Origin of the sequence: Pseudoruegeria sp. HB172150 (genome assembly GCF_013184805.1) — a bacterium.
In the GTDB taxonomy this organism is placed as follows: domain Bacteria; phylum Pseudomonadota; class Alphaproteobacteria; order Rhodobacterales; family Rhodobacteraceae; genus Psychromarinibacter.
This window is the reverse complement of record NZ_JAATNG010000001.1, coordinates 1,352,762-1,583,447: the sequence shown is the minus strand read 5'-3', so window position 1 is coordinate 1,583,447 and position 230,686 is coordinate 1,352,762. Positions and strand designations below refer to the sequence as shown.

207 protein-coding genes, 3 tRNA genes, 1 other RNA gene and 2 pseudogenes (2 of these 213 cut by a window edge) are annotated in these 230,686 nt (G+C 62.8%); 73 read left to right on the top strand and 140 right to left on the bottom strand.

The features are described from left to right. The 3 genes from HCO70_RS07650 to HCO70_RS07640 form a co-directional block, all read left to right on the top strand. Positions 1–908 carry the 3' portion of a phosphatidylglycerol lysyltransferase domain-containing protein gene (locus tag HCO70_RS07650; protein ID WP_172294612.1) on the top strand. It extends 64 nt beyond the left edge of the window, so 908 of the gene's 972 nt are visible here — the last part of the coding sequence; the start codon falls outside the window, past its left edge; the stop codon is at positions 906–908. Positions 909–1,101: 193 nt separating this feature from the next. After that, positions 1,102–1,704: a hypothetical protein gene (locus HCO70_RS07645; RefSeq protein ID WP_172294610.1), complete on the top strand. Its 603-nt coding sequence runs from the start codon at positions 1,102–1,104 to the stop codon at positions 1,702–1,704. Positions 1,705–1,919: 215 nt separating this feature from the next. After that, complete coding sequence (locus HCO70_RS07640; RefSeq protein WP_172294608.1) at positions 1,920–2,828, top strand: MBL fold metallo-hydrolase; 909 nt, start codon at positions 1,920–1,922, stop codon at positions 2,826–2,828. A 31-nt stretch (positions 2,829–2,859) separates the two neighbouring features. Here the strand turns inward: HCO70_RS07640 and HCO70_RS07635 are convergent, their stop codons facing one another. The 11 genes from HCO70_RS07635 to HCO70_RS07585 all read right to left on the bottom strand — a co-directional run bounded on the left by HCO70_RS07635 (position 2,860) and on the right by HCO70_RS07585 (position 12,472). Beyond that, on the bottom strand, positions 2,860–3,927 hold the full coding sequence (locus HCO70_RS07635; protein ID WP_172294606.1) for a YeeE/YedE family protein: 1,068 nt from the start codon (positions 3,925–3,927) through the stop codon (positions 2,860–2,862). 88 nt (positions 3,928–4,015) lie between these two features. Beyond that, positions 4,016–4,447, bottom strand: coding sequence for a DUF302 domain-containing protein (locus HCO70_RS07630; protein ID WP_172294604.1), 432 nt, complete (start codon positions 4,445–4,447; stop codon positions 4,016–4,018). Between the two features lie 56 nt (positions 4,448–4,503). Then, positions 4,504–5,799, bottom strand: a complete 1,296-nt coding sequence (locus HCO70_RS07625; RefSeq protein ID WP_172294602.1) for a c-type cytochrome — start codon at positions 5,797–5,799, stop codon at positions 4,504–4,506. Next, positions 5,783–7,054, bottom strand: a complete 1,272-nt coding sequence (soxC, locus tag HCO70_RS07620; RefSeq protein WP_172294600.1) for a sulfite dehydrogenase — start codon at positions 7,052–7,054, stop codon at positions 5,783–5,785. The genes HCO70_RS07625 and soxC overlap by 17 nt, the downstream gene beginning before the upstream one ends. A gap of 17 nt (positions 7,055–7,071) precedes the next feature. Next, the gene (soxB, locus tag HCO70_RS07615) at positions 7,072–8,769 is read right to left on the bottom strand and encodes a thiosulfohydrolase SoxB (protein ID WP_172294598.1); all 1,698 of its coding nucleotides are present in this window, start codon (positions 8,767–8,769) and stop codon (positions 7,072–7,074) included. A gap of 87 nt (positions 8,770–8,856) precedes the next feature. Beyond that, on the bottom strand, positions 8,857–9,717 hold the full coding sequence (gene soxA / locus HCO70_RS07610; protein WP_216665294.1) for a sulfur oxidation c-type cytochrome SoxA: 861 nt from the start codon (positions 9,715–9,717) through the stop codon (positions 8,857–8,859). A gap of 57 nt (positions 9,718–9,774) precedes the next feature. Beyond that, the gene (gene soxZ / locus HCO70_RS07605; RefSeq protein WP_172294596.1) at positions 9,775–10,104 is read right to left on the bottom strand and encodes a thiosulfate oxidation carrier complex protein SoxZ; all 330 of its coding nucleotides are present in this window, start codon (positions 10,102–10,104) and stop codon (positions 9,775–9,777) included. Positions 10,105–10,126: 22 nt separating this feature from the next. Further along, the gene (soxY, locus tag HCO70_RS07600; RefSeq protein ID WP_172294594.1) at positions 10,127–10,546 is read right to left on the bottom strand and encodes a thiosulfate oxidation carrier protein SoxY; all 420 of its coding nucleotides are present in this window, start codon (positions 10,544–10,546) and stop codon (positions 10,127–10,129) included. Between the two features lie 26 nt (positions 10,547–10,572). Then, positions 10,573–11,046 carry a sulfur oxidation c-type cytochrome SoxX gene (gene soxX, locus HCO70_RS07595; protein ID WP_172294592.1) on the bottom strand — a complete coding sequence of 158 codons (474 nt, stop codon included), beginning with the start codon at positions 11,044–11,046 and terminating at the stop codon, positions 10,573–10,575. 100 nt (positions 11,047–11,146) lie between these two features. Then, positions 11,147–11,725, bottom strand: coding sequence for a thioredoxin family protein (locus HCO70_RS07590; RefSeq protein WP_172294590.1), 579 nt, complete (start codon positions 11,723–11,725; stop codon positions 11,147–11,149). A gap of 15 nt (positions 11,726–11,740) precedes the next feature. Then, on the bottom strand, positions 11,741–12,472 hold the full coding sequence (locus HCO70_RS07585; RefSeq protein ID WP_172294588.1) for a cytochrome c biogenesis CcdA family protein: 732 nt from the start codon (positions 12,470–12,472) through the stop codon (positions 11,741–11,743). Between the two features lie 52 nt (positions 12,473–12,524). Here HCO70_RS07585 and HCO70_RS07580 point away from each other — a divergent pair, with 52 nt between their 5' ends. From HCO70_RS07580 to HCO70_RS07570, 3 genes are all read left to right on the top strand, one after another. Further along, on the top strand, positions 12,525–12,911 hold the full coding sequence (locus tag HCO70_RS07580) for a hypothetical protein (protein ID WP_253913135.1): 387 nt from the start codon (positions 12,525–12,527) through the stop codon (positions 12,909–12,911). A 118-nt stretch (positions 12,912–13,029) separates the two neighbouring features. Beyond that, positions 13,030–13,335, top strand: coding sequence for a helix-turn-helix transcriptional regulator (locus tag HCO70_RS07575; RefSeq protein ID WP_253913222.1), 306 nt, complete (start codon positions 13,030–13,032; stop codon positions 13,333–13,335). A 22-nt stretch (positions 13,336–13,357) separates the two neighbouring features. Beyond that, on the top strand, positions 13,358–14,413 hold the full coding sequence (locus HCO70_RS07570) for a YeeE/YedE family protein (protein ID WP_172294584.1): 1,056 nt from the start codon (positions 13,358–13,360) through the stop codon (positions 14,411–14,413). Positions 14,414–14,420: 7 nt separating this feature from the next. Here HCO70_RS07570 and HCO70_RS07565 read toward each other — a convergent pair whose 3' ends face one another. The 5 genes from HCO70_RS07565 to HCO70_RS07545 are packed head-to-tail and all read right to left on the bottom strand — an operon-like array spanning position 14,421 to position 19,981. Continuing rightward, positions 14,421–15,344, bottom strand: a complete 924-nt coding sequence (locus HCO70_RS07565) for an ABC transporter permease (RefSeq protein WP_172294582.1) — start codon at positions 15,342–15,344, stop codon at positions 14,421–14,423. Beyond that, on the bottom strand, positions 15,341–16,297 hold the full coding sequence (locus HCO70_RS07560) for an ABC transporter permease (protein WP_216665293.1): 957 nt from the start codon (positions 16,295–16,297) through the stop codon (positions 15,341–15,343). The genes HCO70_RS07565 and HCO70_RS07560 overlap by 4 nt, the downstream gene beginning before the upstream one ends. A 30-nt stretch (positions 16,298–16,327) precedes the next feature. Beyond that, positions 16,328–17,884, bottom strand: coding sequence for an ABC transporter substrate-binding protein (locus tag HCO70_RS07555; RefSeq protein ID WP_172294578.1), 1,557 nt, complete (start codon positions 17,882–17,884; stop codon positions 16,328–16,330). Between the two features lie 31 nt (positions 17,885–17,915). Then, the gene (locus tag HCO70_RS07550; RefSeq protein WP_172294576.1) at positions 17,916–18,965 is read right to left on the bottom strand and encodes an ABC transporter ATP-binding protein; all 1,050 of its coding nucleotides are present in this window, start codon (positions 18,963–18,965) and stop codon (positions 17,916–17,918) included. Further along, a complete protein-coding gene (locus HCO70_RS07545; protein ID WP_216665292.1) occupies positions 18,962–19,981 on the bottom strand; it encodes an ABC transporter ATP-binding protein in 1,020 nt (339 codons plus the stop codon). Before HCO70_RS07545 ends, HCO70_RS07550 begins: the two co-directional genes overlap by 4 nt. Positions 19,982–20,470: 489 nt before the next feature. Between HCO70_RS07545 and HCO70_RS07540 the strand changes: the two genes are divergently transcribed. From HCO70_RS07540 to HCO70_RS07530, 3 genes are all read left to right on the top strand, one after another. Continuing rightward, complete coding sequence (locus tag HCO70_RS07540; protein ID WP_253913134.1) at positions 20,471–21,448, top strand: aldo/keto reductase; 978 nt, start codon at positions 20,471–20,473, stop codon at positions 21,446–21,448. A 72-nt stretch (positions 21,449–21,520) separates the two neighbouring features. Beyond that, positions 21,521–22,606: an amidohydrolase family protein gene (locus HCO70_RS07535; protein ID WP_172294566.1), complete on the top strand. Its 1,086-nt coding sequence runs from the start codon at positions 21,521–21,523 to the stop codon at positions 22,604–22,606. Positions 22,607–22,608: 2 nt separating this feature from the next. Further along, positions 22,609–23,709, top strand: a complete 1,101-nt coding sequence (locus HCO70_RS07530) for an amidohydrolase family protein (protein WP_172294564.1) — start codon at positions 22,609–22,611, stop codon at positions 23,707–23,709. Between the two features lie 31 nt (positions 23,710–23,740). Here the strand turns inward: HCO70_RS07530 and HCO70_RS07525 are convergent, their stop codons facing one another. Then, a complete protein-coding gene (locus tag HCO70_RS07525; protein ID WP_172294562.1) occupies positions 23,741–23,962 on the bottom strand; it encodes a hypothetical protein in 222 nt (73 codons plus the stop codon). A 1,114-nt stretch (positions 23,963–25,076) separates the two neighbouring features. Then, the gene (locus tag HCO70_RS07520; RefSeq protein ID WP_172294560.1) at positions 25,077–25,781 is read right to left on the bottom strand and encodes a TetR/AcrR family transcriptional regulator; all 705 of its coding nucleotides are present in this window, start codon (positions 25,779–25,781) and stop codon (positions 25,077–25,079) included. A gap of 222 nt (positions 25,782–26,003) precedes the next feature. Between HCO70_RS07520 and HCO70_RS07515 the strand changes: the two genes are divergently transcribed. From HCO70_RS07515 to HCO70_RS07505, 3 genes are all read left to right on the top strand, one after another. Continuing rightward, entirely contained in the window at positions 26,004–27,071 is a 1,068-nt protein-coding gene (locus HCO70_RS07515; protein ID WP_253913220.1) for an efflux RND transporter periplasmic adaptor subunit, read from the top strand. 21 nt (positions 27,072–27,092) lie between these two features. Beyond that, positions 27,093–30,224 carry an efflux RND transporter permease subunit gene (locus HCO70_RS07510; protein ID WP_172294558.1) on the top strand — a complete coding sequence of 1,044 codons (3,132 nt, stop codon included), beginning with the start codon at positions 27,093–27,095 and terminating at the stop codon, positions 30,222–30,224. A 599-nt stretch (positions 30,225–30,823) separates the two neighbouring features. Continuing rightward, positions 30,824–31,753, top strand: a complete 930-nt coding sequence (locus tag HCO70_RS07505; RefSeq protein WP_172294556.1) for a LysR family transcriptional regulator — start codon at positions 30,824–30,826, stop codon at positions 31,751–31,753. Here the strand turns inward: HCO70_RS07505 and HCO70_RS07500 are convergent. The 7 genes from HCO70_RS07500 to HCO70_RS07470 form a co-directional block, all read right to left on the bottom strand. Then, on the bottom strand, positions 31,741–33,087 hold the full coding sequence (locus tag HCO70_RS07500) for a lyase family protein (RefSeq protein ID WP_172294554.1): 1,347 nt from the start codon (positions 33,085–33,087) through the stop codon (positions 31,741–31,743). The genes HCO70_RS07505 and HCO70_RS07500 overlap by 13 nt on opposite strands. Next, a complete protein-coding gene (locus HCO70_RS07495; RefSeq protein WP_172294552.1) occupies positions 33,084–34,715 on the bottom strand; it encodes an ABC transporter ATP-binding protein in 1,632 nt (543 codons plus the stop codon). The genes HCO70_RS07500 and HCO70_RS07495 overlap by 4 nt, the downstream gene beginning before the upstream one ends. Continuing rightward, positions 34,712–35,629: an ABC transporter permease gene (locus HCO70_RS07490; protein ID WP_172294550.1), complete on the bottom strand. Its 918-nt coding sequence runs from the start codon at positions 35,627–35,629 to the stop codon at positions 34,712–34,714. The genes HCO70_RS07495 and HCO70_RS07490 overlap by 4 nt, the downstream gene beginning before the upstream one ends. Next, positions 35,626–36,543, bottom strand: a complete 918-nt coding sequence (locus HCO70_RS07485; RefSeq protein WP_172294548.1) for an ABC transporter permease — start codon at positions 36,541–36,543, stop codon at positions 35,626–35,628. The genes HCO70_RS07490 and HCO70_RS07485 overlap by 4 nt, the downstream gene beginning before the upstream one ends. Positions 36,544–36,597: 54 nt before the next feature. Next, on the bottom strand, positions 36,598–38,127 hold the full coding sequence (locus HCO70_RS07480; RefSeq protein WP_172294546.1) for an ABC transporter substrate-binding protein: 1,530 nt from the start codon (positions 38,125–38,127) through the stop codon (positions 36,598–36,600). A 243-nt stretch (positions 38,128–38,370) separates the two neighbouring features. Continuing rightward, positions 38,371–38,445, bottom strand: a tRNA-Gly gene (locus tag HCO70_RS07475). A gap of 281 nt (positions 38,446–38,726) precedes the next feature. Then, on the bottom strand, positions 38,727–39,731 hold the full coding sequence (locus HCO70_RS07470; protein ID WP_172294544.1) for a LacI family DNA-binding transcriptional regulator: 1,005 nt from the start codon (positions 39,729–39,731) through the stop codon (positions 38,727–38,729). Positions 39,732–40,014: 283 nt separating this feature from the next. Here HCO70_RS07470 and HCO70_RS07465 point away from each other — a divergent pair, with 283 nt between their 5' ends. The 5 genes from HCO70_RS07465 (at position 40,015) to HCO70_RS07445 (ending at position 47,650) form a co-directional block, all read left to right on the top strand. Then, positions 40,015–40,953, top strand: a complete 939-nt coding sequence (locus HCO70_RS07465) for a carbohydrate ABC transporter permease (RefSeq protein WP_172294542.1) — start codon at positions 40,015–40,017, stop codon at positions 40,951–40,953. After that, entirely contained in the window at positions 40,946–41,773 is an 828-nt protein-coding gene (locus tag HCO70_RS07460) for a carbohydrate ABC transporter permease (RefSeq protein WP_172294531.1), read from the top strand. The genes HCO70_RS07465 and HCO70_RS07460 overlap by 8 nt, the downstream gene beginning before the upstream one ends. A 74-nt stretch (positions 41,774–41,847) precedes the next feature. Further along, positions 41,848–43,122: an ABC transporter substrate-binding protein gene (locus HCO70_RS07455; protein ID WP_172294529.1), complete on the top strand. Its 1,275-nt coding sequence runs from the start codon at positions 41,848–41,850 to the stop codon at positions 43,120–43,122. A 39-nt stretch (positions 43,123–43,161) separates the two neighbouring features. After that, complete coding sequence (locus HCO70_RS07450; protein ID WP_371742170.1) at positions 43,162–46,590, top strand: glycosyl hydrolase; 3,429 nt, start codon at positions 43,162–43,164, stop codon at positions 46,588–46,590. Next, complete coding sequence (locus HCO70_RS07445) at positions 46,577–47,650, top strand: ABC transporter ATP-binding protein (RefSeq protein WP_172294525.1); 1,074 nt, start codon at positions 46,577–46,579, stop codon at positions 47,648–47,650. Before HCO70_RS07450 ends, HCO70_RS07445 begins: the two co-directional genes overlap by 14 nt. A gap of 723 nt (positions 47,651–48,373) precedes the next feature. Here HCO70_RS07445 and HCO70_RS07440 read toward each other — a convergent pair. From HCO70_RS07440 to HCO70_RS07415, 6 genes and pseudogenes are all read right to left on the bottom strand, one after another. Continuing rightward, a pseudogene (locus tag HCO70_RS07440) lies at positions 48,374–49,439 on the bottom strand (IS3 family transposase); the annotation flags it as partial. 196 nt (positions 49,440–49,635) lie between these two features. After that, positions 49,636–50,709, bottom strand: a complete 1,074-nt coding sequence (locus tag HCO70_RS07435; RefSeq protein WP_172294523.1) for an AI-2E family transporter — start codon at positions 50,707–50,709, stop codon at positions 49,636–49,638. Between the two features lie 118 nt (positions 50,710–50,827). Next, positions 50,828–51,325 carry a hypothetical protein gene (locus HCO70_RS07430; RefSeq protein WP_172294521.1) on the bottom strand — a complete coding sequence of 166 codons (498 nt, stop codon included), beginning with the start codon at positions 51,323–51,325 and terminating at the stop codon, positions 50,828–50,830. A 43-nt stretch (positions 51,326–51,368) separates the two neighbouring features. After that, positions 51,369–51,947, bottom strand: coding sequence for a phage holin family protein (locus tag HCO70_RS07425; protein WP_172294519.1), 579 nt, complete (start codon positions 51,945–51,947; stop codon positions 51,369–51,371). 180 nt (positions 51,948–52,127) lie between these two features. Next, positions 52,128–53,615, bottom strand: a complete 1,488-nt coding sequence (locus tag HCO70_RS07420; RefSeq protein ID WP_253913133.1) for a phospholipase D family protein — start codon at positions 53,613–53,615, stop codon at positions 52,128–52,130. A gap of 335 nt (positions 53,616–53,950) precedes the next feature. After that, complete coding sequence (locus HCO70_RS07415) at positions 53,951–54,532, bottom strand: TetR/AcrR family transcriptional regulator (protein ID WP_172294515.1); 582 nt, start codon at positions 54,530–54,532, stop codon at positions 53,951–53,953. 114 nt (positions 54,533–54,646) lie between these two features. Here HCO70_RS07415 and HCO70_RS07410 point away from each other — a divergent pair, with 114 nt between their 5' ends. Beyond that, positions 54,647–55,417, top strand: a complete 771-nt coding sequence (locus HCO70_RS07410) for a CPBP family intramembrane glutamic endopeptidase (RefSeq protein WP_172294513.1) — start codon at positions 54,647–54,649, stop codon at positions 55,415–55,417. 348 nt (positions 55,418–55,765) lie between these two features. Here HCO70_RS07410 and HCO70_RS07405 read toward each other — a convergent pair whose 3' ends face one another. The 14 genes from HCO70_RS07405 to HCO70_RS07340 all read right to left on the bottom strand — a co-directional run bounded on the left by HCO70_RS07405 (position 55,766) and on the right by HCO70_RS07340 (position 69,628). Then, on the bottom strand, positions 55,766–57,262 hold the full coding sequence (locus HCO70_RS07405; RefSeq protein ID WP_172294511.1) for a tripartite tricarboxylate transporter permease: 1,497 nt from the start codon (positions 57,260–57,262) through the stop codon (positions 55,766–55,768). Between the two features lie 40 nt (positions 57,263–57,302). Further along, positions 57,303–57,860 (bottom strand): tripartite tricarboxylate transporter TctB family protein, encoded by a 558-nt coding sequence (locus tag HCO70_RS07400; RefSeq protein WP_172294509.1) that lies wholly within the window; start codon positions 57,858–57,860, stop codon positions 57,303–57,305. After that, positions 57,861–58,859: a tripartite tricarboxylate transporter substrate binding protein gene (locus HCO70_RS07395; protein ID WP_172294507.1), complete on the bottom strand. Its 999-nt coding sequence runs from the start codon at positions 58,857–58,859 to the stop codon at positions 57,861–57,863. Between the two features lie 80 nt (positions 58,860–58,939). Further along, positions 58,940–59,746 (bottom strand): RraA family protein, encoded by an 807-nt coding sequence (locus HCO70_RS07390; RefSeq protein ID WP_172294505.1) that lies wholly within the window; start codon positions 59,744–59,746, stop codon positions 58,940–58,942. A gap of 30 nt (positions 59,747–59,776) precedes the next feature. Next, complete coding sequence (locus HCO70_RS07385; RefSeq protein ID WP_172294503.1) at positions 59,777–60,499, bottom strand: IclR family transcriptional regulator; 723 nt, start codon at positions 60,497–60,499, stop codon at positions 59,777–59,779. A 408-nt stretch (positions 60,500–60,907) separates the two neighbouring features. Continuing rightward, positions 60,908–61,816, bottom strand: coding sequence for a DMT family transporter (locus tag HCO70_RS07380; protein ID WP_253913131.1), 909 nt, complete (start codon positions 61,814–61,816; stop codon positions 60,908–60,910). Further along, positions 61,813–62,616, bottom strand: a complete 804-nt coding sequence (locus tag HCO70_RS07375) for an ABC transporter permease (RefSeq protein WP_172294501.1) — start codon at positions 62,614–62,616, stop codon at positions 61,813–61,815. The genes HCO70_RS07380 and HCO70_RS07375 overlap by 4 nt, the downstream gene beginning before the upstream one ends. Continuing rightward, on the bottom strand, positions 62,609–63,544 hold the full coding sequence (locus HCO70_RS07370; RefSeq protein WP_172294499.1) for an ABC transporter permease: 936 nt from the start codon (positions 63,542–63,544) through the stop codon (positions 62,609–62,611). Before HCO70_RS07370 ends, HCO70_RS07375 begins: the two co-directional genes overlap by 8 nt. Continuing rightward, positions 63,541–64,269 carry an ABC transporter ATP-binding protein gene (locus tag HCO70_RS07365; protein WP_172294497.1) on the bottom strand — a complete coding sequence of 243 codons (729 nt, stop codon included), beginning with the start codon at positions 64,267–64,269 and terminating at the stop codon, positions 63,541–63,543. The genes HCO70_RS07370 and HCO70_RS07365 overlap by 4 nt, the downstream gene beginning before the upstream one ends. Then, positions 64,263–64,946, bottom strand: coding sequence for an ATP-binding cassette domain-containing protein (locus HCO70_RS07360; RefSeq protein WP_172294495.1), 684 nt, complete (start codon positions 64,944–64,946; stop codon positions 64,263–64,265). Before HCO70_RS07360 ends, HCO70_RS07365 begins: the two co-directional genes overlap by 7 nt. Before the next feature lies 1 nt (position 64,947). Then, complete coding sequence (locus tag HCO70_RS07355) at positions 64,948–66,471, bottom strand: ABC transporter substrate-binding protein (RefSeq protein WP_172294493.1); 1,524 nt, start codon at positions 66,469–66,471, stop codon at positions 64,948–64,950. Positions 66,472–66,709: 238 nt separating this feature from the next. Beyond that, positions 66,710–67,633 (bottom strand): nickel/cobalt transporter, encoded by a 924-nt coding sequence (locus HCO70_RS07350; RefSeq protein WP_172294491.1) that lies wholly within the window; start codon positions 67,631–67,633, stop codon positions 66,710–66,712. Next, positions 67,615–68,289: a DUF1007 family protein gene (locus HCO70_RS07345; RefSeq protein ID WP_172294489.1), complete on the bottom strand. Its 675-nt coding sequence runs from the start codon at positions 68,287–68,289 to the stop codon at positions 67,615–67,617. Before HCO70_RS07345 ends, HCO70_RS07350 begins: the two co-directional genes overlap by 19 nt. 271 nt (positions 68,290–68,560) lie before the next feature. Continuing rightward, positions 68,561–69,628, bottom strand: a complete 1,068-nt coding sequence (locus HCO70_RS07340) for a zinc ABC transporter substrate-binding protein (RefSeq protein WP_172294487.1) — start codon at positions 69,626–69,628, stop codon at positions 68,561–68,563. Between the two features lie 47 nt (positions 69,629–69,675). On the opposite strand from HCO70_RS07340, the gene HCO70_RS07335 reads away from it, so the two are divergent. Beyond that, entirely contained in the window at positions 69,676–70,191 is a 516-nt protein-coding gene (locus HCO70_RS07335) for a Fur family transcriptional regulator (RefSeq protein ID WP_253913130.1), read from the top strand. A gap of 118 nt (positions 70,192–70,309) precedes the next feature. Here the strand turns inward: HCO70_RS07335 and HCO70_RS07330 are convergent, their stop codons facing one another. The 3 genes from HCO70_RS07330 to zigA all read right to left on the bottom strand — a co-directional run bounded on the left by HCO70_RS07330 (position 70,310) and on the right by zigA (position 72,449). After that, positions 70,310–70,537 (bottom strand): DUF6525 family protein, encoded by a 228-nt coding sequence (locus HCO70_RS07330; protein WP_253913129.1) that lies wholly within the window; start codon positions 70,535–70,537, stop codon positions 70,310–70,312. 68 nt (positions 70,538–70,605) lie between these two features. After that, positions 70,606–71,229, bottom strand: coding sequence for a DUF1826 domain-containing protein (locus HCO70_RS07325; protein WP_172294481.1), 624 nt, complete (start codon positions 71,227–71,229; stop codon positions 70,606–70,608). Continuing rightward, positions 71,229–72,449, bottom strand: a complete 1,221-nt coding sequence (gene zigA / locus HCO70_RS07320; protein WP_172294479.1) for a zinc metallochaperone GTPase ZigA — start codon at positions 72,447–72,449, stop codon at positions 71,229–71,231. The genes HCO70_RS07325 and zigA overlap by 1 nt, the downstream gene beginning before the upstream one ends. Positions 72,450–72,739: 290 nt before the next feature. Between zigA and HCO70_RS07315 the strand changes: the two genes are divergently transcribed. Both HCO70_RS07315 and HCO70_RS07310 read left to right on the top strand, forming a co-directional pair. Then, the gene (locus HCO70_RS07315) at positions 72,740–73,126 is read left to right on the top strand and encodes a hypothetical protein (protein ID WP_172294477.1); all 387 of its coding nucleotides are present in this window, start codon (positions 72,740–72,742) and stop codon (positions 73,124–73,126) included. A 40-nt stretch (positions 73,127–73,166) separates the two neighbouring features. Further along, the gene (locus HCO70_RS07310; protein WP_172294475.1) at positions 73,167–74,567 is read left to right on the top strand and encodes a PepSY domain-containing protein; all 1,401 of its coding nucleotides are present in this window, start codon (positions 73,167–73,169) and stop codon (positions 74,565–74,567) included. A gap of 57 nt (positions 74,568–74,624) precedes the next feature. Here the strand turns inward: HCO70_RS07310 and HCO70_RS07305 are convergent, their stop codons facing one another. Further along, positions 74,625–75,572, bottom strand: coding sequence for a LysR family transcriptional regulator (locus tag HCO70_RS07305; RefSeq protein ID WP_172294473.1), 948 nt, complete (start codon positions 75,570–75,572; stop codon positions 74,625–74,627). 83 nt (positions 75,573–75,655) lie between these two features. Here HCO70_RS07305 and HCO70_RS07300 point away from each other — a divergent pair, with 83 nt between their 5' ends. Beyond that, positions 75,656–76,459, top strand: a complete 804-nt coding sequence (locus HCO70_RS07300; RefSeq protein ID WP_172294471.1) for a phytanoyl-CoA dioxygenase family protein — start codon at positions 75,656–75,658, stop codon at positions 76,457–76,459. Between the two features lie 9 nt (positions 76,460–76,468). Here the strand turns inward: HCO70_RS07300 and HCO70_RS07295 are convergent, their stop codons facing one another. Both HCO70_RS07295 and HCO70_RS07290 read right to left on the bottom strand, forming a co-directional pair. Next, a complete protein-coding gene (locus HCO70_RS07295; protein WP_172294469.1) occupies positions 76,469–77,809 on the bottom strand; it encodes an amidase in 1,341 nt (446 codons plus the stop codon). Then, positions 77,806–78,993, bottom strand: coding sequence for a PLP-dependent aspartate aminotransferase family protein (locus HCO70_RS07290; RefSeq protein WP_172294467.1), 1,188 nt, complete (start codon positions 78,991–78,993; stop codon positions 77,806–77,808). Before HCO70_RS07290 ends, HCO70_RS07295 begins: the two co-directional genes overlap by 4 nt. A 59-nt stretch (positions 78,994–79,052) precedes the next feature. On the opposite strand from HCO70_RS07290, the gene HCO70_RS07285 reads away from it, so the two are divergent. Continuing rightward, positions 79,053–79,928, top strand: coding sequence for a LysR substrate-binding domain-containing protein (locus HCO70_RS07285; protein ID WP_172294465.1), 876 nt, complete (start codon positions 79,053–79,055; stop codon positions 79,926–79,928). A 6-nt stretch (positions 79,929–79,934) separates the two neighbouring features. Here HCO70_RS07285 and HCO70_RS07280 read toward each other — a convergent pair whose 3' ends face one another. From HCO70_RS07280 to HCO70_RS07240, 9 genes are all read right to left on the bottom strand, one after another. Continuing rightward, on the bottom strand, positions 79,935–81,083 hold the full coding sequence (locus HCO70_RS07280; RefSeq protein ID WP_172294463.1) for an amidohydrolase: 1,149 nt from the start codon (positions 81,081–81,083) through the stop codon (positions 79,935–79,937). Further along, positions 81,084–81,848: an amino acid ABC transporter ATP-binding protein gene (locus HCO70_RS07275; RefSeq protein WP_172294461.1), complete on the bottom strand. Its 765-nt coding sequence runs from the start codon at positions 81,846–81,848 to the stop codon at positions 81,084–81,086. A 1-nt stretch (position 81,849) separates the two neighbouring features. Continuing rightward, entirely contained in the window at positions 81,850–82,743 is an 894-nt protein-coding gene (locus HCO70_RS07270) for an amino acid ABC transporter permease (RefSeq protein ID WP_216665291.1), read from the bottom strand. Beyond that, positions 82,740–83,624 (bottom strand): ABC transporter substrate-binding protein, encoded by an 885-nt coding sequence (locus HCO70_RS07265; protein ID WP_172294459.1) that lies wholly within the window; start codon positions 83,622–83,624, stop codon positions 82,740–82,742. The genes HCO70_RS07270 and HCO70_RS07265 overlap by 4 nt, the downstream gene beginning before the upstream one ends. 515 nt (positions 83,625–84,139) lie before the next feature. After that, complete coding sequence (locus HCO70_RS07260) at positions 84,140–87,190, bottom strand: efflux RND transporter permease subunit (protein WP_172294457.1); 3,051 nt, start codon at positions 87,188–87,190, stop codon at positions 84,140–84,142. Beyond that, the gene (locus tag HCO70_RS07255; protein ID WP_216665290.1) at positions 87,187–88,227 is read right to left on the bottom strand and encodes an efflux RND transporter periplasmic adaptor subunit; all 1,041 of its coding nucleotides are present in this window, start codon (positions 88,225–88,227) and stop codon (positions 87,187–87,189) included. Before HCO70_RS07255 ends, HCO70_RS07260 begins: the two co-directional genes overlap by 4 nt. 109 nt (positions 88,228–88,336) lie before the next feature. Beyond that, entirely contained in the window at positions 88,337–89,551 is a 1,215-nt protein-coding gene (locus HCO70_RS07250; RefSeq protein WP_172294453.1) for a cytochrome P450, read from the bottom strand. Between the two features lie 224 nt (positions 89,552–89,775). Next, positions 89,776–90,042, bottom strand: coding sequence for a hypothetical protein (locus HCO70_RS07245; protein ID WP_172294451.1), 267 nt, complete (start codon positions 90,040–90,042; stop codon positions 89,776–89,778). A 163-nt stretch (positions 90,043–90,205) separates the two neighbouring features. After that, positions 90,206–90,949 carry a MipA/OmpV family protein gene (locus HCO70_RS07240; RefSeq protein ID WP_172294449.1) on the bottom strand — a complete coding sequence of 248 codons (744 nt, stop codon included), beginning with the start codon at positions 90,947–90,949 and terminating at the stop codon, positions 90,206–90,208. A 319-nt stretch (positions 90,950–91,268) separates the two neighbouring features. On the opposite strand from HCO70_RS07240, the gene HCO70_RS07235 reads away from it, so the two are divergent. Further along, the gene (locus HCO70_RS07235) at positions 91,269–91,994 is read left to right on the top strand and encodes a response regulator (RefSeq protein WP_172294447.1); all 726 of its coding nucleotides are present in this window, start codon (positions 91,269–91,271) and stop codon (positions 91,992–91,994) included. Beyond that, complete coding sequence (locus tag HCO70_RS07230; protein ID WP_172294446.1) at positions 91,991–93,319, top strand: ATP-binding protein; 1,329 nt, start codon at positions 91,991–91,993, stop codon at positions 93,317–93,319. Before HCO70_RS07235 ends, HCO70_RS07230 begins: the two co-directional genes overlap by 4 nt. Positions 93,320–93,705: 386 nt before the next feature. On the opposite strand, the gene HCO70_RS07225 is transcribed toward HCO70_RS07230, so the two are convergent. From HCO70_RS07225 to HCO70_RS07165, 13 genes are all read right to left on the bottom strand, one after another. After that, positions 93,706–93,795 (bottom strand) — tRNA-Ser (locus HCO70_RS07225). A 52-nt stretch (positions 93,796–93,847) separates the two neighbouring features. Then, positions 93,848–94,690, bottom strand: coding sequence for a bifunctional 2-polyprenyl-6-hydroxyphenol methylase/3-demethylubiquinol 3-O-methyltransferase UbiG (locus HCO70_RS07220; RefSeq protein ID WP_216665289.1), 843 nt, complete (start codon positions 94,688–94,690; stop codon positions 93,848–93,850). A gap of 42 nt (positions 94,691–94,732) precedes the next feature. Further along, a complete protein-coding gene (locus tag HCO70_RS07215; RefSeq protein WP_172294442.1) occupies positions 94,733–95,452 on the bottom strand; it encodes an alanyl-tRNA editing protein in 720 nt (239 codons plus the stop codon). After that, positions 95,449–97,926: a DUF3772 domain-containing protein gene (locus HCO70_RS07210; RefSeq protein WP_172294440.1), complete on the bottom strand. Its 2,478-nt coding sequence runs from the start codon at positions 97,924–97,926 to the stop codon at positions 95,449–95,451. The genes HCO70_RS07215 and HCO70_RS07210 overlap by 4 nt, the downstream gene beginning before the upstream one ends. After that, entirely contained in the window at positions 97,923–98,957 is a 1,035-nt protein-coding gene (locus HCO70_RS07205) for a cysteine synthase A (protein ID WP_172294438.1), read from the bottom strand. Before HCO70_RS07205 ends, HCO70_RS07210 begins: the two co-directional genes overlap by 4 nt. A gap of 61 nt (positions 98,958–99,018) precedes the next feature. Then, positions 99,019–100,143 (bottom strand): gamma-glutamylcyclotransferase, encoded by a 1,125-nt coding sequence (locus HCO70_RS25040; protein ID WP_172294436.1) that lies wholly within the window; start codon positions 100,141–100,143, stop codon positions 99,019–99,021. A gap of 3 nt (positions 100,144–100,146) precedes the next feature. Further along, the gene (locus HCO70_RS07195) at positions 100,147–100,587 is read right to left on the bottom strand and encodes a TrgA family protein (protein ID WP_172294434.1); all 441 of its coding nucleotides are present in this window, start codon (positions 100,585–100,587) and stop codon (positions 100,147–100,149) included. A gap of 117 nt (positions 100,588–100,704) precedes the next feature. Next, entirely contained in the window at positions 100,705–102,129 is a 1,425-nt protein-coding gene (locus HCO70_RS07190; protein WP_172294433.1) for a deoxyribodipyrimidine photo-lyase, read from the bottom strand. Positions 102,130–102,149: 20 nt separating this feature from the next. Continuing rightward, the gene (locus tag HCO70_RS07185) at positions 102,150–103,373 is read right to left on the bottom strand and encodes an aminotransferase class V-fold PLP-dependent enzyme (RefSeq protein ID WP_172294431.1); all 1,224 of its coding nucleotides are present in this window, start codon (positions 103,371–103,373) and stop codon (positions 102,150–102,152) included. Between the two features lie 133 nt (positions 103,374–103,506). Further along, entirely contained in the window at positions 103,507–105,153 is a 1,647-nt protein-coding gene (locus HCO70_RS07180) for a BCCT family transporter (protein ID WP_172294429.1), read from the bottom strand. Positions 105,154–105,208: 55 nt separating this feature from the next. Then, positions 105,209–105,628, bottom strand: a complete 420-nt coding sequence (locus HCO70_RS07175) for a universal stress protein (RefSeq protein ID WP_172294427.1) — start codon at positions 105,626–105,628, stop codon at positions 105,209–105,211. A 237-nt stretch (positions 105,629–105,865) separates the two neighbouring features. After that, a complete protein-coding gene (locus HCO70_RS07170) occupies positions 105,866–106,858 on the bottom strand; it encodes an MDR family oxidoreductase (RefSeq protein ID WP_172294425.1) in 993 nt (330 codons plus the stop codon). Between the two features lie 22 nt (positions 106,859–106,880). After that, positions 106,881–107,387 carry a DinB family protein gene (locus HCO70_RS07165; RefSeq protein WP_172294424.1) on the bottom strand — a complete coding sequence of 169 codons (507 nt, stop codon included), beginning with the start codon at positions 107,385–107,387 and terminating at the stop codon, positions 106,881–106,883. A gap of 351 nt (positions 107,388–107,738) precedes the next feature. On the opposite strand from HCO70_RS07165, the gene ssrA reads away from it, so the two are divergent. The 7 genes from ssrA to HCO70_RS07130 all read left to right on the top strand — a co-directional run bounded on the left by ssrA (position 107,739) and on the right by HCO70_RS07130 (position 112,263). Next, positions 107,739–108,088, top strand: a transfer-messenger RNA (tmRNA) gene (ssrA, locus tag HCO70_RS07160). Positions 108,089–108,191: 103 nt separating this feature from the next. After that, positions 108,192–109,448 carry a chromate efflux transporter gene (gene chrA / locus HCO70_RS07155; RefSeq protein ID WP_172294422.1) on the top strand — a complete coding sequence of 419 codons (1,257 nt, stop codon included), beginning with the start codon at positions 108,192–108,194 and terminating at the stop codon, positions 109,446–109,448. Positions 109,449–109,523: 75 nt separating this feature from the next. Next, positions 109,524–109,982 carry an SspB family protein gene (locus tag HCO70_RS07150; protein ID WP_172294420.1) on the top strand — a complete coding sequence of 153 codons (459 nt, stop codon included), beginning with the start codon at positions 109,524–109,526 and terminating at the stop codon, positions 109,980–109,982. A gap of 87 nt (positions 109,983–110,069) precedes the next feature. Then, positions 110,070–111,467 (top strand): class II fumarate hydratase, encoded by a 1,398-nt coding sequence (gene fumC / locus HCO70_RS07145; RefSeq protein WP_172294418.1) that lies wholly within the window; start codon positions 110,070–110,072, stop codon positions 111,465–111,467. Next, complete coding sequence (locus HCO70_RS07140; protein WP_216665288.1) at positions 111,464–111,853, top strand: hypothetical protein; 390 nt, start codon at positions 111,464–111,466, stop codon at positions 111,851–111,853. Before fumC ends, HCO70_RS07140 begins: the two co-directional genes overlap by 4 nt. A 3-nt stretch (positions 111,854–111,856) precedes the next feature. Further along, entirely contained in the window at positions 111,857–112,039 is a 183-nt protein-coding gene (locus tag HCO70_RS07135; RefSeq protein WP_172294416.1) for a DUF4169 family protein, read from the top strand. After that, a complete protein-coding gene (locus HCO70_RS07130; protein WP_172294414.1) occupies positions 112,036–112,263 on the top strand; it encodes a ribbon-helix-helix domain-containing protein in 228 nt (75 codons plus the stop codon). The genes HCO70_RS07135 and HCO70_RS07130 overlap by 4 nt, the downstream gene beginning before the upstream one ends. On the opposite strand, the gene HCO70_RS07125 is transcribed toward HCO70_RS07130, so the two are convergent. Both HCO70_RS07125 and HCO70_RS07120 read right to left on the bottom strand, forming a co-directional pair. Then, a complete protein-coding gene (locus HCO70_RS07125; protein WP_172294412.1) occupies positions 112,260–112,697 on the bottom strand; it encodes a DUF6314 family protein in 438 nt (145 codons plus the stop codon). The genes HCO70_RS07130 and HCO70_RS07125 overlap by 4 nt on opposite strands. 252 nt (positions 112,698–112,949) lie before the next feature. Then, positions 112,950–113,978, bottom strand: a complete 1,029-nt coding sequence (locus tag HCO70_RS07120; protein WP_172294410.1) for a sodium:calcium antiporter — start codon at positions 113,976–113,978, stop codon at positions 112,950–112,952. A 78-nt stretch (positions 113,979–114,056) separates the two neighbouring features. On the opposite strand from HCO70_RS07120, the gene purB reads away from it, so the two are divergent. The 10 genes from purB to HCO70_RS07070 all read left to right on the top strand — a co-directional run bounded on the left by purB (position 114,057) and on the right by HCO70_RS07070 (position 120,701). Continuing rightward, positions 114,057–115,364, top strand: a complete 1,308-nt coding sequence (purB, locus tag HCO70_RS07115; protein WP_172294408.1) for an adenylosuccinate lyase — start codon at positions 114,057–114,059, stop codon at positions 115,362–115,364. A gap of 82 nt (positions 115,365–115,446) precedes the next feature. Further along, positions 115,447–115,602, top strand: a complete 156-nt coding sequence (locus tag HCO70_RS07110) for an adenylosuccinate lyase (RefSeq protein WP_172294406.1) — start codon at positions 115,447–115,449, stop codon at positions 115,600–115,602. Positions 115,603–115,673: 71 nt separating this feature from the next. Further along, a complete protein-coding gene (locus HCO70_RS07105) occupies positions 115,674–115,826 on the top strand; it encodes a hypothetical protein (protein WP_172294404.1) in 153 nt (50 codons plus the stop codon). 134 nt (positions 115,827–115,960) lie between these two features. Beyond that, positions 115,961–116,494 (top strand): hypothetical protein, encoded by a 534-nt coding sequence (locus HCO70_RS07100; protein WP_172294402.1) that lies wholly within the window; start codon positions 115,961–115,963, stop codon positions 116,492–116,494. Positions 116,495–116,569: 75 nt separating this feature from the next. Further along, the gene (locus tag HCO70_RS07095) at positions 116,570–117,613 is read left to right on the top strand and encodes a flagellar motor switch protein FliG (RefSeq protein ID WP_253913218.1); all 1,044 of its coding nucleotides are present in this window, start codon (positions 116,570–116,572) and stop codon (positions 117,611–117,613) included. Positions 117,614–117,674: 61 nt separating this feature from the next. Beyond that, positions 117,675–118,025, top strand: coding sequence for an SH3-like domain-containing protein (locus HCO70_RS07090; protein WP_253913127.1), 351 nt, complete (start codon positions 117,675–117,677; stop codon positions 118,023–118,025). Continuing rightward, positions 118,018–118,281, top strand: a complete 264-nt coding sequence (locus HCO70_RS07085) for an SH3-like domain-containing protein (protein ID WP_172294400.1) — start codon at positions 118,018–118,020, stop codon at positions 118,279–118,281. Before HCO70_RS07090 ends, HCO70_RS07085 begins: the two co-directional genes overlap by 8 nt. Position 118,282: 1 nt before the next feature. Continuing rightward, entirely contained in the window at positions 118,283–118,945 is a 663-nt protein-coding gene (nthA, locus tag HCO70_RS07080) for a nitrile hydratase subunit alpha (protein ID WP_172296197.1), read from the top strand. Further along, a complete protein-coding gene (locus HCO70_RS07075; protein ID WP_172294398.1) occupies positions 118,942–119,820 on the top strand; it encodes a DMT family transporter in 879 nt (292 codons plus the stop codon). Before nthA ends, HCO70_RS07075 begins: the two co-directional genes overlap by 4 nt. Next, on the top strand, positions 119,817–120,701 hold the full coding sequence (locus tag HCO70_RS07070) for a lysophospholipid acyltransferase family protein (RefSeq protein ID WP_172294396.1): 885 nt from the start codon (positions 119,817–119,819) through the stop codon (positions 120,699–120,701). Before HCO70_RS07075 ends, HCO70_RS07070 begins: the two co-directional genes overlap by 4 nt. Before the next feature lie 87 nt (positions 120,702–120,788). Here the strand turns inward: HCO70_RS07070 and HCO70_RS07065 are convergent, their stop codons facing one another. Then, positions 120,789–121,487 carry a thioredoxin family protein gene (locus tag HCO70_RS07065; RefSeq protein ID WP_172294394.1) on the bottom strand — a complete coding sequence of 233 codons (699 nt, stop codon included), beginning with the start codon at positions 121,485–121,487 and terminating at the stop codon, positions 120,789–120,791. Between the two features lie 221 nt (positions 121,488–121,708). Between HCO70_RS07065 and acnA the strand changes: the two genes are divergently transcribed. Beyond that, positions 121,709–124,489, top strand: coding sequence for an aconitate hydratase AcnA (gene acnA, locus HCO70_RS07060; protein WP_172294392.1), 2,781 nt, complete (start codon positions 121,709–121,711; stop codon positions 124,487–124,489). A gap of 840 nt (positions 124,490–125,329) precedes the next feature. On the opposite strand, the gene HCO70_RS07055 is transcribed toward acnA, so the two are convergent. From HCO70_RS07055 to HCO70_RS07025, 7 genes are all read right to left on the bottom strand, one after another. Further along, a complete protein-coding gene (locus tag HCO70_RS07055) occupies positions 125,330–125,860 on the bottom strand; it encodes a DsbE family thiol:disulfide interchange protein (protein ID WP_172294390.1) in 531 nt (176 codons plus the stop codon). Next, positions 125,853–126,008, bottom strand: coding sequence for a heme exporter protein CcmD (ccmD, locus tag HCO70_RS07050; protein WP_172294388.1), 156 nt, complete (start codon positions 126,006–126,008; stop codon positions 125,853–125,855). The genes HCO70_RS07055 and ccmD overlap by 8 nt, the downstream gene beginning before the upstream one ends. Beyond that, the gene (locus HCO70_RS07045) at positions 126,005–126,736 is read right to left on the bottom strand and encodes a heme ABC transporter permease (protein WP_172296195.1); all 732 of its coding nucleotides are present in this window, start codon (positions 126,734–126,736) and stop codon (positions 126,005–126,007) included. Before HCO70_RS07045 ends, ccmD begins: the two co-directional genes overlap by 4 nt. Positions 126,737–126,822: 86 nt before the next feature. Beyond that, complete coding sequence (locus HCO70_RS07040; RefSeq protein WP_172294386.1) at positions 126,823–128,007, bottom strand: multidrug effflux MFS transporter; 1,185 nt, start codon at positions 128,005–128,007, stop codon at positions 126,823–126,825. 130 nt (positions 128,008–128,137) lie between these two features. After that, a complete protein-coding gene (locus tag HCO70_RS07035) occupies positions 128,138–130,018 on the bottom strand; it encodes an ABC transporter ATP-binding protein/permease (RefSeq protein ID WP_305849439.1) in 1,881 nt (626 codons plus the stop codon). A 129-nt stretch (positions 130,019–130,147) separates the two neighbouring features. Further along, positions 130,148–131,956, bottom strand: a complete 1,809-nt coding sequence (locus HCO70_RS07030) for a hypothetical protein (protein WP_216665287.1) — start codon at positions 131,954–131,956, stop codon at positions 130,148–130,150. A gap of 441 nt (positions 131,957–132,397) precedes the next feature. Beyond that, complete coding sequence (locus tag HCO70_RS07025) at positions 132,398–134,302, bottom strand: LysM peptidoglycan-binding domain-containing protein (RefSeq protein WP_172294380.1); 1,905 nt, start codon at positions 134,300–134,302, stop codon at positions 132,398–132,400. A gap of 96 nt (positions 134,303–134,398) precedes the next feature. Between HCO70_RS07025 and HCO70_RS07020 the strand changes: the two genes are divergently transcribed. Beyond that, entirely contained in the window at positions 134,399–134,956 is a 558-nt protein-coding gene (locus HCO70_RS07020; RefSeq protein WP_172294378.1) for a TIGR00730 family Rossman fold protein, read from the top strand. Positions 134,957–135,022: 66 nt separating this feature from the next. Here HCO70_RS07020 and HCO70_RS07015 read toward each other — a convergent pair whose 3' ends face one another. From HCO70_RS07015 to HCO70_RS06990, 6 genes are all read right to left on the bottom strand, one after another. Continuing rightward, the gene (locus tag HCO70_RS07015; RefSeq protein ID WP_172294376.1) at positions 135,023–135,481 is read right to left on the bottom strand and encodes a host attachment family protein; all 459 of its coding nucleotides are present in this window, start codon (positions 135,479–135,481) and stop codon (positions 135,023–135,025) included. A gap of 3 nt (positions 135,482–135,484) precedes the next feature. Beyond that, positions 135,485–135,682, bottom strand: coding sequence for a hypothetical protein (locus HCO70_RS07010; RefSeq protein ID WP_172294374.1), 198 nt, complete (start codon positions 135,680–135,682; stop codon positions 135,485–135,487). A 185-nt stretch (positions 135,683–135,867) separates the two neighbouring features. After that, a complete protein-coding gene (locus HCO70_RS07005; RefSeq protein WP_172294372.1) occupies positions 135,868–136,104 on the bottom strand; it encodes an acyl carrier protein in 237 nt (78 codons plus the stop codon). Between the two features lie 185 nt (positions 136,105–136,289). Beyond that, on the bottom strand, positions 136,290–137,027 hold the full coding sequence (gene fabG, locus HCO70_RS07000) for a 3-oxoacyl-[acyl-carrier-protein] reductase (protein WP_172294370.1): 738 nt from the start codon (positions 137,025–137,027) through the stop codon (positions 136,290–136,292). 33 nt (positions 137,028–137,060) lie between these two features. After that, the gene (gene fabD / locus HCO70_RS06995; RefSeq protein WP_172294368.1) at positions 137,061–138,011 is read right to left on the bottom strand and encodes an ACP S-malonyltransferase; all 951 of its coding nucleotides are present in this window, start codon (positions 138,009–138,011) and stop codon (positions 137,061–137,063) included. 81 nt (positions 138,012–138,092) lie between these two features. After that, positions 138,093–138,710, bottom strand: a complete 618-nt coding sequence (locus HCO70_RS06990; RefSeq protein WP_172294366.1) for a hypothetical protein — start codon at positions 138,708–138,710, stop codon at positions 138,093–138,095. A 248-nt stretch (positions 138,711–138,958) separates the two neighbouring features. Here HCO70_RS06990 and rpsF point away from each other — a divergent pair, with 248 nt between their 5' ends. Genes rpsF through rplI form a run of 3 tightly spaced genes read left to right on the top strand, consistent with a single transcriptional unit; the run spans position 138,959 to position 140,223 of the window. Next, positions 138,959–139,330 (top strand): 30S ribosomal protein S6, encoded by a 372-nt coding sequence (gene rpsF / locus HCO70_RS06985; RefSeq protein ID WP_172294364.1) that lies wholly within the window; start codon positions 138,959–138,961, stop codon positions 139,328–139,330. A 12-nt stretch (positions 139,331–139,342) separates the two neighbouring features. After that, a complete protein-coding gene (gene rpsR, locus HCO70_RS06980) occupies positions 139,343–139,570 on the top strand; it encodes a 30S ribosomal protein S18 (protein ID WP_005982441.1) in 228 nt (75 codons plus the stop codon). Positions 139,571–139,581: 11 nt separating this feature from the next. Further along, complete coding sequence (rplI, locus tag HCO70_RS06975; RefSeq protein ID WP_172294362.1) at positions 139,582–140,223, top strand: 50S ribosomal protein L9; 642 nt, start codon at positions 139,582–139,584, stop codon at positions 140,221–140,223. A 274-nt stretch (positions 140,224–140,497) separates the two neighbouring features. On the opposite strand, the gene HCO70_RS06970 is transcribed toward rplI, so the two are convergent. Next, entirely contained in the window at positions 140,498–140,998 is a 501-nt protein-coding gene (locus tag HCO70_RS06970; RefSeq protein ID WP_172294360.1) for a GNAT family N-acetyltransferase, read from the bottom strand. Between the two features lie 201 nt (positions 140,999–141,199). Beyond that, complete coding sequence (locus HCO70_RS06965; protein WP_172294358.1) at positions 141,200–141,607, bottom strand: hypothetical protein; 408 nt, start codon at positions 141,605–141,607, stop codon at positions 141,200–141,202. A 141-nt stretch (positions 141,608–141,748) separates the two neighbouring features. Here HCO70_RS06965 and HCO70_RS06960 point away from each other — a divergent pair, with 141 nt between their 5' ends. After that, the gene (locus HCO70_RS06960) at positions 141,749–142,930 is read left to right on the top strand and encodes a PQQ-dependent sugar dehydrogenase (RefSeq protein WP_172294356.1); all 1,182 of its coding nucleotides are present in this window, start codon (positions 141,749–141,751) and stop codon (positions 142,928–142,930) included. Here HCO70_RS06960 and HCO70_RS06955 read toward each other — a convergent pair. Continuing rightward, the gene (locus HCO70_RS06955) at positions 142,927–143,346 is read right to left on the bottom strand and encodes a globin domain-containing protein (RefSeq protein WP_172294354.1); all 420 of its coding nucleotides are present in this window, start codon (positions 143,344–143,346) and stop codon (positions 142,927–142,929) included. The genes HCO70_RS06960 and HCO70_RS06955 overlap by 4 nt on opposite strands. A gap of 128 nt (positions 143,347–143,474) precedes the next feature. Beyond that, positions 143,475–144,809, bottom strand: a complete 1,335-nt coding sequence (gene tig, locus HCO70_RS06950; RefSeq protein ID WP_172296193.1) for a trigger factor — start codon at positions 144,807–144,809, stop codon at positions 143,475–143,477. A 276-nt stretch (positions 144,810–145,085) separates the two neighbouring features. Here tig and HCO70_RS06945 point away from each other — a divergent pair, with 276 nt between their 5' ends. Further along, positions 145,086–145,853, top strand: a complete 768-nt coding sequence (locus tag HCO70_RS06945; RefSeq protein ID WP_172294352.1) for a hypothetical protein — start codon at positions 145,086–145,088, stop codon at positions 145,851–145,853. 194 nt (positions 145,854–146,047) lie between these two features. Further along, complete coding sequence (locus HCO70_RS06940) at positions 146,048–146,878, top strand: hypothetical protein (RefSeq protein ID WP_172294350.1); 831 nt, start codon at positions 146,048–146,050, stop codon at positions 146,876–146,878. A gap of 74 nt (positions 146,879–146,952) precedes the next feature. On the opposite strand, the gene HCO70_RS06935 is transcribed toward HCO70_RS06940, so the two are convergent. The 8 genes from HCO70_RS06935 to HCO70_RS06900 form a co-directional block, all read right to left on the bottom strand. Beyond that, positions 146,953–147,933 (bottom strand): sialic acid TRAP transporter substrate-binding protein SiaP, encoded by a 981-nt coding sequence (locus tag HCO70_RS06935; RefSeq protein ID WP_172294349.1) that lies wholly within the window; start codon positions 147,931–147,933, stop codon positions 146,953–146,955. Between the two features lie 21 nt (positions 147,934–147,954). Beyond that, positions 147,955–148,839: an SMP-30/gluconolactonase/LRE family protein gene (locus HCO70_RS06930; protein WP_172294347.1), complete on the bottom strand. Its 885-nt coding sequence runs from the start codon at positions 148,837–148,839 to the stop codon at positions 147,955–147,957. Positions 148,840–148,847: 8 nt separating this feature from the next. Further along, positions 148,848–150,737 carry a bifunctional sugar phosphate isomerase/epimerase/4-hydroxyphenylpyruvate dioxygenase family protein gene (locus tag HCO70_RS06925; protein ID WP_172294345.1) on the bottom strand — a complete coding sequence of 630 codons (1,890 nt, stop codon included), beginning with the start codon at positions 150,735–150,737 and terminating at the stop codon, positions 148,848–148,850. Between the two features lie 4 nt (positions 150,738–150,741). Then, positions 150,742–152,037, bottom strand: a complete 1,296-nt coding sequence (locus HCO70_RS06920) for a TRAP transporter large permease (RefSeq protein WP_172294344.1) — start codon at positions 152,035–152,037, stop codon at positions 150,742–150,744. Further along, the gene (locus HCO70_RS06915; RefSeq protein WP_172294342.1) at positions 152,030–152,551 is read right to left on the bottom strand and encodes a TRAP transporter small permease; all 522 of its coding nucleotides are present in this window, start codon (positions 152,549–152,551) and stop codon (positions 152,030–152,032) included. Before HCO70_RS06915 ends, HCO70_RS06920 begins: the two co-directional genes overlap by 8 nt. Before the next feature lie 61 nt (positions 152,552–152,612). After that, a complete protein-coding gene (gene dctP, locus HCO70_RS06910) occupies positions 152,613–153,593 on the bottom strand; it encodes a TRAP transporter substrate-binding protein DctP (RefSeq protein ID WP_172294340.1) in 981 nt (326 codons plus the stop codon). Positions 153,594–153,657: 64 nt separating this feature from the next. Next, a complete protein-coding gene (gene dctP, locus HCO70_RS06905) occupies positions 153,658–154,647 on the bottom strand; it encodes a TRAP transporter substrate-binding protein DctP (protein ID WP_172294338.1) in 990 nt (329 codons plus the stop codon). Between the two features lie 39 nt (positions 154,648–154,686). Further along, the gene (locus HCO70_RS06900) at positions 154,687–155,535 is read right to left on the bottom strand and encodes a shikimate dehydrogenase (protein ID WP_172294336.1); all 849 of its coding nucleotides are present in this window, start codon (positions 155,533–155,535) and stop codon (positions 154,687–154,689) included. Between the two features lie 218 nt (positions 155,536–155,753). On the opposite strand from HCO70_RS06900, the gene HCO70_RS06895 reads away from it, so the two are divergent. Further along, the gene (locus HCO70_RS06895; RefSeq protein ID WP_172294334.1) at positions 155,754–157,406 is read left to right on the top strand and encodes an alpha/beta hydrolase fold domain-containing protein; all 1,653 of its coding nucleotides are present in this window, start codon (positions 155,754–155,756) and stop codon (positions 157,404–157,406) included. A gap of 140 nt (positions 157,407–157,546) precedes the next feature. Here the strand turns inward: HCO70_RS06895 and HCO70_RS06890 are convergent. From HCO70_RS06890 to HCO70_RS06865, 6 genes are all read right to left on the bottom strand, one after another. Further along, a tRNA-Leu gene (locus tag HCO70_RS06890) sits at positions 157,547–157,630 on the bottom strand. A gap of 53 nt (positions 157,631–157,683) precedes the next feature. Continuing rightward, on the bottom strand, positions 157,684–158,268 hold the full coding sequence (locus HCO70_RS06885) for an HNH endonuclease (RefSeq protein ID WP_172294332.1): 585 nt from the start codon (positions 158,266–158,268) through the stop codon (positions 157,684–157,686). A 246-nt stretch (positions 158,269–158,514) separates the two neighbouring features. Next, positions 158,515–160,158, bottom strand: a complete 1,644-nt coding sequence (locus HCO70_RS06880; protein ID WP_172294331.1) for a hypothetical protein — start codon at positions 160,156–160,158, stop codon at positions 158,515–158,517. A 181-nt stretch (positions 160,159–160,339) separates the two neighbouring features. After that, positions 160,340–161,005 (bottom strand): alpha/beta hydrolase, encoded by a 666-nt coding sequence (locus HCO70_RS06875; protein WP_172294329.1) that lies wholly within the window; start codon positions 161,003–161,005, stop codon positions 160,340–160,342. Further along, positions 161,002–161,631, bottom strand: a complete 630-nt coding sequence (locus tag HCO70_RS06870; RefSeq protein ID WP_172294327.1) for a DNA-3-methyladenine glycosylase 2 family protein — start codon at positions 161,629–161,631, stop codon at positions 161,002–161,004. The genes HCO70_RS06875 and HCO70_RS06870 overlap by 4 nt, the downstream gene beginning before the upstream one ends. Beyond that, positions 161,613–162,359, bottom strand: a complete 747-nt coding sequence (locus tag HCO70_RS06865) for a cobalt-precorrin-6A reductase (protein ID WP_172294325.1) — start codon at positions 162,357–162,359, stop codon at positions 161,613–161,615. The genes HCO70_RS06870 and HCO70_RS06865 overlap by 19 nt, the downstream gene beginning before the upstream one ends. A 196-nt stretch (positions 162,360–162,555) precedes the next feature. Between HCO70_RS06865 and cobA the strand changes: the two genes are divergently transcribed. The 3 genes from cobA to HCO70_RS06850 all read left to right on the top strand — a co-directional run bounded on the left by cobA (position 162,556) and on the right by HCO70_RS06850 (position 166,012). Next, positions 162,556–163,407: a uroporphyrinogen-III C-methyltransferase gene (gene cobA, locus HCO70_RS06860; RefSeq protein WP_172294324.1), complete on the top strand. Its 852-nt coding sequence runs from the start codon at positions 162,556–162,558 to the stop codon at positions 163,405–163,407. A 73-nt stretch (positions 163,408–163,480) separates the two neighbouring features. After that, positions 163,481–164,746 carry a cobyrinate a,c-diamide synthase gene (locus HCO70_RS06855; RefSeq protein ID WP_172294322.1) on the top strand — a complete coding sequence of 422 codons (1,266 nt, stop codon included), beginning with the start codon at positions 163,481–163,483 and terminating at the stop codon, positions 164,744–164,746. Positions 164,747–164,785: 39 nt separating this feature from the next. Beyond that, complete coding sequence (locus tag HCO70_RS06850; protein ID WP_172294320.1) at positions 164,786–166,012, top strand: MFS transporter; 1,227 nt, start codon at positions 164,786–164,788, stop codon at positions 166,010–166,012. 60 nt (positions 166,013–166,072) lie between these two features. Here HCO70_RS06850 and HCO70_RS06845 read toward each other — a convergent pair whose 3' ends face one another. From HCO70_RS06845 to HCO70_RS06815, 7 genes are all read right to left on the bottom strand, one after another. After that, positions 166,073–166,672 carry a superoxide dismutase gene (locus HCO70_RS06845; RefSeq protein ID WP_172294318.1) on the bottom strand — a complete coding sequence of 200 codons (600 nt, stop codon included), beginning with the start codon at positions 166,670–166,672 and terminating at the stop codon, positions 166,073–166,075. A 130-nt stretch (positions 166,673–166,802) separates the two neighbouring features. Beyond that, positions 166,803–167,369, bottom strand: a complete 567-nt coding sequence (locus HCO70_RS06840) for a sarcosine oxidase subunit gamma (RefSeq protein WP_172294316.1) — start codon at positions 167,367–167,369, stop codon at positions 166,803–166,805. Further along, positions 167,362–170,343 (bottom strand): sarcosine oxidase subunit alpha family protein, encoded by a 2,982-nt coding sequence (locus tag HCO70_RS06835; RefSeq protein ID WP_172294315.1) that lies wholly within the window; start codon positions 170,341–170,343, stop codon positions 167,362–167,364. Before HCO70_RS06835 ends, HCO70_RS06840 begins: the two co-directional genes overlap by 8 nt. Next, positions 170,340–170,669, bottom strand: coding sequence for a sarcosine oxidase subunit delta (locus HCO70_RS06830; RefSeq protein WP_172294313.1), 330 nt, complete (start codon positions 170,667–170,669; stop codon positions 170,340–170,342). The genes HCO70_RS06835 and HCO70_RS06830 overlap by 4 nt, the downstream gene beginning before the upstream one ends. Before the next feature lie 69 nt (positions 170,670–170,738). Beyond that, positions 170,739–171,026, bottom strand: coding sequence for a hypothetical protein (locus tag HCO70_RS06825; protein WP_172294311.1), 288 nt, complete (start codon positions 171,024–171,026; stop codon positions 170,739–170,741). Positions 171,027–171,341: 315 nt separating this feature from the next. After that, positions 171,342–171,656, bottom strand: a complete 315-nt coding sequence (locus HCO70_RS06820; RefSeq protein ID WP_172294309.1) for a hypothetical protein — start codon at positions 171,654–171,656, stop codon at positions 171,342–171,344. 124 nt (positions 171,657–171,780) lie between these two features. Beyond that, positions 171,781–173,025 (bottom strand): sarcosine oxidase subunit beta family protein, encoded by a 1,245-nt coding sequence (locus HCO70_RS06815; RefSeq protein WP_172294307.1) that lies wholly within the window; start codon positions 173,023–173,025, stop codon positions 171,781–171,783. A 186-nt stretch (positions 173,026–173,211) separates the two neighbouring features. Between HCO70_RS06815 and ccmI the strand changes: the two genes are divergently transcribed. From ccmI to HCO70_RS06800, 3 genes are read left to right on the top strand one after another with little or no spacing between them, the layout of a single operon-like run. Then, positions 173,212–174,432, top strand: coding sequence for a c-type cytochrome biogenesis protein CcmI (gene ccmI / locus HCO70_RS06810; protein ID WP_172294305.1), 1,221 nt, complete (start codon positions 173,212–173,214; stop codon positions 174,430–174,432). A gap of 11 nt (positions 174,433–174,443) precedes the next feature. Continuing rightward, positions 174,444–174,905: a Holliday junction resolvase RuvX gene (gene ruvX / locus HCO70_RS06805; protein ID WP_216665286.1), complete on the top strand. Its 462-nt coding sequence runs from the start codon at positions 174,444–174,446 to the stop codon at positions 174,903–174,905. Further along, positions 174,905–175,141: a DUF1289 domain-containing protein gene (locus HCO70_RS06800; RefSeq protein ID WP_172294301.1), complete on the top strand. Its 237-nt coding sequence runs from the start codon at positions 174,905–174,907 to the stop codon at positions 175,139–175,141. Before ruvX ends, HCO70_RS06800 begins: the two co-directional genes overlap by 1 nt. Before the next feature lie 52 nt (positions 175,142–175,193). On the opposite strand, the gene HCO70_RS06795 is transcribed toward HCO70_RS06800, so the two are convergent. Continuing rightward, positions 175,194–176,624: an FAD-binding oxidoreductase gene (locus tag HCO70_RS06795; RefSeq protein ID WP_172294299.1), complete on the bottom strand. Its 1,431-nt coding sequence runs from the start codon at positions 176,622–176,624 to the stop codon at positions 175,194–175,196. A gap of 87 nt (positions 176,625–176,711) precedes the next feature. Here HCO70_RS06795 and HCO70_RS06790 point away from each other — a divergent pair, with 87 nt between their 5' ends. Further along, the gene (locus tag HCO70_RS06790) at positions 176,712–177,770 is read left to right on the top strand and encodes a GlxA family transcriptional regulator (protein WP_172294297.1); all 1,059 of its coding nucleotides are present in this window, start codon (positions 176,712–176,714) and stop codon (positions 177,768–177,770) included. 122 nt (positions 177,771–177,892) lie between these two features. On the opposite strand, the gene HCO70_RS06785 is transcribed toward HCO70_RS06790, so the two are convergent. From HCO70_RS06785 to dusA, 3 genes are all read right to left on the bottom strand, one after another. Continuing rightward, positions 177,893–178,717: a sulfite exporter TauE/SafE family protein gene (locus HCO70_RS06785; RefSeq protein ID WP_172294295.1), complete on the bottom strand. Its 825-nt coding sequence runs from the start codon at positions 178,715–178,717 to the stop codon at positions 177,893–177,895. Between the two features lie 119 nt (positions 178,718–178,836). After that, complete coding sequence (locus tag HCO70_RS06780) at positions 178,837–180,087, bottom strand: VPLPA-CTERM sorting domain-containing protein (protein ID WP_172294293.1); 1,251 nt, start codon at positions 180,085–180,087, stop codon at positions 178,837–178,839. A 147-nt stretch (positions 180,088–180,234) separates the two neighbouring features. After that, a complete protein-coding gene (dusA, locus tag HCO70_RS06775) occupies positions 180,235–181,251 on the bottom strand; it encodes a tRNA dihydrouridine(20/20a) synthase DusA (RefSeq protein ID WP_256372954.1) in 1,017 nt (338 codons plus the stop codon). Between the two features lie 56 nt (positions 181,252–181,307). Here dusA and HCO70_RS06770 point away from each other — a divergent pair, with 56 nt between their 5' ends. The 9 genes and pseudogenes from HCO70_RS06770 to HCO70_RS24775 all read left to right on the top strand — a co-directional run. Continuing rightward, positions 181,308–182,498, top strand: coding sequence for a LacI family DNA-binding transcriptional regulator (locus HCO70_RS06770; RefSeq protein ID WP_216665285.1), 1,191 nt, complete (start codon positions 181,308–181,310; stop codon positions 182,496–182,498). Positions 182,499–182,609: 111 nt separating this feature from the next. Continuing rightward, positions 182,610–183,617 carry a hydroxyacid dehydrogenase gene (locus tag HCO70_RS06765; RefSeq protein WP_172294287.1) on the top strand — a complete coding sequence of 336 codons (1,008 nt, stop codon included), beginning with the start codon at positions 182,610–182,612 and terminating at the stop codon, positions 183,615–183,617. Beyond that, on the top strand, positions 183,614–184,417 hold the full coding sequence (locus HCO70_RS06760) for a sugar phosphate isomerase/epimerase (RefSeq protein ID WP_172294285.1): 804 nt from the start codon (positions 183,614–183,616) through the stop codon (positions 184,415–184,417). Before HCO70_RS06765 ends, HCO70_RS06760 begins: the two co-directional genes overlap by 4 nt. A 71-nt stretch (positions 184,418–184,488) precedes the next feature. Further along, positions 184,489–186,384, top strand: coding sequence for an ABC transporter substrate-binding protein (locus HCO70_RS06755; RefSeq protein ID WP_172294283.1), 1,896 nt, complete (start codon positions 184,489–184,491; stop codon positions 186,382–186,384). A 57-nt stretch (positions 186,385–186,441) separates the two neighbouring features. After that, the gene (locus HCO70_RS06750; protein ID WP_172294281.1) at positions 186,442–187,440 is read left to right on the top strand and encodes an ABC transporter permease; all 999 of its coding nucleotides are present in this window, start codon (positions 186,442–186,444) and stop codon (positions 187,438–187,440) included. Positions 187,441–187,449: 9 nt separating this feature from the next. Further along, positions 187,450–188,610, top strand: a complete 1,161-nt coding sequence (locus tag HCO70_RS06745; RefSeq protein WP_253913126.1) for an ABC transporter permease — start codon at positions 187,450–187,452, stop codon at positions 188,608–188,610. Between the two features lie 10 nt (positions 188,611–188,620). Then, positions 188,621–190,318 (top strand): ABC transporter ATP-binding protein, encoded by a 1,698-nt coding sequence (locus HCO70_RS06740; protein WP_172294279.1) that lies wholly within the window; start codon positions 188,621–188,623, stop codon positions 190,316–190,318. 4 nt (positions 190,319–190,322) lie between these two features. Then, positions 190,323–192,242, top strand: coding sequence for a DUF2264 domain-containing protein (locus HCO70_RS06735; protein WP_172294277.1), 1,920 nt, complete (start codon positions 190,323–190,325; stop codon positions 192,240–192,242). A 392-nt stretch (positions 192,243–192,634) separates the two neighbouring features. Further along, a pseudogene (locus tag HCO70_RS24775) lies at positions 192,635–192,796 on the top strand (DapH/DapD/GlmU-related protein); the annotation flags it as partial. Positions 192,797–193,934: 1,138 nt separating this feature from the next. Here HCO70_RS24775 and HCO70_RS06725 read toward each other — a convergent pair. The 10 genes from HCO70_RS06725 to HCO70_RS06680 form a co-directional block, all read right to left on the bottom strand. Continuing rightward, positions 193,935–194,912 carry a hydroxyacid dehydrogenase gene (locus HCO70_RS06725; RefSeq protein WP_172294273.1) on the bottom strand — a complete coding sequence of 326 codons (978 nt, stop codon included), beginning with the start codon at positions 194,910–194,912 and terminating at the stop codon, positions 193,935–193,937. 44 nt (positions 194,913–194,956) lie between these two features. Then, complete coding sequence (locus HCO70_RS06720; protein ID WP_172294271.1) at positions 194,957–196,933, bottom strand: hypothetical protein; 1,977 nt, start codon at positions 196,931–196,933, stop codon at positions 194,957–194,959. Next, on the bottom strand, positions 196,930–198,975 hold the full coding sequence (locus HCO70_RS06715; protein ID WP_172294269.1) for an alginate lyase family protein: 2,046 nt from the start codon (positions 198,973–198,975) through the stop codon (positions 196,930–196,932). Before HCO70_RS06715 ends, HCO70_RS06720 begins: the two co-directional genes overlap by 4 nt. Next, complete coding sequence (locus HCO70_RS06710; RefSeq protein ID WP_172294267.1) at positions 198,972–200,819, bottom strand: hypothetical protein; 1,848 nt, start codon at positions 200,817–200,819, stop codon at positions 198,972–198,974. The genes HCO70_RS06715 and HCO70_RS06710 overlap by 4 nt, the downstream gene beginning before the upstream one ends. Continuing rightward, complete coding sequence (locus tag HCO70_RS06705; RefSeq protein WP_172294265.1) at positions 200,816–202,120, bottom strand: NAD(P)H-dependent oxidoreductase; 1,305 nt, start codon at positions 202,118–202,120, stop codon at positions 200,816–200,818. The genes HCO70_RS06710 and HCO70_RS06705 overlap by 4 nt, the downstream gene beginning before the upstream one ends. A gap of 1 nt (position 202,121) precedes the next feature. Then, positions 202,122–204,260 carry an ABC transporter ATP-binding protein gene (locus tag HCO70_RS25035; protein ID WP_172294263.1) on the bottom strand — a complete coding sequence of 713 codons (2,139 nt, stop codon included), beginning with the start codon at positions 204,258–204,260 and terminating at the stop codon, positions 202,122–202,124. Positions 204,261–204,273: 13 nt separating this feature from the next. Further along, a complete protein-coding gene (locus HCO70_RS06695; protein WP_253913125.1) occupies positions 204,274–205,437 on the bottom strand; it encodes an ABC transporter permease in 1,164 nt (387 codons plus the stop codon). Next, on the bottom strand, positions 205,437–206,420 hold the full coding sequence (locus HCO70_RS06690) for an ABC transporter permease (protein WP_172294261.1): 984 nt from the start codon (positions 206,418–206,420) through the stop codon (positions 205,437–205,439). The genes HCO70_RS06695 and HCO70_RS06690 overlap by 1 nt, the downstream gene beginning before the upstream one ends. Positions 206,421–206,435: 15 nt before the next feature. Beyond that, the gene (locus HCO70_RS06685; RefSeq protein ID WP_216665284.1) at positions 206,436–208,340 is read right to left on the bottom strand and encodes an ABC transporter substrate-binding protein; all 1,905 of its coding nucleotides are present in this window, start codon (positions 208,338–208,340) and stop codon (positions 206,436–206,438) included. A gap of 392 nt (positions 208,341–208,732) precedes the next feature. Beyond that, positions 208,733–209,743, bottom strand: coding sequence for a LacI family DNA-binding transcriptional regulator (locus HCO70_RS06680; protein WP_172294257.1), 1,011 nt, complete (start codon positions 209,741–209,743; stop codon positions 208,733–208,735). Between the two features lie 532 nt (positions 209,744–210,275). Between HCO70_RS06680 and HCO70_RS06675 the strand changes: the two genes are divergently transcribed. Both HCO70_RS06675 and HCO70_RS06670 read left to right on the top strand, forming a co-directional pair. After that, positions 210,276–211,442: a hypothetical protein gene (locus tag HCO70_RS06675; RefSeq protein ID WP_172294255.1), complete on the top strand. Its 1,167-nt coding sequence runs from the start codon at positions 210,276–210,278 to the stop codon at positions 211,440–211,442. Between the two features lie 38 nt (positions 211,443–211,480). Next, the gene (locus HCO70_RS06670; RefSeq protein WP_371742169.1) at positions 211,481–212,527 is read left to right on the top strand and encodes an AbrB family transcriptional regulator; all 1,047 of its coding nucleotides are present in this window, start codon (positions 211,481–211,483) and stop codon (positions 212,525–212,527) included. 72 nt (positions 212,528–212,599) lie between these two features. Here the strand turns inward: HCO70_RS06670 and HCO70_RS06665 are convergent, their stop codons facing one another. The 7 genes from HCO70_RS06665 to HCO70_RS06635 form a co-directional block, all read right to left on the bottom strand. Further along, positions 212,600–213,424: a sugar phosphate isomerase/epimerase gene (locus HCO70_RS06665; RefSeq protein ID WP_172294253.1), complete on the bottom strand. Its 825-nt coding sequence runs from the start codon at positions 213,422–213,424 to the stop codon at positions 212,600–212,602. A 1-nt stretch (position 213,425) separates the two neighbouring features. Further along, positions 213,426–214,568 (bottom strand): dihydrodipicolinate synthase family protein, encoded by a 1,143-nt coding sequence (locus HCO70_RS06660; protein WP_172294251.1) that lies wholly within the window; start codon positions 214,566–214,568, stop codon positions 213,426–213,428. Then, positions 214,565–215,716, bottom strand: coding sequence for a Gfo/Idh/MocA family protein (locus tag HCO70_RS06655; protein WP_172294249.1), 1,152 nt, complete (start codon positions 215,714–215,716; stop codon positions 214,565–214,567). Before HCO70_RS06655 ends, HCO70_RS06660 begins: the two co-directional genes overlap by 4 nt. Before the next feature lie 66 nt (positions 215,717–215,782). Continuing rightward, entirely contained in the window at positions 215,783–216,436 is a 654-nt protein-coding gene (locus HCO70_RS06650; RefSeq protein ID WP_172294247.1) for a TetR family transcriptional regulator, read from the bottom strand. Further along, complete coding sequence (locus tag HCO70_RS06645) at positions 216,433–217,971, bottom strand: tripartite tricarboxylate transporter permease (RefSeq protein ID WP_172294245.1); 1,539 nt, start codon at positions 217,969–217,971, stop codon at positions 216,433–216,435. Before HCO70_RS06645 ends, HCO70_RS06650 begins: the two co-directional genes overlap by 4 nt. Beyond that, positions 217,971–218,453: a tripartite tricarboxylate transporter TctB family protein gene (locus HCO70_RS06640; protein WP_172294243.1), complete on the bottom strand. Its 483-nt coding sequence runs from the start codon at positions 218,451–218,453 to the stop codon at positions 217,971–217,973. The genes HCO70_RS06645 and HCO70_RS06640 overlap by 1 nt, the downstream gene beginning before the upstream one ends. Before the next feature lie 74 nt (positions 218,454–218,527). Continuing rightward, positions 218,528–219,553 (bottom strand): tripartite tricarboxylate transporter substrate binding protein, encoded by a 1,026-nt coding sequence (locus tag HCO70_RS06635; protein WP_172294241.1) that lies wholly within the window; start codon positions 219,551–219,553, stop codon positions 218,528–218,530. 284 nt (positions 219,554–219,837) lie between these two features. Here HCO70_RS06635 and HCO70_RS06630 point away from each other — a divergent pair, with 284 nt between their 5' ends. After that, on the top strand, positions 219,838–220,866 hold the full coding sequence (locus HCO70_RS06630; protein ID WP_172294239.1) for an amidohydrolase family protein: 1,029 nt from the start codon (positions 219,838–219,840) through the stop codon (positions 220,864–220,866). A 6-nt stretch (positions 220,867–220,872) separates the two neighbouring features. Here HCO70_RS06630 and HCO70_RS06625 read toward each other — a convergent pair whose 3' ends face one another. Beyond that, complete coding sequence (locus HCO70_RS06625; RefSeq protein WP_172294237.1) at positions 220,873–221,310, bottom strand: VOC family protein; 438 nt, start codon at positions 221,308–221,310, stop codon at positions 220,873–220,875. A gap of 50 nt (positions 221,311–221,360) precedes the next feature. Here HCO70_RS06625 and HCO70_RS06620 point away from each other — a divergent pair, with 50 nt between their 5' ends. Continuing rightward, a complete protein-coding gene (locus tag HCO70_RS06620; RefSeq protein ID WP_172294235.1) occupies positions 221,361–221,960 on the top strand; it encodes a TetR/AcrR family transcriptional regulator in 600 nt (199 codons plus the stop codon). Positions 221,961–222,055: 95 nt separating this feature from the next. After that, the gene (locus HCO70_RS06615; RefSeq protein ID WP_172294233.1) at positions 222,056–223,894 is read left to right on the top strand and encodes an extracellular solute-binding protein; all 1,839 of its coding nucleotides are present in this window, start codon (positions 222,056–222,058) and stop codon (positions 223,892–223,894) included. 91 nt (positions 223,895–223,985) lie between these two features. On the opposite strand, the gene gltS is transcribed toward HCO70_RS06615, so the two are convergent. Then, complete coding sequence (gltS, locus tag HCO70_RS06610; protein WP_172294231.1) at positions 223,986–225,185, bottom strand: sodium/glutamate symporter; 1,200 nt, start codon at positions 225,183–225,185, stop codon at positions 223,986–223,988. A gap of 193 nt (positions 225,186–225,378) precedes the next feature. Between gltS and HCO70_RS06605 the strand changes: the two genes are divergently transcribed. Then, positions 225,379–228,108, top strand: a complete 2,730-nt coding sequence (locus HCO70_RS06605) for a VWA domain-containing protein (protein WP_172294229.1) — start codon at positions 225,379–225,381, stop codon at positions 228,106–228,108. A gap of 3 nt (positions 228,109–228,111) precedes the next feature. Here HCO70_RS06605 and urtE read toward each other — a convergent pair whose 3' ends face one another. The 3 genes in view from urtE to urtC are tightly spaced (at most 3 nt apart) and all read right to left on the bottom strand, a layout consistent with a single transcriptional unit that may run on beyond the window. Beyond that, complete coding sequence (gene urtE, locus HCO70_RS06600) at positions 228,112–228,807, bottom strand: urea ABC transporter ATP-binding subunit UrtE (RefSeq protein ID WP_172294227.1); 696 nt, start codon at positions 228,805–228,807, stop codon at positions 228,112–228,114. A gap of 3 nt (positions 228,808–228,810) precedes the next feature. Next, complete coding sequence (gene urtD, locus HCO70_RS06595; RefSeq protein ID WP_172294225.1) at positions 228,811–229,551, bottom strand: urea ABC transporter ATP-binding protein UrtD; 741 nt, start codon at positions 229,549–229,551, stop codon at positions 228,811–228,813. After that, positions 229,548–230,686: the 3' portion of an urea ABC transporter permease subunit UrtC gene (gene urtC, locus HCO70_RS06590; protein ID WP_253913213.1), read on the bottom strand. The gene runs 73 nt beyond the window's last position; 1,139 of the gene's 1,212 nt are visible here — the last part of the coding sequence; the start codon falls outside the window, past its right edge; its stop codon occupies positions 229,548–229,550. The genes urtD and urtC overlap by 4 nt, the downstream gene beginning before the upstream one ends.

Here is a 230,686-nt window from a genome sequence, read left to right as displayed (position 1 = left end):
CCGAGAGCTATCTGAACACATTCGGCGACAGACGTGGAATGATCACCTACGCTCAAAAGATGGGCCACACGTTTGTGCTCGGCGATCCCGTAGCCGCGCCTGAAGACGCGCCGGCCCTCATTTCGGAATTCATCGAAGCCTTCGGCACCCCTGTATTTGTAGCTTGCCGACAACACACTGCTCTGACGCTTTCACGGTTTGGATATCGCATCAATCAGGTCGGCCATGACGCCGTTATCGATCTTGCGACACACAGCTTTGCCGGAGGAACGTACAAACGAGTGCGCTACTCCACGAACTGGTTGAACGGCAAAGGCATGACCGTTACCGAACAGCCGGACCGCGCGGTCTCAGCCCGCCGCCTAAGAAAACTGTCACGACAGTGGCAGCAGACCAAGATCACGACGCGTGAGATCCGCTTTCTAAATCGCGAATTCACGGTTGATCCGGAGCCGGAGGTCCGCAGGTTCTTTGCCCTTTCCGAAGATGGGATGCCAATCGGTATCATCAATTTCGACCCTGTCTACTCCGGTGGAAAGACCATCGGGTACCTGGCCTCGCAAAAGCGGCGCCAGCCAGAAAACTCCGCCTATCTTGACTTGGCCATCATGCGCGCTGCAATCGACGCCTTTCAGGCAGAAGGCATTGAATTCGTCTATATGGGCATCGCACCCATTGCCGCCATTGAACCGTCCGGCTTTGACCACGAACTGAAATGGCTGAGGAAATCATTGGAAAAAGCGCATGAATCCGACTGGGTAAACAACAGAGTTTTTAGTACCAAGGGGCTAGCCGAGTATAAGAACCGGTTTCGCGGCACACCCATCCCGCTTTACCTCGGGCTGCCGCGCCAGGGCGCAAATGCTCTACGGCTGCTTGCCCTTCTTCGCCTGATACGGATTTTCTAGCCTATTTTGGAGCTCGGCGTCCGCTTCCACTAACAGTCAATACGTTGCGGCGTTTGCTCGTGTGAAGCGCCAAACTGGTTTGCCGCGCTTGAAGCAACCGAATATGGTCTTGCCGTTCACACGGCTGCCGGCTGAATCAAGGTTCGGTTACCGAGACCTGTGAAACCAAAACTGAGGTAGGAGCACGATCAAAGTGGTACCGGTCAAGAAACTGCTAATTGCCTTCGCTGCCTTGCTGGCGCTGTCCGCCTGTGCCGAGAATCCACAAGGCGTCCCATATGGCACTCCGCCGCCCGGAAGCGAAGAGGACATTCAGAAACTGGAGGACGCAATCCTGTCACTCGGGCCAGGCATCAACCCGGTAGAAGCGGCGCGCGCGGCGCGCGTTTCCTACGTCGCAACGCATGAACTGGCACTGGATTACGAAATCACAGATTCCGCGCTCATCCACAACATCAAGGTCAACAACGGAACAAAGCCGCGCGGGCTTTGCAAGCATTGGGCCGAGGATATGGAAAAGCGTCTGGTGGCGGAAGATTTCGAGACCCTGACCATCCATCGCGCGATCGGGCGCAGGGTGCTAGACCATTCCACGGCGATCATCTCGCGCCGCGGCGACAGCATGTATGACGGTATTGTCATAGACCCTTGGCGTCTGGGCGGAGAACTGACCTGGATACCGACGAGACAAGACACCGAATGGGGGTGGCAACCTAGAAAGGTGGTTCTGGACCGCCGGGCGGCAATCCTTGCCAGCGAAATGGGACTTGAGCGGATTGACTACCGCGTCGAGTGAACTTGGACAGACTTTAATATTGCGCTGCGGCCGGGCTCTAATAAGTCCGGCCGCGCCGATTCAAGCGGCCGGGTTGATTTGGCTTTCGAGCGATCCGGCAAGGGTGCGACTGACCGCCATAGCGTATTGTACGAACAGAATGATTGGCGGACCAGGACGTTGCGGTGTATTATTCATGATTGCGAATATTATGCGCATTTGGAGGAGAGTGCGGAATGGACAGACGCGGGTTTCTGACATCGCTCATGGCCGGACCGGCCGCTCTATCTGCTTTATCCCGGAAAGTCGTGGCCCAGGTGCAATCCGGTTCCGGCACGCTGACAACGGTCAGTGACGGTCACCTTGTGCTTCCGGTTTCATTCGTCCTGGCTCCGCTGTCCGATTCCGAACGGGCTGCCGTCCTGTCCCGCTACCGTCTAAACGAAGTCCAGTTGGAATCGCCCTGCAATCTGACGCTCTTTCGGGACGGCGAGCGAACCGTACTGTTCGACGCCGGAGCCGGGTCGGATTTCATGACAACAGCCGGGGCGCTCCTAGAAGATCTGGATGCGGCAGGTGTAGCGCCGGAGGACATAACGCACATCATCTTCACCCACGCGCATCCCGACCACCTGTGGGGAGTCATCGACGAATTCGAGGATTTCACATTTCCCAATGCCGAGTATCGGATCGGCCGGGTTGAATGGGATTACTGGATGCGGGAGGAAACCGTGGACGAGATCAGCACGGACCGACAGGCCTTTGCCGTTGGGGCGAGGCGGCGGCTGGAGATGCTGGAGGATAACATTGAATTCTTCGACGACGGCGCAGAGGTTCTGCCAGGCATTTCGGCGGTGGCGACCTATGGGCACACCCCCGGACACATGTCATTCGAGGTCGGCGGTAGCGATAGCGTTTTTGTCATTGGCGACGCTATTGCCAATCCGCATGTTTCGTTTGGTTGGCCCAGCTGGCGAATCGGCAGTGATCAGGACTCGGATATGGGCGCCGCAACGCGGATGGCGCTAATCAAACGGCTGACCGCGGAAAAGGCGAAGGTCGTGGGGTTCCATCTACCCGGTGGCGGGATCGGCCAGATCGTTGCGGATGGGGTCGGGTATCGGTTCGTTACAGCCGAGCAGTAGGCTGTGCAAGCCAGCCGAGTTTTGAACATGTTCAGGCAGAGGGAACTGGACGTGACCTGCGCCGGTCCGTGAGTGCGATGGTCAGGATGGCACCCGCCCACATCGAAGCCACCGCAATCCAGGCGGTCAACGCAAGGATGGCACCGCCCGAGACCCCTGCCCCGACCGCGCAGCCGCCGGCGAGCATTGCGCCGAAACCCATCAGCACGGCGCCAGCCAGATGCCGTTCCATCGGCGTGTCCCGACCGAACCGCTGAAGCCGCCACTCCCCGGTCAAAAGCGCGGCCACGGCCGACCCGACGAAGACTCCCGGCACCAAGCCAATACCGAATGACAAAGGAAGGCTCCTCTCCGTGACCAGCGCCATTAGCGTGTCGGTCGACGGTCCGGTGAATGTCACCGAGGCGATTGGAATCACTTCGAACGAAACCGAGGCAATGGCGTAGGTCGCAATCCAGCCGAGTGCCACGGAAACGCCGACCAATGCGGCGGCAATCAGGCGGGTTGCGGTCAGCCCAATTCGACGAGCGAACTCAAGACCGAAAACCAGCCCCGCCGTCCCAAACGCCACCGCAGCCCAATTGCCGACGCCCAGCATTGCGGCCAAATTACGGGTGTCGCCGCCGGGCACGACCCAAAGCGTAGAAATCGCTTCCCGAGCCGGGGCAAGGACACCACGGTAGGAGGCCTGAGCCACCAGCGTCACCACAAGACCGGTCACCAGTGCCCGTAGGTTGCCCGTACCCGACAGGACCAACAGCCGGCTGGCACATCCACGTGCAAGGATCATCCCCGCGCCGAACATCAACCCGCCGATGACCGCGCCGCTGAGGCTGCCGGTTGCGGCAAGCTGACGCGCACCCGAGACGTCGAGTTTACCAGAAACGATGGCCAATTGCGTCGCCAGCAGTGCCGTAAAGAAAGCCAAAAGCCAAACCGCCATGCGTTGGCCCAGGCGGCGTTCAGACACCTCAATGGTCGCGGCCCGCAGGCAGAACCGGGAATGTTGCGCGGCAGCGCCAAAAAGAAGCCCAACGGCCAGCCCCGAAACGCCAAGGAGCCTTGCCTCGCCGTAGCCGTCGATCAGTTGTTCCAGCATCGGATGCCTCCGTCGGTCCCTTTAGTAGCGAAGCGACTCATTGGGCATGATGTGGGTCAAGATATGCGAATGTTTGCGTGTGCGAGCCTTAATCGGCGATTGCGTCTTGGATGATGTCGTCGAGCAGTGTCTCCACCTTGTCCATCGGCCCGTCCGGATAGTCGCGATGACCAATGACCACCTTTCCGTCCATTGAGGCGACGAAAATCCCGTAGGGACAATGGACGACGTTCATTGGATCCGCTTCCATCACCTCGCGCGAGACGACGGCAGAGCAGAATAGGAAGACATCCGCCGCGTCGAAGAGGCTAACGTCGCTGCCTACATCCTCGCCGGTGCGGTTCAGCATCTCGCCCACATGGCTGACGTAATCGATGACAAGTCCCTGGTCGACGATGGCCGATTCAACGGCAAAGGTCGCATCCTCGAAGCTGCCGCCAAAGTCGTAGGTTACAGCTTCCTCGGCAAGTGCAGCCTGCGCGAAGGCAACGCCAGCAATGAGCGCAGCGATGATTCTCATGGCTCGATCCTTTCGGGTCTTCAGTTCGGTTTCAGGTGTCGTCCGATTAAGTCGCGTCATTCATCAAACGCTTTCAGGTAGGCGACGACAGCCTCGATGTCGCCCTCATCGTCAAATCCGGCGAAAGACATCTTCGTTCCTTTAATATAGCTCTTCGGTTGGGCCAGGAACTCCGCGACCCTTTCTTCCGTCCAGGTGAAGCCTTCGTCATGAAGGACCTTGAATGGGTTCGAGTATCGGAAGCCGTCGACGCTGCCCGCGACACGGCCGAAAATGCCATTCAGGACCGGACCTGTGCGGTTCTTGGCGCCTTCGCCGACCTGATGGCAAGTTTTGCATTTCTTGAATGCCGTTTCACCTGCAGCGACAAGTGCGACATCGTCGGCTTCTTCGATTGCCGCAGCTGTCTCCTCCCTGGCGGGCGTTTCGGCGCTGGCTTCCACGACGACGGTGTCACCACTGTCGGTCGCCGCTGCCTCTCGCCGCGCGCGGGCGGCCGTGTCGTCGGGCGTCACGTCGATCACAGCGGCACGGGCGGTGATTTCCACGGTGTCCTTGCAATTCTCCATACAGGCATCTGCAGAGAAACTAGCAAGCTCGCCTTCCGTGCGGTCGTCGAGGAAGAAGTTGTCTTCGTTGGGAAGCTGGATTCCCGTGAAATTCTCGTTCGATAGTTCGAAATCTTCATCCACGAGATCGTTCAGGTATAGCAGGTAGGCGACGATGGAATAGACGTCGTCGCCGCTGAGAGACTGCGCGTTGCCGAAGGGCATGGCGCGGTGGACGTAGTCGTAGACCGTTGAGAGATAGGGCCAGTAGGACCCGATGGTCTTGACCGGATTCTCACTTGCCAGCGTTCCGTTGCCACCGGCAAGGACCGGCCAGCGGTCGATCGCTTCGCCGAAATCGCCGTGACACATGGCACAATTGTCGGTGTAAAGTTCCTCGCCGGTCATCACGTCGCCGGAGCCTAGTGGCAAGCCCTGCCCGTCCGGGCGAACGTCGATGTTCCAAGCGGCGACCTCGTCAATCGTGGCGGTACGGCCGAGGTCGAAGGTCTCGTCTTCGGGCAGCGGATCGCCGAGACGCGCCGGTGCGGAGGCTGTTTTCAGGCCTTCGATCTGCAAGGTCAGTTCGGTTTCGGCGGCGGTCAGTTTATCGACCTCGATTGTCAGTGCCGCGACCTTATCGGCTTCAGCCGAGGCGCGTTCCTCTGCGGCGCTGGCCTGCGCCAGGGCAACCTCGGCTTCGCTAGCACGATAGGAGCGGGTCGCCAAACCGTAACCGACGCCAAGAACCAGCGCGGCGCCGCCGACTGCAGGAATAAGGAATGCGCTAAGAGATTTCGACATTTTCCGCGATTCCCTGCTCGTTGACGTACCAGGTCTGGATACCGTTGTTGTGATAAATCGAGTTCAGCCCGCGCCAATCTCGCAGCTGGTTTTTCGTGGGCTGCACATAGCCGGTAGAGTCATGCGCGCGAGACTGCAGCAGAAGCGGTGTGCCGTCCCAGTCAAACTCGTAGTAGAAACGGTGCATTGACTTGTCGAAGCTCGGCCCGGACATCCGGGCTTTACGCCAATTCTTGCCACCGTCGATAGTCACGTCCACCTGTGGGATCGAACCGCGGCCCGACCAAGCGACGCCTGTAATCGTGGTCCGGCCCGGGCCATGCAGGATCGGCGCTTGCGGTGAAGGGTTGGTGATGACCGACTTCGCGTCCATCTCCCAAGTGAAGCGGCGCGCGTTACCGTTTTCCAGAAGGTCGGTGTATTTCGACGTTTCTTCACGGTGATGCCAAGGCTCATCACCGACTTCGATTCGGCGGAGCCACTTTACCCACATGTTGCCTTCCCAGCCGGGGACGACCAGCCGCAGCGGGTAGCCCTGTTCCGGGCGCAATGCCTCGCCGTTCATCTTGAAGGCGACCATGCAGTCATCCAGCGCCTTCTCGATTGGGATCGAACGGGTCATGCCCGAGGCGTCCGCGCCTTCAGGCAAGATCCACTTGGCGTTAGGTTTCAGCCCGGCGGTCTCCAGGATGTAGCGCAGCGGAATACCGGTATACATCACGTTGTGGATCATGCCGTGGGTGAACTGACAGCCATTCAGTTGCGCACCGCGCCACTCCATGCCCGAGTTCGCTGCGCATTCGAGGAAGTAGACCCGGTTATCACGCGGAAAGCGCGCGAGATCCTGCATGGTGAAGACAAGTTCTTTCTCGACCAGGCCGTTGATCATCAGGCGGTGAACGGCTGGATCGATCTCGGCGATGCCACCGTGATGCCGTTCGAAGCAGAGTCCGTTTGGCGTGATGATACCATCCAGCTCGTGCAGCGGCGTGAAGTTGACCGACGAAATCGGGTCGGCGGTCAGCCATTCGACATTCCGCCGCTTCACATGCGCCTCGAACTGGCTGGGGGTACCATAGGGCCGCGCGTCGACACCATCGCCCAGAATCTGGTTCCACTCCTGCAGTTCCAGGATCGCCGGGTCGCCGTCTGCCGCACGCGCCGTGCTGGCCGTAGCGACCGTCGCACCACCCGCCGCGATTGCGGTCTTCAGGAAACCGCGGCGCGATGTCGTGCCCTTCGGGACCTTGCTCATACCTTCTTCTCCGTAGTTCAACCGGTGACAACCTGGACGCTGTTATTGGGATCGAGAGTGACGGTGCCCATCCGCCGGATGTGGCTTTCTACCACGTCCCAGATCTGCGGCCCCTCGGTGCCTTCGTTGACGCTGGCCCAGCCCGCGACGACATAGCTGTGTGCCGGGTCGATCGCCTCGCCGGTCTTCAGTAGTGTCATGTCGCTGATGCGTTCGCCCTGCGGCTTGGTGATGTCGATGCGATAGCCAAGACCGCCCGTGCGCACCATGTCACCGCCCTGCTGGTAGTACGGATCGGGGTTGAAAAGGTTATCGCCCACATCTTCCAGTACGATCTTCAGGAACTCGCCGGTCATCTCGGTGCGATAGGCCTCGCCATAGGTCATCGAAGTGACGTTCCAGATATCCTCGCGCTTGATCGGGTCGCCGGGCATCAGGCTCGGCCCCCAGCGGACACCTGGCGATAGAGCGATTTCCGCCTCTCTCTCTTCCAGCAGCGCCTGGCAGATCAGGTCGTCCCATGAACCGTTGAAGTTGCCACGCCGGTACAGCAGAGAGTCGGTCGTGCCGACGACCTCTTCCAGATCTGCGAGGTACGGCGCGCGGATCTCGTCGATGACTGTGGTCATGGCCGGATCGGGCGCGATCACGTCCGAGAAGACCGGGATCAGCTTGTGTCGGAAGCCCAACATCTGCCCGTCGCGAACGTCGAGATCGACGCGGCTGACAAACTTGCCGTTGGATCCGGAGGCGATGATGATCGTCTCGCCCACAACCACCGGCTCCGGCAGCGCATCGTGGGTGTGGCCCGAAAGGATCACGTCGATGCCCGAGACGATGCCCGCCATCTTGCGATCGACGTCGAACCCGTTGTGTGACAGCACAACTACCAGTTCGGCGCCCTGCCCCCTGACTTCGTCGACCATCTCCTGCATATGTTCGTCGCGGACACCGAAAGAGTATTCCGGGAACATCCATCCGGGGTTGGCGATCGGCATGTAGGGGAAAGCCTGACCGATGACGGCGATCTTCACACCGCCGCGCTCGAACATCTCGTAGGGTTTGAAATACTCGGCGGGCTCGTCCCATTCGGCGTCGAAAATGTTTTGGCCTAGCGCCGCGAAGGGCAGGCTCTGGACATGCTCCAGCACCCGCTGGGTGCCCAGCGTGAATTCCCAGTGAAAGGTCATCGCGTCGGGCTTCAGCGCGTTCATCGCGGTGACCATGTCCTGCCCTTCGGTCTGGTAGCAGGTGTAGGAACCGTGCCAGGTATCACCGCCATCCAGTAACAGCGCGTCCGGCCGGTCGGCACGTATCGCGTTCACGACGGTCGACACGCGGTCCAGCCCGCCCATACGGCCATAGCCCTGACCGAGAGCCACGAAGTCATCGTAGCTCAGGGCATAATGCGACGGACTGCCATCTTCGATGCCGTAGAACCTACGGAACTCGGCTCCGGTGATATGCGGCACCCGTCCCTTGTTCTTGCCCACGCCGAGGTTGATTTCGGGCTCGCGGAACCAGATCGGTTTCAGCTGTGCGTGAATGTCGGTGACGTGGACCAGTGTCACGTTGCCGAATTTTTCGAAGGACAGAAGGTCGTCCTGCGTCAGTGCCTGCTGCGCCGCCAGGCGCGACCAGTTGCCGAACCCCGAGCCACCATAAAGTGCCGCAGACGCCATGGCCGCCTGCAGAAAATCGCGACGAGAAATCATGCAGTGGCCCTCATTTAATTAACATTCGCATAAGTGCATTTCTTCAGGACGAAAAACCCGTGTCCGCAGACCGGACACGGGCGTTGACTACTGACGGACCGCCGGGGTTTCGACCGACAGGCCGTTGCCCCGCGAGGCCACGTAAAGTTCCAACGCGCGGAACTCGTCGGAGCCTTCGGCGAAAGTCTCGGCGCGCGTGTCGCGGATGCATCCCCGGAAACGATTGTGCTTCGATATCAACTTGGCCTGCTTCAGACGATATGTCGGGAAGCCGTTGATTTGCCCCTGGCTCAGGTGATCTGCGCGGATCATGTTGCCCCAGTTGTCCTCATGGCAATTGGCGCAGGACAGTTCAAGCTGGCCATAGCGGGTATAGTACATATCCTTCCCCTGCTGCCAGAAGGGGGCTGCGGGCCCGTCGATGGCCACATCCATGGTCATGCCGCGCGACTGCAATCCGATCAGCGCGACCATCGACTGCATGTCGTCACCGGACCACTTCCAAGCCTCGGTCTGCATCCGGTCTGTGCGGCACTCGTTGATGAGGTCCTCCATCACCACCAAGTTGCCGTCCTCGCCAACCTTCGGCATGTGCGCGGTGAGCCCGGCAAAACTTTCCACGTCACCGTGGCACGAGGCGCAGCTTTCGCCGGCATCTCCCTCGACCGTGTCAAAGGCTTCCAGTGCCGCATCGACAGCCAGCATCGCTGGATTGTCGAAGTCATCCTCCTCCAGCGCCTGTGTTTCGTCGGTGCGGAACCGCCAGCCGGAATAGATCGTGCTGATGTACTCCATATGATCGGGCGCCGGAGCTTCGGTGATGATGGTGGTGTCACCGTTGATGATCAGTTCGTCGTCGTCCGGACCACCGAAGGCGGGTGCGGCCAGCCCAGTGACCACCGCAATGGCGGTCGCGGCACTTAGGCCGGGAGCGCTCATTCTATTCATATTGTTTCCTCCCCTGAGTTGCTTCGACAGTTGCCCGCCGAAGCTGCCGTTGGTGGGTCAGCCGACCGTGATCGGCTCCGTGGTTTCGTAAACCGAGCCGTCGTCGTCATACCAGGTGAAGTGGAATTCACCCGATTCCGGAACTGTCGCTTCGAATTCGAAGTAGGGATTGGTCGAAATCGCGGGTTCGAGCGTCACGTCTAGGACGTTCTCACCGTTGAAGTCCACTACGAAGCGATTGATAATCGAGCGCGGTATTGCGTTGCCGTCGCTGTCCTTACGCTGGCCCGATTCCATCTGATGGCTGATCAACGTTTTTATAGTGATCGCTTCGCCGGCCGTTGCCGTTTTCGGAACCTTGACGCGCGGTTTCACGCCTTCTGCCATTTTATTATTCCTTTTCCTGAACTTAGCCGCCGCAGCCGCCGATGGTAACCTTCACTTCCTTTCGGTCGCTGGCGAAGCTCCCGTCGGCCATTTTGGCAATGGCGACAACGTCCTGAGTGCCGGCTAAGCGGATACGAGTCGATGCCGTCTGCGAGGCTGCCAGCGGGCCGAAATTGAAGGTGGCAACGCCAGGGTTAGGGTTGCCAGCAGCCAACACAAGGATCGACGCCGCGCCGGGTGCCGATACTTCGATCGGGACAGTGTTGCCATTCTCGGCGATTTCCGGCGCGGTCAGAGTTACACCACCGCTGCCAACCTCGGCTCCGCCGGTGAATGCGGCAATGTCATCTTCGACTGCAGCTAGCGCGGGACGGAACGGCAGCGCAACGGCAGCCGCTGTGCCCAGCCCCAGAGCCAGCGATTGGCGTCGTGTGAAACTCATCGATATTCCTCCAATTCCTGCCTTTTTCACTCTTCCTTCAGGGTCATCAGAAAGGCGACCACGTCTTCGATTTCCTGCGCCGTCAACAGCGGGCCGAGCAGCCCGTCCGGCGCCTTGCCGGAATAGGCATCGCCGGGGCGGATATAGCCATCGTTCTTGTAGAATGACGGCATCATGGATTCGGGAAACATGATCTTCGCATTGGCCACGATCCCGCGCAATTCGGCCTCGGTCCATCGATCCGCTGCGCCGTCGAGCATCGGCCCAATCTCGCCGTGGAACGGCAGATCGGACAGCGCTGTTACTTCGTGGCAGGCGATGCAGTTGCCCGCACCCTTATTCATGATCTGCCGGCCGTTTTCCGGATCGCCAGGAACCCCGCTTAGCGAATTCGAAACCGCTCCATCTTCGAAGACCACTTCCGAAGGCTCCGGTGGTCCGGCAAACGCAGAACCAGCGACTACCACGCCCGCCGCGGCGAGCATCCAAGTTCGTTTCATGTCTCCTCCCGAGTATTTTGACACGTAGCTTAGACCGGCCCGAGCCGTAGACGCAACAATAAATTCATAAGAGTGAATAATACATCGCGTTCCCGGCACATCAGTCGGCGCTGCCATTGTCGCGTTCCTGGATTCGGCGGGCATGATACCGCTGAAAGTCCTCTTCTTGCTGATTTAGGTAGCCCTCTTCTACTACCCAAGTCAGCATATCCAAGGTTGTGCCGGGACCAAATGCGCCGGGCATTACTGCAACAGCAGCCTGCGGCGCGGCTTGACCCTCGCTTACCTCTTCCGGAAAGAACATGATTGTAGGCGTAAACAAAAGCCCCCATTTCCGGGCCATGTCACGCTCTTCGAGAGTTTCGCCATCGAAATCGGTCACTTCAGTGGATCCATGCAGGTTCATCTGGACCACGAAGTAGTGCTCGCTGATGAAACCGGCGATCTCGGGGCGCGGAAACACGTCTTCATGCATCTTGGTACAGTAGATACAGCCGCGCTGCTCAACCATCAGCATCAGGCGCTTGCCTTCCGCATTGGCTTCGGCGAGGTCCTCTGCAAGGTCTTTGAAGGTGTCGCGCATCCAGTCGGTCTTATGCAGACCGTCGTCGCCCATCTCCACTGCACCAGCCGTGCCGGCACAGGCCAGCACCAAAATTGCAATCAGATAACCTTTCATGTCGTCCTCCCTTGGTTAACCAATGCCCGGCCAGAAGCCGACCATCCAGTTGGCAATCCAGTTGACTGTCTCTGTTGCGATCAGCAGACCGAAGACGATCAGCAGGACGCCCATGGCCTTTTCTATCTTTCCCAGGTGCCGACGGAAGCCTCGCATCCAGTCGAGGAAAGGTCGGATGAAAAACGCGGCAATGACAAACGGCGCCGTCATTCCGATGGCATATGCCAGAAGTAGCCCCATCCCCTCGCCTACCGTCTCCTGCCCACCGGCCATGAATAGGATCGCCGCCAGAACCGGGCCGACGCAGGGCGTCCACCCGAAAGCAAAGGCCAGACCAATCACATAGGCACTCAGAACGCTCGTGTTGGAGGTGTCGCCGGCGCCAGTGTTGAACTGCCGATACAGGAGCCCGATTCTGATCACCCCTAGGAAATGCAGCCCCATCGAGATGATCAACGCGGACGCCATCCAGCGCAGCACATCGAACCATTCCCTGACTAGCTGGCCGAAAACTGTTGCTGCGGCACCGAGCGCGACGAAAATCGTGGCGACACCCATAGCGAACATGATCGACGCCAGCACCGCGCGCTTCCTGACGCCGGGCGGCAATTCCTCATCTGATTGCAGCGCGTTGAGCCCGGCTCCAGCCAGATAGGACAGATAAAATGGCACGATCGGCAGGACGCATGGCGACAGAAATGAGAGCAAACCGGCAAAGAGAGCGCCCGCAAGTGTGATGTCGAACATTCTACCCCCGGTCGCTTGTCGAGTTCGCATAATCATATTAAATTAGTTAAATATGATTGGTCAATTCATCATACGCATCCTGATCGCTGCGGCCGTGTTTAGTACCGTAATGCTTCGGCCCGCGCAGACGGAAACGTTGCTGATTATGGGCGAACAGCGCGGATGCATATACTGTGCCCGCTGGAATACCGAGGTAGGGCCGGAATATGACAAAACCGCCGAAGGCAAGGCGGCGCCCTTGGTGCGCATCGACATACATAAGCCCATGCCCGACGGAATGAATTTTGTTTCGCCGCTGCGAATTTCACCGACCTTCGTACTCTTACAGGATGGTGTAGAGGTGAGTCGGTTGGAAGGTTATCCCGGAGAAGATTTTTTCTGGGGACTGTTGCAGCGCATGTTGAAGGATGCGGGGATTGACTACGATGTCGCAGGATAGTGTGCTACCCAACATGGCAGCAACCGACATATTCGGATCCGGCAGCGGGCCCCTTCCCGAAAAGGATGGCGCCGCGCGCCGACTTCCAGTCATTTCGAAATCGACGACAACGGAAGAGATGGACCGCATTGCAAGCAATGCGGAACGAGCGTCCAACTTTCTGAAGGCGATCAGCCATGAAGGAAGGCTAATGATCCTGTGCCATCTGGCTACCGGAGAGAAATCTGTCACGGAACTGGAGGAGTTGCTGTCGGCCCGCCAGGCGGCAGTCTCGCAACAGCTAACACGCCTGCGGCTGGAAGGGCTTGTGCGCCCTCGTCGCGATGGCAAGGCAATCTACTATAGCTTGACCGACGATCGCTCGACTCAAATAATTAGCGTCGTCTACGACCTCTTCTGTCGGGACAGCGCGCCGGATACCTGACCGGCGCATGGGAGGAAATCAGATGCTTGACGTGCTCGGTGAACCGCTCGCCGCGGCGATTGTCGGGTTGTTCGGCGGCATACTATTAGGACTCGCCGCACGACTTGGGCGTTTCTGCTCTTTGGGCGCAATTGAGGACGCACTCTATGGCGGCAGCTTTGGGCGGCTGCGCATGTGGGGCATTGCAATCGGCACAGCTGTCGCCGGAACCTTTTCTACCTATGCGCTTGGCTGGACTGCTCTGGAAGACACCATTTATCTGAGTTTCAACTGGAACCCACTGGCCAGCGTATTCGGCGGGCTGGTGTTCGGCTACGGCATGGCGATGGCGGGAACCTGCGGGTTCGGTGCGTTGGCTCGATTGGGTGGCGGCGACATAAGGTCCTTTATGATCGTGCTGGTCATGGGCTTAGCCGCCTACATTACCATCTCCGGGCCGCTAGCGGGGATGCGGGTGTGGGTATTTCCGCAGGAACCGGTCATCGACCGCGTGCCAGGAATAGCACATTTCCTCGCCTCAGCCGCTGGGCTAGACGTGGCGGCAACCGGAATTGCCATCGGCCTCGTTTTGCTGGCGATATCCGTATGGGACGCTGACATCCTCGCCAAACCCGCAGTAATCGGCTGGTCGATTGTCGTCGGTCTCGCCGTGGTCAGCGCTTGGATCGGCACAAGCTGGATCGCAGCCAACGGCTTCGACGCCCCGGAGGTCGTATCGCACACCTATGCTGCTCCGCTGGGCGAGACACTGCTGTTCCTGATGATATCCTCGGGGCGCTCGATCAGCTTCGGCGTTGGTTCGGTGGCGGGCGTATTGGCGGGTGCGTGTCTTGGCAGCCTGATCAAAGGCAGCTTTCGCTGGGAGGCCTGCGAGGATCCGAGGGAGTTGCGGCGCCAGATTCTCGGCGCGGCGCTGATGGGTATCGGGGCGGCCATAGCGATGGGCTGCACCGTCGGTCAGGGACTGTCAGGCTTCTCCGTCCTCGCCGTCAGCGCTCCGGTCACGATTGCGGCCATCACTGCGGGAGCGGCTGTTGGACTCTGGCAGTTGATCGGAGGCTTTGCCGCCTCCGAATGAGCGCGCGTTACCGTTTTTTCTTGATCGTCGGGTCGAGCAGGACGCGGATCGACTCCCCAAGCGTGTTGAACGCGAGCGCCGTCAGCAGGATCGCAAAACCTGGTGCCAGCATCTGTGCGGGCGCCACCTCGACATAATGATAGGCGCGCGCCAGCATGCCGCCCCAGCTCGATTCCGGCGGCTGAACACCGAGCGAGAGGAAGCTAAGACCAGCTTCGGCCAGCAGCGCCACAGCCAGCATCAACGTGATTTCGACGATCACCGGCTGAATCGCGTTCGGAACGATGTGCCTGACTATCAGATGCGCGCGTGACGCTCCGAAGCCGGTCGCCGCCTCCACGTAAACTGCGTTCTTCACCACCAGTGTTTGAGCGCGCATGGTCCGCGCGATTACCGGCGCAAAGGAAAAGCCAACCGCGATCATTGCGTTTGTCAAGCCGATGCCCAAGGCGCCGGTAACGGCAACGGCCAGAACCAGTGGTGGAAACGCGAGGATGGCGTCGATTACGCGGCTGACCGCCTCATCAATCCAGCCGCCAACGAACCCGATGACGACCCCGACCGGAACGCCGATGGCTACCGCGATCCCGACGGCGAGCCCCGCCGCGTAGAGCGCGTTGTAAGAACCATAGAGCAACCGGCTGAAGGTGTCGCGGCCAAGGTCGTCCGTTCCCAGCCAATGCGCCGAGCTTGGCGGCATCAACAAGTCCATCAGGTTCTGTTCGTTCGGGTCGTAAGGGGCGAATAACGGCGCAAGGATCGCTGCAATCACGAGAATCGCCAGATAGGTGATGCTGATCGCCGCTCGCTTATCGTGCTTCAGCCAGTTCCAAAGCCACGTCGCAACGCTTTCCTGCCGTGGCAGTGCAGCCACCGCCGCGCGTTCTGCAGAGGCCCTGACGGCAGCGTTGTTGTTCGTAGCGTCTGTCATGTCGAGGCTGCCACACGCGGATCGAGGAGCGCGTTCAGCACGTCAACGATCAGGTTGATAAGAATGACGTAGATCACCAGCACCAGTGCGATGCCCTGCACTACGGGAATGTCTTTGTTCAAGGCAGAATAGCTGATCAGGGCGCCAACGCCGGGAATGGCAAAGACCGCCTCGAGGATCACCGCGCTTGAGAACAGGCGATTCACCTGCAGGCCGGTAATCGTCAGCATCGTTGCGGCGACATTGCGGAGCCCATGTTTCCAGAGGATCGACGACGATCCGAGTCCCTTGGCACGAAGTGTGCGGAAGTGCTGCGAGGTCAGGACCTCAAGCAGTGCGCTGCGAACCTGCCGGGCGAGGACCGCAACCACGTTGGTCGACAGCGCCAGCGCGGGCAGCGTCGCATGACGCAACGCTTCGACTGGATCGTCCCAGAAACTGACGGCACCGGTCGCCGGGAACAGGTGCCAAGTCAATGAGAAATAGGTGACCAGGATGATCCCCAGCCAAAAGTTGGGTATGGCGACGCCGAGCGAGGCGAAGGACGTGATCAGCTTGTCGATGGTCGAGCCCTGCTGAGTCGCAGCGTAGATACCCATCGGAATTCCGATCACCGCGCCCAGCATCAATGCGTAAGCGACCAGAAGGATCGTGTGCGGCAGGCGGTCCGAGATCAGCTTCGCCACATCCTCGTTCGAATAGAGTGACTGGCCAAGGTCGAAATGCAGCACGTTCCACAGCCAATTCAGATATTGAACCAGCATCGGCTGGTCGAAGCCGTGGATGCGTCGAATTTCGTCGATCCGCTCCTGGGTGGCGTAGTCGCCGGCCAAGACGATTGCAGGATCGCCGGGCATAATGAAGACGAGCGAAAACACGACAAATGTCGCGACGAGCACGACAGGAACTAATTGTCCCAGCCGCCGCAGGATCATTCGTCCGATAGCGTACATCATTGATCTCCCGGCGATCCGTTGTTTCAGTTAGGCCGCAATCCACACTTTGTGGAATCGCGGTCGCTGCGGAAGGCCGAATTCGAACCCATTCACTTCAGGTCTGCGGACGATCATACCTGCCGAAAGGTATTGCGGCAGGTGCAGCGCATTCTCGAGGACGAAACGCTGCATGTCGTACATGACCTTCTGGCGTGCATCCTGATCGAACGTCGAAAGTGACGCGTCCATGAGCGGACGATAGCCGTCGAGTTCGATCTCGCCGGCGTTCCGGTAGGCGGACGCCGAGAACACTCGATCATAGGCGAGGCTCGGGTCGGGCAGGCCGCCGGTCGGAGACAGCAATTGGTCGCCCTGCTTGTCTCCAAGGAAGTTCTGCATTGCCTGGGGTGGTGTTGCGGGCGTCACCTTTAGCCGGATACCGGCCTCAGCCAGTTGCGCGCTGACGACCTCCTGCCGCTGCTGCGCGGCCTGATCAGGCCAGGCCCAGGTTTCGATCTCGATACCGTTGGAGTGCCCCGCTTCGGCGAGCAGCGCCTTCGCGCGGTCGATGTCATGGGTATAATAGTTCTCGGTCTCTGGATCGTTAGCCCAGAAGCCGGATGGGAACATGCTGCAGTGCCCCTGCCCGAGTTCCAGCATGATCACACGGTTGATATCCTCACGGTTGAGCGCCCAGTTCATCGCTTGGCGCACCTTTACGTCGGCCAGCGGGCCGCGTGCGTAGTTCAGGAAGGACGTATAGTAGATCAGCGAGGGCGTCGCTTCTGCCTCCAGGTCGCCGGAACGACGGGCAACGGCGATCTGCTGTGCGCCGAGGTTCAGCGCGATATCGGCTTCGCCCGCGGTGACGGTCCGGGCCGCGGTGTTCAGCTCGTTGATGATGCGCAGATCGATGGCGTCGAGGTAGGGCGCGTCAGCCCAGTAGTTCGTGTTGCGCTCGACCTTGATCAGGTCGTTGTCGCGCCATTCGACGAACTTGAACGGCCCTGTGCCTACGGGCGCTCTGTCGACATTGCCGTCCGCCGCTTCCTTGACGGACTTCGGCGACACGATCAGGCCGGGCCGGTCGGTCAGCACCGCGGGCAGCGAGGCGTCGGGACGGGTCAGCTTGATCGAGACCTGCATCGGCCCGGTCGCTTCGACAGTGTCGATGGAGGCCACGTCGGATTTGACGTTCGATCGCGGATCGTCCTTACAGCGCGTCAAGTGGAACACCACCGCGTCGGCGTTGAACGGCTCGCCGTCATGGAATTCGACGCCCTCCTGGAGTTCAAGTACCAGCGTCGTCGGGTCGGTGAACTCCCACGACTTCGCCAGCATCGGCTTCAGTTCAAGCGTCGAGGGTTCGAACCCGATCAGCGCGTCGAAGATCGTGTAGAGCGTGTTGAAATCCGGGTTGTTGCGGCCCGTCAGCGGGTCGAGCGCCGCCGGGTTGTAGGGCATCGCGACCCGCAGTGTGCCGCCGCTGACAGGCTGTGCCTGCGCGCGCACCGTCGCCGGCACCAGAAGCGATCCGCCGACCGCCGCCGCGCCCTGCAGAATCGTGCGGCGGCTCACGCCGGACAAGTGGGTTCCGTTCTTCATGTCTTAGGTTCCTCCTCTTTGTGGGCAGGCATCAGGCCCGGCCGTCGTGTCGAAGTTCGACAGGTTGCGCCGTGGCGGCGCGGGCACCGTTGTCACCGGGCCTTATGGTTGTTGTGTCTGAATGGCGTGCCAGCATCTCTTCGGCGAAGTGGCAGGCGACATAGCGGCCCGGCATCAGTTCGCGGGTCGCGGGCACCTCGCCCGAACAGCGTGCCTCGGCTCGCGGGCAGCGGGTGTGGAACCGGCAGCCGGTGGGCGGTTTCGCCGAGTTCGGGATTTCGCCCTGCAGGATGATCCGGCCCCGGCGCTCTGCGGCATCCGCGGCAAGCTTCGGCTCTGCCGAGCCCAAGGCTTCGGTATAGGGGTGCAGCGGACGGTCCATCACTTCGCGCGCCGGGCCGAGTTCCACGATGGTCCCGAAATACATCACCGCCACGCGGTCGGAGATGTGGCTGACCACGCGTAGGTCGTGGCTGATGAAGACATAGGTTAGCTTCAGCTCGTCCTTAAGCCGCGAAAACAGGTTCAGCATGTCGGCCTGGATCGACACGTCGAGCGCCGCGACCACCTCGTCGCAGACGATCAGTTCCGGGTCGAGCATCAAGGCGCGGGCTATGTTGACCCGCTGCTTCTGGCCGCCGGACAACTCGTGCGGATAGCGGTTCGCGAACTCCGCGGCGAGCGACACTCGGTCGAGCATCTCGTATGCCTTCTCGCGCCGTTTTTCGCGGCTGCCGATGCCCGCGATGTTCAGCGGTTCGCAAAGGCTTTGCAGGATCGTCATCCGGGGATCGAGCGCTGCGTTCGGGTCCTGGCTGACCATCTGGCACCGCCTGCGGTGCCGGTTCAGCTGGCGCCGGCTCAGCGCGAAGGGATCGACGTCCCGGTGCCTGACTTCGCCGTCCGAGGGGTTGATCAGGCAGACAAGGCAACGCCCCAGCGTCGACTTGCCGGAACCGGATTCACCTATAACCCCGAAAATCTCTCCATCCTCGACGGTGAAGGTCACACCGTCCACCGCGCGCACCGTTCCACCGAAGGTAACGTGCAGATCTTTGACCGTGGCCGCTGGCAACTTCATGCCGGCGCTCCTTCCAACGACAGTTGCCTTGCGCGATGGCACCGCACCAGGTGACCGCCGGTTTCAGTGAGCCGCTGCGTCTGGGAACAGGCGGCCTCGACGAACTCGCAGCGCGGGCGGAACCGGCAGCCCTCGGGCATATTGCGGAAGGAAGGCACTCGGCCCGCGATCGAGGACAACCCGCCGCGCGGCCTGTGCGCGTCGGGGATCGAGCGCATCAGCCCCGCCGTATACGGATGCTGCGGGTTCGAGATCACGTCGCGCACTCGCCCTTCCTCGACAATCTGGCCGGCATACATCGTTATGACCCGGTCGCAGGTCTCTGCCACCAGCCCCAGATCGTGGGTGATCAGCAGAACTGAGGTTCCGGTCTTCTGCGCCAGCTCCAGTAGCAAATCCATGATCTGGGCCTGGATCGTCACGTCCAGCGCCGTCGTGGGCTCGTCCGCCAGCAACAGTTTCGGCTCGCAGACCAGTGCCATCGCGATCATCACCCGTTGTCGCATGCCGCCCGACAGGGCCATAGGGTAAAGCCCGGCGCAGGTGCGCGGCGAGGCGATACCCACGCTATCGAGCGCCGCAACCGCGCGTTCGAAGGCTTCCTTGCGGCTGACCCCGAAATGCCGGCGCACAGTCTCGGCGATCTGTTCGCCGACCGTGAATACCGGGTCCAGCGCACTCATCGGTTCCTGGAAGATCATGCTGACGTGCCGGCCGCGGATGCGCCGCATGCGTCCTTCGGAAGCCGTTGCGAGGTTATGGCCGTCGAACTGGATCTGCCCCGAAAGCTGTGCGTCGCGCTTTGCGTGCAGACGCAGGATCGACAGGGCTGTCATCGACTTGCCGCTGCCCGACTCGCCGACCATGCCGAGGATCTCGTTTGGCCGAACCGAGAAGCTCACGTCATTCAGGACCTGCACCCAGCCGTGATCGTCCCTGAGCGACAGGTTCAGGTCGCGGATTTCGAGTATCCGGTTGCTTGCGGCGGCCTCGGCCGGCGCTGCCATCGCTGACATTCTGCTCCTCCCTGTCGTGCAGCTTGACGCCGCAACTGGCTTCCGTGCCGCGGCGCACCGCGAAATCTGCGTATCCATCCGGGACATTGGTTCGACGGCGACCCTGTACGCCATCCGAACTGGACGTGTCCCTCCCACACGTCCGTTCCTCCCATGATTCGCCGGCGCAACGACCGACATGTAGACATTCTTGCTCCAAAAACGGGATATGATCAATGAATTCGGTCACGATCACGCAAATCTGTATACATTTCCGGATCTGGCGGCTAGGAAGCAAAAGGGCTGGCCGGCCATGAATTCTCGACGTCGCCCAGGAATCATGAGCGTCTGCCGCACCTTTTTCCGTGTGGCCCGCACCGGTCGGGGAGGAGTGACCGTGCATTCGATCGCAATCGGGGTTTCGTGCCTCGGCAGTATCATTCGGCCACACCGGCCGGCAGGCCATCGGCAGGGATGGTTTTCGCCGTTCCCTCATCCGGGAAAGGCCGCATGATGGACTACGTCCGATTCGGATCGACGGGGATGCAGGTTAGTCGGCTGTGCTTTGGCTCGATGTCCTTCGGCAAGCCGACTGAGCTTCGACCCTGGACACTGGGCCTCGACGATGCCCGCACGATGTTTCGCGCGGCATGGGACGGTGGGATCAATTTCTTCGACACCGCCAACGTCTATTCGGAAGGAACGTCGGAAGAGATCACCGGCCAAGTCCTGTGGGATATCGCCCCGCGGGACGAGATCGTGCTAGCCACCAAGGTCTGTTCGCCGATGAAGCCGGGCCCTAACGGCCGCGGACTGTCGCGCAAAGCGATCCTGCACGAGATCGACCAGAGCCTGAAGCGGCTGGGCACCGACTATGTCGACCTCTACCAGATCCATCGCGCCGACCCGCTGACGCCGTTCGAGGAGACGATGGACGCGCTGAACGAAGTCGTGCGCGCGGGGAAGGCCCGCTATATCGGCGCATCGTCGATGTATGCCTGGCAGTTTCTGAAGTATCAGCAGGCGGCCGAGCGGATCGGCGGCGCGAAATTCGTGTCGATGCAGGATCAGGTGAATCTGATCTACCGCGAGGAAGAGCGTGAGATGCTGCCGCTTTGCCGTCACGACGGCATCGCGGTCATGCCATGGTCGCCGCTGGCCTCGGGCCGTCTGGCGCGGCCCTGGGGCGAAGAGACAGAGCGGACGCGGACCGACAAACGCATGGTCGGCACCTATGGCGACAGCCGCACTGTTGACCGCACCGTGGTCGAGGTGGTGCAGACCGTGGCCGAAGCGCGCGGCGTGCCGATGGCACAGGTCGCGATGGCCTGGGTTCTGCAGGTGCCTGGCGTGACCGCGCCGATCATCGGCGTATCGCGGCCGGGGCATGTGACCGACGCACGTGCGTCGCTGGATCTCACGCTGACGCCCGAGGAAATCGCGTTGCTGGAGGCGCCATACCGGCCCCGGCCCGTCAGCGGGTTCTGAGCGCGGCGGATCGGCGCAGCACTGGACGACGGCGCATCGCAGCGCCATTTGATGAAGACGAGGAGGAACGAAATGAACACGTTGGCTGAAGATCGCCCCGCAGCGGGCCTGTCCGTCGCCGGCTTGAACGCCATCGACTGCGACGTACACCCGCGCAGCCCCGGGCAGGCAGACCTGATGCCGTTCCTCGATGCCTACTGGCAGGACATGTTCCCTTACCGTGGCATCGACCGGCTGGAACTGGTCGGTTATCCCTCCAGCGCCCGGCCGTTCAATCCGCCCGGCGCGGCGGATGCCATCGCCTCTGCCGAGGCGCTGGGAAAGGCGCTGCTCGATCCGCTGGACCTGTCGGCGGCGATCCTGAACCTCGTGAACGGGGTGCAGGGGCTCTACGATCCCTACATGCAGGCCGCGACCTGCGGCGCAATGAATCGTTGGCTGGCCTCTGAATGGCTTGACCGCGATCCGCGACTGCGCGCCTCGCTGCTGGTGCCGTTCCGCAATCCCGAAGCCGCGGCCGAGGAGATCCGCCGGTATCGCGATGACAAACGGTTCGTGCAGATCCTCGCGCTCAGCATGGGCGAGGAACCGCTGGGCCGCCGCACCTTCTGGCCGATCTACGACGCCGCCGCGGAATGCGGTTTCGCACTGTGTGTCCATTCCGGCAGCGCCTTCCGCCACGCGCCGACACAATCGGGCTTCCCCTCCTACCTGGTCGAAGACATCATTCACTACTCGCAGGCCGCCGCGAACAGCGTGGCGAGCCTTCTGGCCGAGGGCGTGCTGGACCGCCACCCGGAGATGACGGTCGTGATGGCCGAAAGTGGCGCGTCGTGGCTATTCGCCACGATCTGGCGCCTGGCGAAAGAATGGCGCGGCATCCGGACAGAGGTGCCGTGGATCAAGAGCAGCCCCGAGGTGGTGATCGAGCGGCAGGTCAGGACGACCATCGCCCCCTTCGATGCGCCGCCGGGTTTTGACGAGATGCCGGAGCTGATGGGCTGCATGGGCGGCCCGGATCAGCTTTTGTTCGCGACCGACTTCCCGCACGACTACCAACGCGACGTCGCGCTCTGGCCCGCCGAGATCCCGGCGGACTGGGCGCAGGCCGTCGCTCGCGATAATGTCCTGAAAACCTATCCCCGGCTGGAGGTGTGATCATGGCCGATACTGTCCTTGAACGTCAGCCCGAAACCGAAAGCGAAGCCGCGCTGACCGTTGTCGACTGCGACATCCATCCCGGCTTTACCACGAAGGACGAGATCCTCGGCTATCTGCCGCAGAAGTACCGCGACTATGCCCGCGACTTCGGCGTTCGCCCGCCAAACTCGATCACCGGCGCCCTGGCCTATCCGCGCATGGGCCTTGGCATGCGGCAGGACGCTTTTCCGCCGGGTGGTGGCGCCGCGGCGTCCGATCTCGACTTCATGCGCGAACAGCATCTCGACCCGCTCAACATCGAGATCGGCATCCTGCAGTCGCTGAGCGCCGGGCCCTCGCTGATGGATCTCGATTTCAGTGCCGCCTATTGCGCGGCGATGAACGACTGGCAGATCGACAAGTGGTGCTCGAAAGAGGACCGCCTGCGCGGCACCATGGTCCTCCCGCAGGAAGATACGCCCGCCGCAGTCCGCGAACTGGAAGAACGGGCAGGTGACAAGCGGTTCTGCCAGGTCGGTTTCGTGCCGCGCGGGATGGAGCCATCGGGCCGCCGCCGCTACTGGCCAATCTTCGAGGCGGCAGAGGCGCACGGAATGCCCGTCGCGATGCACACCGCGCCCTTCGGCTGGCGCGAGAATACCGGCGGCGGCAATGCGTCGTTCTACATCGAGGAACATTACGCGGTGTCGAACGCCATCCAGTCCTCGCTGATCTCCCTGATCTTCGAAGGTGTCTTCGAACGCTTCCCGAACCTGAAACTGGTGCTGGTCGAGGGTGGCTTTGCCTGGCTGGTGCCGCTGATGTGGCGGATGGACCGCGAATGGGAACGGATGCGCGATGAAGTTCCGCATGTAAAGCAGAAGCCGTCGGAATACGTTCGTCGTCAGGTCTGGTTGACCACTCAGCCGGTCGAGGAGCCGCCGCGCGTCGCCGACATGAAGCATCTGATCCGCTGGCTGGGCGCCGACAAGCTGATGTTCTCGTCGGACTATCCGCACTGGGATTTCGACGATCCCACCCGCGCCTTCAAGATCGGCCTGAAGCCAGAGGAAAAGCAGGCGATCCTGCGCGACAACGCTCGGGCGGTCTATGGATTCTGATACTCTCCTCGGGCCTGCGCGTTAGCTGAGTTCACGCGCCGGGATGTTCGTCCCGGCGCGCTTTTGCATTGAGCACCGACTTCTCGCTGACCGTGTCGCTCGCTCGTTTCAGCGCCGCGAAGAGATTTGCGCCCGATACAATTCCGCCGCGTATCCCCTCCTTGTGTGCTACGGGACACGCGGTCTCCAACGCCTCCTCGTTGTTCACTGCGATCGCAACATTCATCAGGTCGCGGCGGAATGCACCGGGCACGAAGGGCAGGCCGATGCTTTCAAGGACATGCCTGCCGCAGGTGTCTTAGCCGGAGATAGCGCGAACGTAGCGAGGTTTGACACCGACGATCTATGTGCCTGCTTCTCGCTCCTTAAGCACCTTCGCATCACCCGAAATGCAGCCACTACCGACGACAACGCAGACGAATTGGTCGTCCCTTCCGCCTATCAGCTTGAGGATCTCACCAGCCATATCGAGATAGCCGCGCCAGTTGTCCGCGTCACTTTATCCGGCCAGAAGGTGCCTGGGTCGCAAACGAGGTCCTTCGTACGGGCAATCATCCGGTTGATAGCATTTCCTGTCAGCATGCCGCCAGCTGCAGGTACAATCTCCACCTCTGCTCCGAAAGCGCGCATGGTCACGAGTTTATCTTCAGAAAATCTTCCCGACGAAACGATGCAGGCGCGATATCCCCATGCGGTCCTTCATATTGCCGGTCACAATTGCGCCTTCCCACTCCAAATAGACACCGGCGCACTTTCGTCCGTGAGTTGCAGGATCATGATCAGCGGCATGTTTCCGATGTCGTCCATTGGCCCGACTCGGAAGCTTTCAAAGCGCAACTTACGGCTCTCGAATTGACTATATTCTTGCAAGTTAACAGGGGACCAAGGCAGATCGGGCGGTCTAATGAAAAATTTCACGGAAATTGCAATTAATCGTCGGTACAAATCTAGCTTCTCCATCACGCGGACGCTGGATCTCTTCACTGACAAATGGACGCTGCTAATCGTTCGATATCTATCTGGTATGCAAAAGACACGCTCGGCGCGCTGCGGGACAGTGAGGAACGTGTTCTGACAAACATTCTCGCAGACAGGCGGAAAAAGCGCGAGCAAGACCGGCATGTGCGGCGCGAGCCATACCATTAGCGACCGGTCCGCTATCGCTACTAGTTGGCCGAATTCGGCCGAGCGCTGGAGCCGGCCTAGCTTCGGATAATGCAGTGAGAGCATGGAGCTTTAGATGGCGGAGTGTTCGAGCTTGAGCCTGGTGCCAGCCTTACGGCGAGCAGCAACTGCATCGGACCGAACGCCTAGATTGTTGGATGCTGCGTCTATTGCGGCGGAATTGAATTAATGGCGTAATGGGATCATCTGGATGCCTTCGGAATTTTACCGCGAGCCGAAGCACCAGATACCATTTCGCTTCCGATCCCGGCGAGGAAGATGTCAAGTGCTAGTTCCGTGCGCGCACGCCTATCTTTGGCGTCCGGTCGGAACGTGTTGTCCAATAGAGCGTCGACCACCGGGACCTGTATCATATCGCGCAGGATCGCCGCAGCAATTGCAGTGTCCAGTTTACCGACCTCACCCCTGGCGACGGCTCGTTCCAGTTCTTCCCGGATCATCGCTTCCACACGTCGGCCACCGATTTCAAGGCAGCGCTGGCCGATACTGGGCGCTTCCGCCGAACTGTCGATGGCCAGTCGAAGGATCGCCAGTGGCAAATCCCAGGAGCCCCACTCCGTTCGCGCCTGAAACAGCAGGCGCAAACGGTCGTTTAGCGGCAATTCCTGCTCGTCCGAGCTCAGCGGCTGAAGGCAGCGGGAAACAAGATCGTCGAGATAGGCTAGCAGCAATGTCTCTCGATCACCGAAGATTTCGTAGAGCGTGCGCCGTGACATACCGGCACGCTTCGCAATCGCCGAAATCGTCAGGCCGTCGATGCCGCCTTCGGTGAACAAATCGTTTACGGCCACGAGGACGAGTTTCTTGCGTTCGCAGATGGACAAAACCTTGGGTCGGCCGGCGCGCGCCCGGCCGTGTTTATCATCCAGATTGTCAGCAGACGTCACCCGCGACGCTCCTTTCCTTACGCTGCAACGCAGAGAATGCTTGCATTTCCTCTCGTCAAAGAAATAAGAGACCCTAGAGTTTTATATTTTCTTGCCCGGCCCAAGGGCAAGGAGATTCGCCAATCCCCCGTTCTGGAGCCGCAAATGATCCGACTCTTGTACCACTTCTGCGGCCTACTTGTTCTTGCGGGCTCGACAGCTTCTGTGCACGCGCAGCAGGGAATGCCTCCGACTGCGGTCACCGTGGTGACCGTCCAACCGGAAACCGTGACCCTGGCGACCACGCTTCCCGGCCGGGTCCGCGCATCAGCGCAGGCGGAGGTTCGACCACAGGTCAACGGTATCATCACCGAACGTCTGTTCGAGGAAGGCACTCATGTCGAGGCCGGCGATACGCTTTATCGGATCGACCCGACGACCTACGAAGCGGCGGTGCTGCAGGCGCGGGCCCTTCTACGGCAGGCCGAAGCGCAGCTTTCCGCGGCCGAGCGTGAATTCGAACGGATTTCGGCCTTGAGCGACCGTGGTGTTTCCAGCCAGCAGGCGCTCGATGATGCGCTTTCCGGACGCGACTCGGCGCAGGCCGCGGTAGAGGTCGCAAAGGCGCAGTTGCAGTCGGCCGAGATTGAACTGAACCGCACCGAGATCCGCGCACGCCTGACCGGTCGCATCGGCCTGTCCGAGGCCAGCCCCGGCGCACTGGTGACCGCTAGCCAGGCCACCGCACTGACGACGATCCGCAACCTGGATCCGGTCTATGTCGATGTCACCCAGTCAGCGGCGGAACTGCTTGCCTGGCGCCGTGGCGAGACCGCGCGCGACCTAAAAGATGCCAATTTAGAAGTATCGTTGACACTCGCCGACGGCAGCGCATTCGGCCACAAGGGCCTGCTGACCGCAGCAGAACCGCATGTCGATGAGCAGACGGGCGTTGTAGTTTTACGGATGGAATTCGACAACCCTAACCAGTTACTGCTACCCGGTATGTACGTGCAGGTCGAAATGCCAACCACCACGATGGAGAATGTCTTCCTCGTGCCGCAGGAAGGTGTGACCCGCGACCGCCGGGGCAACGCGGTCGCCATGCTCGTCAATGCCGATAACACCGTAGAGGAGCGTACACTTTCCGTGGTTACAGACCAGGGTGCGACCTGGGTGGTTAGCGAGGGACTGAACCCAGGCGATCGTATTATTGTCGAAGGCCTGCAAAAGGTGCGGCCTGGCGCCACCGTTGCGCCCGAAGAACGTGTCGCAAGTCTCGAACCGGCCGACGCGCCGCAAGCAAACTGATCTTAGGGTCCGACCAACACCATGGCTCGTTTCTTCATTGACCGGCCCATCTTCGCATGGGTGATATCGATCCTCATCATGGGGGTCGGATTGTTGTCGATCTTTACCTTGCCGGTGGCCCAGTATCCGCAGATCGCTCCGCCGACAATCTCGATCCGCGCGGCCTACCCAGGCGCCTCGGCCGAGACAGTGGCCAACACGGTTACTCAGATAATCGAACAGCAGATGACTGGACTCGACGGGCTACGTTACATTTCGTCGAATTCATCCTCGGCCGGTACGGCCTCGATCACTCTGACCTTCGAGACCGGAACAGACCCTGATATTGCGCAGGTGCAGGTGCAAAACAAGCTGAGCCAGGCAATGCCGCTACTGCCCGAAAGCGTTCAACGGCAAGGTGTGCAGGTACAAAAATCCTCAGCCGGATTCCTGATGGTCATCGCGCTGATCTCGGACAATGGAAATTACGATGCCACTGACCTCAGCGACTACCTGCAAACCAATATCGTCGATGAAATGAGTCGGGTAGAAGGTGTCGGGTCAGTTCAGGTCTTCGGCGCACAATATGCAATGCGGATCTGGCTGGATCCCGCGAAGCTCGCTTCTTACGAAATGACGCCATCCGATGTCGTGAGCGCCGTCAGCCAGGAGAACTCCCAGATTTCCGCCGGTGCTTTCGGCAGCCGCCCGACTGAAGAAGGGCAAATGCTAAACGCGACGATCACCGCGCAGTCCCTGCTACAGACGCCCGAGGACTTTCGCCAGATCGTCCTGCGCGCCGACACAAACGGTGGCCTCGTTCTGCTGGGCGACGTTGCCGAGGTCGAGATCGGGGCGGAGAGCTATGAGTTCGTGTCGCGGTTTGACGGCCAGCCCTCTACCGGGATGGCGATCAGCCTCGCGCCAGGTGCAAATGCACTGGACACGTCCGAGGCTGTGCGTCACCGGATGGAAGAGTTCGCACAGTTCTTCCCCGAAGGGGTCCGGTATGTCGTTCCCTACGACACAACACCCTTCGTCGAGATCTCCATCGAATCCGTTATGCATACCTTGTTCGAGGCGATCGGGCTTGTGTTCCTGGTGATGTTGCTTTTCCTGCAGAATTTCCGCGCCACGATCATTCCGACACTGGCAGTTCCCGTCGTTTTGTTGGGGACGTTCGGCATCATGGCGGCACTCGGCTTCACAATTAACACGCTGACCATGTTGGCCATGGTGCTCGCAATTGGCCTGCTTGTTGACGACGCTATCGTGGTGGTTGAGAACGTCGAGCGGATCATGGAGGAGGAAGGACTTTCCCCCTACGAGGCCACCCGCAAATCCATGGGGCAGATCACCGGCGCCCTTGTTGGCATCGCAATGGTCCTTTCGGCGGTGTTTGTACCCATGGCGTTCTTTCCCGGCTCGACCGGAGTGATCTACCAGCAGTTCTCCGTCACCATTGTTTCGGCCATGATCCTGTCGGTCGTGGTCGCTTTGACACTGACGCCTGCGCTCTGCGCGACCCTACTAAAGAATACAGGACATGCGACCCGGCGCGGGCTCTATGGCATATTTAACCGGGCCTTCGACGGTATCACCCGCGGCTACGGCAGCACCGTCGGCTATATACTCCGTCGCCCAGTGCGTATCGGCCTGATCTACCTAATTCTGGTAGCGTCAATGGTGTCGCTCTTCATGCGGACGCCAACCGGTTTCCTTCCGGACGAGGACCAAGGAATCATGCTGGTCATCATCCAGGCACCTTCCGGCGCCACAATCGAACGCACCGAGCGGGTTTTGACGACAGTGGAGGAATACTTCCTCAACAACGAATCCGACGATGTCGAGTCTGTATTCGGCGTGGTCGGCTTCAGCTTCGCAGGACAAGGGCAGAACATGGCTTTGGCCTTCGTGCGACTAAAAGACTGGGAGGAACGAACTGATCCCTCCCAAAGTGTACAGTCCATCGCAGGTCGTGCATTCGGCGCCATGTCACAGATCCGGGATGCCTTTGTTTTCCCGATCGTCCCGCCCGCGGTACCGGAATTGGGTAACGTCGCAGGTTTCGATAGCTACCTCCAGGCGCGCGGCGGTCAAACTCACGAAGAACTGCTACAGGCGCGGAATATGCTGCTCGGCATGGCGGCGCAAAGCCCCCTGATTGCCTCCGCCCGCCCGAACGGCCTGGAAGATGCCTCACAGTTCAAGCTCGACATCGACTGGCGCAAAGCCGGTGCAATGGGTGTAAGCGCCTCAGACGTTTCGGGCCTGCTGTCGACGGCTTGGGCCGGCTCCTACGTGAACGACTTCGTCGACGAGGGGCGAATCAAGCGCGTCTATATACAGGGGCAGTACGATTCCCGCTCGACGCCCTCGGACATAGAAAAATGGAGGGTGCGGAACACCTCCGGCGGGCTGGTTCCCCTATCTAACTTCGCCACGGGTTCGTGGGTTCAGGGGCCGCAGGGTGTCTATCGTTACAACGGCGTACCTGCGATGCAGATCCAAGGCTCGCCCGCACCCGGCGTAACATCAGGCGAGGCGATGGCGGAGATGGAACGGCTAGCGGCGCTGCTCCCACCAGGATTCGCACTGGAATGGACTGGTCTGTCACTGGAAGAACAGCAGTCAGGCAATCAGGCGCCGCTGCTCTACGCGCTGTCATTGGCGGCCGTGTTCCTGTCGCTCGCCGCGCTCTACGAAAGCTGGACGATCCCCTTTGCGGTCATGCTGGCTATGCCGATCGGCGTGCTCGGTGCTCTGATTGGCGCGTGGCTTGGCGGCTACGAGAATGGTGTGTTCTTCCAGGTTGGTCTACTGACTGTCATCGGCCTTACCGGCAAGAACGCAATCCTCATCGTGGAATTTGCCCGGGATCTCCTTGAATCCGGCGAGTCTCTTTTTGAGGCCACGGTCAAGGCGGCGCGGCTGCGTTTTCGTCCGATCATCATGACCTCGATGGCCTTTTCGCTTGGTGTTCTGCCACTTATTCTGTCGACCGGCGCCGGCGCCGGGGGGCGCAATGCGATAGGTGCAGGAGTTCTGGGCGGCACGATATCGGCAACCGTTCTGGGCGTTCTGTTTGTCCCGCTGTTCTTCGTGATCGTGATCCGGCTATTCCGCCGCCGGCAGGCAACGGACGCGAACGATACAGCGCCGCAAGAACTCTGAGAGCTTTCTCGACCATTTGCGAGTTTAGGGAACATCGGCGTGCCGCTTACTTCGATAGCCTGGAGATCTTTGCATTGACCGTATCGCGTACGAATGCTTCGGCGGAGCTTTCGCACCAATAGCGTGGTCCGTATCGGTGGAATGCCCCCAATGGGTGCCCCGGGTAGATTGTCAATGCATGACGTGCGGGACCTCACCCTGTTTCTGGTCCGGGCGTCATGCGACCTTTCGGGTTGGTTGAAGTAAGGCCACAAAGGCGCTTGGCTTCAAGTTTCGGTCGCGGCGACTGGAAGCCCGAGCTCAATGCGCGGGTTCGCTTCGCTGCGCTGCGCGAGTTCTGGCGCCTTAACGCCACTTTAACCGCATGGGATGCCGATGACACAGATGACACACTGGTGGACCGCGAGTGGGAAGAAGTCATTCCCCGAGATCTAGCCTGAACCGCTACCGGAGGCGCTTCAATAGCAAATCCAAGCACATGAGAACTGGGGCGGCGCCAACTGTCGCAAACAAACAAATCGGAACAAAACCGCACCAAACCTTGCAAAAAATGTAATCGGTACCGTATTAATTGCAAAAATCGAAGCCAACAGCGATGCATGAACATCAAGGGCCTACACCTATTCCGCCAGGTCGTCGCGACCGGGTCGCTATCGGAGGCCGCGGATCGGTTGAACCTGTCTCCGTCCGCGGCAAGCCGGCTGCTTTCTCAGCTCGAAAACGAACTGGCGCTGCCGCTCTTTTCCCGGGCCCGGCGTACACTTTCGCTGACCGAAGCCGGCACCAGTTTCTACCAGCAGATCTCTAATACACTGGACGGGATCGATGAGATCCCGTTGATCGCCCGGGACCTGCGCAACCGTACCCGTAACTGGTTGTCGGTCGTTACCGCGGCGCCGCTGGCAAACGGTCTCGTAGTACCGACAATTGCCCGGATCAGGCGGCAAAATGCAGATGTTCAATGCACGGTGCATATCGAGAGCCGGTTCGAGATTGAGAGCAAGGTAGCGGCGCGCGGCTACAACATCGGCCTGATCTCGCTGCCCGTGGAAAATGAGATCATCCCGGTCGATATCATGCCCGTACTCCGCAGCCGGCTTTCAGTGCTGATGCCCGACACGCATCCGTTTGCTCGTAGTGAGGAAATCAGCCCGCAGCAGCTTGCGGAGACACCATTGGTCACGCTGGCAGCGGGTCAGCGATGGCGCAACCGATTAGAAGAGGCAATGGGCGAAGCAGGACTGCGGCCGCAGGTCTCATTCGAAACCGGTTCCACACTGGTGACCGTCGAGATGGTGCGCAACGGGCTTGGCCTGACGCTGATCGACGCGGTGACGCTGCCCGCCTCGGCACAGACTGGGCTGGTGATGCGACCTCTGGAGGGCGATCACTGGATCACCTATGCCAGCCTTCACGCCAAGGGGCCGCGCGCCGACCTGTGTGAGGTGTTCCTAGATGCGCTGTCGGCGCATGTCGAGGAACGGCGCGCCGCCGAACCGCAGACGGCGGAACTCGTCTACCTGATCTGATCCTTCAGCCTGCGTGACAGATCCCGCGCCAACACCGCCGCGTCACCCGCGATACGCACGCTGTCGCCGCAATAGCCGGCGGGGTCGAGCGCGTCGGCGATCTCCTCCGCAGTGAAATGCGCGCGCAGGGCCGGGTTGGCGAGCAGCGCCTCGGTGGGCGTCGCCGCACCCTCGGGCCGGTGATCCAGCGCGTGATGGATCAGGTCATGCGCCTCGGCCCGGCCGGACTTTGGCGCCAGCAGCATCATCAGCCGCTCGGTCGCAATTGCGCCACCGGTCAGGCCAGAATTCCGTTCCATGCGCGCGGTGTCCACGGCGATGCGTCTCAGCAGACCCTCGAACCTCACCGCCATGTCCCACGCCAGCGGGATCGAGCGGTCGGTCACCGAGCCAAGAAGCTGGTTGGTCGCGGAATCTCCTTCGTGGCTCGACCGCCCGGTCTCCATCGCCGGGGCCGCGAGGCAGCGCAATTCGGCGGCATCGGCCAGAACGCGGACCACGTATTTCGGGTTCACCTTGTGCGGCATGGTCGAAGACCCGACGGTGCCGGCGTCCAGCGTCTCGGATATCTCGCCGATCTCCTCGGTCATCAGTAGGTAGAGTTCGGCGGCAATGCGCTCGATGCTCATCGCCAGCAGCGAAAGCTGGACGATGTAATCGGCAAAAAGGTCGTTGATCGCGCGACCCGGAACCAGCAATACTTCCAGTCCGAAGCGCGCGGCAAGCAGCCGATTCAGCTCCTGCCCCTGCGGGCCGAAGGCATGCATAGCGCCCACCGCACCGCCGAAGGGTAACACGAACAGCCGCCGTCCACCGCAGTCGAGGCGGTCTACAGCGCGGGACAGTTCCTCGATCCAGCCAGCAACCTTGAAGCCGAAGGTGATCGGCAGCGCATGCTGCCGATTGGTGCGCCCGGCCATGATCGTTTCGGCATGGGTCTCGGCCAGATCGGCGAGCCGTGCCAGCGCCCCAGACAACGTCCGCCGGATCGCGGCATCCGCCTCTCGGATCAGCAGGATGCGTCCAGTCTGCATAACGTTCTGTGTCGTGGCGCCCCAATGCACCCAGGCCCCTGCCTCGCCCGCAGCCCGGCCCAGCAGGCGCGTCAGCGACAGGATCGGCGCATGGGTGAGCCGGATATCGGCCTCCAGCGCCTCGATCCCGATACGGTCAAGCCGCGCAGCGTCGCGGATGCCCGCCGCGGCGCTTTCGGGGATCATGCCCATCTCTGCCTGCACTTCGGCAAGTGCCGCCTCAACATCCAGCCACGACTGCCAGAGTGTCTCGCGCGCGAAAAGGGTCGCGGGCGTCAGGCCCGGGGTGCTGAGTTTCATTGGGCCACCTTCAGGTCTTCGGCGGTCTCTCCGAACCGCGGTGCCGCCGCCAGCAGGCGCGCGGTATAGTCATTGTCGGGATGTGCCAGCACCGTCTGCGCCGATCCTTCCTCGACGATCCGGCCCTGATACATCACGGCCACGCGGTCGGCGACTTCGTGCACCACCGCCATGTCATGGGTGATCAGCAGGCAGGTCAGCCCCATCTCGGCGCGCAGCTCGTCCAGCAGCTTCAGGATCTGCGCCTGCACAGAAACGTCCAGCGCCGAAGTCGGCTCGTCACAGATCAGCGCCTCGGGCCGCGTTACCAGCGCCCGGGCGATGGCGACACGCTGACGCTGGCCGCCCGACAGCTGCGACGGATAAGCGTGCAGCAGCCGGGGCGGCAGGCGCACATGCTCCATCGCGTCGCGCACTGCCGCCAGTCTCGACGCCTTGTCGCCTTCGCCCCGCAGGACCAGCGGTCGGGCAATGATCTCTGCCAGCCGGCGGCGCGGGTTCAGCGAGGTATAGGGGTCCTGGAACACAGGCTGCACGAATCGCGCGCGCTCGGTCGCCGGGATCTCGGCGAGTGACCGGCCCAGCATCGTGACGTCGCCGGAACTGGCCTCGTCCAGCCCCAGCAGAATGCGTGCCAGCGTCGACTTGCCCGACCCACTTTCGCCGATCAGGGCCAGTGTCTCGCCGCGTTTCAACGCCATGCTAACACCGTCGAGCGCACGGACCTCGCGGCGCGGGCCGAACAGGCCCTTGCGCGAGCTGAAAAGGCGGGTGACGTCGCGCGCCGCGATCACCTCTTCTTCCTTCGGTGCGGCAGCGACAACGCGGCCCGGTGGCCCGTCCAGCCGCGGGATCGCCGCCAGCAGTTTCTTGGTGTAGTCGTGCCGCGGGGCGAACAGCACCTGATTGGCGGCGCCCTGCTCTACCAACTCCCCGGAGTACATTACCGCCACCTTGTCGGTGCGCTGCGCCACCACGGCCAGATCGTGAGAGATCAGGATCAGCCCCATTTGCCGCTCACGCCGCAGCCCGTCCAGCAGGTCGAGGATCTGCGCCTGCACCGTCACGTCCAGCGCCGTCGTCGGCTCGTCCGCGATCAACAGGTCCGGGTCCAGCATCAGCGTCATCGCGATCATCACGCGCTGCCGCTGGCCGCCCGACATCTGGTGCGGGAACTGCGACATCCGGTTTTCCGGATCGGAGATGCCGACGCGTTCGAGCAGGTCGATTGCCTTGCGTCGCGCCTCCCGTGCGGACAGCAGGCCGCGCGCCACCGCCGCCTCGGTCATCTGCCGCCCGATGGTGTAGACCGGGTTCAGCGAGGTCATCGGTTCCTGAAAGATCATACCGATGCGCGGGCCGGCGATGGTTTCGGCAAAAGTCCGGTCGTCCAGCGCGGGCAGGTCCTGTCCGTCGAAGGATAGCCGCGCCGCCTTGCATCTAGCGCTGCGCGGCAGCAGCCGCATCAGCGTCAGCGCGGTCATCGATTTGCCCGAACCGCTTTCACCGACGATCCCCAGCGACTCGCCCTTTTCCAGCGAAAGGGTCACGTCCTTCACCGCGTGCAGGCTGCCGCCGGGCAGCGCCAGCGAGATGTCGAGGTTGCGAATATCCAGAAGCCCGGTCATTCGTTGCGGCCCTCCGGCGAGGTAATGTCGCGCAGGCCGTCGCCCATCAGGTTGGCGCCGATCACCAGCAAGAACAGGCAGATGCCCGGCAGGATCACCAGCCACGGCCGGTAGAACATGGCCTGCTTGCCCTCGGCGATCATCAGGCCCCAGGACGGGGTTGGCGGCTGGATCCCGACGCCGAGGAAGCTCAGCGAGCTTTCGGCGAGGATCGCGATGCCCAGCTCGAACGTGAAGATCACAATGATCGCGCTCAGCAGGTTCGGCAGGATCTCGTGCCAGATGATCTGGCGCGAACTCGCGCCCGACGCCGCCGCGGCGGCAACAAAGTCGAGCGAGCGGATGCGCTGCGTCGCGGCCCGTGTCACCACGAGATAGTAAGTCCAGTGCAGCACGCCGACGATGCCGATCACCACCCAGATCGACGGCCCAATGATAAAGACAAGCGCCATCGCCAGCAGCAGCCCGGGCAGCGCCAGCTGTGCCGTCAGCAGAAAGCTGATGCCATGGTCGATCCAGCCGCCGAAATATCCGGCGATCACGCCCAGCGTAACGCCGATCAACAGCCCCACCGTGGCCGCGCCGAGTCCGATGGTGATCGACACGCGTGTGCCATAGATCAGCCGGCTCAGGTAATCCCGGCCATTCTGGTCGGTCCCCAGGATGTGATCCCAAGTGCCGCCCTCGATCCAGACCGGCGGCAGCATCCGCGACGACAGCGACTGCGCGAAGGGGTCATGCGGGGCAAGTACCGGGGCAAAGATCGCCACCAGCGCGATCAGCAGGATCAGGCCGGCACCGATCAGGAAGCCGGTATGCCCGAACATTCGCTGGCGAAAGATTTGGCCCGGCGTCAGCGCACCGATCTCGCCGTTACCCTCGATGGCAGAAAGGGTGAAGTCAGTGGTGGTCATCCGATCCGGATCCTCGGGTCCAGCGCCGCGTTCAGGATGTCAGCAAGCAGGTTCATGGCCACGAAGACGATGGCGAAGACGAAGATCAGCATCTGCACTGTCGGAATGTCCGCGCCGAGGATCGATTCAAGTGCCAGCCGTCCAAGTCCGTTGATGGCGAAGATGGACTCGGTGATGACTGAGCCGCCGAATTTCTGGCCAAGCTGCACGGCAAGCACGGAAATCACCGGCAGGATCGCGTTACGTAGCGCATGGCGTCGCAAAAGCTGCCAGCCGCGAAAGCCCTTGGACCGAGCGGTGCGGATGTAATCCGCTCCCATCACCTCGATCAGGCCGGTGCGGGTCAGGCGCATCACGGCGGGAACCGAAGACGCGCCAAGCACGAAGGCGGGCAGCACGAAATGCTTCCACGTGTCGTCGCCGGAAACGGGGAAAATCGGGATCATCACCGCGAACAGAATGATCATGATCAGGCCCAGCCAGAAGTTCGGCACCGCCTGAGCGGAAACAGCGACGCCCAGGGCAAAACGGTCGATCCAGCTGTTCGGGTTCAGAGCCGCCAGCGCGCCCAGCGGAATGGCGATCACGATGGTGACGGCCAGCGCCGAGAAGGCCAGCGTGATCGTCTCGTCCGCCCGGTCGGCGACCAGCGCCGCCACCGGCTTGTGCCAGTAATAGCTTTCGCCGAAATCGCCCTGCAGCACCCCGCCGAGCCAGTCGAAGTAGCGGACGCTCAGCGGCCGGTCTAGCCCGTAGCGGGCGCGGATCGCCTCGACCACGTCCGGCGTCGCATCTTCACCGGCGATGGCCTGGGCCGGGTCCGCGGCCACGTTCAGCAGAAGGAACGCGGCCAGCGAAACGGTGAAGGCGACAAGCAGGGCAAGCAGCCCGCGCAGTGCGATGTATCGCAACATGTATTGGGGTCCTCCGGGTCGCGGGGGCCGGTTGCGGCCCCCGCGATTAAGGTGTCACTTCCAGCTGGAATTCTGAAGCCGCGGCAGACCGTCGGGGTCCAGCGGGAAATCCAGTTGGGGCGAGACCAGGTAGTTCGCCGAGTAGGAGAAGAGCGGCGCCCAGTAAGCGTCCTCGGCGATCTTGCCGATGGCTTCGGAATAGATCTCCTTGCGCTTCTCCTGATCCGCCGTCTGTTCGGCAGACAGGACCAGATCGGCCAGCGCCGTGTCGCCCGACATGTTGCGGTCGGATTCCTCGTCGAAGTGGATCCGCGCGATGGCCGCGGTGTCGGCGGTGCCGCCCGAGCCCCAGGTGCCGAAGTAGGCGGGGATCTCACGCGCGGCGCGGGCCTGGTTCAGGCTTTCCAGCTTGACATAGCGCAGGTCTACCTCGATCCCGATGGCGGTCAGATCCGACGCGATGGCTTCAGAGGCCGCCTTGTCGCGATAGGCCCACAGCTCCAGCGGGAAGCCTTCGGGATAGCCGGCCTCGGCTAACAGTTCCTTCGCCTTCTCGGGGTCATAGGGGTATTCAACGACGCTCTGGTCGCAGCCGAACTGTGCCGGGTGACAGGCAGTGTGAATCGCCTCTGCCGACCCGCCGATCAGGTACTCGGCCATTTCCTTGGTGTTGAGCGCGTGATTGATCGCGCGGCGCACCAGCACGTTGGTCAGGGGACCCTCGGGATCAGTGTAGCCGCCCGCGTCCAGCACCAGAAAGCCCACCCGCAGGTCCGGTCCGCTCAGATGTTCGGCCATCGGAGTGGCGCCCAGGCTTTCGGCCAAGTCCAGCGGAACCTTGAACATCCAGTCGATGCCGCCCGACATTAGTTCAGCCTGCTGGGTGCCGACATCCGGGATGTTGCGCACCACGATCTTTTGGATCGCGGGAGCTTCACCGAAGAACTCGTCAAACCGCTCCAGCACCAGTTCGGTGCCCGGCTCGAAGCTGACCACCTTGTAGGGGCCGGTCGCGATCAGGTCGCTGGCCATCGCGTCGCGGTCAATGTCCGCGCCTTCGCCATAGGTGCCGTCCTTGCGGATCATGATCCGGTTGGCCATGTCACGCAGAACCAGTGGATAAACCGATTTCAGGTGGAATCGTACCGATGTCGGGCTAGTAACTTCGGCATTGTCCAGCCAGCGCTCGACCACGCCCGAGGCGTTCGATTCACTGTCGGGATTGTTGATCCAGTTGTAGGAATAGGCCACGTCCTCGGCCGTCAGCGGAGAGCCGTCGTGGAACGCCACGTCGTCGCGCAGCGTGATGTCCAGCGTCATGTCGTCGACCCATTCATACCCGGTCGCGATAGACGGGTTGAACTCCTGCGTCTCGGGGTCGAGGTCGAACAGCGTCGCGTCGGTCAACTGCGCCAGAATGATGTATTCGCGCTTGGTGGTGTAGTTGTAGTCGAGGTTCAGGATTTCCTCGGCCATGGCGATACGGAGTGTATCGTCGTCCGGCCCGGCCGCGGCAGACCCGGTCACGGATGCGAGCGCAACAGCACCCGCGGCGCAAAAAGTGCGCCAGCGTATCATCTGCATGATGATCCTCCCTTTGATCGCCACAAGCCTAGCAATGCGACGATTGTGAAAAAATTGCAAATGTCCGCATGACATATGCAAATTCCGCAACGGAAATACAAATGCCGGTCAACCGTTAAGGGTACTTGTTTGGCGGTGAAGGAACCGGTCGGTGGTTGGGTCGACTGGCGATTTGCACTTGAACTCGCCCCCGTGCCAAACGAAGTGCAACAACTTTGCAGGTGATTGTCGGAAAGGGATTTCTGGAGCGGGCGGCGGGAATCGAACCCGCTTCATCAGCTTGGAAGGCTGAGGTAATAGCCAGTATACGACGCCCGCTCAGCAGTTCGGCTGTCTAATTCATGCTTTCTACAACGTCAAGCCGGCGACGGGCGGCCTTCGGAACGCGCGGAAGCTCTCGCCTGCACTCGCGAGTTCCGGTCTTCTAAAGAGGCCACATTGAAAGTCGACGAGGCATTTTGCTAGAGTCGTCTAAGGCGAAGGGCGGCCTTACGCCGGGCCTCGTACAAGCGACCGTTGATCGACTTTCAATACATCGCAACTCACGAGGCGTCGCAAACCCGGTTCTGAAGCAAGGTAAAAGGTGTATTTACCTCCGGTCAGGCAGTACGCCGTCCAACGAGGGCCACATCCAGCAATCTATGTTCGGCCTCTGCTCGACCGGCTATCCGGTCCAGCATGAGTTCAATCGCCGCTTTGCCCAACCCGATACCGGACTGGTCGACACTGGTAAGGCTGATCTGTGGTAGGGCGGCAGTTGACGAGTTGTCGAAGCCGACTACCGATATATCAGTTGGTACACGAAGTTTCCTTTCTTCCAACGCGGCCAGGAGCCGGATTGCAAGCTGGTCGCTCCAGCAAAAGACTGCCTCTGTAAGCGGCTCCTTTAGCAGCAGGTCGAGTTGTTCACCGTGCAGCGCACCACCCAATTCGGCCGCGCGGACGATCCTGACCTTGTCGGTCAGCCCATGTGTCTCCATCGCGTCACGGTATCCGGTCTCCCGTTGCGTGATGACGCTCGTTTCCTGATTCGGGGTTTTGCCGCTGAACATCACGATGTCGCGCAGACCGCGCGACACACAATGCTCTACCACGAGTTTCGCGCCAGACTCATCATCAGCGTTGACCGTGTCATAGCTGGCTTGCTGGCGGGTATGGTGGCCTATCACCACGGTCGGAATAATGTTGGCAAAACGTTCGATCGTGGATGCAGGCATCTGTGGCGCGACAAGGATGACACCATCCATGTTGTGGTCGATCATCGATTCAAGAACCTGCGTTTCGGTATCGGTCGAGCGGTTGCTGACGCCTATCAGGTTCCGGTACGGCGTGTTGGCAAGGCCGGCCCGCATTCCTTCCATGATGTCCGGAAGGAAAGTGTTTCGCATGTCACTGATGACGGTGCCGAGAGCATAAGTCCTTCCCCGCAATCCCCGTGCCGAGGTGCGTGGGCGGTAGCCTAGTTTATCAATTGAGGCCTGAACGCGTTCGCGCAGAACATCGCTTACACCATACGCATCGCGCAATACTTTCGAAACGGCAGCAATCGACACGCCTGCGTCTTCAGCAACCGTGTAAATCGTAGGTTTCGCTTTCTTTACCATCTTTCTTCGACCGTCCCCTTTGCCCTGCGGCGTGCGCCGCGAAGCGGCCTTTCAGGCGTACACAATTGCCCGAGGTGGTTGCAAGGAATCTTTGTAAAGCGCTTTACGAATCGTCTTGATGTAAAGCGCTTTACACTATACCGTTCCCTGAAAATGAGGTGCGAGTCAGCACCCGCGGATCGAAACGTCGCTAAGGAGGAGGACGACGTGAGGAGGAATTTCATATTCTGTTTCAAAGAGATGCCCCGCAGATTGCATTGCCCTTTGGCCGGGTCCGCCAGACATGTCCTCTGACAGCGCCGCACATGTCGAGGTCACATTCGCCAAACTCGGCAGCAACTCAAAACGGTTGCTAAGCGCCGGCGTGAGCTGGGGATTCGTGCTTCCCGCGATCGCCGTCTATGGCTTCGTCATTGTCTATCCAATGATTGCCGGCACTGGTTTCGCCTTCACAGACTGGGATGGCCTGTCCAACGATCGCAGCTTCGTCGGCCTAGAAAATTTCCGCCGGCTCGCCTCAGATCCACAGGCACGTGCGTCTATATCCACGACACTGGTCATGGCGGGGTCCCTCCTGGTGGCGAAGATTGTCATCGGACTCTTGCTGGCGCTTGCCCTCAATACTCAGATCAGAACCCGGAATTTTCTGCGCATGATCTTCTTCATGCCGGTCGTCCTGACACCGGTAATCATGTCTTTCGTCTGGCGTTACATCTTTTCCAGTAATGGCGCGCTGAACCAACTCCTGGAAGCGGCGGGTCTCGGCAACTGGGAGCAGCAATGGTTGGGCGATCCTGGCTGGGCGCTGTTCTGCGTCATCTTCGTTACGAGTTGGAGTCAGGTCGGCCTCGCCATGGTCATCTTTCTCGCAGGTCTGCAGAAGGTGCCGGAAGAACTGATCGAAGCCGCTAAGATCGACGGGGCCGGTCCGGTCCGCCGCCTTTGGTCCGTAATCCTTCCCATGCTCGCACCAGCCATGACGGTGAACGTGGTGATCGCTTTGATCACCGGCCTTAAGTTCTTTGATCAGATCTACGTGCTGACCGCAGGTGGCCCAGGGTACGCCACCGAAACCATGTCGACCATCATTTACAAGACGAGCTTTCAGTTCGGGGAGTTTGGATACGGCTCCTCCATCGCGCTCGTCTTCGCGATCATCGTCGCCACCATCGTCTATTCCGCCACGTACCTTCTGAAAAAGCGGGAGATCGAGCATGTCTAAGCGCTACACCATCGGCAGCTTTCTCCTGGAAATCGTGATGATTGCTGTCGCTGCGGTTTTTGCCTTCCCGATCTACATTCTGATCGTCCTGGCCTTTAAGTCCGAGGAGAACTGGCGCGAAGCACCGCTCAGTGTTCCGCTCGATCCGTATCTCGGAAACTTCTCGGCCGGTTGGTCGCAGGCCTACCTGGGCGACGCGATCTTCTCAAGCGCGCTAGTAGTGATCTGCAGCCTGCTGGTCCTTGTTGCGATCGGAGCGCCTGCCGCCTACTTCGTGGCACGCTGTAAACCTCGGTTGGGCTACGGGCTCTATGTTTTCTTCCTCGCTGGAATGATCCTGCCGTTCCAGTTGGCACTTATCCCGCTCTATCAGACGATGCGCGACATTCAATTGCTGGGGTCGCCGGCGTCGCTGGTACTATTCTATGCCGGGCTGCAGATGCCGTTCACTATCTTCCTTTACGCGGGTTTCATCAGGACAATCCCCCGCGCCTATGAAGAGGCGGCAAAGATCGACGGGGCCGGAGAACTACTGACCTTCGTGGCGGTCGTGATGCCTTTGCTTCGTCCGATCACCGGAACGGTTTTGATCCTGAACGGCGTTTTCATCTGGAACGACTTTCTGACTCCCCTGCTGTATCTCAGCGGATCGGACTGGGCCACGGTGCCGGTCGCGATTTTCTCGTTCGTGGACCAATACGTGACCGAATGGGGAACAATTTTCGCCGCGCTCCTGATCGGTGTCCTGCCGGTCCTGGCAACCTTCCTGGTGCTTCAGCGCAGCATGATCCGCGGATTTGCAAGTGGTGTGAAGGGTTAGCGAATTCGACTGCTCCCAGGGAGGGGAGCAGGAAACAGCGCCATGCGGCGCAACCTACAAATGGGAGGTTTGACATGATCCATGAACTTAAACCGACGCTACGGCGTCGGTCCCTGCTGAAAGGGATGGGCGCCGCCGCGCTGGCGACACCCTTCACCAGTCGGCTGGCGCTCGCCGAAGACTATAATTTGCGCGGTTATGTCCAGAGCACATGGCGGCCCGCCTTTGAAGAACTGGTACCTCGCTTTCTAGAAGCTAATCCTGGCTCGCGGATGCGGCTGAACTACGCCAGCACCGACCAGCTCCACACCACGGCGCGTGTACAGCTGTCGTCAGGCACCGCGGCGGATGTCTTGTCTGTTTGGGCAGGAAGCGGCAACCCCATGGGTTGCCAGGTCCTGGCCGAGGCAGGCTATCTGGCCGATTTGTCGGGCGAGCCTTATTCGCAGAATATTCCCGACGCCTTCCGACCGGCGATGTCCTTCCAGGATAGCGTCTATTACTATGCGCCCATCGTTTCGATGATCGGTCTCTACGTGAACAATGAGGTGCGTGACGAGTTTGGGATCGAACAGCCCAAGACTTGGTCAGAGTTCATGGCCGTATGCGAGAAGGTCAAACAAGCGGGCAAGGTGCCTGTGTCGCTGGGCACAGGTACAGGATTCATCACGCAGCTCATTCCCTACGCGCTCGTTGCGACGCTGGTCTACGGCCGCGATCCTTCATTCCCGGACAAGATGCAGTCCGGTGAGGCGACATTTGCCGGCTCTGACGGCTGGGTCGAAGCGATGGAGAAATATGTTGAGATGCTTGAGAAGGGCTATTTCAACGACAACCCAAATGGGACTGCGGTCGAAGAACAGCTTCAGATGGTAGCCACCGGTGAGGCGGCCATGACCATCGTTGTTTCCAGCCAGAACGCCTCGATCTTCCGCTTCGCCGGACATCAGAACTTCACCGTCTGGCCGCTTCCTGGCAGCGATGATCCGGAAGAAACCAACATCCCGGCAAACCCCAGTGCGGGGTTCGGCGTCAACGCGAACGCCGAGGACGTGGAAGGTGCCAAAGCATTTCTGCAGTTCCTAGCTTCGCCAGAAATCGATACCGAGCTTTCGCGGATCCAGGCGCTGCCAAGCCTGAACCAGGTCAGCGCGACTGATCGTGATCCGATCTTTGCCGAGATGCTGGCGAAGATCGATGAGGGTAAGAGCGTTCCCTATATGGACACACGCTGGCCCAACGTGCGCGTGCAGCAGACTTTGTTCAGTGGCGTCCAAGAACTGCTTGGCGGGCAGGCGAGCGTCAACGACATGCTGTCCCGCATGGATGAAGCCTACCAGTCAAGCTGATCCCAAAACTTCTATTAGATCAAACATCCGCGGCCCGTCATGATGCCGGGCCGCGGACAAATTCGGCTAAGGTACATGACAGTCAAGACAGAAGCAGAGCATCCCCTACTGAAGGCTTTCCGCTGTCCTCCGGAGGACGCGAAACCGCGTGTCTGGTGGCACTGGATGAACGGGAACGTCACCAAAGAAGGTATCGCCTTGGACATCGACTGGATGGCAAAGGTGGGCGTCGCGGGGTTTCACGCCTTCGATGCGGGCCTGTATACACCGCAAGTCGTAGAAAAGCGTCTTAGTTATATGGATGACGGTTGGCGCGACGCCTTCCGATTTGCCCTGTCCGAGGCCGAGAAGCATAGCTTTGAAGTTGGCATCGCTGCGTCGCCGGGCTGGAGTGAAACCGGTGGTCCATGGGTAACGCCGGAACAGGCAATGAAAAAGCTCGTCTGGACCGAGACCGCAGTTAGCCCGGACGATGTCGGAACGGTGGTTCTGTCTCGTCCCCATGAAACCTCGGGCTCTTTCCAGAACTTCCCGAACCCAGGGCATTCCGCGTTCGGACAAACCGATCTCAGCGAGGAGGAACGCTATTACGAGGATGTCCGCGTGATCGCCTTCCCACTGCCGGATGCGGAAGCCACTTCGCTGAACGTGACTTCGGTCCACAGTAATGACGGCCCGATCGCCGCCGAGAAGCTGTGCGATAACGACTATGTCGGTGCCATTTCGATCTCTGTTCCCGAAAGTGACGAAGCATGGGTCGAATTCGACCTGGGCGAGGCACGGACAATCAGGGCGGTGTCAGTTGCGATGGCGCCGGAGAATTGGGCACGGCCAAAGGTCCGCCGTCCCGCTCCGCGCCTTGGCTGGCTGGAAGCCAGCACCGACGGCAAGGTCTACCAGGCGCTGGCCGACATACCCGGCTACGAACTCGGCCGCAGTTCCGCCCCACAACACACAGTGTCTCTGCCAACTACCACGGCCCGATATTTCAGGCTCCGCCTGGCTTCGCCGCCGCGGGATGCTGACCACAGGACCGCTCTGTTTCCCCCCGAGAAGACAAAGATCCAGCAACATATGCTGTCGCAATTTGTCCTACATCAGGGCGCAAGGTTAAACCGTTTCGAGGAAAAGGCCGGCTTCGGTACGCTCATGGATTACTATGCCGCGCCCGGTCACTGCGCGGAACCGGCAGCCACGGTGAGTGTGGATCAGGTGATTGACCTCACACACAAGATGCGGCCCGACGGTACGCTAGACTGGCGACCGGGGGCCGGCCGATGGATGGTACTGCGCATCGGCATGTCGCTTGTCGGAACCAAGAACCACCCTGCATCGCCCGAGGCCACTGGACTGGAGGTCGACAAACTCAACCGCGACCACGTGAAGACCTATCTCGACCGGTATTTCCGCCTTTACGAGAACGCCGGCGGGTTTGAGCTCGGCAAATTCGGGATAAACGCCGTCGTTACCGACAGCTGGGAAGCAGGAATCCAGAACTGGACCCGTGGCTTCGCAGAGGAGTTTCACGCCCGCAGGGGCTACGATATCCAAGGGCACCTTCCCGCACTCTTCGGCTGGATCGTCGGCAGTGACGACGCAACGGAGCGATTTTTATGGGACTTCCGCAAGACGATCGGCGAAATGGTTGTAGACAACCACTATGGCCAGATCAGGGAGAGCCTCGATGAGCGCGGCCTGATACATTACGCCGAGTCGATGGAGCGGGAACGTCCGACGCTTGGCGATGGCATGGCCTTCAAGAAACGTTCCGATGTGCCTATGGGCGCGTTCTGGACCCGGCGTGCCGAGAATGAGGACATGCCCAATTACGGTGTCGACCTGCGTGAATCCGCATCTGTCGCGAACGTCTACGGCAAGAAATTCGTCGCCGCTGAATCTCTTACAACAAATGGAACCACCAACGGCTGGAGTGACTCTCCACGCACACTTAAGCCCTTTGCCGACCGGATGCTGGAGCTTGGTGTGAACCGGTTCGTGATGCACACGTCCGTCCATCAGCCCTTGGCCGACACTCCGCCGGGATTGACGCTCGGACCGTATGGCTATTGCTTCAACCGGCACGAGACCTGGGCTCACTGCGCCAAGGCCTGGGTGGACTACATTACTCGCTGCAGCACCTTGCTGCAGTTTGGCCGGACAGTTGCCGACATCGGCTTTCTCTACGGTGAGGAAGGACCGATCACGGCAGTGTATGTCGAGGAGGATCCCCGCGAGGTTCCCGAGGGATATACCTATGACTTCATCAACAACGACGCACTCCACAGCGAGCTGAGCGTTGAGGATGGAATGATCACCGCCAGAACCGGCGCCCGTTACGCCGTTCTCTACGCGGGCGGCCAGTCCTGCCGCATGACGGTGGCTACGGTTGAAAAGCTTCGTGCCCTGGTCGAGGCGGGTGCCACCCTGATTGCCGAGCGTCCGATCGGTAGCCCCAGCCTTGCCGACAGAGATGAGGATTTCACAGCTGCCTGCGATGCGCTGTGGGGATCCGGCGGACCGTTATTGTCGCGTGGTGTCGGTCGCGGGCGAGTCTGCTCAGGGAAACCGTTGGCCAGGATACTTGATGATCTCCGGCTTGAGCGGGACTTCGATTACAGCCGTACGGACGCAGCCACGCGCCTAGCCTACTTACACCGGAGTGCCGACGGGACAGATCTCTATTTCGTTCGAAACACACAGGCACGCCGCGAAGCGACTGAACTGAGCTTCCGAGTGACAGGTCGGGAGCCAGAGGTTTGGTGCCCTGTCACCGGAAAGACCCGCACGGCCAGTTATCGGATTGGAAAAGAGCGCAGCTATGTCCAGTTGATACTTGAGCCCAACGAAACCGTCTTCGTCGTTTTCTCCCGTCCGGCCGAAAGGACCGAACACGTAATACCGCAGCCGGTCATAAACACACTGCAAGAAATACATGGCCCCTGGACGGTGCAATTCCAGAAAGGGCGTGGAGCGCCGGACAACGCCGAGTTCGATCGCCTATACTGCTGGACCGAACACGCCGATCCCGGTATCCGCCATTTCTCGGGGACGGCCACTTACCGGTCCCGGATCGACATCCCGGCAAAAAGGGACCGCGAGCGGTTGATCATCGACCTGGGAGAGGTCCGCGAAATCGCGGTCCTGCGTGTCAACGGCTTGGAAATCGCTCAGCGCTGGACCTATCCATATCGCTTTGACATTACCGACGCAGTTCGAGTGGGGGTCAACCAGCTCGAAATCGAGGTCACGAACCTCTGGCGCAACCGCCTGATCGGCGATTGCCGGAGCATCGGCAGCAAGATCACCCACACGGCCTTCCCGGTCTACACCGCCGCTTCGGAACTGATCGCTTCAGGCTTGCTCGGGCCCGCAAGGCTTCAATGTTGGTCCAAAGACGGTGGGAAAGAGGACTGCGCCGAGGCGTTGAACACAAAACAAGAAAAGGAAACCGCAAATGGCATCCGTTGAGTTCCGGAACCTGCGCAAGTCATTCGGGGCTGTCGAAGTCATCCATGGCATTGACCTGCAGATCAACGAGGGCGAGTTCCTTGCGTTGGTCGGACCTTCCGGATGCGGCAAGTCAACACTGTTGCGGATTCTCGCCGGCCTCGAGGAAGCGACGTCCGGCGACATCGTAATTGATGGCCAGGTGGTGAACACCGCCACGCCGCGTCAGCGGAACATCGCGATGGTGTTCCAGAACTATGCGCTCTACCCGCATATGACAGTGGCGCAGAACATGAGCTTCAACCTGCGTATTTCGCGGCTGTCGAAGGCAGAAATTGAAAAACGTGTCACCGACGCGGCGAAACTGCTGGAACTTGAACCCTATCTCGACCGGCGCCCGGCGCATTTGTCAGGGGGTCAGCGCCAGCGTGTCGCGATGGGCCGCGCGATCGTACGCAACCCGGCGGCCTACCTGTTCGACGAGCCGCTGTCCAACCTAGACGCCAAGCTCCGTGTCCAGATGCGGACAGAGATTAAAGCCCTGCATCAAAAAGTCGGAACGACCTCAATCTACGTCACTCACGACCAGATCGAGGCAATGACCCTCGCCGATCGGATCGCCGTCCTGAAGGACGGTCACATCGAACAGGTCGGCACACCGATTGATCTGTACCGAAATCCGGCAAACAAATTCGTTGCCGGTTTCATCGGTTCGCCGTCTATGAATTTCATCGATTGTCGTGTGCGCAGAACGACCGCCGGTCTGCAGGCAACCCTCCCCGGTGGCAATGAGATAGCGCTGCCGAATGGTCTCGACGTCCGGCAGGACAAGGAAATCACGATAGGTTTGCGTCCGGAAGACCTGCGTCCGGGAAAGGTCGGATCCCAGATCTCTGGAAAAGCACTCTTTGTTGAGCCTACCGGGGCACAGACTTTCGTCCAGTTCGAAAGTGACGGAATACAAATGATGGCCGTCATCGACGGCAGCGAAGACGTCCAAGCCGGTCAGCCGTTTTCAGTTTCGCTGGATTTTTCCCGGATTCATGTCTTCGACAAAGATACCGCGAAGCGATTGTACTGAGGAATGCGCAATGGTTACTTTGCCATAACAACCAGTCGCGCGCGGTACGATCGTGCTTCAATAGATAAATGTTCGCGTTTTTGGCCGCACCACCCAGTATCTTATGCGTCCACAGTGTCCGTAATGGGCGGAAAGCTGACCTTCTCTACACTAGCAAACGGGTCAACCAGTTTTTGCCATAGCCGCCATTCGCATCATATCCATGTTATAGTTTCACCACTGGATTTCTGAAAAAGGGGCGTAAATCGCCGATAGCCTTTTTTATTTTATGCTTTTTGGTTCTACCGCCTCAGGGTCAAGACCTGCTTCGAGCTAGTCTAAGGCAAGTCGGAGTTCAGATATTGCCGCTCGAATTTCGGTGTATGGCTCGGCTTGGCTTTTCTCATTTCCGTCTTCAAACGAAACAATCTTAAACACCGCCATGAAACGAGTTTCTGCGTCTGGGTCGGCAATGTCAGAAAGTTCAGCGAGCTTGTCCTTGTCGAGATCAAGCACTTTCACAGCAGACTTTGGCAGCATTGCTGCCAAGCATTCAGCGTTGTGCTTGAGCTGTCTGGCTAGGCTTATTTTGTCGTTGTCACAGCTTTTTGCGAGGCTCGAATGACTGACCTTCCCCCGCGACAAGGGTCGGGGTGATCCAGAATCTTCCGGTTCGGTTTGAGTGTTGAGCGACAGCGTCGAGACCGCAAGAGTCTCAAGTTTTTGCGCGGTGGTTTTCGTCAGGAACTCCGTGGGTGAGAGATATCCGAGCGCCGAATGCGGGCGCTCTATGTTGTAGTCGTGGCGCCACCGGCCGATCTCCTCGCTGGCGTGTCGTAGCGAGTGGAACCAGTGCAGATTCAGGCATTCGTCGCCGAATCTGCCGTTGAAACTCCCCACGAAGGCGTTTTGCACGGGCTTGCCGGGCTCGATGAACCGAAGGCGCACACCGCGGACCGCACGGACCAGTCGAACATGGCCTTGCTGGTGCCTCCCGGTCCGTTGTCCAGGATGATCTCCCCGGGAAGCCCTAACCGCGACGCCAAGTTGCCGAAGGCACTTGCCACCCTGGCGCCCGGGTTCGACAAGTCGACAATCTGGCTGGGGCAGAACCGGCTCTGATCATCGGCGATGTTGAGCACGCGGAAGCGCCGACAATCCGTCAGTTGGTCGCCGACGAAGTCCATTGACAATCGCTGCATAGCACTCCCAAGCACCTGAGGGGCGATACGGTCACGCCTCGGCAGCTTCCGTCGCCTCTTGGTCCGGACCTGCAGGCCCTGCTCGGTGTAGAGCCGATAGCTCCGCTTGTGGTTCACGACCAGACCTTCCCTCTGCAGCATGGCATGCAGGCGCGGCTTGCCATAGCGCCGGCTATCGGACGCCAGTTTCTTCATGCGCTTGATGGCCGCCACATCGTCCTTCGGTATGGGGCGGTATTGCTGCACCGACCGAGACAACCCAACGATTCGACAGGCCCTACGTTCGCTCAGATCCATCTCGCCAATCAGAATCCCCACAGCTTAGCGCTTGGCCATGGGTGTGACCAGTTTTTTGCAAGCAGTTCCTCCATCGACGACATGTCCAGCACCTGGTCCGCGACGATCCGCTTGAGCTTAGCGTTCTCGATCTCAAGCTCGTGCAGCCGCGTGGCTTCGGACGCATCCATGCCGCCATATTTCTTCCGCCACGTATCGAATGTCGCCGCGCTGATGCCATAACGCCGACAGATGTCGTCCGTCCCGGCACACGCCTCACTTTCCTTCAGTACGCCGATGATCTTTTCTTCCGTGAAACGCTTCCGCTTCATGGGTCTTCATCCTTCGCCTATTCAAAGGTGGAAAATTCCAGTTCGCAATGGTCCGGAAATCGGGGAGAAGGTCAAATTAAGTGGCCCCGAAATAGGGGCAATGACACAGTTTCCCCGCACCGAAGCAATGCCGTTCCAAATGAACGCAGAACCCTCGGTTGCCTTCCCACCTAGGCATTCGGCTATCCTTGAATCGTCAGTCCGAGCGCTCGGATCCGTCAAGTATACCGTCGCTGGACAAAAGGACCGCCACCCAGCGCATCGATGGCATCTCGGCGCAGATCACCATGGTCATCACTGTCAGCGGCATCGCTAGAAACGCGCCCAGTCCGCCCCACATCAGCGCCCAGAACGCCAGCGCGACCATGACCATGAAAGTGCTCATGTTCAGCGATTTGCCCTGCATCATCGGCATGATCACATTGGCGATGAACTGGTCGGACCCGCCATAGACGATGAACACGATCAGGAACGGCACGTAGCTGTCGAACTGCAAGAGCGCCACCATCGACGGCAGGAACACCCCGATAAACGCGCCGATATTCGGAATGAATCCGACGATGAACACGATCACCGCCAGAAGCTCCGCGAAATCCAGCCCGATCGAGACGAAGACCAGATAGGCGACCGCGCCGCTCATCGCGCTGGTGACGGCATTGACCCACATATACTGTTTCACGCCCGTCGAGATCCGCGAGAACAGGCGGTTCAGCTCTACCGCGCCCTGCTCGGTCGAGGACAGGCGTGGCAGCTTTCGGGTCCAGGTCGACCGTTCCGAGATCAGGAACCCAAGGTACAGTGCGATCAGTGCAATGGTCGTGACATTGCCGGATAGTTCATTCAGCAGAATTGCCAGGAAAGAACCGATATCCAGCCCCGCCACGGTCTGCCGGATCGGATCTATCGCCTCGGCTCCGAAGACCGCCTCCAGCTCCAGGGCAATGACCTGCAAACGCTCTGCGTAGCGGGGCAGCGCCTCGGCGATCTCGTCGCTGGAATTCGCGAATACGAGGCCGAAGAACCAGAGGCAGGCGATGGCGATGAGCACGGCGGCGATGCTGGCCAGCCAGACGGGCAGCGTCCTGCCGGCAATCGGCACCCGGCATAGCCTGTCCACGAACGCCATGGCAAGGATGTAGATCAGCGCCGTGATCGCCAGAGGCTTTAGAAAGCCCTGCCCGAACCAAAGCAATGCGATCAGCATCGGCAGCGCCACGATAATCTTGAACCAGTCCGGCCCGGGGACTGCGGCGGCTGCCTTCGTGTCCATCGATTTCCCTTGCCTCGCCCTGCGTGCGCCCGGCGGCGCCGGTTCCTACCGGCTGACCGGTTCAGGCCCGCGGCGCACCGCCGGACCGTTCAGACCACGCAAATGCAGGATTAGCGACTTACGGGCAATTATCGAGCACATACTCGCCATCGCGGACCGACAACATTCCGCTGCGCATCATCTGGGCCACAGCCTGTGCCGCTTTGTCCGCCAGACTTGCCCGCATCCGCTCCACGACATCGGGCGAGGCGCCGTGTTCTTCGGCCGCCTGCGCCAGCACGTCCTCCAGCCCCGCAAAGACCGAGATCTTGCAGTCCGCGCGCAACAGCGTCAGGCGCACCATTTCCCGCCAGTCCGACTCCGACAGCTTCGCCAGCAGCGCCTCGGCGTCATCGCCGGTCGCCTCGCGCAGCTGACAATCAGACAGCTCGGCGCTGGCATCGGTGGCGGTCAGCGCGCAGCCGAACGCATTCTCACCGTTGCGGACCAGGATCCGGCCGCCCTCGGTGACTGCCAGCGCCTCGATTCCGAGGCTCGGATCGAATTCCTGCGCCGTCGCGGTAAGCGCGAGACAGGCAGCCGCAAGCGCCGCCGCGCCAATTCGTTTGAAGGGCATTTTGGAACCTCCCGCTGTCAGCCATGATCCGAGCAAGCGTCGGTCACTGAGGCTTGGGTTTCTCTGCCGCGCTCGGTGTCGCAGGCGCTGGCGAGGGCTGGGCCAGCGGTGCTGCGTCCGGACCGGGTGGCGGCGGATTCGCGGCGGCGGCCGACCGGGCCGCGCTTTCCGCAGCCGCCGCGGCCTGCTCGGCCGCCGCAACCGCGCGCTGCGCATCCTGCTCAATCTCCTCCTCGCGTTCCTTCTTGTTCTCCCGAAGCTCCTTGAACACGTAGATCGGAATCAGGATCGTGGCGATGATGGCGCCCAGCCAGACCAGCAGCGTCGCCGCCAGCAGGTTGGCAATGCCGCCAATCTCCATTTTCGGCATCAGCATGTTGGTCACCAGCAGGCCAAAGAAGATGGTTACAAGGGCGATGCCCCCGACCAGTTGCGGCATCTGCTTCAGCGACAGCTTGGTAACGAGCGGCCCGGCAAAGGTCTGGAAGGCCGAGAAGATCAGGACGGCCACCACGAAGGCCAAAAAGTCGATGTGAAAGCCGGGAAGTATCAGCGTGGCGACCAGGAGACCCGCGCCATTGGCCAGCAAGTATGCCGCGGTGGAGATGAGGAACTTGATCATCGAGCGTCCTCCAGAATTGAAAAATACACACACAACCACGCGAACAGCCGCCGCAGCGAAGTCGCGAACTGTCTCAGTAAGTTAGAGCATCGTTGTAACGACCCAGCATGTCCAGAGTTGATTGGTAAGCCCGTATTTCAACTTCGGGCACCAATCCGTCCGAGCCACTCCGATTGCGCCCTATAGCATCCACTCGATGGGCAGCCAGCTCATGAACTTGACCACCCCACGCTTGAACGCAGTGGTGTTGGGCTCGTGGTCGTAGGTGGTGATCTCGCCCGACTCCTCGGTCTCGGTCCATTCCAGCGATCCGTCCCCGGTCAGCTTCACCTCGTAGAAAAGCCCGTCCCGGTGCAGCACCTCGGCCAGCCGTTGCGCCAGATCCGGGCTTTCGATCAGGAACCCCATCTCAGTGTTCAGCCGCGCGGACCGCGGATCAAAGTTGAACGAGCCGATGAAGATCCGCTGGTCGTCGATGGCGAATGTCTTGGCATGCAGGCTGGACAGCGACCCGTGCAGCATCTGAGCCAGCGAGCTATCGGGCTGCTGATCCGGGCTTGCGCGCAATTCCAGCACTTCGACCCCGTCCTCCAGAAGATCTTCGCGATAGCCCATCCACGCGCTGTGAACCGGGGAGACGTCCGTCGCATCCAGCGAGTTCGTCAGCAGCCGCACCTCGACGCCGTTCTGTGCGAATCCGCTGATCAGCTCTGTGCCCCGCTCCCCGGGAATGAGATAGGCGGAAACGAGGCTCAGCTTCGACTCCGGCGGTTCCAGATTGGAGAACAGGCGATAGATCATCAATTCCTGATCCGTCGTCTTTGCCAATCCCTTCGCTGGGTCGTCAGTGTAGAGCGTCACATCGGTCCATTCGAAATCCAGTTCGCCATTGGCAAGTTGCTGGATCGCTTGCGAATTCTTCACCGCTTCCAGGTAATCCGACCCCGTGGCGCTCGCACGTGCGACCGCGACGGCATCGGCCATTTCCTGCAGCCCACCGTCAGTTTCCGCCAGCACCAATTCGGCTGGATAGCTTGAACCGCTGGTCCAGTAATCGTCGAAATTCTCCGCGACATCCCCGGCGGCGTCGCCGATCGCGAGGGTATCGAGATCGAAATACGCGGTGCCCTCGCCATAGGAGAAATAGATATCGCCAATATTCCGGCCGCCAATGATCGTCGCAGCACCGTCCGCCGTCATCGACTTGTTATGCATCCGACGGTTCAGACGCGGGAAATCGAAGAGGTAAGAGGCAAGCTTGGGCGAGCGCAGCGTGAACGGGTTGAACAGGCGGACCTCGATGTTCTCCTCGGCATTGAGCGCGGAAAGCACGTTGTCGAGGCCCGGAACACCATTGTCGTCCAGCAGCATGCGGACGCGGACGCCCCGGTCGGCGGCCCGCTTCAGGGCATCCAGAAGCAGCCAGCTGCTCGTGTCCATCTGCCAGATGTAATACTGCACATCGATGGAGTTTTCGGCAGCATCAGCCAGCAGGATGCGCGCCGCCAGCGCATCGCGGCCGTCGAACAGCGGATAGACCCCGCTCTGATCCGGGTGCTCCGCATCCAGCGGCAGGATCGACGCGCCCAACATGGTTTCTTCGGTCGCGGGTATGGCGACGGAGGCGGTTTCCATCGGCAGTTCCGGTAGTGGAAACAATAAACGCATCAGTAAAATGCCGGTCGCCGCGAAAACGACTACAATTAAAAGAACTTTGATCGCCCGCATCTGGATCCTCTCTGTTTCCGCCGCCTTCGGTCCCTGTACACTATTTCCTTGGAACGCGGCCTAGAAAATGCGGTCGGCCTTGCTGTCGGGAATGGCACCAAGGTGTGTCAATCAGAACTGGTGCTAGATCCGAGTTTTCGGCGCGTGATCCGATCGCGAATACCGGAACAACCCGATTGAAGCATGACGGCATTCAGCAGGCTGCTGCGCTCTCTTAGGCGGATCTAATTGACATGCACAGCAAAAACAAAACCTCCGCCCATCTGACCATTGAATCAATGGGACGCATCAACTGCGGGCAAAACAACGGCAAGGAGCCGCTCTGTTAGTCCATGAGTGTTCGGTTCCCTCAAAACAAGAAGCCGCTGGAATACTGTACCGAAGATAACGTCCAACAGAAACTGCACACCGCTCTCTCCGCCGTCCGGCAGTGCCCGGCCCAGGGCCGCCGCGCCCGAGGCGCGCCAGGGGTGAACGTACCTGTCGCGGAAACTCCGCGCCATGACCGGGTCGTCTCCGCCCGTTGTTATGGCCGCGAAGATGACGATCGAGGCGAGCGGGCGTGAGAATGTATCGATTACCTGGTCGATAGTCGCTTCGACATCACTGCGGGGATCGCCCGTTTCCGGCACTGGGCCGATGGAGATCTCCGCCTCCGCCGCCTCTAACACCAGTTCGCCCTTCGTCGTCCACCAACGATAGATTGTGGCTTTGCTGACACCGGCTTCCTCTGCCACGGCCTCCATCGTCAGCCGCTGATACCCGTCCGCCAGAAGGCGTCGCCGCACGGTGCCAAGTATTGCGTCCCGCGAGGCGCGGCTCCGCGGGCGTCCGCGCTTCGGTCGTTCGTCGCTCATCCGGCTCCGCTCACAGTCCAGCCCCCGCCGCATTTCACCTGCCCGCCCTCGTCTTGACAAGAACCATTTCGAAACGCATCGTTTCTATATTACCAGCCAACTCCGGGGCCAGCCATGCAAGCCCTTCGCGTCTTCGCCGAAACCCGTCCGCTACTGTTCGTGATCCTGCTCGCAATTTTGCAGCCGGTACTCGCGGTTCCTTTCGTGGTGGCCACCAAGATACTCGGCATCGAGCTGACGCCGCTCCGCCTTATCATCCCGGCGGCGCAATCGGCCTTCATCCTGTGGTTCATCTGGGCAATGGGCTGGTGGCAGAAAGGTGGCTTCTCGGGGCCGGTGCGCAACGTCCACCTGCTGATCTACCCCGCCCTCGTGCTGTTCCTTCCCGCACTGCTCTACGGCACGGTTGATATCCCCGCAGGCTGGCAGTTCTTCTATTTCCTTGCCGTACTGGCCACCGGGATCAGCGAAGAAGGGTTCGCCCGCGGTATCGCGGTCCCGGTCCTGATGAAATACGGCAAATGGGGTGCGGTCCTGATTGCAGCCGCGATCTTCAGCGCCGGCCACCTGACCAAAGCCTTCTTCGAGTCATTCTCGATGCTGGAATGGATCGACAAGTTCGGCGCAACCTTCGGTTTCGCAGTCCTCTATGGCGCCCTCTTCCTCAGGACGGCCAGCCTGTTGCCCCTGATCTTCCTCCACACACTGGCCGACTACATCTACCTGACATCGGGCACTGCGGGCCCGTACACCGCTGAACCGTTGGGCATCGGTATCCACATGATGATCTCCGCTGCGAATATCGCAGTCGGGATCTTCCTGCTTCGCGGTGTCAGGCAGGAAAATTTGCCCATTTCGGCCAATCCAGTCCCGGCACCGCCCTGAAGCGGTCACCCTTTGGTTTCACCACATAAAACGAAGTCATGTCTCGGATGCTCACTTCGCACCAACTCGCTATCAGCGCCGGTAATCCGTTCAAACATACACTTGCGCCGAAAGAAGTAATTGGTCTTCCGCGGCACAGAACTTCGGCAGCGAATATGGCACAGGTACTGCAGGTCGCAGATTTACTACCAATACCGTCTGGCCGAGCCATCCTCCCGTCGGCCAAAGTTTCACCTGCGGCGGATTTTTCGGCAATCTCTTCCGACTATTTCCAAACCCACACGCACACCGGTTTACCGTTCGAAAGAAACTGTACTGCCAACTTGGTTCGATGAGGATTTTTCGTCCTCAGGCAGATACCTTCCACCGCTCCTTCCGCACACGAAGCAACAGGGCTGCGATCCCGAGCGCGAAGAAGAACAGCGCAATCGGGCGTTCCAGGAAGTAGAGGATACCGCTATCATCGAGAAGGAAAGTCTGCCTCAGGGCGCGTTCCAAACCTGGGCCGAGAATGAACGCGATGATGAAGGCGGGCGGACTCATCCCGATGCGCTTCATCAGGAACCCGAGCAGACCGAAGACCGTCATCAGCACCATATCGAAGATTTCCTGCTCAGTCGAATATACGGCGATGTAACAGGTCAGGAAGATGATCGGATAAACGACCTGCGCTGGGATCTTCGCGATCAGGCGGCCGAGATGGGCCGCCCCCCAGTAGCCGACCACGAAATAGGTAACGATGCACAGCAGCCCCGCCGCGAAGACGCCGTAAATCAGGTCGTGAGAGGTCTCGAAAACACGCGGTCCGATCTCGACACCGTGGATCAGCATGACGCCGGAAAGCAGCGCCGCCGCGGTGCTGCCGGGAATGCCCAAAGTCAGCAGCGGGATCAGGTTCGACCCAGAGGTCGCGTTGTTGGCCGCTTCTGCCGCAGCGATGCCCTCGATCTCGCCCTTCCCCCAGGTTTCCGGCGTCTTCGACCGGCGTTTGGCTTCGGAATAGGCCACAAAGCTTGCCACGACAGATCCCAGCCCGGGCAGGATGCCAACGCCGGATCCGATGACCTGAGACCGGCAAATCGTGGGTAAGACTCGCTTGTATTCGGCCCAGGTCAGCCGGCTGTCATCCGGGCATCGCGGCGTCCCCGCAATGGCGTCACGGGCATTTTCGACCACGGCGTTGCCGACCTTCTCGAAGACTTCCGACAAGACGAAGACGCCCAGCAGCACGGGGACAAGTCCAAACCCGTCATAAAGGTGGAACGAGCCGAAAGTGAAACGTTCGCCAGCGGTGATCGGGTCAGATCCGACCAGCGACAACAACAGGCCAAGGATCACACTCAGCAAGCCCGTCAGCACCGATTTCCCCAGCAGCCCGCCGATGATGATGAAGGCGCAGCAATAGATCGCCACGAATTCCGGCGGCCCGAGCTTGGAGGCATAGACGGCCAGAAACGCCGCCCCGAAGATCAGCAGCAGCTCCGAAAAGAAATCGCCCTGCGCCGATGCGACGACCGCCATCCGCAACGCTTTGCCCTGCCTGCCCTGCCGTGTCAGCGGATAGCCCTCGACCTGGGTGGCGGAGGCCTGCGGCGTTCCCGGCGTGTTGAACAGGATCGCGGGAATCGAGCCGCCGAAATCCGACGACTTGCCGACCGCATAGATCATCGCCAGCGCCGGCAGCGGTCCCATGTAGAAAGTCACCGGGATCAATAGAGAGATCATGGCGCCTGAGGACAGGCCTGGAATGGCTCCGCCGATCAGGCCGACAAGCGTTCCGATGATCGTGAAGGCCACGGCCTGCCAGGACGAGAAGAGAGCGACGAAGCCGTCGACGATACCCATTACCGAGATTTCCCGAATTGAGTGGAGGGCAGCGGCCCATCTATTGCAGCCCGATGGACTGCCGGATGCGGAGCGCAAGCGAGTAGGAGTCGTACTGCAGGATCTGGCCGGGCTCCTCGAACATGCCGAGCAGCACGAAGAAAACGAACCAGTAAACCGCGACCGATACGACCGGGATCACCGCCAGCCGCACCCAGCCCCGGCCACCGAACAGGTACAGCATTGCGCTCATGGCAACGGCGGTTGGAATGGCATACTGGAACAGCCGGATCGCCCAAATATAGCCGAAGGCCACGAGGGCCAGGGCAACGAGCCGAGTCAGCGGTTGCCATGCCAGTCTGGATGCCAGTTTTCGCACCATAACTATGGCGTCCGGCAGGTTCAGGACCAGCAGAATAACGGACAGCAGACCGCCGGCGATAAGCACAAAGACAGGTAATCCGCGTGCACCGATCCCCGCATCAGTGGGCTCGACATAGATCTTCCCGACCTGGGTCGCGAAGACCCCGCAGATCAGCAAAACCAGAACCGCAACCGCGCATTGGCGGATCGGATCGGGACTCTGCTCTTCGTTCTTGTCGCCGGCAATCAAATCCATTTACTCCGAAAGGTCCGCACGCACCTCGGCCACGGTTGGCGCCCAGGCATCGGCAAGCGCCTCCAGATATGCCTTCGTGTCCGCCGCATTCCGGTAGACAACAGCCTGTTGCGCCTTCTTGGTCAGCGCCGTGAACGCGTCGTGATGCGTGGCAGCCTCGACCGCCGCCGACATGCAGTCGACAAAAGCCTGATCCGCGCCGGCCGGAGCGGCCAGGATGATGGGCGACGATGTCGGAACGAAGTCCAGTCCCTGCTCCGCCAGCGTCGGAATGTCATCCACGATCGGATCACGCTCTTCCGACAGTACACCAACAGCATGCAGCTCTTCGGAAAATGCCGGAAGGGTATGCGCACCACTTGCGGAAAAGTCGACGTCTCCCGATAGAAGAGCGTTGCGGGTTCCCGCGCCGCCGTCGAACGGTACGTCCTGGCTCATGTCCAGCAGCCCGTTCTTTTCAAGGAATGCCGTGACGCCCACATGGCTGACAGATCCACGCCCGGGATGCGACCAGCGTACTTTGTCGCCGCCTTCCGCCTTCGACCTGATGAAGTCGATCAGGTCTTGCGCCGTCTCGATTCCGCTGTCCGCCCTCACCACCAGTGCCTGGTTCGTCACGCCGAACTGGGCGATAGGCGTGAAATCGTCGAACCAGGATATCCCCTGATCGCGCAGCATGGTCGCCATCAGACCGCCGCCCATGGCCACGACCTGCAACGTCGTGCCGTCGGGGCTGGCCGCCTTGACGAACTTCATCGCCGGCACCTGCGCACCACCCGGCCGGTTGATGATAACCATCGGGTTCTCATCGAGGAATTCGGGGATCGTCGAGGCAAGGATCCGCGCATAGCTGTCGGTTCCGCCGCCGGCGCCATAGCCCACGACCACCTTGATCGGCCTGTTCAGCCCGCAGCTGTCGGCAAGCGCACTTCCCGCGCCGGCGGCCGCGATTGTAGCCCCGAGCATAAGGCCAAGGGTCCTGCGAGTAAGTTTGATCATCTGGTCCTCCCATTGCTGATCATGTCTGCAAGGACCGCCGGCACGACCCTTTAAAGGGACCACCGGCGATCCTATTAGGTTCAGGTTTCGTTGTAGCGAGCGCGGAACAGTGGTTTCAGTTCGCTGAGCGGGCTCTTGTTGCGGATCATCTCGCGCGAACGCGCCTCGGAAGCCTCGGTCTTCTGGCACTCCGCCAGGATCGTCTCGACCAGTTGCGGCGGGATCGCGCAGATGCCGGAGTCGTCGGCAACGATGAAATCGCCGGGTTCGACAAGAATATCGTGGATAGTGACCGGACCGTTCACCTCGATCGCCTCCATCCGGTATTTGCCGGTTTTTGGCGTGCCGCCTCGGCACCAGATCGGGAAATCCAATTCGCGGATCGTGTTTAAGTCGCGGACCGCACCGTCCACAACTGCTCCGGAAAGCCCCTGCATCTTGGCCACCAGACAGGACTGGCCACCCATGTTCGATGCTTCCACGTTGCCGCCGAAGTCGACGCAAAGAACATCACCCGGCTCGGCGATGTAATGGCACTCGCGGCTCGACATCTTGATCGGATCCTTGTCGAGCCCGCCCTGAGTTGGGGTTTTGCGCTCCGGGACATTGCGCAGCGTTACGGCCGTGCCGGCAATGCGCTTTCCCGGAATAAGGTTCGGTAAATGCGACTGTGCGATGGCGCCACAAATGCCATGGGCGTCCAGGCTGTCGGCCACACTGGTCGTCAGATCGGTCAATTCGAGAAAGGCCCGACGGACCTCCTCGGACACCCTTGGAAAGGCGAGGGTTCGGATGCGCTCGATTGGGACTTCGCCCCATATACGGCCCTGCTTGTCGTATTGCTCGTACTCGGCGTGTACGCGGTCACGTTCCATCAACTCGGTCATGTGTCTTCCTTCGGTGTTTGAATGCATCAGTCAGCTTGCCTTTGCGCTGGCGGACGGCCGGGTGATCAGGGTCGCCTGCTGCTGCAAAAGCGCAACGTACTGTGCCTGCATCTCTTCGCTCAGGCTGCTGCTCGGGCCGGCGAGCGTGAGGGCGCCGATCAGGTCGCCTTCGGCGGTCAGCGCCGGACAAGCGACGGCAAAGGCATCTTGTGTCAATTCCGAGACGCTCACGTCGTAACCGCACGCGCGTACTTTGGTGAGCCTCGCCTCGAAATCAGGACGCTCGGACTCGTCCATTGCGGCAAGCACCTGGGCCCGCAACGCATCGCCGCCAAATGCAAGAATGACTCGCCCCGATGCACCGGACTCAATCGGGCGCGATTGCCCCTCGCTGACAGTATAACGCAGAGCCGAACTGGGCTCGCGCTTGCAAAGAACCAGTCGTGAAATGCCGTCGGTAACCGAGAACATCGCCGTCTTCCCGGTTTCGGCCACAAGAGTGCTCAGTATGGGCCGAACCGAAGACGCCAGATCGTCATATCGGGGTTTGAGAAGTTGGCCGATACGGAAAAGGCCTGGCCCGAGGAAGTACCGGCCGGTATCCGCGTCAATGTAAAGAAAACCCCGTGATGCCAGCGTTCCCGCCAGCCGCATGATCCGGCTGTACTGCAGACCCGTGCGCTCCCGAAGGTCCACCGCCCGCAGCCCCTCATCCGTCTCAAAGCACTCCAAAAGCCGGAGGGCAGCGAGCACGGACTCTACATAACGTTCTGATTCTGCTGGCATCTCTACTCAGTAGATATTACATCTATTTCTTAGATTTAGTTGACACATGCATGCAGGCAAGTCAAGGAGACCAAGGTGTCCACGTTTCGTGACTATCGGAACAGCCTCGCGGCATAGGCAAGAAGCTTGAAACTGTTGGTGAATTTCCCGCATCTTTTTCGCAGGTCAAACTGGCTTTGCCTAATGACTGCGGCAAACCAGCTCTCGGTCCAGCATGCATTTGTGCCGGGCCCATACCGAGCAAGAACAGATTTGGCGCCTGCCGTTCGGTTCGGCGGCAATCTCAACTCTGCATTCGGCGGGCCGACTTTGAAGCAGGCATAGGCAGCCATCCACGTTCGACGAGGCTGGCAGCCGACAAAGCAACAGTGATCTTCAAGCCGCCACTGCTTTCCGGCGACTGCGCTCCAGCGCGGCGAAAGCTGCACCGCCCAACACCAATGGCAAGGCAAAGAAGAAGGCCGGCGCCAGCGGCAGGCCGAAGATCAGCAGATCTGCCAACACCGCCCAGATCAGCGCGACGTATTCGAACGGCGCAAGCCGGGAGGCTTCGGCATAGCGGAAGGCCACGGTCATCGCGATATGGGCGAAGCCGCCGAAGATGCCCGCGAGCACCAGGAACCAGAAACCCTGCGCCAAGGGCATGACCCAGCCGCCTGGCAAAGTCGCAAGCCCCGCCGCTGCCGAAGCGAGCGCGAAATAGAAGGCGATGGCGCCAGGACTTTCGTTTCTCGCCAGGCTTCGCGTCATCGCCAGCGCAAGTGCGGTCAGGATCGCGGTGATCACGCCAAGCACCAATCCGGCGAGACGTCCGTCATCAGCCACACCGCCGCCAAGTTCGGGCCAGACCAGGACGGCCACTCCCGCAAGCCCCAGCACCACGCCGCCGATGCGAAAAATCGTCATCCGCTCACCCAACAGGATCACGCCCGCAATGGCGGTCAGAACCGGCGAGAGGTAGCCGATCAGCGTCGCCTCCGCCACCGGAAGCCGCGCGATCGCGGCAAAGGACGTGAACATCGCGGCTGCCCCGAAACCGGAGCGCAGGACATGCCCCCAGGGCCTTTTCGTGCGCAATCCGGACGGAAACTCACCCCTTATCCAAAGAAACGCGATCAGCGGAATCAGTGCGAATGCAGACCGGAAAAAGACGATCTCGCCCAGCGGGACTTCTTCGCTCGTCGCTTTCACCATGACGACCATCGCGGCAAACAGAAATCCGGAGAGCAACCGCAGCAGGATGCCGCGAAAGGGCCGGTCGGTATCGATCGTGACATCCGTCAAGCGGGTGCATCCCTGTCGGTGAGCGCGTCCCGCAAGACATCGCCAGTAATGTTGATGGCAAGGACGCAAAAGACAACGGCCATACCGGGCCAGATCATCTGAAGCGGAGTGGACCGTATGTGAACCCTCGCATCCAGCAGCATAGTGCCCCATTCCGGCGTGGGCGGCTGCACCCCAAATCCCAGGAAGCCGAGCGCCGAAATGCCGAGGATGGCGCGCGCCAGCATCCCGGTCCACACCACGGTGAGAGAGGGTACCAGCGCCGGAACGTAATGCCATCGCGCGATCGCCGGGCCAGACAACCCGGCCAGTTGCGCTTGCACGACATGCCCGCGCGTGGCCAGACCAAGTCCGATCCCGCGGGCGACCCTGGCGTATCGCATCCAGCCGGTAACGGTCAGCGCGAATATTAGGCTACTGGTGCCCGCACCCAGCACGCCAGCCACGACGACCGCGGCCACCAAGTCGGGGAAGGCCAGGAAGATATCGGTCACTCGCATTACAGCCCAATCGACGGTCCGGCCGCCCATCGCCGCGACAAGGCCAAGAACGCTGCCCGCGATCAGCCCGATGGTCGAGACCAGAAAAGCCAGCCCCAAAGACCAGCGCGCGCCGTGAAGCAGCCGCGACAGGATGCAACGCCCCATCGCATCCGTGCCCAACAGATACTCTCCACCCGGCGGCGCGAGGCGATTGGGTATGTCGATCGCGTTGGGCGGGTTCGGAGCAATGAATGGCCCGAATACGGCCAGCGCAGCAAGGATCCCCACCACGATCAAGACGGGCAACAACTCACGCATCACGGGTTCCGATCCTCGGATCCACGAGGCGGTAGAGCAGATCGGTCAGCAGGTTGACCGTGACGAACAGGATCGCGGTCAGCATCACCACGGCCTGAACCTTGGGAAAATCCCGCGCCTGGATCGCGTGTATCAGGAAACCGCCAAGACCCGGGCGCGCGAAGATGACCTCGACCATCACAGCGCCTTCCAGCAGGAAGGCCAGTTCCAGACCGGCGACCGTCAGAACCGGGATCGCGGCATGGGGTGCGACGTGAGAAAACGCGCGCTCGCGGGGTCCGACACCGCGGCGGGCAAGTGCAGGTAGGAACGGCGCGCCTTTGGCTTCAAGCAACGCGGACCGTAGAATGCGGGTCAGGGAAGCGGCAACGCCCAGTCCCAGCGTCAGGCCCGGCAGGACCAGATGCGCCGCGGATCCCGTTCCCATGGCGGGAAACCACAGGAGCTTGACTGCGAAGGCCAGGATCAGAAGAAGCGCAAGCCAATAGGCTGGCATGGCGGCACCTAGCGAAGCCAGAGCCACCGCGCCGCGGTCGATCCAGCCGCCCGGATGGCGTACGGCGAGGATTGCCAGCGGGATCGACAACGCAAGGCCGATGAGTAGTCCCATAAGAGCCAGCGGCAGAGTGAGCAGGATTGCCGTGCGCAACTCGGGCCAGATCGGCCGTCCGGACACCGAAGAATTGCCAAGATCTCCCGAAAGCAGGGGTGTGATCCAATGGCTGAACGCCGTCCAGAACCCGGCATCCAGGCCGGACTCAGTCCGGATTCGGTCTACCACATCAGCAGATACAACCGAATCGTAACGTGCCACCGCAATGGTCAGCGCCGGGTCGCCGGGCGCATGCCATAGCAGGATGAAGGTCAGTATCGCGGTGCCCGAAAGCACCACGACCGAGCGCAGCAGCAATTCCGCGGCGCCGTTCATGCGGCGCGGTGCTCCAAGGCACCCAGCGCGACGGCCGCATTCACCAGGCTCTGTCCATAACTGCTTTGCGGGTTGCGGAAGAAGACATCAGCGTCCGCGGCTTCCTCGATGCGACCTTCCCGCAGAACGGCGATGTTCTCGGCATGGGCGGCGGCATAACCGAGGTCATGTGTGACGATCAAAGCCGCGAACCCTTCCTCGCGCTGAATCGCGCTAATCAGCCGGGCGGTGTGTTTCTGGGTGGCGGCGTCAAGTGCAGAGAGCGGTTCGTCGAAAAGGATCAACGGCGGCGCAGCGATCAGGGCCCGAAGCACTCCGGCTCGCTGCGCTTGTCCGATGGATATCTGATTGGGCCTTCGAGCAAGGAGGTCCGGTTCGAGTTCAAGCCCCCGGCACAACCGGAAAAAGCGGTCCTGATCCTCTGGCAAACCACGGGCCCGTAGTGGTTCGCAGACGGACCGCCTTAGGGTAAGCCGGGAATTGAATGCCGCCCGCGGCTCCTGCATCACAAGAGCCACAGCGCCGCGTGCGATGGGTCGTCCATCCCAGGAAACCATGCCGTGTTCCGGATTGATGAGGCCCAGAACAGAGGCGATCAGCGTAGACTTGCCGGCACCGCTTTCCCCCAGAACTGCCAAGGTCTTGCCCGGCGCAAGCGACAGGGAAACGTCGCGCAGGACCTCACGCCCGCCGCGCCGCACCGTCAGCCGCTCGACCGTCAGCATGGCAATACCGCCCAGTTACGATGCGCGACCAGTGATTGCGCTGGCGAACTGACAGGTCGCGCAAGAAGGTCTGCTGTCGCCGCCTGCTCGACCACACGGCCCTCGTGCATAACCATCAGATGGGCCGCCCGCGCGGCGGCGAGGCCGAGGTCGTGTGTCACAATCAAAAGCGTGGTCCCGGTCTCGGCAATGTGATGCTCCACGAGGCTCAGGGTTGCGGCCGCGATCACCGGGTCGAGCGCCGATGTCGGCTCGTCGAGTATCAGAAGCGCTGGCTGCGCAAGCAAAGCAACTGCGATTACGAAACGCTGCTGCATCCCCCGGCTCCAGGCCCATGGGCGGACATTCAGGGATTGCCCCTGCAGCCGGAGCGCCCGGAACAGGTCGCCCTTCCGGGCAGGGTCGGGCGCGATGCCCAACGCGCGTTCCGCCTGCCGCCAGTGGAACGCCAAGGTGCGCAGCGGATCGAGCGCCTCATCCGGGCTTTGCGGCACATGCGCAACGGCAATGCCCTCGGCCTGAAGGCGGTCGATCAGCGCATAGCACAGCGTCGACTTGCCCGAGCCGCTTGGGCCGACGAGCCCGATACGGCTGCCTTGCGGCAGGGAAAGATTTGTCGGATGCAGAATGGTTCGGCCTGCCCGCACCGCGGACAGACCGTCGACATGAATCGTCACGTCAGTTTGCCCACCGGACCTCGGGCGTCATCCAGTAGGTGATTGCGGGGTGAACCTCGAAACCTTCCAGCCCATCCCGCGCCACGCTTACCTGAGAGGCGTGGAACACCGGGATAAGCGGCACGTCTTCTGCGATGATCGCCTGCACCTTCTCATAGATCGCCTTACGCTCGGCAGTGTCGAAGGCCTGCCGCCCCTGTGCCAGAAGCGCGTCGAGTTCGGGGTTCGAATAGCCACCGATATTGCTGTCCGCTTCGCTGTGAAGCACCGCGCCGGGGAAGTAAGCCGGATCGCCCGAAGGAGCGACGCCCCAAGCCTGCAGGTGCATGTCCGCCGCGCCCGAAGCTATGGCTTCGTTGTTCGCACCCCATTCGCCGATGGACACCCGTGATTGTATCCCGATGGCGGACAGGTAGGCTTGGATCAGTTCCGCAGTCGGTGGCAGCGCGGCACGCGAGGAATAGGTCACTATGTCGATCGCCAGCGGCTCGCCGTTGAGCATCCACTGCCCGCCGTCTTTCACCGCTCCTGCCTCGGCCAGCAGTGCTTCTGCGGCCGCGGGGTCATAAGTCGGAGCGATATCGGCCGCCCAGGGCATGAGCGAGGGATATATCGTTCCCGCCGGGACGCCGCCCACGCCGGACAGGGCCGCATCGACAATGCCTTGCCGGTCGATGGCCAGCGACACCGCCCGGCGAATGCGCGCATCCGCAAGCGGACCGTTCGTGGCGTCGATATCGAGCCAGTAAAGCTGCACCGTAGGCGCGGTCAGACCCTGTGCGCCACCCGCCGTGATCCGCTCGAAATCCGTCTCGGGATAATTGATGACCAGGTCGACGTCGCCGGCTTCGAATGCCAGCGCTGCCGCTGCCGGGTCGGTGACCGTCAGGGCCCTCACCTCGGCAATGCCCGGCGCGCCGTCGCGATAGGCCGGATTGGCCTCGACGCGGTAAAGCTGGTCGGGTACCGCCTCCTTGAAAATGAAAGGACCGGTGGCGTTGATCGGATAGGCCTCAGACGGAGCGCCCATAACAACGACGCCGGGCTCGGTCAGGATCCAGGGGAAGGCCGCGTTGGGCTCTTTCGTGATGAAGATCACGGCGCCATCCCCGTCGGCCTCCATTTCTGCGATCCCCAGCAGGCCCGCGTTGCGCGGGTTATGGAATTCGGAAGTATCGTCAAGGATTGGCGCGATGCTGTCGATAACCGCCTGGGCGGTCACGGGCGTGCCGTCGTGAAAGGTCAGACCCTCGCGCAATATGATGCGCCAAGTCGTATCGTCGACCTGCTCGATGCTCTTGGCGAGCCGCGGATAAAGATCCATCTCGACCGTCAGACCCATCAGGGTCTCGGTAACACCGGCCTGGTTCGACAGCCATCCGTTATAGCGGATGCGCGGGTCGGGGACCTCGGCCGTAGGACCGCTGAGGTAGGCGATGGTCAGACTGCCCTCTCGCGCCTCGGTCGGCTGCGCCAGGGGCAGTATAAAGGCCGTCAGAACGGCAAGTGTGATGGATCGCAGCACCGCGAATCTCCATGTTACGTTATTACATATCGGCTAGTTACCTGAGGGCCGATAGTCAACAGAAACGGGAGATCTGGTCATAGGTATCTGTGTGCCGCTTTCGGATCGGTCCCGAACAGTCCCTGCAGGCCCGCACAACAGCGGACCGTCAAACTTGGGGTGACCGAAACCAGGGGTATGTCGAATAGCATTTGGCCACCGTTCCGCGCACAGTCGGAACCGGGGAAGGGTCGCAAGGTCAGAGCATGGAAACCGACGTGATCGCAATTAACGTTCCTGCGCCGACTTCGAACCAGGGCATGAGTGCGCGAGCCCATTCGGCGTCACCAAAGGATAACAGAGTACTCTCTCGGGTCAGCGTGCTTGCCACGGCAATGCTAACAGTGACGGCCGCAGTTCCGGCGGCCATGGCAAATGCGCCGGCGACGCCGGCCAGAGGGATTCCCATATGCCAGGTCAGCAGAAGCAGAAACAGGGCCCCGGTACAGGGCCGTATGGCGATGCTGCCGATCAGCACGAGGGAGTCGCGAAGGCCGGCAGCCGACTCGACCTCGTCCAGGGTTGGGCCATGGCGATGACCGCAGGCTTGGCAGTGGCCATCGCCGGAGTCGTGATGATGGTCATTCCCGTGTCCGTGGTGATGACCGCAGTCGAGTTCGACCTGCTGACGCTTGCGCCTCAGCTTCAATGCACCGCGCCCCGCCAGCCATACGCCGACGGCACCAATGGCGACAAGGCTCGCCGGTGACAACATGTTCTCCGCGGCGTCGGTCATCTGCAATCGATCCCAGCCAAGGACCAGAAGCGCACCGTAGACCAGCACCACCGCCGTCACGGCCTGCCCCAATGATGATAGCAGCGCGATGCCCGAAAGCTTCATTACATTCACCCGCCGCCCGACGCCGTAGCCGCCGATCAGCACCTTGCCGTGGCCTGGCCCGACCGCATGCGCGAAACCGTAAGCGAAGCACAGTGCCATCATCCAGGCGAGTGCTCCGGGTTCCTTCGCCCGAAGCGACCGCAATGCGGCAGCCAGCCCGTTCTGGAAATCCCGTTGCCAGGCACTCGCCCACATGACCAGATCAGTATACAGGCCCGCATTAAGCATCCAGGCAATCAGGCCCACGGATAGAACGGGAAGGATCAGGAACCAGCGTTGCATAACAGTGTAAAAGCATCCGCGAACAGAACGCCTATGTCCGGCACCTCGACGACTTCGAATGGATCGCCGGTCACATCTATAGCGGCGAGCTGATCGCCGTATTCCTGTTGGGCTTTTGCTTTGTCAGCAGCATCGCGCACGATCCGGCAGTCGTCCCGCCCCACGATGCCGGGTTCCGTGGGAACCTCATAGGCAACGAAGTAGGTCGGATCGTAGGAACGCGCGACGACAGAATCCGCCTTTGGATCAAACGCGGGGCTCAACATTCGTGTGTGCGAAGTCGTTATGCGTCCGTTGTCGTAATGCGCTTCGTGCTCGATTGGTCCGGAAAGCGGCACCGCTTCGCCTTTCCACTCGACCGTGAAATCTCCGGGATAGCCTGCCTCCCAGTCGACGTCATGCCCGGCGAAGGCATCGAGCCGGTCCTGCTCGGGCGTACCGTCCCCGTCGCTGTCGAGTTCGTTTTCCTCGATCATCAGCAATGAATAGAAATCGTCATAAGTCCAATCGATCGCGACCGCCGTCAGCAAGCCCGCCTCGTCAAAAACGAAGCGAAATGCCGTGTCGATGAAGATATGCGGGTGGGCTGATGCGCCGAATGGCACAACCGCAGAGGCGACGGCTATCAAACAAGCTGGAAGCGCCGGGCTGGTCATACGGCAACCACTATTCCCACCACCATCGGCTCGCAATGGAACAGTCTCGGTCCGGCCATCGTCCGCGCATGTCCTGCTTTCCGTCCAATGAACGCACAAAGCCATTTCGCGTATCACGTGTAAGAGGCTCCGGACAGTTTCAAGATCAGGACCAAGGGCAGGCAATGGCCCTGATGCGACACTATTGAAAAAGGTATCCACTCTCATCGTAACAACTGTGCCAAAAGATTGGCGGTGTGCGGGGAAGAGGCCCCGCACACCGCCGATCGCATCAGGACAGGCAATCGGTCAGGCTGTCCGCAAGCTGGTCGAGCAATTGAGGATACAGATCCGGCCCGGGGGTCAGATCAGCCCCGAGAGGGTCAAGAATGCCGGTTTTTGCATCCACATCCTGAAACACAGTCTTCAACAGCCCAGGATTAAACTGCGGCTCTGCGAAGGCGCAGCTGATTTGCAGTTCGTCGACCTTATGCTGGATCTCCTCGATCCGGGCCGGGCTAGGATCAGATGCATCGCCAAGCGAAATCGCGCCCGCGGCAGGGAAATCGAACCGGTTCTCGAAATACTGATAGGCGTCGTGGAAGACCACGAAATTCGCACCGCGCACAGCCTCCAGATCCGCGCCGATCTCTTCAATGAGCTCTGAGATCTCCGCCCTGCCCGCTTCGGCATTCGCGCGGTAGGTTTCGGCGTTCTCCGGATCGAGCGTGGAGAGTTCCTCTGCGATCACGCTCAACCAGACGCGCGCGTTTTCCGGATCCAGCCAGGCATGCGGGTCGTGGCCGTGGTGATGATGTTCATGCTCGTCATGGTCATGGTCTTCTGCATGCTCCTCGCCCTCGTGCTCCTCACCGTCATGCTCGTCGTGATCCTCGCCCTCGGCCGCCTCGCCATGGTCGTGATCGTGGTCGTCACCCTCGGATTCCTCATCATGGCCATTGTGGCCATCGTGGTCGCCATGGTCGTGATCATGTGCCTCGAACGTCGCGCCCTCGCGGAATTCCAGTTCGGTCGTGCCTTCGGTTTCGAGCAACTCGACCGACTTCGCACCTGTGGCCAGCGTGGACAGCGGATCGACCAGCCAGGGCTCCAGTTCCTCACCCACCCAGAACACGGCGCCAGCCTCTTGGAGCGACTCGGCCTCCGACGGGCGCAGAGAATAGCCATGAGGTGAGGCACCGGGCTGAACGATCAAATCCGGCGTCCCCAGCCCTTCCATTACGATGGCTACAAGCGAGTGAACCGGAGGAATGTCAGCGGCAACGGAGGGAACTTCCGCACCCGCCGCCGACGCAAGCGTCACTGCGGTCATGGCCGCGGGTATCGCTATCTTATTCATCTTTACTTCCTTTTGGTTGAACGGCGTTGCGGGTCGCTATATATGTTATGTTATTACATATCAATACCACCAGCGACTGGCAAATGACAGCACGCCTCTCCAACGGAGACCAACGAAGCGAGTACGTATCCGCTGCCATTCTGGCGGCCCAAGAATACTGTCGAGACAACCGGCTTCAATTCACCGACACGCGTCGGAGAGTCCTTGAAATCCTGCTCGAAGCCGAACTGCCCTTGGGCGCATATGCGATCCTCAGCCAACTGAATGACGAAGGATTTGGATCGCAGCCGCCGGTCGCCTACCGCGCACTGGATTTCCTGGAGAGCAACGGTTTCGTACATAAGGTCGATCGGCTGGCGGCATATGTGGCCTGCGCCAATCCGCATCAGCCCCACTCCCCCTCATTCCTGATCTGCCGGAATTGTGGTTCTGTCCAGGAAGCGCGCATCACATCTCCGCACAGAGCGGTGCGGGCCGCCGCTCGCGCGGGAGGTTTTCGCATTGAAAGGGAGAGTATCGAGGCTGTCGGCATCTGCGCCAGTTGCAGTTCTTCCGGGCATTAAGCAAGCTCAGAAATTCTTCGAGAATACCATCTCCACGGAAGGCGCTGATCGACACAGATCGGGTTGTTGGCGTTGACGCGATATGCATGCAATAGCAGCACGCCTTGCTCGGATAAGCCTAGTCGGCTTCCGTAGCAGGATGGTCTCCACCCCAGATACGTATCGCATCCCGCGCAATCTGCCGACGTTCGAGACGTGACATCCTTTCCGCCGCAACATCCACGTCACCATCGCTGAGGCGGAGCGCCTTGTCCCAGAGCTGTAGGGTGGAGGCTGCCGACCAGGGAAGAATTGCGTCCGACAGCCAGCGGCGCAGGTCCATCGGCAGACGGTCATAAGCGGCCATCGGGTCAACCGACCGCTTCCGGCGCCGAAGCGTCGTCGCTGTGTTATGCGCTCTTCGCAGACACGACATCAGTTCAAAGCACCTACAGGATCAATGACCAGTAAGAGCCGTGTCTCGCCGCTGCCCTCGATCGGCGGCGACCGATGGAGCAGGCCCGGTTCGGACGATCCTGGCCACATGCGTCCGCGGACTATTGCAACGTCACCAGTCGTCATGTCGGTCAAAAGTTGCGGTTCACTCCCTATGCGCGGCGCAGCGAACTCTGTCCCCCGACCCCGGTAGGTGCAGAGCAACCGTGCAGGCACATTGTCCATATGGAACCGGCGGCATGCATTGTCCGATACGGCATTCAGCCGAAGCCGTATCGTCGGTGAGTCCATTAGCTGCGAAAAGAGCGATGCGAGCATGGTCACATCCTCTTGCAGTGCCGCCCGCTCTGCCCCCTCCGGAACTCCGAAGCTGTCGCACGCACAGTCGACGGCTTCTCCCACGCGCAATGAATCGACGGTCATACGCAGTTCCGGCAGCAGCGGCCCCGGCAATGCCTCGATCCAGGCCCGGAAACCCGGCTCCAGCTTCCTCTGCCAGATTGCCGCACCGCATCCGGTGGAATGAATGGCGTGCAACGTGTCCGGCCCTGCCCCGGTAACAATCTGCTGCGCGACCGTTTCTTCGGCAAACTGCAGCTGCATCAGGCTGCCTCCGGCGCCCGCCGCCAACCGGGGAAAGGATCTGGAAGATCGCTCCAGTCCGCCGGAGAAAATTCGGTATCAGAGCCCACAAGCGCCTCGTCCAGCGCCCGCGTGATCGCCGCCTTGTCCATGCCGGCGCCAATGAAGACCAGTTCCTGTCTCCTGTCGCCGTATGGTTCCAACCAGTGACGCTTAAGGTAGTCGATCGCCTGAGGATGGCTTGGCCAGCGTTCCGTCGGGACCGCAGCCCACCAGATCCCCATCGGCCGGATCGACCCGATCGCCCCGGCCAGGGAATATTCTGCCAGCCAGTCCGGTCGGGTCGCGATCCAGAAATGCCCTTTTGCCCGTATCACGCCAGGTAGCGGCCCATTCAGAATTTCATGCACACGCTGGGGATGGAACGGACGCTTGGCACGATAGACGAATGAGGACACACCATATTCCTCGGTCTCTGGAACGTGTTCGGCGAAACCGTAGAGTTCCTTGACCCACAATGGATGCTCGTGCGCTGTATCGAAGTCGAACAGACCGGTGTCAAAAATCCGATCCTGGGGAACGCTACCGTAGTCCGTCTCGATAATCTGCGCATCCGGATTCAGGGCGGTCACGATCTTCCGCGCTGCGTCAAGGCGCTCCGGCCCGGCATCGGTGATCTTGTTGAGGATCACCACGTCGGCGAATTCGATCTGGTCGACCAGCAGGTCCACCAATGTCCGGTCGTCGGCGTCCCCCAGGCTTTCGCCGCGATCCTTCAGGAAATCGTGGCTTCCATAATCTTTCAGGAGGTTCACGGTGTCCACGACCGTCACCATAGTGTCGAGCCGCGCAACATCGGACAGGCTTTCACCTGCCTCGTCACGGAACTCGAAGGTCGCGGCAACCGGCAGCGGTTCGGATATCCCGGTCGACTCGATCAGCAGGTAGTCGAACCGCCCCTCATCTGCCAGACGCCTTACCTCCTGAAGCAGGTCGTCCCGCAAGGTGCAGCAGATGCAGCCATTGGTCATCTCGACCAGTTTCTCTTCGGTTTGGCTCAAACCTGCACCGCCATCGCGCACGAGATCGGCATCGATATTCACTTCCGACATATCGTTCACGATGACGGCCACGCGGCGGCCCTCACGGTTGTTCAGGACGTCGTTCAGCAAGGTTGTCTTTCCCGCACCGAGAAAGCCGGACAGAACGGTTACGGGCAGGCGGTTGTCAGTAGGTAGCATAGCTCATCATATGTTATGTAATAACATCGCATTTTTAGCAGACATGAAGGCGGATGCAAATGCAATCTGACATAGAGGGTTTCGGCACCTTCCTGCCAGAGAATGTATCGCGCTGCGACCTTCCCTCGTTGCAGGCACCGAATGTCGGTTTTCCGTGGCGCGCTTGCCGGAGGAGTCATCCGATCCCCTGCGCTTGAGGTTCATGGCAAGTGCCATGCTTCGGATTTGCTGAGGGCACGTCTCACGTTGCCGTTGACCTTGGATCCGTCCTGATCTTACCAAGGTCGGCAATGGCCGATACTTGGACACAGTTTCTGCGCCGCGCGGCGCTTTGGGCGATAGTCACGCCCTTTTTCCTGCTGTCGTTCCTGCCTGGTGGGGCCATGCCTGTCCAATCGGCTGACGGCCTGCTCATGGTGATCTGTACCGGCGACGGTCCGCTGGAGATCCGTGTCGATCCGGTCACGGGCGAGCCGGTCGAAAGAGATCCCCACGACGGATCTGGTACCTGCGACTGGGCGATGGCGAAGCCTGCCGTCAGCCTGGCATCGGCTCCCGATTTTCCCGCCCCGACGGTAGTTCTGGTTCCCTCGGAACCCGAGGTTCTGCCGGTCATTCGCGCAGTCGCGCGGGCCACAGGTCTGCCGCCATCGACAGGTCCTCCATCCGCTCTCTGAACCTTCGCCTTCCGAAAATTCAGAGACACGAGAGGACATCATGTCTGATGCGACCCACGGAGCTTCGGCTCCGGCGGCGGCTCATGCCGCCAACAAGTTCTATTTCATTGCCTGGCGATGGCACTTCTATGCCGGGCTTTATGTGATCCCCTTCCTCTGCTTGCTGGCCGTTACCGGCCTGGCGATGCTGTGGATCTCCTGGGCAGCCGGGATCGGCGCCGAACGCACGGCGATCTCGCCGCAGGGTGAAACACTTGCGGTGAGTAGGCTGCAGACCGCTGCCGAGGCCGCGATGCCAGGCACCCATGCCACCCAATATGTCGAACCGCTTGCCGCGGACCGAGTCGCGGTCTTCGCCGTGGCCGACGAGGCCGGCACGACCGGAGTCGCCATCGATCCCTACACGGGCGATGTGGTAAAGACCTTTGCCTGGCGGGCGGGCTGGTACGATTTCCTGACCGACATCCACGGCACGCTCCTCCTGGGCAGCTTCGGAGACAGGCTGATCGAGATCGCGGCCAGCCTTGCGATCGTGATGGTAGCGACCGGGCTCTACCTGCACTGGCCACGAAATGGCACCGGCTGGCGCCGCACGCTTGTGCCACAGCTGTCGGCAAGGGGCCGTGCATTCTGGAAATCGATCCACGGCGTGCTCGGGCTGTGGATCTCGCTGATTCTTCTCGTCTTCCTGGTATCGGGACTCAGCTGGGCTGGGATCTGGGGTGAAAAGATGGTTCAGGCCTGGAATACTTTTCCGGCGGACAAGTGGGGCGCGCCTCTGTCCGACGCGAGCCATGCCGACATGAACCATGGCGTAGCGAAGGAAGTTCCCTGGGGCCTGGAGCAGACGCCGCTGCCGGAATCCGGATCGCTCGCGGGGGTTGGCGCGATCGACGGCGAAGTGACCATCGACAATGTCACTGCATTTGCACGCGGCATCGGCTTCAGTGGACGCTTCCAGATCAACCTTCCTGCGGACGAGACCGGAGTCTGGACCATCAGCCACGACAGCATGTCGAATGACGGTCCCAACCCGGCCGCGGACCGAACGCTGCACATCGACAGGTACAGCGGCAACGTGCTGGCGGACGTTCAGTATTCCGATTACTCGGCCTATGCCAAGGCGATGGCCTGGGGCATCGCCTTCCACGAAGGCGATATGGGGATCTGGAACCTGGTCCTGAACACCTTGTTCTGTCTGTCGGTGATCGCGGTGGCCCTCTCCGGACTGGTGATGTGGTGGAAGCGGCGGCCGAATGCCGCCGCGCGTCTCGCCGCGCCGCCGAAGCCGCAAGGACTGCCATTTTGGAAGGGGGCCGCGGTGCTGGTCGTGGCACTCAGCATCCTGTTCCCGATGGCCGGGCTCGCCATCGTGTTTGTACTCATCCTGGACGCGACGCTTTTCCGCCTCGTTCCGGGCGTTAAACGTGCCCTCTCATGATAAACTTGGAACGGCGGCTGTCTGGTCGCCGTTCCGGCGCCCGCACGACGGATGGGACTATCCTTTTCCAGCTGCGGGTCGTGACCGCGATCTGACACCCGAGTGATTGCGTTCGCCAAAGCGGGCGTATCGCACGATGGCGTCGCGAATGGCGGTCAACGGAAGCGGCTGCCGCGTCTCGTGGGCCAGAACGACCGGCTCCACGGCAAACCCGTCCGAAACCTTTGCGCGCGCGACGGGCCTGCCGTCGTCACTCACATCGCCGGCCGGGTCGGTATAGCTCAGACCCGTTCCCTCGCCGTTGGCGGCCAGGCTGATCAGCAAACCGATGGACGACGCCCGGTGCCGCACAGCGGGGTTCACGCCAATGCGGCGGAACAGGCCCAGCATGTGCTGGATCGACAGTGTCTGGTCTGACAGGATCAGCGGCCGGTCTGCGATATCGGACAGGGCCACGTCATCCCGTCCGGCGAGCGGATCGTCCGGCATGACCCAGATCCAGGGCGAAGCAGCGGCCAGTTGCACACGCTCGAAGCTCGCGTCGAGGCCTAGGTCATAGGTAAGAGCGAGGTCGATCCGGCCCGAACGCATCGCTTCGGTCAGCATTTCGAAGGATCCGGTCCGCGTACCGATATCTGTCTCTGGGCAGGTCCGGTGAAGCTCTCCCAGGATCGGCGCCAGCCAGCGCGGGGCCAATTCGTCCAGAATGCCGAGTGTCACGCGCGTCTGCCGGGCTTGGGACAGGCCGCCGGGCCGCTCAAGCAGCGCCGCGTCTACCAGCAGCGCCTCGGCTTCGGCCAGAAACAGGCGCCCAAAAGCGGTGGGCGTGACGGCAACGCCCTTGCGCCGGACGAAAATCGCTTCACCGATGCGGGACTCGACCCGCGTGATGGCCACCGAAAGCGCCGGCTGCGAGACATTCAGTTCGTCGGCGGCGGTCGACAGGCTCCCAGCGCGGCCAACGGCGACCACATATTCAAGCTGGCGCAGGGTAACATGCAGCATTTGTTTATGACCTATTAAGAAAGATATTATTGGAAACTAATTATCGGGTGCCACAGGGTGCAAGCGAAATACAGGAGACACCGATGCCGCACCCGCTTGTTACCGAGGACCAGATCAAAGCCTTCCAGAGCGAAGGCGTCGTCCTGATCCGGGGCCTGTTCAAGGACCATGTTGAGACGTTGCGCCGCGGCGTCGAGGTCAACATGACGGAGCCCGGACCCTACGCCGCAGAGAACCTCAAGGAAGGCGACGCCGGCCGCTTCTTCGACGATTATTGCAACTGGCAGCGCATCGCCGAGTTCGAGGAGGTCATCCGCAATTCGCCCGCCGCCGAGGTGGCTGCAGACCTGATGCAATCGGCCAGCGCGCAGCTCTTCCACGACCATGTGCTCGTCAAGGAACCCGGCACGTCCAAGCCGACGCCGTGGCACCAGGACGGACCGTATTACTTCGTCGAGGGCCGGCAGACCGTCAGTTTCTGGTCGCCGCTCGACCCCGTGCGTGAGGCGTCGCTGCGTTGTGTCGCCGGCTCGCATCTGTGGAAGAAAGCGGTTCTGCCGACGCGCTGGCTGTCTGAAGAAAATTTCTATGCAGACAGCGATGTCTATATGCCGGTCCCGGACCCCGACGCCGAAGGAATGCCGATCCGCGAGTGGCAGATGGAACCTGGCGATGCGGTGGCCTTCAACTACTACATCCTGCACGGCGCGCGCGGCAACGAGAGTACCGACCGCCGCCGGGCCTTCTCGCTGCGTCTGGTGGGCGACGATGCGCGCTATGTCGAGCGGCCCGGCCGCACCTCGCCGCCGTTTCCCGGCCATGGCATGACCACGGGCGATCGGCTACGGGAAGACTGGTTCCCTGTGCTCTGGACCCGCGCAGCCTGAGAACACACGTCATTCGGCGATAGGCGGCCTTCGGTTGGTAAGGCCAAGGGCTGCCTGCAGGACATGCCCCGCCCGCAGCACCAGCGCATCCTCTCCATGCCGGCCGACGAGTTGAAGCCCAATCGGCAGTCCCGAAGCCAAAAAGCCGCCGTTCAGCGACAGCGCCGGATTGCCCGTCAGGTTGAAGGGCCGGTTCAGGGAAAGGTCGGTGACGCCCGGCAAGAACTCATAGCCCCGCGGCTGGGCGGGTTTGAGCATCGTCGGAAGGATCAGCAGATCCACCTTTGCCATTCGCTCTGCAAGGTCAGCCTTCAGCACTTCGCGCCGACGCAGTGCGGCAATGTAGATATGCGCGAGCTGTTTCTTGCCATCCTCTAGCCGCGCCCGGGCGACCTTGCCGAAGCGATCCGGAAATGTGCGCAACTCCGCACCGTGCTCGGCATATTCCTCGGGCCATGTGATTGCCTTGGCCGTGTCCGAGTAGGTGGCGAAGGCGTCAAGTCGGATGGTCGACAACTGCCCACCGCGACCCTGCAGCAGCGAGATCGCGTTCTCCATCGCCGCGCCGGTCTCTGGGTCCAGGTCCGGATGCCCCTCGTAGAAGTCGCGAACGACGCCGATGCGGATCCCTCCGATGCCGCCGCCGAGGTCGATTGCCGGCAGGTCGGCCATGGCGGTCAGCATCAGCGCGCAGTCTTCCACAGTCCAGGCCAGCGGGCCAAGGCAATCCATCGTCCGCGAAAGGGGCAGCACGCCGGAGGCACTCACCAGCCCGTCAGTCGGCTTCAATCCGGCAACGCCGCACCAGGCGGCTGGGGCGCGGATTGAGCCGGCGGTCTCGGTACCGACGGACCCAGGGCAAAGCCCGGCGGCCACGGCAACGGCAGAGCCGCTGGAAGAAGAACAGGCGTCGCGGGACAGATCCCACGGATTACGAGGCGAAGGCCACGGGCCGTCCGTCCGGGTACCCCCGACGGCATATTCCGAGGTCGCTTGCTTGCCGAGGATGACCGCGCCTGCCCTGCGCAGCGCCGCAACCACGCCCGCATCCACCGTCGCGACATGATCCCGCCGATGTTCGGCCTGCGCTATTGTCGGCAGGCCGGCCACGTCGATGAGGTCCTTGATGCCGATGGGGATGCCATGCAGTGGTCCGCGTGGCCCGCCGGTGGCAATCTCTGCTTCCGCTTCCCACGCCTCGGCCAGCACTGTCTCGGGCTGTACAGTCATGAAGGCGTGCAAGCTCCCGTCGAAAGCGGCAATTCTCTCCAGACAATGCGCAGCCAGGTCAACAGGCGAAACCTCGCGCCGCGCAATCAGCCGGGACCACTCGGCAAGGCTGTGCGTCAACGCGCCGCTTCCCGTCGCGTCGCGTTCTCAAGTGCGGCAAGGAACCTCTCCACGTCGGCCCAAAGCTCGTCTTCCGCTTCAAGACCAACCGACAGGCGCAGCACTGGCTCTGCCTCTCGCCACACGGTCGCGCTACGGTAATCCGAGACCGGCATTGGCGCGACAAGACTGCGCGTGCCGCCCCAGGAAGCACCGATGGCAAACAACTCGAGCGCGTCGAGCGCGGCTGGAAGCCGCGCAGCCACATCCGGCTGGAAGACCACGCTGAAAACGCCACTCGTGCCAAGGAAATCGCGTGAGAACAGTGCATGGCCCGGATCTTCTTCCAACGCCGGATGCAGAACTCGCGCCAACTGCGGACGGCCTTGCAGCCGCCGCGCGAATTCAAGCGCAACGCGGCCCGAATGGCGCAGCCGCACACCAAGCGTCTCCGACCCGCGCAGCACCAGCGCGGCATCGTCGGACGAGACGCCAATCCCCATCCGTCCCATCAGCGCCCGTACCGCTTCGGCCGCACCCGTATCGCGCAACGAAAGCGATCCCATAAGTACGTCTGAATGGCCGGAGACATATTTTGTCAGCCCCTCGGTGACGATGTCGGCCCCAAGGGCGATCGGTTTCAAATTGAGCGGTGTCGCCCAGGTGTTGTCGACGCCAAGCAGCGCGCCGCCGGCATGTGCGATGGCGGCGGCGCGTGGCAGGTCCATCACCTCCATCGTCGTCGAGCCGGGGCTTTCGACCCAGACCACCCGGGTCTGCGGCGTCATCTTGCTCTCCAGATCCTCCAGCGACACCGGGTCGAAGAATTCGACAGCCACGCCCATTCGCAAAAGGTCACTCAGGGCCATGTCACGGACGGGCGGGTAGACCGTGTCGGCCAGCAGCAGATGATCGCCCGCCGTCAGAAAGGCGAGCAGCGCCACAGCATTGGCCGCCTGACCGGAAGGCAACAGGAAGGTTCGCGCCGCGCCCTCCAACGCCGATAGCTTGGCTTCCAATGTGCGCGTCGTCGGCGAACCGTAAAGGCCGTACGAATACCCGTCCGGACCGCGCTTGCCCCGAGCGGCGTAAGTGGCCGCATCTTCGAACACTATGGTCGACGCGCGATGAACACCGACGCCGAGCGGATCGTAACCCTCGGTCGAGACACGCGGCGTGAGAACACAGGTGGTCAGGTCGTCCATGATTATTCCATTCTCTTCAGCACTGTACCCAACTCATTCCGGAATGTTATGAGACGGATATGAACCTTCATCAGATCGAAGTCTTCAGAGCCGTCATGACCACCGGCACAACCTCGCGAGCTGCCGAGGTGCTGCATGTCTCCCAGCCTGCCGTCAGCAAGACGATCCAGCTTCTCGAACATTCGATCGGCTTTTCCCTGTTCAACCGCGTTAAGGGGCGCCTGCAGCCGACCGCGGAGGGGCAGCTCTTTTTCCGCGAGGTAGAACAGACCATCGTCGGCATCGCCCATCTGCGTGGCGCTGCCGCGCGCATCCGTGATTACGGTTCTGGCGAATTGCGCATCGCCTGCCTTTCCGCACTGTCTACCAATGTCGTGCCGCGTGCGCTGAGGGTGTTCCTTGACCGCAATCCAAAGGTTGCCATTACCTTTCAGACCCGGATGTCCTCGGTGGTCCGCGACCTGGTCGCCTCCGGCCAATTCGACCTGGGCCTCGCCGCCGACGAAATCGACAAGACCGGGCTCGACGTGCGCGAATTCGTGCGCCAGCGTGTCGTCGTCGCGCTGCCCGAGGGGCATCCCCTTGAAGCGCGCAAGGTGATCCGGCCGGGCGATCTGGCTGGCGAACCCTTCATCGCTCTCTCGCCCGAAGATACCGCCCGGCGCGAGGCAGAGCGTGCCTTCGCCGAGGCTGGTGTGACGGCCCGTACGATCCTTGAGACGCCTTACTCGACAACGATCTGCGCAATGGTTGCCGCCGGATTGGGGATCGGCCTCGTCGACCCGCTGACAGCCGAACCTTACGAAGGCCGCGGCCTCTGCCTTCGCCCGTTCGAGCCGGTCATCCACTTTCGCACATTGCTGATACTCCCGCCGAACCGGCCGGCCTCGGCGCTGGTGATGGAGTTCATCGAAGACCTGACGCACGCGCTCTGACATGGCCTAGTCCTTCAGCGCCATGCGCGCGACTGTGGTCATGAAAGAGATCGCCGGCCCTAGCACCGCGTCGTTAAAGTCATACCCCGACTCGTGGAGCTTGCCGTCCGGCCCGACCGGGCCGTTGCCAATCATGACATAGGAGCCGCCGCGGCCCTGATCGACCATGAAGGCGAAATCGTCGCCACCCATGACAGGCCGGATGTCGCGCGTCGTCTTCAGCCCTGCCGCCTCCGCCGCCTTCACCGATAGCGCCGACTCCTCCGGTGTGTCGGCCATGACCTTGCCCGCGGTCGTGATATCGTAGATCGCTTCCACCCCCATCGCCGCCGCAGTGCCCTCGATGATTGCGCTCATCCGCGCGATCACAGCCTTGCGCAGTTCGGGGTTGAAAGTGCGCAGTGTCCCCTTGATCGTCACTTCGCCGGGAATCTGGTTCGAGGCGGTGCCGCCATGGATCGTCGAGCAGGTAAGGGCCACCGTCTCCATCGGATCGACGTTGCGCGAAACCACCGAGTTCAGAGCAACGATCAGGTGCGCTGCCGCCGTGACCGGGTCGCGGGTGTCGTGCGGCATGGCCGCATGGCCGGCTTCGCCGCGCAGAACCACTGTCCATTCGCCGCCGACCGCCATCGCGGGCCGGTCGTAGACACCGATCTTGCCCAGCTCCAGCCCCGGCCAGTTGTGCCATGCGAAAACCCGCTCGCAGGGAAACCGCTCGAACAGCCTGTCCGCGATCATCGCCTTGGCGCCCTCGCCATTCTCCTCGGCGGGCTGAAAGATCAGGTGGATCGTCCCGCTCCAGTCCTCGTCCCTCGACAGCGCCTCCGCGATGCCCAGCAGCGCCGCGGTATGCCCGTCATGCCCGCAGGCATGCATCACACCGGGATTGGTGGAGGCATGGGCGAAGCTGTTGGTCTCCTGGATCGGCAGGGCGTCGATATCGGCGCGCAGCCCGACCGAACGGTTAGAGCCTGGCCGGTGCAGCCGCGCGACAACGCCATGCCCGCCGATGCCCGTCTCGTGCTCGATCCCCATCTCGGTCAGCCGGGCCGAAATGAACGCCCCGGTCTCGGCCTCGTGGCTCGACAGTTCGGGATGGGCGTGCAGGTGGTGTCGCCATTCGGTCACGCGGGTCAGAAGATCGGACGTCATCTATAGCACCTTCGACAGGAAAGCTTGGGTTCGCGGGTTCTGCGGGTTCGCCAGCACCTCGCGCGGTTTGCCCGCCTCCACGACGGCCCCCTGATCCATGAAGATCAGGTGGTCCGCCACCTCGCGGGCAAAGGCGATTTCATGGGTGACGAGCATCATCGTCATGCCAGAGGCGACGAGGTCCTTGATGACGTCCAGCACCTCTCCGACCAGCTCGGGATCGAGCGCCGAGGTCGGCTCGTCGAAGAGCATGACTTCCGGTTCCATCGCCAGCGCCCTGGCAATGGCAACACGCTGTTGCTGACCGCCCGAAAGCTGGCTTGGATAGCGCCCGCCGAGGCCGTGCAGGCCCACCCGGTCGAGCAGCGCCTGCGCCTTTGCGTTTGCCTCCATGCGGCGCAGTCCCTTCACCTGCACCGGTCCTTCCACGACGTTCTGCAGGGCCGTCATGTGCGGGAAAAGATTGAAACGCTGGAACACCATGCCCGTCCGCCGACGCTGCGCCGCGATTTTCCGAGGGTGGAGCACATGAAATCGCCCGTCGATCTCTCGGTAACCCTGCAACTCACCGCCAAGGAATACCCGGCCGGCGGAGATGGTCTCCAACTGGTTGATGCAGCGAAGGAGCGTCGATTTGCCCGAGCCGGAGGGCCCGATCGCAACGCAGACCTCGCCGCGGGTGATGGTCAGATCGACTTCGCGAAGCGCGTGGACGAACCCGAAGAACTTGTGAACCCCTTGCAGGCGGACGGCAGCGGTCTCCATCTCAGACCCCCTTGCCGAAGTGACGCTCAAGCCAGGCCTGGCCCATCATGAGGACCGAGGTTACGGCGAGGTACCACGTCGCCGCGACCATCAGCATCGGCACCGGAAGAAACAGCCGGTTGGCAATGGAGTTGGTGACGAACATCAGGTCTAGCGTAAAGGGAATGGCCAGCACCAGAGAGGTCAGCTTGAGCATGCCGATGGTCTCGTTTCCCGTGGGCGGCACGATAATCCGCATCGCTTGCGGCATCAGGATGCGCCACCAGATCTTGCCGCGGGACATGCCGATGGCTTCTGCCGCTTCTGTCTGCCCCTTGTCGATGGCGCGGAATCCGGCGCGAAAGATCTCGGCCAGGTAGGCGCTCTCGTTGAAACCAAGACCGAAGATGGCGGCGGTCAACGGGGTGACGATATACTTGGTTTCGATCGAGATGATGTCCGGTCCGAACGGATTGGAAAATGACAGCACCGGGAACAGCACAGCAAACAGGCCCCAGAACAGAAGCTGCGTGTAGGCGGGCGTGCCACGAAAAAACCAGACCCAGACCCAGGCGAGACCCTTCAAGATCGGGTTGTCGCTCTCGCGCATGATCACGAGCGCAATGGCTATGACAGCGGCCAGTAGCATTGCCACCACGGTCAGGATCAGTGTCCACATCACGCCGCGCAGGACCTGGCGGGAAAAGAGCCACTCCCAGTAGACCTCCCACCGGAAGTTTTCGTTGTGGGCCACCGCCTGGGCGGCCGAAATCGTGACCATGGCGAGGATCACCACCGCTACCCAGCGCCACGGATGTTTCCGGGGGACGACAACGTTGAGGGCAACGGAGGCGCCCTCTTCGGGGCGCCCCACTTCTGTCTGGTCGCTGGGCAAGAGATCGGTTCCGTAGGTCAATGGTCGACGTGCGGATTGATCTCTGCGGTTTCGATGGACAAGGACAAGCCCCAGGCTTCCATCAGGTCGCCGTAGGTACCTTCTTCGATCAGCTCGTTCAGCGTATCGGCGATGAGCTGGGTCAGTTCGGGATCGGACTTGGCCACGGCGATGCCGTTCAGGCCGGTCTGGCCGAAAATGCCGGCTCCCGGCAGCCCTTCGAGCATCCCGTTCGACTGTTTGATGGCGAGTGCGATTGTGCTGTCGCCGCCAACCGTCGCATCCGCGCCGCCGGCAGCCACCCGTGTCAACGCCTCGGGCTGAAGTCCGAAGGGCAGCATGGTGATTGCCTCTTCCCCGTCGGCCACGCATTGGTCGGAGATCTTGATGAGCTGGGTTTCGTCCCAGCTCCCCGTCGCCACGGCGATCAGACGGCCACAGAGATCAGCTGGGTCGAACTCCGTCGGATTGCCAGCCTTGACCGCCCAGAGGCTCGTGGATCTGAAGTAGCTGACGAAATCCACCACCTCCATCCGCTCCTGCGAGATCGAGAAGGCGTTCAGCCCAATGTCGAACTTGCTGCCGAGTGCGGGAAGAATGGCATCGAACGGCGAGGTCTGGCTTTCATAGGTCAGCCCCCACTTGGCGGTAATGGCATCGCCGATGTCGATGTCGATGCCCTCCGGCGTCTGACCGTCGGGCCCGGCCAGATACTCCCAGGGCGCATAGGCGTTGTCAGATCCGCCGACAAGCACGCCGGCTTCGCGGATACGCTCGGGCACGCGCGCGGCGAGCTCCGGGTTAACCTCTATACCCGATGTGTCGAACCCCTCGGCGAGAACCTGCCCCGAAAGCAGGATCGCGGCGGTGGCAAACAGCGTGAAACTGGCAGTGAATTTCATGGATTGTCCCCTGTTGTCAGACCGGCATTGCCTGACGTTCGCAGTGGAAAGGTGTTCTGTCCAATACGGATTTTTGCCGACTCTATTCTAAAACGGAATAGATTTTCCGGCGCACTTTTCTGCGCGTTGCCGCGGACACGGCCACTTCCGTGCCGGCGCAAAATGGCTGCGGAAAACGAAATCTCGTCATTCGCGCTTTTGAGGCAGGCTATAGACGTTGGCTTGATCGTAATCGGCGCTGGATGTGCAGCCTAAGGCAATTCAAAACAGCAGGACGCCCTCAGGAGCCTTGTCATGTTACGAGAACCGTGCCGCAGACTCTCGCATGGCCCTGCTGACGTCCCGCCACCGTCGAGCAGATGAAATTCACAACTGCCCCGCTTAAGCTCCTTCGCCTTGACACCTCCGTCTAGCGAACCCTGACCCCGGGCGAACCTGCAGATTTCCTGCGCCTGTTGCGCAGGGTAGTCGTGGTGGCGGGATAGCGATCCCTCCGCCCCTAGGCCGCGCCACACTCAGTCCGTCACGGCTGCGCGGGCGTCCTTTTCTGCCGAGCGGCGAAAGAAGATCACATAAAGCACCGGCGCGGCGATCATCGTCAGCAACGTGGCGAAGGCCAGGCCACCCATGATCGTGACCGCCATCGACTCGAAGAAGCTGTCGCCCAGAAGCGGCGCCATGCCGAGGATCGTCGTCGCCGCCGCGAGGAAGACCGGGCGAAGACGCGAGGAAGAGGCCTCGACGACCGCCCGGTCGAAAGGCACGCCTGCAGCGCGGGTCAGGTCGATTTCCTCGATCAGCACGATGCCGTTCTTGATCAGCATGCCCGACAGCGACAGAAGCCCCAGAAGCGCCGTAAAGCTGAAGGGAAGGCCAGTGCCCAGCAGCCCGATTACCGCGCCATTCACAGCCATCGGCACCAGAAGCCAGATGATCAGCGGCTGCCGCAGCGCACCGAACAGAAGGACCGAAATTAGGATCATCGCCAGGAAGGTCATCGGCAGCTTCGCTCCCAGCCCGCCGACCGCGTTGCCGCTGCTTTCGAACTCGCCGCCCCACGCCATGCTGTAGCCGGCGGGCAGGTCAAGCGCCTCGATCTCGTCCTTGATCAGCGCCAGCGCGGTGCTGGCCGTAATGTCCTGCGGGATGTCCGCCTGGATCGTCAGCGTGGGTACCCGGTTCAGCCGCTTGATCAGCGTGCTGCGGGGCTCCACCTCGATGCCGTCCAGCATCTCGGCAACCGGCACGTATTCCGATGCCAGCGAGGACCAGACGAGCGTATCCATGACCTCGGTCGGCTCTCCATCCGCGCGCGACCGCAGGACCACGGGGATAAGGCGGTCACCCTGACGGTACTGGGCGACGGTGCGGCCTGTGGTTTCCATCTGGATGGCCGTAGCCACGTCCGCGCGCGTCAGACCGGCGATCCCGGCACGGTCAGCGGCATAGTGGGGCACGTAGGTCGGCTCAAGGTCGCGCCAGTCGGTGCGGATGGTATGCAGCGCCTCCCCTGCACCGCGCAGGATCTCTTCCATCTGTTCAGCGATCCGGCGCAGCTCGACCGGGTCGCGGCCAGAGATCCGGATCTCGATCGGCGCGCCGCTGTTGCGACCGAAGGCAAGCTGCTGAGTGCGGAATTCGCCCTGCTGCAGTTCCTCGGACGCGAAAGATTCCAGGGCGCGCCGCAGGTCGGGCATGTCTTCCAGATCGGCGGCGCGGATGATCAGGTGCCCGTAGGACGCCGTCGATTCTTCCGACGAATAGGTCAGCATGAAACGGGTCGCACCGGCGCCGACGAAGGCGTCGACCGATTGCACCTCGTCGCGCGCCATCAGCCAGTCTTCCAATTGCCTCAAGTCGGCGCTGACGCTGTGGATATCGCTGCCCTGGCGCAGCTTGTAATGCGCGTAAAGCAGTGGCGTGTCCGAGACCGGAAACAGCTGGTTCTCAACCTTGGTGAAGCCCCAGAAGCAGGCCGCCGTGGTACCCACCAGCGCAACGACCACCAGCCAGCGCAGCCGGATCGCGCCCCGCAGCACCAAGGCAAAGGCCCGGAAGACGAGGCCGTCGTAGCTTTCATCGGCGCGCTGGTCCCGCTTGAAGACGTAATGCGCCAGCAACGGGGTCACGGTCAGCGCCAGAAGCCAGGACAGGGTCAGCGAGATCAGGATGACGGCGAAGAGCGAAAACATGAATTCGCCCGTACTGTCCTGCGACAAGCCTATGCCCGAGAAGGCCATGATCGCGATCACCGTCGCGCCCAGCAACGGAATCTGCACACGATTGGCGGCATCGTCGGCCGCATCGCGCGAGGACCGCCCGGCCAGCATCTTCAGCTGCATGCCCTCGGCCACGACGATGGCGTTGTCGACCAGCATCCCCATGGCGATGATCAGTGCGCCAAGGCTGATCCGTTGCATTTCGATGCCGAAGATCGCCATGAAAAAGATCGTCCCCACGACCGTCAGCAGCAGCGTAGCCCCAACCACGATGGCCGCGCGCCAGCCCATGAAAAGCCCGAGCACCGCGATCACAATGGCGACCGAGGCAGCCAGGTTCACGAGGAAGTCGGTCGAGGCCTCGTCGACGACGATGTGCTGCTGGTATATCGGGTACAGTTCGACCCCGGCGGGCAGATCGGCGCGCAGCTCTGCAAGGCGTGCGTCCACCCTGTCGCCGATATCGACGATATTCTGCGTCGCGATGCCGGCGATGCCGATGGTGAAGGCCGGGACGCCATTGTGCCGTATTAGCTGCCGCGGGACTTCGTCTCGGCTGCGGTTGACCTGCGCGATGTCGGTCAGGCGCAGGACCCGGTCGCCGACGGTGATCGTCAGCTCGGACAGCGCCTGCAGCCCATCGGTGCCCTCGGGAAAGTCGATGCCGATCCGCAGGTCGCCTTCTCTGACAGAGCCGGCCGTGGTGACGCTGGTGGCGGTTTGAAGCTGATTGATGATGGTATCCGGCGACACGCCGAGGTTGGACAGGATGCCCATATCGGGGATGACGGTGATAACCTCCTCCGGCAGGCCCGCAAGCGAGATGTCCGCGACCCCGTGGACCGCAAGCAGCTCGCGCCGCAGCCAGGTGGCGACCTCGTGGACTTCGAGGTCGGTGAAGCCCTCGGCCGTCACGGCCATGAAGATGCCGTAGACGTCACCGAAGCCGTCATCGACCCGCGGGTCGCGCACCGCGTCCGGAAGCCCCGCGGCGGCCGCCTCGACCTTGTTGCGCAATTCTTCCCAGATGGCGGGAATGTCCTTTGCCGGTACGGTCGACGCCAGCTCGACCGTAATCCGCGACACGCCCGGACGGTTCGACGAGGTGATCTTGTCCACCTCGCCCATCTGCTGGATCGCGGATTCCAGCGGTTCCGAGACCTCGCGGGCCACCTGCTCGGCCGAGGCACCGGGATAGGATGTCGTCACCACCGCCTGCTTGATGGTGAAGGCCGGGTCTTCCAGACGGCCGACCGTGGCATATCCCCAAAGGCCGCCGCCCAGAAGGCAGACGATCAGGATCCAGGTCAGGAGGGCCTTGTCGATCGAAGCGCGGGCGATCCTCATTTCCCGCCTTCCGCGTCCAGCAGACCCTCGTAGCGCCGCACGGCATCACCGTCCGACAGGCGCCAGGCGCCGGTAGCCACGATTTCGCTGCCCGGCTCGGGGCCGTCCAGCAGAACGAACTGCCCGTCCGGGCCGGGGGCGATCCGCACCGGATGCGCCGTCAGAACGTTCCCGGCTTCAAGAACAAGCACCTGCGGTGTTCCGTCGGCGGCAAAGCGGACGGCAGTCGCCGGAACCAGCGTGCGGGCATCCGCTCCCGCCCGCGCCAGCGTCAGCCTGACAGAGACAGAGGCACCGGGCAGAAGCCGTGCCGGCACCTCGCCGTCGAACGCCAGCGTCAGGCGGAAAGTCTGCCCGACCTCGGACGCCTCTGCGGTCAACTCCCGGAACACCAGCGGGACCGGATCGGCCGCGCCGCCCAACAGCGCCTCGGCCGCGACCTGCGGGTTCGCTCCGGTCTGACGCATCACCAGTTCCGGCACTTCGATGGTCACCCGAAGCTCGCTCATATCATGGATGCGCACGATGGTCTGGCCAGCCGAGACGGTCGCATAGCGCTCTGCCTCGCGATGGGCGATCAGGCTGTCGAACGGCGCGATCAGCGTTGCGTCCTCCAGCGCTGCCTCGGCGGCGGCAACGGCCACACGCGCCAGTTCGGCATCGGTGCGCGCGACGTCGATCTGCGCCTGCGGAATGATCGTGGGGCCCAGCTTCTCTTGTCGTGCAAGGTCGGAGCGGGCCAGTTCGTATTGCGCTCTGGAGCGATCGAGTTCGCGCTCGAAAGGTTCAAGGTCCAGCCGCGCCAGAACTTCGCCGGCAGGGACAAGGGTGCCCTCGGTCGCTGGCAGATCGGCAAGCAGTCCGCCGGCCTGGAAGGCTAGCTCGACCGTACTGCGCGCCGTCACCCGACCATAGAATGTCCGCACGATGGGTGTCTCCTGCGGGGCAATGGTCATAAGCTTCACGGGCGTGGCGGCGGCCTCCGCCATGATCTGGGCCGGAAGGGTCAGAAGCAGGATCAGTACGATGATACGCATCGGAAAGGCTTTCATGTCGTTCGCTTGTCCGGCGCGCCGGACGCAGGTGCGGCATCGAAAGGCGCAAACCGTCCGATGCCGCGTGGCTGTGGGTTTCAGGGAAGATTGCTTACGGAATGCGGACCATCATCGGCGTGATCTGCCGGATGCCGCCGAACCCGATCATCCGCGGGGGCGTCTGGATCTCGATACCCGGCGCGTCTTCCAGAAGGGCCTTCAGGCTTTCCTCCATCTCCAGCCGGGCCAGCATCTCGCCGATGCAGCGGTGCGGGCCGTGGCCGAAGACAAGGTGCAGGCGGGGGTGGTCGGTCCGGCGCATCAGGAACTCGTCCGGCCTGCTGTACATCTCCGGATCCCGCATCGCGGACATCGTGCTGAGCTGCAGCAGAACGCCGGCCGGCACGGTTGTCCCGCCGATCCGGATCGGCTCCAGCGTGAAGCGCGGGACATTGCTGACCGAGGGGTCGAACCGCATGCTTTCCGAGATCGCTCCGGGGACAAGGGACGGGTCAGCCTGCAGCGCGGCCCAGTCGTCCGGGCGCTGGCGCAGCAGGGCCACCGCATTGGCAAAGGCGGCGCGGGTCGTGTCGCTGCCGCCAAGCACAAAGGCCAGCACCTGATTGACGAGGCAGCTGAATTCCATGCCCCGCGTCTGCTGCCAGTCGGTGACCAGCCGGGACAGAAGATCGTCCGTGGGCGCGGCCAGCCGGGCGGTCATCTGCTCCTCGACATAGGCGAACGCCTCGCGCGCCGCGATCTCGACCCGGTCGTGTTTCTCTACCGGATAAACCGGCCCGATCGCGCCGGCCATCTCGTAGATGCGCGAGGCAAAATAGGAGGCGTCGGCAACCGGAAACCCGATGATCGCGGCGATCATCTCGGCCGGAACCCGTGCCGCCATGCGCTCGACGAAGTCGAAGCTTTCGCCGCGCGGAAGGTCGGCGACGATCTTGCGCGCGACGGCCCGGATACGGTTTTTCGACGGCAAGATGGCCTGATGCGAAAAGGCGCGGGCAAAGGGGCCGCGCTTGGTCCGGTGGTCCTTGCCATTGGCGAAGAGCAGGATGTCGTTCAGGAAACGGGCCATCGCGCCATCGGGCACATTGTGATGCGCGACGTAGTCACGGCCTTCGATCTGGACCGTCCGGTCGTCCTTCAGCAGCGGCACGACGTCAGCGGCGCGAAGAACGTAATAGCTTTGCAGGTTGATGCGGATGACCGGGTGGTCCCTGCGCAGTTCGGCGAACCGGGCATGCGGATCTTCAAGCAGCCAGTCCGGATCGATCAGGGGTGCTTCAACGGTAATCGGCGTGGTCTTATTCAATGTATTAATCCTTTGTTTTCTTTACAGGTAAAGGCGCCCAATGGGTCTTCAGGCAATTCAGATCGCGTCCGGATTCCGTGGGCCCACCTGACCGTCCGGGCCGACTGGCAAGGCGGCCCGGACGGCGATGACGGGGAATCCGGGGAGGGCGGAAAAACAAATGCCGGCGATCCGATTCTAGGCAACCAGACCGCCGGCACGCCGCGGGTTTCGAGAAGCGGACCTCAGTTCCCGAGGATGATCACCCGCTTCGGGTCGTCGTCCAGCCACAACCGGGTGCTGCACAACGTGTTTCCGTTAGGCCCTTCTTGGCAGCGGGTGCGCCGCACAACGGGGCGGTAGTCGTTCCCTACGACGACGACGCCGTGCGACGAGCCGGTGCCGTGCACCACTCCGCCGTTGGGGCCGATGATCGTGGTCCCGTCGGCCGCTGCCTGACCGGCGAGACCGAGGGCAAGTACAGTGGAGATCGCAGTGATCTTCAGGGTCATGGTTGCTTCCTTTCATTCTGTCGCAGATCGGCCAACCGGTTTGCCGGTTCACCGAAGGACGCCGCCTTGTCGCTGGCCGGCGTAAAGCGCGGATTTCCGGCGGGAAAAGTTTTGTTAAGCTTTGTAAGTGCGGCGGGCGCGATCCTGTCGCCGGGTGGAACGGTCAGAAGGCGAAACCCAGGAAGACCATGCCCGTCACGCTCAGATCCTCCTGCACGACGGGGCTGTCCCGGACTTCCGATCCAAGCTGCGCGACGGAAACCTGTCCGCCAAGACGCAGGTTCTCGGACAGCCGGTAGGTCGCCCCCAGTCCAAGCTGCGCGCGCCGAAAGCCGCCGCCGATTTCGTAGATCGGTTGATGGGCATCCATGGCGGCTTCGTTGTCCAGGCCGAAATAACCTTCCATGTACTTGTCATCCGAGAAGGTCAGCGACAGATCGGCGCTCAGGTTCAGCCGCTCGGTCACCGGAACGCGGTTCGCCAGCCCGAACGTCGCCGAGGTACCCTCGGTCCCCGCAAGGTAATGCTGCAGCGAACCATGGATCCGGCCGATCCGGGTATCGTAGCTGCCAACGAAACCGACGCGGAAGGCGTCGTCGATGTCGGCCTGCCCCGGCAGCTCCAGATCGGCCCCGTCGCGCCCGCCCCCATAGCCGATGGTCGCCGAAAGGGTCGCCCCTCCCTCACGGAAGGCGGTAATGGCCAGTCCGTCGCGACCAAGGCTTACCCGTCCGTAATCCAGGCTGACAAACGGGACCACGAGGGTTTCATAGTCCTGGCTGCCCTCGAAAACCGGCGCCGTCCGCAGCCCTAGTGCGGCCATGCCGTGCCATTCCGGGCCCGCGCCCTGTGCAGCCACCTGCCCCGCGATAACCGCCATCGCAGCCGCCCAGACGAGTTGCTTCATGTCATTCTTCCTTCGCTTCGGTTCGACTTGATCGCACGGGAAAAGTCACCCCGGGCGGAAAGACCGGGGTGACCATGGGAAAACCGGCCATTGCATCAGAGACATTGGCGGCATGCACTCTGCACCCGCCCGAATGGTGTTCCGGGTCTCTTGCGCGCAGAGGTGCTAGATTTCATTGCCGTGCCCTGATCTTGACCTTCCGGGCTCTGTGGCGCGTGCTTGTAAGCACTTCATGTGCGGCGGGAAAAGTTTTGTAACCTTTTGTTAAGCAGCCCCGCTGCGACTTCAGGTCGACTGCAGGCTGGGCTAGTGTCGCGCGATGGAAACGCCCGAGAACCGGCGCCGCATTGCTCTTGTCGAAGACGATGCCGAACTGCGCGCATTGACCGCCGCCATGCTGGAGGAGGGCGGCTTTGACGTGGCCTCCCTGGGCAGCGCGGCAGAGCTTGACGAACACCTTCTGCGCGACACGCCCGATCTGCTGCTTCTGGACGTGATGCTGCCCGGGGAAGACGGACTGTCGGTCTGCCGCAGGCTGGCGCCGCAGGGACGGTTCGGTATCCTGATGCTGACGGCGCGCGGCAGCGACATCGACCGCATCATCGGGCTGGAACTTGGTGCCGACGACTACATCGCCAAGCCGTTCAACCCGCGCGAACTGACGGCCCGGGTCCGCGCGGTGCTGCGACGGCTTCGTCCGGATGTGGCCAGTCCGCGAGACGTGGCCGACTTCCTTGGCTGGCGGATGGATTTTGCCGCCCGGAGCCTGACCGACCGCGAGACTGGAACCGATGCGCGGCTGTCCTCCGGCGAGTTCGACCTTCTCGTGCATTTCGTGATGGCGCCGGGCCGGGTTCTAAGCCGTGATCACCTGCTGGACGTGACACGCGGGCGGATGAGCGGCCCGTTCGACCGGGCGATCGACGTGCAGGTCTCCAAGCTGCGTCGCAAGATCGGCGATACGCCGGACACGCGTGAAATCATCAAGACGGTGCGCGGCGGCGGCTATCTGTTCGCGCCGCAGGTCCGGAGATCGCGGGCATGAACCGCCTCGGCCTTACCGGCCGGCTGATCCTGTTCATCGCTCTCGGCATGTTCCTGACGCAGGCGCTGGTCCTGGCCGTGTATCTGATCGACCGGCAAGACACCCTGCCGGGACGCCATATCTTTCCTGCGGCCGACCAGATGGAGGCCACCGTCAGACTGTTTGACAACGCCGGACCAGAGGAACGCGATCTGCTCGCGCGGGCCTTTTTCGGCTCCGGCCTGGTGTTGCGGCATGGCGTGGATCCCGAAGAGGAAATCAGGGGCCGCCAGATCCTGCCCAGGCTGACCGCGGGATTTTCCCAGTATTCCGATTTCATGGCCGGCCACGAAGTGCGGCTGACTGCCCCGGAAAGTACGCGTTTCGATTGGTTTCCGGGCGCGCGCGCCTGGATTTCTCCTGGCAGGCTTCAGCTGCTTGTCCAGCTTTCCGACGAAACCTGGCTCTCCGTTGGGCGCCGATTGACACCGGGGCTGTCGCTGGCCGGGCTGCCGGTCGGCATGGTCTCGGCGCTGCTTGCCACGCTGCTTGCCCTGATCGTGATGATCGTCGTCTGGCGCGAGACGCGGCCGTTGCGCCGGCTGGCTGAGGCAGCAGAGTCCTTCGGGCGCGATCTGGAACCTCGCACAATTCCGCTGCCGCGGGCACCGGATCTGCGGGCGATGGTCCTTGCCTTCGATGACATGCAGCACCGCATTGCCCGCGCCGACCGCAACCGGACGGACATGCTGATCGCCCTGTCCCACGATGTCCGCACACCGCTGGCGCGGCTTACGCTTCGTCTGCGCAAACTTGACCCCGAGTTGCAGGAGGCCGCGGGCCGGGACATCACGCAGATCGAGCGGGTTGCCGATGCCGCCTTCCAGCTTGCCCAGGCCGATGGCCCCAGCCTGGATGACAAGGTCGACCTGCGCGCGCTGCTTGCCGATTTGGCCGAAGAGGCCGGCATCCCCCTTGTCGACGGCAAGCCGGACGCCCCGGCAGAGGCGCAGGGGAACGGGCAGCTGTTGGGGCGCGCGGTGGCAAACCTGATCGACAACGCGCTGAAATACGGCGCCACCCCCCGCGTCGTCCTGGTGCCCGGGCGCCAATGGCACACAGTCGCCGTCGAGGATGACGGTCCGGGCATCCCCATGGAAGAACGCGAGCGGCTGCTGCAGCCGTTCCAGCATGGCAACATCGCCCGCGGCGGCAATGCCGACGGGGACGGTCTGGGCCTTGCGCTTACCCGCCGCATCGTCGAGCGCCACGGCGGGGCGCTGAACCTCGGCGACACACCATCCGGCGGCATGCGCGCAGCCTTTACACTGCCGGCGAACCGGTAGTCGGGGGAAAACGCGCGCGACTTCACTGTGGATGCTGGCTGACCGGCTCCTTTTGGAGGCGGCATTCTTTAATTCGCTCCGTTCAGGCTTACAGCATCACGGTAGTTTCCAACGTCCGCTCAGAGCCGAAACTTTCTGCAACTCAATTGCGAACAAAAGAAATCCGCTTAGAGATTGAACATTGGAGATTTAGGTCCGCGCATTGCTTCTGCGGGATCGACGAGTTGCTTCGTCGATGCTTGGAGCTCATGAATCAGCATACTGAGCCGGTAGATCACTGATATACTTGTCTGCATTGATAGCTCGGATTTTTTGGAGGGCTGGATGGATACAATCCAGCCCATCACAGAAACAAACGTTTAATTACGAACTGTTACGAAGTTTTGTGGCGGAGAGACAGGGATTCGAACCCTGGAGACGGTTTCCCGCCTACACGCGTTCCAGGCGTGCGCCTTCGACCACTCGGCCACCTCTCCGGTCCGGGCTATGTATCCGCCCACCTTGCCCCGTTGCAAGGGGAAATACGCCCTATTTGCTGGCCTGCAGCGAGAATGCCAGCGGCAGCCAGCGGCGATCCGGCCAGCGGTACATCGCCCCGGGCGCCGGAGCCAGGAAACTGAACATCGGCCACGGTACCTGGTCGTGCTCGTGGAACCAGTCGAGACGCAACCCCGCCGATGCGACCGCCGACAGGATCTCGCTCAACGGATGATCCCACCAGTACTCGTGGCCGGCTTCCAGATCGGGAAAATCACCGGTGTAGTCCTTTGGCGCTTCTTCTTTCTGCAGGCCGAAGTCCATGTATGGATAGCGCCAGGCCGGTTTTTCATCTGCCGCTTCACCGGCATCCGTGTCAAAGACCATCGCCGCTGGATGTCCCTCGGCCAGATAAAGCCGCCCGCCCGGCCTCAGCAGTTCCGCCACGATCCGCGCCCAGCGATCGAGATCCGGCAACCAGCCGATCGCACCCCAGGTCACGAAGACCATGTCGAACGGCCCATCCTCCGCCAGCGCCTCGGGCGCGGAATAGAGATCGGCCTCGACGAATGTGGCCCGGTCCGCCAGTCCCAACTCGCCCGCCAGTTCCCGCGCCACACGGATGGCTTCGCCAGACAGATCCAGACCGACGACGCGCGCAGCGCCCTTCTGTGCCAATGTCAGGGTATCGCGGCCGAAATGGCATTGAAGGTGCGCGATCCGCAGCCCGGCCACATCGCCGATCTCGGCCTCCTCGATCGGGTGCAGAACCGCCCTGCCCTCGCGCAGCGGTGCCAGATCGTAGGCATCGGATTTCAGGTGCAGACCGACCCGCTCGTCCCAGGTCGCGCGGTTCGCGTCCAGCCAGTCCGGCGGTGTGGTTCGGTCGGTCAATTCGCGCTCCATTGGTAGGCGGCCGACCCTATCGGCCTTGCCCTATCCGTCAAGCAGCAGGTTCACACGCCGGTTCTGCTTGCCCTTGTTCTCGATCTTGCCCAGCCGCACCGTACCGATCTCGCCGGTTCGCGCCACATGCGTGCCGCCGCAGGGCTGCAGGTCGATCTGCGTCTCCCCGGCCCCGATCCGGATCAGTCGCACGCGCCCCGCACCGCGCGGCGGCTGGACGGACATCGTCTTCACGAGCCCGGGATTGGCGTCGAGATCGTCCTCGCTGATCCAGTCCTGCGTCACCGCCAGGTCCCGCGCGATCAGTTCGTTCAGATGATCCTCCAGCCCCTGCCTGTCTTCCGGAGGCTCCGGCATCGCGAAGTCCAGCCGCCCCTTGCCGACTGCAATGGACCCGCCCGTCACCGGCAGCGGAATGACTACCGACAGCAGATGCAGCGCCGTGTGGACCCGCATATGCGAATAGCGCCGCTCCCAGTCGAGCCGCTGGTGAACCTTCTGCCCGTGCACCGGCAGAACCTCCCCGGATTCCGGGACAAGCACCACATCACCGTTTTCGCCTTTCACCGTATCGGTGATGGCGATCTCCTGATCCTCCCAACTCAACCAGCCGCTGTCGCCCGGCTGCCCGCCGCCGGTCGCATAGAAGATGGTGCTGTCGAGCACGATCCGCCCGTCCTCGGTCACGTCCTGCACCGTTGCTTCCGCCTCGCGGGCGTACGGTGTGCTCAGAAACGCCTTGTCGGTCATGTACTGTCTCCGTCCGCTTCTCCGCTGTCGGCCTCGCCCACCGGATCGCCGGGCACCATGTGGTCATCGGCCGGCGGCTCCGGCAACGGATCGGGATCCTCCGGCACAACCGCCTTGCCCGGCCGCAGAGCCTCGGCATTGCGGATCCAGATATCCTGCTGGGCAAAGGGTATCTCGATGCCTTCCTCGGCGAAACGCTCCGCTATCTGGTGCCGGATCTCGGTGCGAACCGGCAGGCCGAACGCGATATCCGGCAGCACCGCGCGGACCTGAAAATCCAGGCTCGACGCGCCGAACTCCAGAAAGTCGACCATCGGCTCCGGGTCCAGCGACACCAGCGGATGGTTCGACACGATCTCCTTCAGGATACGCTCCACCTTCCGCGTGTCCGTGCCATAGGCTACCCCGACCGTCACGATGATCCGGCCCGTCGAGTCTCCCCTCGTCCAGTTCTTCACCGCACCCGAGATGAAATCGGCATTCGGCACGATGACATCGTTGCGGTCAAAGGTCTGGATCTTGGTCGACCGGACCGAGATCGATTTCACGATCCCCATATGCCCGCCGACTTCGATCCAGTCGCCTTCTGCGACGGGCCGCTCCACCAGAAGGATAATGCCGGAAATGAAGTTCGACACGATGTTCTGCAGACCGAAGCCGATACCGACCGACAGCGCACCGAAAACGAATGCCAAAGCCGACAGGTCAATCCCGGCCGTTGTGACCGCGATCATCACGCCCAGGCCGATGCCAAGGTACCCTATCCCCGATACGATGGCGTTCTGCCCGCCCGGATCGATACTGGTCTTCGGCAGGATCGATGCCTTCAGCGCCGCCTGGAACAGCCGGGTTGCGGTGTAGAGGACGCCAAAGACGACAAGGAAGGTCAGGAAGGTCGACAGCGATATCCGCGCATCGCCAATCGTTATGCCTTCCTGGGCCTTGTTCCAGATCTCGGTGATATCGGCGACGCGCGCGCCCCACACGAGGGCGAAAAGCGGCAAAGACGCCATCGCCAGCAGAAAACTCAGCAGGCTCGGCATCAGGGCCTGTTGCGCTTCTTCATGGCTCCGCCGCGTGACGATTGCGTACAGTTCCACGACGACATCGTGCAGAATTCTCAGGAGTCCGAGCAGCGCCAGGGTGGTCGCAGTCGGCACAATCATCTGATAGGCAAGGTTACGATACCCCGCCAGCGCCACGACCGGACCGGCAATGCCCAGAATGACGACGAGCTGACCGATCAGCCTTTGACTCCGCTGCGCGAAAGAGACGTCGATATCGTCATCCTTCCGCGCTTCCTCTACGCTGGCCGACAGGATTCGCCCGATCCGGACATAGACAAGTCCGGCCACCGTAAAGAGCGGGAAAAACACGACCGCCAGGGTTTCGGGCGAGAATTCCTCGAACTCTCGCAGCCTTTCCAGAAGAGCCAGCAACCCGGTCATCAGACCGGCGAGCGTTATGTAGAACCGCATTTCACGTCCGCGGTGCGACGTACCGGGAAGCGGCTGCGGCGCATCCGGATCCAGCGGATAAAGCCGAAGGCCCAGCCAGCGGGCGCCGAACAGGAAAAGGCCGAAGAGAGGCAGGGCCACAGCCACAGCAATTCCACGCTCGCCGACCAGGCCGGTCGCCATGATCGCTGCGGCCAACAGGGCCAGGCCCAGGACCGGCAGGATTACCTGCAACAGCGACGTCATGACCGCAGCCAGTCGTCGCGCCCTGCCCTTGCTGCGGTTCAGCACGGCCTGCGTAAGCCAGACCATCGCGCTGCGCCCGCGAAGCACCAGCAAGGCAGCGACTGCAAGAAAGAACAACGTTTCCGGCAATTGCTTGCGCACTTGCTGACGCGTCTCCGGAAGCGCCCAGGCATCGCGGAACTCGGACCAGACCGCCTCGAACGCAGAGGATACCTCCGCAAGCGCCTCAGGCCAGATCGTCGGATTTGCCGGCGTCGGCCCGCGGGTCAACAATTCTCCGGTCTGGCGCTGCCGGATCAGGGTATCGATTTGACGGATGATCGCTTCGGCCCTGCGGTATGCAGCCTCGGCAGTGCGGACGGGCACCATCAGGTCGTTCAGATCGACTGTCAGCCTTTCACGCCTCTGCGTGATCTCCGTTGCTTCCGTCTCTCCGTCATCCGGCGCCGGTCCGAGCGCATCGAGCTGGTCCTGCAGAGACGAGATCTGCGCCGCGTTCGTATCCTGTGCAGCAAGGAAATACTGCCGCCACAGAACCATTTCCGCGCGCAGTTCTTCCAGTTCCTCGTTGCTCGCGGTGCCGTCGTTGAGGGTAGCCTCGGCGCGCGTCGCAACATTGTCCCAGGCGTCGTACGTGTAGTCCGGATCCCACTCGTCCGAGTCATCCGGAGGAATTTCCGTTGCCGCGTCCTGCGCCCACGCCGCAGGTGCGCCAAACCCTCCTGCCAGCAGGCAGAGCAGCAGGATCAGGATCGCGGCAAAGCGCCTCATGCGTCTTCGAACACCTCGGGCAAGATACGCGGATCTTCATCCAGCCAGTCCGGAACCGGCAAACCCTTTTCCTTCAGGAAAGTGGGGTTGAACAGCTTCGACTGATAGCGCGAGCCAAAGTCGCACAGCACGGTGACAATCGTGTGGCCCGGTCCCATGTCCTTCGCCATCCGTACGGCACCGGCCATGTTGATCGCGGTGGAACCGCCCATGCAAAGACCTTCGTTCTTCAAAAGGTCGAAGACATACGGCAGAGCCTCCTCGTCCGGGATCTGATAGGCGAAGTCCGGCGTGAACCCTTCGAGGTTCGCGGTGATCCGCCCCTGCCCGATCCCTTCCGTGATCGAGCTGCCTTCGGCCTTGAACACGCCGTCCGTGTAAAAGCTGTAAAGCGCGGCGCCCAAAGGGTCGGCCAGCGCCATCTTAACACCCTTGTGCTGCAGCGCCTCCGCGACACCCGCAAGCGTTCCGCCCGACCCGACCGCCGACACGAACCCGTCCACCTTCCCGCCGGTCTGCTCCCAGATTTCGGGGCCGGTGGTTTCCACATGCGCCTGCCGGTTCGCAACGTTGTCGAACTGCTGCGCCCAGATGGCGCCGCCCGGCTCGATCTCATTAAGTTTCTCCGCCAACCGGCCGGAATACTTCACGTAATTGTTCGGGTTCTTGTACGGAACGGCAGGCACCTGGACTAGCTCCGCACCCGCCAGCCGGATCATGTCCTTCTTTTCCTGGCTCTGCGTCTCGGGGATCACGATGACCGTCTTGTAACCCATCGCCGCGCCTACCAGCGCCAGCCCGATCCCGGTATTACCGGCCGTGCCCTCCACGATGGTTCCACCGGGTGCCAGATGGCCCTTCGCGACCGCATCCTTGATGATGTACAGCGCCGCCCGGTCCTTGACCGACTGGCCCGGATTCATGAACTCCGCCTTGCCGTAGATGTCGCAGCCGGTTGCCTCGGAAATCGCGTTCAGCCGGATTAACGGCGTGTGGCCCACGGCTTCGGGCAAATCCTTGTAAATCCGCATCTCGCGCCCCTCCGGAAATCGCCTGAACAGGGGTCTTGTGTAGGCTGCGATTCCTCGGAACTCAAGCGCCGCCCCGCAATCTGGACCGGTTGGCCGCAAGCCAGTGAAGCGTCAGGATCAGCGGTCCATTCTCGGCTTCGCCGCTGGTCAGAAATTCCATCATCTCGTCGAAATCGAGAAGAAAGCTCCGGATGTCCTCGGCTTCTTCCTCGACCCCGCCGATGCCGGTGATGTCGTCCGGCAGGTCGGCAAGCCCGACATAGGAATAAAGATACTCGGTAATCGCGCCCGGCGAGGGATAGTACCGCGCCACCTGTTCCAGCCGGTCCAGCGTCAGCCCGGCTTCCTCCTGCGTTTCGCGCATGGCGGCGGTCACCGGGTCCTCGCCGGGGTCGATCCGTCCCGCAATCGGTTCAATGCTCCAGGGGTTTAAGTCGCCACGCGCAAAAGGGCCAAACCGGAACTGTTCGATCAGCAAGACACGGTCGCGCACCGGATCGTAAGGAACCACAGTCACGGCATCGCCCATGACGAAAGCCGCGCGCGTGACCGTCTCGCTCTGCCCGCCGCCGAACTGGCGAAAACTGACGTCCTGCTCTTCGACCATGAAGAAATGCCGGTACGGCCGCCGCCGTGCGGCCGAGGCGACATCCGCCTCGGTCATGCCTGCCCGCACATGGTTCGCAGCGCTGTCACCACGCGCCCGCACCCAGGAGGCCGCCCGCATGCGCGTCTGCATGAAATTCCGGCCGACATCCTCCGGCGCATCCACCCCGAACCGACCCATAACCTCGTCGGCAGCCCTGAGCGTCAGTTTCCCCCACCGCTCGGCCCAGTCCACAAGGTCCCACAGCTTACCGACCTGCCACAGATCCTCCGGCGGCACATAGACCTCCGCATCGACAGGCGCACCGCCACATTCGACGGTCACGGTCTCCCGCACGTATCCGAATGCGGCCTCATAGTAATCCGCCCGCGCAAGCGCCTCCGGCGTAACTCCGTCCAGCAGCAGACCTTCGACCCGCTCTCCGGGCGCCTCGATCAGCAAGGGAAAGCTCTCTCCCTTCGCCCAACGGACGGCGTGACCGGCCAGCATGGCAGAACGCACGGGAAGGTCGCCATCCACACCCAGGACGAGCCTTAACAGCGGCTCATACCGCAATGTTCCATATAGAAAAACAGACATCGGTCAGGGATATCTTTTCGCCACCAGTTCGACGACGAAGCCCAGGATCATGCCGCCGATGATCAATGTTCCGGCAACTTCCAGCGGCTTCAGGAAGACCAGGTACTCGATCGCGATCTCCATCATCCCCTTCAGCCCCTCCATCGGCCCGGCATAGCTCTTCCTGAGCGAGCGAATGACCATTTCGTAACCGGCCAGAAAGAACAGCGACCAGAACACCATCAGACCGGATGCCGCCAGCCCGAGCCCGAACGAATAGGACAGCCCTCCGCCGGCACGTCGGCCGAGGAAGGTCCAGCCAACCATTACACCCATCGCTGCAACGATTTCACGAAACCGTCCAGGCTTCATCTCTTCCGGGAAGTACGGAACGATCATGTCGGCCACGAACCACCCCATCACGCCTAACAGGATGGCGGCTACAAGTTTCGCGGCTGTCGGCATTCGGGGATCTCCGAGGAACGCTTTGTTGCGCCAGTTTCCGCACTGCCCGGCCACGCCGCAAGAAGGCCGCTGGATTTTCCGCCGCGCCTGTTCCAGCGGCGACACATCGGCCGAACCTCAGAAGTCCCTGTTCTCGTAGGCGGCAAGCGCCAGTTTCCGCCCTTCATCCAATGCCACGATGGGTGCATCGGGGTAGTCCGCGTCCGGCTCCAACCCCCACGACTGAGGCACCGCATCGAAATAGGATAGCGCCGTCTTCGTCGGGTTCGCATAAGCCTCGGCGATCCAGCGGCGGCGATACACCGCATCGAGGTCGAACTTCTCCGCCTGCGTCTCCGGGTTGAAGATCCGGAAATACGGCGCCGCATCCGGCCCGGACCCGGCCGTCCACTGCCAGCCCAGCGCATTCGACGCCGGGTCCCAGTCGGTCAGGCAGTCCGCGAACCAGTCCATCCCGATCTTCCAATGCGTCAGCAGGTGCTTCGTCAGGTAACTCGCCACGATCATCCGCGCCCGGTTGTGCATCCGCCCGGTCACGTACATCTCGCGCATGGCGGCATCGACAAACGGCACACCGGTCCGCCCCTGCTTCCACGCCGTCACAGCCTCGCTGCCCGCGTCTTCCCTCCAGGGAAACCCGTCCCAGTCCTCGCGCCAGTTCCCGGTTGCCAGCCGCGGCGTATGGTGCAGCAGGTGATAAGCAAACTCACGCCATGCCAGCTCCTTCAACCATGTCTCCGCACCGCGCTTGCCGTCGTCCCGCGCCCGCATTCCCGCATGCCAGCACGTCGCCGGAGAGATCTCGCCATAGGTCAGCGGCTCCGACATGCCAGAGGTTCCGTCCTCTCCCGCCAGGTTCCGCCTGTCGCCATACTCGGCGATCCCGTGAGACATGAACGCGCCCAGCCGCCCGCGCGCGGCCTCCTCTCCTACCAGCGCATGTCCCGCGACGACCGAAGCACCCCGCCGCATCGCCGCGCCCATCTTCCAGTCGTCCAACTTGTCGCTCTCAGGCCAGGCGTCAGGCGCCTTCAACTCCGTCACCGTCGGCAGAGGTTCCGTCACAGCCCGCCCGCGCACCGCCTTCCAGAACGGCGTGAAGACCTTGTAGAACCCGCCCGCTCCCGTCTCCACCGTCCACGGCTCGAACAGCACATGCCCGGCAAAGGACCGTGCATCGACCCCATCCTCCTTCAGCGCCGCCTTGACCTCCCGGTCCCGGCCCTGCGCCTCCGGATCGTAGGCACGCTGCCACCAGACAGCGCCCGCGCCCGTCTCCTCGACCAAAGCGCGCAGCACCTCCAGCGCCTTACCGCGCCGCAGGATCAGCCGCGAACCGATCCCCTCCATCCGCTCCTGAAACGCCCCGATCCCAAGGCCGAAGCGGAACTTCGCAGCCGCCCCAGTCTTCTCAACAACTTCGTCCAGTATAAAGACCGGCACAACCGGCCGCCCCGTCCCTGCCGCTTCACTCAGAGCAGCATGGTCACTGAGCCGCAGATCGCGGCGAATCCAGACGATGATCGGAGAGTCTTCAGGCAATCGTTACCCCGGGAGCAAAATCACAGGACGTGATCTAGCGCCCGGATCAGCCGGTCAACATCCTCGGTCGAGGTGTAGTGGACGAAGCTCAGCCGCAGCACGCCTTTTTCCATATCGACACCCAGCGCTTCCAGCGGCCGCACGGCATAGAAATCCCCGCCGCCCGCCATCACCCCGTGATGCGACAGGTCAGCAGCAAGTCCTTCGCCCCGCTTGTCGCAGGCAACCGCGACCGTCGGCGCCCGCCCGGCGGCGTTGCGCGGCCCGATAAGCCGAACATCGTTCCGCCCCGCGATGTAATCCAGCAGGGGCTGCAGCAATTCTGTCTCCGCCTCGCGCTGCAGGTCATGCACGCGCGCCGCCCGCACTTTCGGATCCGTTTCGGTCTCGAAATGCCGGGCGTGCAACAGGTCGATGTAATCCGCGATCCCCGCACACCCCGCCACCTGCGCATGATCCGGCCCGGCCGGCGTGAACCGTTTGTAAAGCGTCCCGCCATTGAAGTAATGCGCCTGGTTCGGCAGCTGCTCGCCCAGCCCGCGCCGGATCACCATGATCCCCTGATGCGGGCCATAGGTCTTGTAGGCGGAGAACAGATAGATATCCGCCCCCAGCGCCCCCACATCCGGCAGCCCGTGCGGCGCATAGCTGACTCCGTCGACACAGACAAAGGCGCCCGCTCCATGAGCAACGCCAACGACCGCTGCCACGTCGTTGATCTCGCCCACGACGTTCGAACAATGCGGAAAGCAGACCAGCCGTACCTTGTCGTCCAGCAACGCCTTCAGATCCGCGACATCCAGATGCCCGGTATCCGGGTCGATTTTCCATTCCCGGATCTCGAACCCGTCCTCCGCCAGCCGCCGCCACGGCCCCGAATTCGCCTCGTGGTCCTGGTTGGTGACGACGATGGCGTCCCCCGGCTTCATCCAACGCCTGAACGCCTGCGCCAGCACATAGGTGTTCTGCGACGTCGAGGGCCCGAAAGACAGCTCGTCCGTCCCAACCCCCAGCATCGCGGCCAGCCGGCTCCGCGACTCGTCCATCTCCTCGCCGCCCAGCTCGCTCGCCTCGTAAGGTGCATAGGGCTGAACCTTTCGCTCGCGAAAGAACCGCTCCAGCCGCTCCATCACTGGCCTGCACATATAGGACCCGCCCGCATTCTCGAAGAACCCCTGATTCCCAAGATCCTCGACACCGAAGGCGGGAAACTGGGAACGGACGAAGGCGAGGTCGAGTTGCATGGGGCGGCTCCGGTCTGAATTCGCGTCCACACCATTTGCGCCCCCGTATCGCCGGATGCAACCGTGTGACCTCCGCAATGAAAAGCGCCCCCGGATTTGAACCCGGGAGCGCCAGAGCTGTCTCGCTGAAGGATCAGGCCGCCTGTCGCTCCGCCATCAGGCCCCGCCAGATCGCCCAGCACATCAGCAGCAGCACCACGGTGAACGGCAACCCGGTCGAGATGACCATCGACTGCAGAGACTGCAGCCCGCCCGCGGACAGAAGCAACACGATCGCCACGGCGCCTTCGAAGATGCACCAGAACACCCGCTGGGGCACCGGCGCGTCGACTTTGCCGCCGGCCGTGATCGTGTCGATCACCAGAGAGCCAGAGTCCGACGAGGTCACGAAGAACACGATCACCAGGATGATCCCGATCAGCGAGGTGATGCCCGCCAGCGGCAGCACATCCAGCATCTTGAACAGCTGCAGCGGCAGATCCGCGTCCTGCGCGGCGGTATATCCGTCCTGGACCACCTGCTGGATCGCGACGCCGCCGAAGACGGACATCCAGAACACGCAGACGAGGCTCGGGATCAGCAGCACGCAGACCACGAACTCGCGAACCGTGCGGCCGCGCGAGACGCGGGCGATGAACATGCCCACGAACGGCGACCAGGAAATCCACCACGCCCAGTAGAACGAGGTCCAGCCCTGCATGAAGTTGGTGTCCTCACGCCCGACCGGGTTCGACAGCGCCGGCAATTTCTGGATGTAGGCCCACAGGTAATCGACGAAGCCGGTCATGATCAGCAGCGTCGGCCCGGCAAAAAGCACAAACAGAAGCAGCGCCAGTGCCAGACCCATGTTGATTTCCGACAGCACCTTCACGCCACCGTCGAGACCACGCAGAACCGAGATCAGGGCGATCGCGGTGATACCCGAAATCAGGATCACTTCCACGGTACTGTTGATCGGGATCCCGAACAGCTCGTTCAGGCCCGCATTCGCCTGCGTCGCACCAAGGCCCAGCGAGGTTGCCAGACCGAAAAGGGTCGCGAACACCGCAAGAATATCGATGATATGGCCCCACCAGCCCCAGACACGTTCGCCCAGGATCGGGTAGAAGGCCGAGCGCACGGAAAGCGGGAGCCCCTTATTGTAGGAAAACAGCGCCAGCGCCAGAGCCACCACCGCGTAGATCGCCCAGGGGTGCAGGCCCCAGTGGAAGATCGTCGCCGCCATGCCCAGCCGGATCGCTGCCTCCTGATCGCCCTCTGCGGCGCCAAGCGGCGCCCAGTCGGTGCGTACGCCATCTTCGCCGACCACTGTCCCGCCGAGAGATGACGAGAAATGGCTCATCGGCTCCGATACGCCGTAGAACATCAGCCCGATACCCATGCCTGCCGCGAACAGCATCGCGAACCATCCGGCATAGGTGTAGTCGGGCGTCGCATCAGCCCCGCCCAGCCTGACGGACCCGACCGGCGTCACGATCAGCAACAGGCAGAAGATCACAAAGATGTTCGCGGCGCTCAGGAAGAACCAGTCGAACCCCTTGGTGACGCTGTTGAAGAGCCAGGAAAAGGCCGCACCTGCCTGCTCCGGCAGCGCCAGCGTATAGAAGACGAAGGCAATGATGGTCAGCCCGGAAACCAGGAAGACCGGATTGTGAATATCAAACCCGAAGGGGCCTACGTTCCCCTCGATGTTGTCCTGTCCGATATCGTAATCGGTTTCAATAATATCAGCAGCACCTTCCGGATCCGGAATGCCCTGATTGGCGGATTCATCGGCCATATGCGGCCTCCCCTGTCATTTCAATTGTTACGGATGTGATGCGCGACGGATCCCGTCAGCTGTCGCGCACCAGGAAAACGGACGCGGCCGAATGGGCAGCGATCTTTGCCCCATTGCCCGGCCAGATGTAATCGATGATGCCCGGTTCATGCGTACCCATCACCACGAGGTCGGCCCCCGTATCCTTCACTGCCTTCAGCAGCGCGTCATCCACGTCGACCGTGGGGTCATGGCTCGGGATCGTCAGGTGGCTCACCGTCAATCCCGATGTGTCCGAATGCTCTTCGGTGAACGCCTTCAGCTTGGCCTCGTACTCCGTCGGATTATGGCCCAGCGGCCCCGGCGTCTCGCCGGTCACACCCACATAGCAAAGCTCGGCACCGTAGTGCTTCGCCAGCTCCGCCGCACAGTCCAACGCTTTCGCGAGCTTCTGCAGATGGGCCAGATCGACGGGCACCATGATCTTTTGGAACATGTTCCCTCCTGTCCGGTTCGGACCCGCAGCTGACCCGACGCTGGACACGCTGCGGGCCGTGCAAGTCTCTGTTATCGCGATGCCAAGGCTACACCATTTGCGGCCCAACATCGAACCAAAGGTTAATGCACAAAGTTTAGGCGCAGGTCAAACAAGCGAACCAATTTCAACCGGAAACGGCATTCCCGACTGAAATTAGGTCCGATTTCCGGCGCAAGGCAACCGAGCCATCGCCTGTCAGGCATTCACGTCGACCACGACCCGGCCCTTGACCTTGCCCTCCAGGATCTCCGCGCCCAGCCGCTGCAGATCTTCCAGAGTCGCCGGCTGCACCATCGCCTCCAGCTTGTCCATCGGCAAGTCCGTCGCGACCCGTTTCCAGGCCCGAAGCCGGTTTTCGTAAGGCTGCATCACGCTGTCGATCCCCAGCAGGTTCAACGCCCGCAACAGGAACGGAACCGTGCTCGTCGGGATCTCCCGTCCACCGGCCAGCCCGACAGCCGCGACCGAGGCGCCATATTTCATCTGCCCCAGCACCCGCGCCAGCATATGCCCGCCGACGGCATCGACACAGCCCGTCCAGGTCTCGCTCTCCAGCGGCCGTTTGATGACCTCATTGATCTCCTCGCGCGGCACGATCCGCGACGCGCCCAGCCCCTTCAGGTAGCTCTCGGTCTCGGGCCGCCCCGTCACCGCCGCCACTTCGTATCCGAGGTTACCAAGGATCGCCGTCGCCACCGACCCGACACCACCGGCAGCCCCCGTCACCAGAACCTCGCCCTTCTCAGGCGTCAGCCCGTGATCCTCCAGCGCCATCACCGCCAGCATCGCGGTGAACCCGGCGGTTCCAACCGCCATCGCCGCCCGCGTCGTCAGCCCGTCCGGCAAGGGCACCAGCCAGTCCGCCTTGACCCGCGCCTTCTGCGCATAGCCACCCCAGTGGATCTCGCCCACGCGCCAGCCGGTCAGCACGACCTTGTCGCCGGGCGAATAGCGCGCGTCCTCCGACGCTTCTACGGTTCCGGCAAAGTCGATCCCCGGGACATGCGGATAGGTCTTCACCAGCCCGCCGCCCGGCCCGATGCACAGCCCGTCCTTGTAGTTCACCGTGGAATACTCCACGGCCACCGTCACACCCCCGTCCGGCAACCGCGCCTCGTCCAGCGCCTGAACCGAGGCGCTGGTCTTCCCTTCCTCGTCCTTCTCGACGAGCAATGCCCTGAATGTCATCCGGTCCTCCCTGTTTTCGTGCTCACACCGTAACGGGCATCACGAACAGATCGGTCTCACCCGGCTTCACGCCCGACGCGGTCAGCAGCGCATGAACCTGCCCCCGGTGGTGTGTCTGGTGGTTGAAGAAATGCTGCACGCAGATCCATGTGGGCCGCTCCACATCAGAGTTCAGGGCCCCCGAGAACCACGACAGGTTTCCCGTCAGCGACTTGTCCTGCAGTGCCAGCGCCCAGGCCAGGATGCGTGCATCGGCCTTCGAACGGACCTCCTTGTAGGTCTCCCAGTCCGGCATGAAGCGTGGGCTTTCGACAATTCCGACGTCCGGCTTGTCCCAGCCCGCCAGCCGCGACATCCAGATCGTGTCACCCCACAGGATGTGGTTCAGCGTACCCTGGATCGAGCCGAAGAACGCGCCGCGATCACGCACTCTCGCCATGTCATCCAGCTTGTCGGCGGCACCGATCAGGTTGGTGTTTTGCCAGTTGTTGTAACGCGCCATAGTGCGGCAGAACTCTTTGGTGATCATCTTCCAGAAACCCTCGGTTACCTCTCCCGGACCGCGCCGGCTGCGCCTGGGCGCAACCACGACTTGCCTGCCACGTACATGTCACAACTTCTACCCCGCACCGGGCCCGCGGGGCAGTCACCGGCCCAAAGAGCTTTATCGGCACGGTGCGCGAGGTCAATGCGTCTCAAGGGATAATGGCGGGCTGAGAACCGGATCGCCGCTATCTCAGACGATCACATGTCCCCTTGCGCGACCAATGCGGGCCAAAAATTTTCCAAATCAATAATTTATCTGTTAACCTTCATCCGAAATACGCTCGGCCCGCCACGGTTGAACCGTGCCGCAACTGCGACCTCTCCAACGCGCACGCCCCTTGCCGCAGCCCGGCCGGATCGCTACATGTAATCCGTCGGTTCGCCGACTATGGACATAAACGCGCTCGTAATAAGCGGATCGGACCCGGGGGCGGTACCCGGCGGCTCCACCAAATCACCCGGGTTGGCGGGTCATGGGGCCGAAACAGGATCGACGAACGTCTAAAGGGGTTTGCTTTGTCCCGGTGAGGTACCACCGTTATCGGTCCGAATTGTACAGTTGCCAACAACAACCGTGCTCCGGTCGCCGTTGCTGCTTAAGCAGTAACAAGACCGAAAATTAAGCCCTTGCGCCTAGCCGCGTAAGGCGGGGTTCGCAGGCGCCTGGCAACAGAAGCCTGCACTTACAAGGGTGTGCTTCGGCACGCCTTTTTTGTTGCATAGTCGCAAATCTGTTGCCCGGATGTGAAACCCCGGAAGTCCATATCCTGCAGCCACCGGATACCGAATGACCGAACCGCCCCCTGCGCAGGCCGCCCTCATCAAAGTCTTCGGCCGGATCGGCATCTTCAGCTTCGGCGGCCCCGCAGCTCAGATCGCGCTGATGCACCGCGAACTGGTCGAGAACCGGCCATGGCTGACCGAGAAGCAGTTCCTCAACGCGCTCAGCTTCTGCATGCTCCTACCCGGCCCCGAGGCCATGCAACTCGCCACCTATTGCGGTTGGCGCCTGCGCGGCGTGCCCGGCGGCCTGACCGCCGGCCTGCTCTTCGTGCTTCCCGGCGCACTGGTCGTGGGCCTGCTCGCAGCGCTTTACGTCTGGCTTGGCGATGTACCGCTGGTGCAATCGTTGTTCCTCGGAATCCAGGCCACGGTCGTCGTCATCGTGCTCGAAGCCTTGCTCAAGGTCTCGCGCAAGGCGCTGCAAGGTCTGGACCGCTGGATCATCGCCGCGCTGTCCTTCCTTGCCATCTACGCCTTCTCGCTTCCTTTTCCGCTGATCATTGCGGTGGCCGCTGCATACGGCGCACTCAGAGGCGCTGGCACCGCTGATCCGGCGCCTGTCGTCCAGCGGCCCCGGACGCTCCAGACCATCGCCACCTGGGCCGCGATCTGGTGGACGCCCGTCGCGCTCGCCTGGATCCTCGGCCAGACTCTGCTGGTTCAGATCGGTGTCTTCTTTTCCAAGCTCGCAGTCGTCACCTTCGGCGGCGCCTATGCCGTGCTGGCCTACATGACCCAGGAGGTCGTGCAGGAACGTGGCTGGCTTACCACCGACCAGATGATGGACGGCCTCGGCCTCGCCGAAACGACCCCCGGCCCGCTGATCCTCGTCACCGAATTCGTCGGCTTCCTGACCGGACATGCGGAAGGCAGCTACCTGCTCGCCGCCGCCGCCGCTGGGATGACCCTCTGGGTCACCTTCGCTCCCTGTTTCCTCTGGATCTTCGCCGGCGCTCCCTTCATCGACTGGATTTCCACCCGGCCCCGGCTTGCCGCCGCGCTCTCGGCCATCACGGCCGCTGTCGTCGGCGTGATCCTAAACCTGTCGGTCTGGTTCGCCACTCACGTATTCTTCGGAACCGTCCGCGAATCCTCCCTCGGTCCGGCGACGATTCCCATGCCCGATCCGGCTTCGGTTGACCTGCGCGCGGTTGCTCTTGCGACCCTTGCGGCGCTGCTCCTGTGGCTCATGAAATGGCCCTTCGCCGCGGTGCTCTTAGCCTGTGCCAGTGCTGGTGCCGCACTCACGATGTTAACCTGACCGGCGCAGGGTCTAGGCGGCCTTTTCTTCCGCACCGAATCTCGTATGGTGAGACTGTCTTTAAGAGGGACCCCAATGTCGCGCACGATTGACTACGGTAATCTGATGCACCGCGCCATGCGCGGGCTGATCCGGGACGTCCTGCTGGACGTCCAGGCACGTGGTCTTCCCGGCCAGCACCATTTCTTCATTACTTTCGATACGATGCACCCCGACGTGGAAATCGCCGACTGGCTTTCGGACCGGTACCCGGACGAAATGACCATCGTGATGCAACACTGGTACGACAACCTCGAGGTGACAGACGACGGCTTTGCCGTCACGCTGAATTTCGGCGACAACCCCGAGCCGCTCTACATCCCCTTCGACGCGATCCGCACCTTCGTCGACCCATCGGTGGAATTCGGCCTGACCTTCAAGTCGCAGGAAGACGACGACGAGGTCGAAGAGGCGCCGATGGACGAAGACGTCGAGCCCGAAGACGAGAAGCCGCACGAAGCCGACGTCGTCAGCCTGGATTCTTTCCGGAAGTAATCTCCCCGCACCCTCCGTGCCGCATTGATCCCGCCTGCGCACCCCGGTAGATCATCGGTCGACCACGGCATACCGGAGGAGCACCCGATGACCGCGACCCGCACCGAGACCGACAGCTTCGGCCCCCTAGAGGTTCCCGCCGACAAGTACTGGGGCGCTCAGACCCAGCGCTCGATCATGAACTTCCCCATCGGCTGGGAAAAACAGCCCGTCGCCATCGTCCGCGCGCTCGGCGTCATCAAGCAGGCCTGTGCCGTGGCAAACAAGGCCAATGGAAAGCTGAAACCCGAACTCGCCGACGCGATCATCCAGGCGGCGTCCGAGGTCGTGGCCGGCAAGTTCGACGACAACTTCCCGCTGGTGGTCTGGCAGACCGGTTCCGGCACCCAGTCGAACATGAACGCCAACGAGGTCATCGCCAACCGTGCGATCGAGATCCTCGGCGGCACCATCGGATCGAAGGACCCGGTCCACCCCAACGATCACTGCAACATGGGCCAGTCGTCGAACGACACCTTCCCGACGGCCATGCACATCGCCGTTGCGACCACGGCGCATGACGTCACGCTCCCCGGCCTCGCCAAGCTGCACGCCGCTCTGGAACAGAAGGTCGTGCAGTTCCGCGGCATCATCAAGATCGGCCGCACCCACACCATGGATGCAACGCCGCTGACGCTGGCGCAGGAATTCTCCGGCTACACCCACCAGGTCGCGATGGCCATCGAGCGGGTGAAGGGCGCCCTGCCCCACATCTACGAACTGGCGCAGGGCGGCACCGCCGTCGGCACCGGGCTGAACACGCCCGACGGCTGGGGCGAAACCGTCGCCGCCAACATGGCGGAGATCACCAACCTGCCCTTCGTCACCGCGCCCAACAAGTACGAGGCGCTGGCCGCCCATGACGCGCTGGTGGAAATGTCCGGCGCGCTCAAGACCGCGGCCGCCTCGCTCTTCAAGATCGCCAACGACATCCGTCTGCTCGGCTCCGGCCCCCGCTGCGGCCTCGGCGAGCTTATGCTGCCGGAGAACGAGCCCGGCTCCTCGATCATGCCCGGCAAGGTCAACCCGACCCAGTGCGAGGCGATGACTCAGGTCTGCGCCCATGTGATGGGCAACGACGCCGCCGTCGGCTTCGCGGGCAGCCAGGGCCATTTCGAGCTGAACGTCTACAAGCCGATGATGGCCTACAACGTCCTGCAGTCGATGCAGCTGATCGGAGACGCCTGCGTCGCCTTCACAGACAACTGCGTCTCGGGCATTCAGGCGAACGAGGACCGCATCGCCAAGATCATGCGCGAGTCGCTGATGCTGGTGACGGCGCTGGCCCCCGAGATCGGCTATGACAACGCCACCACCGTCGCCAAGACGGCCCACAAAAACGGCACCACCCTCAAGGAAGAGGCGATCGCCCTCGGCTTCGTCGACGAGGCGACCTTCGACCGCGTCGTCCGGCCAGAGAAGATGATCGGCCCGAAGGACGCATGACCGCCTACATCGTCAAGGCCACGCCCGTTGACGCCGGCCCCGGCGAGGTCGTGACCTTTGTCGAAAAGACCATGTACGGCGGCAAGAAGATCGCGCCCGGCGACGAGGTTTTCGTCTTCGCCTCGGATCACGAGGGCGGGCGGGGCCTGTCGTCGCGCGGCACCGTCCTGGGCGTCGCGCCTGGTCCGGGCATCCGGCTGACCATCATGGTGCGTCTGACCGCGATGGCCAAACGCCCGTTCGGCCGGGTCGAACTGAAAGACTACCGCGAACGCACCGACGCTTCGCCGGAAACCGAGATCGCCCGCCGCTTCTACCGTCAGGCGACCAACAAGATCGGCGGAATATCCGAGGCGGCCGCCGACCTGCTGAAGGACCATTTCTGAGACATGACCAAAGATGTCATCAACCTGAACCGCGCACGCAAACAGCGCGACCGCACCGCGAAACGGACGCAGGCCGACGAGAACGCGGTGAAATTCGGGCGTAGCAAGGCCCAGAAGGTCCTGGAGGCCACGCAGAACACCAAGGCCCGCACCAAGCTCGACGGTCACCAGTTCGAGTCGGAATGACCGGCCGGCCGGAAAAGCACTCGCTTTCGCTACGGGGTCACCGCACCAGCGTCTCCCTTGAAAAGGAATTCTGGGACGCGTTCCGTGCAATCGCCGCGGACCGCGGCCAGCCCCTCAACGCGCTCGCAGCCGAAATTGACGAGGCGCGCGGCCTTGAAATCGGCCTGGCCTCCGCCATTCGCGTCTTCGTTCTGGATCATTACCGCCGCAAGGCGGGCGACTAGAGCCAGCGCGACTGCCGCTCCGGCCGGTACATGCTCAGCATGCGGTAATCCTTGCGGGGCCCCGACACCTCCCAGACCGAATGCCACTGCGGCCAGCTCCGGAAATCGTAGATGACGTTGTAACGGTCCGGGACACAATCGTGGGTCGCCGTGGCATACACCCCCTTCGGGATGGTGTGGAAAAAGCGTTCATCCTCGAACCTGACCTCGATATCGTCCCCCGAGGCACGCCAAAGGTACCGCCTTTCCGCCTGCATGGCGGGCCGGCCCGGTGGTCTTAGCAGCCCTTCCTCGCGATAGGTCAGTCCGGCATCGTCCGGCTCATAGGAGACCCGGCCGGAAAAAATCAGCGCTTCCGAGGCCATTCGGTCCTCGATTTCACGCGAAATGATCCACTTCCCTATGAAATCCGCAAGCCGCGGTCCATTGAGCATCCAATTACCCCTTTGGCGCCAGGGCGCCGTTACACAGTTAACTATTTTTTCCAAGCCGAAGTTCCTCGCGCGGGCACAAAATACACGCGCCGCCGCGTCTTCCAGATAAGCCGACTCACTTAATACGGTCGGCAAAGACCTTTCCGTCGCATTCACTGGATGAATATCTGCTCAGCAATACAACCCTAAATAATCAATACTGACCAATCACGGGATTTCGCTCATCGAAATGGCGATCAATTTCCGCCGAACTCATCCACTCGCGACCTGAAGCGTTACCGCACCCGCATAAATCACCAGCAAAGCCAGGCTCTCCGTACCGATGGTCAGCGGCCCTTTCCGCTCCCGAAGGATCAGCCCGATCAGCAGAACCGCGGTCATAAGCATCCCCACGGCGAGCCAGAAATAGGATCCCGCACCGACCGCGTGGTAGAGCGAACCGTCACGATAAGCGACATCGCTGAGGCTCAGGAACAGGGTGTCGAACGTATTACCACCGATGATACCGCCCACCGCCAGCTGCATCGCACCCCGACGCACCGCAGCGATCGTCGTCACCAGTTCCGGAAGCGACGTTACCACCGCCGTCATCAGCGCCCCCACCACCGTCTGCGACAGCCCGAACCGCTCGGACAGCGCCGTGCCGGTCTCGGCGATCACCCAGCCCGCGACTCCCAGCGCCGCCACCAGAAGCGCGAACGTCCCGAACAGCACCGCCGCATCCTTCCGACTGGGCTCCTCTTCGGGTGTGTCCTTCCGCGTATCCTCGGTCTCGACCGGCACCCACATCGGCTCGTCGCGGACCCGTTTCGTCGTCACCGCCCCGACGCAGTAAAGTGCCACCAGCAGCACCGAGACCGGGTGCACCGCCCAGACCGTCACTTCGGGCGACAGCCAGGCCACCAGCGGCAAACTCAGCAGCGTCAGCAGCAACGCACCCTGGAACAGGTTCGTCGCTTCCGCCGCCGAATGCTCCAGATTGGCTTTGCGGTACATCAGATCTGCCAGCGCCAGAAACGCGGTCTGTGCCGCGATCCCGCCGATGCCGTTGGCAAAGGCCAGTTCCGGCGCGCCCTGCAGCGCCGCCGTCACCGACACCACCGTCCCCGACAGGGACGTCGCAGCGCCCAGCACAATGCCGCCAACCACGGCCTCCCCCAGGCCCGACCGATCCGCGATCCGGTCGGCCAGCCCGGTGATCCGCGTGCCCAGCACAAGGATCGCCAGCGCGGCCACCCCGAACAGACCGAACACACCCCAATCGGGCAGGCCCTGCATCATTCCGACACCCGCGCTTGCCGCCGCGCCGTGCCCGGTCTAAACCCGCGTCCGAAAGTCGTCCTTAGGCAAAGGCCCGTCATGATCCCCCGCTATTCCCGTCCCGAGATGGTATCCGTCTGGTCGCCCGAGACCAAATTTCGCATCTGGTTCGAGATAGAGGCGCATGCCTGCGATGCCATGGCTGACCTTGGGGTATTTCCCAAGGAAAATGCCCAGGCTGTCTGGAAAGCCAGGGACGTCGAATTTGACGTCGCCCGCATCGACGAGATCGAGGCCGTCACCAAGCACGACGTCATCGCCTTCCTCACCCACCTCGCCGAGATCGTGGGCAGCGACGAGGCGCGCTTCGTCCACCAGGGCATGACCTCGTCTGACGTGCTCGACACCTGCTTCAACGTCCAGCTCACCCGCGCCGCCGACATCCTTCTGGCCGATATGGACGGCCTGCTCGCCGCCCTGAAACGCCGCGCTTACGAGCATAAGGACACCATCCGCATCGGCCGCTCGCACGGCATCCATGCGGAACCCACCACCATGGGCCTCACCTTCGCCCGCTTCTATGCGGAGATGGAGCGTAACCGGAACCGCCTCGAAAAGGCCCGCTACGAAATCGCCACCGGCGCCATCTCCGGCGCGGTCGGCACCTTCGCCAATATCGACCCCGCGGTCGAGGAACATGTCTGCAAGCAGATGGGCCTCGAACCCGAACCGATCTCCACGCAGGTCATCCCGCGCGACCGCCACGCCGCCTTCTTCGCGGCTCTCGGCGTCGTCGCCTCCTCCATCGAGAACATCGCCATAGAGATCCGCCACATGCAGCGGACCGAGGTTCTGGAGGCCGAGGAATTCTTTTCCAAGGGCCAGAAGGGCTCGTCGGCCATGCCGCACAAGCGCAACCCGGTCCTGACCGAAAACCTCACCGGCCTCGCCCGCCTCGTCCGCATGGCAGTGGTCCCGGCGATGGAAAACGTGGCCCTCTGGCACGAGCGCGACATCTCCCACTCCTCCGTCGAGCGCAATATCGGCCCCGACACCACGATCACGCTCGACTTCGCCCTCGCCCGCCTGACCTCGGTCGTCGACAAGCTGGTGGTCTACCCCGACAACATGATGGCCAACCTCAACAAGTTCAAAGGTCTGGTCCACTCGCAGCGCGTGCTCCTCGCCCTGACCCAGAAAGGCGTCTCCCGCGAGGACGCCTACCGCCTCGTCCAGCGCAACGCGATGAAGGTCTGGGAACAGGGCGCCGACTTCATGACAGAGCTGAAATCCGACCCCGAAGTCACCGCCGCCCTGTCCGACGCCGAGATCGAGGAAAAATTCGACCTCGGCTACCACACCAAGAACGTCGACCGGATTTTCGAGCGGGTGTTCGGCAAGGGCTGACCCCTCACGGCGTTGTGTGAACGACGCCGTGAAATGATGCCGATTCCGTGATATGGTCCCCCTGTCCCAACAGGAGGTTCCCATGACCCGTACGCTCATCGTCGCCGCCGTTCTTGCCCTTACCCCCATGGTCGCCGCGGCCGAATGCAGCTTCCACAAGGAAGAGATCGTCATGACCTGCGTAGACGGCACGGTCTATGACGCACAGTCCAGGAGCTGTGTGAAGGTCACCGGGTAAACCCCGACCCTTCCTGAAATTTCCTCCCAGCCAGAGCCGGCGAAGTTTCCGGCCAGCCAATGGAGTCCGAGATGACCAAGCGCCTAATCCTGGCCGCTGCTCTGGCCGTGTCGCCGGCCCTCGCCCTCGCCCAGCAGGACTGCGAGTCCCAGTCGACCCCGACCTGTGCAACGGGCAAGGTATACGACGAGGAAAATAAGATCTGCGTCGAGGTCACCAGCTAGACCGGCACCGGCAATCCCCCGCCGGTCAGCCTAGGATACCCTCCCTGACGTAATCGTGATGCCCCGGCCAGCGCGCCGGGCATGGTACCATTCCACCGCAGATTGAACCGATTCCAAATGCAGGAGTTGCCCCCATGCGTTCCCTATTGATTGCCATAGCCCTTCTTCTCCCCGGAGCGGCCTTTGCCGTCGGCTCCGACGACGACAACAAGCCGACCCAGACCCAGACCACCACGACCTGCGCCGAAGGCACGGTCTGGGATGCCAACACGCAGAAATGCGTCGCCCCGCAGGAAGGCTCACTCACCGATGACGAGCTCTACAAGGCCGCCCGCGAACTGGCTTACGCTGGCCGCTTCGACGATACGCTCAAGGTCCTTGCCGCGATGTCCGATCCGCTCGACGACCGCGTCCTGACCTACAAGGGCTTCGTCCATCGCAGCCTCGGCGACCTCGCGCTCGGCGAAAGCTACTACCGTCAGGCCATCGCGCGGAATCCCGACAACCTCCTCGCCCGCTCCTACATGGGCCAGGGCTACGTCGCCGAAGGCCGTCTGCAGGAGGCCTATGCGCAGCTCGTCGAAATCCGCACGCGCGGCGGTGCCGGCGGATGGCCGGAAACCGCGCTGCGCGACGCCATCCTGACCGGCACGACGACCAGCTACTGACGTCGCCGAACTGAACCTTAACCTATTTCTGTTCATGCTCCGTCCCGCAACCAGGGACGGAGTAATGCGTTGCCGATGGAAATGGCGCTGGCCGGCATGGGTATGCCGGGCACACAGGTCGCGGACCTGAGCAAACGGCAAAAGGCCGCCATCGTCGTGCGCCTTCTGCGCAGCGAAAGCATCGACCTGTCACTGATGGACCTGCCGGAAGAAATGCAGGTCCGCCTGACGCAGGAAATCGGCCATCTTCGCCCGGTCAGCCGCGACACGCTGAAAGCGGTGGTCGAGGAATTCGTAAGCGAACTCGATTCGATCGGCCTCGCCTTCCCCGATGGCGTCGGCAAGGCGCTGGCACTGCTTGAAGGCACGATCAGCGCCAAGGCAGCCGACCGGGTGCGCAGTCAGGAAGGGCTCGGTCAGGCCACCGAACCCTGGGAACGTCTGGGAGAGCTCGACGCATCTCGCCTGCTGCCGATGATCGAGAGCGAAAGCATCGAGGTCGGCGCCGTCGCCCTGTCGAAGCTGAAGGTCTCCAAGGCGGCCGAAGTTCTCGGCCTGATGCCGGGGGTATCGGCACGCCGCCTTGCCTATGCCATGGGCCAGACATCCGAAGTGGCACCGAAAACCGTCTCCCGCATCGGCGAGGCGCTTGTCAGCCAGCTGGATGCAGAACCGCCAAGGGCATTCGATGGCGGGCCGGTCGAACGCGTCGGCGCCATCCTCAACTATTCCCCCGCCGCCACGCGCGACGAGGTACTCGAGGGTCTGGACAGCGAGGACAAGGAATTCGCCGACGAGGTGCGCAAGGCGATCTTCACCTTCGCCAACATCCCCCAGCGGATCGACCCCCGCGACGTCCCCAAGATCGTGCGCGAGGTCGACCAGGCCCAACTCACCGCCGGCCTCGCCGCCGCGATGGCGCTCGAGCGCGAAAAGGTGTCCGCCGAGTTCATCCTCGGCAACATGTCACAGCGTCTCGCCCAGCAGCTCAAGGACGAGATGGAGGCGGTCGGCACCGTCAAGCCGAAGGACGGCGAGGACGCGATGAGCGCCGTGGTCGCCGCGATCCGCGAAATGGAGGCACAGGGACAGATCATCCTCGTCGCCGGGGACGACTGACAGCCGTCGACCCTGCCCGCACCATGTGGACACGCCCCGCGGCCCGGCGTAACCTCCCGCCATGGCAGACACTCCGGGACATCGCTGGCATGACATGGGCGGGCGCGACGCCGGCCCAGTCGACCTTTCCCAGCACGACTTCGCCCTCTGGGAAAAGCGCGTCGACGCACTGATGGTCATATGCTCGTCCAAGGGTCATTTCACCGTCGACGGCCTGCGCCGCGTGCTTGAGGACATGGGCGAGGATGCCTTTGAAACAATGACCTACTACGAGCGCTGGGTCGCCTCGGTGAACCAGAATCTGCTTGAGGCCGGCGTTTATTCCATCGAGGAACTCGGCCGCCGCATGGAACAGGTCGCCCGCCGTGGCGCCACCTACGGCGAAGCAGCCGAAGGCACGGCAGATGCCTGACCGCGTCCGCGTCCGCGCCATGATGCCCCCCGGCCATCTGCGCACCCCGTCCTACCTGCGCGGCAAGACCGGCGTGATCGAACGCGAACTCGGCCCCTTTCCCAACCCGGAACAGCTCGCCTATCGGCAACCCGCCGGCAAACAGCCGCTCTACCGCGTCCGCTTCACCATGGGTGAAATCTGGGGCGATGCCGCGGAACGCCCCGAAGACACGGTAGATGCCGAAATCTACGGCCACTGGCTCGAAAGGCTCTGACATGCCGCACGATCACCACGACCACGGCACGCCGCACAGCCATGAAGGGATGAGCCCTTCCGGCCATCCCTACCGCGCCGACAACGACACAGCGCTGACCTACTGGCAGGTGATGGAAATCGCCATGCGCGAGCTGCTGATCGAAAAGGGCGTGACCACCTCCGCCGAGGTTCAGGCCCAGATCGACGTCATGGACAGCCGCAGCCCCGCCAACGGCGCCGCCGTCATCGCCCGCGCCTGGACCGATCCCGATTTCAGACAGCGCTTGCTGGAAAACGCCTCTGACGCCTCCCGAGAGATGGGCTTCGACATCGGACCGCTACAGCTTATCGCGGTCGAGAACACTGCTGACACCCACAACGTCATCGTATGCACGCTCTGCTCCTGCTACCCGCGCAACCTGCTCGGCCTGCCGCCCGACTGGTACAAATCCCGCGCCTACCGGTCCCGCCTGGTGAAGACGCCGCGCGCCGTTCTCGGCGAATTCGGCCTGAACCTTCCCGACAGCACGACGATCCGGGTCCACGATTCCACCGCCGACATGCGCTACATCGTGCTGCCGGCCCGCCCCGCCGGCACCGATGACCTGACCGAAGAACAGCTTGCCCGGCTTGTCACCCGCGACAGCATGATCGGCACCGGCCTGCCGCGAACGCCTGAATGAGGCGCATTGCCCGGCTGAGCCCCACGGCTCAGGGCATACTTTTCCTCCTGACATCGGTCCTGATCCTGTCCTTCATGGACGCGACGGCCAAGCTGATCTCGGAACGGACAAATCCCGGCATGGCGCTCTGGGCGCGCTATCTCGGCCAGACCGTCATCGTCTTCATCGTCGTCATTCCGCGCGTGCCGCGCGTGTTCAGGACCCGCTATCCCGGCATGCAGTTCCTGCGCTCGCTCTTCCTGCTCCTCGCCACCACCTGCTTCTTCTTCTCGCTCACGCTGATGCCGCTCGCCGACGCGACGGCGGTGATGAACACCAACCCGGTCCTCATCGCGCTTGGCGCCGCCCTGTTTCTCGGCGAACGCTTCGGCCCGCGCCGCGCCTTCGGCGTCGGGGCAGCCCTGATCGGGGCCCTCATCATCATCCGCCCGGGGGCGGACGTGTTTTCGCTCTCGTCCCTCCTGCCCCTCTGCGCCGCCGTCTTCGTCGCCGCCTACTCGCTCGCCACCCGCTATGTCGGTCATGGCGAGGATCCCTGGACCTCGCTGCTCTACGCCGCGATGTTCGGCGCCGTCGTCATCAGCATCCTGCTGCCCCGCTTCTGGGTCACCCCGGACACCCTGACCGCCTGCCTCATGGCCGGCCTCGGCATCCTCGCCTCCATCGGCCATTTCTTCCTGATCCGGGCCTTCGCCAGCGCCGAGGCATCGGCCATCGCGCCATTCGCCTATGCACAGCTCGTACTGTCGACGATCTGGGGCGTCGTGATCTTCGGGGAATACCCCGATCCCTGGTTCTACCTGGGTGCGCTTGTGATCGCGGGGGCCGGGCTCTATGTCTGGCACCGCGAAACCCGTGCCCGAAGCCCCGAATGAAGCGCGACACACCGACCTTCTCAGACCGTGTCTCGAACGCCGCGATCCGCGGCTTCATCGGTCTCGCGCTGCTGCTGCCCTATCGCTGGCGCGTGCCTGCGTTCGGCTGGGTCGTCTCCCGCATCGCCGCGCCCATCGCCGGCTGGGACAAGCGCGTTCGCGACAACCTCGCCCTGATCTTCCCCGACATGGATCCTGCGGAAGTCCGGCAGATGACCCGGAAAGTGCCGGACAACTTCGGCAGATCCCTGATCGAGATCTACTCCGGCGCCGCCTTCCGCGACCGCATCAAAGACATCCCCTTCACCGGCGACGGCGTCGCCGCGCTGGAAGAGGCAAAGGCAAAGAACCGCCCCGTCATCCTCATCACCGGCCATTTCGGCAATTACGACGTGCCCCGCACCGCGCTGGTGGCGCGCGGATACCCGGTCGGCGGCCTCTACAACCCGATGTCGAACCCGCTTTTCAACGCCCACTATGTCCGGGCGATGGAAACGCTGGGCGAGCCGATGTTCGAACGCTCCCGTCGCGGCCTTGCGCAGATGGTCAAGTTCCTGCGCGGCGGCGGCATGGTCGGCATGGTCGTCGACCATTACATGAAACACGGCGTCCCGCTCGAATTCCTGGGTCAGCCCGCGTGGACGGCCCTGTCCGCCGCCGAAATGGCGGTGAAATACGACGCGCTCGCGATCCCGATCTACGGCATCCGCGAACCCGACGGCCTGAACTTCCGGATCGTCGTCGAACCGCCCATCCCCCATGGCGATCCACAGACGATGACTCAGGCGATGAACGACAGCCTCGCCCGCCTGATAGAGGATCACGTGGACCAGTGGTTCTGGATCCATCGCCGCTGGAAGGAACCGCGAAATCGCGGCTGACAAAAGGCCGCCCGGCTGCGGCGCCATAGCGGCCCCGCACCGGTTCGGTCAGCCTGATGTGAGTATCGCCAAAACCGGCGTAAGGGCCTATTCGACCCGCGCCGCCGCCAGGATCCCGCCATGCCCCAGCTCCTGCAGGATCACCACTGCGGGGGCGTCGCCCTCAAGCGCGATCTCCAGTTCCAACGGCTCCGCACCGTTCCAGCCGCCGATCATGTCCCAGGATGTCACGATATTCGTGTAGGTGATCGTCCGCCCGGCATTCTCGCCCTTGCGGATCTCCACCGTGGCCTCAGGTGTATATCGCACGAGTTGCACAACGACCGGACCATTCAGATCCTGCAGCGCCTCCGCCATCACCTTTAGTCCGCCGCCCGCCTTCTCGACCGAAAGTGCGATCGGTTCCGGCAGTTCCTCATGCATGTCGATCAGCTCGGCTAGCTTCATCGGCTTGTAGCCCACGACGTGATCCAGGCCACCGACGATCATCTGCGGAGTATAGATGGTCCGGTGTCCGGCGGCCTTGGCATAACCTTTCTGACGCTTGGTGAAAGCGGGGTTTCCGTACAGATCCTTCCAGCCGATGTAGTCCCAGTAGTCCACATGCAGCGCCAGCGGAATCACGTCATCACGCGTGGCAAGCTCCGCCAGCAATTCGTCGGCCGGCGGGCAGGAAGAACAGCCCTGGCTTGTATACAATTCGACAACTACCGGGCCAGCCTGCACCGAAGCTGCGCAAAAACCCATCGACGCCGCCACCGCAATGGCTGCCAGAAAGCCGCGCATGGAATTCCCCTTCAGTCTCTCCCCGTCCTAACTAAACAAGCAGCCTCGACTTCGCTAATCAAGCATTAGCGAGCATGCCGTAACAGCTGTCACGAAACCGAGATTGCGGAACGGTGCACAATGGTATACTGAGACGCCAAACCTGAGTCCTGCCCTATATGAGGGGCAAAGCGACCGGGTCAGAGTTTTGAACCCTGCCCCAAGCCAATGGAGGGACCCCCATGCCGATCGTCGTCGGACAAGACACATCCAAGACCCGTAAAACCCTTTCTTCTGGCGGCGCATCCGTCGCCTACTACTCGATTCCCGCCGCAGAAGCCGCCGGTCTCGGCGATTTCTCGAAACTCCCCGCCTCGCTCAAGGTGGTGCTCGAAAACATGCTGCGCTTCGAGGATGGTGGCCGCACCGTCTCCGTCGACGACATCAAGGCGTTTTCGGAATGGGCCGACAAGGGCGGCCAGAACCCGCGCGAGATCGCCTATCGCCCCGCCCGTGTGCTGATGCAGGACTTCACCGGCGTCCCCGCCGTGGTTGACCTCGCCGCGATGCGCGACGGCATCAAGGCGCTTGGCGGCGACGCGCAGAAGATCAACCCGCTGAACCCGGTCGACCTCGTCATCGACCACTCGGTCATGATCGACGAATTCGGCAACCCGCGCGCCTTCCAGATGAACGTCGACCGCGAATACGAACGAAACATGGAACGCTACGAGTTCCTGAAATGGGGCCAGACAGCGTTCGAGAACTTCCGCGTCGTCCCGCCCGGCACCGGCATCTGCCACCAGGTGAACCTCGAATACCTCGCGCAGACCGTCTGGACCGACAAGGACCAGGACGGCAACGAAGTCGCCTATCCCGACACGCTCGTCGGCACCGACAGCCACACCACAATGGTCAACGGCGCCGCCGTTCTCGGCTGGGGTGTCGGCGGGATCGAGGCGGAGGCCGCGATGCTCGGCCAGCCGATCTCGATGCTGATCCCCGAGGTCGTGGGCTTCAAGCTCACCGGCGAGATGATGGAAGGCACCACCGGCACCGACCTCGTGCTGAAGGTCGTCGAAATGCTCCGCATTCACGGCGTCGTCGGCAAGTTCGTTGAATTCTACGGCGAGGGTCTCGACAATCTGCCGCTGGCGCAGCGCGCCACCATCGCCAACATGGCCCCCGAATACGGCGCCACCTGTGGTTTCTTCCCGATCGACGACGAAACGCTTCGCTACCTGCGCAACACCGGCCGCGACGAAGACCGCGTGAAGCTGGTCGAGGCTTATGCCAAGGAAAACGGCTTCTGGCGCGGTGCGGATTACGATCCGGTCTACACCTCGACCCTGCACCTCGACATGAACACCATCGTCCCCGCGATCTCCGGCCCGAAACGGCCGCAGGATTACATCGCGCTGGACAGCGCCGGAAGCGCCTTCGCCAAGTACGTCAAGGGCGTGCGCGAGGGCAAGGATGCCTCCGCCAATGCCGAGGTCCGCTGGGAAGGTGAAGGCGGTGCGCCCGAGCCCGTCGATATCCCCGGTGACGAAGGCCACCACAACAAGGGCTGGTACAAGACCGAGGATGGCGCCTACCAGCTCCACGACGGCTCAATCGTGATCGCCTCGATCACCTCCTGCACCAACACCTCGAACCCCTACGTGATGATCGGCGCCGGCCTCGTCGCGCGCAAAGCCCGCGAGCTTGGCCTGAACCGCAAGCCCTGGGTGAAAACCTCGTTGGCCCCCGGCAGCCAGGTCGTGTCGGAATACCTCGAGGCCGCCGGCCTGCAGGAAGACCTCGACGCCATCGGCTTCAACCTCGTCGGCTACGGCTGCACCACCTGCATCGGCAACTCCGGCCCGCTCGCCGCACCGATCTCCAAGGCGATCAACGACTACGACCTGATCGCCACCTCGGTGCTCTCCGGCAACCGCAACTTCGAGGGCCGGATCAGCCCCGACGTCCGCGCCAACTACCTCGCCTCGCCGCCGCTCGTAGTGGCCTACGCGCTGGTCGGTGACATGAACGTCAACATCGCCACCGATCCCATCGGCAAGGACAAGGACGGCAACGACGTCTATCTCAAGGACATCTGGCCCTCCAACGCCGAGATCGCCGAACTGGTCGACAAGACCGTCACCCGCGAAGCGTTCCTGGAAAAATACGCCGACGTCTTCAAGGGCGACGAGAAATGGCAGGCGGTGGAAGTGTCCGGCGGCGAAACCTACAACTGGCCGCCGACCTCGACCTACATCCAGAACCCGCCGTACTTCAAAGGCATGTCCAAGGAACCGGGCACCATCTCCGACCTCAAGGACGCCCGTGTTCTCGCGATCCTCGGCGACATGGTCACCACCGACCACATCTCGCCCGCCGGCTCGTTCAAGGACACGACCCCGGCCGGCAAGTATCTGGTCGAACGTCAGGTTCCCGTGCGCGAGTTCAACTCGTACGGCTCCCGCCGCGGTAACCACGAGATCATGATGCGCGGCACCTTCGCCAACATCCGCATCAAGAACGAGATGCTCGACGGCGTCGAAGGCGGCTACTCCCTCGGCCCGGACGGCAAGCAGACCTCGATCTACGACGCCGCGATGGCCTATCAGGATCAGGGCACGCCACTCGTGGTCTTCGGCGGCGAACAGTACGGCGCCGGCTCCTCCCGCGACTGGGCGGCCAAGGGCACCAACCTCCTCGGCGTCAAGGCCGTGATCGCCGAAAGCTTCGAGCGGATCCACCGCTCCAACCTCGTCGGCATGGGCGTCATCCCGTTCGAGTTCACCGGCGGCGACACCCGCAAGTCGCTGGGCCTCAAGGGGGATGAGACGATCTCGATCACCGGCCTCGAAGGCGACCTGAAACCGCAGTCCATCGTGCCCTGCACGATCACATACGGTGACGGCTCCACCAAGACCATCGACCTCAAGTGCCGGATCGATACCGGGGTGGAAAAGGAATACGTCGAACACGGCGGTGTGCTGCACTACGTGCTGAGAAATCTCGCCAAGGCGGCGTAACCGACACGTCCCCGCGCGCCCGCAACCGGGCGCGGCGACAGGCTTGCATGCGCCGGTCCTGCCTCAGGACCGGCGCATCTCTTTTCCGGCGGCCCCACCTGCCGGCAGTCGCGGCTCCACCGCTCGAATCGAAACCGACACCGCCGAAGCGACCGGGCCGACTCCATCAGAACCCGAAGCCTGTCCGACGATAAATCCCGGCCCGCGGAGGGATTTCTCTGAAAAAAATCTGGCCGCACCCCTTAAACCAATAAGGAGAGTACCCGACCGTACACCCCCCGCATCGGGCCGGGAAATTGGATCAGTTTTGGCAACAAAACCCTTAGGATCGAAGGGACTTTAACCGGGGGTTGTAGGCCCCGAGAATCGTCGCGCTCAACCTTGCGGATTCCGCCGCCGCGACAATCCCGGAAAGGAGCGAAATCATCGCCTCAGGGGAAACGTCTGGTTAACGCCTGCCCTTGCGGAATACGCCGCATTTTCGCCTTATTTGCCTTCCAGAACCTTCCCATAAGGACAGGTCGCTGCACGATAACCAGTTGTTTTCGCTGCTTTTGCAAAAAACGGAAACGATCCGTTTCTCATACAGCGACCTCCTTTATGGCTAGTTTGCGGCCAAACATTGTGGGGGCAATGAGATATGAGTGAACGACTGAGACAGACCATGAATCGATACGGACTGAACGGCCCGATCCTCGAGATCGGATTCTTCATCGCGCTTGTCGTGGTGACTTCTCTGGCCGTCTGAGGCCACGGATTACAGGCAGAAGTCTTCGAGCCGCGTGACAGCAAAAGCTGCGCGCGGTTTCGCTTTTCAGAACAACGGAAATCTCTGCGGCGCTACTCCGCCGCCTTCGCCATGGCCGGGCGGATCTTCTCTTCGATCACCCGCTGCGTCAGCGGACCGGCAAAGCGCAGAACGACCATGCCGTCGCCGTCGATCACGTAGGTCTCGGGCACACCGTAAAGGCCCCAGTCCAGCGCCGTGCGGCCGCTCGCATCGGCCCCCAGCGCCTCGTAGGGATTGCCAAGCTCCTCAAGAAAGGCCAGCGCCTTCTCCGGATCGTCCTTGTAGTTGATGCCGTAGATCGGCACCCCTTCTTCCTGCAGCAGGCTCAGATTCGGATGCTCCACGCGGCAGGGCGCACACCAGCTCGCCCAGTAGTTCACCAGCTTCACCTCGCCGTCCCGCAGCGTCTCGTCGGTGAACGGGGCGCCATCGCCCAGGGCTGTCAGCACCACGGGCGGCGCCTCCTGCCCGGCAAACGCCGATGGCAGCGCATCCGGATCGTCCCGGTTCATCCCCAGCAGGAACATCGCGGCAAGCCCGGCGAACAGCACCGGCGGGACGATCACCAGCGGCTTAACCATGGGTCCGCCGTGCCTCCGCCGCCGCCAGCCGCCGCTTGGCGCGCTTCGCCTGTACAAGGCTCAGAACGATGATCCCGGCCAGCAGGATCAGGCTGATGGCATAGGCCGACAGTACCGTCCCCGCGTGTTTCCCCAGCTCCGGGATCATCGCCCCATCCTCTCGCGCATCTCGATCGCATGCAGCCGCCGCTTGCGGATCTCGGTCTGCGTCCGCACCAGCACCAGCGCCACGAACAGCAGCACGAAGCCCGCGATTGTCACCAGCGCCGGATACCAGAACACGTCCGCCACGTTCTCCTCCGCATCCATCGACAGCGACGCGCCCTGATGCAGCCCCTGGTTCCAGAAGTTCACCGCGTACCGGCTCAGGATCGCAAAGACCGATCCGACCAGGCACAGCACCGATGTCAGGTCCGCAGCCGTGTCGGGATCCTCGATCGCCGCCCACAGCGCCATGTAGCCAAGGTAGAACAGGAACAGGATCAGGAACGAGGTCAGCCGCGGGTCCCATTCCCACCACGTCCCCCACATCGGCTGACCCCAGATCGCCCCCGTCACCAGCGCGATCAGCGTGAAGGTCACGCCCACCGGCGCCGCGGCTTTGGCCGCCAGCGCCGAAACGTGATGCCGCCGCACGATCCAGACCAGCGACGCCACCAGCATCATCGCCCAGGCATTGATCGCCATCATCGCCGCCGGCACATGCAGGTAAAAGATCTTCACCGTCGATCCCTGCCGGTAATCGTCGGGGGTAAAGAAGAAGCCCCAGATCAGCCCGCCGCACAGCGCCACCGCCGCCAGCGCCGTGATCCATGGCAGGACACGGTCCGACGTCGCGATAAACTTCACAGGGTTGGCGTATTCCCAGATCGACATGGCCGAAGGATTAATGACAAGGCGGGGCTGCAACAAGCCCCGCCCCGTCCATCGGCCCGCGTCCTGCGGTCACATCTGCGCGGGCCTCACACTGCCGCGCGTGCCCCCAGCCGCGGCATCGTCACCAGCATCAGGATGCCCGACATCCACGCACAGGCCGTGATCAGCGCCATCATCGGCAGCGCGGTGCCGTCAAAGAACAGCCCCGACACCACGATCATCAGGCCACCTGCCAGCATCTGCATCGTCCCGCCCAGCGACGAGGCCAGCCCGGCGATATCGCCGTGATCGTCCAGCGCCATCACCATCGTCGTCGGGATCACCATGCCCAGCCCGGCATTGCCCAGCACCAGCCCCAGGATGATCACCCAAAGGCTGCCGAACCCGGCCCAGACCAGCAGCAGCGTCAGCGTCGTGAACAGGACGAACCCGGTCACGCCGATCCGGATCACCCGCGCCAGCCCCAGCCGCATCGCCAGCGGCCCGGCCAGTTGCGAGAAGGAAAAGAACCCGACAGCATTCGCCGCGAACGCCAGCGAGAACCCGGTCGGCGTCAGCCCGAACTGCTCGACATAGACGAACGACGCGCTCGCGATGAACACGAAGAAGCTCGCCATCCCGAACCCGCCGATAAAGGTCAGCCCCATGAACACCGGGTCGGTCAGCAGCACCTTGCTGCCCCGCATCAGGTTTCGCAGGTTGACCTTCACGCGTTTCTCGGGCGCCAGCGTCTCGGGCAGCGCCGTCCCGACCAGCACCAGCGCCACGACGGCCGCCGCCGCCAGGAATCCGAAGATGATCCGCCAGCCGCCGATCTCCATCACGAGCGATCCGGCCAGCGGCGCCAGCATCGGCGAGATCGAGATCACCAGCATCACCATCGCCATCAGCTTCGTCGCCTCGGTCCCGGTATAGCGGTCGCGCACGATCGCGCGCGGGATCACCATCACCGTCGCGACACCCAGCCCCTGCAGGGCCCGCGCCGCCACCAGAACCGGCAGCGACGGCGCCAGCGCACATGCCAGCGTCGCGACAAGAAAGATCCCCAGCCCGACGTAAAGCGGCAGCTTGCGTCCGGCCTGGTCAGCCCACGGCCCGTAAACCAGCTGCGCAATCCCGAACGCAAAGAAATAGGCCGACAGCGTCGCCTGCACTCCGGCAGCGGTCGTGCCAAGGTCCTCCGCGATCAGCGGCATCGCGGGCAAATACATGTCGATGGCAAAGGGGCCGACCGCAGCCAGCAGCCCCAGCGTCAGGGCGAAACGCAACATCTGAAAAATCCTTCAAGCGGAATTCCGAGCGTTAGCCCTAACGGCAATTTGTGACAATCCGTTTTCTGCGCGGCGGGTTCGAGCGGGAGCCAGCCATGCATCCAGCGCATAACCGCCCTGTCGGGAGATGTCAGGAATCCACCGCCGTCCAGCGCCACTGACCGTCCGCCGGAACGTTGCCGCCGGCCTCGTCGTCACCACCGACCGGCCGCGGCCCCGGCCGCACCCGCGGCTTGCCCGGCTCCAGTTCATCACCCTCCGACAGCTGCCGCCGCCACAGCGCCGCATAGCGCCCGTCCCGCGACAGCAGCACCGTGTGCGAGCCTTCCTCGACCACCTCGCCGTTCTCCAGCACCACGATCCGGTCCGCATCGGCAATCGTCGACAGCCGGTGCGCGATGGTGATCACCGTGCGCCCCTCGCCCATCGCCTTCAGCTCGTCCTGGATGTCCCGCTCGGTCTCCGTATCCAGCGCCGAGGTCGCCTCGTCCAGCAGCAGGATCGGCGGGTTCTTCAGCAGCGTCCGCGCGATCCCCACCCGCTGCTTCTCGCCGCCCGACAGCTTCAGCCCGCGCTCGCCCACCTGCGTCCCGTACCCCTCCGGCAGGGCAGCGATGAAATCGTGGATCTTCGCCGCCTTCGCCGCCGCCTCGATCTCCACGCGCGTCGCATCCGGCCGCCCATAGGCGATGTTGTAGAAGATCGAGTCGTTGAACAGCACCGTGTCCTGCGGCACCACGCCGATCGACCGGTGCAGGCTTTTCTGCGTCACGTCGCGCACATCCTTCCCGTCGATCCGCAGCGCGCCGCCCTGCACGTCGTAGAACCGGAACAGCAGACGCCCGATGGTCGACTTGCCCGACCCCGACGGCCCGACAATCGCCACCGTTTCTCCGGCGCCGACATGGATCGACACGCCCTTCAGCACCGGCCGCGTCTCCTCGTAGCCGAAAACCACGCCCTCCAGTTCCACTTCACCGCCGTTGACCTTGAGATCAGGCGCATTTTCCTTGTCCTGAACCTCTGCCGGCTGTTCCAGCAGGTCGAACATCTCGCCCATGTCGACCAGCGCCTGCCGGATCTCCCGATAGACGGTGCCAAGGAAATTCAGCGGCATGGTGATCTGGATCATGTAGGCGTTGACCATGACGAAGTCGCCCACCGTCAGCGCGCCGTTCTGCACACCCATCGCGGCCATCACCATGACCACGACCAGCCCCGCCGTGATCAGGAACGACTGACCGAAGTTCAGCAGCGCCAGCGAATTCGCCGTCTTGATCGCCGCGGTCTCGTACCCCGCCATCGCGCCGTCATACCGGTCCGCCTCGCGCGTCTCGGCACCGAAATACTTCACGGTCTCAAAGTTCAGCAGGCTGTCGATCGCCTTCTGGTTCGCGTCCGTGTCCTGATCGTTCATCACCTTGCGGATCTTCACCCGCCATTCGGTGACCTTGAACGTAAAGACGATATAGACCGCGATGGTGACCGCCACGACCACGAGGTACCAGATGTCGAAAACCACGGCGAGCACGACGCCGATCATCAGCAGCTCCAGCAGCAGCGGCCCGATGGAAAACAGCAGGAACCGCAGCAGGAACTCCACGCCCTTCACGCCGCGCTCGATGATCCGGCTCAGCCCGCCGGTCTTGCGGGTGATGTGATAGCGCAGCGACAGCGCGTGGATATGCTGGAACGTCTCCAGCGCCAGCGCCCGCAGCGCCCGCTGCCCGACCTTGGCGAAGATCACGTCGCGCAGCTGCTGGAAGCCCACGTTCATCAGCCGCGCCATGCCATAGGCCACGGTCAGCCCGACTGCGCCAATGGCCAGCAGCATGTCCGCCCGGTCCGCCTCGCCCGCCAGCGCATCCACGGCGGCCTTGTAGAAGAACGGCGTACCCACCGCGACCAGCTTGGCCAGGAACAGCACGACCATCGCCAGAACCACGCGCTGCTTCACCCATGGCTTATCCTCCGGCCAGAGATACGGCGCGACCTTGCGCACCACCCGCATGCCGCGGTTGCGCTCGGTCTTCACCTGATCATCAGTCTCGCTGGGGTCCGGCATCCACTGTCCTTCTCGGGATGCCACTAAGTAGTCAGGCCGGCTTCCGAAAACCAGAGCCGTCAAACACAAAAGGCTCTACTTGGGCGGTTCGACCAGGATGAGCCGCGTCGTCTCGCGCGCGGATACGCCATCGGATGTACCGGTGACCAGACGCAAGTCATAGCTTCCCGAGGCCAGGTTAAGGGCAATCGTGTTGATAGCCCCTGTGACCGCGAAGCGCCCTGAGCCTGCAGGCGACACGGTGACGGGAACCTCTGTCCAGCCCGCGCCAGGTCGGTTCTGAAGACGCATTTCCAGTCGGACCACGGCGGGAATATCGGACGCAAAGATCATGCCCGAGACCGGGATACTCGAACCCAGGTTCGCCGCCGTCCCTGATCGGGGCGCTGTCAGATCCGGTAAGGCCGCTCCGTCTGCGGCGGCCGCGACGCTGACGAGCGTGCCGGCCTCCACGGTTTCGCCATCGCTCGTGACCGAAACGACGACGCGGTAGAACCCGGGAGCGTCAAACCGGAAGGTCGCCTGGCAACCCTGCGGGTTGATCTGTTGCAAGGTCTGCTGTCCGAGTCCAAGCGTAGCGGTCGCCGAAGTCGAACCCGCAGTGCCAATACCGACCCGGCCGATCCCGGAACCGGCCTGACCGTCACCAGTGGTAACCCGAACCCTGGGGTTCGTATCGATCTGCAGGGGTCGGGTCGCGCGGCCCAGGTTCGGATCGAGCAATACAAAGCCGCTTCCTTCCACCTGTTCCCGGCGCCATGTCATGGTTTCGCAGGGCAGCGGGGCGAGATTGCGCGTGAACAGCGCCGAAAAATCAGTGCCGACGCCGGCCAGAACGTGGGTGTCGCCTTCCGGCTCCGATATCCCGCCGGTGATCGGACCTTGCTGAATGGGAAAGCTTGCCCGGGTCTGGGCGATGATCTTGTTCCCGTCGCGCAAGGTGGCAACGATACTCTGCGCTCCGAAAGGCCCGACGGGCAATTGACCTTCCCCGTGGCCATTCTGAACAGGAATCGAACCGGCGATCACGCCGTCGGCCCAGACCTCGACCACGCAGACCTGACTGTTCCCGGCGCACCGGCTGCGGCTGTCGGGATCGTGGACGTCGAATTCAAAGCTTCCGGATTGCGGCGCGCCGCCATCGCCCATTCTCAAAGTGGCTTCGCGGACGATCCTCACGCGTACAACGTAATGCGCACTTTTCTCGTCGCTGATGAAATCCAGCTCACGCACAAGCGGGCCATCAGCCGAGAAATCGGCTCCGCTGACCACCATGGCTTGAACCGGCCCGATCACGTCATCGTCCGAAGGAAAGCCCGAGACGAGGCTGTCGAGCGCTTCGCCGACCCGCTGCCGTGCACGGTTGAAACGTTCTTCCAGAGGGATCCCGGACTGCACGAGTTCGCCGGTAACCACGCCAGTGACGGCACCGGATATTGACGAGAAGGGGAATCCGTCATCCCGCTCCACGACAAAGAACAGGAACCCCAGTTCGGCCGGGTTGGCGACGCCCTGCGGCTCGCCACCGAAGCCCCAAACCGGCAATCCAGCGATCGAGGCGCTTTCACCCGTCGTAAGGCTCAGATGCTCCAGGTCGGACAATTTAAGAAAGTCGTTCTCCTCTCCTGTTCCATTGCCATAGGCTTTGACCCGGACACCTGGTGCCGTGAGCCCTGTAGGGACCTCCCCGGCGCCGGGAATGAAGTCGCCGGCGTCCACAACGATTTCCGAAGCGAGTGCGGCCACAGCGAAGACGACGATTTCGTCGTTCTCTATGTTGGTGCCGAAGTCATTCTTATCGAGCACTTCGATGCGAATTGGCTTCACGGTGAAGGGGGGAAGCGCATTGTCCTGCGCGTCCGCCGGCGCGGCGAGAGCGAGCACGGCCGCGAGAGTAGATGAAGATAAGCTGCGAAAAGTGTTTGGTCGAAATGACATGGTTCTCTCCAATGAAAGACCGTCATCCACATCCCTGAGGTTGAGATTAACTCCGGCCTGACCGAAGCGACAAGGCGGGAATACCGGACCAGCAAGGAACGGGACCAACGAAGAAGATCACATGGCCCGCCCTTTTTCGGTCCACCTGCTCACGTTTTGGATCTGGCGCGGCTGGATTGCGATCCGAGGGGACCTGCGAAGGCGGCTTGGAATGCCGGAGCGGATGTTGTGGCAGTCATCGCGAAACGCCATGTCGCAGCGCCGCCCGGTGTCTCTCAAACGGCCTCACGCGCCACAGCAGCACCAGCGCGTCCGCAACGGAAGGTTAGCGCTACCACGCCTGAAATCAACGACTTGACCCCCCGTCCCCATGGGGACGCCCCGTTTTCAGCCGTCCTCGGGAAGCGAAAACACCTGCCCCGGATAGATCCAGTGCGGGTCCCGGATCCGGTCCCGGTTCGCCTCGAAGACCCGGACATAAAGCAGGCCATCGCCATACTTCTCATCCGCGATCCCCCAGAGCGTATTGCCCGGCTGAACCGTCAGCAGCTCCACCGGCGCCCGCGGCGCGGCCCCGGCCTCTGTCCCGGCATCCCCCTGCGGCGCCGCCGAGGCGAACAGCTCCGCATCCTCCCTCTGGAACGGCGTCTCGACCCGCGACACCACCGTCCCGTCCGGCCCCAGCTCGTCGATCCTGAGGGTATAGACCCCGGTGTCCACATCCGGCAGCGGCATCCGCCACTGCCCGTCAACGCCAATCTCGGTCGTCTTGACCGGCTGGTTGTCCAGATAGACCCGGACAAAGCCGCCCTCCGTCCCGCGCCCGCCAAGCGACACCTCGCCCTCCGGGTCATAGCTGATCGTGTCGAGGATCACCGACTGAACCGGCGCCGGCGTCTCTCCAGCCTGAAGCACCTTGATGCCGGTGTCATCCGCCAGCAGCACCGTCGGCGCTTCCGGCTCCGATACACCCGCCGGAGCGTCCCCGTCCGCGGGCGCCTCCGTCACGGCCGTACCCTCCGGCGCCGAAAGCTCTTCGGCATCAAGCGAGGCGGTCAGTTCCGGCGCGTTCTCTTCACCGGCGCCGCTGTCATTGTCCGCCAGGGCTTCCGGCGCTCCAGCCATCTCGGCACTCGCGACCCCCGCCGATTCAGCCCCGTCCGCGACTTCGCCGGCCTCACCTCCAGCGGGCAGCCCGGCTTCCGCGGCCGCATTCTTTGTCACATCATCCACAGCACCCTGCGGCGCACCGGAACCCGGACCGTCATTCGACCCATCCGGAATCAGCGATGCTGCCGTGCCGGCCAATCCGGTCGTCACAGTCGCAACAAGGCCGGACCCTCCTGTGTCTTCTTCCGGCACGTCTTCACCGACACGGGCGACCTCGGTGGTCGTGCCCGTATCCGCCTGAGGCTCTCCGGCAGGCGCCGCCTCGGCCAGTTCCGGCGACTCCGCCGTTTCCGCCGGGGGGTCCTCCGCCGAGGCGGAAACGACCGACGTATCTTCCTCCTCACCGGCCGGAACATCCGGCTCGGCAACCCCCGCCTCGGGCACGGGCGGTGTCTCCGTGTCGACAGGCGGGACCACACGCGTCTCCGGAACCCCAGCTTGATCCAGTTCCGCGGTCTCAGCCGAAGCGTCCGGCGCGGCACTGTCCGCCGGGGCTTCCACCGGGCCCTCATCGCTGGCCGGCGCCGTCGTGCCCTCGGCCGACGCAACGACATCGGGCGCCATGTCCCGCAGCGAGGGTTGCAGGATCACCGTCGCCGGAGAGCTAACCGGATCCTCGCCGTTCACCTGCATTTCCAGGCTGACAACGCGCGGCACATCCGCGGGCGGCACCGTAAAGATCGATACGAAGCTGCCGCTGCGATCCGCCGGCGACGTGGAGATCTCAGCGCCATCCAGCAGGACCCGCACCTCGGATTCCGGCGCAGCCTTCCCCGCGATCAGTGCGTTTCCGTCGGCATCCACCCGTACCACGTCGAAACTCGGCAGCTCCGATGACTCGCCGGTTCCGGCCAGCGCGCCGGTGACATCGCCCACGACCTCTGCGGCTTCCGTCGTGCCGGAGGCGTCGGCAACCGGCCCGGCATCAGGTTCCGGCTCCGGCTCGGCCACGCCATCAGAGACGCTCGCCGGTGCAACAGCCACCTCGTCCGCGTCGGTTTCGTCATCCGGAACATGCAGAAGTTGCCAGCCACCATAGCCCAGACCGGCAGCCACAAAGACCACCGCAATCGCGCCGCTGACGGGCCCTCCACCGAACCACGCGCCGATCTTGCTCAGCATCTGACATCCCCTTCCGTCACCCAGGCACGGCAACGGTTGAGGGACCTTATCAACCCGGCTATCAGTGGTCAAAACCCATTGCTGTGAGGACTAGATATGGTATCCACTCCTACCTCCGTCTGTGTCTTTTGCGGCGCACGAGACGGATCCGACCCCACATACATCGAAGCTGCACAGGAATTGGGCGCAGCTCTGGCCGGCGAAGGCTGGCGGCTGGTCTACGGCGCCGGCGATGTGGGGCTGATGGGCGCCGTCTCGCGCGCGGCGCAAAAGGCCGGCGGCGATACCTTCGGCGTCATTCCGGTTCACCTTCTGGCACGCGAAATGGCCAAGCGCGATCTCGGCCGCTTCATCGTGACCGAGAACATGCATGAACGGAAAAAGGTCATGTTCATGAACTCCGACGCGATCGCGGTGCTGCCCGGCGGCGCCGGCTCGCTCGACGAGTTCTTCGAGGTTCTCACATGGCGCCAGCTTACACTCCACGCCAAACCGATTTACCTTCTTAACACAAGCGGTTACTGGCAACCTCTCATCGACATGATCGACCACGTGATCGCTCAGGGCTTCGCTGAAGAGTCGATGCGCGACTACTTCAATACCGTAAATACTGTGCCCGAGCTGATGACCGCCCTGCGCGCCGACCTGGGCTGACAGAAGACCGCACCGACGGGGCCGCATCCAAGGATACGGCCCGAACGGTGCCGGTCGCTCAGGGCGTCAGGCAAACTCCGCGTGGATCAGCGCCTCGACCTTGTCCAGCGGGTGGTTGGTCAGGGTTTTCGGGATCTCGTCGACAACACGCGCCACGACCTCCTTGTGCATCTTGTCACGCAGCTCACCCAGCACCTGCGGAGCGGCCACCAGCACGATCCGCTCGAAATCGCCGCGATGCGCCTGCCGGTACAGAATATCCGCCAGTTCGTCGGCAAAGCGATCCTTCGCCAGCCTGTGCCAGTCGGTCTCGTCCAGGCTGGACCGCTGCCCGACGCCGGTATCCGGCATCCGCCCGGGACGGTCCGTGCCCTGCTCCCGGCTCGGCGGGTCTTCTTGCTCTTCATGGCGCACGACATTGAGGTTCAGGTAATCCTCGTCTCCATCGTTGCGCAGAAAAAGCGCCTTCTCGCCATCGGCGATCAGCACCCACGTGCCGGTCCTCACAGGAGATTTCGTCGGCATCGCTCAATCCTCCTCTTCAACGGATTTCGTCACCCGCGTCGCACCCGCAGGCCGCTCCAGCGAGCGCTTCTTTTCGTCCCTGGATCCGATTCGTCCGGCCAGCCGTCCGCCGGCGCGTCCCGCCTGCGATACGGAACCGTCGGCGCCGGTGATGTCATCGGTCTCGCGGCATCCGTCCTGCGATCTCTTGCGCTCTGGCATTGGGGGTCCTCCTTTGCTGGAAGAACGCAAAGGACCGTGGCGCGGTTCCAGCCCACGGGGCGGCATGGCGCATCCCGTCGCGGCAACGCCCGCGAACCACACGCATGCGGAAATCCTCGATCCGCAAACGCGAAAAGGCGCCCTGACCAGGGCGCCTTACGCAAATTCGACGGCTGAGAGTTGGCTCAGTCGGTGTTCTGCGAGATGAACGAAACCGCGTCGCCGAAGGTCTGGATGGTTTCGGCGGCGTCGTCCGGGATCTCGATGCCGAACTCTTCTTCGAAGGCCATAACCAGCTCAACCGTATCAAGAGAGTCGGCGCCCAGGTCGTCGATGAACGAAGCGGATTCGGTCACCTTTTCTTCCTCGACTCCGAGGTGCTCCACCACGATCTTCCTAACGCGCTTTTCGACGTCGCTCATAGTCGTTCCTCATTTCCAGTGCGGACCGTTCGCCCGCTTGTCTCTGTTTGCCCGTTCGGGCGAACGCTGCCCGCTGAAACGCCAATTGAACCGCCGTCTAGCGGCTGGTCACTGGCCAAATGTGGGCCGCCTATAGCATATCACCCCGGTAAGGCAAACGCTTTCTCGGCAGCCGCATCCGGCCCTCAGAACATGGCCATTCCACCGTTAACATGCAACGTCGCACCGGTCACGTAACCCGCTTCCGGGCTTGCCAGATACAGCACGGCGGCACCGATTTCCTCGGGGTCCCCCATGCGTCCCGCGGGCACCTGGCCGAGGATTGCCGACTTCTGATCGTCGGTCAACTTGTCCGTCATCGCAGTGGTGATGAAGCCGGGTGCCACCACGTTCACGGTGATGCCGCGGCTGGCGACTTCATAGGCCAGCGACTTCGACATGCCGACCAGACCGGCCTTGGCCGCGGCATAGTTGCCCTGCCCCGGATTTCCGGCAGAACCCACGACCGAACCGATGCTGATGATGCGTCCCCACCGGGCCTTCATCATGCCGCGCAGGCATGCTTTCGACAGCCGCATGGAAGACGTCAGGTTGACCTCCAGCACGCTGTCCCATTCTTCATCGCTCATCCGCATGAACAGGTTGTCGCGGGTGATACCGGCATTGTTAACCAGGACATCGACCGCGCCCATCGCCTCGGCCGCCTCTTTCGGCAGGGCGGCCACCGCGTCACGGTCGCTCAGGTTGCACGGCAGCACATGCGCCCGCTCGCCCAGTTCACCCGCCAAGGTCTCCAGCGGCTCGACCCGTGTGCCTGAAAGGCCCACGGTGGCGCCCGCGCCGTGCAGCGCCTTGGCAATTGCGCCGCCGATGCCGCCCGAGGCACCGGTGATCAGCGCCGCTTTTCCTGTCAGATCAAACATCCCTTATCTCCGTATGGGTTCTTGCTGGAATTCTCACGTTTCGGCCGCGGCAAGGCTCTCGACTGCGGCGCTCACATCCTCCGGCGTGCCCACTGCCCGCACGGCAATGGTTTTCTCGATCCGCCGCACCATGCCCGACAACGCTTTGCCGGCGCCGATCTCCCAGGTCTCGTCCACGCCCTGCGCAGCCATCCAGGCCACCGACTCCCGCCAGCGCACCGAATGCGTCACCTGCTCGACCAGTAACTCGCGGATCTTTACCGGGTCGCTCACTGCCTCCGCGGTCACATTTGCCACGACGGGCACTTTCGGCGTCGCGATCTCCACCCCCGCCAGCGCCTCGGCCATCGCTTCCGCGGCCGGCGCCATCAGGTCGCAATGGAACGGTGCGCTCACCGGCAGCATCAGGGCCCGTTTGGCGCCTGCCTCCTTGGCCAGATCCGCGGCCCGCGCCACCGCCTCTGCATGGCCCGAGATCACGACCTGCGAAGGATCGTTGTCATTCGCCGCAACACAGACCTGACCCTGCGCCGCATCCGCCGCAACCTGCGCCGCCGTCTCGAAATCCAGCCCGAGTAACGCGGCCATCGCGCCCTGCCCGACAGGCACCGCCTGCTGCATCGCGCGCCCGCGGGTCCGCAACAGCCGCGCCGTGTCGGCCACGCTCAGCGCGCCAGCGGCGGCCAGCCCCGAATATTCTCCAAGGGAATGCCCCGCGACGAAAGCCGCCAGCTCTATACTCGCGCCCTCCGCCTCCAGCGCCCGCATCGCGGCAAGCGAGGTTGCCATCAGCGCCGGCTGCGCGTTTTCGGTCAGCGTCAGGGTTTCCGCCTCACCGTCCCAGATCAGCGTGCTCAGGCGCTCTCCCAGCGCCTCATCGACCTCGTCGAACACCGCCTTCGCACCCGGATAGGCCTCGGCCAGTGCCTTGCCCATGCCGATAGCCTGCGCTCCCTGCCCGGGAAAGATGAATGCACGCGCCATGAACCGCCTCCCTGATCACTCCGGTGTCGGGGGGCCATACCGCGCCGCGCGTGGGCTTGCAATTGTCGATGAACCGCCGGTTCAGGCGTATTCCGGCGGGCTCAGTGGCGGGAAACGGCTTCCGCCGGCCCGCTTCGCACCGTTCGATGCCAGCTTGTAGGAACTCACCTGGCTTGCCACCGGCTTCAGGTCCCGCGCCAGCCGCTCGTTGATCTGCAGCAGTTCCGCCTCCGACCCGACGCCGGCCGGCGCCAGCGCCTGGCTGCCCTTGATCTGCAACCACAGCACACATTTTCCACCGGCCCGCTTCATCGTGCTGCCGTCGATCTCGTCGAACCGGAGGCTGCCCTTGATCCACGTGTCGCCGGCGGCCGTCACCACGCCAAGCCGCAATTCGCGGCGGCGCATATCCACCTGCAACTCATGCGCCTTTGCCTGCCCCATGCGCTTCAGCCCGAAATGCAGCGCCGCCAGGACCAGCAGGCAATACGCCGCTTTCCACACCGCACCGATACCCGGCGCCAGCCACAGGACGATCCAGAACAGCGCTCCGCCCGCCAGCGCGCCGTAGACCCATCGCTTGGGCAGCGCGCTGTCGGGATGTGCCGACCGGATCACGTAACCCCAATCCGTCTCGCGCAGGCTCAGCGGTTCGGGTGTGAAGAGATGTCTCAGGTATCGGGCCTTGGCAGCCAGCATGGTCTTGTCGCCATCCTCTACTCGCTTGCCCTGAGCCTAGGCACGGAATCTGTCCGGATTGGGACCGCGCCCGTGCATTTTCAGGGAAAAGCAAACAGCCCGGAAAGCCTTGCATCGCGCACGATCCGCTGTATAAGGCGGCTTCCTTCCGCGAACGACCCGTAGCAGCGCAGACTCTCGTGGCCCGGCCAGCGGAAGGTGTCACCGGCCGGACCTTTGAAATGCGCTATGATAGAAATGGAGCACGCATGCCGCTTTACGAGCATGTATTCATCTCGCGTCAGGACTTGTCCAACACGCAGGCCGAAGGCCTCATCGAACATTTTGGCACCGTCCTCTCGGACAACGGCGGCAAGGTCGTTGAATCGGAGTACTGGGGCGTCAAGACGATGGCCTACAAGATCAACAAGAACCGCAAGGGCCACTACGCCTTCCTGAAAACCGATGCACCCGCGCCGGCCGTTCAGGAAATGGAACGCCTGATGCGCCTGCATGACGACGTGATGCGCGTCCTGACCATAAAGGTCGACGGCCACGACGAGGGCCCCTCGGTCCAGATGCAGAAACGTGACGACCGCGACCGTGGTGACCGCGGCGACCGTCGCGAACGCCGCAACTAAGGAGTATAACCCATGGCAGCTAAACCGTTTTTCCGCCGCCGCAAGGTTTGCCCCTTCTCCGGCGACAATGCACCCAAGATCGACTACAAGGACACCCGGCTCCTGCAGCGCTACATCTCCGAGCGCGGCAAGATCGTGCCGTCGCGCATCACCGCCGTGTCCGCCAAGAAGCAGCGTGAGCTGGCCCGCGCGATCAAGCGCGCCCGCTTCCTCGCCCTGCTGCCCTACGCTGTGAAATAAGGAGACGACCCATGGACGTCATTCTTCTCGAACGCGTGGCCAAGCTGGGCCAGATGGGCGACGTGGTCTCGGTCAAAGAAGGCTACGCGCGCAACTACCTTCTGCCGCAGAAAAAAGCCCTGCGCGCCAGCCAGGACAACATTTCGGCCTTCGAAGCCCAGAAGGCGCAGCTCGAAGCCCGCAACCTGGAAACCCGGAAAGAGGCCGAGGATCTGGCCGCGAAACTCGACGGCCAGAAGTTCGTCGTGATTCGCTCCGCTTCCGACGCCGGGTCGCTCTATGGCTCCGTCACCACGCGTGATGCCGCCGACGTGGCGACAGAGGCCGGCTTCTCGGTCGACCGCAAGCAGGTGATCATCGCCCAGCCGATCAAGGAACTGGGCCTGCACGCCGTGACCGTGCACCTGCACCCGGAAGTCGAGGCCGTGATCACCCTGAACGTGGCCCGCTCGCAGGAAGAGGCCGAACTTCAGGAAGCCGGCAAATCGATCCAGGAACTGGCCGCCGAAGAAGAGGCCGCCGCCGAATTCGAGATCTCCGAGCTCTTCGAAGACATCGGCGCCGCCACCTCGGACGACGAGGACCTGGTCGCCACCCCGGAGACCGAGGACAGCGGCGAAGACCAGCCGGATACCGAAGAACAACAGAACTGATCGCGCTCATACTGATCGGTTTGAGGGCCGCCCCATCGGGCGGCCCTTTCTCGTTTGCCCGATGCGCGAATGCGGCGGCATTGGCCCGGATTTTTCAGATCCCGCGCAGCTCAGACCCGACAGGTCGGGTACATGATCCCGTCCATGCGGTGCCGCCACGGACGGTTGCTCGAGGCATCAGGCTTATCTGACCCGGGTATGTCGCGCAGCGGGCAAACGGTCAGCATCGCGGACAAAGCTGCCGTAGCCGCACTGCACTTGAGAGCCGTGAAGCTTACAAATTGCGCTCCATGAAATACACGTAGCTTGGCGCGCCTTGTGGAGCAGGAATCTCGACGAAATTTAGGCTTTCGTAGAGTTGACGGGCATGCGTCAGAAAACGCGCCGACGAAAAGCGCACGGCGGTGTAGCCGTCCAGGCGCATCTGGATGAACATCTCTTCGAGTAATGCGCGACCTACCCCACTGCCCCGGCCTTGCTCTGTGACAAACAACCGGTGAACTTCGGCAACGTTTGGTTCCATCTGATCATACATGACGCAGCCAACTGTTTTTTCGGCAATTTTGCAGAGAAGAATTGCGCCATGTGGGGCCGAATGGATGAGTGGAAGTTCTGCTAGGGTTTTTTCGTAGCGATCCGGTGGAAATTTCCGAAGGGTCTTCTCCCGATGCTCTGGATGAGCCTTGAACAGCCACTCTACCCAAGCCCGTGAAAGCGCCCGAGCGTCGGCGAAGTCTTCTTCGCTTGAGGCGCGAAACACATTCAATCTCTCCAACGCACTATCCCTTGGTTCGAATGGAGCAGAATCGCCACATCCACGCGAGTTTATCACCTTTTGCGACAGAGGACTTTGGCGAGAATACGCCGCTAAGGGCTCAATCCAGCAATCTGCTGCGACCGGCGCAGGCGGCCTCTTTCTTTCGGATACTGCAGCTTCGGTTGGACATTAAATGCGGAGGTCTGCTTGGCCCCCGCTTCAGCTGCAGCCCGGATGCCAGTCGCCATCCGCGAAGCCGACCACCAGGTAGTTCAGCGATCCGCCATAGCCGCACATGATCACCACGATCCGCAGCGGATTGCCCTGCATGACGATCTGCTCGATCAGCGCCTCACGCGGTCCATTCCGGTACAATGCCGGGATCGACGCCCTCAGGTTGCGATTGGCGAAATACGGATCCGCCTGGTCGCCATCGTGCCAGATCCCGAACCGGTGCACGTTGGCCCGGTCCTGCTGCAGCACCGACCCGAAATCGCCCAACCGGACGCCCCGGGAATTCCGCATGTCCTCATACCCGATCTCGGCATAGTAGGCGCCAAGCTGCTGTTGTGCGGCCAGCGGCGCTGCAAGGCCGGCGAAAATCAGGAAAACCCAAACGAATCTCATCCACCCCTCCGAATTCAAATGCCCGCTCAGGATATCGTGAAGCATTGCGAGCCGAAAAGGATTTCCCGCCTTGCCGCGCCGCTTGAACTCTCCCCGCTCCGGCTAAGTTCAAAAAATGACCCGCACCGACACGAGAGATCCATGTTCCCACGTCTCGCCTTCGCCCTCGCCGCCACCCTCGCCGCGCCGGCCGTCGCCCAGGACTTTTCCTGGGGCCAGCGCAACACGACCCTCGCACCCGCCCTCGACAACCAGTTCCGGGCCGAGCTCGTCACCTCAGACCTGACGCTGGAGCGGGAAACCGTCGCCGAGGGCCTCGATCACCCCTGGGGGATAGAGATCCTGCCCGACGGCGGGTTCCTGGTCACCGAACGCTCCGGTCAGCTTCGCCGCATCGCCGCGGACGGCACCGTCTCCGACCCGATCGCCGGTGTTCCGGAGGTGCTCAGCATGCGCCAGGGCGGTCTGCTCGACGTTGCCCTGGCTCCCGACTTCGACAGCTCGCGCATCGTCTACCTGACCTATTCCAAGCCCTTCGACGACGGCACGACGGCCACAGCCGCCGCACGCGGCACCCTGTCCGACGATTTCACTGAACTGACGAATGTCGAGGACATCTTCGTCCAGGATCCGCCCGTCCCCTCCCCGCTCCACTTCGGCTCCCGCATCGCCTTCGACGGCGACGGCCACCTCTACATCACAACCGGAGAGCACAGCTTCCCGCAATTCGCGGTCTACGCGCAGGACCTGCTGAAAAGCTTCGGCAAGGTCATGCGCCTGAACCTCGACGGAACCGTCCCCACGGACAATCCCTTCACCGGCAACTACGACGCGCTTGGCGGCATCTGGTCTTACGGCCACCGCAACATCCAGGGCGCATACTTCTGGGAGGGTCAGCTCTGGACGATCGAACACGGCCCCAAGGGCGGTGACGAACTCAACACCCCGCTGCCCGGCCTCAACTATGGCTGGCCGGTCGTCAGCTACGGCGAGAACTACAACGGTTCGCCGGTGGGCGACGGCGTCGCCTCCGCCGACGGCTTGGAGGAACCGGTCTACTTCTGGGACCCTGTCATCGCCCCCGCCGGCATGCACCCCTACGAAGGCGAGATGTTCCCGGAATGGCAGGGCGATCTGCTGATTTCTTCGCTGAAGCCCGGCGGTGTGGTCAGGCTCCAGATCGAAGACGGCAAGGTGATGGCCGAGGAACGCCTGCTCCACGGTTTCGCCCGCGTTCGCGACATAGAGATCGACGGCGACGGCGCGATCCTGATCATCACCGACGAGGACAACGGCCGACTGATCCGCCTCACGCGCAGTTAAGAGGCGGGGATGTCGCCCTTTTCGACCATCGCATCCGACAGGTCGGCATAGGCCGCCCGCCAGGCGGCCTCAACGTCGGGCCCCAGATCATCCAGAACCTCGCGCAGCGTGGTAATCAGCGCCTCGCCCATCGGCTCGAACATCTCACCGGTCACGCCCAGGCGTCGGTGCTGCTGACCAAGCTCCTCGATACGCTCCGCAATCGTCGCTGGTGCCTCCAGCGAGTCGATCACAGTCTCCAGCGTCGACATGAACTTCATGCCCTGCCCCGCAAGGTCCTCGCGGAACATCTCCCGCAGGTCCGGCCGCAGCCGGAACAGCTCTTCGTAGAAAAACGTCGATGCCGGCTCAAGTCGTGGCCGCAGCTTGTCAAAGCTCCACCGGATCAACGCGATCTGTTCATGTGTCACAGGCATGGCGCGTCTCCCCATCGTCTGCCTGATCGCATTGTACACGCGTCACCGTGACAGCCCCTTGATCCAACGCAAAAACGAAAAAAGGCCGCCCTGCAGGGCGGCCTTCTCCTCCTCCCCAAAAGGGTCCGTCAGTCGTCGGCTTCGAGAGCCTCGATCGCTTTTTCCAGCTCATCCTTGTTGACGGGCTTTTCCGAAATCTCGGCCAGTTCGAAGATATAGTCCACAACTTTGTCTTCGAAGATCGGCGCCTGGATCTGCTGACGCATCTGCGGATTCTGCTGCACGAACTCGAAGAACTGCCGCTCCTGTCCGGGGTACTGCCGCGCCTGCTGCATGACCGCCTGGGTCATCTCGGCGTCCGAGACCTGGATCTCGTTCTTCTGGCCCAGCTCGGCCAGCAGCAGCCCAAGGCGCACGCGGCGCTCGGCCAGATTCTGGTGCTCGTCGGTCGGCTCGATCTCGCCATGGTCGTGGCCGTGATCGTCCGGATGCTCCTCGTGATACAGCTGGTGCGCGATCTGTTTCGCTTCCGCTTCCACAAGGCTCGGCGGAAGATCGAATTTCACCAGGCCGTCAAGCTGGTCCAGCAGCGACCGCTTCATCACCTGACGAGAGGCCTGGCCGTATTCGGTCTCAAGTCGCTCGCGGATCTGGCCCTTCAGGGCTTCCAGATCTTCCGCGCCATAGCGTTTGGCCAGTTCGTCGTCCAGTTCGGCCGGCTTCGGCGCTTTCACTTCCTTCACCGTGCAGGCAAAGACCGCATCCTTGCCGGCCAGGTTCTCCGCGCCGTATTCCTCGGGGAAGGTCACCTTCACTTCGACCTCGTCGCCCGCCTTCACGCCGACGAGCTGCTCTTCGAAACCGGGAATGAAGCTGTTGGAACCCAGCACCAGCGGATAGTCTTCCGCGGCACCGCCTTCGAATTCCTCACCGTCGACCGAACCCTTGAAGTCGATAACGACCTGATCGCCGTCTTTCGCCTTGGAGCCCTTCTTGCGGTCCTCGAAGCTCTGCGCGTTCTCGGCCAGCGATTTCAGCGCCTCGTCCACGGCCCCATCCTCGGCCTTGACGACCAGCTTCTCCAGCTTCAGCGCCTTGGTGTCGACTTCCGGAATCTCCGGCAGTTTCTCATAGGACATGGCGACCTCGACATCATCGCCTTCCTTCCAGTCCTCGTTGGTCATCTCGACCGAAGGCTGCAGAGCCGGGCGATCGCCGGAATCCTCGAAATGCGACTGCATGGCGCCATCGATGGCTTCCTGCATCGCCTCGCCCAGCACCCGCTGACCGAACTGCTTTTTCAGCAGCGCCATCGGCACCTTGCCCTTCCGGAAGCCCTTCATCTGGACCTCGGGCTGGGCCTCGGCCAGTTTCGCATTGACCTTCTCGTCCAGCTCGGCGGCGGTCAGCGTAATAGAATATCCGCGCTTCAGACCTTCGTTCAGGGTCTCGGTGACCTGCATATTGTCCTCATTCATCCATGGGCCGGCGAACATGTGCGGCCCCCGCAAAATCAGACGCCCTAATAGGCTGCGAGGGGGGGCTTCGCAAGGGGAAAGGGCCGGATTCGGCACGCCTCCGCATGCCGCATCGCAGCCAGACGCCGCCGGGCCGGAACCACCGGGCCTTGTCACCCGTCATTGACGCCAGCCGGGATGTGACGCAGCCTCAGGCGTATCACCCAGCGACGGCTTCTCATGGGTTGAAGTAGCGGGAAACATCGTCACGGGCACCGAGTGATGTCGAAGAAACGCCGAAACCGCGGGCGCTGGCCAGTTGCCCTGCCGATCCTGCTGGCCTGGCTTGGCGGTATGATACACCAAGTGCACGCGCAGGATGTTCAGGCGCCGTGGTCCGGCCAGATCAGCCTCTATGGCTGGGATGCCGGCGCCGGAGGCGAGATCATACCGTTCGAAGGCGGCCCCACCTTCGCTTTCGATCCCGCTTTCCTCGACTTCCTGGATGGCGGTGACGCGGCTTTCTTCCTGTCGTTTCTCGCGCATCGCAATCGCCTCGTCTTCTACGCCGACTACAGCAATTCAACGGGCACGCGCTCGGGCGAGATCGCCCGCGGCATTGAGGCTTCCGGCGAGCTGTCATTACGCTCCGCCACCGTCGCGATTGGCCGGCGGGTGGTGCGGGAACCGACCGGTACGGTCGATCTTCTGGCGGGCGCGCGGGTGTGGGAAGTGGGCGCAAAGGTAGACGTCCCGAGCCTCGGCATCAGCACTTCGGGTGAACAGCCACTGGGCGATCCAATCATTGGCATCCGGGCCGAGGCTCGGCTTTCGCCCGCATGGTCGGTGACCGGCTACTTCGATGTCGGCGGCTTCGATGTGGTGTCGGATTTCACCTCGCAGGCTGTCGTCACCGCGAACCATGCATTGACGGACGATCTGTCGCTGTCACTCGGGTACCGCCATGTCTATCTGCGGCTCGAGCACGACGGCGCGATCCTGAGCAACACGCTCAGCGGCCCGATGTTCGGCCTCTCCTGGCGGTTCTGAGCGACGCCCGAACCGTGGTTCAGCCGGATGGCACGAACTGTGCGTCCCCACACGACGTTTGCGCTAACATGCCTGAAATCAATGACTTGACCCCCCGTCCCCATGGGGACGCTCAGTTTTAGCGGCGATTTTGAACCCGTCCCGTCGCTCTCCCGACCCATCGTTACAGCCATTGCAACCAAAGGTCCTTCCTCATGTCCAAGCTCCGTTTCCCCCGCCCCGCCGCCCTCGCCGCCCTCGCGGCGCTGGCCCTCTTCCCCCTCGCCTCCGCCTCGGCCCAGGCCCAGGCCTGGATCGCCCGCCACGGCATGACCTCGGCCCAGTATCAATCCGCCTTCAACCAGTTCACCGGCCAGGGCTACCGCCTCACCGACGTCTCCGGCTACCGGGTCAACGGCACCGATTTCTATGCCGCCATCTGGTCGAAAAAGGGCGGCCCCGCCTGGGCCGCGCGCCACGGCATGTCCGGCGGCTCCTACCAGTCGAACTTCAACGACCTCACCGCCAAGGGCTTCGCCCCCGAGACCGTCTCGGGCTACGGCGGCAAGTTCGCCGCCATCTGGGCCAAATCCGGCGGTGCCTTCGTCGCCCGCCACGGCCTGACCTCCGCCCAGTACCAGGCCGAGTTCGACAGCTGGGTCGCCAAGGGCTACCGCCTGACCGATGTCACCGGATACGAGGCCGCAGGCCAGGTCCGCTACGCCGCCATCTGGCGCAAGCAGGGCGGCAGTGCATGGCAGGCCCGCCACGGGATGACCTCGGCCCAGTACCAGGCGACCTTCAATCAGATGAGCGCCATGGGCTTTAAGCCCCTCCGCGTGAACGGCTACGATGTGAACGGTACCCCCTACTATGCCGCGATCTGGACCATGTCCCCCGGCGGCTACGTTGCCCGCCACGGCCTGACCGGCGCCCAGTACCAGGCGGAGTTCGACAAGTGGACCAGCCAGGGCTACCGCCTGCAGGACATCTCCGGCTACACCGCCGGCGGCCAGGCCCGCTACGCCGCGATCTGGTATCGGTAACTCCCTGAAACGGGAACGGCGCCGGGTCTTGCCAGACCCGGCGCCGTCCATTGTTCAGCCTGTATGGCCCGCGGTCAGAGCCCGTTGATCGCGTCCAGCATGCCCTCGGGCCAGGACGCCGACAGCGGCGAACTCAGATATTGCTCCTGCGCGTAAGCCTGGAAGGCCGCGACGTCGGGCTCATAGACCTTCAGCCCCTCGCCTTCGAAGAACTCGACCAGTTCGGCCTCTTCAGCGAGGTATTGTTCATCCGACCAGGCGGTCGCTTTGTCGGCGGCAGCCTGCATCTTTTGCTGCTGTTCCGGTGTCAGACTGTCCCACAGCTGCGAAGAAACCAGTAGCATGCCGAAGCCCACGTTGTGGTTGGTCAGCACGATCTGATCGGTCACTTCGTAGAACTTCATCGCTTTGTCGTTCGGAAGCGGGTTGTCCTGCCCGTCGACGACGCCCGACTGCAGCGCGGTGTAAAGCTCGGTGTAGGGGATCGGCACCGGATTTGCGCCCAGCGCCTTACCCAGGAACTGCCAGCTCTCGCCGCCTGGCATCCGCAGCTTAACGCCCGACATATCCTCCGGCGTCATGATCTCGGCGTCGCCCTTCAGGTTCACCTGCCGGGTGCCATAATAGAAAGTACCTAGGATCTCGACGCCCAGCTTGTCCCGCGCGATGGCCTTGAGCTGTTCGCCGACCTCGCTTTCGAAAATCGCTTTCAGGTGCGCCTGGTCGCGCACGACGTAGGCCGCGCCGAGGATGTCGAATTCCGGCGCCTGCTGCGCCAGGTCCGACGGGGGCAACCCGGCCATGTTGATGTTGCCGCGCTGCATGCCGACCAGTTCCGTGCCCTGCTTCATCAGCGTGGCGCTGAAATAGGGCTGGAAGTCGAACTCGTCGCCAAGCTCGGCGGCGAAGATGTCGGTCATCGCCTTGGAACGCGGTACTTCCGGCGGGTTCACGTCGGAAAAAATCAGTTCGACCGACTGTGCGTTACCTGCCGTGCCGAGCGTGGCGATTGCCAGGGCGGCAGCAGTCAGGGTTCTGAGTTTCGTGTGGATCATGTCATCCTCCCGTTAGGTATCTCAGATTGCGAAATGGTTTTCGGGCACGCCCTGCCCCGCGCCCTCGATGGCAAAGACGCTGCCGGCAAGCGGCTCGGCGTCGAGCTGTTCCTGGCTCAGGAACTTGAAGGCGGTGGTGACGTAGAGCGTCTTGAAGTCCGGCCCGCCAAAGCACAGGCATGTCGGGTTGGTGACGGGCAGCGCGACCTCGCGGTCGATGCGCCCGTCGGGGGAATAGCGGACGACCTTGCCGCCCGCGAAAAACGCCTGCCAGAGGCAGCCGTCCACGTCGATGCAGGCACCGTCCGGGCGGTCACCGGTGGCCAAGTAATCGGCAAAGACCTCGCGGTCGGTTACCGTTTCGCCCGCCTCGTCCAGCGTTAGGCGGAACGTGATGTACCGGCGCGTATCGGTGAAATACATATGCCGGCCGTCCGGGTCGAAGGCGATCCCGTTCGAGACCACGATGTCGTCCAGCATCCGGGTCATCGTACCATCCGGATCTACGCGATACAGCGCACCCAGACCGTCCTTCAGCCCGTTATCCATCGTGCCGATCCAGAGCCGTCCCATGGCATCGACACGGCCATCGTTCAGCCTCGTGGCGGGCATCGCCTCGCTCGGTGTGGTCGCGAAGGGTATCACGCCCCCGTTTGCGGCATCGAGCAGCATTAGCTCGAGATCCCGCGCGATCAGGTACTTGCCCGACGTCGTCAGCGCCTGACAGCCAAGGTAGGTTCCGGGTTGCTTGAGCGCCGTTGCCTCACCGCTCCCCGGATCAAGCGTCCAGAAGGTCGGCTGCTCGATGTCGATCCATGTCAGCACGCCACGCCGCGCATCCCACAGCGGGGTTTCACCCAACTGCGCCGCGACCTTCTGCACGCATTCGACGGTGGGTTTCAGCATCACATGTCCTAGCGTTTCGGGATGCCGGGCTGCGGCATCAATCGCCGCTGCGCTGCGATACGGAACGGTGCGTTCGGCGCGCCATAGCCGGCGTAGCCGTCCTTCCGCTGCATCACCTCGAAAAAGATCCCGTCACCGAAGCTCTTGGAATATATCTGGAAAAACGCCCCGCTGGCGTCCTCGTCATAGAGGATGTCATGCGCCCTCAGGCGTGCGACGAATGTCTCGTCCAGCCCCAGACGGGCCGCGAGATCTTCGTAATAGTTATCCGGCATCGGCAGCGCCTCGAACCCGTTGGCGGCCAGAGCCTCGGCGGTTGCGAAGATATCGTCGGTGGCAAAGGCGACGTGCTGCACCGAAGATCCGAAGCTGTCCGCGATGAAGCGGCCCGCGAAGGTCCGGTGCGTCTCCGCTCCGTTCAGAGTCACCCGCAGCGCACCATCCGGCGACTCAATGGCCTGCGACCGCACCAGCCCGCCGGGATCCACCACGTCCACCGTCGCCAGCTTCCGCGTGTCGAACAGAGAGATGTAGAACAGCGACCAGGTCAGCATCTCTTCGTAGTTCATCGTCTGCGCGATGTGGTCGATCCGGGTCAGCCCGGCGCCCTGTCCGCCGCCATCCGCGACCGGCTCGAACTCGATCTTCCAGACGTCGGCCAGATCGCTGGACCGGTCGATGAAATGCAACAGCCCGCTGCCGACGCCGCGGATCGCCGGGATATCAAGCTCTCCCGGCCCGACAGGCTGGCTGAACGGCGTCGCGCCCAGCGCCTGCGCCCGTTCGACCGTCGCCGGTGCGCTCTCCACCGTCAGCCCGACATCGCAGACGTTCAGCCCGTGCGCGATATGCGAGGTATGGGCGAAGCCCTCGGGATCGGTGTTCAGAACGATGCGGATTTCGCCCTGCTGCCAGACCTCGACCTGCTTGGCGATGTGCTGTCCCGCGCGATGAAACCCCAGCGACAACAACAGTTTGCGCAGGTTTTCCGCCTCGGAATCGTTCGCGGCGAATTCCACGAAGGCGACGCCTTCGGGCCGGATCCGTGGCGGGATCTCCGGCACGTCGATGGCGATCCCCGGCTCTGCCCGTTTCACCTGATCCATCAGCCAGACCAGCGAGCGATAGCCGTCCAGCGCGATCGCGCGCGGCGACCCGCCCCGGAACTGATCGTTGAACACCTCCAGGCTGATCGGCCCGTCATAGCCCGTCGCCGCCACCGCCCGCATGAACCCGGTCACATCCAGATCACCTTCGCCCGGCATGTTTCGGAAGTGACGCGACCAGTAGAGCAGGTCCATCTCGATCATCGGTGCGTCGGCCAGTTGCACGAAGAAGATCTTGTCACCGGGAATGGATCGGATCGACTGCGGGTCCAGCTTGCGCCCCAGCGTGTGAAAGCTGTCGACGATCAGCCCGATATTCGGATGATCGGCCCGGCGCACCACCTCCCATGCGTCGCGGTGGTCCCAGACATGCTTGCCCCAGCACAGCGCCTCGTATCCGACGCGCAGGTCCCGCGCTGCCGCCCGTTCGCCCAGCTCCGCGAAATCCGCCGCCATCCGGTCGATCCCGCCCAGAGCCTTCGGATGCACCGACGAGCAGACCAGCACCAGGTCCGTCCCCAGTTCCTGCATCAGATCGAATTTGCGCTCCATCCGGTCAAACGCGCGGGCCCGTTCCGATTCCGGCAGCCCCTCGAAATCTCGGAACGGCTGGAACAGCGAAATCTCCAGCCCGTGATCGCGCACCATGGCCCCCACCTCGCGTGGCGAGGCGTCGAAGGTGATGAAGTCCTGCTCGAAGATCTCGATCCCGTCGAACCCCGCCGCCGCGATTGCGGCAAGCTTCTCGCGAAGGTCCCCGGCGATGCAGACGGTGGCAATCGAGGTCTTCATCGGATTACCCCTTGTAGCCCAGCAGGCGCGGCAGCCAGAGCACGAAGTCCGGCACGAAGGTGATCACCAGAAGCGCCACGACGAGCGCCAGAAGAAACGGCCACAGGTCGCGGACGATCCGTGCCAGCGGCTGCTTGGTGATCGACGATACGATGAACAGCAAAAGCCCGTAGGGCGGCGTCACCAGCCCCAGCATGGCGTTGACCACGCAGATCACGCCGAAATGCACCAGGTCGATGCCCAGCGCCTGCGCGGTCGGGATGAAGATCGGCACGATGATCAGCAGGATCGCACCCGATTCCAGGATGCAGCCAAGCGCCAGGAACAGCACGTTGATCGCCAGCAGGAAGCCGACCTTCGACAGCTCGTATTGCGCCAGGAACGCCGCCAGCGAATCCGGCACGTTCTCGCGCGTCACCACGTACTGGAACGTCAGCGCGCCCGCGATCAGGATACCCACCGTCGCGGTGGACCGGGCCGAGGCCAGCAGCGTCTGGTAGAACTGGCGAAACGAGACCGAGCGATAGAAGATGACCGAAATCGCCAGCGCATAGAACGCCGCGACCGCGGCCGCTTCGGTCGGCGTCATGACCCCGCCATAGATCCCACCAAGCAGGATCACCGGCAGCATCAGCGCCGGAAACGCGCGGACTGTGACCATCGGCATCTCCCGCAGAGGGATCGCCTCGTCCGTCTCGAAGCCGCGGCGATGCGCAATGATCATGTTCATGATCATCAGCACGACGCCCATCAGCAGACCCGGCGCCATGCCCGCGGCGAACAGGTAGCCCACCGACTGGTCGGAGACGAGCGCATACAGAACCATCGGGATCGACGGTGGGATGATCGGCCCGATCGTGGCCGAGGCGGCGGTGATCGCCGCGGCATAGGACGCGGTGTATTTCCCGTCCTTCGTCATCATGTTGATGATGATCTTGCCCATGCCCACCGCGTCGGCCACGGCAGACCCGGACATGCCGGAAAAGATCAGTGACGACACGACGTTGACGTGACCCAGCCCGCCCTTGAACCGCCCCACCAGCGCCTGGCTGAACCGCAGCAGCCGATCCGCGAGCGAGCCGATATTCATGATGTCGGCGGCCAGGATGAACAGCGGGATCGCCAGCAGCGTGTAGCTGTTGAAAAGCCCCTGCAGCAGCGTCTCGGACGCGATGGAGGGATCGAACCCCTTCATCATCAGATAGACGGAAGAGCCGCAGATCATCGCCAGGCCCATCGAGAGCCCGCCGAAGGCGAGGAACGCGATCAGGACGATCGCAACGGTAAACGGATCAGTCATAGTCGTGGGTACCCGCCGTCATGGGCGTATCGAACGCCGGGCCAGAACCGGAAATGCCGCGCCAGATGCTGATGAAGCAGCGCACGATCACGGACAGGGCGAAGGGTATGTAGATCGCGAAGACATAGTCGAAGCGGATCTTCATATAGGCGGTCTTCTCGATCGCCATGAAACTGATGTAGTCCCACACGTAAGGCAGGGTCCAGATGAAGATCCCGGCGCAGATTGCGCCGGTCGTTACATCCAGCACCCGGCGGGCCCAACGCGGCAGCAGGGCATAGATGATGTCCAGCCGGATCACGTCGGCCTCGCGCACAACGAAGGCATAGCCGAACAGGATCCCCCAGAGCCACGCGATGGACACGAACTCGACCGTCCAGCCCAGCGGCAGGTTCAGCACGTAGCGGAACACGATCTGGATCAGGAAGCTTACGAAGAGCGCCCCGAGTATCAGCGCCAGAAAGTTCTCGGCCCGTCGTCCGAGCCACTCGTAGATATTGCGCAGGCGGTCCATTCTGCCCCCGGTTAGCATTCATGCGGGGCCCGGCGGGTGAAGCGCCGGACCCCTTCCTGCCTCAAAGCTCGTCGATCTTCTCGAGCAGTCCTTCCGGCCAGTCCTCGGCGAATTTCGACGCCTTGTAGACTTCCAGCACGTGATCGCGGAACGCGGTCTTGTCGGGCTCGTAGATCTTCAGCCCTTCGCCCTCGAAGAAGGACACAAGCTCGTTCTCCTGCCCGATCACATACTCGGCCATGTCGTTCTCGAACTGGTCGGCGCAGGATTGCAGCGTCTCCTGCTGCTCCGGCGTCAGGCTGTCCCATTTCGACATCGACACCGCGAAGACGTTGTTCGACATGCGGTGCCCGGTCAGGATGATCTGGTCCGTTACCTCGTAGAACTTCATCGACTTGTCGGTCGGCAGTGGGTTGTCCTGCCCGTCGATCGCACCGGTCTGCAACGCAGTATACACCTCGGTAAAGGCCAGAGGCGTCGGGTTCGCGCCCAGCGCTTCGCCCAGGAACTGCCAGCCTTCGCCACCCGGCATCCGTAGCTTGATCCCGTCCAGATCAGCAGGCGTCATGATTTCCTTGTCGCCGCGAATATTGACGTGGCGGGTGCCGATATAGGGGAAGCCGAGAACCTTGATATTGGTCTTCTCTTCCATCAGCGCCACGAGGTCATCCAGAACCTCGCTGTCATAGACCGTGCGCATGTGATCGATGTCGCGGAACAGGTACGCGGTCCCGAGGATCGAGGTCTCGGGCACCTGGTTGTAGAAGTCGAAAATCGCAAGGTTCGCCATGTCGAGGTTGCCGCGCTGCATCGCGGTCAGTTCGGTGCCCTGCTTGACCAGCGTCGCGCCGTGATAAGGCTCGAACGCGAAAGCCTCGCCAAGGCATCCGGCAAAGCCCTCGTCCAGCACGGCACTGCGCGGGTCAGCGGCGGCGACGGTGTCGGAATAGATCAGCGAGGGCGCTTCTTGCGCCGAAGCCGACGTTCCCAGCGAAAGTGCCAGCACCGTTCCTGCCGCAAGATGTCTAAGTGTCTGGTTCATTGTCGTTTTTCCTCCCGAATCCTTATCAGTAGGCGCGGCCTCGTTCCGGGGCCGCGCCGTTCGTTCAAAGCCCGTCGATCGCGTCCAGCACACCCTCGGGCCAGTCGGCCGAGAACTTGGAGTTTTTGAAGACCTCCAGCACATGCGTCCGGAACGCGTCCTTGTTCGGCTCGTAGACCTTCAGCCCCTCGCCCTCGAAGAATGAGACCAGTTCGGATTCCTGCCGGATCGTGTCGGCATCCATCGCGTCCTGGAATGCGCGCGCACATTCCTCGACCTTGGCCTGCTGATCGGCATCAAGGCTGTCCCACTTGCTTGCCGACATCGAGAAGACGTTGTTGGCGATCAGGTGACCGGTCAGGATGATCTGGTCCGTCACCTCGTAGAACTTCATCTGCTTGTCGGCCGGCAGCGGGTTGTCCTGTCCGTCCACGGCGCCGGTCTGCAGCGCGGTGTAGACCTCGGTAAAGGCCAGCGGCGTCGGGTTCGCGCCGAGCGCCTCACCCACGAACTGCCAGCCCTCGCCACCCGGCATCCGCAATTTGATGCCTGCCAGATCGGCGGGCGTCATGATCTCCTTGTCGCCACGGATGTTAACGTGGCGGGTGCCGATATAGGGCCACGCCAGAACCTTGATCCCGGTCGCCTCTTCCATCTTCGAGATCAGACCGTCCAGGACGTCGCTGTCGAAGGTCGCGCGCATATGCTCGTAATCGCGCCACAGGTAGGCAGTGCCGAGGATCGAGGTTTCCGGCACTTGGTTGTAGAAGTCGAAGATCGCCAGGTTCGCCATGTCCAGGTTGCCGCGCTGCATCGCGGTCAGCTCTGTGCCCTGCTTGAAGAGCGTCGCACCGAAATACGGCTTGAACTCAAAGCCTTCGCCCAAGCAGCCCGCGAAATTTTCCCTCAGGATGCCGGACCGGCGGTCGGTCTCCTGAACCGTGTCGGAATAGATCAGCTCGACCGCGTCCTGTGCGATTGCGGCTCCGGCGGCGAGACCCGCGGCGACGGCAAAGGCAGCCGTCCGTACGGATTTCAGTGTCAGTCTGGTCATGCGTTCCTCCCTGTTACGCATCGGCGGTGGTCACCGCCGTCAGTTGAAAGAGTCGAATGCCTCCCGCATCCGCTCGATATCCGGCTTCTGGCCGGTGAAAAGTTCGTAGGCCCGGACGGCCTGGTACAACGCCATGCCCGACCCCGGAAGCACCGCGCAGCCAAGCGCCCGCGCTGTTGCCAGCAGTTCCGTTTCCAGCGGGAAATAGACGATGTCGGCGACCCAGTGCCCGGCCTTCAGAGCCTCTGCCGGCAACGGCAGGCCCGGCAGTTTCTCCATCCCTACGGGCGAGGCGTTGACGATGCCGTCCGCTACACCCGCGGCCTCCGCCGCAACCGAAACCGCATCGGCACGCCCGGGCCCATAGTGATCCGCCAACAGAGCGACCAGTTCATCGGCTGTCGCCGCGTTCACGTCGCGTATCATCAAACGGCCCACGCCCTCGTCCAGAAGGGCGTGGGCCACCGCACCGCCTGCTCCGCCGGCGCCAAGAAGAAGGACAGCGTCCTTCTTCGCACCCGGCAGTCCCCGTCGCAGGCTCTCGGCGAAACCCCAGTGATCCGTGTTGTGCCCGAACCGCTTGCCGTTCCGGAACACCACGGTGTTCACCGCGCCGACATTCGTGGCGGCCGGCGACAGCTCATCAATGAACGGGATGACAGCGCGCTTGTAGGGATAGGTGACGTTCAGTCCGTCGAACCCTTCCTTCTGCAGCATGTCGAGGATCGTGCCCGCATTTTCGGGCAACTCGCGAACTTGGGAGTCTATCAGCCGATAGTCGTATTCCAGCCCCTGCGCTTTCGCCGCCTCCATGTGCATGCGCGGTGTACGCGAGCCGGAAATGCCGCTGCCAAGTAGCCCGATCGTCAGCGAACGGGCGCCAGCCATATCGGCTTGCGTGGGCAACGGACGTGACACGCTGGACTCTCCTCCCAGGTTCGGGCCTTTGGCCTCTTGACGGCAGAATGTACTAGGCGGTTAAATTAGTCAACGAGATGTTCGCCATGGTTAAAAACGAACGTGGAGATGCCCCGGACAAGGCGGTTCAGCCGGGCCTTTCCATAGGTTACAACGCCGTAATGACCAGGCGTGGGAGGACGATCGACATGGGTGAGACCGCTTCGGAAGGCCGGACCGGCGATTCGCAACGCGGCGGGTGGAAGCAGGATCCCGACGCCGTCCGCCGCAATATCCTGCAAGTGGCTCGAGAGGTCTTCGCCCAGCACGGCCTGTCCGGTGCCCGCATCGACGAGATTGCGGCGCGCACCCGCACCTCGAAGCGGATGATCTATTACTACTTTGGCGACAAGGAAAAGCTCTACCGCGCGGTATTGGAAGACGCCTATGCCGGTATGCGCAAGGGCGAGGACGCGCTTGACCTCGGCACCTTGCACCCGGTCGAGGCGCTGCGCCAGCTGGCGGAGTTCACCTTCGAACACCACCGTCATGCGCCCGATTTCGTCCGCCTCGTGATGATCGAGAACGTCCATGAGGGCGAGCACATGTCGCGCTCGGAAATCATTGCCGGCCAGAACAGCTCTGTCATCCGCCTGCTCGAAGACATCTACAAGCGCGGTGTTGAGGCCGGGCTGTTCCGCAAAGGCCTCTCGGCGCTGGAACTGCACTGGCACATCTCGGCGGTATCGATCTTCAACGTCTCGAACCGCGCGACCTTCTCGCGCATCTTCGGCGACGACCTGTTCACCGAACGCGGCCAGCGGATGCTGCGCCGGCATGTGGGCGACATGATTCTCGGCCTCGTGATGAAGCCCGGACTTTCCGCCGAACTAGACCTGCCAAGACCCAAGGAGGAGGCACGCATGATCAACCCGGATATCTTCCGGTTCCTCGAGGTGTGGGACGCGAAATGGGCCACGCTAAGTACCGACGCGACTCCCGCCGACCGGCGCCTGCATTTCGAAGGCGTGGCCCGCGACATGCGTTTGCCAACGCCACCGGAAGTGGAGACGGACGAAGAGCACTGGATCGACAGCGACGGAGGTCCGGTGCGGGTGCGAATCTTCCGCCACTCCAGTGGAGGCAGCCAGCCGGCGCTAATCTACATGCATGGCGGTGGCTGGATGCAGGGCAGCCCCGAGACCCACTGGGACATCACCGCGCGCCTGGCGGCTTGGAACCGGCAGACCGTGATTTCGGTGGATTACGCGCTGGCACCGGAACATCCCTTCCCCGACGCCTACCAGCAGATCCTCGCCATCGCGAAGTGGGCGCATATCGAGGCAGACAAGCTGGGTATCGATCCTGCGCGCATCGCCATCGGCGGCGACAGCGCGGGCGGCAACCTTGCCGCCTGCGTCGCACTGACCTGCCGAGACGAGGACGTACCGCTTTGCGCGCAACTGTTGATCTATCCCGCCTGCGACTTCGACCGCTCGCGGCCTTCCTACGAGGAAAACGCCGAGGGGCCCCTGCTGAAAGTCGCCGGCATGGCCGCGACCAATGCACTCTACTGCGCGGATGTCCAGCAGCTCAACAGCGACGCCCGCATTGCTCCTCTCGCCGCAAGCACCCACGCCGGACTGCCTCCCGCCTACATCGCCGTCGCCCAGAACGATCCCCTGCGCGACAGCGGCCTTGCCTATGCCGAGGCGCTGATGTCCGCCGGAGTCGATGTCACGACGGACAGCGGGGAGGGCCTGATTCACGGCTACTTACGTGCGATGGAGTACTGCGAGGACAGCGAGGCCAAACTGAGGGCAATGGCAGGCTGGCTTCGGGCCATTTATGGCCAGAGCTAAAGCTTGAGCCAACGACCTGCCCGCCTCAAAGATGAGCTCGGCAAGTCACTCTGGTGGCCCGCTTTCGGAACCTAGGCTGCGCCCAGACTTGAACCCGGCAAACCAGTCGGGACGGTTGAGGAAGATGTTCAGCTTTTTAGTGGTGCGGGTGAGAGGACTCGAACCTCCACGCCAAAGGCGCCAGAACCTAAATCTGGTGCGTCTACCAGTTCCGCCACACCCGCATTACGCGCCTCATAGCAAAGGCACGAAGCGGTGGTAAGGCCAAATCGGCGTGTCAGGCCTCGAGTTCCGCGTCCCAATAAAGGAAGTCGACCCAAGTTTCGTGCAGATGGTTCGGCGGGAACCTGCGGCCCATGTTCCGCAATTCCTCCGCGCCAGGCTGCCGGGGTGGCTTGCGCAGCGACATGCCAACCTGCCGCAGGCTCTTCGAGCCCTTTCGCAAATTGCAGCAGGAACAGGCCGCCACCACGTTCTCCCAACTCGTGACCCCGCCCCGCGACCGCGGAACCACATGGTCAAAGGTCAGATCCCCCTTGGATCCGCAATACTGGCAGCGGAATTCATCCCTCAGAAATAAATTAAAGCGCGTGAAGGCCACGCGCTTTTGGGGTTTTACATAGTCCTTCAGGACGACAACCGACGGTATTCGTATCTCGGTCGAAGGGCTCCTCACGCAGGTGTCGTACTCTGCCACGATGTCCACCCGGTCTAAAAAGGCCGCCTTCACCGCCTCTTGCCAGGGCCATAGCGACAACGGGTAGTAAGACAGCGGCCGGTAGTCTGCATTCAGTACCAGCGCCGGATAATGCCGCAGCGCATTCGGCTCCCTGACAAAACTTGTCCTGAAATCTCCATCCATGGCCCGACTCCGTTCCCGCTCTGCCCGCCCGTTGTTCCGGCGCCAGAGCGGGGATCCCGCCCCAGCTTAACCGCGACTATATATGGCGGTACGAGCCACGCAAGTCCAACTACATGCAGTACCGCCGCTGCTTCCGTAAACCGGGAACGCAACGAGCATATGACAGTTATCCCCAAGTCGCGATGCTGAGCAATCGGGCACCATCTGTCTGCGGCGGCGAAGCGACAGGACCCCGCGCCGTATGCCTCAGCGCAGGTTGAACTGAGTCGATATTCCCAGTGAATAGCGCGTGCTGTCCTGCGCGATCAGCGTGCCGATTCCATAGCGACCGATCGCGTTCGACGCATTCAGATCGACCGACAGCGAACTGCCTGGCACCGTATAGCGCATGCCCGCGGCCCATGTCGTATCCTCGCCGTCCCCGCCCACCGGCGTTGCCTCGGCAATCAGCTCCAGCCCGTCGAACAGCTCGTAGTTCACCCCCAGACCCAGCCCGTAGATCTCAACATCGCCAAAAGCGCCCAGTTTTGGACTCGCGGTTACTGTCAGCGTGTCGTTGAACTTGTAGCTTGCCGAGGCATCGACATAGGCTGCACCAACGCCCGGGGTGTCGCCATCGATCTGGCGGCCGAACAGACCGGTCATCGAAAGCGAGAGCGGATCGCCGTTGTTCTGGTCGAGGAAGCGCAACTTCAGACCCAGCATGTAACGGGCGCCATCCGACGGCACGAGCGCCGGATCGGCGGTGCCGTCATCCGCGTACTGCTCGATTACAGCGACAATCTCGCCATCCCGGTCCGGGCTGAAACGCAGCACGCCGCCATAGTTCTCGTCGGTTCCGCCCCAGGCACCGGCCAGGAACGATCCGGGTTCGATGACATCGGCGGAAAGAAGGGTAAAGCCATTTTTTTGCAGGTTGGCCTGCCGCTCGGTCAGCGGCGCAATCGGGCCGCGATAGGTCGGCCGGTATTCCGCCCCTGGCGTATAGGTCAGGCGCACGCCGAACAGAGGCTCGTCACCATCGGGCCAATGCGTGAGGATCGAGGTCGCCGGCGTGATGCCAACACCATTTGTCAGATACAGGTCCAGCGCCGCCTTCGGCGTCACTGCCCAACGGGTCCCCGCCGTCCATACGGGAACGTTGTCGATCGCCGCCGTGTCGGTGATAGTGTTGCCGCCGGAGCCGAAAGGCATATCCACCGATGCGTAGAATGCCAGCCGCTGTGTCGCCTGATAGCTGACACCGGCACCGACATAGGGAACAATGCCATAGAAGTCGTTGCCACCAAGTTCATCAGGAAAGACCGACACGCCAGGGGTCAGGTGAACTTGAAGCTGCGGCGAGAAGGAATAGCTGAACGGCGCCTTGACCGAACCAACGATCTCGCCATCGCCGTCACCCGGAAAAAGATTGGAATCGAAGCGGAAGAACTCGACCGAGCCCTGCACCGCACCGCTCAGTCTCCCGTTGTCGAGGTACCGGTACTTGACGAAGCCCGCGACCGTATCCACGCCAATGGCCGGGTAGTTGCCGTTGATCGGGTTCACCGGGGGATCTTCGTAGGTCTGGTAATCCAGTCCGTAGGTCAGATTGTTTCGCGGCGAATAGTAGATGCCACCATGGTACATCTGGTTGCCGGTGCCATTCCCCTCGGTTGGGTCGGTCTGCACCGTTCCGATGTTCAGCACGAAGGTTCCTGTGGGTAAGGTGTTCGCCGTCTCGAAATTGCCGATCCGGACGGGCGGCTCCTCCACCGGGGTAGCCCGGTCCTCCAGCAAGATCCCCTGAGTGACCTCGACTGCTGGTACATGGCTGTAATCCTGCGCCAACGACGGGACCAGCGCGATCGGCGCAACCGATGCGGTCAGTGCTGCAATTGTGTATCTCATCGCACGGCGTGGGCTGCGAATTCGCATCGAACAAGGTCTCCCGTCAATCAGACCGCGCGGGGCAGCTCCGCAATTCAACCAAATGTGCCATGAACCCGACGTCGCTTGAACTGGCAATTCCGCGTTTCCGGCGAAAAACCGCTAGCCGATCCGATACTCTGGCATTCCTGCAACGCTGCGCTCAGTCAACACCCAGCTTTTCGCGCATGAAGGCCAAAGCGACCGAGAGCCCATCCGGCGAGATGCCGTGTCCGGTCCCTTCCATTACGTGGGCGTAGACCTCGAAACCTGTAGTGTTCAGGGCATTTCCTGCTTCCTGCAGGGATTCGAACGGCACCACCTCGTCCTGGTTGCCGTGGATCAGCAAAACCGGCGGCTTGCTCACCACCTGTTCTTTCAGCTGTTCCGGCGCCAACAAACGTCCAGAAAAACCGACGACCCCCGCAACCTGTTCAGAGCGACGCGGCGCCACGTGCAGGCCTATCATCGTGCCCTGCGAAAACCCGAAAAGGATGACGTCATCGGCTGTTACCCCCTCGTTCTCGATCGCTTTGTCGAGAAATGCGTCAAGGTCTTTCGCAGACTGCTTCATGCTCGCCGTGGCCGCCTCTTCCGCCGAGCCGTCCAACCACGGGATCGGAAACCACTGATAGCCGATAGGATTGGTTAGACATTTCTCCGGCGCATTCGGCGCCAGAAACACCGTGTCCGGCAGATGCGGTGCCAGCGGTTCCGCCAAACCCAGCAGATCATTGCCGTCTGCGCCATAGCCATGCAGGAACACGACCAGCGATTTCGTTTCTCCTGACGCAGCCTCGCGCCGCCCGCCCGTAAGCTCCCGGATCATCGTATCCCTTCCCTGTCCTTCGCGACCCGGTAGTAGGCCCAGAGCAGCCTCGCCGCAACCGCGCGCCACGGTGACCAGGGCTCCGCCATCTCACGCAGCGCCTTTTCGGTCGGGCGCACGTCGGTTTCGAACAAAATCCGGGCAGCTTCCTGCAGTGCCAGGTCTCCTGGCGCGAATACGTCCGCTCGCCCCAGCGAGAACATCGCATAGATCTCCGCCGTCCAGCGCCCGATTCCCGGCACCTCGACCAGAGTCGCGATCACCTCCTCGTCGGGGAAACCGCGCAAGTCGCTGAACCGGATCCGCGCCTCTGCCAGCGACCGCGCATAGCGGATCTTCTGACGCGACAGCCCACAGGCGCGCAGGTCCTCTTCCGTCGCCCACAAGATCTTGCGCGGTCCAGTCAGGTTTGCCGCCTTCATCCGTCGCCAGATCGCATCCGCCGCCGCCACGCTTACCTGCTGACTGACGATTGCCGACAACAACGGCTCGAACCCGTCTTTCTTCCGACGCAGTGGCAACGGTCCGGTCTGCTCCAGCGCGAGGGCAAACCGTGGTTCAATCGCCGCCAGGTGCGCCGCACCTTCGGCCACGCAATCCGGTGTTGCTATGATCCGTCCGACCACGTCAGCCCTTTCACCCAGTCCAGTGCCTCTTCTTCAGTCTCGAAGCGCAGCGCCTCCGGCTGCTCCGGCCGATTCAGCAAGATCACCTTGATCCCCAGTTTTCTTGCGGCGTCCAACTTCGACCGGCTGGCGTCGCCGCCCGAATTCTTCACCACCAACACATCCACGCTCAGCCGCGTGAACAGCGCCACTTCATCCGCTACGCTGAATGGCGGACGTCCGACCAGGTACTCACCGCCAGCAAATGGAAATGGCGACGTCGGCGAGTCGATCCGGCGGCAGATCACCCTTTGACCCTGAAGTCCCGCGTACCGGTCCAGCCCCGCTGGCCCAGTCCCTAGGAACACCGTTGCGCCTTCCGGAACCAGTGCCACCGCATCTTCCTCGCAATCACAAAACACCCAGGTGTCGCCCGCCTGAGGCACCCAGCCCGGCCGCAAGACCTGCGCGTAAGCCACCGACTCTTCACCACAAATCGCCGCTGTCCTGTGTGAGATCCGAACAGCAAAAGGATGCGTTGCGTCGAGCACCGCAGAAATCTGATTCTTGCGCAAAAAATTGCGAAATGCTTCACGACCTCCGAAACCGCCGACTCTGGTCGGTAGTCCGAGGTCCGCAGGAGCATGCGTTCCACCCGCCAGAGAGGCCATTGCGTCCAGACCCTTCTTGGAGAGCGCCCGGCCAATCCTACGTCCCTCCCTCGTGCCGGCCAGCAGCAGAAGTCTCATTCCGCACCCCTCATCGCCGCTTCGCCCCAAAGCCGCATAGCGCTGTCCTGGTTGCGGCAGCGGCGCGGGTGCCTTTGGTCAGACCATGGCGCAGCCGTTCCTGGGACTTCCGGTTCATCGCCGCGACTATAATCACGCTACCTAGCGCCGCCAATCCGCGCTTTGCCGGTCGACGCCGCGGGTGCATAACACTGAAATGACCGACTCGCCCGACCTCCCCGCCGGCAACTGGCCGGAGCTGAAACCCGGCTGGGTCTGGCTCTGCGGCGCCGGGCCCGGTGATCCCGGCCTCCTGACCCTTCACGCCCTGAACGCACTGAGACAGGCGGATGTCATAGTTTTCGATGCACTTGTCGAGCCGGAGATCCTCGACTGGGCGCCGCAGGCCGAGCACATCTATGCCGGCAAGCGTGGCGGCAAGCCTTCGGCGAAACAGCGCGATATCTCGCTGCGCCTCATCGACCTCGCTCGCTCCGGCAAACGCGTCCTGCGCCTGAAGGGCGGTGACCCCTTCGTCTTCGGCCGCGGCGGCGAAGAGGCGCAGACCCTGATCCAGCACGGCGTTCCCGTCCGCATCATTCCCGGCATCAGCGCCGGCATCGGCGGGCTCGCGTATGCCGGCATCCCGGTGACCCACCGTGACGTCAACCAGTCGGTCACCTTCGTCACGGGTCACGACCAGTCTGGCGAAACACCATCGTCTCTGGATTGGAAAGCGATTTCAGACGGGTCGCAGGTGATCGTTATTTATATGGGTATCAAGCACATCGCGCGCATCGCTGCCGCACTCCGCGACGCCGGCCGCCAGATGTCCGAGCCCTGCGCTGTCGTTGTCTCCGCGACCACGGGCGACCAACAGGTTCTCGAAACCACACTTGGCAGTCTCGAATCGGATCTCTCAGCTTCGGGTCTCGAACCGCCAGCAATCATCTGCGTCGGTCGCTCTGTCCTGATGCGCCAGGTGCTCGACTGGCAGTCCCTAGCCTTGGGCGAGGCTCCGCGCAATCTCGATCCCCTAGGCCGCGGTAAACCTGCCGAAACCGCCTGAACCAAATGCGCGAACTCTCATTCTTCTGGCCAAAAAAAACTTTGCCGGACGCATGCTCCGCAGGAGCATTCAATTGCCCGGCCTGATCCTCTCATCGCCCGCCTCCGGCAGCGGCAAAACGACCGTCACGCTCGGGATCCTGCGCGCCCTCACCCAACGCGGTATCCGGGTAAAGGGCGCAAAATCCGGCCCCGACTACATCGATCCGCGGTTTCACGAGGCCGCCTGTGGCGCACCCTGCCTCAACCTCGATGCCTGGGCCATGTCCGCACCCCGCATCCGCAGCCTCGCAGCCACCGGCGACTTGCTACTGATCGAAGGCGCGATGGGCCTGTTCGACGGCGCTCCTCCAGACGGCAAGGGCGCGACCGCCGACCTTGCTCGTATCCTCGAGCTGCCAGTGATACTAATCGTCGATGCCGCCCGCATGGCACAGTCCGTCGCAGCGATTGTATCTGGTTTCGCGAGGTACGATCAGCAAACCCGCATCACCGCGGTCATCCTCAACCGCGTCGGATCCCTCCGGCACGAAGCCACGCTCCGCCGCGCCCTCGCGCCTCTCGGTCTGCCCGTCCTTGGCGCCATCCCGCGTGATGCGTCCCTTGTACACCCTTCTCGCCATCTTGGCCTCGTCCAGGCACAGGAACGCCCCGACCTAAAGGCATTTCTCGACCGCGCCGGCGCATTGGTCGCCCAAGCCGTCGACCTCGATGCCCTGGCTGCCCTCGCTTCACCACTCCCCCCGAAGGAATCCGCGCCGGTTTTGCCGCCGCCGGCCCAGAATATCGCGCTTGCGAGCGATGAAGCCTTCGCCTTCGCCTACCCACACCTTCTGCAAGACTGGCAGGCACAAGGCGCCGAGATCCGTCCCTTCTCGCCACTTGCTGACGACTCGATCCCAGAAGCCGATTTCGTTTTCCTCCCTGGCGGCTACCCGGAGCTGCACGCCGGCCGGATCGCAGGCGCGGAGAATTTCCTGTCCAGCCTGAATAAGACCGCACAATCTATTGATATATATGCGGAATGCGGCGGATACATGGTCCTCGGAAAGACCCTGACAGACGCCGACGGTCACACCCACAAGATGGCTGGTCTGCTGGCGCTGGACACGAGCTTTTCCTCCCGCAGGCTACACCTCGGTTACAGAAACCTCACGTCGCGCGCCGGTCCGTTCCACGGCCCTCTCAAAGCCCACGAGTTTCACTACGCCACAACCATCCGCGCCGAGGGCGAGCCGCTTTTCGACGCCACCGACGCCGAGGGGAAAACCCTCCCTGCGATGGGCTTGCGCGGCGGACGGGTCTGCGGCTCTTTCGCGCATATAATCGACGCGGGCTAAGGCTTCCCTTCCCCGCGAAGCGGCGATAAGCGCAAGGATATGTCCGACATCGTAGAGTCACCGCACGCAGACAGCGACCGCCGCGCAAAGCGCAACGTTGCGATCCTCGTCGCCGCGCAGGCAATCCTTGGTTCCCAGATGCCGATGATCTTCGTCCTCGGCGGCCTCGCCGGTCAGTCACTGGCGAGCAATCCCTGCTTCGCCACGCTGCCGATTTCTCTGATCGTGCTCTGCTCGATGCTTTCTGCCACCCCGCTGTCGGCGTTCATGCAGCGATATGGACGCCGGGCCGGGTTCTTCCTCGGCACCGCCGGCGGCGCGGCTGGCGGCGCCATCGGCGCGCTCGGCCTGCTCTACGGCAGCTTTGGTCTGTTCCTGCTGGGATCTGCCTTCACCGGCATCTACATGTCCGCCCAAGGCTTCTACCGCTTCGCTGCGACCGATACAGCCACCGACGAGTTCCGCCCCAAGGCGATCTCCTGGACGATGGCTGGCGGCCTCCTCTCAGCCGTCATCGGCCCGCAGCTCGTCAAGGTGACCAGCGACGCGATGGTGATCCCGTTCCTAGGCACTTATCTCGCCGTCATAGCGCTGAACATTTTCGGATCGCTGCTATTCCTAGGGCTTGATATCCCGCGCCCGCCCGCCCCCTCCGCCAACAGCCCAAGTGGCCGCACGCGCAGGCAGCTTCTGACCACGCCGCGCATCGCCGTCGCCATCATCTGCGCCATGGTCTCTTACGCGCTGATGAACCTGGTCATGACCTCCACCCCGCTGGCCATCGTCGGCTGCGGGTTCGAACAGAACGACGCCGCGAACGTGGTTTCGGGTCATGTCCTTGCGATGTTCGCGCCGAGCTTCTTCACCGGCCACCTGATCGCCCGCTTCGGGGTGGAGCGCATCGTCGCCACCGGCCTCGCAATCCTCGCCGCCGCCGGGGCCGTCGGGCTGGCCGGCGTCGCGCTCGAGAACTTCTATATCGCCCTGATCCTGCTCGGCATCGGCTGGAACTTCGGCTTCATCGGCGCCACGACGATGCTTGCCGGCGCCCATACAGCTGAAGAACGCGGCCGTATCCAGGGCCTGAATGACATGATCGTCTTCGGCTGCGTCACCGTCGCGTCCGTCGCCTCGGGTGGGCTGATGAATTGCTCGGGCGGTACGCCGCAGGCCGGCTGGACCGCCGTGAACCTCGCCATGGCACCGTTTCTGGCCCTGGCTGGCGGCGCTCTGATCTGGCTGTTGATGCGGCCGAGGGACGCCTGACGCGCAAAGAAAAGGGCCGCCCCACAGGGACGACCCGAAGTCTCCAGTATTGGAACGCCCTCACATGCGCGAAGCGACGTTCTCCCAACTCACCAGGTTGTCGAGGAAGTTGGTCAGGTAGGCCGGACGCTTGTTGCGGAAGTCGATGTAGTAGGAATGCTCCCACACATCGCAGCCCAGCAGCGCGGTCTGGCCAAAGCACAGCGGGTTCACGCCGTTCTCGGTCTTGGTAACCTTCAGCGAACCATCGGTGTCCTTCACCAGCCAGGCCCAGCCGGAACCGAACTGTCCGGCACCGGCAGCGGAGAAGTCTTCCTTGAACTTGTCGACCGAGCCGAAAGCCTCGACCAGCGCCTTTTCCAGCTCGCCCGGCATGGCTGTGCCGCCCGGCGCCATCATTTCCCAGAACTGGTTGTGGTTCCAATATTGCGAAGCGTTGTTGAAGATGCCGTTCTGGGCGACCGCGGACTTGTCATAGGTGCCCTTGATGATCTCTTCGACCGACTTGCCTTCCCACTCGGTCCCCGCGATGGCCTTGTTGCCGTTGTCGACATAGGCCTTGTGGTGGATGTCGTGGTGGTACTCCAGCGTCTCCTTCGACATGCCGCTGCCAGCCAGCGCGTCATGGGCATAGGGAAGATCGGGAAGTTCGAAAGCCATGGGAGGTCCCCTTTTCCTTGGGCAATTGGGTCTAGGGGAGAGAAATGGCATGAAGCGCAGAAGGTCAAGGGCCGACGCGGGAAATGGCCTGCGCGCAGATGCAGGCCGGTGCCGTCCCTATTCCACAAGGCTAGAAGTAGCCTACCTCGCTGCCGGGAATCGCCGCGCCTTTCAGGATGTCGAAAACGTACTGCGCCACCGACCGGAAACACATGACCTCGAACGCGGACTCGCCGGTCATCCAGATGCCGGCTGGCACCTGCGCCAGCCGGGTTCTGCGCAACACGCCCGGGCCCAAAGCATTCGGCGAAACATCAGCAGGCGTCAATTTTGCAAGCACTTCCCGCACGTCCAGCCCAGAGACCCGGAACAACGCCCGAGCATCGGACACGTCGACCACCAGCGCATGTGTATCAGCTAAGGCGTTTTGCAGGCCGACTACGATTTCCGGCACAGCGTCGTAGGCGCAGAAGACCATCAGCTCATCGGGCGACAGCCAAGCGATGGCTGTCCCGACGCCAAACAGGACCCGCCCGGTCTCAGGTACATCAATGCCGACGGCCGATCTCACCGCTGCCTGCAACGCGGCGGACTCGAAGTCGCCCCGCACTGTCACCATCCCGCGCGGCGGCAACGCCTCCACCTTCGCGAACCCGTCAAATCTGGCGCCGGCCAGCGCGCTCACCGGTTCAGACATTCTGCTTCTCCCCTTCCGGGTCATAGAAGACCGGGCTGACAATCCGTGCTTCCACTGTCCCGCCATCGGTCCGGTTGAACTGCAGCACCTCGCCCATCCGGTCCGGCCCATGCCTGACCAGTCCCATCGCAATGCCATGACCAAGCGTCGGCGAATGGTAGGTCGAAGTCACGCGCCCCTGCACGTTCCGCTGCCCGTTCGCGTTCTGCCCCTCGGCAATCGCATAAGACCCGTCCGGCAGAACCGATCCGTCCAGCGTCTTCAGCCCGACCAGCTTCCACCGCTCCGGATCCGTCATGTGCGCCCGCGCCTGCGCCCGCTTGCCGAGATAGTCTTCCTTCTTTTTCGAGATCGCCCAGTCGAGCCCCAGATCCTGCGGAATGACGGTCCCGTCTGTCTCGTCCCCGATCATGATGAAACCCTTCTCGGCGCGCAGAACGTGCAGCGCCTCAGTGCCATAGGGCATCGCGCCGAACTCGCGCCCGGCCTCGGCAATCAGGTCCCAAAGGGCGCGCCCATGGTTCGCCTTCACCGCGATCTCGTAGGACAATTCTCCAGAGAAACTAATGCGGTAGACGCGGACGTTGATCCCACCCAGCTCTCCATCCGCCCAGGTCATGAACGGCATCGCTTCTTTCGAGACATCCATGCCGCCGACCAGTTCCAGCACCTCTCGCGCCTTCGGTCCGACCACGCCGATCTGCGCATACTGCTCGGTCAGGTTCGCGGTATAGACCATCCAGTCCCACCACTCGGTCTGCAGCCATTCTTCCATATGCGCATGGATGTGCTCCGCGCCGCCTGTGGTGGTGTGGCAGAGGAACGTGTCCTCGTCGATCCGCGCCACCACGCCATCGTCCATCAGGAACCCGTTCTCGTTGCACATCAGCCCGTAACGGCAGCGCCCCGGCTGCAACGTCGACATCATGTTGGTGTAGAGCATGTCCAGGAACCGGCCCGCATCAGGCCCCTTGGCAAGGATCGTCCCAAGTGTCGAAGCATCAAGCAAACCAACGGCTTCGCGGGTGTTCTTCACTTCTCGCTCAACCGCCGCCTCAACGCTTTCGCCCTTCTGAAGATAGCAGTATGGCCGCCGCCACTGACCGACCGGCTCCCAATGCGCGCCATTGGCTTCGTGCCAGCCATGCAGCGGCGTACGTCGCAATGGCTGGAAGGTTTCCGCCCGCGCAGCACCCGCGATCGAGCCAAAGGAGATCGGCGTATAGGGTGGCCGGAACGTGGTTGTCCCCACCTGCGGGATCGCCGCACCCAGTGCATCAGAAAGAACCGCCAGTCCGTTGATGTTGCTCAGTTTACCCTGATCGGTCGCCATTCCCAGCGTGGTGTAGCGCTTGGTATGCTCGACACTCTCGAACCCTTCGCGCGCGGCCAGTTGCACGTCAGACACCTTTACGTCGTTCTGATAGTCCAGCCACATCTTCGACCGCAGTTTATGGCCGGCGCCGCGCGGCATCATCCAGACCGGCGAGACAGGCGCAGCCTCTTCCGGCGCGGCCACCGGCGCCTTCACGCCATCCGGCGCAATCCGGTGCGCGTCGGCCAGCACTTCCGCCGTTCCCAGTGCGCCGTTCGCCGCGCCGACCGCCGTCACGAAGGCCTCGCCCGACGCCCCCGTGGGCGCCTTTTCCGGATCGGGCCGGAAACAAGCGCCCGCTTCATCCCAGATCAGCTTGCCCCCGCAATGCGACCACAAGTGCACGACCGGCGACCACCCGCCCGACATCGCCACCGCATCGCACTGGATCTCCTCGACAACCGTTCCGTCGCTCGCCTGCTCACAGACGGCAACACCGGTCACCCTGGCCCGACCCAGCACCTTCGCCACGCCGCGTCCCGTCTCCACCCGGATACCCAGCGCCCGCGCCTTTGCAATCAGCATACCTTCGGGCGCAATCCGTGCATCCAGCACCGCCGGCACCTCCAGCCCCGCCTCGGTCAGGGCGATCGCCGTCCGGTAGGCGTCGTCGTTGTTCGTTACCACCACGGTCCGCTGCCCGAGGCTCACGCCCCAGTTCACAGCATAGTCCCGAACCGCGCCCGCCAGCATCACGCCCGGCACATCGTTTCCGGCAAAGCTCAGCGGCCGCTCGATGGCACCCGTCGCCACCACAACCTGCTTCGCCCGGATCCGCCACAGCCGGTGTCGAGGCAGCCCGTCCTGCGGCGCGTGTTCGGTCAGCCGCTCATATGCCAGCACATAGCCGTGGTCATACACCCCGGCCCCCATGCAGCGGGTCCGCAATCGTACATTCTCTTCTTCTTCAAGTGCTTCGATGGAATTCTTCACCCAAAGATCCGCCGAAACCCCGTCGATCTCGTCCGCATCCACAGGCGCGCGGCCGCCCCAATGGGCCGACTGTTCGATCAGCATCACCTCGCCGCCGCCGGCCGCCGCTGCTCGCGCCGCAGTAAGCCCGGCAATACCGCCGCCGATCACCAGAACGTCCACATGGGCGTAGAAATGCTCGTAGATATCCGCGTCGCGATCCTTCGGCGCCTTGCCCAGACCAGCAGACTTGCGGATGAACGGCTCGAACAGGTGCTTCCAAGCGGATCGCGGGTGAATGAAGGTTTTGTAGTAGAACCCCGCCGGCAGAAACCGCGCCGCATAGTTGTTCACCACGCCCACATCCATTTCCAGGCTCGGCCAGTGATTCTGACTTTGCGCCTGCAACCCTTCGAACAGCTCGGTCGTCGTTGCGCGCTGGTTCGGTTCGAACCGCGCGCCGGACCCAAGGTTCATCAGTGCGTTCGGCTCTTCCGGGCCGGACGCCACCACGCTGCGCGGCCGGTGATACTTGAACGACCGCCCCATCAGGTACTGCCCGTTCGCCAGCAGTGCCGAGGCCAGCGTATCGCCGTCGTACCCGGTCATCGTCTTGCCGTTGAACGTGAACTCGAGCGCGCGCCCGCGGTTGATCAGGCGCCCGCCCTCTGCCAGTCGGGTGGTCATTCGTACTCTCTCCAGCTCCAGCCGGGACGTTTCGAGGAAATGGCTTCGCGGATTTCCTGCGGCGGCTCCGTCACCTGCGCCGGATAGGTGCCGAACACCTCCAGCGTAACGGTGCAGCGCGCGGCATGGAACCACTTGCCGCAGCCCGCCGAGTGCCGCCAGCGCTCGAAATGAACGCCCTTGGGATTCTCGCGATGGAACAGGTAGCCTTCGAAATCGTCATCCGAAGATCCGGGCCCGGACCTCTTCAGATGTGCTTCGCCGCCAGGTACCAGCTCGGTCTCGTCGGCCATGACGCCGCAATAGGGACAGCGGAGGATCAGCATGGCTGACCTCCGCAAATGCCACGGGCGGGCACACGCCCGTGCCCGCCCGCGCCGTGTTCGTGAGTGACCTTAGTTTGCCGGTGCTGCCGGAGCTTCTCCACCGGCGGCAGCCGGTGCAGTAGCGTCGCCAGTGGCGGCCGGCGCTTCGACGGCGCCTGTTGCAGCAGGATCAACGGTTTCAGTCCCGCTGGGACCGGTCGCCGCGCCGAAGAAAACCAGGCCGACCAGTATAACGACGGCCAGACCGGCAATCCAAAGCCAGCCGCTACCGCCAGAGCTGACGGCTCTGTACTCTGGATCTTGCAGCCCATAACCGGGCCGCTGGTTGTGCGGGGAATGTGGGGTATTCTCGTACATGTTGCGACCTCCTTCTTACGCTGCTTGAAAGGTAGGTCGCGAGTGCTCCCGCGGGTAGGCAGATCCAGTATACCACGGGACTCTGGGCCATTTCCCGCGCTCTTCTGCATTGCGGCTAGGCTAAACGCCGCCGCGTTGTGAATATTTTCCTGACGCAGCGGAAACCCGCCGAACACGATGCGGATTTTTGCCCACATAACAACCCCCTGCAAGTAACTATTCAAGACGCCGGCAACAGGCATAAAAAGGCCGGGGACAGCATGGTCCCCGGCCTTTTGATAGGAAGTAAGGGCGTCGGCGCGCCGGTGGTCGATCCTACTCGGACGGAGCCACAGTTGCTTCCGCGTCTGCGCTGGCGCCGCCATCAGCTGGCGCTTCGGTGCTATCGCTGTCAGCTGCGGCTTCGCCACCGGCAGCACCAGAGGCATTGCTGTCGACGTTAATCTCGACATTACCGCCGTCGCCCGCAGGCGCTGCCTGATCGAAATCGGCGCCGTAAACGAGGTAGGCGATTGCCGCGACGGCGACCAGCAGGCCGCCGACGATGAACGCCAGGACTGAGTTGCCGCCGCTGCGTTCGCGGATATGAGTTTCGCGAACGTGGTCGCGGTCGTAATTCGTGTCTGCCATCGAAACACTCCTTTCGCATTTGTTGCGCCACAAACGCGAAATCTCCGGATTCGGTTCCGTTCCGGGCGCGACGCCAGGCCATCGGGCGACGATTGCGCCCGGTTCGCCACACTGTCCAACCGCATCAATGCGCCACTCCCGCGGCGACGCTTTCGTCCACGAAACGCCCCTCGCGGAAGCGGTCTAGCCCGAAATCCGCGGTCAGCGGCGAATGCCCCTTTGCGATCAGTTCCGCCATTCCCCAGCCAGAGCCGGGGATCGCCTTGAATCCGCCGGTACCCCAACCGCAATTGATGAACACGCCCTCTACAGGCGTCTTCGACAGGATCGGCGACCGGTCTCCGGTCATGTCGACGATCCCGCCCCATTGCCGAAGCATCTTGAGACGCGAGATCATCGGGAACGTTTCCACCAGCGCCCGCACAGTCTCTTCAATGTGATGGAAAGAGCCTCGTTGCGTATAGTTATTGAATCCGTCCGCCCCGCCGCCGATCACCATCTCGCCCTTGTCGGATTGCGACATGTAGCCGTGGACAGTGTTCGCCATCACAACCACGTCCATACAGGGCTTGATCGGCTCGCTTACCAGCGCCTGCAGCGCTACTGACTCGATCGGCAAACGGAACCCGGCCATATCGGCCACCACGCCCGAGTGCCCGGCAACGACGATTCCAAGCTTGCCGCAGCCAATATCGCCGCGCGTCGTGGTCACCCCGGTGACCTTGCCGCTCTCAGTACGGACGCCTGTGACCTCGCATTTCTGGATGATGTGCATACCCATGGCGGAACAGGCCCGAGCATAGCCCCAGGCAACCGCATCGTGCCGTGCCGTACCGCCACGCGGCTGCCAAAGCGCGCCCAGCACCGGATAGCGCGGACCGCCGATGTGGATGATAGGGCACAATTCCTTAACCCGATCCGGCCCGATGAACTCCGTTGCCACGCCCTGCAGGGCGTTTGCATGTGCCGTCCGCTGATAGCCGCGCACCTCGTGATGGGTCTGGGCCAGCATCATGACCCCGCGCGGGCTGAACATAACGTTGTAGTTCAGGTCCTGACTCAGCGTCTCGTAAAGCGAACGCGCCTTCTCGTAGATCGCCGCCGACGGATCCTGCAGATAGTTCGACCGGATGATCGTCGTGTTCCGCCCGGTATTCCCACCGCCCAGCCAGCCCTTTTCCAGCACCGCGACATTGGTGATGCCGAAATTCCTGCCGAGGTAATAGGCCGTAGCCAGCCCGTGCCCGCCCGCACCGACAATCACAACATCGTAATGCGGTCTGGGCTCCGGCGAAGCCCAAGCTTTTTCCCAGCCCATGTGCTGGCGCATGGCTTCCCGGGCGATTGCAAAGGCGGAATAGCGTTTCATCGGCGAATCCTGTGGGTCCGGCTGCGATCCTACATGCTGCGGCGCGAGACGCACGCCATGGCAATCTGCGGCACTCTCTCCCATTTTCGCGACATGCCGCCAGCGGGACCAGTCGCCGCAGCCACGGATTGGGGGTTTTGCCGGCGCGGCCCAATGGCTAGATGGTGGGCGGACAAGGGAGAACCCATGCTGTTCTGGATCGTCTCCAGCATTCTGGTGACCGTGATCGCGGTGCTTTTGGTGCTCGCGCTTATGCGTACACGCGCCTCCGATGATGCACCGTCGGAAGCCTTCGACATGCAGGTCTACCGCGACCAACTGAAGGAGGTTGATCGCGACCTCGCGCGCGGCACTATGTCCACGGAAGAAACTGAGCGTGTCCGCGTTGAAGTTTCGCGCCGCCTTCTCGAAGCCGACCGCGCCGCGCAAATTGCCAATACCGGCACCTCCGCACCAAGCCATGTCACCTATGCCGGCGCCGGCCTCACTGTATTGCTGCTCGCCGGCGCCTTCCTGCTCTACCGCCAGATCGGCGCGCCCGGCTATCCGGACCTGCCTCTCAACGCCCGCCTCGCCGCTGCCGAAGACCGAATGCAGAACCGCCCCTCGCAGGAAATGGCCGAAACCGCGGCCGACTTGAACCGCCCCGGTCCACCGGAACTCGACGCAAACTATGCGGAACTGATGACCCGCCTCCGAAACGCGATGGAGGAAAACCCTGACGACCAGCGTGGCCTGCAGCTACTGGCGGCAAACGAGGCACGCATCGGCAATTTCGCCGCCGCCTACGCAGCCCAGCAGCACCTGATCGAGGTCAAAGGCGACGCCGCGACAGCCACCGATTACTCCGATGCCGCAGACATGATGATCCTCGCCGCGGACGGCTATGTTTCGCCCGAGGCTGAACGCCTCCTGCAGCAGGCGCTGACCCGCGATCCCGGTGACGGTCCGGCCCGTTATTACTACGGCCTGCTCTACGCCCAGACCGGCCGGCCGGATCTCGCCTTCCGGACATGGCGCGCCCTGCTCGCCGACTCGCCGCCCGACGCGCCCTGGGTTTCCCCGCTTACCCAGCAGATGCCGGCCCTCGCCCGGGCGGCTGGCGAACGCTGGACCATGCCAACGATGCGCGGCCCCACCGCCGAGGACATCGAAGCCGCCGGAGAGATGACCGCCGAGGAACGCCAGGGCATGATCCGCGGCATGGTCGACGGCCTCGCCGCGCGCCTCGCCGACGAAGGCGGTCCGCCAGAGGATTGGGCCCGCCTGATCGGCGCACTGGGCGTGCTGGGTGAAACGGAACAGGCCTCCGCCATCTGGACTGAGGCGCAGACGGTTTTCGCCGACTTGCCGGATGGGCTGGCCACCGTCCGCGCTGCCGCGGTTCAGGCCGGAGTCGCGCAGTGATCTGCCCCGACATGGCAGATTTCGCCGCCGCGCTGCCCTTGGCCCGCGCGATCGCCGGCCTAGACCTCGGTACGAAGACCATCGGCGTCGCCGTGTCCGACGTCTTCCTGTCGGTCGCCACGCCGCTCGAAACTATCAAGCGGAAGAAATTCACCGAGGACGCCGCGCGCCTCCTCCAGATAATCGAGAATAGGAACCTCGGCGGCCTCGTCCTTGGCCTGCCCGTCAACATGGACGGCACCGAGGGCCCACGCAGTCAGTCGACCCGCGCCTTCGCACGCAACCTCGAACGCCTGACTGACCTTCCCATCACATTCTGGGACGAACGCCTGTCCACCGTCGCCGCCGAACGCGCGTTGCTCGAAGCCGACACTTCGCGCCGTCGCCGGGCAGAGGTAATTGACCATGTTGCTGCCGGATTTATCCTGCAGGGTGTTCTCGATAGGCTGAGGCACCTGAGGCAAGAGCAGTAATGGACGACTACCGCCGACACGGGCAAGTGGAGAGCCCCTGCGTGCGAATCTGCGTGATCCATCCGCATGCACGGATCTGTACCGGCTGCCTTCGAAGCATTGACGAGATCAGCCGCTGGGCCTCGATGTCCGACGCAGAACGATCCGAGGTTCTGGATGATCTTCCGGGTCGCACAGGCCAGCTACAGGTTCGCCGCGGCGGCCGCCGTGGCCGCCTGGCTGGCACCGGGCAATAAAAAAGGGGCCGGATTGACCGGCCCCTTCTCTACTCTCACAATAACCTGACGATCAGGTGTCCGAAGCCGGCAGCACGTTCCCGTTGAACCGGAATATGTTGGTCGGATCGTACTGCGCCTTCACCCGGCTCAGCCTGGCATAGCTGTCGCCATAGGCCTCGCGGACCAGCTTCTCGCCCTCTTCGGCATGGCCGCCGAAGTTCAGGTAAAGCCGACCCTCGGTCGAGTATTTCCGCGTCTCTTCCCAGGCACGCCGGGTGAACGAGATGTTCACCTCGTCATCTGCCGGGTCCTGCCAGGCCGAATCCAGCGAATACATCCACGCCATCCCGCGCCGGTCGATCGCGGTTTCGTCCCACGGCACCGACATCGTCTCGGCGCCCATGTTCCAGATCGAGCTCAGCGTCGAATCCGACGGCGCCTCCGCCGCAATCCGCAACGCATCGTCGATCAGTGCATCAGACACTTCGGGCGTATAGTGGCACTTCCAGTAGGCGCGGAAATCCCCGGCCGGAAACAGCTCGTCGAACAGCTTCTGCACGTCGCAATAGGCCATCTGCCCCGAGAAATCGGCGGCCAGTTCACCCTGCTCCCGCAGCGGCTGCATCACGCGCTCCCCCTCGTCCGCATCCCCGGCCCAGAGCGCCGCGATGGTGTAGCACCGCAGACCCCAGTACTTCTCCGGGAAGTCCTCCGATTCCGGGATGGTCGAGAACTCCACCAGCGACCCCATGCAGTCGTGCTTGTCGGCGAGGAAGTCGCGCCAAAAACGGATCGGTCCCGCACCTGCGGTGATCGGATAGATCGGCGCCGCGAACATCACGGTCGGCCCGCAAGGATGCAGTGCGAATTCAAACTCGACGACCACGCCGAAGTTCCCGCCGCCACCGCGCAGCGCCCAGTAAAGGTCCGGATGGCTGTCCATAGCCGCCCGCACTACAGAGCCCTTAGCCGTCACCACAGTAAAAGCCATCACGTTGTCGGCGGAGAACCCGTGCTTGCTGCGCAGCCAGCCGATCCCGCCGGCCAGCGTCAGTCCGGCCACTCCGGTGTCGGAGATCAGGCCGCCTGGCGTCGCCAGCCCGTGCTTCTGCGTGGCCTCGTCGACATTGCCCCAGGTGGCACCGCCCTGCACTTTCGCAACGCGCGCCTCCGGGTCGACCTCGACGCCCCTCATCAGCGACATGTCTAGCATCATCGCATCGTTGCAGGTCGCATGGCCCGCCACGTTGTGACCGCCACCCTTGATCGAAATAGGCATTCCGGCCACGCGGGCATGGTTCACAGCCGCGATAACGTCATCGGCATTCGCTGGGCGCACGATCAGCGCCGGGCGCCTGTCGATCATAGCGTTCCAGACAGCCCGCGCGGTGTCATACTCCGGATCGCCAGGAAGGATCACCTCCCCGGCAATCTGGGCGGCAAATTCCGCGGCCCCAACACTCAAAGCCTTTTCCTTCAATGCCTCGCTCTGCAAAGTCATGATATTATCCTTTCATTCAAGATGGCGCGGCTTATGCCGGACGTCGCCTAATTCAGTGAGTGGCAAACTCGGCAGAAACAGGCCAAAATGGACAAGTTCATCGCCATGGGGGAGCAAATGGCAGAAGACCGGAAACCCGTCTTCGCACTTCTGACATCGCCGGAGACATCATCATCGATCCTCTACGGTCTGTACGACCTGCTGTTTTCCGTCGGCGCGATCTTCCCCGAGCTTACCGTCGGCAAGCCGGGCGAGGGTTTGCTCGACGTCCGCATCGTCGCCGCCGATCCAAAGCCGTTCCGCTGCATCGGCAACATCATGATCGAACCGCACCAGGCGATCGACGACTTGCCCGACCCCGATGTCGTCATCGTCTGCGACATGTTCACGCCGATCGACGTGCCGATGACCGGAAGGTACCTCGCCGAAACCGACTGGCTGCGCCGGGTCCACGCCCGGGGCACGCTTTGCTGCGGCGTCTGTTCGGGCTCCATTGTCCTGGCCGAGGCAGGCCTGCTCGACGGCCGCGAGGCCGCCGCCCACTGGGCCTACGAAGCGCTTTTCCGCCGCTACTATCCAAGCGTAAAGCTGCGCCACCACATGACCGTCTGCCGTAGCGCGGAAGACGAGAACATCATCACCGCCGCGGCCGTGACCGCCTGGCAGGATCTCGCGCTGTACCTCATCGCCCACTACTGTGGTGCCAGTCACGCATCCACTGCCGCCAAGGTATTTTTGCTGTCGAACCACGACGAGGGCCAGCTGCCCTATGCCGCGATGGTGCGTCAGGTGTCCCCCAACGATGCCATCATCGCCGACTGCCAGGAATGGATCGCCGAGAATTACGAAAGCCCAAACCCGGTCATGGAGATGATCGAACGCTCCAGGCTCAATCCGCGCACCTTCGCCCGCCGCTTCCGCACTGCTACCGGTTACAGCCCGATCGAATACGTGCAGGCCCTTCGGGTCGAAGAGGCCAAGCAGATGCTCGAAGCTACAGGCCAACCCATCGACGAAATTGCACTAGAGGTCGGCTACGACGACCCCGCCTCTTTCCGTCGCCTGTTCAAGCGCAAGGCCGGCATGACGGCCGCCGCGTACAGGCGCAAATTCCAGCCATCGAGCTTCACCGGGATCGGGCTCTAGGAAAACTTGGCCAAGTCAATTGCCGGTTCAGTTTCAGCCGAACGCATCCAAACGCGTTTTAGCGCCCTACAAGGTTGTGGCATAGGTTTACACCCATAAGCAGCGAAATAATCGCTCCGATCTTATCCCCAGATCGCCGAACGCAGCATGTTTAGCGCCACTAGGAACAGGAATCCGGCAAAGACCCGCTTCAACGGTGCAGGGTTCATCCGGTGCGCCAGTTTCACCCCCACGGGCGTGGTCAGCAGTGTCATGCAGATCACGACCAAGAACGCCGGCAGGTTTACCGCACCCAACGTCCAAGGCGGCCGGAAAGCCGGGTCGATGCTCACGAAAAGGAAACCCACCACAGACGGAACAGCGATCAGCAACCCGAAACCCGACGCCGTTGCAACCGCCCTATGGATCGGCATCCCGTAAAGCGTCATCAGCGGCACGCCAAAGGATCCGCCTCCGATCCCCATCAGCACCGACAGGAATCCCACCGCCGGAGAGAACGCCGCTCGCGCTCCACCGGTCGGCATCTGCTCGCCCAGCCGCCAATGGGTACGCCCGAAAGCCATATACATCGATACAACAATCGCCAGCACGCCGAAGATCGCCTGCAGGGTATCGTTCTTGAGGCTCGCCGCCACCAGCACGCCCAGCACTGCGCCCACGGCGATACCCGGAGCCCAGGTCTTCAACACCTGCCAGTCCACCGCACCCTTCTTATTGTGTCCGTGCACCGACCGCGCCGAGGTCACGATAATGGTCGCCAGCGACGTCGCCAGACAGATCTGCATCAGCTGCGGCCCGTCATATCCCAGTGCCTGGAAGCTGTAATAGAAAGCTGCGACCAGCACGATCCCGCCGCCGACGCCCAAAAGTCCCGCCAGCACCCCAGCGAGCGCCCCGATGGCCATCAGGATCAGCAGCAGTTGGATCAGCAACCCGGTCTCTGGCATTGGCAGTCTCCTTCGCGACGGTCGCTCCGTCAAACCGCATCGACGCCCCGAGGTCCATAGAAAACCGCTGCGCGGGAGATGCTCCAGCGCGGCGATATAAATCTGCCCGGTCTTTCGGCTCAGCCTCTACGGCGCCGCACCGCTGCCAACAGGCCCAGCCCGCCCAGGAACACCCAGCCCGCCGCCGGAAGCGGCACAGGCGCCGGACTGACGGCATCGACCAGTTCGGATGAAGTATAGATACGAGACCCGAGATCGAAGAGCTCCCAACCGGTCAATGACAGGTTCAAGTCCCAGCCATTGCCGAACAGCGACAGCAGCATTGTGTCACCGCTCAAAACCGCGCTGGTGAAATCGGCAAGAGTAACGCCGCCAAATTTGACGATATCAATACCAAACCCGCCATCGGCAAAGATCATGTCCGCGAAGGATGTTGGCCCGTCGATCTCGAAGAGGTCGTCGTCGTCACCAAGATCAAGGGCGCCGTACACCGTCGATCCGGCCATCCAGCGGAACGAGTCTTCGCCCGCGCCAAGGTCCACCGCAATGCCATCAGTCCCGACGATCCGACCGAAATTGATGACCGCCTGGGACGAGGTGTTCGCCGGATCGGCGCCGCCGCCCTTCTCCACCTCAATCCCGTAGGTGCCGGTGATAAGGCCATAATTGGTGATCGTCGCGCCGCTGCCATCATCGTCGTCAAAGTCGATGGCCGCGTCAAAGGTCGACCGGATAATACCCGTGGCGTAGTTGGTGATAGTGCCGGAATCGATATCCACCGCGTCCTGCGGAAAATCCGGCGCGGGTCCGGACGGGCCAATGTTCTCGATCAGGCCCCAGTTCTCGATTTTGGCACCGAGGCCAAGATTGACCGCGTCGTCCATCGCCTTGATGGTCGCGCCGGCATAGTTGTAGATCTCGACGCCGTCGTCCCCGGTGACACCCTCGTCGCCGGCGAGGATATCGCCATAGTTGTAGAGTTTCAAACCATCGAAATCGTGGCTCTGGATCGCTTCGTCATCGCCGTCGATTGTCCCGTAGTTGATGATAAGTCCATCCGGCCCTTCCAACCGGATCGCATCGTTTCCGGTCGATGTGATCTCCGCTGTGCTGGAGGTGTCCTCACCAACGTAGATTTCCACGGCGTCGCCCGATAGGTCGAGCCCCCGATCCCCGCCGGGCAGGATCTTGGCCGTATTGTCCAGCCGGACGATGATCCCCTCACTGACGTCGTCGACCTCGCTTGTATGAACTCCTGTGCAGGTCACTGTCTGCCCAGCCGACGGATTCGTCGGCGAACATTGCGCCTGCGCCTGAACGGCAGTCAGGACGAGTGCGGCCGCGGTAGCGGCCTTTGGTAGTTTGGTCATGAAATCCCCCAGTTTCCCAAACGGCCGGCGCCATCTCCGCCGACCTGCAAGTGGCGCACCCGAAACGTCATTGCTTTCCGGGTAAGCGGAGGTCAGAACACCGCGATTGTGTGAAGCTGGTATGACAGAAAGCCGCCTGCGACCCGATCAGGCTGCAGAGCGGGAGGCACCCTCAACCTGTCCAAGCGCCGTATCCAACAGCTCCAGCCCGGCGCCTGGGCGGTTCGCTCCTTCGCTCAGCACCCGGCGCCAGCCGCGCGCCCCGGGCCGCCCAGAGAAAAGCCCAAGCATGTGCCGTGTCACCTGCTGCAGCCGCCCGCCCTCGGCGAGGTGCGCCGAGATGTAGGGTTTCATCACCTCCACCGCCTCTTCTGCGCTAGTCAAAGGCGGCATGTCGCCCCAAATCACGCGGTCCGCCTCCAGCAGCACATCCGTCGGCGTATGATAAGCGGCACGCCCGATCATTGCCCCGTCCAGCCCCTGATCCAGATGCGTCTTCGCTTCTACCAGCGACCCGATACCGCCGTTGATCGAGACATGCAGCTCCGGAAACTCCCGCTTCATCGCATGCACTAGCTCATAGTTCAGCGGCGGCACCTCGCGATTTTCCTTCGGGCTCAGCCCCTGCAGCCAGGCCTTCCGCGCATGGATCGCCACCCGCCGGCCCCCCGCATCGCGCACCACGCTCAGGAACGCCGGAAGCACCTCCTCCGGCACCTGATCGTCGACCCCGATCCGGCACTTCACCGTCACTTCCACCGGCTGCGCCGCGATCATCGCCGCCACGCAGTCGCCGACCAGCTCGGGCCGCTCCATCAGCACCGCCCCGAAACAGCCCGACTGTACCCGATCCGAGGGGCAGCCGACATTCAGGTTGATCTCGTCGTACCCCTCATCCGCCGCCATCCGGGACGCCTGCGCCAGTTCCGCTGGCTCCGAGCCGCCGAGCTGCACCGCCACCGGATGCTCCGCCGCATCGAACCGCAGCAGATGCCGTGCATCGCCCCGCACCAGCGCCGGCGCCGTCACCATTTCGGTATAGAGCAGCGTGCGCCGGCTCATCAGCCGGTGCAGGTAGCGGCAATGCCGGTCTGTCCAGTCCATCATGGGCGCAATGGACAACCGGGCAGCACTCGCAGCATTTGAGTCGTTTCGGCCGTTCAAGGTTTACTCAATCTCCCAATTCTTCGCGATGTTTCGGTTCTGACCCCTGCCAACAGATGGCACACCGTAGGCGCACCACGCCGCAAAAGAGCGACAAAGTTACGGGATCGGCACCCAATCTGCCAACCGACAGCTCGATTGCGCCTCCCTTTACCGCCTTCAGAAAGGAAAAAGAACCCGGGGTGACTTGCATTGGCATTCGTGCAAAGAGTGCAATTATTGCACAGCGCATGGAAGGCAACGAATTGAAGCGTGTCAATCAGTCGGAAATCGCCAAAGCGTCGGGCGTTTCGATATCGACAGTGTCCCGGGTACTCTCGCGCGCGCCGGGCATCAGCGAACCAGTTCGTGAAAAAGTCATGTCGATCGCGCGCGAAATGGGTTACAAAGTTCAGCTTCCGGGCATGGTCCGGGGCACTGAGCTGTCGCGGGTCGTTCTCTTCGTTGGCCCGTTGCGGACCCCGACCGGATTGAGCCTCGTCTACAACTCTATATTGGCGGGCATCCGGAATACCGCGGAATCTTCAGGAATTGCTGTAACTTTTGCTCTTCAGGACGGTGAAGGAAACCTGCCCAAGCACATCCTGAGCGAACCGGGCGCAGGTTTCCTATTCCTAGGCATCGATCCAGAACCGGCTGTTCTTAGAGCCATACGCGCGCGCAATGTGCCAATTGTGTTGGTCAATGGAATTGACCCCGACATGATCGTCGACGCCGTCTCGCCCGCGAATTTCTCTGGGGGCCGGCTTGCGGCCTGGCATCTCGCCGAAAAGGGCCATCACAAGATCGTTCAGCTCACACACGAGCAGCGCTGGACGCTGCGGCGGCGCAGCGAAGGATTCGCGTTCGGGCTCCGGGAATTCGCCTGCGGTGCCGATACGGCCGTAAAGACCGTCGAACTGGATCACCTGGACGAAGATTCGGTTTTTCGAACGGCAAAGCAATGGCTCAGGCACCTGGAAGAGGGTTATTCTGCAATCTTTTGCGGGAATGATCTCGTCGGCCTGGCAACTCTGCAGGCCCTCAAGGCCCACGGCTATTCCGTTCCCCGCGATATTGCGGTTGTCGGCTTCGATGATCTCCCTGTCGCCGAAATGTCGGATCCGGCCCTTACTACGGTGAATATCGACTGGGAAGCGATCGGCGCCGAGGCAATGCGGCTGGCCACGCAACGGCAGGCCGATTTCGATGCGCCGCCGCGCCAGATCCAGTTGGGCGCAAGGCTGGTCGTGAGACGCAGCACCTGATCGAGCCAACTCGAACGCAATTTTTGCATATTTGCGGAAAATCTATTGAACCCGGCGGCGGTTTTGCACGAATGTGATCCTTGACTCGACTTCAAGGGAGGAGGCGCAGGTGTGCTGAACGCGCTTATTCAACTTGGCCGCTCAGGCTACGACATACATCTGCGTGACGATGTCCTCAGCTCGCTGAAGCAGAGCTGCAACCTCCTGAATTCCGAGCCGATTGCCGATCTGCACGCTGTAATTCCGGCCGAAGAACTTGCCAGGACAGAGTTGCTCATAACCGGCTGGGGCTCAAAGCCCGTAGACATGAAACTTCGCGAGGCGATGCCGCGTCTCAAGCTGATCGCCCATCTCGCCGGCTCGGTGAAGTCTATCGTGTCGCCTGAAGTCATGCAGTCGGGCGTTCGGGTCACACACGCCGCCGCTGCGAATGCCAAGCCCGTCGCGCAGTACGTTCTCGCCGTGATCCTGCTGCACAACAAACGGGTTCCCGACTGGGTTCGGCTTTACTCGGAAAAGCGCTCGCAGCTCCGCGTCCGTTCGGAACCGCTGCATTCGCTGATCGGCAACCGCGACAAGACCATCGGCATCGTGGGCGCGTCGCGTGTCGGACGCTACCTGATCGAATTTCTACAACCGCACAACTTCCGGATCCTGTTGCATGATCCCTTCGTGCCTGCACAGGAAGCAAAAGCATTGGGCGTCGAGATGGCGTCGCTGGACAACTTGCTGACCGAAAGCGACGTGGTGTCGCTGCATCAGCCCCTGCTGCCAACGACACAAAAATCCTTCGGCGCGCGCGAGTTCACCCGGATGCGGGATGGCGCCCTGTTCATCAACACCGCGCGCGGCGCCATCGTGGATCAGGGCGCACTTATCGACGCCATTCGGGACGGCCGCCTGTCCGCCATGCTCGACGTGACCGATCCGGAACCGCTGCCGGACGACTCGCCGCTCTGGGACATGCCCAATGTATTGCTGACGCCGCACATCGCGGGCTCTCTTGGCACCGAAGTTGCCGAGATGACCGAAATGGTCATCGAAGAAATTCGCCGTTTCACCCGCAACGAACCCTTGCAATACGAGGTCGCTGCGGATGCGTGGGAGCGGGTGGCATGACCACGCAGGTTCGCCCCGGCCTTTGTTCCGTAACTTTCCGCGCGCTGACCCCGGAAGAGGTCATCGCACTGGCCGCGGATCAGGGCGTCGAGGCGATCGAATGGGGCGGCGATGTGCATGTGCCCTCGGGCGATACCGCCGCTGCCAACAGTGTCGCACATAAATGCCGAGACGCCGGCATCGCCTGCCCGTCCTACGGCACCTATGTACGGGCCGGAAAAGACAAGGCGCTCGAAGATTTCGCGACGGCGCTGGACACCGCATCGGCGCTTGGGGCATTGAACATCCGGGTCTGGGCAGGAACCGTTTCCGGGCAAGATGCGGATGCAAAGACGCGGGATCTCGTTTGCGGGGATCTGGTGGAAATGGCGGACCGCGCCGCGTCCGCAGGGATCACTGTCAGCGTCGAATACCACCGGAACACGCTCACGGAAGACGCGGTAGATGCTGAACAGCTGTTCCGCCGATGCGATCACCAGAACCTGTTCAGTTATTGGCAGCCGGTTCCGGGGCGCGGGCTAGATGCCTGGTTGCAAGAGGTGAAAACGCTTGGGCCGTGGCTGGGCTATTATCACGTCTTTCACTGGCTGCCGGCGCGGCCGCACGACGAAAGGCGCCCGTTGGCGGAAGCTGAGGGAGATTGGCATGCGCTCTTCGCTGCCTGGTCCCCGGCCCCTCACTGGCCGCACCAACGCACCGCTTTTCTGGAATTCGTCAAGAACGATGCCAAGACGGCGTTCACCGACGACATGGCCGCACTTCGCCGCCTCTGTACGGGGAAGGCACACATGACCGCGTAACACCGGGGAAGAACAGAGCTCGCGACCCACAAGGGAGGAAGACGATGGGTTTTCAAAAGGGAGGACACAAGATGAGTGTCGGAAAGACGGCCGTACTTGTCGCCGCGCTGACGGCGGCGACATGCGGACAGACTGCAATCGCACAGGACTACAGCCAGGCGCCGGACTTTCAGGCGCAGGTCGATGCCGGCGAACTGCCGCCGCTCGCCGACCGGTTGCCGGAACCGCCGCTGGTGCTTGAGCCGCTGGAAGAAGTCGGCAAGTACGGCGGCACCTGGCGCTCGGCGCTCAAAGGGACCTTCGACAACGGCTGGATCCGCCGCACTGTCGCCTACCAGCCGCTGCTCGCCTTCGACTACAACTGGGCAAAGGTAGTGCCGAACATCGCCGAAAGCTACGAGGCGAACGAGGACGCGACCGAGTACACGTTCCACCTGCGCAAGGGGCACAAGTGGTCGGATGGCGAACCCTTCACCGCCGAAGACCTCGCCTTCGCGCTGAACGACATCATGAAGAACCCCGACTACAGCGGCGAAAAGGCACAGGGCTTCGACTGGGCGAACATGACCGGCGAGGCCATCGACGACGTGACCTTCAAGATCACGCTCGAAAAGCCTGACGGGCTCTTGTTGCAGCAGATCGCCAGCGTGAACGGCCCCTTCTTCGTGCAGGCGCCCAAGCACTACTGCTCGCAATTCGTGCCGACCTATAACGAGAACGCCGAGCAGGTCGCCAAGGACCGCGGCTTCGACAGCTGGTCGCAGGCGATCGAGCGCGTCTGCTTCACCAACTTCACCGACGAGAAGCGGCCGACGCTGAACGCCTGGCGGCAGTTGACGCCCTATGACGGGATCAACCAGCTGATCGAGTTCGAACGGAACCCCTACTTCTTCAAGGTGGACCCGGAGGGCCAGCAGTTGCCCTATATCGACCGCGTTACCATGGTGCAGAGTGAGAACGTCGAAGACATCCTGCTCAAGGTCATCAATGGCGAGGTCGACTTCTCCAACCGCCATTTCGCGACGGTGACGAACAAGCCGGTGATCTACGACGGCCAGGAAGCCGGGAACTATCATCTCGTATCGACCATCGATGCGCGGATGAACACCGGCGTGCTGCAGTTCAACCTGACGCACGAGGATCCGGCAAAGCGCGAGCTTTACCAGAACCACGACTTCCGCGCCGCCCTGTCCATGGGTATCGACCGGCAGGAGATTGTCGACGTGATCTACGCCGGACAAGGCGAGCCCTATCAGGCCGCGCCACGTCCGGAATCGGAGTTCTACAACGAAGAGCTTGCCAAGCAGTACACCGAGTACGATCCGGACAAGGCGAACGAGATGCTCGACGCCATGGGTCTGGATCAACGCAACGGTGACGGCATCCGGCTGGACAAGAACGGCAACCCGATCCGTATACAGCTCTACACCCCGTCCGATCAGGTCGAGCTGAACGACATCGCGCAACTCATCGTCGGTTACTGGTCCGATCTGGGCATCGACCTCGATCAGCGCAACGTCGAACGCAGCTTCGTCTACGAGACGTTCCAGTCGAACAAGCACGACCTCCACATGTGGTGGGGCGACGGCGGCCTTGGAGATGCGATCCTCGATCCGCGCTACTACTTCCCGATGAACAACGAATCCGCCTTTGCCTACAAATGGGCGCAGTGGTTCATCAACCCGGAAGGCGCGGGCGCCGAAGAGCCTTCGGATGCGGCCAAGAAGCAGATTGAGCTCTATCGCGAGCTGAAGGCCAGCGCCGATCCAGAAAAGCAGGCCGAGCTGTTCAGCCAGATCATCGACATCGCGCAGGATGAGTTCTGGGTGATCGGTACGGTCCTCCCGGCCGAAGGCTATGCCGTGGCGAAGAACAACCTCGGCAACGTTCCCGAAGCCCAGCCCTACGCGTGGATCTACCCGCAGCCGGGCCCGATGGGGACATCCCAGTTCTTCTTCAAGGACTGATCCACACAGCAGTGACCGGGTCCCGCCCCGCGGGGCCCGGACATTCATGAGGATGCCATGACCGCTTACATCTTGCGCCGCCTGGTTGCGATCGTCCTGACGCTTCTCGCGCTGTCCGTCGTTGTCTTCGTCGTGATCCAGCTGCCGCCCGGCGACTTTGTCACTTCCTACATCGCCCGCATCTCGGGCTCGGGCGAATCCATCGACCAAGCCACCATCGATGCGCTGCGGGCCCAGTATCGCCTCGACGATCCGGTGATTGTTCAATACTGGGCCTGGCTGAAGGGCATGCTTGTCGGCGACTTCGGCTTCAGCTTCGAAATGAAGCGCCCGGTCAGCGAGATCTTCGCCTCGCGCATCGGCAACTCTCTCGCAGTCGAAATGCTGGCCGTCATCGTGATGTGGTCCGTGGCCATCCCCATCGGCATCTATTCCGCCGTTTACCAGTATTCCATCGGTGACTACTTCGCGACGATCATCGGTTTCCTCGGTCTCGCACTGCCGAATTTCCTGTTCGCGCTGGTCCTGATGTACATTAGCTATGTCTGGTTCGGTGTGACCATCACCGGACTCTACTCTCCCGAGTACATGAACGCGCACTGGTCGCTGGCCAAGTTCCTCGACTTCTGCAGCCATGTCTGGGCCCCGGTTCTGGTAATCTCAACCGCCGGCTCGGCACAGCTGATCCGCGTTCTGCGCGCCAACCTGCTGGACGAGTTGAACAAGCCCTACGTTCTGACTGCCCGCGCCAAGGGCCTGAAGAAATCGAAGGTCATCCTGCGCTATCCCGCCCGTGTCGCGATGAACCCGCTGATTTCGGTTGTGGGCTGGGTCCTGCCGACCGTGATCTCGTCCTCTTTCGTCACCGCCATCGTGCTGAACCTGCCGACGCTATCGCCGATCCTGCTGCGCGCCCTGCTCTCGCAAGACATGTACCTTGCCGGCGCACTGATCCTGTTCATGGGTTTCCTGACGATGATGGGCACCCTGATCTCCGACATCCTGCTGGCCTGGGTGGATCCACGGATCCGCCTCGGCATGGCCGGTGCGAACTGAGGGGGCATCATGGCGTCGCCAGACATTCACGAACCCGCCATGTCGTCGCAGGTCGAAGGGGCATCGGACTACATCCCTGTCGGCACAGAAAGCCAATGGCAGCTGATCCGGCGGCGCTTCCGCCGGCACCGGCTGGCCGTGGCGTCGCTGTGGGTGATCGCGCTGTTCCTTCTGGTCGCGATCTTCGCGGAGTTCCTTTCCACGAATGATCCGCATGACGTGCAGGCGCGGTACACCTACGCGCCGCCGCAAAGGCTCCACTTCATCGATGTCCAGGAAGACAGCGGCTGGCGCATCCAGCCGCACGTCTTCGGCTACAAGGTAGAGGTGGAGCCGGAGGCCCTGCGCCGCGTCTTCAAGATCGACGAGGAAAAGAAGATCTACGTCCGTTTCTTCGTGGAAGGGCACGACTACAATTTGTTCGGGCTGATCCCGATGAACCGGCACCTGATCGGCACCGAAAACCCGCGCGATCCGCTGTTCCTACTGGGCAGCGACCGGCTCGGGCGCGATGTCCTCAGCCGGCTGATCTACGGCACCCGCATCTCGCTGTCAGTCGGTGTGATCGGCGTGATCCTCAGCCTTGTGCTCGGCGTGGTCATCGGCGGGCTGGCGGGCTTCTATGGTGGCTTCTTCGACGCCGCCACGCAAAGAACCATCGAGTTCCTCCGCTCCCTGCCCTCCATCCCACTCTGGATGGGTCTGGCGGCCGCCATGCCGCCGTCCTGGTCGGCGCTACAGGTCTATTTCGCGATCACCATCATCCTGTCGCTGCTTGGCTGGACGGAACTGGCCCGCGTCGTGCGGGGCCGCTTCCTTGCCCTGAAGGGCGAGGATTACGTGTCCGCCGCGATCTATGACGGAGCGAGCAACCTTCGCGTTGTCCTGCGCCACATGGTCCCGGCCTTCACCAGCCACATCATCACCGCCGCCAGCCTCGCGGTGCCAGGCATGATCCTGGCAGAGACCGCGCTGTCTTTCCTCGGCCTCGGCCTGCAGGCCCCGGTCATCTCCTGGGGTGTCCTGCTGCAGGAGGCTCAGAACGTGCGCGTCCTGGCCACGGCACCGTGGCTGCTGGCACCCGGAGCCGCCATCGTGATCGCCGTTCTGGCGATGAACTTCGTCGGCGACGGCCTGCGCGACGCGGCCGATCCGTACAACAATACCTGAGGAGCGGAGAATGCCAGGAAAGGACAACCAGACCGTTCTGCAGGTCACCGGCCTCAGCGTCGACTTCCACCTCGGCAAGGCGACCGTTCACGCGATCGAGGATGTCAGCTTCGACCTGCGCACCGGCCGGACCACCTGTTTCGTGGGCGAATCCGGCTCCGGCAAAAGCGTCACGGCACGCGCGGTCATGAACATCGTCGAACCGGCCGTGATCCGAGAAGGCACGATCACCCTCTTCGATCTCGAAGAAGGCGAAGAGCTGAACATCGCTGCGCTCGACGCGGACGGTCCAAAGATCCGCGCCGTGCGCGGCGCCCGCATCGCGATGATCTTTCAGGAGCCGATGTCATCGCTGTCGCCGGTTCACACGATCGGACAGCAGATCATCGAAGCGATCATGCTGCACCAGCAGGTCGACAAGAAGGAGGCGCGTAAACGCGCCATCGACGCGCTGGCCGCCGTCCATATCCGCGACCCGGAAAGTGCGGTCGACCGCTACCCGTTTGAGTATTCCGGCGGAATGCGGCAGCGCGCGATGATCGCCATGGCGCTGGCCTGCGAACCGGATGTGCTGATCGCCGACGAACCGACCACCGCGCTCGACGTCACCACGCAGGCAGAGATCCTGAAGCTGATCCGCGAATTGCAGGACAGGTTCGGCATGGCGGTCATGTTCATCACCCACGACATGGGCGTCGTCGCCGAGGTCGCCGATGACGTCATCGTCATGTACAAGGGCAAGGTCGTGGAACATGGCCAGGTCGTGCAGGTTTTCCACAACCCGCAGGCAAGCTATACCCGCCAGCTGATCAATGCCTCGCTGGGGCTGGAGGAAGCGCCCGCGCGACCCGTGCACGGCCAGCGCGAGAAGCCACTTATCTCGGCCCGGAACGTCAGCCTCAACTTCCCGCCACAGCGGAGCTGGCTCGGCAGCAAAGGCAGCGGCGTGCTGGCACTGGACGACGTTTCCTTCGACCTCTACCCGGGCGAGATCCTAGGCATCGTCGGCGAATCCGGCTCCGGCAAGACGACGCTCGGGCGCGTTCTGATGGGCCGCTATCAGCCGCAGACCGGCACCGCGCATTTTTCCGACCGCGATGGCAATTCCCGCGATCTCACCAGCCGCGACAGCTTCCGCGACAAGCAGGTCTATCGCGAGATCCGGATGATCTTCCAGGATCCGAATTCGTCGCTGAACCCGCGCATGACGGTGGAGCAGATCATCGGCGAACCGCTCACCGTCGCCGGCCTGGCCAAGGGCAAGGACCTGCGCGAGAGGGTCGCAAAGCTCTTGTCCCGCGTCGGCCTGTCGCCGGGGATGATGGAGCGTTACCCTCACGCTTTCTCCGGCGGCCAGCGCCAGCGCATCGGCATCGCCCGCGCTATCGCGCTGGATCCCCGCGTAGTCATCGCCGACGAGGCGACATCGGCACTCGACGGGTCGATACGGGCGCAGATCCTCGATCTGCTGCTGGAACTGCGCGACGAACTGGATCTGTCGATCATCTTCATCGCCCACGACATCGGCGTCGTGCGCTATTTCTGCGACCGCGTCGCGGTGATGAACAGCGGGAAGATCGTCGAGACCGGCACGGCCCACCAGATCTGCGACAACCCGCAGAACGACTACACGCGCAAGCTCATCGCCGCCGTGCCCCGCCCCGATCCCCTGAAACGCAAACTGATGCCGCCAGTCGCGGCGGAGTGACCTTATGAACGAGCAGACCAGTGCCCTGACCCCAAGCGCGGACCAGACCATCACCTTCAACCCGATGGCCGGCAATCCTTTTGCGACGCGCACCGATGCGATCAAGGCGCTCGTGGACCTTTCCGAACCTTTGATGGGCCATTTCTCTACTGGCAAGGGACGGCTTCGTCTCGGCTCCGCAGGTGCCCATTTCCACGAGGCCGCCGCCGATCTCGAAGGCCTGACCCGCCCGCTCTGGGGTCTGGCACCGCTGATCGCGGGCGGTGGGCACTTCGACGGGATCGGGGATTTCGTGACCGGTCTCGCCAATGGCTCCGATCCGGATCACCCGGATTACTGGGGCCCGACCTCGGATTACGACCAGCGCATTGTGGAAAGCGCGGCGATCGGATTCGCCATCGCCATGGCCCCACAGACCTTCTGGGAACCGCTGCCGGACAGGGCCAAGCGGAACCTCGCGGCCTGGCTGGTGCATTCCCTGTCGCAGACACCGGCCCCCAACAACTGGCATTTCTTCCACGTGCTCGTATCGCTCGGGCTCGACCGCGCCGGCGTCGACTATGACCGCTCCATCATCGAAGGCGATCTCGATTACCTCGAGTCGCTGGCGATGGACGAAGGCTGGTACCGCGACGGTCCCGGCCGCAGGGCAGAGCATTACATCCCCTTCGCGATGCATTTCTACGGGCTGATCCACGCTGCCATCTCCACCGGCCACGGCGCGCAGGACCAGGAACGCGCCGAGCGTTTCCGTCAGCGCGCCCGCGATTTTGCCCCGCAGATCAAGCTCTGGTATGCCGAGGACGGCGCTGCCCTGCCCTATGGCCGCTCGCTCACCTACCGCTTCGCACATGCCGGTTTCTGGGGCGCTCTTGCCCTTGCCGATGTCGAGGCGCTGCCATGGGGCGAAATCCGCGGCTACTGGGCCCGCAACATGCGCTACTGGGCAAGCCTGCCCATCGCCGACCGGGACGGCATTCTCGGTGTAGGATACGGCTACCCGAACCTCCTGATGAGCGAGAGCTACAACTCGCCTGGCTCGCCCTACTGGGCCTTCAAGGCTTTCGCACCGCTCGCCCTGCCCGAAAGCCACCCGTTCTGGCAGGCAAAGGAAGTGCCCTACAGCGCGACCGAAGGCGTCACCGAACTCGCCCAGCCCGGCATGATCCGCTGGGAAGAAGCCGGCGATGTCACGGTTCTGACCGGAGGGCAGGAAACCTTCCAGATGCGGCAGGCGGCCGAGAAATACTGCAAGTTCGCGTATTCCACCCGCTATGGCTTCAGCATCGAAAACGACACCCGTACCTTCGCGACCGGGCCGTTCGACAACATGCTGGCCTTCTCCGAAGACGGACGCAACGCGCTGGTACGCGAGAGCGAGACCGATGCAAGGATCGGCGCGGATTACCTCTATTCCGAATGGTCACCCATGCACGGCGTAACGGTCGAAAGCTGGATCATCGCTCGCCCGCCCTGGCACCTCCGCGTCCATCGCGTGACCACGGACCGCGGCATGGACACGTTGGAAGGCGGGTTCACGATCCGCAGGACCGATGTGCCGCCCATTCGTAGCATTCCCGTCAAGCCTCCGGCACGCCATGCCGATGCGTCCAGCCAGCCGCTCGACAACGGCAGGGTCGAGGTCGCGACGGACGAGGATCTGTCGCTGCTGATCGACCTGAGCCCCACCGCCCGCACCGGCCGCGTGTTGCAGGCGCAACCGAACACCAACGTCATCTTCGCGCGCAGCTGGGCACCGCAACTTCTGACACGGCTGGAAGCCGGCACCTCGTGGCTCGCCTGTGCCGTCTGTGCCCGTCCCGCCACGCTCGGCGATCCGGGGGCATCGCCCGCGGCGCCCACCGAAGACGAACTGCAGGCCATGAAGGACGCGGCGCAGCCAATCCCGGTCTGGAACATATGACGACGCACGGCAATCTCTTCGACGGTTGCCCGTGGAAATTCGAAGGTCAGGCGTCTCCCGAGGAGCGTCAGGAGCAGGCCGCCTTCGTCAGGACGCTCGCGGCAACGGGCAGGATCCGTCCCGGTGGGGGTGGCTACCTTTCTCCCAACGCCTACTGGGCGGCAGACGATGCCGAATTCGGCGAAGGCTGCCTCGTTGCCGCGGGCGTCCGAGTAGACGGCACCATCAGGGCGGGCGCGCGCTGCTCCTTCAACCTCAGCGCCACCGTCGCGGGCAGGGTGACGATGGGCGACGAGGTTCGCATCGGCACGAACGCCGGGCTCTGGGGGTTCAACCACGGCCACGAGGACATCGAAACGCCCATCTCCCGGCAGGGCGTGACGACCAGCGGAATCGAGATCGGCAGTGACGTCTGGATCGGGGCGAACGCGATCGTCACCGACGGCGTTCGGATCGGCAGCCACGTCATCGTCGCAGCCGGCGCTGTGGTGACACGCGACGTGCCCGACTACGCCATCGTCGGCGGCAATCCCGCCCGGGTCATCCGGGACCGGCGAGCGAAACGCGAAGACCTGCTCGGCGATGTTCGCGCCTCGCTGCAGCGCCTGTCGGACAAGGCGGAACGGGATTGGGAAACTCTGCTGGCGCGGTACGGCACCGACAGCCGCCCCGGCTACAGCTACAGCGATCCGCGCAACGATGCGGACGATCCGGTGCGCCCCGACTGCGACGCGATCCAGATCGCCGCGATGTTCGGCGCCGTGCCGGACGGGCGCAGCCGCGAGGACTGGATCCGCCTCCTGAAATCGCATCAGGACCGGGATAGCGGGCTGTTCGTGAAGGATCCCAATGCACCGCCGCCCGATGCAAGCCAAGCGGCACCGTCCAACACCCATCTCTACGATATACTCTGCGCCAGCTATGCGCTCGAATGCCTCGGCGACCGGCCCGACCACCGGATAGCATGGGCCGACCACGCACTGGCCGACATCTCGACGCGCCTGGACGACTTGCCGTGGTGCGACCGGGGATGGCATTGCGGCGCGGTGCTGGATTCCCTCGGCACCGCCGCCTACGTCAACAGCCGCTATGCCGGCGGGCAATCTGGTCTTCCGCAGCTCTTCGGCGAACTCCTGATCCGATGCGACCCGGCGACCGGCATGTGGTCGCCGCCAAGGGGCGACGATTACCTGCAGCCGGTGAACGGGTTCTATCGCCTGACCCGCGGCACCTATGCGCAATTCGGCCTGCCCCTGCCCTATCCGAACGCCGCCATCGACACGGTCCTCGACCATGCCCGCCGCAACCATTTTTTCGCAAAGGAAGACCGAACGGCCTGCAACGTGCTCGACGTGATCCACCCGCTGATGCTCTGCGCCGGCCAGACCGGCCACCGTCAGGCAAAGCTGCGCGACACGATCCTCCGTCTCGCCCGGAACATTGACGCGCAATGGCACGACGGTGCCGGGTTCGCCTTCGCGCCTGACGAGGAACCAGGGCTGCAGGGAACCGAGATGTGGCTGTCCATCGCGGCACTCGTGGCTCTGTACCTCGAAGCGCAGGACGACTTAAGCTTCCGCCTGGCCGGCATCCACCGGTTCGAACCGGCTATCTCGTTCCCACGAAATGCTGTTTCAGCGGAGCCGAAACGGCGGATGGTCAGCTAATCCCAAAGACGACCCGACCCCAAGCCTAGGCCGCGCGCCCCCAGTCCTGTGGACCGATAGCCGCGATCAGCCGCTCGCCCCGGGCGAAGCGTTCCACTTCGGCCACACACCACTCCGTCATCCGGCGGATTTCGCGCCCAAGAGACCCCGCGACATGCGGTGTCAGATGCACGTTCGGCATGGACCAGAGCGGGTGCTCCACCGGCAACGGCTCCGGCTCGGTGACGTCCAGCACGGCTGTGATGCGCCCTCCGCCCAAGGCCTTCACCAGGCAATCGTGATCGACGATGCGGCCACGGGCGGTGTTGATGAACAGCGCCCCGTCCTTCATCGCTGCCAGTTCACGCGCGCCGATCATGTTTTCGGTTTCCGGCAGCAGCGGCGCGTTCAACGAAACGACATCCGACGCCGCCATCAGTTCGTCGAGCCCGACCTTGGTCGCGCCCATTCCCCGCGCCGCCTCTGCCGAGACGAATGGATCGTAAAGAAGGCACTCGATCTCGAACGGCTCCATCAAACGCAACAGGGCGCGCCCGACATGGCTGGCCGAGACGATGCCGACAGTCGCGCCGAAGTTACCGATATCGCCCAGGCGCAACCCGCGAAAATCGAAGGAGTCCCGCTGCGTTCGATACGCCTGCTCCTGATCATCCAGCCGCTTGTTCCAGCGCAGGATCCAGGACAGCGTGAATTCGGCAACCGGCATGGCATTGGCTGCGGCGGCCGAGGTGACGGAAACGCCGCGATCCAGCAGCGCTGGATCGATGATGGGTTTGAGCGACCCGGCCGCATGCGCGACAAGGCCGAGCCGGGGAAGCTGTGTAAGGACATCGGGCCCCAGCCACGGGCTGCCCCAGCCGGTGACAAGAACGTCCACATCCCGCCCGGTCGCCGCAATATCCGAAACGCAGGTGAAGTTACTACGCGAAACCAGCTCGCAACTGGTCGCCAGCCTGTCAATACAGGCGGGGCAGAAGTGCTGCGCGAACGACGGCTGCGACATGAGAAAGGCAGCAACAGGCAGAGCGGATCCTCCCGGATTTGGCATCAGTCACCCAGCTCCGGGAATGCCCCGAACGTCTCGATTTCTCCGTTCCGCCAGACAAGCGTACCCGGACCTTCAGTCGCAAAGGTCAACGCCTTGCCGTCCGGCAGTACCATTGTCAGCGTCGCCGGTTCCCGGCCCAGATATCCGCAGGCGCAAAACTCCAGATCCTCCCGGCAATAACCCCATGCCGGCGCATCGGGTCCCCGATAACGGAAACCGCCGAGTTCCAGCATTCCGGACTCATTGGCCAGGGCTCGGTCCGCCCTCAGTCCGGGCCAGTCCCACGGCATCTCGTGCAGGTAACCCTCCTCGAACGCCCATTCCCCCAGATCCGTCGTCAGTGCGAAACTGCGCCCATCCCGCGTGTACGACACGGTGCGAATGCCTCGATGCCTGACGGTTGTGACAGGTTCCGCCGTGCGAAGCGCGCCGATGTCCCGGCCGTCACCGGCCCTCAGCACACCTTCGGCCAGTTGGTCCGCGAAAACGGCGGCGTCGCCATGCGCCGTTTCCGGCCGGACCTCCAGATACAGGCAGGCGATTGGCGGACCCTGAAAGAAGAAGCCCGCAGGCACCGTTTCCCAGAAATCCTTCTGCGGCCCACGATAGTTGGCAACCTCGAAAACGAGGCAGCCGTCGCGATGCGATACCGTCACCCTGCCTTCCCCCAAGTTCGTCCGTTCGGCCACCCGCAGCCCGAACCGCACCCCGCCGATCTCCACCACCACCGGCGCGCCGTCGTCCGGCAGCGTCGCAGGCAACGCCAGCCAGTCGCCGCCCGCCCAGACCTTCACCTCTTCCGGCTCGCAGACCCACGCCACCGACAGTCCGGCGGCGGTGCAGTCCCACAAGGCGCCCTTGGGCGAGGAAAGCATCAAAACTCGTTCATGGTCCTGAACGGCAAAGGTGCGCCCCTCGTCGGGCAGGTGCCGGTGCCGGGTCCGGTCCGTGGCGTGACGCGTGTCGCCGAACCAGCGGTCATTGTGCAGATAACGGGTGAACATCGCCCCGCCCCCGGAGCCCAGCGAATAGGTGGCAAACACGGAATTCGCCTGCGGATGCGGCGCCGAGGTCGCCGAGCCGAGCGAGAACCCTTCTCCATGAAAGCTGACCATCCGCTGTCGCGCGTCGCGATCCGTCGTCTCGGTGATCTCTCCGCCGGCCTGTACCTCCAGCGCCCAGTGCGGCAACCGCCGCTCATCCACCATCTCGCGCAGACGCCCGCGTTCGCTGCCATCGCGTTTCAGCGCTTCGGAATAGGCCCGCCCGTGAGGACCGGCCCAGCGACCGGTCGTCTGGTCGAGGTGCAGCATAACGCTCAGCGCCAGCCGGTCGCGCATCGCCTGTGCCAGCCAGCGCGTAGGCGCATCCGGCGCCAGTTCTGCCAGCGCGGCCAGCGCCCTCAGGTCGATGGCGGTATAGGTCGGGCTGTTGAATTCGGCCGGATGACCGGCGCCTGTCTTTTCGGCCCAGCGGGCCAGCTTCGCGGCGCCCCGCTCCGACAGAGCGGCGTCCCCCAACCACGCCCCGCCCGCCGACCGCGCATAGCAGTCCAGCAGGGCGATGTTCGAGTACCGGATGTCGACGTCCAGCCGCTCGACCTCGTCGATGGCCAGCCGGACGCGTTCGCGCAGCAGAGCATCGAGTGACCGCGGCAGCCTGTCCGGGTACTGCAGCAAGGCAGGCAGCAACGCCGTCAGAACGAAAACGCCCGCGTTCAGATCCGCGACGAACGCATCCTCGCGCATCCATTTGAAGTTTCCCCGGTGCGGATTCCCGTCGCGCAGTTCCTGACACTCGAGAACCGCTTCCAGCACCGTCGCCGCCAGCGCCAGGTCGTCGGGATCGTCGCTTGCCAGCAGCCGCGCGGCGAGCCCGGCCGCCTTGCGCGTCTCGTGGAATACACCTTCCTCGGTCGCGCTTTGCCGCATCGCGGTCGCGGGGTTGAAATCCTCGGGCAGGTTCATCCGGGTCATACTTCGTTTCCATGGCAATGCACCGCCTGCGCCCTCGGGGCGCCGTGTCCGTCAAGCGGTGTTCCCAGGCAGGCACGTTCGTCTATTTCGATAATCTGGCTATCATGCCGGAGAAGGCGAATCCGGGTATCCGCCACCTCGTCCGCCGCCTCGACCGACGCTACAGGACAGACTGCGCCGGGTTCGCGGGGCCACAACAGGGTTACCAGCCGCGAGGGCCCGCCGCTCTGCCACACCGCCACGACCGTCGGTATCGGTACAGCCCGCGTCGGACCGCTCGGATCTTGCGTGTAGGTCCAACCCTGCGGGTCCTCACCGTCGCGACCGCGCGCGATCTTGAGGTCCAGCTCCCGCGAGAACAGCATCGACAGGTTCGCCTGACCTTCGTCTTCCGACCAGACAGACTGCGGGCCTTGCTCCACATGATCCACCGCCATGTGCCACAAAGCCTGGTACCCATGCACTGCCCCATCGCGGGGTATCAGCCGATCGACCACCAGAAACGCGCCGAGTTCCTTTAGGAACAGCACCCGACGATGATGCGCAACGCTGCGCAACGCATCGGGACCATAGCCCTCGTCGTAGACCGCCTCCGCCACCTCGACCGTCGCGCCCTTCCGCCAGCCAAGACTGGAAGGAACATCCGTCCAGACCTCTTCCTTTCGGAAATCGTGCCCGCGGTTCTGTCCATGGCTATCGACCAGCACAGTGTTGTGCCCTGCGCTCGACAACGCATGCCGGTGAAACGCCGACTCGTCGAAACTGTACTTGCCGGCCTCGGTCAGCAGCAGCCGTCCATGTGCATGCAGCAGCAGGTTCAGCTTGTCCTCGTGGTGATGCCGATAACCGTAGGGCCCGCCATCGAACAGCGCCCAGACCGCCGTGTCCGACCAGTCGCTGCGAAACACCACATAACCCGCATACGGAAACGCCAAAGAGTTGACCGAAGGCGGCGCGCCCTTGGTCCCGCGAGACGCCGCCCAGCGAAAATCGGCGCGAGACGGATATGCCTCGGCGGCATCCTCCATCAGCTCGTCCAGCGCATGCCAGCTGCCGTTGTTCAGGTTCGGCAGACGGCCGTCCGGCATAACCATTGCAAGGTTCGCCGCATGCACTGTTTCCAGCCGCCGCGTCCAGTCTTCCGGCATCGGCATGTCATAGGCGCGCAGCACCGATTGCAGCCGCCCGAACTCGCGCCAGAGGATCTGGTGTGTATGCGTCGACAACTCGTACTGAAACCCGTCCGGATAAACCTGCCGGACCAGCTCGTGCCCGAGCGTGGTCAGTGCATAGTCCCGCCACTCCGCGGCATCTGCCAGAACCGGGAACAGCACGCCGATCTGCGCCAGACCGTTCATCTCCATTGTCAGCCAGTTGCCCTGGCTGTGGAAATGGCGCAGCCGCCAGCCGTGCTCCCAGACCCCGCGCAGCCATTCCAGCAACACCTCGTCCGTCAAATGCGGCGAACCGACAATCGCGTGCAGCGCCCAGGGCCAGGTCGCGTTCATGCGGATGCCGCATTCGATGGTGCGCCAGCACTTCGTCCCCTCGGGCGGAGCATCGGCGGGCAACAGCGCCTGCGCGCGCCACGATAGGAATTCGGAGACAATCCTTTCGGGCAACCGCTCGTCACCGGTGCGCCGGTACAGCTCCCCCATCAGCAGCCATTCCCGGTGCCGGTTCAGCTGCCACGTCCATTCTTTGTAACCGTTAGGCGTCGGGTTTGCGGTCCAGTCGATCCCGTTGTCAAACCGATGCGGCACGGCGCAGGAAATCCGCTCGTCCCGCAAAATCCGTTCCGGCACCACCTCGATTGTCTCGTCGGGTCCGACATACGCGTTGTCCCCCAGCTCGAAGCGACGCGACAGGTAACGCTCCGGCTGCAGCATGGACCGGATCACCCGGCCAAGTTCTGCGCGGGCCGCATCCATATCTCCGCGCTGCGCGGCGTCGACCACAGGGCGCAGATCGCTTCGCCCGGTGTCGAGCAACTCCAGACGGAGCTGCGAGTCAGAGATCGGGGAAGCCGGCACGTCCTTCATTTGCCGCCAGCCGATACCGGACGGATCGTCACGCGCACCCGCCCCGCCTCGCTCGATTCGGGAATCACGATCCGCAGGCGCCGGACTGTCACGGTTTCGCTCTCCAGCGGAAAATCCGGTTTCTCGTCCAGCTCTAGTCTCGCATCGGCCGGCTCATCGACACTCACGGCCAGGTCCCCCCGTTCCCCCCGGATTAGAGCCGCGCCATTCCCGATCTCGAAAGGTAAAAGCGAAATCAGGACGCTCTCGAAACTCCCCGGCGCGTCCGCGAAGGCATAGCTGTCGGTGACCTCCACCGCGCCCGCCTTGCGGTCGAGCCTGATCAGGCGATCGAGCTTCGCCAGCCCCGCCTCCGGCGGATAGGCTCCGGTGATATCCAGCTCCAGCCGGTCTTCGGCCTCGCTATGTTCATGCGCGATGAGACGGGCCGCGAACTCCCTGCCGAACCCCTGCTGCTGCCCATTCGGCACCGGCACCGAATGGCCCAGCGAATTGTTCACGAGGAAATCGTACCGCCCGCCGCCGTTCTGGTAATATTTCCGGTTGATCGCTCCCCGGCCTAGATCGACCAGCAGCGCCTCGCCCCACGCATCTACCGTGAAGTTCCCGACGTCGTTCTGGTTGTGCATCTCGTCGTTGTGGCCACCCTTCGCGGCGAGCACCAATGCATCCGGATCTGTGGGATCGAGGCGCGAGATCATCCACTGCAGCCCGCGGAACCTGTCGTGCAGCGGAGGCACATATTCCGGCGCGCTGAGGTCCGGCAGCCAGAACAGCGTCCTGAGGCCCCATGGCATGTTCTTCGCGCGCTGATGCGGTGGTTGGTGTGCGGCGATCTGCATAAGCTCGCGCATCTCCAGCCGCTCCGCCAGCCAGGCAAGATGCGGCGGGTTGTAGGTGAAGCCGATATGCGTGTCGGCGAAGTTCACGAACCGCCGCACACCGATCTGGCTGTGCATCGGGAAGGCCGCGATGCGGCGCACCTTCGGCGTCCACAGGTCGACTTCTCCACCGCTTCTGGCCTCCAGAAGCTGCGCCATGATCGTAAAATAGCCGAACCCGTAATCCCAGCAGAACGACGCCTCGGACGTGCCGCCATCCTCGTCGAAATTGCCGATGTAGTCGTCCATCGACCGCATCGCTTTCGCGATGATCGCGCCAAGTCGCTCCGGGTCCGTTTCCAGGTATGTCCCGGCGCCAACGATGCCGCCGCAGCAGACAGCGGCCCAGTTGTTGATCTCCTTGCCGGGGCGATTGAGGAACCAGTGAAAATCTTCGCGCGCGAGGAAGGGGACGAAACAGCGCCGGTTGACCTCGTCGCGGATCCGTTTCGGAACCGCCGGATCGATGCTCGCCCCCAGCAGCCAATCCGCCTCCGAAAGTTCCAGCGCGGTCATGGCCGCGCCCAGGTCGACTTCCGGGTTCTCCATGTCCGCAAGGTCCGGGTCGTGCGCCGGGCGGCACCAGCTCGATTCCTCGCAGATCGCCCAGACGAGATCGAGTACAGCGTCCAGGAACCGGCCCTTACCCTCAAGGCACTCGGCCAGCACCAGCGTCCGAAGCCGCCAGCGCCGCTGGTCTATCGGCAACTGCCCTTCGCGCCTGCGGCCAGAGCGCTTGAAATCCAGCCAGACAGTCGCGGGAACGGCGGGAACCGGCAGTTGCGCCAGGTCTTCCGCTTCCGCGATTATCCTGCCGCGCTCCTCCCCCATTCGCTCACCGGCCGCATCCCATGCGGCGCGGTCTGTGGCCTTCGGAAAGGTCCCGGCGAGCGAGTGGCGACCGAAGATCTCGGCCAGCGTCCCGGAACCGTAGCGCTCCTGCAAAAGCGTGTCGGTCTTCATGCCACTTTCCTTCCCGGGCTCCGCAGCCTCCAGACCGTCGAGTCGTTCGGCGGCACCACGTCGGACATCCGCAGTCGTTCGCCCGGCGAAAGAGCCCGGGTCAGTTTCGCGTCGTCCACCAGACCCAAGGGCAGGTAATCCTCCGCGCCATCCGCATTCACCGCTTCGCCCCGGACATCCATCGTTCCCTGCCCACCAAGCCGCGTCCCGGCCTCGAGGCGGCGCTTGGCGACACCGACCACCTCGACCCGCTGCGAAACCGGGGCCGCCGTCGGCAACCCTTCAATGGCCGCCAGCGCGATGGACCTCGGCGTCTCGGCGCCGACCAGATGATAGGGACGGTAAAGCAGCGCATAGCGGCCGTCGTCGCTGACCGGCACACCCTTGGCGGCCATGGCGCGCATCGCGCGGTCCGCAGGGCTGGTCACGATGGTGAATACCCCGCCCGGATAGAATTCGCCCGCATTTAACTGGCGTCCGTCAACCACATCGACTATGCCGCTGCGGCCCAGAATGCCGCCATGTTCCTTCGGTCGCAGGCAATCCGGCAGACGCTCGGCGGCCACGGCGATCCGGTGCAGGCCCGGCACGTCTATGTCCAGCCCGGCAGCATTTGCGGTAGCCGCCATCTCAATCTGCGTCTTGGTGCCGTCGAAATAGGTCACGTCACTCTTCCGAGGGTCGCCGATCGCCGCCAGCCGCGCCCCAGCCTGGTCCTCGGGGAACAGCGATGTCCACTTCCCCGCCGCGACCACCTCGAACCCCAGCGCCTCGGCCCAGTCCGCCAGCCCGACGATCAGGCTGGGCTGGTCGCCATCGGCAAGGGTATAGACCACGCCCTGCCGCCGCGCCTCATCTGCCAGCTGGACGCCCGCGGTCACGTCGGTCTCCACGTTGACCATGACGACATGCTTGCCCTGCCGGATCGAACTCAGCGCCAGCTCGGCGCCGAAATTGACCTCGCCGGTGCAGTCGACCACCACGTCGATGTCCACCTCTGCAACGAGCGCCGCATCCTCGGTGATCGCCGGCCTGCCATAATGGATCGCATCCTCGAGTTGGCTTAACCGGCCGGCCACCCGCACATCGTCCCGGCCAACCCCGCCATGGGCATAGGCGGCATAGGACCGCTCGGGCAACAGATCGCAGACAACAGACACCGTCATCCCGGGAATCTGCCCGATCTGGGCGACAAGGCTCTCGCCATAGTCACCCGTACCGACGACGCCCACGCGCACCGGCCTGCCTTCCGCCTCGCGGGCGTCCAGCGCCGCGAGAAGTCCATTCGAAGGATTGGTCATCTCACGCCACCTGATCGTCCAGGGCGACGCCCGCGAGGTCCAGCTTGTCGGCATGGTGGCAGGCGACCCGCCCGCCGCCTTCGACATCCTGCAGCACCGGGGTTTCGCGCGAACAGCGGTCGCCATCGGCATAGGGACAGCGCGGATGGAAATAGCAGCCAGACGGCGGGTTAGCCGGATCGGCCACCTCGCCGGACAGCCGGACGCGTTCACCGCTGCCCCGCAGCCGCGGATCGGGCTTCGGCACCGCCGATAACAGCGCCTCGGTATAGGGATGGCGCGGTCGCGCGAACAGCGTGTCGGTATCGGCGACCTCGACGATCTTGCCGACATACATCACCGCGACCCGGTCCGAGATATGCTCGACCACGCTCAGGTCGTGCGCCACGAACAGGTAGGTCAGACCCATCTGTTCCTGCAGGTCCTTCATCAGGTTCAGGATCTGCGCCTGAACCGAGACGTCCAGCGCACTGACCGCCTCGTCCGCCACGACCAGCCGCGGGTTCAGCGCCAGCGCGCGGGCAATGCCGATCCGCTGCCGCTCGCCGCCCGAGAAGGCATGCGGATAGCGGCTCATGTATTCCGACCGAAGACCGACTGTCTGCAGCAGCTCCGCCACCCGGCGCCGCATCCCCTTGCCGTCCTCGACACCGTAAAGCTTCAGGCACTCGCCGACGATTTCCAGAACCGTCATCCGCGGATTGAGCGAGGAATGCGGGTCCTGAAAGATCATGCGGATGTCGCGCCGGTAGGGCTTCATCTGCTTGTGGGTCAGCGGTACCAGATCGGTCACCGCCCCCTCGCTCTCGTGGTACAGCACCTCACCGCCGGTCGGATCGTAGATCCTTACCAGGCTCCGACCCAACGTGCTCTTCCCGCAGCCGGACTCACCAACCAGCGCCAGCGTCTCGCCCTGCCGAATCTCCAGCTCGACACCGTCTACGGCCTTCACCACGCTCCGCGCACGGCGCCGCCGCCGCCCGGACGTGACCGGGAAATGCATCTGCAGGTTTCGCGCCTCGATCAGCGTGCCACCGGCCGGCGTCGTCGCTCCGGTCGTCGGACCGGCCGTATCCGGGGAGGAAATCGGCGACCGGCTGACGACCGGAGCGACCGTCCGCTCTGACCCGTCCTCACCGTAGAGATGGCAGCGAACCTGCCTGTCGGAGGCAAGCGAGGTGGCGGGCGGGTCCGAGCTGTCGCAGATGCCTGGCATGAAGGACGGGCAGCGCGGGTGGAAACTGCACCCTTTAGGCCGGTCGAACGGATGCGGCACGATCCCCTCGATGGATTTCAGCCGCTGCCCCGTTCCCCGCGCGCCAAGGCGCGGAATGGATTGCAGAAGGGACCGCGTGTAGGGATGCTTCGGATCGTGGAAGATCTCGTCCACCGGCCCGCTCTCGACGACGCGGCCAAGGTACATGACCGCCACGTCGTCGGCGATCTCCGCCACCACGCCAAGGTCGTGCGTGATAAAGATCAGGCCCATCCCCATCTCGGCCTGAAGCTCCTTCATCAGGTCGAGGATCACCGCCTGCGTCGTCACGTCCAGCGCCGTCGTCGGCTCGTCCGCGATCAGCAGCTGCGGCCGGCACACCAGCGCCATTGCGATCATCGCGCGCTGGCGCATCCCTCCGGATAGCTGGAACGGATAGGCATCGACCCGCTGCGACGGGTTGGGTATGCCCACGCGACCCAGCACCTCTATGGTGCGAGCACGCGCTGCATCCTTACCCTCTCCGAAATGCAGCTGAGCCGCCTCGCCGATCTGGTTGCCGATGGTGTGAACCGGCGACAGGGACGTCATCGGCTCCTGGAAGATCATAGAGATCTCACCGCTGCGGATACGGCGGATCTCTGGTCCTTTCGGGTCCAGCGCCGCCAGGTCCAGTGTCTCGCCATTCACCCGGGTGAAAAGCACCTCGCCCGACAATGACTTGTTGGAAGAGGTCACGAGGTTCGTGATCGCCCGCGCCGTCATCGACTTGCCGCAGCCGGATTCTCCGACGATGCACAAGGTGCGGTTCCGCGCCACGGACAGGTTCACACCGTCCACCGCCTGAACGACCCCCTCGTCGGTCCGGATCTGGACCTTTACGTCCCGCAGGGTAAGCAGGCTGTCCTGTATCACGTCGAACATCTTCTACTCCTGCTCAGCTCGTATAGGGGTCGGCGGCGTCGCGCAAACCGTCACCAAGGAAATTGAGGGCCAGCACGGCCACAACCACCGCCGCACCGGGCCACAGAAGCCAGGGCGCCGTCGCGACCGACCGCACGTTCTGCGCCTCCTGCAGCAGCACGCCCCAGGAAACGACCGGCGGACGCAGACCGATGCCAAGGAAGGACAGCGCCGTCTCGGCAAGGATCATCGACGGGATCGCCAGGGTCATCGTCGCGATGATATGGCTGGCAAAGGACGGCACCATGTGCCGCACGATGATCCGCAGCTCGCTGTTGCCGTCGAGGCGGGCGGCCGGGATGAACTCTTCGGTCTTCAGCGCGAAGAACCGCCCTCGGACCTCCCGCGCCAGACCGGTCCACCCGATCAGCGACAGGATCGCGGTGACCGTGAAATAGACGCCCAAAGGTGGCCATGTCAGCGGGATCGCGGCGGCAAGCCCCATCCAGAGCGGGATCGTCGGAATGGCCCGCAGAAACTCGATGGTCCGCTGGATGATGTCGTCGATGAACCCGCCGTAGTACCCGGATATCCCGCCCAGCAGGATGCCCAGCGTCAGGCTCAGGAACACCCCGACCAGGCCGATCGACATGGAAATCCGCGTTCCGTAGATGATCCGCGTCAACACGTCCCGCCCCAGCCTGTCCGCGCCGAGGATATACATCGGCTCCTCGGGGTCCAGCGGGCCGAACAGATGGCGTTCCATCGGGATCAGTCCCCACAGTTCATAGGGCTTACCCTTCACGAACAACCCGATCGGGATTACCTGCTCCTCGTCGACGACGAAGTTACGCCGCAGCGCGACCTTGTCGATCTCCACCTTGAAGCCGTTCACGTGGGGCCGGAAGGTCCAGCCATCGCCGTCGCTCAGGAAGAAATTCACCGACTGCGGCGGGGCGTAGGTATACCGCGTGGCGTGCTCATTCGGCAGCCACGGCGCCAGGAACTCGGCGAACAGCGCGACGAAATAGATCATCCCGACAACGATACCGCCGACCACCGCAAGCTTGTGCTTGCGAAAGCGCCACCAGATCAGCTGCCACTGGCCGGCCGCCTGCCTGCGCTGCGGGCTGTCTGTCGCCGCATCCTCGGACCGGCCGGACCCGGTCATCTCATGTGTCATGGTTTGGTCGCTCATCAGTAACGGATCCTCGGGTCCAGCCAGGCGAGCATGATGTCGGAGATCAGCGTGCCGATAACCGTCAGCACCGACACCAGCATGATGAAGCTGCCCGCAAGGTACATGTCCTGCGCCAGCAGAGAGCGCAAAAGAAGGGGCCCCGTCGTCGGCAGGGACAGCACAACCGAAGTCACCGCGTCCGCCGAGATGATCGCGGGCAGGATCCATCCGAGCGTACTGACAAAGGGGTTCAGCGCCACCCGGACGGGGTATTTGATCAGAAGCCGCCGTTCCGTTAGTCCCTTGGACCGCGCAGTCTCGACATAGGGCTTCGACAGTTCATCCAGCAGGTTCGCCCGCATCACCCGGATCAGTTCCGCCGTGCCGGCCGTGCCGATGATGATCACCGGGATCCAGAGATGGCCGAGAAGATCGACGAACTTCCCCCAGCTCCATTCGGCCGAAACGTATTCCGGCGAGAACAGCCCGCCGACCGACTGGCCGAAATACTTGAACGACCAGTACATCAGCACCAGCGCCATCAGGAAGTTCGGGATCGCAAGGCCGATGAAGCCGAACAGAGTCGCGATGTAGTCCCCGATGGAGTATTTCCGCACCGCCGAGTAGACACCGATCGGCAGCGCCACGGCCCAGATGAAGAGAAGCGTCGAGATAGAGATGATCAATGTGAACCAGAAGCGGTCCCAGATCAGCTGCGACACCGGCCGCCCCCATTCAAAGGACATCCCGAAGTCGCCGCGCGTCACGATGCCAGTGATCCACTTCCAGTACTGGACGTAGACCGGGTCTCCCAGCCCGTAGCGCTTTTCCAAGGCTGCCATCAACTCGCGGTCGATGGTATCGCCCTGTTCGGCCATCGTGGCGGCCAGGGTGTCGAGATAGTCACCGGGCGGCAGTTGGATGATCACGAAGGAAACGATCGAGATGATGATCAGTGTCGGGATCACCTGCAGGATCCGCCGCCCGATGAAACGTAGCATGGGTTCAGGTCCGTCTTATTCTTCGGAGATGAAGAAGGTCGGCGGGTTCAAATGCCCCGGGAACTGGTTGATGTGCAGCGCGCCGTCCGGAACATTATGGAAGTTGTTCTTCTTGACGGCATAGAGCCCCGGCGCATTAAGCGTGCCGATCGTGTAGAACTGATCCTTGGCGATCGCGACGATCTCCTTCATCAGTTCCGAACGCTTCTCGGCATTCCCGGTCTTCCGGATCTCGTCGTAAAGCTCCATCTGCTTCTTGACGGTCGCCGGAGGCTCTTCTGGTGTGATCGGCAGCCCCTCGCCAGTTTTCGAGACGTACCACGCGGCCCAGGCCTCGGCATAGTTCGACTCGTCCGAGTATGGGAAGTAATAGCGTGGATCGGTGATCACGTTCACACCGCCGTCGCCGCCCCAGACAACCGCGTCATGCTGACCGGCGGCCTTGCGCGAGTACAGCAGTGACCGGTCCTCTGTCCGCACCAGCATCTCGATCCCGACATCGGCCCAGTTCTTCCGGATCAGCTCCAGCATGTCGATGTCGCCAAGCTCGGTGTTCCGCACCTCGATCACAAAGCTGATGCGCTTGCCATCCGGACCCAGGCGGAAGCCTTCATCGTCCTTTTCGGCGTAACCGGCCTTGTCGAGATACTCGTTGGCCTTGTCCACATCGTACTCGGTGTACTGCTTCGCCATGTCCTCGTCGAAGAACTCGGATTCCCGACTCGGCGCGGCCTGGTAGGGTTCGCCCTGACCGAAGTAGATCAGGTCGATCAGCTCCTGCCGGTCTATGGCATAGCTCAGCCCGATGCGGAAATCCTTGTTGTTGAAGATCTCGCGCTTCACCGGATCGGTGTGGTTGAGGTTGAGCGAGATCAGCATCTCGTTCATCTTCTGGCCCGCCACGACGTTGACGAAGTCGTAGTCGCCAGCCTCGCGGTTTTCGTACAGCACCGCCTGGTTCAGCGTATTCGCGATGTGCCGGTCCATGAAAGAGATCTCCCCGTTCAGGGCCTTCAGCAGCACGATCTCACGGTCTTCAACCACGTCGAATACAACCCGGTCGATATAGGGCAGCTGGTTCCCCTCGGGATCCACCTTGTAATAGTAGGGATTGCGCTCCGCGATCACCTGCTGCGCTTCGCCGTAGCGGGTCGTGGTGTCCCACGCGGTCAGAACCGGCATGCCCGGATCGCCCGTACCCGCCGGATCGCGCGTAACGATGAAGTCCATCAGCGCCACCCAGTCCGGCTGGCCGTACTCGTCCAGCTTGGCCTGAATGCCGTCAGGATTGTACTTCGGATGGAACTGTTCGAGGTAATGCCTCGGGTACCGCGTCGGCTCGAACCCGTTGCGGTCGGCAAAGTCCATCAGGAACAGCGCGTTCGGCGAGGCGAAGGTGAACTTCACCGTGTAGTCGTCGGGGGCGGTGACGGTCATCGCATCGCCCTCGATCTGGTACATCCCGCGGATCGCGTTGATCTTCTGATAATCTTCATTGGTGGCGATATCCTCCCACCAGAACAGGATATCGGCGGCGGTGAACGGCTCGCCGTCCGACCATTTCATGCCTTCGCGCAGGTGGAATGTGTACTCGGTGGCGTCGTCGTTGACCTCATAGCTCTCGGCCATGTCCGGCACGACTTCCATCTTGTTCGGCGCATAGCGCACCAGCTTGTCGTAGCCGATCGTCCGGTTCAGCCAGCTGTCGTCATTGCCGCCAACCAGCGCCGTAGACCATGTGCCACCGTACTCGCCAATGCTTTCGGCAACCGGTACGACCAGCGGGTTATTCGGCAACCTCTCTTCGACGGGCGGCAGTTCGCCCGCCGCGACCTTTTCGGCAAGGTCCGGTGCCTCGCCGTACCCTTCCGCGTAGGCGGCACCTGCAAACCCGAGGCTCAATGCGATCGCTGCCGTCATGGCGCCGGCCGAGGCCAAATGCTTCGGTAGTCTCATTGTGGTCAGTCTCCTCCCGTTGTGCAGGATTTCCGGCCCGGCAGTTTTTGCCCGGCGCGCAATCCCGTTGGTCGTTTTTTGGAGAGCTCCCTTGCCTGCCATCCGCAGCTTGGCATCGCACCATTCTACGGAAATCAGGCCTCTCCTCCTCTTCCGGGCACTAGACCAGAGGGAAACATGGCCGTCAACGCCGTCCCGCAATTTTGCATAAATTTTCGCAATTTTGCCGCCTATTGCATTATCTGCCGACGAAATTGCTGCATAGGCGCCGGTATCCAGCTCAGGGCTAGGGCGATTTCCCGAGGTAAACTAATCGAATCGCTCGATAACCGCCCGATTTGCAAATTTTGCGAAAATCAGGACAGGCGCCGCACCGTATCCCTGGCAACAAGCTGAACCTTGGTCTGAACCTGCACCGCGCTGCGCTCAGGATACCTGCTACGCTGGATCATCAGGTGCATCGCTTCGTGCCCCAGCATCTTCCAGTCGACGCGGATCGTCGTCAAAGGCGGATCCGACAAGGCCGCGACGGGAACATCGTCGAAACCGACCACAGAAATCTGCTCCGGCACCTGTATTCCGCGCGCTTTCAGGGCCTGCAGAACGCAGATCGCCCCGACATCGTTACTGCAGACAACAGCGGTGAAATCGATCGCGCCGTTCGACAGCCGATTCTCAAGGGCGGTGAACACGTCGATCTCGTCAAGGCTGGGAAGGTCCAGCACCTCGATCTCCAGCGGCGCGTCGGGTGTCGAGAACTCGGCCGCACCGCTCGCCACGCCACTTGCCCGCCGCCTTAAGGTCCAGCGCTGCCGCCAGACAACATGCAGCAGTTTCCTGTGCCCGTTCTCGGCCAGGTGCCGCGCCACCAGCCGGCCACCAAAGAAATTGGCGGGCGCAACCGCGTCCACTTGCTGATCCGGGTCCAGCCCGTTGACCAGCACAGTCGGCGTGCCGGCCGCGGCGATCCGGTCGATTGCGCTTTCGCTGGGGTCCACGCCGATCAGGAACGTCCCCACGCTCGGATCGTCGAAGATATGCCCCGGCAACTCCCCAGACCGCTCGCGCAGCGCAATCGCCAGACGGATGCCCGCGTCCTGCGCTGCTTCGCGCAGGCCTTCCAGTACAGGCTGATAGGCAGGCGCAACGGACGTTCCGTGGCCGTCCGCCAGATAAGCGATGGCCCGCGTCAGCGGAACCGGCTCCGGTGCCAGCGCGACCGGATACCCTAGGTTCTCGGCCACGCCACGCACCGAATTCCGCACCCGGTCGCTGATCCCCGGCGCCCCCGCAAGAACGCGGGAGACGGTCGAAACAGATACGCCCGCCGCCGCCGCAATCTCCGCCTGTCCGATCTTTCGTGTCATGGCACCCATGCAAAATTCTTGCAGTCCGCCAGATATGGCGCGAAGTCTCGCCGCTGTAAATGCCGAGCTGCCGAAATTCCCAGTCGGGGCGTCATGACCCGACCCAGGCCGGGCCGGAATCGCCACCCAACGAGCGCTGCGCGCGCTTTTGTCCGGCTTTTACGCAACTTCCGGGCAAAGTTCGGCATTAAACGAAGTTGATGTTCCCGCAGAGATCACGGCGAGATTCATGGGTTTGTGCCGCGCAGATCCTTTCAAAGCACCCGGACCCGCTAGTCACCACGCGATCAGCAGTCCAACCCGAGCCAAGAATTTGCGCAATTTTCGCAAAATTGCGAATCTACTTGCGGATCCGCGCATGCCTGTGCAAATTCCCCGCAGGGAGGTCCTGTCACCCACTGCTTCCACGCGCCTGCCACGGTCCCGTGGCACGCACTGGCACTGCATTCGCGAACATGGGCACCCTCGAACAAGGGGACCTGCATGCAGGCAAGCAGACATGACCGGACGCGGACTTGGACGGGAGGAACGCATGTCCAGCACAGAGACCCGGCACCTTGAAGCGGTGCCGATCACGGAAGGCGGTCACCACTTCTTCGGCTACTACGACAAATGCCCGTGGAACGCGTCGGGGCGATATCATCTCGGCCTGAAGGTGGATGTCTACGGCCGCCAGCCGAATGCCGACGAGGCTGCGATCATCGGCATGATCGATACCGAGGATGGCAACCGCTGGATCGAACTCACCCGCAGCTACGCGTGGTCCTGGCAGCAGGGAACGATGGTGCAGTGGCTGCCATCCGACCCGGAATCGTCCATCATCTACAACGCCCGCGACGGTGCGGATTTCTATTCCGAGATCCTGAACGTCCATACCGGCGAACGCCGCCGCCTGCCCCGCCCGATCTATTCCGTCACCGAAACACAGGCCCTGTCCCTGAATTTCGCCCGCCTTGCCTATACGCGCCCCGACTGCGGCTATGCCGGACTGAGCCGGGCCGAGCAGCCCCCGTTTCATCCCACGGATGACGGCGTCTGGACCATGGATCTCGAGACCGGCGAAAGCCGGATCGTCGTGGATCTCGAACGCCTCTCGCAGATCGACAACACGCCCGAGATGGAAATCTGGCCCACCTGGGTCAATCACCTGACCTGGTCGCCAGACGGCAGCAAGTTCGTCTTCCTGCACCGCTACTACCGCAAAGATCCCAAGCGGCATTTCTCCACCCGCTTCTACGTCGCCAACGCGGACGGAAGCGGCCTCGTGAAGCTGCACGACCGCACCTACTTCTCGCATTACTGCTTCGCCTCCAACCGGGTCATTCTCGGCCACGGCAACGACGAACACGGAAAGAAGAACTACATCCTCTTCGACCTCGAAGACGGCAGCGAAACCGTCTATGGCGACGACATCTTCCAAAGTGACGGACACTGTACCTACAGCCCCGACGGAGAGTGGCTGCTGACCGACACCTATCCCGATGCCGACCGCATGCAGACGCTAATCCTCTGCCATGTCGCCACGAAACGCCGGATCGACATTGGCCGTTTCTCGGCACCGCGGGAACTGGACGGCCCGATCCGCTGCGATCTCCACCCACGGTTCAACCGGGACGGCACCAAGGTCAGCATCGACAGCGTCCATAGCGGCGCGCGGCAGATGTACGTCCTGGACGTCGCCGACATCGTGCGGGGCTAGGCCATCTGCCGCCGCAACGCTCCAGCGCGGCCGGCCCGGTGAAGCGCATCCTGACATCCGGCCGCACCGTCGCATTCGCGCTCTCCGCGCTTGGCACCCTGCTGTTCTGGTGGGCCGGCCTGCCGCTGCCGTTCCTGTTCGGCCCGATGTTCGCCTGTCTCCTCGCCGCGCTCGCCGGCATTCCCATGAGCGGCCCCGGCAAGCTCGCCCTGGCCGCACGTCCGGTCATCGGCGTTTCGATCGGAACAGCAGTGACGCCGGGACTGATCGCCGCCCTGCCCGACATGGCGCTGTCGCTATGCCTCGTCCCGTTTTACATCGCTGTCATAGGCCTGACGGGAATGCCCTTCTTCCGCTACTTCTTCCGCTTTGACCCGGCCACCGCATGGTACGCGTCGATGCCCGGCGGTCTGGCCGACATGGTGATTTTCGGGCAGGAGGCCGGCGGCGATCCCCGCGCGCTCTCCCTTGTCCACGCTACCCGCGTTCTCGTCATCCTGACAGTTGCACCGCTGGTCATGACAATCGGGTTCGGCGAAAACCTCGACCGCCAGCCGGGCGAGTCTCTGTTGTCCATCCCCCCCGGCCAGATCGCTTTGATGGTTGCCGCCGCGCTTATCGGCTGGGGTCTTGGCGAACGCGCGGGTCTCTTCGGCGCGGCGATCCTTGGGCCGCTGATCGCATCTGGCACGCTTACCGTCCTTGGCCTGATCCACCACAAGCCGCCGTTCGAGATCGTTCTCGCGGCGCAGTTCCTGATCGGCATGGTCGTGGGGTCTGGATTTGTCGGCGTCACGATGGGCGAACTTGTCCGCGTCGTGTTCGCCGGAACGATGTTCGTCCTGTTCCTCGCGGTCCTCGCCGTGGGTTTTACCTGGATCGTCGTCCAACTCGGTCTTGCTGGCCCGATCGACGCGCTGCTGGCGTTCGCGCCCGGAGGGCAGGCGGAAATGCTGATCCTGGCAATCGTTGCGGGCGCCGACCTCGGATATGTGGTGGTCCACCATCTCGCCCGTGTCCTGCTGGTGATCTTCGGCGCCCCGGTCGCCGCACGCATCATCGGCGCCACCAACAAACGCGACTGACACGCGCATTTCCCGCAGACAAGGAAAGGGCCCGGAATCGAAACCGGGCCCTGGCTTTTAGTTAAATCGCGATCAGCAGTCGCGGGCGCGTTCGATCACCGTGGCGAGCACCTCGTCCGCGTCCCGCTTCCACCAGTTATCGCCCGAGAAGATCTCGACCTCGACAAACCCGTCAAAGCCCTGCGCCTCGACCATCGCGCGGATCGCGGCGATATCGATCACGCCATCGCCCATCATGCCGCGGTCGAGCAGCAGGTCATTCGTCGGGACCAGCCAGTCGCAGATATGAAAGGCGAGGATCCGGTCGCGGCCAGCGCGGCCGATCTGGCCGGCAAGCTCATAGTCCCACCAGATGTGATAAACGTCGAGCGCCACGCCGATGCCGTCGCCAAGGCGGTCACAGATGTCCAGCGCCTGCCGGGTTGTGTTCACGCAGGCCCGGTCGCCCGCATACATCGGGTGCAGGGGTTCGATGGCAACAGGCATGTTGACGGTGCGGGCGTATTCCAGCGTGTCGGCAAGACCTTCCTCAACCAGCGCCTGCGCGGCGGGAAGGTTCTTCGAGGCCTTCGGCAACCCGCCGACGACCATCACCAGACAAGCGGCGCCGATCTCTGCGGCCTCGTCCACCGCGCGGCGGTTGTCGTCCATGACCTTCTGCGTCAGCGAACCGTCCTCGGTGTACCAGCCGCCGCGGCAAAGGCCGCTGACCCCAAGCCCCGCATCGCGAATGGCACGCGCCGCGTTCGTTGCCCCCATCTCCTGCAGCTTGTCGCGCCACGGCGATACGGCCCCGATGCCATGCCGCGCGCAGCCGTCGATGCACTGGGCAAGGGACCACTGCTCGCGAACGGTGGCGGTGTTGAGCGACAGGCGGGATGCGTCTACGCCTGCCATCTCAGGCCTCCACGCCGCGGGCGGCAAAGATGGGACGCGCGCGCGCCGCGGCCAGCTCGGCATCCGGGAACAGCCCCGCGTCGTTGGCCAGCCGGATCAGCTCAGCAAGATGCTGGGTCGAGCGCGTGCTCTCCTGCCCGCCGATCATCGTGAAATGATCCTGATGCCCGTTCAGGTAAGCCATGAACACGACGCCCGTCTTGTAGAACCGCGTCGGCGCCTTGAAGATGTGGCGCGACAGCGGAACCGTCGGCCCGAATGCGTCGCCATACCGGTTCATGTCCCCCTGCCCCAGCGCGGTCAGCGCGCGGGCAGCGGCCCCGGCAATCGGGTCGAAGATGCCGAGCAGCGCATGGGAATAGCCCTGATCATCGCCCGCGATCAGGTCCGGATAGTTGAAGTCGTCTCCGGTATACATGCGGACGCTCTCGGGAAGACGGCGGCGCATGTCGATCTCCTTCTCTGCCGAGAGAAGTGAGATCTTGATGCCATCAACCTTGTCGGCATTGGCAGCAATGATCTCGAGGCAGGTATCCATCGCCTCCATGTGATCGGCCGAGCCCCAGTAGCCTTCCAAAGCAGGGTCGAACATCTCGCCCAGCCAGTGAAGGATCGCGGGCTTTTCCAGCCCCGACAGAACACGATCATATACCTTCGCGTAATCCTCGGGTCCGCTGGCGGCCTTCACCAGAGCGCGGGACGCCATCAGGATCACCTGGCTGCCGGTCACCTCCACCGCCTCGCACTGCTCCTCGTAGGCGGCGATCACGGCGTCGACATCGGCGCCGTCCGGCGAGATATGGTCGGTCCCGGCGCCCGAGGCGATCAGGTGTCCGCCGGATTTCGCGAGCGTCACACTGCGTTGGATCAGTTCAAGAGAGGTCGGCCAGTCCAGCCCCATGCCGCGCTGCGCGGTATCCATCGCCTCGGCGACGCCGAAGCCCAGCGACCAAAGGTGCTCGCGGAAGGCCAGCGTCCTATCCCAGTCGATGGGGCAGTCCAGCCAGGGGTCCGCCTCGGCCAGCGGGTCAGCCACTACGTGAGCGGCGGCAAAGGCGGTGCGGTTCCAGCCGTCCGACGCGATCGGCGCGGGGCCGTCCTTCAGCGTGACGGCGCCGCCCGGCAGATTGAGTGTGGTGGTCACAGCCCCAGATCCTCCAGATCGATCCAGCGGCGTTCGCGCCAGCTCTGATAACCCGCCTCGGCAAGCTGTACGCCCTTGGCCCCCTCTGCGAGGGTGTAAGAGAAAGGCGCATCCTCCACGACATGGCGCAGGAACTGCTCCCACTGCACCTTGAAGCCGTTGTCGAAGACAGTGTTGTCTGGAACTTCCTCCCAGCCTTCGAACAGGTTCAGCGGCTGCGGCTCATCCGGGTTCCAGACAGGCTTCGGCGTGTTGACCCGATGCTGCGAGTAGCATTTGTGCAGGCCCGCAACGGCGGAGCCGTGGGTGCCGTCGATCTGGAACGTCACCAGATCGTCGCGGCGGACGCGGGTGCACCAGCTGGAATTGATATGGGCCACGACATCGCCTTCCAGCAGGAAGGACGCGTACGCCGCGTCATCGGCGGTCGCCTTGTATTCCTTCCCCTCTTCGTCCCAACGCGCCGGGATGTGGGTCGCGCCAAGGCAGCTGACGGATTTCACCGGTGCCACGACATTATCAAGCACATACCGCCAGTGGCACAGCATGTCGGAAATGATGCCGCCGCCGTCCTCGGACCGGTAGTTCCACGACGGGCGCTGCGCGGGCAGGAAATCACCCTCGAACACCCAATACCCGAATTCGCCCTTCACGCTCAGCATGCGGCCGAAGAAGCCGCTGTCGCGAAGCCGCTTCAGCTTCAGCAGGCCGGGCAGGTCCAGCTTGTCGTGGACGATGCCGTTCTTGACGCCCTTGTCCTTGGCGTAACGGGCGATATCCACCGCTTCCGCCAGACCTTCCGAAACCGGCTTTTCGCTGTACACGTGCTTGCCCGCGTCGATGGCTTTTTTCAGCAGCGCCGGGCGCAGCTGAGTCGAGGCGGCGTCGAAAAACAGCGTGTCGTCCGGATTGGCCAGCGCCGCATCCAGATCGGTCGTCCAGCGGTCGACATTGTGGCGTCTCGCCAACGCCTCGATCTTGTCGGCGTTCCGGCCGACGATCACGATGTCCGGCACGAGATAAGAGCCGTCCTTCAGCGCCAGTCCGCCCTGGTCGCGGATCGCGAGGACCGAGCGGATCAGGTGCTGGTTCATTCCCATCCGCCCGGTCACGCCGTGCATGATGATGCCGATCCGTTGTTGTCTCATTTCTTGCGGTCCTTTCAGAGGTTTGTCTGTCGTGTCAGATTTGGAGCGGGTATCGCGCCGCGCCGGTCAGGATGTTTCCTGCCCCGGCCGGCGCAGGTAGCAGGTCAACATGTCGGAAATCATCGCAGCGCGCTGATCGAGCCATTCCTCGTCGATCGGCACTTTGAAGACTGCGCGCAGCGTGTGCTTGTTCGAGACTGGGAAATAGCAGAGCGACGCGATCGTGATGTACAGCTCCACCGGATCGACGCCCTCGCGAATATGCCCCGCCGCGACGCCGCGCTGCAGGAACTGGCGGATCGACTCGATCAGGGGCGACTGGATCTCCGCCACGTCGCCAATCTGCCGGATCGCGTCTCCGCCAAGCAGGTTCTCGGTGTTCAACATGGAGATGAACCATGGCTTCGATACGAAATGGCGCAGCGTGAAATCGACCAGCTCGCGCACCGCTTCCTCGGGGCTCAGATCCTCCAGCTTCAGCTTCCGCTCGCCCTGACGGATCTGCACGTAGCTCTCGCGCAACGCCGCCTTGTACAGCTCTTCCTTGTCGCCGAAATAGCTGTAGATCATCGGTTTAGAGACGGCGGCCCGTTCCGCAATCGTGTCGATCCGCGCCCCGGCATGGCCATGCGCCGCGAACTCCGCCAGCGCCGCCTTCAGGATCCGCCGCTTCGAAGCAGCGGCATCGCGTTTCACCGGTTTCGTTGCAGGCTGGTTCATGGCTTCGGGCCCTCCACGTCTCCTGCGCCGCTACGGGTCCCAATGACCTTGCTGACGGCACGCCGCGTGACCGGCATCGACAGCACGATGCTCAGCGCGATGATCACCACGAAGATCAGCGAGATCGGGCGCGTGAAAAACGGTTCCAGCGACCCGTTCGACAGGGTGAGACCGCGTCGCAAGGATTTGTCCAGCAGATCTCCCAGGATGATGCCCAGCACCAGCGGCGCCATCGGGTAGTTCATCTGCCGCAGCACGAAACCGATCAGCCCGAACGCCACCATGACCCAGATGTCAAAGATCCGCTGCGTCAGCGCATAGGGCCCGATCACGCAAAGGGTGAACACGACCGGCATCAGCAGCTCGCGCGGAATGCGCAGAACCAGGATGAAAAGCCGCGTCAGCGACAGGCCGTACACCGCGATGGCAATCGTCGCGAGGATCAGCATGGCGGCGACCGAATAGATAAAGGTCGGCTCCTCGAACATGATCATCGGGCCGGGGCGGACACCGTGAATGAACAGCGCCGCGATCAGCACCGCCGCCGGCGCGGACCCCGGAACCGCAAGCGTCAGGGCCGGTATCAGCGCACCGGGAACGACGGCCGAATTTCCGGTCTCCGCCGCGGTCAGCCCCTCGTAGGATCCGTTGCCGAACTGATCCTTCTCCTTGCTGCTCCGCTTCGCCGCGGCATAGGAGGCCCAGGCGCCGATATCCTCGCCGACGCCCGGAATGATCCCCACAAGCGTGCCGATGATGCCGGAACGGCCGATGGTGATCTTGTAGCGCCATAGGTCGGACAGCTTCGGAAGCACTCGGTCTTCCTTCAGTTCCTCCGTCGACAGTTCCGCCTTCCGGCGCCACATGACCGTCAGCACCTCGGCAAAACCGAAAGCGCCGACCATGGCGGGGATCAGACCGATCCCGCCGTTCAGCTGGTCGAAGCCGAGGTTGAAGCGCACATGCGCGTGGATGCCCTCGGACCCGACCATGGCGACCATGAGACCAAGCAGGCCCGCAATGTAACCCTTCAGCGGGCTGACGCCCCCGGTAAGCTGGCCGGAAATCACGATGCCGAACACCGCCAGCCAGAAGAATTCGAAAGACCCGAAATCAAGCGCGATTGCCGCCAGCGCCGGGGCCAGCAGGACAAGAAGCAGGATGCCCACCAGCGTGCCGAGAGCGGATCCGGCCGTGGCCAGCGCCATGGCGTACCCGGCCTGCCCGCGCTGCGCCAGCGGGAAGCCGTCAAGCGAGGTTGCGGCAGAGGCAGGGGTGCCGGGAATGTTCAGCAGGATCGCAGAACGGGAGCCACCGTAGATCGCGCCGACATACATGCAGATCAGCACCAGGATCGCGCTGTCCCGGTCAAGCGTGTAGGTCAGCGTGGTCAGCAGCGCTACGCCCATCGTCGCGGTCAGGCCCGGCAGGCTTCCGACAAGGATGCCCAGCAGCGTCGCCCAGGCAACGTGGAACACGCCCATCGGGGTCATGAACTCGCCCAGGCCAGCGAAAAGAGCGTTCAGCGCGTCCATCAGGGTAGCCTCACCAGGAAGCCGTAACGGAACAGTGCAGCGATGCCCGCGGCAACCGCTATTGCGAAGACGGCGATAAAGATAAGCTGCTTCGCGTTGCGGGCGGGGCCCTCGGCCGGTTGCCACGTGAACCAGCCGGCGAAGACGAAGGTGTAGATCGCCGCCGCCGCGGCGAATGGCAGCGTGCCGACAAGCAGAAGCGCGAAGACACAGCTCCAGACCCCGGCAAAGGCGAAATCGGACCAGTTGCCCTGTGGGGCGGTGTCCGGCGCGGTCTGGCCACGCGTGGAAAGCGCCAGCAGAAGCGCGCACAGCATCATCGCAGCGCCAAGGATCATCGGAACGAGCCCGGGAATGCTGGCCGGATGGATCTGACGGATCTCAAGCCGGTCCATCACGAACCCTCCCCAGCTCATCGCCGCGCCGAGCGCAAAGAGAGCGGCCGCAGTGACGCGGTCAGCGGCTGGTGTGTCGAAACGCATTGGTGGTGCCTTCTGAAACGCCGGCGCGGGCCGGGTGTCCGCGCGCGGAGTTCCGCGCGCGGATGTGGGTGTGCTTACATGCCTTCCGGGCAGTCGATGCCGATCTCGGACGGATCGAGCACCGCCTCGCCGCGGGTCACGCGGGCGCAGGCCTCGGCAATGACAACGGGCATGGCGCGCTCTAGGGCTTCCGAACCGTAGCTCGGCGCAAAGACCGCGCCCCGCTCGGTCGCGTAGGACTTGAGCGCATCGGAGTTCATGACCTTGTCCGCCCAGATCTGATCGACGGTGTCATAGACTTCCTGCGGCGCGCCGACCGGGATGAACACGCCGAAGTAGTCCGGCGCAACAGGCATGTCGGACAGCCAGTTGGTGATCGGCGGGATCGGGTCCAGCCCCTCGATGATCAGTTCGCCGTCGGACAGAACCGCCAGCGGCCGGATCTTGCCGGCCTTGATCATCTCGGTCTGCTCCACGGCCAGCTGCGTGGTCGCCATCGTTTCGCCGGCCGCCGTCGCCAGAACCGCCGGGTTGCCGCCATCATAGGTGACCATCCGGGCCTTGACCTCTTCGCCGGCAGCCTCGTTGATCGCGGCCAGCGCCATGCCGCCCGAAGAGTTCACGCCGGCCGTACCGACCGTCACGGAATCGTCCGCCTTCATCGCGTCGAGCAATTCGCCGAAATCCTGGTACGGCGAATCCGCGTTGACCGAGACCACCGGCACGTTCGCGACGTGAAGGTAGATGTGGTAATCCTCGATCGAAGTGTCCTCGACCAGACCGGTCACGGCATAGGTCGCGTTGTTGGCGATGGCGTTGGCGGTCCAGGTGTAGCCGTCGCGCGGAGCGTCGAGCGCGGCCTTGGTACCGATCGAGCCCGAGGCGCCGGGCTGGTTTACCACCACAACGGGCGTGCCAAGCGCCTCTTCCAGGATCGGCGCGACGACGCGGGTGACCTGGTCGGTCGAGCCGCCTGCGGACCACGGAACGATGATGTTGATCGGCTTGTCCGGCTGCCATTGCGCGAAAGCGGGACCAGCTGCGGCTGAAATTGCCACGGCGGCGGCCCCGGCGAGCCGCGCCAGATTCTTGGTGAGCATGATTTTCCTCCCTTATGCTACCAACTAGTAGGTAACAAATTCCTGGCAGTCCCGTCAACGGGTGGATTTGCCAAACGTGCGTCAAAGGACAACGATTTCCCCGATGAATCGCAATGTCTGGATCCGATCCTGCCAGCAATGAAAGCTTGCACGGCGTTTAATCCCGGCACATTTCTTAGCTGCCGGCCAGCCGCGTTGCATCGCTCCGGAACTCCAAGGTTGAGGGGACACTCACCTCACGACATAATGGATTGTAGTGAGACGCCATGGCTATGGGAGGAAACATGCGCATCTCGACCGACGTGGCCCACCGCATCACGGCGCGGCTGAACTATCTCGAAAAACACGGCATGACTCTCGCCATCGACGGCGACGTGCATCCGACACCATTCGCCAATCTGCCGCAGGACATCGCCCAGAAGGTTCGCAGCGATCCGGGCTATTACCACGGTCGCCCGCTGCTGCAGGAGGATCTGATTGCCACAATGGACCTCGCGGACGTCGATATGGCGCTTTGCTGGCAGAACCCGGCTGTGCTCCGCTATGGGCCGGACAAGGACGAAAACCACGCCAGCCTGCGCAAGGCGAACAAGGCAATCGCCCAGGCGGCCATCGACCACCCGACCCGGGTAATACCGGCAGGCTGGACTGACCCAAAGGCGCTCGGCACCGACAACGCAAAGACACTCGCCCGCGACTGTGTCACCGAATTCGCCATGCCCGTGGTCAAGATGAACCCGGCGCAGAACGAATACCCCATCACTGATCCGATGGTGCTGGAAGTGGTCGACGAGATCGTCAGCCTCGGTGCGGTTCCGGCCTTCCATTTCGGTTCCGATGGCCCCTACACGCCACCTGAAGGGCTCGAGGAGATCGCCAAACGCCACCCTGACGTTCCGGTCATCGGGGTCCACATGGCGGGAGGCGGTGGCCATTTCGTACACTCAGAAGAGAATTACCTGAAGGCCCGCGCACTCGGCCTGCGCCAGCCTAATGTGTTCTACGTCCTCAGCGCCAAGCGCGACCCGCATATCGAAAGCGCTCTGCTCGCCTATGTTGCCGCCGGTGAACCCTATTGCCGCAACATAGTAGCCGGCAGCGATGCGCCCTATGGCAACATGCTGTACCATTTCGGCGGATTCCGGGCGCTTTTCGACGGGATGTCCGGGGGCAGCTATACCGACCCGCGGCTGAAGGACGATCCCAATTTGATGTCGCAACAGATGATCGACGGCTTCATGGGCGGCAACCTCGCACGGCTCGTGGTGGAGGCCGACCGCCGCATCCTGTCGCTGGCAGCTGTGCCGGCATAGCCCGCGTCAGGCCGAGGTCTCGGCCTCCCACCGGCGCTGCATTTCTGCTGGTGTGACCTCCTCGATTACCTGCGCGACCATCCAGCGGTGGCCGAACGGGTCCTGCACCTGCGCATTCCGCTCGCCGAAGCTCTGGTCGGCGGGACGCCGCAGAATGGTTGCCCCGGCAAGTTCCGCCATTGCGACCAGCGCATCGACATCGTCAACCTGTAGGTGCAGTGTCACCGGTGTTCCGCCAACTGTGTCGGGGCTCAACGCGCCGAAATCCGGGTACTCATCGGCCAGCATCAGCACGCTATCCCCCAGCTTCAGTTCCGCATGACCAATGCGGCCGTCGCCAGGGTCGGTCATCCGAAAATCCTCCTCCGCACCGAACGCGGCGGTGTAGAACGCGATGGCGCGCGCTGCATCCTTGACGATGATGTAGGGCGTGAGGGCGGACATGGGGATCTCCGTTGCGTTGGTATTTAAATAACGTTACGTTTCGTAATGAAATGAGTCAAGACGATCCAAAACCCCGCGGCCGCCCGCCCAGCAAGGCGGCCCGCCGAAAGGCACTTGATGCCGCCCACGCAATCCTGATGGACGAGGGCTTCGGACGCCTGACCATGGAAGCGGTAGCGGCACGTTCGGGTGTCGGAAAACCAACGATCTATCGCAATTGGGCCAATGCCAGCGAACTCGCGATGGCAGCGCTGATCGCCGACCTGCCCGAGGAAGAAGTGGACGGCACCAAACTGCACGATGCGCTCTCCGCACAGATCGGCGGCATCGTCAGGGCCTTCGCCACCACGCGGGGCCGCCAGATCGCGGTAACCCTCGCCGCGGCCGACCCGGAAAGCGAGATGACCCGCGCCTTCCGCAACCGGGTCATCCTGACAAGCCGTGAAACCGGTCGCCGGCTGATTGAACAGGCCGCGGCGCGTGGCGAAATCAGTTTCCCGACAGATATCGATGTGGTGCTCGACATGGCCTACGGCCCGGTCTTCTACCGCCTGCTCCTCGGCCACCTTCCATTGAATCCAGAATTCGCGGCCGCCCTTGTCGTGCGAACTTGCCGGGCACTCACACCTGTGCCTGCGCCGCTAAGCTGATCCGCAACAGTAATCTGAATGTGAGACCAGCGACCACTTCCCGAATGTCAGGAACGCGGTACACTGGCCGCGAATGCCAGCCGACAGGAACCCACATGTCCACTCCGCGCCTCGCTCTCGCAGCCCTTCTCTTTGCCATGCCCGCAGCGGCGCAGGAAACGATAACGGCCCATGGAATTTCGCCGTTCGGAGATCTGAAATACCCGGCCGATTTTGAGCATTTCGAGTATGTGAACCCGGATGCACCGAAGGGCGGGCGCATGAGTTTTCGTGGCACGCTCGCATCAGGAACCTTCGACAGCCTCAACTATTTCATCCTCAAGGGCGAGAGGGCCCAGGGACTGCTGCGCATCCATGACGCCCTGCTGGCCGAAGCGTTCGACGAACCTTCCGCCTATTACGGTTTGATCGCCGAAAGCCTCGAATACCCAGAGGACCGTTCCTGGGTGATCTTCAACATGCGCGAGGAGGCAATGTTCTCCGACGGCCACCCGATCCGCGCGGAGGACGTTGTCTGGACCCTGAACGCGCTGAAGACAGAAGGCTCCCCCTACTGGCAAATAACGCTGGAAGATGTCGTCGAAGTCGAGGAACTCGACCCGCTTCGGGTCAAGGTCAGCTTCCGTGAGGGCGCGGCATACCGCGATCTGCCGGCGCGTGTGGGTGAACTGCCGGTTCTGCCAAAGCACTACTACGAAGAAGTGCCGTTCAGCGAATCCACGCTCGATCCACCCGTCAGTTCGGGCTGGTACCGCATCGCCGATGTCGATCCGGGCCGCCGGATCACCTATTGCCGCGACGAGGACTACTGGGGCGCCGATTTGCCGGTGAATGTCGGCAAGAACAATTTCGACTGCTTCGTCTACGAGTATTTCGCCGACGTGACCGCCGCTTTCGAGGCGCTGAAGGTCGGGGAATACCTGCTGCATGAGGAATATTCTTCTGCCCTCTGGGCGACCGGCTACGACTTTCCCGCGCTCGACAAGGGTTGGGTGGTCCGCGACGAGATCCCCGACGGCCGCTCTTCCGGGGCGCAGGGCTTTTACATGAACCTGCGGCGCGAGAAGTTTCAGGACATCCGCGTGCGCGAGGCCATCGGCCTGATGTTCAATTTCGAATGGACCAACAAGACCCTGTTCCACGGGCTCTACCTTCGGTCAGACAGTTTCTACGAGAATTCGGACCTGCAGGCAGAGGGGCTGCCGGAAGGCGCTGAGCTTTCGGTGCTGGAGAAGTACCGCGACCAGCTGCCGGAGACTGTCTTCACCGAGCCGGCGGTGTCGCCCGCTGTGTCGTCCGAGGAAACCAAGATCGACCGCGCTGCCATCCGGAAGGCCTCGGCGCTGCTCGACGAGGCTGGGTGGACCGTGGGCGACGACGGGCAGCGGCGCAATGCCGAAGGTGACCTGCTGACGATAGAGATCCTCACCGACAGCGCCAGCTTCGAGCGGGTGATCCTGCCCTATGTCGAGAACCTTCGCCGGGTCGGGATCGATGCGATCATGACGCGGGTCGATGCGGCTGAGGAGGTGCAGCGGCAGGAGGACTTCAACTACGACATCATGAGCGCGCGGATCGTGCTGCCGATCCGGCCTTCGGTGGAACTGAGGACGGTCTTCGGCTCGGAGGGTGCGGACGCGCCGGGGACTTTGAACCTCGCCGGGGTGAAGGACCCGGTGGTCGATGCCCTGATCGAAGAGATCATCGGGGCGGAGGACCTTGAGACGATGAAGGTCACCACCCGGGCGCTGGACCGGGTGCTGCGGGCGAAGCATATCTGGGTGCCGAACTGGTACAAGGGGACCCAGTGGCTGGCCTATTGGGATGTCTTCGGGATGCCGGAGGTGAAGCCGCCCTATGACAGGGGTGAGGATTACTGGTGGTGGGACGAGGAGAAATACCAGGCGCTGAAGGCGCAGGGGGCCCTGCCTTAGGAAGCGTCCCCATGGGGACGGGGGGTCAAGTCATTGATTTCAGGCATGCTAGCGCAAACGTAGGGTGAGGACACCGCGCGGACACGCGCCATTACAGCGACACGAAGAACTGGATCACGACGGCATTGGCGAGGTCGACGAAGAATGCCGACACCAGCGGCAGCAGGATAAAGGCCAGCGGCGCCGCGCCGTAGGATTTCGTCACCGACGACATGTTCGCGATGGCCGTCGGCGTCGCCCCCAGCGTGAACCCGGCGAAGCCCGCCGACAGCACCGCCGCAGTATAGCTCCGCCCCATCAGCGGGAAGAATACGAAAAGAATGAAGACCGCCGCCACCGCGACCTGCACCGCCAGCACCGCGATCAGCGGCCCGCCGACGCCCTGCAGCGTCCAGAACTGCATGCTCATCAGCGACATCGCGAGGAACAGCGACAGGCTGTAATCCGACGTGATCGCAAGCGCGCGCGTCCGGGCCGGCCAGGGCAGCCGCGGCAGTGCGACGGGCACCGTGTTGGACAACACGATCCCCATCAGCAGGCAGGGCACGAACAGGGGCAGGTCCAGCCCTGCCCGCGCCAGCAATCCATGCAGGATGTAACCGAACAGGATGACCACATGCGACACAAGCAGAGCGCGCATAAGGCTAACGTGATCGATCTGCTCATGCGGTTCGCCCGGCTCCTCGTATTCGAGGCCGACGGTCGGAACCGTCTCGTGATCGCCTTCCAGCCCGTTCCGCTCGATCAGGAACTTGGCAATCGGACCGCCCACAAGCGTGGCAAGCACCAGCCCCAGCGTCGCCGCCGCGATCCCGAGTTCGTCGATGCTGTCCATCCCTGTGATCTCGCTCACGCGCGGCCCCCAGGCAATCGAGGTCCCGTGCCCGCCGATCAGAGATGCAGACCCCAGCATCACCGCAGACGCACGCGGCAGACCAAAGGCCGTTACCCCGATCAGGGCGACCACGTTCTGCACCACGATGAACACCACCGTCAGCAGCAGCAGAACCAGCAGCGCCTTGCCGTTCCTGTACAGATCCTGAATCTGCGCATTCAGCCCGATGGTGGAAAAGAACAGCACCAGCAGATAGTCGCGGATCGACAGGTCAAAGGTGATCTCGGTGCCGGTCCACCGGAAGATCACCCATGTCCCGAGGGCAACCGCGATGCTGCCTGACACCGGTTCCGGGATGTTGTAATTCCTAAGGAAAGCGATCTTCCGTGTGAAGAACGCGCCAAGAAAATAGACGATCAGGCCCAGCGTGACCGAAAGAAAAGAAGGCAGGACCATAAGTTCCGGGTATGCTGCGTTGAAAGTACCAGCGCCCGACTACCCTTCCGACAAGCGGCAGGCAAGGCGCGGCAAGGCAAGAATGTACAACAAGAACAGGTTCCTGTGTTTCGCTGACCGGGCCGCGGCTGTTTCCGAGGCCATGCACGGGGCCTATTCCTTACATGAATGCCGCCTCCCGAAGGATCGATGGATGCCTCGCTGCCTGCTGGTCCTGAGCTTCTTTCTTGCCTTCGCCTGTTCCGCATCCGCACAGGACCGCCCGCCGGCCATGCTGATCCTTGACGGATCGGGTTCGATGTGGGGCCAGATCGACGGCGTCAACAAGATCGTCATCGCACGCGAGGCCATCGCCGATCTCCTCCGCGACTTCCCCGACGATCAGCCGCTGGGACTGGCAGCCTACGGACACCGGAACGAAGGCGACTGCAACGATGTCGAGATGGTCATCGCGCCCGAATCCGGAACGTCGGCAAGTATCGTCGAGGCTGTGAACCGCATCAAACCGCGCGGCAAGACGCCGCTTTCCGCGGCCGTGATGGCGGCGGCGGAGGCGCTGGATTTCACCAACAGACCCGCTACCGTGATCCTCGTCTCGGACGGAAACGAGACCTGCAACGTCGATCCCTGCGAAGTTGGCCGCCTCCTCGGACAGATCGGCACCGATTTCACCGCTCACGTGATCGGGTTCGACGTGTCGGATCCGGCGGCCCTTGAACAGCTGCAATGCCTCGCGGACGAGACCGGCGGCACGTTCCACACCGCCGCCGATGCCGCCGAACTGACCGCAGCCCTGCAGGGCGCAGCCGGTACCGCATCACCGCCGGGCGACGATCCGGCATCTGATGCCGTGTCGGTCAACCTGAGCGCGCTCTCGGGCGATGGCGGGCCGGCGATAGCCGACGGGCTTACCTGGCGCGTCGAAACGGCCGACGGGGCGACCTTTGACGTGTCCGACAAGGCGCAGCCACGGCTGGACCTGCCACCCGGCGACTACACGGCTTACGTCCGCCGGGTTCGGGACGGTGCCGAGGCACAACGGGCAGTGTCGGTCAGCGACGAAGATGTCACCGTCACCCTTATCCTGCCTCCGGCCGACAGACCGGTGGAGATCGCCGCGCCCGAAACAGCAATGGCCGGCGCGACCGTCACTGTGGACTGGACCGGCCCCGACGCCGCCGGAGATTTTATCGCCATATCCGAACCTGACGGCGAGAACGGCGCCTGGATCAATTACACCTACAGCGGGGAAGGCACGCCGCTGCAGCTGCTGATGCCGCCACAGCCCGGCCGCTACGAAATCCGCTATGTCCGGAGCGAGGGGCGCGAGGTCCTGGCCCGCGCGGAGATCGAGGTGGCGCCGGTCGACGCAGACCTGTCTGCGGAAGGCGAAATGCTGGCGGGCGCCACGATCCGGGTGACATGGTCCGGGCCGGGATATCCGGGCGACCGCATTGCCGTTCTGGGGCCGGATGATGTGGTGGCGGCGCATGCCTATACCCGCGACGGCTCGCCGCTGAGCCTGACCCTGCCGCCGCAGGGCGGCGACTATGAACTGGCCTACGTGATGGCGCAGCGCGACACGGTCCTGGCGCGCGTGCCTCTGACCGTCGAGGGGGTCGATGCCAGCGTCACCGGGCCGCAAACAGCCCTCGCCGGCGCGACGGTCTCTGTCGACTGGACCGGGCCGGGATATCGAAACGACATGATCGCCATAGTCCCGCGCGGCGAGGATGCGCAGGTGAGCTATGGCTACGTGCGGGACGGAACGCCCCTGAAACTGGCCCTGCCCTCGCAGGCGGGCGCCTACGATATCGCCTATGTCATGGATCAGGGCCGCAGGATCGTGGCCCGCTCGCCCATCGAGATTGAAACAGCCAGCGCGTCTTTGTCGGTGCCTGCGGACCTGGTGGCCGGTGCAACGGCGGAGATCGCGTGGGAAGGCCCGGATCATCCGCTGGACTTCATCGCGGTGATGCCGCGCGACGGCACCCGCTGGATCAATGTCGCCTATACCGGCGAGGGATCTCCCGCGCGGCTGGAGCTGCCGGTGGAGTCCGGCGAATACGACATCGCCTATGTGATGAACCGGGACCGGACCGTGCTGACGCGGGTGCCGGTGACGCTCAAGTCGCTCGACTACAGCCTGTCCTTTTCCGAGACCGTTGCCGCGGGCGACGCGCTGGAGGTGGCCTGGAAGGGCCCCGGCTATCGCAACGACCTGATCGCCGTGACCTATGCGGGCGCCAGCGAGGGCCGGTGGCTCAACTATTCCTACACGCGGATCGGGTCGCCGCTGCAGCTGCTGATGCCGCCGGAGCCGGGGGAGTACGAGATCCGCTATGTGTCCGGGCAGGATCGCCGGACGATGGCGCGGGGCGTGGTTCAGGTGACGCCGGTCGAGGCGCGCCTGAGCGGGCCCGAGAGCGCGCCGATCGGCAGCGAGATCGCGGTGAACTGGGAAGGCCCGGGCTATCGCAACGACTATATCGCGGTGGTGCCGGCGCTGTCGCCGGACGAGCTTTCGCCGATCTACCGGTCCACGCGCAGCGGGCAGCCGGTGCGGCTGATCCTGCCGGTGGAGCCGGGGGAGTACGAGCTGCGCTATGTGATGTCGTCGGGCGGGCGCAAGGTTCTGGCGCGGGCGCCGATCACCCTGACCGACGTGACGGCGACGCTGGAGGCGCCGGACCGCGCCGAAGCCGGGGGGAAGCTGCGCGTCGGCTGGACGGGGCCGGGTTACGCCAGTGATTACATCGAGGTGGCGAAGCGGGGCGACCGGCTGGGGAGCCATTATTTCCATACCTCGCGCGGGTCGCCCGCCATGGTGCAGCTGCCCGCCGTGCCGGGGGTCTACGAGCTGAGATACGTGCTGGGTCAGGGCCGGAAAGTGATCTACAGCCAGCCGCTGGTGCTTGAATAGCGGTCAGACGGAGACGGCGGCGAGCAGCTTGTCGCGTTCAAGGTCCGACTTCGCGCCGGACATGGTGACCGCGCCGCGTTCGAGGACGTAGAACCTGTTGGCGAGGTCGTAGGCGAAGGCGAAGTACTGTTCGACGAGGATGATCGCCATGCCGCCCTTGTCGCGCAGGTATTCGATGACGCGGCCGATCTGCTGGATGATGTTGGGCTGGATGCCCTCGGTCGGTTCGTCCAGCAGCAGGACCTTGGGCTTGGTGAGCATCGCGCGGGCGATGGCGAGCTGCTGCTGCTGGCCGCCGGACAGGTCGCCGCCGCGGCGGTTCATGAATTCCTTGAGGATCGGGAACAGTTCGAAGATCTCGTCGGGGACGAAATGTTCCGACTTCGGCAGGCAGGCATAGGCGGTTTCGAGATTCTCGCGCACGGTCAGGAGCGGGAAGATGTCCCTGCCCTGCGGCACGTAGCCGATGCCCTTCTGCGCCAGAACGTGCGCCGGGACCTTGCCGATTTCCTCTCCATCCAGCCGGTAATCCCCGGCGGATCGCTGATGCGTTCCCGACAGCGCCTTCAGGAGAGAGGTCTTGCCGACGCCATTGGTGCCCATGACGCAGGTCACTTCGCCCTCGGCGGCGGCGAGGTCGATCCCGTAGAGGATCTGCGAGCCGCCGTAGTGCAGGGTCAGGTCCTTGATTTCCAACATCGTTCAGCGCCCCAGATACACTTCGATGACTTCCTTGTTCTGCGTCACGTGGTCAATCGAACCCTCGGCCAGAACCGACCCTTCGTGCAGCACCGTCACCTTGCATTCCAGCCGGCGGACGAATTCCATGTCATGCTCGACAACCACGACCGCGCGCGTCTTGGCGGCCTCTTTCAGCAGGTCGGTCGTGTGTTCGCGCTCGGCAGGGGTCATGCCCGCGGCGGGTTCGTCCACCAGCAGAAGCTGCGGCTCCTGCGCCAGAAGCATGCCGATCTCCAGCCATTGCTTCTGGCCGTGCGACAGTTCGCCGGACTTCCGCGCGAGTTGCTGTTCCAGCCCGATTTCCTCGGCCAGCTCGACGACACGTGCCTTGTCGGCGTTGCTGGGCTTGTAGAACAGGACGGACCACGGGGTGCGGTTGTTCTTCAGGGCCATCAGCAGGTTGTCGAAGACCGACTGATCCTCAAAGACGGTGGGCCGCTGGAATTTGCGCCCGACGCCGGCCTGCGCGATCTTGGCCTCGGACATGCGCAGGAGCGAGACCGACTTGTCGCCCCAGAGGACGCTGCCCTCGTCGGGCCTGGTCTTGCCGGTGACGATGTCCATGAAGGTGGTCTTGCCGGCGCCGTTCGGGCCGATGACGGCGCGGAGTTCCGCCGTGTCGATGGAGAAGGACAGGTTGTTGATCGCCTTGAACCCGTCGAAGGAGACGGAGACGCCGGAGACTTCCAGAAGACGGCTCATTCGTCAGCCTCCTGTTCACGCAGGCTGCCCTGATCGGGGCCCAGGTCGGCGCCGTGGCGTTCGGGCGTCCGGCGTTCGGCGATGATGTCGAAGATGCCGCCGATGCCTTTCGGGAAGAACAGCGTGACGAGAACGAAGGACAGGCCCAGCAGGATCAGCCACCAGTCGACCCAGTGTATCGTGTAGAAGCCGAGGTTGATGTCGGGCGCCTGCCCGCCGGTGAACCATGTGGAGACGAGGCTGACGAACGCGGCGCCGATGACCGCGCCATAGAGCCGGCCCCTGCCCCCGATGGCGACCCAGACAGCGAGGTAGATCGAGGCGATTGGTGCAATCTCTGCCGGGTTGATGATGCCGGCCTGCGGGTAATAGAGCGCGCCGGCGATGCCGGCGATCACGGCGGTCAGGGTGAAGACGAAAAGCTTGTAGCCCTCGACCGAGTAACCGAGGAAGCGCACGCGCGCCTCGTCATCCCGGATGCCGCGTATCACCGAGCCGAATTTGCCCGAGACGACCCAGGCGCAGAGGACGTAGCCCAGCCCGAGCGCCAGCGCCGACCCCCAGAGAAACCACATCGACACCACCGACTGTGGCGCCGAGACGCCTGGCAGGTTCTGCAGGCCCGAGAGGCCGTTATTGCCCCGGAGGCCGCTGTCGTTCTGGAACAGGTAGAGCGACAGCGCCAAAGTCATCGCCTGCGTCAGGATCGACAGGTAGACGCCGGTGACGCGGGAGCGGAAGGCGAGCCAGCCGAAGACCAGCGCCAGCAGGCCGGGCAACAGCACGACCGCCAGAAGCTGTAGCGGTAATGAATGGGCTGTGGCCCAGACCGGCGGGAATTCGGAGGCGCCGACGACGCCGAAGATCTGCGTCGCGATGCCGTCGGATATCTCCTGTGGCGTCGGCGGCAGGGCCGCGTTGGCCATCGAGTCGACCACGATCAGCCGGGTCCGTTCGTACATCAGCCACATGCCGATGGCATAACCGCCGAGACCGAAGAAGGCGAAATGGCCAAGCGAGAGGATGCCGGTGTAGCCCCAGACCAGATCCATCGCGAGGGCGACAAGGCAGAGGCAGAGCGTCTTGCCCAGCGTCTTGATGAAGGAGGTGGAGATCACGCCGATCCCGAAACCTT

Excerpts from the sequence above, each read along its gene's own strand:
- HCO70_RS07640 (WP_172294608.1), top strand. The coding sequence starts at position 1,920 with ATGGACAGACGCGGGTTTCTGACATCGCTCATGGCCGGACCGGCCGCT.
- HCO70_RS07635 (WP_172294606.1), bottom strand. The coding sequence starts at position 3,927 with ATGCTGGAACAACTGATCGACGGCTACGGCGAGGCAAGGCTCCTTGGC.
- HCO70_RS07630 (WP_172294604.1), bottom strand. The coding sequence starts at position 4,447 with ATGAGAATCATCGCTGCGCTCATTGCTGGCGTTGCCTTCGCGCAGGCT.
- HCO70_RS07625 (WP_172294602.1), bottom strand. The coding sequence starts at position 5,799 with ATGTCGAAATCTCTTAGCGCATTCCTTATTCCTGCAGTCGGCGGCGCC.
- soxC (WP_172294600.1), bottom strand. The coding sequence starts at position 7,054 with ATGAGCAAGGTCCCGAAGGGCACGACATCGCGCCGCGGTTTCCTGAAG.
- soxB (WP_172294598.1), bottom strand. The coding sequence starts at position 8,769 with ATGATTTCTCGTCGCGATTTTCTGCAGGCGGCCATGGCGTCTGCGGCA.
- soxA (WP_216665294.1), bottom strand. The coding sequence starts at position 9,717 with ATGAATAGAATGAGCGCTCCCGGCCTAAGTGCCGCGACCGCCATTGCG.
- soxZ (WP_172294596.1), bottom strand. The coding sequence starts at position 10,104 with ATGGCAGAAGGCGTGAAACCGCGCGTCAAGGTTCCGAAAACGGCAACG.
- soxY (WP_172294594.1), bottom strand. The coding sequence starts at position 10,546 with ATGAGTTTCACACGACGCCAATCGCTGGCTCTGGGGCTGGGCACAGCG.
- soxX (WP_172294592.1), bottom strand. The coding sequence starts at position 11,046 with ATGAAACGAACTTGGATGCTCGCCGCGGCGGGCGTGGTAGTCGCTGGT.
- HCO70_RS07590 (WP_172294590.1), bottom strand. The coding sequence starts at position 11,725 with ATGAAAGGTTATCTGATTGCAATTTTGGTGCTGGCCTGTGCCGGCACG.
- HCO70_RS07585 (WP_172294588.1), bottom strand. The coding sequence starts at position 12,472 with ATGTTCGACATCACACTTGCGGGCGCTCTCTTTGCCGGTTTGCTCTCA.
- HCO70_RS07580 (WP_253913135.1), top strand. The coding sequence starts at position 12,525 with ATGATTGGTCAATTCATCATACGCATCCTGATCGCTGCGGCCGTGTTT.
- HCO70_RS07575 (WP_253913222.1), top strand. The coding sequence starts at position 13,030 with ATGGACCGCATTGCAAGCAATGCGGAACGAGCGTCCAACTTTCTGAAG.
- HCO70_RS07570 (WP_172294584.1), top strand. The coding sequence starts at position 13,358 with ATGCTTGACGTGCTCGGTGAACCGCTCGCCGCGGCGATTGTCGGGTTG.
- HCO70_RS07565 (WP_172294582.1), bottom strand. The coding sequence starts at position 15,344 with ATGACAGACGCTACGAACAACAACGCTGCCGTCAGGGCCTCTGCAGAA.
- HCO70_RS07560 (WP_216665293.1), bottom strand. The coding sequence starts at position 16,297 with ATGTACGCTATCGGACGAATGATCCTGCGGCGGCTGGGACAATTAGTT.
- HCO70_RS07555 (WP_172294578.1), bottom strand. The coding sequence starts at position 17,884 with ATGAAGAACGGAACCCACTTGTCCGGCGTGAGCCGCCGCACGATTCTG.
- HCO70_RS07550 (WP_172294576.1), bottom strand. The coding sequence starts at position 18,965 with ATGAAGTTGCCAGCGGCCACGGTCAAAGATCTGCACGTTACCTTCGGT.
- HCO70_RS07545 (WP_216665292.1), bottom strand. The coding sequence starts at position 19,981 with ATGTCAGCGATGGCAGCGCCGGCCGAGGCCGCCGCAAGCAACCGGATA.
- HCO70_RS07540 (WP_253913134.1), top strand. The coding sequence starts at position 20,471 with ATGATGGACTACGTCCGATTCGGATCGACGGGGATGCAGGTTAGTCGG.
- HCO70_RS07535 (WP_172294566.1), top strand. The coding sequence starts at position 21,521 with ATGAACACGTTGGCTGAAGATCGCCCCGCAGCGGGCCTGTCCGTCGCC.
- HCO70_RS07530 (WP_172294564.1), top strand. The coding sequence starts at position 22,609 with ATGGCCGATACTGTCCTTGAACGTCAGCCCGAAACCGAAAGCGAAGCC.
- HCO70_RS07515 (WP_253913220.1), top strand. The coding sequence starts at position 26,004 with ATGCCTCCGACTGCGGTCACCGTGGTGACCGTCCAACCGGAAACCGTG.
- HCO70_RS07510 (WP_172294558.1), top strand. The coding sequence starts at position 27,093 with ATGGCTCGTTTCTTCATTGACCGGCCCATCTTCGCATGGGTGATATCG.
- HCO70_RS07505 (WP_172294556.1), top strand. The coding sequence starts at position 30,824 with ATGAACATCAAGGGCCTACACCTATTCCGCCAGGTCGTCGCGACCGGG.
- HCO70_RS07500 (WP_172294554.1), bottom strand. The coding sequence starts at position 33,087 with ATGAAACTCAGCACCCCGGGCCTGACGCCCGCGACCCTTTTCGCGCGC.
- HCO70_RS07495 (WP_172294552.1), bottom strand. The coding sequence starts at position 34,715 with ATGACCGGGCTTCTGGATATTCGCAACCTCGACATCTCGCTGGCGCTG.
- HCO70_RS07490 (WP_172294550.1), bottom strand. The coding sequence starts at position 35,629 with ATGACCACCACTGACTTCACCCTTTCTGCCATCGAGGGTAACGGCGAG.
- HCO70_RS07485 (WP_172294548.1), bottom strand. The coding sequence starts at position 36,543 with ATGTTGCGATACATCGCACTGCGCGGGCTGCTTGCCCTGCTTGTCGCC.
- HCO70_RS07480 (WP_172294546.1), bottom strand. The coding sequence starts at position 38,127 with ATGCAGATGATACGCTGGCGCACTTTTTGCGCCGCGGGTGCTGTTGCG.
- HCO70_RS07470 (WP_172294544.1), bottom strand. The coding sequence starts at position 39,731 with ATGGTAAAGAAAGCGAAACCTACGATTTACACGGTTGCTGAAGACGCA.
- HCO70_RS07465 (WP_172294542.1), top strand. The coding sequence starts at position 40,015 with ATGTCCTCTGACAGCGCCGCACATGTCGAGGTCACATTCGCCAAACTC.
- HCO70_RS07460 (WP_172294531.1), top strand. The coding sequence starts at position 40,946 with ATGTCTAAGCGCTACACCATCGGCAGCTTTCTCCTGGAAATCGTGATG.
- HCO70_RS07455 (WP_172294529.1), top strand. The coding sequence starts at position 41,848 with ATGATCCATGAACTTAAACCGACGCTACGGCGTCGGTCCCTGCTGAAA.
- HCO70_RS07450 (WP_371742170.1), top strand. The coding sequence starts at position 43,162 with ATGATGCCGGGCCGCGGACAAATTCGGCTAAGGTACATGACAGTCAAG.
- HCO70_RS07445 (WP_172294525.1), top strand. The coding sequence starts at position 46,577 with ATGGCATCCGTTGAGTTCCGGAACCTGCGCAAGTCATTCGGGGCTGTC.
- HCO70_RS07435 (WP_172294523.1), bottom strand. The coding sequence starts at position 50,709 with ATGGACACGAAGGCAGCCGCCGCAGTCCCCGGGCCGGACTGGTTCAAG.
- HCO70_RS07430 (WP_172294521.1), bottom strand. The coding sequence starts at position 51,325 with ATGCCCTTCAAACGAATTGGCGCGGCGGCGCTTGCGGCTGCCTGTCTC.
- HCO70_RS07425 (WP_172294519.1), bottom strand. The coding sequence starts at position 51,947 with ATGATCAAGTTCCTCATCTCCACCGCGGCATACTTGCTGGCCAATGGC.
- HCO70_RS07420 (WP_253913133.1), bottom strand. The coding sequence starts at position 53,615 with ATGCGTTTATTGTTTCCACTACCGGAACTGCCGATGGAAACCGCCTCC.
- HCO70_RS07415 (WP_172294515.1), bottom strand. The coding sequence starts at position 54,532 with ATGAGCGACGAACGACCGAAGCGCGGACGCCCGCGGAGCCGCGCCTCG.
- HCO70_RS07410 (WP_172294513.1), top strand. The coding sequence starts at position 54,647 with ATGCAAGCCCTTCGCGTCTTCGCCGAAACCCGTCCGCTACTGTTCGTG.
- HCO70_RS07405 (WP_172294511.1), bottom strand. The coding sequence starts at position 57,262 with ATGGGTATCGTCGACGGCTTCGTCGCTCTCTTCTCGTCCTGGCAGGCC.
- HCO70_RS07400 (WP_172294509.1), bottom strand. The coding sequence starts at position 57,860 with ATGGATTTGATTGCCGGCGACAAGAACGAAGAGCAGAGTCCCGATCCG.
- HCO70_RS07395 (WP_172294507.1), bottom strand. The coding sequence starts at position 58,859 with ATGATCAAACTTACTCGCAGGACCCTTGGCCTTATGCTCGGGGCTACA.
- HCO70_RS07390 (WP_172294505.1), bottom strand. The coding sequence starts at position 59,746 with ATGACCGAGTTGATGGAACGTGACCGCGTACACGCCGAGTACGAGCAA.
- HCO70_RS07375 (WP_172294501.1), bottom strand. The coding sequence starts at position 62,616 with ATGCGTGAGTTGTTGCCCGTCTTGATCGTGGTGGGGATCCTTGCTGCG.
- HCO70_RS07370 (WP_172294499.1), bottom strand. The coding sequence starts at position 63,544 with ATGAACGGCGCCGCGGAATTGCTGCTGCGCTCGGTCGTGGTGCTTTCG.
- HCO70_RS07365 (WP_172294497.1), bottom strand. The coding sequence starts at position 64,269 with ATGCTGACGGTCGAGCGGCTGACGGTGCGGCGCGGCGGGCGTGAGGTC.
- HCO70_RS07350 (WP_172294491.1), bottom strand. The coding sequence starts at position 67,633 with ATGCAACGCTGGTTCCTGATCCTTCCCGTTCTATCCGTGGGCCTGATT.
- HCO70_RS07345 (WP_172294489.1), bottom strand. The coding sequence starts at position 68,289 with ATGACCAGCCCGGCGCTTCCAGCTTGTTTGATAGCCGTCGCCTCTGCG.
- HCO70_RS07340 (WP_172294487.1), bottom strand. The coding sequence starts at position 69,628 with ATGAATAAGATAGCGATACCCGCGGCCATGACCGCAGTGACGCTTGCG.
- HCO70_RS07335 (WP_253913130.1), top strand. The coding sequence starts at position 69,676 with ATGTTATTACATATCAATACCACCAGCGACTGGCAAATGACAGCACGC.
- HCO70_RS07330 (WP_253913129.1), bottom strand. The coding sequence starts at position 70,537 with ATGGCCGCTTATGACCGTCTGCCGATGGACCTGCGCCGCTGGCTGTCG.
- HCO70_RS07325 (WP_172294481.1), bottom strand. The coding sequence starts at position 71,229 with ATGCAGCTGCAGTTTGCCGAAGAAACGGTCGCGCAGCAGATTGTTACC.
- zigA (WP_172294479.1), bottom strand. The coding sequence starts at position 72,449 with ATGCTACCTACTGACAACCGCCTGCCCGTAACCGTTCTGTCCGGCTTT.
- HCO70_RS07315 (WP_172294477.1), top strand. The coding sequence starts at position 72,740 with ATGGCCGATACTTGGACACAGTTTCTGCGCCGCGCGGCGCTTTGGGCG.
- HCO70_RS07310 (WP_172294475.1), top strand. The coding sequence starts at position 73,167 with ATGTCTGATGCGACCCACGGAGCTTCGGCTCCGGCGGCGGCTCATGCC.
- HCO70_RS07305 (WP_172294473.1), bottom strand. The coding sequence starts at position 75,572 with ATGCTGCATGTTACCCTGCGCCAGCTTGAATATGTGGTCGCCGTTGGC.
- HCO70_RS07300 (WP_172294471.1), top strand. The coding sequence starts at position 75,656 with ATGCCGCACCCGCTTGTTACCGAGGACCAGATCAAAGCCTTCCAGAGC.
- HCO70_RS07290 (WP_172294467.1), bottom strand. The coding sequence starts at position 78,993 with ATGGACGACCTGACCACCTGTGTTCTCACGCCGCGTGTCTCGACCGAG.
- HCO70_RS07285 (WP_172294465.1), top strand. The coding sequence starts at position 79,053 with ATGAACCTTCATCAGATCGAAGTCTTCAGAGCCGTCATGACCACCGGC.
- HCO70_RS07280 (WP_172294463.1), bottom strand. The coding sequence starts at position 81,083 with ATGACGTCCGATCTTCTGACCCGCGTGACCGAATGGCGACACCACCTG.
- HCO70_RS07275 (WP_172294461.1), bottom strand. The coding sequence starts at position 81,848 with ATGGAGACCGCTGCCGTCCGCCTGCAAGGGGTTCACAAGTTCTTCGGG.
- HCO70_RS07265 (WP_172294459.1), bottom strand. The coding sequence starts at position 83,624 with ATGAAATTCACTGCCAGTTTCACGCTGTTTGCCACCGCCGCGATCCTG.
- HCO70_RS07260 (WP_172294457.1), bottom strand. The coding sequence starts at position 87,190 with ATGAGGATCGCCCGCGCTTCGATCGACAAGGCCCTCCTGACCTGGATC.
- HCO70_RS07255 (WP_216665290.1), bottom strand. The coding sequence starts at position 88,227 with ATGCGTATCATCGTACTGATCCTGCTTCTGACCCTTCCGGCCCAGATC.
- HCO70_RS07245 (WP_172294451.1), bottom strand. The coding sequence starts at position 90,042 with ATGACCCTGAAGATCACTGCGATCTCCACTGTACTTGCCCTCGGTCTC.
- HCO70_RS07240 (WP_172294449.1), bottom strand. The coding sequence starts at position 90,949 with ATGAAGCAACTCGTCTGGGCGGCTGCGATGGCGGTTATCGCGGGGCAG.
- HCO70_RS07235 (WP_172294447.1), top strand. The coding sequence starts at position 91,269 with ATGGAAACGCCCGAGAACCGGCGCCGCATTGCTCTTGTCGAAGACGAT.
- HCO70_RS07230 (WP_172294446.1), top strand. The coding sequence starts at position 91,991 with ATGAACCGCCTCGGCCTTACCGGCCGGCTGATCCTGTTCATCGCTCTC.
- HCO70_RS07215 (WP_172294442.1), bottom strand. The coding sequence starts at position 95,452 with ATGACCGACAAGGCGTTTCTGAGCACACCGTACGCCCGCGAGGCGGAA.
- HCO70_RS07210 (WP_172294440.1), bottom strand. The coding sequence starts at position 97,926 with ATGAGGCGCTTTGCCGCGATCCTGATCCTGCTGCTCTGCCTGCTGGCA.
- HCO70_RS07205 (WP_172294438.1), bottom strand. The coding sequence starts at position 98,957 with ATGCGGATTTACAAGGATTTGCCCGAAGCCGTGGGCCACACGCCGTTA.
- HCO70_RS25040 (WP_172294436.1), bottom strand. The coding sequence starts at position 100,143 with ATGTCTGTTTTTCTATATGGAACATTGCGGTATGAGCCGCTGTTAAGG.
- HCO70_RS07195 (WP_172294434.1), bottom strand. The coding sequence starts at position 100,587 with ATGCCGACAGCCGCGAAACTTGTAGCCGCCATCCTGTTAGGCGTGATG.
- HCO70_RS07185 (WP_172294431.1), bottom strand. The coding sequence starts at position 103,373 with ATGCAACTCGACCTCGCCTTCGTCCGTTCCCAGTTTCCCGCCTTCGGT.
- HCO70_RS07180 (WP_172294429.1), bottom strand. The coding sequence starts at position 105,153 with ATGGCCGATGAATCCGCCAATCAGGGCATTCCGGATCCGGAAGGTGCT.
- HCO70_RS07175 (WP_172294427.1), bottom strand. The coding sequence starts at position 105,628 with ATGTTCCAAAAGATCATGGTGCCCGTCGATCTGGCCCATCTGCAGAAG.
- HCO70_RS07170 (WP_172294425.1), bottom strand. The coding sequence starts at position 106,858 with ATGACATTCAGGGCATTGCTCGTCGAGAAGGACGAGGAAGGGAAGACC.
- HCO70_RS07165 (WP_172294424.1), bottom strand. The coding sequence starts at position 107,387 with ATGATCACCAAAGAGTTCTGCCGCACTATGGCGCGTTACAACAACTGG.
- chrA (WP_172294422.1), top strand. The coding sequence starts at position 108,192 with ATGACCGAACCGCCCCCTGCGCAGGCCGCCCTCATCAAAGTCTTCGGC.
- HCO70_RS07150 (WP_172294420.1), top strand. The coding sequence starts at position 109,524 with ATGTCGCGCACGATTGACTACGGTAATCTGATGCACCGCGCCATGCGC.
- fumC (WP_172294418.1), top strand. The coding sequence starts at position 110,070 with ATGACCGCGACCCGCACCGAGACCGACAGCTTCGGCCCCCTAGAGGTT.
- HCO70_RS07140 (WP_216665288.1), top strand. The coding sequence starts at position 111,464 with ATGACCGCCTACATCGTCAAGGCCACGCCCGTTGACGCCGGCCCCGGC.
- HCO70_RS07135 (WP_172294416.1), top strand. The coding sequence starts at position 111,857 with ATGACCAAAGATGTCATCAACCTGAACCGCGCACGCAAACAGCGCGAC.
- HCO70_RS07130 (WP_172294414.1), top strand. The coding sequence starts at position 112,036 with ATGACCGGCCGGCCGGAAAAGCACTCGCTTTCGCTACGGGGTCACCGC.
- HCO70_RS07125 (WP_172294412.1), bottom strand. The coding sequence starts at position 112,697 with ATGCTCAATGGACCGCGGCTTGCGGATTTCATAGGGAAGTGGATCATT.
- HCO70_RS07120 (WP_172294410.1), bottom strand. The coding sequence starts at position 113,978 with ATGATGCAGGGCCTGCCCGATTGGGGTGTGTTCGGTCTGTTCGGGGTG.
- purB (WP_172294408.1), top strand. The coding sequence starts at position 114,057 with ATGATCCCCCGCTATTCCCGTCCCGAGATGGTATCCGTCTGGTCGCCC.
- HCO70_RS07110 (WP_172294406.1), top strand. The coding sequence starts at position 115,447 with ATGACCCGTACGCTCATCGTCGCCGCCGTTCTTGCCCTTACCCCCATG.
- HCO70_RS07105 (WP_172294404.1), top strand. The coding sequence starts at position 115,674 with ATGACCAAGCGCCTAATCCTGGCCGCTGCTCTGGCCGTGTCGCCGGCC.
- HCO70_RS07100 (WP_172294402.1), top strand. The coding sequence starts at position 115,961 with ATGCGTTCCCTATTGATTGCCATAGCCCTTCTTCTCCCCGGAGCGGCC.
- HCO70_RS07095 (WP_253913218.1), top strand. The coding sequence starts at position 116,570 with ATGGAAATGGCGCTGGCCGGCATGGGTATGCCGGGCACACAGGTCGCG.
- HCO70_RS07090 (WP_253913127.1), top strand. The coding sequence starts at position 117,675 with ATGGCAGACACTCCGGGACATCGCTGGCATGACATGGGCGGGCGCGAC.
- HCO70_RS07085 (WP_172294400.1), top strand. The coding sequence starts at position 118,018 with ATGCCTGACCGCGTCCGCGTCCGCGCCATGATGCCCCCCGGCCATCTG.
- nthA (WP_172296197.1), top strand. The coding sequence starts at position 118,283 with ATGCCGCACGATCACCACGACCACGGCACGCCGCACAGCCATGAAGGG.
- HCO70_RS07075 (WP_172294398.1), top strand. The coding sequence starts at position 118,942 with ATGAGGCGCATTGCCCGGCTGAGCCCCACGGCTCAGGGCATACTTTTC.
- HCO70_RS07070 (WP_172294396.1), top strand. The coding sequence starts at position 119,817 with ATGAAGCGCGACACACCGACCTTCTCAGACCGTGTCTCGAACGCCGCG.
- HCO70_RS07065 (WP_172294394.1), bottom strand. The coding sequence starts at position 121,487 with ATGCGCGGCTTTCTGGCAGCCATTGCGGTGGCGGCGTCGATGGGTTTT.
- acnA (WP_172294392.1), top strand. The coding sequence starts at position 121,709 with ATGCCGATCGTCGTCGGACAAGACACATCCAAGACCCGTAAAACCCTT.
- HCO70_RS07055 (WP_172294390.1), bottom strand. The coding sequence starts at position 125,860 with ATGGTTAAGCCGCTGGTGATCGTCCCGCCGGTGCTGTTCGCCGGGCTT.
- ccmD (WP_172294388.1), bottom strand. The coding sequence starts at position 126,008 with ATGATCCCGGAGCTGGGGAAACACGCGGGGACGGTACTGTCGGCCTAT.
- HCO70_RS07045 (WP_172296195.1), bottom strand. The coding sequence starts at position 126,736 with ATGTCGATCTGGGAATACGCCAACCCTGTGAAGTTTATCGCGACGTCG.
- HCO70_RS07040 (WP_172294386.1), bottom strand. The coding sequence starts at position 128,007 with ATGTTGCGTTTCGCCCTGACGCTGGGGCTGCTGGCTGCGGTCGGCCCC.
- HCO70_RS07035 (WP_305849439.1), bottom strand. The coding sequence starts at position 130,018 with ATGCGGGTGGTGCGCAAGGTCGCGCCGTATCTCTGGCCGGAGGATAAG.
- HCO70_RS07025 (WP_172294380.1), bottom strand. The coding sequence starts at position 134,302 with ATGCTGAGCAAGATCGGCGCGTGGTTCGGTGGAGGGCCCGTCAGCGGC.
- HCO70_RS07020 (WP_172294378.1), top strand. The coding sequence starts at position 134,399 with ATGGTATCCACTCCTACCTCCGTCTGTGTCTTTTGCGGCGCACGAGAC.
- HCO70_RS07015 (WP_172294376.1), bottom strand. The coding sequence starts at position 135,481 with ATGCCGACGAAATCTCCTGTGAGGACCGGCACGTGGGTGCTGATCGCC.
- HCO70_RS07010 (WP_172294374.1), bottom strand. The coding sequence starts at position 135,682 with ATGCCAGAGCGCAAGAGATCGCAGGACGGATGCCGCGAGACCGATGAC.
- HCO70_RS07005 (WP_172294372.1), bottom strand. The coding sequence starts at position 136,104 with ATGAGCGACGTCGAAAAGCGCGTTAGGAAGATCGTGGTGGAGCACCTC.
- fabG (WP_172294370.1), bottom strand. The coding sequence starts at position 137,027 with ATGTTTGATCTGACAGGAAAAGCGGCGCTGATCACCGGTGCCTCGGGC.
- fabD (WP_172294368.1), bottom strand. The coding sequence starts at position 138,011 with ATGGCGCGTGCATTCATCTTTCCCGGGCAGGGAGCGCAGGCTATCGGC.
- HCO70_RS06990 (WP_172294366.1), bottom strand. The coding sequence starts at position 138,710 with ATGCTGGCTGCCAAGGCCCGATACCTGAGACATCTCTTCACACCCGAA.
- rpsF (WP_172294364.1), top strand. The coding sequence starts at position 138,959 with ATGCCGCTTTACGAGCATGTATTCATCTCGCGTCAGGACTTGTCCAAC.
- rpsR (WP_005982441.1), top strand. The coding sequence starts at position 139,343 with ATGGCAGCTAAACCGTTTTTCCGCCGCCGCAAGGTTTGCCCCTTCTCC.
- rplI (WP_172294362.1), top strand. The coding sequence starts at position 139,582 with ATGGACGTCATTCTTCTCGAACGCGTGGCCAAGCTGGGCCAGATGGGC.
- HCO70_RS06965 (WP_172294358.1), bottom strand. The coding sequence starts at position 141,607 with ATGAGATTCGTTTGGGTTTTCCTGATTTTCGCCGGCCTTGCAGCGCCG.
- HCO70_RS06960 (WP_172294356.1), top strand. The coding sequence starts at position 141,749 with ATGTTCCCACGTCTCGCCTTCGCCCTCGCCGCCACCCTCGCCGCGCCG.
- HCO70_RS06955 (WP_172294354.1), bottom strand. The coding sequence starts at position 143,346 with ATGCCTGTGACACATGAACAGATCGCGTTGATCCGGTGGAGCTTTGAC.
- tig (WP_172296193.1), bottom strand. The coding sequence starts at position 144,809 with ATGCAGGTCACCGAGACCCTGAACGAAGGTCTGAAGCGCGGATATTCT.
- HCO70_RS06945 (WP_172294352.1), top strand. The coding sequence starts at position 145,086 with ATGTCGAAGAAACGCCGAAACCGCGGGCGCTGGCCAGTTGCCCTGCCG.
- HCO70_RS06940 (WP_172294350.1), top strand. The coding sequence starts at position 146,048 with ATGTCCAAGCTCCGTTTCCCCCGCCCCGCCGCCCTCGCCGCCCTCGCG.
- HCO70_RS06935 (WP_172294349.1), bottom strand. The coding sequence starts at position 147,933 with ATGATCCACACGAAACTCAGAACCCTGACTGCTGCCGCCCTGGCAATC.
- HCO70_RS06930 (WP_172294347.1), bottom strand. The coding sequence starts at position 148,839 with ATGCTGAAACCCACCGTCGAATGCGTGCAGAAGGTCGCGGCGCAGTTG.
- HCO70_RS06925 (WP_172294345.1), bottom strand. The coding sequence starts at position 150,737 with ATGAAGACCTCGATTGCCACCGTCTGCATCGCCGGGGACCTTCGCGAG.
- HCO70_RS06920 (WP_172294344.1), bottom strand. The coding sequence starts at position 152,037 with ATGACTGATCCGTTTACCGTTGCGATCGTCCTGATCGCGTTCCTCGCC.
- HCO70_RS06915 (WP_172294342.1), bottom strand. The coding sequence starts at position 152,551 with ATGGACCGCCTGCGCAATATCTACGAGTGGCTCGGACGACGGGCCGAG.
- dctP (WP_172294340.1), bottom strand. The coding sequence starts at position 153,593 with ATGAACCAGACACTTAGACATCTTGCGGCAGGAACGGTGCTGGCACTT.
- dctP (WP_172294338.1), bottom strand. The coding sequence starts at position 154,647 with ATGACCAGACTGACACTGAAATCCGTACGGACGGCTGCCTTTGCCGTC.
- HCO70_RS06900 (WP_172294336.1), bottom strand. The coding sequence starts at position 155,535 with ATGGCTGGCGCCCGTTCGCTGACGATCGGGCTACTTGGCAGCGGCATT.
- HCO70_RS06895 (WP_172294334.1), top strand. The coding sequence starts at position 155,754 with ATGGGTGAGACCGCTTCGGAAGGCCGGACCGGCGATTCGCAACGCGGC.
- HCO70_RS06885 (WP_172294332.1), bottom strand. The coding sequence starts at position 158,268 with ATGGATGGAGATTTCAGGACAAGTTTTGTCAGGGAGCCGAATGCGCTG.
- HCO70_RS06880 (WP_172294331.1), bottom strand. The coding sequence starts at position 160,158 with ATGAGATACACAATTGCAGCACTGACCGCATCGGTTGCGCCGATCGCG.
- HCO70_RS06875 (WP_172294329.1), bottom strand. The coding sequence starts at position 161,005 with ATGATCCGGGAGCTTACGGGCGGGCGGCGCGAGGCTGCGTCAGGAGAA.
- HCO70_RS06865 (WP_172294325.1), bottom strand. The coding sequence starts at position 162,359 with ATGAGACTTCTGCTGCTGGCCGGCACGAGGGAGGGACGTAGGATTGGC.
- cobA (WP_172294324.1), top strand. The coding sequence starts at position 162,556 with ATGACCGACTCGCCCGACCTCCCCGCCGGCAACTGGCCGGAGCTGAAA.
- HCO70_RS06850 (WP_172294320.1), top strand. The coding sequence starts at position 164,786 with ATGTCCGACATCGTAGAGTCACCGCACGCAGACAGCGACCGCCGCGCA.
- HCO70_RS06845 (WP_172294318.1), bottom strand. The coding sequence starts at position 166,672 with ATGGCTTTCGAACTTCCCGATCTTCCCTATGCCCATGACGCGCTGGCT.
- HCO70_RS06840 (WP_172294316.1), bottom strand. The coding sequence starts at position 167,369 with ATGTCTGAACCGGTGAGCGCGCTGGCCGGCGCCAGATTTGACGGGTTC.
- HCO70_RS06835 (WP_172294315.1), bottom strand. The coding sequence starts at position 170,343 with ATGACCACCCGACTGGCAGAGGGCGGGCGCCTGATCAACCGCGGGCGC.
- HCO70_RS06830 (WP_172294313.1), bottom strand. The coding sequence starts at position 170,669 with ATGCTGATCCTCCGCTGTCCCTATTGCGGCGTCATGGCCGACGAGACC.
- HCO70_RS06825 (WP_172294311.1), bottom strand. The coding sequence starts at position 171,026 with ATGTACGAGAATACCCCACATTCCCCGCACAACCAGCGGCCCGGTTAT.
- HCO70_RS06820 (WP_172294309.1), bottom strand. The coding sequence starts at position 171,656 with ATGGCAGACACGAATTACGACCGCGACCACGTTCGCGAAACTCATATC.
- HCO70_RS06815 (WP_172294307.1), bottom strand. The coding sequence starts at position 173,025 with ATGAAACGCTATTCCGCCTTTGCAATCGCCCGGGAAGCCATGCGCCAG.
- ccmI (WP_172294305.1), top strand. The coding sequence starts at position 173,212 with ATGCTGTTCTGGATCGTCTCCAGCATTCTGGTGACCGTGATCGCGGTG.
- ruvX (WP_216665286.1), top strand. The coding sequence starts at position 174,444 with ATGGCAGATTTCGCCGCCGCGCTGCCCTTGGCCCGCGCGATCGCCGGC.
- HCO70_RS06800 (WP_172294301.1), top strand. The coding sequence starts at position 174,905 with ATGGACGACTACCGCCGACACGGGCAAGTGGAGAGCCCCTGCGTGCGA.
- HCO70_RS06795 (WP_172294299.1), bottom strand. The coding sequence starts at position 176,624 with ATGACTTTGCAGAGCGAGGCATTGAAGGAAAAGGCTTTGAGTGTTGGG.
- HCO70_RS06790 (WP_172294297.1), top strand. The coding sequence starts at position 176,712 with ATGGACAAGTTCATCGCCATGGGGGAGCAAATGGCAGAAGACCGGAAA.
- HCO70_RS06785 (WP_172294295.1), bottom strand. The coding sequence starts at position 178,717 with ATGCCAGAGACCGGGTTGCTGATCCAACTGCTGCTGATCCTGATGGCC.
- HCO70_RS06780 (WP_172294293.1), bottom strand. The coding sequence starts at position 180,087 with ATGACCAAACTACCAAAGGCCGCTACCGCGGCCGCACTCGTCCTGACT.
- HCO70_RS06770 (WP_216665285.1), top strand. The coding sequence starts at position 181,308 with ATGGCACACCGTAGGCGCACCACGCCGCAAAAGAGCGACAAAGTTACG.
- HCO70_RS06760 (WP_172294285.1), top strand. The coding sequence starts at position 183,614 with ATGACCACGCAGGTTCGCCCCGGCCTTTGTTCCGTAACTTTCCGCGCG.
- HCO70_RS06755 (WP_172294283.1), top strand. The coding sequence starts at position 184,489 with ATGAGTGTCGGAAAGACGGCCGTACTTGTCGCCGCGCTGACGGCGGCG.
- HCO70_RS06750 (WP_172294281.1), top strand. The coding sequence starts at position 186,442 with ATGACCGCTTACATCTTGCGCCGCCTGGTTGCGATCGTCCTGACGCTT.
- HCO70_RS06745 (WP_253913126.1), top strand. The coding sequence starts at position 187,450 with ATGGCGTCGCCAGACATTCACGAACCCGCCATGTCGTCGCAGGTCGAA.
- HCO70_RS06740 (WP_172294279.1), top strand. The coding sequence starts at position 188,621 with ATGCCAGGAAAGGACAACCAGACCGTTCTGCAGGTCACCGGCCTCAGC.
- HCO70_RS06735 (WP_172294277.1), top strand. The coding sequence starts at position 190,323 with ATGAACGAGCAGACCAGTGCCCTGACCCCAAGCGCGGACCAGACCATC.
- HCO70_RS06725 (WP_172294273.1), bottom strand. The coding sequence starts at position 194,912 with ATGTCGCAGCCGTCGTTCGCGCAGCACTTCTGCCCCGCCTGTATTGAC.
- HCO70_RS06720 (WP_172294271.1), bottom strand. The coding sequence starts at position 196,933 with ATGACCCGGATGAACCTGCCCGAGGATTTCAACCCCGCGACCGCGATG.
- HCO70_RS06715 (WP_172294269.1), bottom strand. The coding sequence starts at position 198,975 with ATGAAGGACGTGCCGGCTTCCCCGATCTCTGACTCGCAGCTCCGTCTG.
- HCO70_RS06710 (WP_172294267.1), bottom strand. The coding sequence starts at position 200,819 with ATGAAGACCGACACGCTTTTGCAGGAGCGCTACGGTTCCGGGACGCTG.
- HCO70_RS06705 (WP_172294265.1), bottom strand. The coding sequence starts at position 202,120 with ATGACCAATCCTTCGAATGGACTTCTCGCGGCGCTGGACGCCCGCGAG.
- HCO70_RS25035 (WP_172294263.1), bottom strand. The coding sequence starts at position 204,260 with ATGTTCGACGTGATACAGGACAGCCTGCTTACCCTGCGGGACGTAAAG.
- HCO70_RS06695 (WP_253913125.1), bottom strand. The coding sequence starts at position 205,437 with ATGAGCGACCAAACCATGACACATGAGATGACCGGGTCCGGCCGGTCC.
- HCO70_RS06690 (WP_172294261.1), bottom strand. The coding sequence starts at position 206,420 with ATGCTACGTTTCATCGGGCGGCGGATCCTGCAGGTGATCCCGACACTG.
- HCO70_RS06685 (WP_216665284.1), bottom strand. The coding sequence starts at position 208,340 with ATGACGGCAGCGATCGCATTGAGCCTCGGGTTTGCAGGTGCCGCCTAC.
- HCO70_RS06680 (WP_172294257.1), bottom strand. The coding sequence starts at position 209,743 with ATGACACGAAAGATCGGACAGGCGGAGATTGCGGCGGCGGCGGGCGTA.
- HCO70_RS06675 (WP_172294255.1), top strand. The coding sequence starts at position 210,276 with ATGTCCAGCACAGAGACCCGGCACCTTGAAGCGGTGCCGATCACGGAA.
- HCO70_RS06665 (WP_172294253.1), bottom strand. The coding sequence starts at position 213,424 with ATGGCAGGCGTAGACGCATCCCGCCTGTCGCTCAACACCGCCACCGTT.
- HCO70_RS06655 (WP_172294249.1), bottom strand. The coding sequence starts at position 215,716 with ATGAGACAACAACGGATCGGCATCATCATGCACGGCGTGACCGGGCGG.
- HCO70_RS06650 (WP_172294247.1), bottom strand. The coding sequence starts at position 216,436 with ATGAACCAGCCTGCAACGAAACCGGTGAAACGCGATGCCGCTGCTTCG.
- HCO70_RS06645 (WP_172294245.1), bottom strand. The coding sequence starts at position 217,971 with ATGGACGCGCTGAACGCTCTTTTCGCTGGCCTGGGCGAGTTCATGACC.
- HCO70_RS06640 (WP_172294243.1), bottom strand. The coding sequence starts at position 218,453 with ATGCGTTTCGACACACCAGCCGCTGACCGCGTCACTGCGGCCGCTCTC.
- HCO70_RS06635 (WP_172294241.1), bottom strand. The coding sequence starts at position 219,553 with ATGCTCACCAAGAATCTGGCGCGGCTCGCCGGGGCCGCCGCCGTGGCA.
- HCO70_RS06630 (WP_172294239.1), top strand. The coding sequence starts at position 219,838 with ATGCGCATCTCGACCGACGTGGCCCACCGCATCACGGCGCGGCTGAAC.
- HCO70_RS06625 (WP_172294237.1), bottom strand. The coding sequence starts at position 221,310 with ATGTCCGCCCTCACGCCCTACATCATCGTCAAGGATGCAGCGCGCGCC.
- HCO70_RS06620 (WP_172294235.1), top strand. The coding sequence starts at position 221,361 with ATGAGTCAAGACGATCCAAAACCCCGCGGCCGCCCGCCCAGCAAGGCG.
- HCO70_RS06615 (WP_172294233.1), top strand. The coding sequence starts at position 222,056 with ATGTCCACTCCGCGCCTCGCTCTCGCAGCCCTTCTCTTTGCCATGCCC.
- gltS (WP_172294231.1), bottom strand. The coding sequence starts at position 225,185 with ATGGTCCTGCCTTCTTTTCTTTCGGTCACGCTGGGCCTGATCGTCTAT.
- HCO70_RS06605 (WP_172294229.1), top strand. The coding sequence starts at position 225,379 with ATGCCTCGCTGCCTGCTGGTCCTGAGCTTCTTTCTTGCCTTCGCCTGT.
- urtE (WP_172294227.1), bottom strand. The coding sequence starts at position 228,807 with ATGTTGGAAATCAAGGACCTGACCCTGCACTACGGCGGCTCGCAGATC.
- urtD (WP_172294225.1), bottom strand. The coding sequence starts at position 229,551 with ATGAGCCGTCTTCTGGAAGTCTCCGGCGTCTCCGTCTCCTTCGACGGG.